Below are 230,686 nucleotides of genomic sequence, written 5' to 3'. Positions count from 1 at the left end.
ACAGCCAACAACCTTGCCAGTCTTCCACCTGAATTACTGAGGAAAGGTCGATTTGACGAAATCTTCTTCGTTGATTTCCCTTCGGCAGTGGAGAGAAGAAAGATTCTTGAGATACACCTCAGAAAACTCAAACGTGACCCCGGCAAGTTTGATCTGGATCGTCTGGTGGACTTGGGGGGAGAGGCAAATTTCGGAAAAGATATTGTGCTCTCCGGTGCCGAGTTGGAGGCCTGGGTAGGCGACGCCCTGATTGAAGCCTTCTCAAGGCGTATGAGTGGTTCTAACGACCCGGACGACCTGGCGATGAGCGATTTTGAAGCAACGATTTCACGTATGGTGCCCATGAGTAAAGTACGCAAGGATGAATTTGCAATACTGCGCGAATGGGCAAATCAGAATGCAATCAGTGCATCCGCCATGACCGTCAATGAAGATGGAGCTGAAAGACAGATGGGGGGACGCCGCATAGACTTTTGATGGTCTTTGCTTTCCCCCTCTCTGGAGGGGGAACCTCAATCCAACCGTCCGCTCTTAGGAACGCTGCATTCACTTCACCTGCCCCAGATTCGCCTCGCTCAAATCCAGGTCCGCCAACACCTCTCGCAGCACATCGTCACCGATCTGGTGATGCCGGCTCAGGCGGTACAGCTCCAGCCGTTGCGCCCGCAGGGCCTTGAGCCGCAGGCGCCGTTCCAGCAAGTCCATCTGCAATGCCAAGGCCTGGGCCTCGGCGGAATCGTTGTAGACCTCCAACTGATGCCGGTACTCAGCCATCAAACGGCCCTTGAGCTCGGTGGCCAGTGCCGCCTGGGCCGCATCGGGGGCCTCACTGGTTTCAGCCACTTCCTTGGCTTCCAACGCATGGATCGCCGCCTCGGCGGTCTTGCGCCAGGCATCGCGGACTTCTCCACGGCGTTTGTCGTCGGGGCTCTTCACAATGCCGCGCAACAGCAGCGGCAGGGCAATGCAGGCCGCCACCAGGGACAGCAGAATCACTCCGGCGGCGATAAAGATCAGCAGGTCACGCTCGGGAAATGCCTCCCCGGCGCCCAGGAACAAGGGCACCGACATCACGCCGGCCAGGGTCACCGCCCCACGCACCCCGCCCACCGTCAGCAGCCAGCAGGAGCGCGCCGTGGGCACCAGGGTCAGCTCGCCCTTGCCGCGCCAGCGCCGCAGCAGCCCGGACAGGCGCCAGATGCTCTGCACCCAGATAAAGCGCAATACCAACAGCACCAGGAAGATCGCCAGCACATCCAGGCAGCGGTAGAACAGGGTCGGCCAGAGCGAAGTTTCATGACTGACCACGGCCTTGACGATGTCCGGCAATTGCAGCCCCAACAGTAGGAAGATCAGGCCATTGAAGGCGAACTCCAGCAGCGACCAGACACTGCGATTGAGCAGTCGGGTGCTGGTCTGGCGCGGCAGCAGGTCGAGCCAGCTCTGCATCATGCCCGCCGCCACCGCCGAGAGAATGCCCGAGGCCCCCAGGCGCTCGGCCAGGACGTAAGCCGCGAAGGGCAATAGCAACATGAACACCACATGGGTCGCCGGATCGTCCCAGCCGCGGGCGATCATCCAGGCCCGCAGGCGCCCGACCAGCCAGCTCAGGGCCACACCGACCGCCAAGCCACCCACCGCCACCAGGACAAAGGTCAGGCTGGCATTGGCCAGGGAGAACACCCCGGTAACGGCGGCCACCAGGGCGAACTTGAAAGTCACCAGGCCCGAGGCATCGTTCATCAAGGCCTCGCCCTGGAGCATGTGCATCAGCGGGGTTGGCAGGCGGTTCTGGGAAATGGCCGACACCGCGACGGCGTCGGTGGGCGACAGCACCGCGGCCAGGGCGAAAGCCACCGGCAACGGGATGGTCGGCAGCAGCCAGTGAATGAAATACCCGGCCCCGACCACGGTGAACAGCACCAGGCCCACCGCCAGGGTCAGGATCGGGCCACGCAAGCGCCAGAACTCGCGCTTGGGCATGCGCCAACCGTCGGAAAACAGCAACGGCGGCAGGAACAGGAAAAGGAACAATTCCGGGTCCAGGGCCACATGCAAACCCAGGGTCGGCCAGGCCAACAGGGCTCCGGCGGCGATCTGTACCAGAGGCAAGGGCAGCGGAATCACCCGTCCGACCAGTCGCGAAAGACTCACCAGCATCAGCAGGATGAGGACGGTATAGGCGGTTTGCATAAAGCGAAAATCCAAGGCTCAACAGGAAAAATCGTACGCATCTCAGCTGAGAATCGCCGACGAAGTGCCATATTAGCCGCTTAAACTCGGTACTGACCGCTGCACAAAAGTCGCAAGCCCCATGACCTGCCATGCAACAACCTGCGACAAAGCCGATTTCAGGCCGACGCTGAAGCGCTGCGGTCGTGGCATAATCCGTGACCTTTCATCTCCAGCATCTCCAAAGGGGGCAATTCCTTGACCGCTTCAAGCAAAACGTTGCACCTTTTCGGCATCAAAGCCTGTGACACCATGAAAAAGGCGCGCACCTGGCTCGATGAACACGCTGTCAGCTATGACTTCCATGATTACAAAACCTCCGGCATTGACCGTGAGCACCTGAATCAGTGGTGCAACGAGCACGGCTGGCAGGTGGTGTTGAACCGCGCGGGCACGACCTTTCGCAAACTCGATGACGAAAGCAAAGCCGATCTCGACCAGGCGAAAGCCGTTGAACTGATGCTCGCGCAACCTTCGATGATCAAGCGCCCGGTGCTCGACCTCGGAGACAAGACCCTGATTGGCTTCAAGCCAGACCTTTACGCAGCGGCGCTCAAGTAAGCCTGCTCACTCTATTTCGCAAGAGGTAACTGCATGTCCACTACTCTGTTCAGCCTGGCATTCGGTGTCGGCACCCAAAATCGTCAAGGCGCCTGGCTGGAAGTGTTCTACGCATCGCCACTGCTCAATCCTGCCGCCGAAATCGTTGCCGCTGTCGCACCGATCCTCGGCTACAGCGAAGGCAACCAGGCCATCACCTTCACCACCGCCCAGGCCGCGCAAATGGCCGACGCGCTGAAAGGCATCGACGCCACCCAGGCTGCCCTGCTGACCCGCCTGGCCGAAAGCCACAAGCCGCTGGTAGCCACCCTGCTGGCCGAAGACGCTCAATTGACCTCCACCCCAGAGGCGTACCTGAAGCTGCACCTGCTGTCCCACCGTTTGGTCAAGCCACATGGCCTGAGCCTGGCCGGGGTGTTCCCCCTGCTGCCGAACGTAGCCTGGACCAGCCAGGGCGCCATCGATCTGGGCGAGTTGGCCGAGCGGCAACTGGAAGCCCGCCTGCGCGGCGAGCTGCTGGAAGTGTTCTCCGTGGACAAGTTCCCGAAAATGACCGACTACGTGGTGCCGAGCGGCGTGCGTATCGCTGACAGCGCGCGAATTCGCCTGGGCGCCTACATCGGCGAAGGCACCACCGTGATGCACGAAGGCTTCGTCAACTTCAACGCCGGCACCGAAGGCCCGGGCATGATCGAAGGCCGTGTGTCGGCGGGCGTGTTCGTCGGCAAAGGTTCGGACCTGGGCGGTGGCTGCTCCACCATGGGCACCCTGTCGGGTGGCGGCAACATCGTGATCAAGGTCGGCGAAGGCTGCCTGATCGGCGCCAACGCCGGTATCGGCATTCCCCTGGGCGACCGCAACACCGTGGAGTCGGGCCTGTACGTGACTGCCGGCACCAAGGTGGCGCTGCTGGACGAGAACAACCAGCTGGTCAAGGTGCTCAAGGCCCGTGAACTGGCCGGCCAGCCGGACCTGCTGTTCCGCCGCAACTCGGAAACCGGCGCCGTGGAGTGCAAGACCCACAAGTCGGCCATCGAGCTGAACGAAGCGCTGCACGCTCACAACTAGGCCTGTAGGAAAACTCGCCGAGCAACGATCAGGCAGGCAAAAGCAGGCGAGGAAGCGCAGTGTAGGGACCTACATGAGCCTTCCGAGCCTGCTTCTGCGTAATGCCGAAGGCGCCCAGCGCGCCGCATGGTCGAAGCGCAGGCAGTTTTCCTGCAGCGCCGAAGCAGAGATTCGGTTTCATCGGAACCTGCCGGGCGCTTATCATCGGCGCCCGGCCTGTTCAAACGAGTTCTGCCACCATGCTTGTAACCTCCCCCTGGCGCGCCGACTTCCCGGCCATCGCCGCCCTGCATCGCCAGGACCAGACCTACCTGGACAACGCCGCCACCACGCAAAAACCCCAAGCCCTGCTGGACGCCCTGGCCCACTACTACGCCAATGGCGCGGCCAATGTGCATCGCGCGCAGCACCTGCCCGGCGCCCATGCCACTCAGGCCTTCGAGGACAGTCGCAGCAAGGTCGGCCAATGGCTGAATGCCGGTGACAGCGGACAGATCATCTTCACCCACGGCGCCACCAGTGCGCTGAATCTCCTGGCTTATGGCCTGGAGCAGCAATTTGAAAGCGGCGATGAGATCGTCATCAGCGCCCTTGAACACCATGCCAACCTGCTGCCCTGGCAACAGTTGGCCCAACGTCGCGACCTCAAGCTGCTGATCCTGCCCCTGGATGCCGACGGACTGATCGATATTGATGCGGCAAGCCGTCTGATTGGCCCGCGCACTCGCCTGCTGGCAGTGAGCCAGTTGTCCAATGTGCTCGGCGCCTGGCAACCCTTGACGCCACTGCTGGCCATGGCCAAGGCCCAGGGCGCACTGACGGTGATCGACGGCGCCCAGGGCGTGGTCCATGGCCGTCACGATGTGCAGGCCATGGGCTGCGACTTCTATGTGTTCTCCAGCCATAAACTCTATGGTCCGGACGGCGTCGGCGTGCTGTTCGGCCGTCATGCCGCGCTCAAGCACCTGCGTCATTGGCAGTTCGGCGGAGAAATGGTCCAGGACGCCGACTACCAGCACGCCAGCTTTCGCCCGGCGCCCCTGGGATTCGAGGCCGGCACCCCGCCGATCGCCGGAGTCATTGGCCTGGGGGCGACCCTGGATTACCTCGCTGGCCTGGATCAGCAGGCAGTGGCCACGCACGAAGCCGCGCTGCATGCCTATCTGCTGCAGGGCTTGCAGGCACGCAATGGCATCCGCCTGCTGGGCACGCCGCAACTGGCCCTGGTCAGCTTCGTCGTCGATGGTGTGCACAACGCTGACCTGGCCCACCTGCTGACCGAACAGGGCATTGCCGTGCGGGCCGGTCATCATTGCGCCATGCCGCTGATGAAAAGCTTCGGCCTCGTCGGGGCGATTCGCGTATCCCTGGCGCTGTACAACGACTCCGAGGACTTGGAGCGTTTCTTCGAAGCCCTGGATCAGGCCCTGGAGTTGCTGCGATGAGCCTGCCGGCGGACGCCGTAGCCGCCCTTGAAGTTTTCCAGGGGGCTGCCGGCTGGGAACAACGGGCCCGCCTGCTGATGCAATGGGGCGAGCGCCTGCCGCCCCTGAGCGAGGACGACAAGGTAGACGCCAATCGAGTCCATGGCTGTGAAAGCCAGGTCTGGCTGGTGGCGGCCCTGGACAATGGTCATTGGCAGTTTGCCGCCGCCAGCGACGCACGGCTGATTCGCGGTTTGGTGGCCTTGCTACTGGCCCGGGTCAACGGCCTGACGGTGCAGCAATTGCAGGAAGTGGACCTGGCGGACTGGTTCAACCAACTGGGCCTGTCGCGCCAGCTCTCGCCGTCACGCAGCAATGGCCTGAACGCCGTCTTGCAACGCATGAACGAACTGGCCGCCCCCCTGTAGCCGCTGCCGAGCCTGCGAGGCTGCGAAAAGGTCCGCAGGACCTTGCCTGGCGATCTCCCGCCAGCCCCCTAGCGGCCTCAAGCCCCCACGGCCCGCCGGTCCGCTCGCAGCCTGCGGCAGCGGCTACAAGGGTTTGCTGCGTTCCGAGGGGCGGCGCACGCCGGCAACGATCTTGTCCACCGCCTTGGTCGCGGCCACCATGCCAAAGGTCGCGGTCACCATCATCACCGCGCCAAAACCGCCGGCGCAGTCGAGCTTGACCCCGTCGCCGACAAAGCTCTTCTGCAGGCAGATGCTGCCATCGGGTTTCGGATAACGCAGTTGCTCGGTGGAAAACACGCAGGGCACGCTGTAGTGCCGGGTCACGGTGCGCGAGAAACCATAGTCGCGGCGCAACGTGGAGCGCACTTTGGAGGCCAATGGATCGTTGAAGGTGCGGTTCAGGTCGCAGACCTGGATCAGCGTCGGGTCGATCTGCCCGCCGGCGCCGCCGGTGGTGATGATCTGGATCTTGCGCCGCTTGCACCAGGCGATCAGCGCCGCCTTGGCATTCACGCTATCGATGCAGTCGATCACGCAGTCGATGTTCGGGGTGATGTATTCGGCCATGGTCTCGCGGGTGACGAAATCCGCCACCGCATGCACGCGGCAGTCCGGATTGATGCCGCGCAGGCGCTCGGCCATGACCTCGACCTTGGGCTTGCCCACGGTGCTGTCCAGGGCATGCAGTTGCCGGTTGCTGTTGCTGACGCAGACATCGTCGAGGTCGAACAGCGAGATCTCGCCCACCCCGCAGCGGGCAATGGCTTCCGCCGCCCAGGAACCGACTCCGCCGACGCCAACGATCGCCACATGGGCCGCCCGCAGCCGCTCCAGGCCTTCAATGCCATACAAACGGGCGACGCCGGCAAACCGTGGATCTTCTGTACTCATGACCATCACCTAAAAAACCGGCGCGCATTATAGGGCCTCAAGGCGACAAGTTTTAACCTTGAAGCTACAAGTAAAGAACTTAAACCCGAATACAGTGCCCAAGGTCTGGCTTTCCTCTGTGCGCTGTACGCTCAGTTGAGGGCCGGTGTAGGATGCCCGCCGTTTGGCGCCTGCCAACCCTTCCCTCGTTCCACACCTTTTGGAACCCGAAATAGCTATGTCATCGCGTAAATTTGGACTCAATCTGGTGATAGTGCTGGCCATTGCCGCGCTGTTCACTGGTTTCTGGGCGCTGATCAATCGCCCGGTCTCGGCCCCCGACTGGCCGGAACAGATCTCCGGTTTTTCCTACTCGCCTTTCCAGCAGGGCCAGTTCCCGCAGAAGGAGCAGTACCCGTCCGACGATGAAATGCGTCGTGACCTGGAGATCATGAGCAAGCTGACCGACAACATCCGTACCTATTCGGTGGACGGCAGCCTGCAGGATATTCCCAAGCTGGCGGAAGAGTTCGGCCTGCGCGTGACCCTGGGGATCTGGATCAGCCCGGACCTGGAGCGCAACGAGCGGGAAATCATGCGCGCCATCGAACTGGCCAACAGCTCGCGTAGCGTGGTGCGGGTAGTGGTGGGCAACGAAGCGATCTTCCGCAAGGAAATCACCGCCGACCAGTTGTCGGTGATTCTCGACCGGGTCCGCGCTGCGGTGAAAGTCCCGGTCACCACCTCGGAACAGTGGCACGTCTGGGAGGAACACCCGGAGCTGGCCAAGCACGTCGACCTGATCGCCGCGCACATCCTGCCGTACTGGGAGTTCATCCCGGTGGACAAGGCCGAGCAGTTCGTCCTCGATCGCGCCCGCGACCTGAAGAAGATGTTCCCGAAAAAGCCGCTGCTGCTGTCCGAAGTGGGCTGGCCGAGCAACGGCCGCATGCGCGGTGGCGCCGACGCCAGTCCGGCGGACCAGGCGATCTACCTGCGCACCCTGGTCAACAAGCTCAACCGCCAGGGCTACAACTACTTCGTCATCGAAGCCTTCGACCAGCCGTGGAAGGCCAGCGACGAAGGTTCGGTGGGCGCCTACTGGGGCGTGTTTAACGCCGCGCGCCAGCAGAAATTCAACTTCGAAGGCCCGGTAGTGGCGATCCCGCAATGGCGGGTGCTGGCCATCGGCTCGGTGGTGCTGGCGCTGCTGTCGCTGACCCTGCTGATGATCGACGGCTCGGCCCTGCGCCAGCGTGGCCGCACCTTCCTGACCTTCATCGCCTTCCTCTGCGGTTCGGTGCTGGTGTGGATCGGCTACGACTACAGCCAGCAATACAGCACCTGGTTCAGCCTGACCGTGGGCTTTCTCCTCGCGCTCGGTGCGCTGGGGGTGTTCATCGTGCTGCTCACCGAGGCCCATGAGCTGGCCGAGGCGGTGTGGATCCACAAGCGGCGGCGCGAGTTCCTGCCGGTGGAAGGCGACTCCAGCTACCGGCCGAAAGTCTCGATCCACGTGCCGTGCTACAACGAGCCGCCGGAGATGGTCAAACAGACCCTCAATGCCCTGGCCAACCTCGATTACCCGGACTTCGAAGTCCTGATCATCGACAACAACACCAAGGATCCGGCGGTCTGGGAGCCGGTGCAGGCCTATTGCGAGACCCTGGGCCCGCGCTTCAAGTTCTTCCACGTCGCGCCATTGGCCGGTTTCAAGGGCGGTGCGCTGAACTACCTGCTGCCGCACACCGCCAAGGATGCCGAAGTGATTGCGGTGATTGACTCCGACTACTGCGTCGACCGCAACTGGCTCAAGCACATGGTGCCGCACTTCGCCGATCCGAAGATCGCCATCGTGCAGTCGCCCCAGGACTACCGTGACCAGAACGAAAGCACCTTCAAGAAGCTCTGCTACGCGGAGTACAAGGGCTTCTTCCATATCGGCATGGTCACCCGCAACGACCGTGACGCGATCATCCAGCACGGCACCATGACCATGACCCGGCGTTCGGTGCTGGAAGAACTCGGCTGGGCCGACTGGTGCATCTGCGAAGACGCCGAGCTGGGCCTGCGCGTGTTCGAGAAAGGCCTGTCGGCGGCCTACCATCACGAAAGCTACGGCAAGGGCCTGATGCCCGACACCTTCATCGACTTCAAGAAGCAGCGCTTCCGCTGGGCCTATGGCGCGATCCAGATCATCAAGCGCCACACCGCCAGCCTGCTGCGTGGCAAGGACACCGAGCTGACCCGTGGCCAGCGCTACCACTTCCTGGCGGGTTGGCTGCCGTGGGTGGCGGACGGCATGAACATTTTCTTCACCGTCGGCGCCCTGCTGTGGTCGGCGGCGATGATCATCGTGCCGCAACGGGTCGACCCGCCGCTGCTGATCTTCGCGATCCCGCCGCTGGCGCTGTTCGTGTTCAAGGTCGGCAAGATCATCTTCCTCTACCGCCGGGCCGTGGGGGTCAACCTCAAGGATGCGTTCTGCGCGGCCCTGGCCGGCCTGGCCTTGTCCCACACCATCGCCAAGGCGGTGCTGTACGGCTTCTTCACCAGCAGCATCCCGTTCTTCCGCACCCCGAAGAACGCCGACAACCACGGCTTCTGGGTAGCCATCTCGGAAGCCCGGGAAGAGTTGTTCATCATGCTGCTGTTGTGGGGCGCGGCGCTGGGGATCTTCCTGGTGCAGGGCCTGCCCAGCAACGACATGCGCTTCTGGGTGACCATGCTTCTGGTGCAGTCGCTGCCCTATGTGGCGGCACTGATCATGGCGCTCCTGTCGTCACTGCCAAAACCTGCGGAACACCCCGAGCCGGCTCCAGCCGCCTAAATCGATGCAAAGCACTAAACGGCGGCCTCAGGCCGCCGTTTTGCTTTAAGATATCCGCCATTTTGCGCGCCCCGCCCAACCCTGTAGGCGCTGGCTGACCAGCGAACCACGCGACGCGGTGTAACCAGTAAACCGCCATCGCCGGCCAGCCGGCTCCTACACAATGCCTTGCACCGGAGTTCCCCATGACGGCCCCTGCCGAGCTTTCGCCGACCCTGCAACTTGCCTGTGATCTGATCCGTCGCCCCTCGGTGACGCCGATCGACGCCGACTGCCAGAAGCTGATGATGCAGCGCCTGGGGGATGCCGGCTTCAAGCTGGAACCGATGCGCATCGAGGACGTGGACAACTTCTGGGCCACCCATGGCCAGCATGAAGGCCCGGTGCTGTGCTTCGCCGGCCACACTGACGTGGTGCCCACCGGCCCGGTCCAGGCCTGGCAGAACGATCCGTTCGAAGCCCTGATCGATGAACACGGCATGCTGTGCGGCCGTGGCGCGGCGGACATGAAAGGCAGCCTGGCCGCCATGCTGGTGGCCGCCGAGCGCTTTGTCGCCGACTACCCGGACCACAAGGGCTCGGTAGCCTTCCTGATCACCAGCGACGAAGAAGGCCCGGCGCACCACGGCACCAAGGCGGTGGTGGAACGCCTGGCGGCACGCAAGGAGCGCCTGGACTGGTGCATCGTCGGTGAACCTTCGAGCACCAGCCTGGTGGGCGATGTGGTCAAGAACGGCCGCCGCGGCTCCCTCGGCGCCAAGCTCACGGTGCGTGGAGTGCAAGGCCACGTGGCCTACCCGCACCTGGCCAAGAACCCGATCCACCTGGCGGCTCCGGCCTTGGCGGAACTGGCGGCCGAACACTGGGACGACGGCAATGCCTTCTTCCCGCCCACCAGCTTCCAGATTTCCAACCTCAATTCCGGGACCGGCGCCACCAATGTGATCCCGGGGGATCTGGTGGCGGTGTTCAACTTCCGCTTCTCCACCGAATCCACCGTTGAAGGCCTGCAACAACGGGTTGCAGCGATCCTCGACAAGCACGGCCTGGACTGGCACGTGGACTGGGCCCTGTCCGGCCTGCCGTTCCTCACCGAACCCGGCGCCCTGCTGGACGCGGTCTCGGCCAGCATCAAGCAAGTCACAGGTCGCGAGACCCAGGCGTCCACCAGCGGCGGCACGTCCGACGGGCGCTTCATCGCCACCCTGGGCACCCAGGTGGTGGAATTGGGCCCGGTCAACGCCACCATCCACCAGGTCAACGAGCGGATCCTGGCCAGCGACCTGGATGTGCTGACCGAGATCTACTATCAGACTCTCGTCAAGTTGCTTGCCTGATGCTTGCCTGTCCTCTTTGCAACGCACCGCTGAACGCCGTGGACAACGGCGTGGTCTGCCCGGCCGGGCATCGCTTCGACCGTGCCCGCCAGGGCTACCTGAACCTGCTGCCGGTGCAGCACAAGAACAGCCGTGACCCGGGCGACAACCAGGCCATGGTCGAGGCCCGCCGCGACTTTCTCAACGCCGGGCACTACGCCCCGGTGGCCCGGCGCCTGGCAGAGCTGGCGGCAGAACGCACGCCCCAGCGCTGGGTCGACATCGGCTGTGGCGAGGGTTACTACACCGCGCAGTTGGCCGACGCCCTGCCCGACGCCGACGGCTACGCCCTGGATATTTCCCGGGAGGCCGTGAAACGCGCCTGTCGTCGCGCGCCGCAACTGACTTGGATGGTCGCCAGCATGGCGCGCATCCCGTTGGCCGATGCCAGCTGCCAGTTTCTCGCCAGCGTCTTCAGCCCCCTCGACTGGCAAGAGGCCAAGCGCCTGTTGAGCCCGGGTGGCGGCCTGATGAAAGTCGGCCCTACCAGCGGCCACCTGATGGAGCTGCGCGAACGCCTGTACGACGAAGTGCGTGAATACACCGACGACAAGCACCTGGCCCTGGTGCCGGAGGGCATGGCCCTGGCCCACAGCGAAACCCTGGAGTTCAGGCTGCGCCTGGAACGCCCGGAAGATCGCGCCAACCTGTTGGCCATGACGCCCCACGGCTGGCGCGCCAGCGCCGAACGCCGGGCCGCAGTGATCGAGCAGGCCGAGCCTTTCGAGGTCAGCGTGTCGATGCGCTACGATTACTTCGTGCTGCAATAACCCCCTACTTAACCCAACGACCGCGGGCATGGGCCCGGGGTCGAAGAAATCCGCGAATGGATTTTTCAGACCGGCAATGAGGACATCCATGCGCCAGCCCGATATCGAGATTTACCTGAAAGACGCCGACGTCGACTACAAGGCCATCGCCACCTGGCTCGGCGCCGTGCTCGGCCCGTGCAGCGACTGGGTGCAAAAGGGCCAGACCTACAAATGCACCGCAGGCTCAGTACCCGTGACCTGGCTGCCCAAGGCCGTGGGCAAGTGGAACAGCCTGTACCTGGAAAGCGACCAGACTCCGTGGGATGACGACATTGCTTGTGCCCGCGCCGCCTTTGCCGCGCTGAATGTGGAAGTGCGCTGCGCACCGGGCAGTTGGGTCGAGGAAGAAGGTGAAGAGACCGCCGATCGCTGGATTCGCATCAGCACCGACGGCGAAGAAGAGATTACCTGGCGCACTGCCTGAACAGCGCAATCCGGTAGGAGCCGGCTTGCCGGCGAAAAGGCTCCTGAGCCTTGCATCGTCAGCGCCTCCTTCGCTGGCAAGCCAGCTCCTGCTGGGTTGGTTACAGGCCGACGACGTCTTCGGCTTGCAGACCTTTCTGGCCTTCGACCACGGCATATTCCACCTGCTGGCCTTCGGTCAGCGAACGGTGGCCTTCGCCACGGATCGCTCGGTAATGGACAAACACGTCCGCCCCACCTTCACGCTGGATAAAGCCGTAGCCCTTGGCGTCGTTGAACCACTTCACGTTGCCGGTCTCACGAGTAGTCATGAATCCACACCTCATTTTTTTATTATTGGCTGGGCGCACTGCCACCCTGCCTTGAGAACTTTCCCTCGAGCTGCCTCTCTATGACTGGAGGCAATACGACCGCGGGAGAGTCGGCCGAGTATATGACAGGCGTAAAAACTCTCAACTCAATCTTGTTTGGGTGCTTTTTTGCCGATTTTCGGCGAATCCGGCACACTACCGGCCCCGAGCAGGTGCTCGGTTTTGATTTCTTATTCACTCACGCAGAAGCCGTATGACCCGCTCCCCGATCCGTCGTCTTGTGTTTGGCACCTTGCGCCGCCTGCTGTACCTCTGGGTGCGCTCGGAAACCATCAACCAGTCGTCCTTCACCCTCGACCTCGACCGCAGCCGGCCGGTGTTCTACGTCCTGCAAAACCCATCCCTGACTGACCTCGCCGTGGTCGATACCGAATGCACCAAGGCCGGCTTGCCACGCCCGGTACTGCCGGTGTCGGTGGGCAACCTGCTGGAGCCCGCGGCCTTCTTCTACCTGACCCCGGAACCCGACTGGCTCGGTCGCCAGGACAAACGCGGCGCACCGCCAACCCTGACCCGACTGGTCAGCGCCCTGACCCAGAACGCTGCCGAAGATGCGCAGATCATTCCGGTCAGCGTGTTCTGGGGCCAGTCCCCGGACAGCGAGTCCAGCCCCTGGAAGCTGCTGTTCGCCGACAGTTGGGCGGTCACCGGACGCCTGCGCCGGCTGCTGAGCATCATGATCCTGGGGCGCAAGACCCGGGTGCAGTTCTCCGCGCCGATCAACCTGCGGGAACTGATCGAGCACAACAAGGGTCACGAGCGCACCGTGCGCATGGCCCAGCGCATCCTGCGGGTGCACTTTCGCAACCTCAAGGCCGCGGTCATCGGCCCGGACATTTCCCACCGGCGCAACCTGGTCAAGGGCCTGCTCAACCAGCCCCTGGTGAAACAGGCGATCCTCGACGAGGCCGAGCGCGAGAAGATCTCCCCGGAAAAGGCCAAGGCCCAGGCCCTGCGCTACGGCAATGAGATCGCCTCGGACTACACCTACACTGCAATTCGCTTCCTGGAAGTGGTGCTGAGCTGGTTCTGGAACAAGATCTACGACGGGATCAAGGTCAACCACCTCGAAGGCGTACAGAAAATCGCCCAGGGTCACGAAGTGATCTACGTGCCCTGCCACCGCAGCCATATCGACTACCTGCTGCTGTCCTACCTGCTGTTTCGCAACGGCCTGACGCCGCCGCACATCGCCGCCGGGATCAACCTCAACATGCCGGTGATCGGCAGCCTGCTGCGCCGCGGCGGGGCCTTCTTCATGCGCCGCACCTTCAAGGGCAACCCGCTGTATACCTCGGTGTTCAACGAGTACCTGCACACCCTGTTCACCAAGGGTTTCCCGGTGGAGTACTTCGTCGAAGGCGGGCGCTCGCGCACCGGGCGCATGCTGCAGCCCAAGACCGGGATGCTGGCCATCACCCTGCGCAGCTTCCTGCGTTCCTCACGCATGCCCATCGTCTTCGTGCCGGTGTACATCGGCTACGAGCGGGTCCTGGAAGGCCGCACCTACCTGGGCGAACTGCGCGGCGCGAGCAAGAAGAAGGAGTCGATCTTCGACATCTTCAAAGTCATCGGCGCCCTCAAACAGCGCTTTGGCCAGGTGGCGGTGAACTTCGGCGAACCGATCAAACTGGCGGAATTCCTCGACCAGGAACAACCGGACTGGCGCACCCAGGAGCTGGGCCCGCAATACCGCCCGGCCTGGCTCAACGAAACCACCAACCGCCTGGGCGAGCGAGTGGCCCAGCACCTCAATGAAGCCGCGGCGATCAACCCGGTGAACCTGGTGGCCCTGGCCCTGCTGTCCACCAGCCGCCTGGCCCTGGACGACCGAGCCATGGCCCGAGTCCTGGACCTGTACCTGGCGCTGTTGCGCCGCGTGCCCTACTCGCCCCACACCACCTTGCCGGAAGGCGACGGCCAGGCGCTGATCCAGCACGTCAAGGACATGAACCTGCTGGCCGAGCAGAACGACGCCCTGGGCAAGATCCTCTACCTGGACGAGCAGAACGCCGTCCTCATGACCTACTACCGCAACAACGTGCTGCACATCTTCGCCCTGCCGGCACTGCTGGCGAGCTTCTTCCAGAGTTCGTCGCGCATGAGCCGCGAACAGATCCTGCGCTACACCCGCGCGCTGTATCCCTACCTGCAGTCGGAGCTGTTCATTCGCTGGTCCCTGGAAGAACTGGACGGCGTGGTGGATCAATGGCTGGAGGCCTTCGTCGAACAGGGCCTGCTGCGCTTCGAGAAAGACCTGTACCTGCGCCCGGCGCCCAGCTCGCGGCATTTTGTCCTGCTGACCCTGCTGTCCAAGAGCATCGCCCAGACCCTGCAGCGCTTCTACATGGCCATTTCCCTGTTGCTCAACAGCGGCCAGAACAGTATCAGCGCCGAAGAACTGGAAGACCTGTGCACGGTCATGGCCCAGCGCCTGTCGATCCTGCATGGCCTCAATGCCCCGGAGTTCTTCGACAAGAGCCTGTTCCGCCACTTCATCCAGACCCTGCTGGATCAAGGCGTGCTGCGCCGCGACGAAGCCGGCAAGCTGAGCTACCACCCACTGCTGGGGGAACTGGCCGAGGGCGCAGCCAAACGGGTGCTGCCGGCGGAGATTCGCCTGTCGATCCGCCAGGTCGCCCTGCACCGCAGCGAAGATGCCGCCGACCAGCTCGCGGCACCGGCGCAAAGCGACTAGATTCTTATCGGCGCCGCAGAACCTGCGGCGCCCTCGATACGGAGATCCGTCATGAAAAAACTCACCCTGCTGGCAGCCACTGCGCTGCTTGGAGCCTGCCAGGCCATGCAACCCGCAGCCAAGGCCAGCCTCGACGGCGAAGTCTTCTATCTGCAACGCATCGCCCTGCCGCCTGCCGCCACCTTGAGCGTGAGCCTGCAGGACGTCTCCCTGGCGGACGCTCCGGCGGTGGTCCTGGCCGAGCAGAGTGGCCCGGTCAAAGGCCAGGTGCCGCTGCCCTTCCACCTCAGCTACGACCCGGCCCAGGTCAAGCCCGGCCACCGCTACGCGGTCAGTGCGCGGATCGAACTGGACGGCAAGCTGATGTTCATCACCACCGAACACAACGGGGTCAACCTCGACGGCAAAGATCCCCAGCCGTTGAAACTCCGTGTCGACGCTGTACGTTAATTTTCATTGCCCAAGGAAGCCGCCATGCTCCGTACCTCGCTCCGTTTCACCAGCCTGTGCGCTGGCCTGCTGATCTCCGCCAGTGCCCTGGCCCTGTCCCTGAGCGACCTGTCCCAGGGTGACGCCAGCGGTGGTCTCAAGGACGCCCTGACCCAAGGCGCACAGATCGCCGTCAAACAGCTGGGAACACCCGGCGGGTTCAGCAACAACCCTGATGTGCGTATCGAACTGCCGGGCAACCTCGGCAAAGTCGCGAAGAAAATGAAACAGTTCGGCATGGGTGATCAGGTCGATCAGCTGGAAACCAGCATGAACAAGGCCGCTGAGGCCGCCGTGCCGCAAGCGCAGGCACTGCTGGTGGACGCGGTGAAGAAGATGACCGTGGCCGACGCCAAGGGCATTCTCGCCGGTGGCAAGGACTCCGCCACCCAGTATCTGGACAAGAGCAGCCGCGAACAGATCCGCGCCAAGTTCCTGCCTATCGTCAAGCAAGCCACCGATCAGGTCGGCCTGGCCAAACAGTACAACTCCTTCGCCGGCCAGGCCGCGACCCTGGGTGTGCTGGATGCCAAGAGCGCCAACATCGAAAGCTACGTGACCGAGCAAGCCCTCAATGGCCTGTTCGAAATGATCGGCAAGCAGGAAGAAACCATTCGCCAGAACCCGGCCGCTGCGGCCACCAGCCTGGCCAAGAAGGTCTTCGGCACCCTCTGATCCGCCCTACGGCCTTGCCCACTGTTTAGCGGGCAAGGCCGCGAATGTCGGCGAAAGTACAGCAGGTTGCCCTGACGGTGCAGGTCCCATTGACTCTTGGGCAAGCCCCGCAGCTCCTACTGAAGGCAGACTCCCTGGCTAGGGGGCAGCCCCCGGATGAAATGCCAGAGCTGGCGGTCCGGCCATGGCGCCCCCTGCGGCCTGCTGTCCATTGACGACCTTGCGCTCCAGGCCTGCTCCCCCTAAGTCCCAGGCAACAGATGTTCGAAGAGCACGCTACCCAATTGCTGGAAAACCTGCACTGCGGAAAAACCAGGCCGGGTAATCTCTACCCGGCCCAGGTTGATGCCTTGCGAGTTGCCCGGATCAGTCCTTCCTGACCCGGAACCAGGCCGCATACAGCGCTGGCAGAAACAGCAGGGTCAAGACCGTGGCAATAATCAGGCCGCCCATGATGGCCACCGCCATCGGCCCGAAGAACACACTGCGCGACAGCGGAATCATCGCCAGTACCGCTGCCAGGGCAGTCAGCACGATGGGACGGAAACGCCGCACAGTGGCTTCGATGATCGCATCCCAGGGACGCAGGCCAGCCTTGATGTCCTGTTCGATCTGGTCCACCAGGATCACCGAGTTGCGCATGATCATCCCGGACAGGGCAATGGTGCCGAGCATGGCCACAAAGCCGAAGGGCTGGCGGAACACCAGTAGGAACAGGGTGACCCCGATCAGCCCCAGGGGCGCGGTGAGGAACACCATGGCGGTGCGCGAAAAACTGCGCAGCTGAATCATCAGCAAGGTCAGCACTACCACGATGAACAGCGGCACGCCGGCCTTCACCGAGTTCTGGCCACGGGCCGAATCCTCGACAGTGCCGCCCACCTCCAGCAAGAAGCCGTCCGGCAGTTCGGCACGGATCGGCTCCAGGGTCGGCAGAATCTGCTGCACCAACGTCGCCGGTTGTTCCTTGCCGTAGATATCGGCACGCACAGTGACGTTGGGCAGGCGATTGCGGTGCCAGATCACCCCTTCCTCGAAGCCGTACTCCAGGGTCGCGACCTGGGACAGCGACACGCTCTGGCCGTTGTCGGTGGGCACTGCCAGGCTTGGCAGCAAGGCCAGCTCAGTGCGCTCCTGCTGGGTTCCGCGCAGGAGAATCTCGATCAGTTCGTTGTCCTCACGGTACTGGCTGACGGTGGAACCGATCAGCGAGCTCTGCAGGAACTTCGACAGGTTGGCGGTGCTGACACCCAGCGCCCGAGCCCGGTCCTGATCGATATTCAGGTAGACCACCTTGCTCGGCTCCTCCCAGTCCAGGTGAACGTTGACCACATGGGGGTTCTCCCGCACCTTGGCCGCCACCTTGCGCGCCAGGGCGCGAACCTCCTCGATGTGCTCGCCTGTGACCCGGAACTGCACCGGGTAACCCACTGGCGGACCGTTCTCCAGGCGCGTGACCCGAGAGCGCAAGGCCGGGAACTGTTCATTGAGGGTCGCGATCAGCCAACTGCGCAGGCTCTCCCGCTCCTCGATGGTCTTGGCCAGCACCACGAACTGGGCAAAGCTGGTGGCCGGCAGTTGCTGGTCCAGCGGCAGATAGAAACGCGGCGAACCGGTCCCCACGTAAGCCACGTAGTTGTCGATGCCTGGGTGGTCCTTGAGCATCGCCTCCAGGCGCTTGACCTCATCGGCGGTGTTGCTCAGGGAAGCACCTTCGGCCAGTTTCAGGTCGACCATCAATTCCAGGCGGCCCGAGGCCGGGAAGAACTGCTGCGGGACAAAACGGAACAGCATCACCGAACCGACGAACGCCAGGATGGTCAGGACGATCACGGTCTTGCGCCGCTCCACGCACCAGCCCACCACCCGGCGCACGCGCTGGTAGAAAGGCGTGCCGTGGGGATTGGACTCGGCGCCGTGCTTGGCGGCGTGGATCTTGGCCAGGTCCGGCAGGAGCTTTTCCCCCAGGTAGGGAACGAAGACCACGGCGGCAATCCACGACGCCACCAGGGCAATGGTCACCACCTGGAAGATCGAGCGGGTGTACTCGCCGGTGCCGGACTGGGCCGTGGCAATCGGCAAAAAGCCCGCTGCGGTAATCAGGGTGCCGGTGAGCATGGGAAAGGCGGTACTGGTCCAGGCAAAGCTGGCGGCCTTGATCCGGTCGAACCCCTGCTCCATCTTGATCGCCATCATCTCCACCGCAATGATCGCGTCATCCACCAACAGCCCCAACGCCAGCACCAGCGCGCCCAGGGAAATCTTGTGCAGGCCTATCCCCAGGTAGTACATGGTGGCGAACGTGATCGCCAGCACCAAGGGAATCGCCAGGGCCACCACCATGCCGGTGCGCACACCCAGGGAGAAGAAACTCACCAGCAGGACAATGATCAGGGCCTCGGCCAGCACCCGGACAAACTCGCCGACCCCGGTTTTCACCGCCGCCGGCTGATCGGACACCTTGCGCAACTCCATCCCCGCCGGCAGGCTTTTCTGCAGGCGGGAGAACTCGCCTTCCAGGGCCTTGCCCAACACCAGGATGTCGCCGCCGTCCTTCATCGCCACGGCCAGGCCGATGGCGTCTTCCCCCATGAAACGCATGCGCGGTGCCGGTGGATCATTGAAGCCGCGACGCACATCCGCCACATCACCGATGCGGAAGGTGCGATCGGCGACCCGGATCGGGAAATTGCGGATCTGCTCCACCGTCTGGAAGTTGCCGGATACCCGCAATTGCACCCGCTCGCTGGGGGTCTCGAAGAACCCCGCAGTGGACACCGCGTTCTGCTCCTCCAGCGCCTTTTGCACCGCTGCCAGGGGCAGGCCCAGGGTTGCCAGCTTGACGTTGGATAGCTCGATCCAGATCTTTTCGTCCTGCAGGCCCAGCAGATCGACCTTGCCCACGTCCTTGACCCGCTGCAGCTGGATCTGGATACGGTCGGCATAGTCCTTGAGCACGGCGTAGTCGAAGCCCTGCCCTGTCAGCGCATAGATATTGCCGAAGGTCGTACCGAATTCATCGTTGAAGAAGGGTCCCTGGATGCCCGGCGGCAGGGACTGGCGAATGTCACTGATCTTCTTGCGAACCTGATACCAGAGTTCGGGAATCTCGTTGGAGTGCATCGAATCCCGGGCAATGAAGGTCACCTGGGATTCCCCGGGGCGGGAGAAGGAAACGATGCGATCGTACTCGCCGGTTTCCATGAGTTTCTTTTCAATGCGCTCGGTGACCTGGCGCGACACTTCCTGGGCCGTGGCCCCCGGCCAGTTGGTGCGGATCACCATGGCCTTGAAGGTGAAAGGCGGGTCTTCGCTCTGGCCCAACTTGGTGTAGGACAGCGCACCGACAATGGCCAGCAACAACATCAGGAACAGGACGATCTGGCGATTGCGCAACGCCCATGCAGAAAGGTTGAAACCCATCGGGGACTACTCCTTGACCGCCAGATTGACCACACGGTTGGAGCGATCCACCGGGCGCACCTGCAAACCCTCATGGAGCACATGCACCCCGGCTGCCACCACCCAATCGCTGGCGCTCAAACCTTCGAGCACCGGCACTGTCTTCTCACCGAAGGCACCGACCCGTACCGGCGTCTTGTGCAAGGTGTTGTTGGCATCGACTCGCCAAACGTAGGTCGCGCCCCCTTCGGCAGTCAGCGCCGACAACGGCACCGACAGCGACAGCGCATCAGCGCTCTGGATGAACACCCTGGCGCTCTGGCCCAACTCCGCCGGAACCTCGCCGGCACTGAAGGCAATGCGTGCGGCAAAGGTCCGGGACTTGGGATCAGCAGCCGGGGACAGCTCGCGGATGCGCCCGTCGAAACGTTGGCCCGGCTGGGTCCAGAGTTCCACCGAGACTGGCTGGCCGACCTTGAAGCGACCGTAGTTCTGCTCGGGGAAGCTGATCAGCACCTCACGCTCACCGTCAGTGGCCAGGGTAAAGACCGTCTGCCCGGCCGCCACCACTTGCCCCACTTCCACTGCGCGCTTGGCTACCACGCCATCCTGCGGGGCACGCAGCACGGCATAACCGGCCTGGTTGTTGGCCACGTCGAACTCGGCCTTGATCTGCTTCAGGCGTGCTTCACCAGCACGGTAGAGGTTTTCGGCGTTGTCGTATTGGGAATGGCTGACCATCTGCCGCTCCAGCAGGGTCTTGTAGCGATCACGCTCGGCGCGCACCAGATTGAGGTTGGCAGTGGCCGCCGTGACCTGGGCCCGAGTGGCCTCCAGTTGCAGGCGAACATCCTGGGGATCGAGTTCGGCCAGGGGCTGATTGGCCTTGACCCGCTCGCCCTCTTCCACCAGTCGTCGACTGACCTTGCCACCGATACGAAACGCCAGGTCGGGTTCGTAGCGGGCTCGCACCTCGCCCGGATAACTGTCCGAAACCCGCGCCGAAGGCTCTGGCTGGACCACCATGGCCGGTCGGACGCCAATTTGAACGGGCTCTTCGTGCCCACAAGCAGACAGAAAAAAAGCCAGGCTGACTGGCAAGGCATAGCGGAACATGGCGGCGACCTTTCGCTAATGGTGCTTGGAATAATTATACTGGCCGGTATGTTATTAATAGCAAACTCACCAGTCCAGTATTAACAGCGAAAAAATGTCCGACAATCACTCCGCAAACGTTGGGCCAGGCAGGCCCAAGGATCTGGCCAAGCGCCAGGCCATTCTCGAAGCAGCGAAAAACCTGTTTCTGAGCAATGGCTACGCCAGTACCAGCATGGATGCGGTCGCCGCCGAAGCCGGCGTTTCAAAACTCACGGTCTATAGCCATTTCAACGACAAAGAGACCCTGTTCACCGCCGCCGTGGTGGCCAAGTGCGAAGAGCAGCTGCCCACGCTGATCTACGAACTGACGCCCGACACACCGGTGCGAGGCGTCCTGTTGAACATCGCACGAGGCTTTCATCAGCTGATCAACAGCGACGAGTCGGTGAACCTGCATCGCTTGATCATGGCCCTGGGCAATCAGGATCCCAAGCTCTCGCAAATGTTCATTGAGGCCGGCCCCGAACGCGTACTGCAGGGTATGGAACGGCTGCTGGGGCGAATCAATCAGTTGGGCACCTTGCACATCGACAAGCCGCGCAATGCCGCCGAGCATTTCTTCTGCATGCTCAAGGGCGGGGCGAACTTCCGCCTGCTCTATGGTTGCGGCGAGCCCTTGAGAGGCCCCGCTGCGGAAGAGCACGTGCAAGAAGTGGTGGATCTGTTCATGCGCGCCTACCGGCCATAGAAACCGGCATGTGCGGGAGCAGGCTGGTGTAGGAGCTGGCTTGCCAGCGAAGAGGCTTGAGATCGCCTTCGCCGGCAAGCCGGCTCCTCCAACCAGGAGCCCGCCCCTGAAACCGCTTTTGCCAGCAAGCCGGCGCCTACATCGGGTTCAGGCCTTGAGGGCCTTCTTCGGGTAGATATCGTAGCGACTGGATTTGCCTTCCAGTCCATGGCTTGGCTTCGGCCCTTCAATGCACGGTGCCTTGCGCGGGCGCTTGACCACCACTCGATGGCTGGCCAGGGCCAGGGCTGCGGCCAGCAGTGCCGGAGCGTCATTGTCGTCCCCCACCAACGGCCGGAACAGACGCATTTCCTTTTTCACCAAGGCGCTTTTCTCCCGATGGGGAAACATCGGATCGAGGTAGATCACCTGAGGCGGCTCGCCCTCCCAGTTGCGCATCAGCTCGATAGAGTTGCCCTTGAGCAAGCGCATGCGGGCAACGATAGGCGCCACCTCGGCGTCCAGCGCCCCCCGGGCCAACCCGTCCTCCAGCAGCGCACCAATCAATGGCTGGCGCTCGATCAGACTCATCTCACAGCCGAGGGTAGCCAGGACAAACCCGTCCTTGCCCAAGCCTGCCGTGGCATCCAGCACCCGTGGCCGCACGCCCTGAGCAACGCCCACCGCCTTGGCAATCATCTGCCCGCTGCCACCACCGTACAGCCGCCGGTGGGCCGCTCCGCCTTCAACAAAGTCCACCCGCACCGGTCCTGGTGCATCGGCGCCCAGTTGCTGCAATTGCAGCCCCTGCTCACCCACCTGCAGGGCAAACTCGGCCTCGTCGATCTGCAACGGCAGTCCCAGGCGTTGTGCCCATTGCTGAGCCTGCGGCGCGAATCCAGCGTCCAGGGCCTCGACTTTGATGCGGCAGGCCGCGGGTTGCTCATTCATCTGAAAACACACTCAAAAAATTAATGATCGGCAAAAACTGCCGATAACAGAACTATCGGCCATTTTGCCAGAGCTCAGCGTCGACCGAGAGCAATGTCAGACATTCAACGCACATCGATAGGTTATATCTCTCGCCACGGCGACTATGGCCTACGCAACTCCCAGGCACTGAGCGGCGTCAGCCATCTGTGGCAGGACTTCTTTGCCCAGGCCCTGGCCGAGCAACAGGGAGAAGGCACGAGCGTTGACGGGCTGCCCGCCGTGGCCATCGATGGTCCCGTGGAACCGGTTGGCGGCACCGATGTACTGACGCAGATCGTCAACCAGCGCCATTGCGATATTCAGGACACCGAGATTCGTCCCCCTGAACCGCTGTTCCTGCCGATCGCCGAATTCGAAATGGAACTGCTGGACAAGCCGGCTCCGCCCTTCCCGCCGGAAGAAATCGTTGCCCAGCAACGTCAGCAGGACTTTGAGAGTGGCTGGGTCCGCCCGATCGTGCTCAATGCCGGTCTGCCGCTGCCGGCCCCCGGCCCGGCGCCGGAACCACGTCCGCTGCACCTGCCCATCGCCGAATTCGAACTGGACCTGCTGGATAAACCGGCCGAACCGTTCCCGCCGCAGGAGCTTATCGAGCAACAGCGGCAGATGGACTTCGACATCGGCTGGGCACGTCCACTGATTCTGCAGAACCTGCGCATCGCCGCCTGAGCCGGCTCCTCAGCGACATATCCACCAAGGCCCTACATCCAGATGAAAATGGTTGCGATGGGCGCTGTTATAATCCGGCCCCAGCACCACATTGAATGCATCGCAGGCACCGTCCCGGGCCAGCCGCAAAAAACGTCCCGCATCGCTGTCCTTCGGCCAATCCTTGAGCACACTGATGCTGCGCCCGTCCGCCAGTCGAAAACCGGCAATGTCCAGGGCGTTGGCACTGGCGTGCTGACTGCGAGCACCATTCTCACGACTGTACATGTTGCGGCAGGCAAAACTGCCCAGATGATCGACCCGCGCCACGCGCTGCCCATACACCGCCTGTGCCGCGGGCTGCAGCCCGTGGCGCTCATAAAGGGCAAAGGCCACCGCCAGTGGGCAACTGGCAAGGAAGCTGCTGCTCAAGGCGACATCACCACCTTGCACGCGCAAGGTATTGCTCAATGGGCAGGCCACATCACCACGACTGTCGGGCTGGCGACTGGTGCGCAGGCCAGAGCGGCCAAGCACCTCGTCGCACAGCTGCGGATCGTCCCGCAGCCGCGCCAGCTTGAAGCGGGTCAACAGATTCGGCTTGGCCCTTACATCCAGCGGCGCCCAAGGGTTCCAGGCATCCGCCAGCGGCACCCAGCCCAGGCGTATACCGATCAACAACAAGGCGCCCAGCAACAACAGGACGCCCAGAATTCTCACCACCCGCACAGAATGTCCCGCTTTATGGCTGTCTGAACAATTGATTGATCTGCCGAAACGGCATCGCACGATCGGCAAAATCAAAGCGACCATGCTCGCGGATATCCTCCGCAGCCCGGTAGAAAGCACCGTAGGCGGCCCGGGCCAGGGCCGAACCGACACTGATGCGCTTGACCCCCAGCTCCGCCAGTTGCGCCACGCTCAGGTTGAGGCCACCAGACATCAGCACGTTCACCGGCTTGGGCGCCACAGCCCGTACCACCTGCACAATCTCCTCGGCGCTGCGCAGGGCCGGAGCATAGAGTACATCGGCACCGGCTTCGGCAAAGGCCTGCAAGCGGCGAATGGTGTCCGGCAGATCATCACGACCGTGGAGCAGATTCTCCGCCCGGGCAGTCAGGATGAAGGGGAATGGCAAGCTGCGCACGGCGGCAGCACAAGCCTCGATACGCTCCACCGCCAGGTTGAAGTCATAGATAGGGTCGTCGGCGCGACCGCTGGCGTCCTCGATCGAGCCTCCAACCACCCCACTGGCTGCCGCCAACAACAGGGCTTGGGCGCAACCTTCAGGACTGTCGGAAAAACCGTTTTCCAAGTCCACCGCCACCGGCAGGCTGCTGGCACCGACTATGACCCGCACATTGTCCAGGGTGTCTTCCAGGCTGACGGCGCCCTCGGCATCCGGACGCCCCAGGGAGAAGGCATAACCGGCGCTGGTGGTGGCCAGGGCCTCGAACCCGAGACCGGCCAGCATCTTCGCGGAACCGGCATCCCAGGGGTTGGGTATGACAAAGGCGCCGGCACGTTCATGCAGGGCCTTGAAGGCATTGGCTCGAAGGGTTTGCGCGTCCATTTGCTCGCTCCAGAAGAAGGCAATGAAGACGCCTCAGAGCAAGCCGAGCTGCTCCGCGGCGGGCTCTCTGTATAACTCAGGCAACGCGGGCAAGCCAGGCAAACGTTGCATCAGCTGGCCATGAAAACGGCGAGCCAGTTCAGCGGCCAGTCGGTTGTCCGAGGTATGCAGGAAGACATAAGGGGTACGCCCCTCTTCGATCCAGCCGGCGACCTTGTCGATCCAGGGCACGAGAAATGGATCGTTGGCCTCAAGCTCCGGATGACCGATGAAGCGCACTTGCGGAAACTGGGTGAACGCCGCAGGTCGCGGCGGCACCTTGGGCTTTTTCGACTGGGCGTGCAGCACCGCGGGAGCAGTGGACGTGCAACTGAACAAGGCCCGTGGATCAAGGCAGATACGCTCGACGCCACGCTCACGCAACAGTCGGTTGAGCATGCGCTCCGCATCGCCTTTGGCAAAGAACTCCGGATGCCGGACCTCCACCGCCAGCGGCCGCTCCAGGCCCTCGATAAAGCCCGCCAATTCCACCAGACGCTGCGGGGCGAAGCTGGCCGGCAATTGCAGCCACAGGGGCGACACACGTTCCCCCAGGGGGCTGAGCAACTGGATAAAGGTCTGGGCAGCGCTCAGTTGTTCGCGCAGGTCACCACCGTGGCTGATGTCACCGGGAAACTTGGCGGTGAAACGAAAGTGCTCGGGCATGATCTGGGCCCAGCGCTGCACAGTGCCGGGCGCGGGCCGTGCATAGAAGGTGGTGTTGCCTTCAACGGCATTGAAGACCTGGGAGTACAGGCCAAGGAAATCAGTGGGTCGCGCATCCTCCGGGTACAGGTACTCACGCCAGGCGTTTTCGCTCCAGGAAGGACAACCCAGGAAATAAGGCAGCATCAGATGTACAGGTCGAGCCCCACCACTTCCAGATCCCAATCGACAAACCCGGCGGTGGTCAGGTAGCTGGCCAGGGCATTGGCCACGCTCTTTTTCATCGCGCGCTGAAAGATCATGTCCTGAGGACGGGCGGGGAGATTACCGGTGCGGGGGGCAGATGCCTGGGAACGGCTTTGAGTCGAAGGTTCGGACTGGACTTCAATGGCGTCGTCATCGTCCAGAGACTCGTCTACCAGCGCCAGGCCTTTACGAGGCTTGCGCTTGATGGGGTAGGACTGAGAGGAGATGCCGTCTATGCGCATACTGAAAAGCCCGGGGTCAATGATGGCAATTTAGCGGCACCGCTTCGACTTAGCAAATGCCCAAGTGATAACTAGAACACAGAAAAGCCAAAAGGTTTAAACCCGAGCAGAATCGACTCCGAAAACCAGACGATTGGCCGGTTTACACCGAAAAAATCTGAACCCCCGCAAACACTTGGACAACCCTCAACGGGCTTTGGGCGTGGCCACCTTGTCGCGCAGATAGACCGGTTGTGCGTCGTCGGCAACTATCGCTTCGCCCCGCTCCCAGGCAAATTTCGCCAGGGTCAGCAGGTCTTCGGCGTGGGGCAGCATGCCCGCGTCCTGACCACTGAGAGGGACCGCGATGCGCTCGCCATAACCCCAGCCGGTGCCCGCGCCGAACCAGTCGCCGCTGGCCCCTTCCGGCAAGGCCGCGACTTCCGGCGGCAGCACCGCTTCGGCGCCCACCAGACGCATCTCGCCAGCCGTTTCCCGGTAGCAGCCCCAATAGACTTCATCCATGCGCGCATCGATGGCCGAGGCCACCTGGGTCGCACCGTGCTCACGCAAGGCGCGCTGGGCCAGCACCGCCAGGTTGGACACCGGCAGCACCGGACGCTCCAGGGCGAAGGCCAGCCCCTGCACCACGCCAATGGCGATCCGCACGCCGGTGAAAGCGCCGGGGCCACGGCCAAAGGCAATCGCATCCACCGCCTGCAAGGTAGTGCCGGCATTGGCCAGCAGCTCCTGGATCATCGGCAACAGCTTCTGCGCATGCAGGCGGGGAATCACCTCGTAATGGCTCGTAACCTTGCCGTCATGCAGCAAAGCAACGGAGCAAGCTTCAGTCGCGGTGTCCAGGGCCAGCAAGGTGCTCATCGGGGGTTCCATTGGCATTGAAAAAAGTGACGCATTATAAACAGCAACGGCCCGCAAGCGGGCCGTTGAACGATCAAACGATCAGGCAACTCAGCTCAGGGCTTCGAGCACCTTGGCGGTGATCACTTCCACCGAACCCACGCCAGGGATATGGCTGTACTTCGGTTTGCCTTGAGCCGCGGCCAGTTGCTGGTAGAACTCCACCAGCGGCTTGGTCTGGGAGTGATAGACCGACAGGCGATGACGCACGGTTTCTTCGGTGTCGTCCTTGCGCTGCACCAGGTCTTCACCGGTGATGTCGTCCTTGCCGGCAATCTTCGGCGGGTTGTAAACGGTGTGGTAGACCCGGCCCGAAGCTTCGTGCACCCGGCGGCCGGCAATACGCTGGACGATCTCTTCGTCGTCAACAGCGATTTCTACTACGTTGTCCAGCTCAACACCGGCTTTGACCAACGCTTCGGCCTGAGGAATGGTGCGCGGGAAGCCGTCGAACAGGAAGCCATTAACGCAGTCGGCCTGGCTGATGCGTTCCTTGACCAGGTTGATGATCAGGTCATCGGACACCAGGCCACCGCTGTCCATCACGCTCTTGGCCTTCAGGCCCAGCTCAGTGCCGGCCTTGACCGCAGCACGCAGCATGTCGCCGGTGGAGATCTGTGGAATGCCGAACTTTTCGGTGATGAACTTTGCCTGAGTACCTTTACCGGCCCCGGGAGCTCCCAGCAGAATTACGCGCATCGATGTGCTCCTCAATTTTTTATTTAGAAACGCTCGGATTCGCCTCGTGGGGCCAATCTCAAAAATAGGATAGTGGCCGCCCAAACGGCCAAAGGCTGATCAAGATACACAGCCGACACAGCGCACACAAGCAGTCGAAAGTCGGAGGAACCCGGCCCTTTTGTGCCCCATCGGCACGGTAGAACAAGTCGCAACCCCATAACAAAGTGTCGCCAGATGAATCTGAGCGACACCTTGGGATTGTCCCGATCAGGGCCGTGCCAAAGCAGGCCGACAGCCCTCTGCAACCTCAGCCGGTATTGCGCAAACCGGCGGCGATACCCGCTACGGAGACCAGCAGCGCCTGTTCCAGGGGGCTTCCTTGCGGCGCCTCCTGTTTGCGCGAGCGCGCCAGCAACTCCGCCTGCAACAGATGCAGCGGGTCGAGGTAGGTATTGCGCAGGCGGATGAACTCCAGGGTGTCGGGGCTGTGGGCCAGCAGTTGCGACTGCCCGGTCAGGCCCAGGACCACCGCGCAGGCCTGCGACAATAGGTCGCGTAAATGCGCACCCAATGGCAGCAGTTCCGCTTCCACCAGGCGCTCGTCATAAGAACGGGCAATATCGGCATCGGCCTTGGCCAGGACCATCTCCAGCATGTCGATGCGAGTGCGGAAAAACGGCCATTGCTCACGCATCTGCCCCAGCAACTCACCCTCGCCTCGGGCCAGCGCCTTGCTCAAGGCCGCTTCCCAACCGAGCCACGCCGGCAGCATCAGGCGGGTCTGAGTCCAGCCGAAGATCCATGGGATAGCCCGCAGGCTTTCAATCCCACCCGCCCGGCGCTTGGCCGGCCGACTGCCCAGGGGCAGGCGTCCCAGCTCCTGCTCCGGGGTGGACTGGCGGAAGTACTCGACAAACTGCGGGTTGTCCCGCACCACCGCGCGATAGGCCTGGACCCCGTCGCTGGCCAGCTCGTCCATCAGATGACGCCAGGCTGGCTCCGGAGGCGGCGGCGGCAGCAAGGTGGCTTCCAGTACCGCAGCCAGATAGAGGTTGAGGTTCTGCTCGGCAATATCCGGCAGGCCGAATTTGAAACGGATCATTTCCCCCTGCTCGGTGGTGCGGAAGCGCCCCGCCACCGACCCCGGAGGCTGCGACAGAATCGCCGCGTGGGCCGGACCGCCGCCGCGACCCACAGTACCGCCGCGACCATGGAACAACAGCAGCTCCACCTGTTGCTCACGGCAGATATCCACCAGCCGTTCCTGCGCCCGATATTGCGCCCAGGCCGCAGCAGTGGTCCCGGCATCCTTGGCCGAGTCGGAATAACCGATCATCACTTCCTGAGGCCCTTGCAGGCGTGAGCGATAGCCCGGCATGTGCAGCAGTTTTTCCATCACCGGCCCGGCGTTGTCCAGGTCCGCCAGGGTTTCGAACAACGGCACCACACGCATCGGCCGCAGCACCCCAGACTCCTTGAGCAGCAACTGCACCGCCAGTACATCGGAGGCCGCGCCCGCCATGGAAATCACGTAGGAACCCAAGGAAGCCGCCGGGGCGACGGCGATCTCGCGACAGGTAGCAAGCACCTCCGCCGTGTCAGCCGAGGGTTTGAAATAACCCGGCAGCAAGGGACGGCGACTGCTCAGCTCGCGCATCAGGAAGCTGATGCGATCTTCCTCGCTCCAGTCCTCATAGCGGCCCAGGCCCAGATAGTCGGTGATCTCGGTCATGGCCGAGGTGTGCCGACTGGAGTCCTGACGCACATCGAGACGCACCAGGAACAGGCCGAACGTCACCGCCCGCCGCAAGCAATCGAGCAATGGGCCATCGGCGATCACCCCCATCCCGCATTCATGCAGCGACTGGTAGCACAGCTGCAGCGGCTCCAGCAGGTCGCGGTTGTTCTGCAATACCTCGGCCCCCGCCGGCACCGGAGCGCCAAGCGCCGCGTGCGCCCAGTTACGGGTGGCCCGCAGACGCTCGCGCAATTGCTTGAGCAACGCCCGATACGGCTCGGCACTGTCCCCGGCCCTGGCCAGCAAGGCCGCATTGGCCTGTTGCATGGACAGTTCGGCGGCCAGGTGATCGACGTCCCGCAAGTACAGGTCGGCAGCCATCCAGCGCGCCAGCAACAGTACCTCCCGGGTCACGCTGGCAGTGACATTGGGGTTGCCGTCCCGGTCGCCGCCCATCCACGAAGCGAAGCGGATCGGTGCCGATTCCAACGGCAGGTGCAGCCCGGTAGCCTCGAACAATGCCTTGTCGGCCTTGCGCAGGTAGTTGGGAATGGCCTGCCACAAGGAGTGCTCGATCACCGCGAAACCCCATTTGGCCTCATCCACCGGCGTCGGCCGAGTACGGCGGATTTCCTCGGTGTGCCAGGCTTCGGCAATCAAGCGCTGCAGGCGTTCCTGGATCTGCCCGCGCTCGGCGCTGGTGAAATCGCGATGGTCCTGGGCCGCCAGTTGCCCGGCGATGGCATCGTATTTCTGAATCAGGGTGCGGCGCGCCACTTCGGTGGGGTGAGCGGTGAGCACCAGCTCGATCTCCAGGCGCCCCAACTGCCGGGCCAGAGCATCGGCAGAATGCCCTGCAGCCCGCAGCCGGGCCAGCAGCTCCGGTAGTACCCGGGCCTCGAATGGCGCCGGCTGCGACTCGTCGCGGCGGTGGATCAACTGATACTGCTCGGCAATGTTCGCCAGGTTGAGGAACTGGTTGAAGGCCCTGGCCACCGGAAGCAGTTCGTCCTCGCTCAACTGGTCGAGGCTGGCACTCAATTCGACCCCGGGCGAGCCCCGTCGATCGGCCTTGGCGCCCTTGCGAATCTGCTCGATCTTGTCGAGGAAAGCCTCCCCGTACTGATCACGGATGGTATTGCCCAACAGTTCTCCCAAGAGGTGAACGTCTTCGCGCAAGCGCGCATCAATATCGGTCATCGAGGTGTTCTCCAGCAGACTCAAGGCGGCACGGAAGGCTCAAGAGTGCCGCTTGCACGCCTGCCTTAGCAAGCGTGCAACCTCACCCCGGGCCAACCCTGGCCGATGGGACTAGTCTCAAGGGTAGGCCGCACAAGGGCCACGCACCGGCTCCGGCCGGTTACTCAACCCAACCTGCCACAAGCAGGCGTTCATCGAGGTCAACATGAAAATCCGTGAACTGGCACAACATTGGGAAGAAAACGCCAAGGGGCGCCTGAGCAAAACCGCCTACAGGATTCACCTGGACGTGGAAGCCGCCGCCCGCCTGGCCGCCCTCTCCGAGATGTACCCCAAACGCCAGACCGAGGAACTGCTCGGCGAACTGATCGGCGCCGCCCTGGAAGAGCTGGAAGCCAGCTTCCCCTACATTCAGGGTCGGCAGGTGGTGGCCACCGACGAGGAAGGCGATCCGCTCTACGAGGATATCGGTCCGACCCCGCGTTTCCTGGCCCTGTCACGCCAGCATCTGCAGCTCATGGCCAGCCAGTCCGACAAGCCCAAACACTGAGTCGGCGCCCTCTCCAACTCCCGTTGAACTTCATCGTCCCCGGCCCTGAACAGGGCCGGGGATACCCCGCTGCACGGCAAAAGTTCCCGATTTAGAGCCTTGTCCGAGTCGTCAGTTTTTTTCCGGCCAATCGCCATCTTTCTCTGAACTATTCAAAAAAGCCTCGGGTCACACCCAGTAGCCATCACTGGAACGGCCGTTTCAAATTTTGCCATCAGCGCCCGTCACTCAGCGTCACGGCGCCAGGACCGGGATGGATATTGATGTTTTTCAGGAGTTACCCAATGGAGTTGAAGACCATGAAGATCAGCACTGCCAAATCCTCGTTCACCTCTCTGCGCGGGCTGAAACTGGCCGCGCTGGCCCTCGGTAGCAGCATGGTACTGGCCGGTTGTGCCGGTAACCCGCCTTCCGAGCAGTACGCGGTCACGCAATCTGCGGTCAACAGCGCAGTGAGCGCAGGCGGCACCGAATTCGCCGCCGTGGAAATGAAGTCGGCCCAGGACAAGCTCAAGCAAGCCGAGATTGCCATGCACGACAAGAAGTACGACGAAGCCCGTCGCCTGGCTGAACAAGCCGAGTGGGATGCCCGTGTCGCCGAACGCAAGGCCCAGGCCGCCAAAGCCGAACAGGCGCTGAAAGATTCGCAGAAAGGCGTTCAGGAACTGCGTCAGGAAGGTATGCGCAGCGTGCAGTAAGCCGCCGCCGATTCCCACGTACTCGTATTTGATTGAAAGGACGAACCATTATGCGCAAACAAGTGATGATCCCTGCCCTGTTGGCCATGAGCGTAGCCCTGGCGGCCTGCTCCACCCCGCCTAACGCCAACCTGGAAAACGCCCGGACCAACTTCTCCGGCCTGCAAGCCAACCCGCAGGCAAGCAAGGTCGCGGCCCTGGAAACCAAGGACGCCGCCGACTGGATGGACAAGGCCGACAAGGCCTACCTGAACAAGGAAGACGAGAAGAAGGTCGATCAACTGGCCTATCTGACCAACCAGCGGGTTGAAGTGGCCAAGGAAACCATTGCCCTGCGCACCGCCGAAGCCAAGCTCAAGGACGCCGGCGACCAGCGTGCCCGCGCCATCCTCGAAGCCCGTGACGCGCAGATCAAGCAACTGCAGGACAGCCTCAACGCCAAGCAGACCGATCGCGGCACCCTGGTGACCTTTGGTGACGTGCTGTTCGCCACCAACAAGTCCGACCTGAAGTCCAGCGGCCTGGTGAACATCAACAAGCTGGCGCAATTCCTCCAGCAGAACCCGGACCGCAAGGTGATCGTCGAAGGCTACACCGACAGCACCGGCAGCGACTCCTACAACCAGTCCCTGTCCGAGCGCCGTGCCGGCTCGGTGCAGATGGCCCTGATCCGCATGGGCGTCGATCCGGCGCGTATCGTCAGCCAGGGTTACGGCAAGGAGTATCCGGTGGCCGATAACGGCAGCGTTTCCGGTCGTGCCATGAACCGTCGTGTGGAAGTGACCATTTCCAACGACAACCAGCCGGTAGCGCCACGTTCGGCCATCAGCCGCAACTGATGGAGCGCCCTGCTTATATAGGCAGGTAAAACCAAACGCCGCCGACCTCTTCAGGTCGGCGGCGTTTTTTTATGCGGTTATCCAGATGGGAACCGGCTGGCCGGCAAACCGATCACTGCTGCAGTTGCGGCGTCTCTTGCCCCATGCAGCGCACGGCCTGCTTCTTCTTGTTCACCAGGACCCCGGTCAAGCCCTTCTGCTGAGTGTCGAACAACACCAGCACGCCATCGATGCACTGGGCCACTTCATCGGCCGGTTGCAGGGAGATCTTGTAGTCCTCGCCGGGCACGGTCTTGAGCATGGTGAAGTCGCTGAGCAGCAGCGCGTCCTCCGGTTTGGCGAAGTGCAGGTAGCCGTAGTACCACAGGCTGCCCACGGTAACGATGATGCTGCAGATACCGGTGATGATCATGGGAATGGCGTTGCGTTCTTCACTCATTGCGGACTCTCTGGAGGTTCAACTGCTGAATTCGGCGTCGCCGGGTAGTTGGGGATTTCCCCCAGGCGGCGCAACCCGTCGAAATGCTGCGGATCGTCGAGGTAGCGCAGCATCACGCGGCGCCAGGTCGGATCGGCAAAGGTTTGCACATGGCCGCCGCGGGTCAGTTGCAGGACCCGCGGCGGCGGCGCAGCTTGATACACCCGGATGCCGTTGGAAAGAGGCACGATCGGATCATCGATGCTGTGGTAGATGAGTTTCGGCACCCCGGTCAGGCGCGGCAGCAGGTGAACCGCGCTGTCGGCGTCTGGCACCAGCCACGACAAAGGCACCTGCAAGGGCCAGGTCAGCCAGGACGTGCTCAGGGCATAACGCCCGACATCGCGATAACTGGCCGGCACGCCGTCGAGGACGATGGCCTTGAGTTGGGCCTGACGCTCGGGGTGCTCCACCAGATAATGAATGGCCAGGGCACCGCCAAGGCTTTGTCCGAGGACGATCAAGGGTTTGCCTTGAACCTCCGGGGCCTGGTCCAGCCACTTGAACGCGGCATCGACGTCCTGGTAGATCGCCGGCAGGCTCGGCGCACCTTCGGACAAGCCATAGCCGCGATAGTCCACCAGCAGCACCTGATAGCCCTGCTCCGGCAACCACCAACTGCCCCCCAGGTGCCAGGCCAGGTTGCCGCCGTTGCCGTGCAGGTGCAGCACCGTGCCCTTGACGGTCACCCCCGGTTTGGCCGGCAGCCACCAGCCGTGCAGCTTGAGGCCGTCGGCGGTGGTCAGGGTAATGTCACGGTATTCGAGCTTGGCCCGTTCGGGGGTAAAGGGCAGCCCGGGCTCGGGATAGAACAGCAACGAGCTGCAGCCGGTGAGGCACAGCAGCAACGTCAGGGCGGCCAACAAACGCATCATCGGCCCATCCGTGTATCTATGAATACGTCCATGTGCGCCCCCGGAAAAATTCAAAGGATATTGGAGTAATCCGCCTCGATCCGATCCAGGCTCAGGTGGTTGAGGAAGTTGGAGAAACACATCCACGCCGACAGCGCATTCATGTCGCGGAACTGGTCGGGCAGGTACTTGGGTGGCACCACCAGGCCTTCATCCACCAGTTGGCGCAAGGTTCGCATGTCTTCCAGGGTGGTCTTGCCGCAGAACAGCAAGGGGATCTGTTCCAGCTTGCCCTTGCGCACAGCCAGCTGAATGTAGTTGTAAACCATGATGAAGCCCTTGAGATAGGACAAGTCTTTGGTAAACGGCAGCCCGTTGGGCACCGAACCGCGGAACACCCGGCTGGCGTTGCCGTAGCTCTCGGCCATCTCGAAACCCTGCTCACGGAAGAACTCGAACACCTGCAGAAAGTCCGCGCCCTCCTCCACCATGTGGATGGCTCGGGTGCGGTTGGTCAGCTTGCGCAGGCGGCTGGGGTAGGAGGCAAAAGTGATGATCTCCATCAGGATCGCCAGGCCTTCCTGGGTCACCGTGGACGACGGCGGGCCCTTGGCCAGGAAGGTGCAGATCGGCTGGTTCAACCCGTTGAGGGTGGTGCCCACATGCACCAACCCCTCATGGACTTCCAGCGCCCGCACGTCCCGGTTGTTGAACATCGCATCGCTGCGGATCTTGATGTAGTCGGCGCCCGCTGCCGCGTCGGCGACAATGCCATCGGACTCGAATACGCGGATGGTTTCCTCGGCCTCGCCGAACACTTTGTTCAACCGGCTTTGCAGCAGGCTCACCGCTTCCTTGGCACTGAGAGTCTTGGGTTCGTCCTTGAGATCGCCACGCCCGTCGATGTTGTTCAGGTAGTCGGACATCATCAGCCCGAGGTCCGCCAGAGTCGGATCACCGGCGTGGAAGGCGTCGGACGCGGCGCCGTAAAGCTCCTGGGAAATCAGCCCGAAATCAGCGGTCCCCCGGGCTTCGAGCATGCGCACCACCATGCGGTATTCCTTGCACATGCGGCGCATGATCTGCCCCACCGGGTTGAACTGGCCCAACTGGCGGGTGATGTCACGCTCAATGTTCTGGAACTCCAGTTTCACCGCGCCAGAGTCAAAGGACAGCGGTCGCCCTTCGTAATAGGTGCGGTCCACAGCCGGCATTTCCTTGCCCTTGGCCTTGAGAAAGCCCTTGCGGATGTTCTCGTCCCACTTCACCGCATCCAGCACCCGGATCGGTGTCTGGGCCAGCACTATGCGATCGGACAAAGTGCGTATCGTCTGCTGGTAATCGTCCACCCGAAACTCCTATTGAATGGGTCTGTAGCGCGGGGTCACTTGCCCAGCAATTGGGCAGGCGCCGCCTGTTCAGCCGGCAGCGGGTCCTTGAAGAGCATCTGGCAACCGCTGAGCAGCAGGAACGACGGGGCAATCAGAATGCGCCAGGCTTGCATGCAACTCTCCTTTGAACACCAGAATGACTGTAGCCCCTGGCGTGGGCCCCGGCCGACAGGCCGCAGCCAGTCAGCCGTGTGGGGCGCGTCAGACCGAAGCCAGAACCAGATGCATGTAGCGGGTGAGAATGCCGAGCATCTCTTCCTCCGCCAGCGGCTCAGCGCCGTTGAGCAGGCCCTGATACTCCATCCGGCCGATTATAGACGTCAACACCTTGGCATCCTGCTGCGGCTCCCGCGAGCCCAAGACCTCAAAGAACTGACAGGTGCCGTGGAGCAGGATCTGCTGGTGCGAACGCACCAGCTGCGCCAGGCGCGGGTTGAGCAAGGCTTCCTGGCGGAAGGCCTGCTCGGCCATCAGGTGCTCACGGCGGGTGCTCAACTGGCGCTGCACATAGTCGGCGGTCAGCCGTGCGATGTCGTCGGCCAGCTGCGAGCGAGACGCCGGACTGCCATCACCGTAGGCGACCATTTCCCGCAGCAACCCTTCGTTGTTGGCCCACAGCTTGCCCATGAACGCCGCGCTGCGTTCCACATACTGAGCGAAGGTATCGGTGAGCAGGTCATCGATATCCTTGAAGTAATAGGTGGTGGCCGACAAGGGCACACCGGCTTCGGCGGCCACCGCGCGATGGCGCACGGCCCGCACGCCGTCACGCACCACAATGCGCATGGCGGCATCAAGAATGTCCTGTCTACGCTGCTCACTGCCCTGCCGGCTGGCCTTGCGCCCCTGGTACTGAACACTTTCAGCCACCGCAGTGGCTATGCCGGCTGCACCTTCTTGAGCAATTGCGCGGTTCACGACAGATATTCCCTCTTGAAAATCACACAGAATTAGAAGCGGTACGTCAGTTCCAACCAGACAATAAAAAGCCGCCTGTTAAAGGCGGCTTCTTATTCACAACACTTAAGCTTGCGGCCGCATGTGCGGGAACAGGATCACGTCGCGAATCGACGGCGAGTTGGTCAGCAGCATCACCAGACGGTCGATACCGATGCCTTCACCGGCGGTGGGCGGCATGCCGTATTCCAGGGCACGGACGAAGTCGGCGTCGTAGTGCATGGCTTCGTCGTCACCGGCGTCCTTGTCGGCCACCTGGGCCATGAAGCGCTCGGCCTGATCTTCCGCGTCATTGAGCTCGGAGTAGGCATTGGCGATCTCGCGGCCGCCGATGAACAGCTCGAAACGGTCGGTGACGTTGGGGTTCTCGTCGTTGCGACGGGCCAGCGGCGACACCTCGAACGGGTACTGGGTGATGAAGTGCGGCTGTTCCAGCTTGTGCTCCACCAGCTCTTCGAAAATCATCACCTGCAACTTGCCCAGACCTTCGAAGCCCAACACCTTGGCGCCGGCCTTCTTGGCGATGGCGCGAGCCTTGTCGATGTCATTCAGGTCATCGGCCGTCAGCTCAGGGTTGTACTTGAGGATCGAATCGAACACCGAGAGACGGGCGAACGGCTCGCCGAAGTGGAACACCTTGTCGCCGTAAGGCACGTCGGTGCTGCCCAGCACCAGTTGCGCCAGTTCACGGAACAGCTCTTCGGTCAGGTCCATGTTGTCTTCGTAGTCGGCGTAGGCCTGGTAGAACTCCAACATGGTGAATTCAGGGTTGTGACGAGTCGAAACGCCTTCGTTACGGAAGTTGCGGTTGATCTCGAACACTTTTTCAAACCCGCCAACCACCAGCCGCTTCAGGTACAGCTCAGGCGCGATGCGCAGGAACATTTCCATGTCCAGGGCGTTGTGGTGAGTCTCGAACGGCTTGGCCGCGGCGCCGCCAGGAATGGTTTGCAGCATCGGCGTTTCGACTTCGAGGAAGTCGCGCTTCATCAGGAAGCTGCGGATGTGGGCAATGACTTGCGAACGCACGCGGAAAGTCTGGCGCACGTCTTCGTTGACGATCAGGTCAACGTAGCGCTGGCGGTAGCGCTGCTCGGTGTCGGTCAGACCGTGGTGCTTGTCCGGCAGCGGACGCAGCGATTTGGTCAGCAGGCGCACGTGGGTCATTTCAACGTACAGGTCACCCTTGCCGGAACGGGCCAGGGTGCCTTCGGCGGCAATGATGTCGCCCATGTCCCAGGTTTTCACCGCGGCCAGGGTTTCTTCGGACAGGGTCTTGCGGTTGACGTAGACCTGGATGCGACCGGTCATGTCCTGGATCACCATGAACGAGCCACGGTTGAGCATGATGCGACCAGCAACCTTGACCGGGATCGCCGCCTCTGCCAGCTCTTCCTTGGTCTTGTCGGCGTACTTTTTCTGCAGATCTTCGCAGTAGTTTTCGCGGCGGAAGTCGTTCGGGAAGGCATTGCCCTTGGCGCGCTCGGCAGCAAGCTTTTCCTTGCGCAGGGCGATCAGGGAGTTTTCTTCCTGTTGCAGGGCTTGCGGGTCGAGTTGTTGGTCGCTCATGTCTTTAAATTTTCCATCAGGTTCGTTGCCCCCGGCCTGCGGCCGGGGGGCGCCGGGCAAGGACTCTTCGTCCCCCCGGCTCCTACAGGGTTTTACAGGCCGGACTTCAGGCTGGCTTCCAGGTACTCGTCGATGTCGCCGTCGAGCACCTTGTCGCAGTCGCTGCGTTCGATGTTGGTGCGCAGGTCCTTGATCCGCGACGCGTCGAGCACGTACGAGCGAATCTGATGACCCCAGCCGATGTCCGACTTGGTGTCTTCCAGGGCCTGGGAAGCCGCGTTGCGCTTCTGCATTTCCTGCTCGTACAACTTGGCCCGCAGCATTTTCATGGCGGTGTCCTTGTTGGCGTGCTGGGAGCGTTCGTTCTGGCAGCTGACCACGGTGTTGGTCGGTACGTGGGTAATACGCACAGCCGAGTCGGTGGTGTTTACGTGCTGACCACCGGCACCGGAGGAGCGATAGGTATCGATCCGCAGGTCGGCCGGGTTGATCTCGATTTCCACCTTGTCATCGATCTCTGGCGAGACGAACACTGCCGAGAACGAGGTATGGCGACGGTTGCCGGAGTCGAACGGGCTCTTGCGCACCAGGCGGTGCACGCCGATCTCGGTGCGTAGCCAGCCGAAGGCGTATTCGCCCTTGATGTGCACGGTCGCGCCCTTGATCCCGGCGACTTCACCGGCCGACAGCTCCATGATGGTCGCTTCGAAACCGCGCTTGTCGGCCCAGCGCAAGTACATGCGCAGCAGGATGTTGGCCCAGTCCTGGGCCTCGGTACCGCCGGAACCGGCCTGGATGTCCAGGTAGGCGTTGTTCGGGTCCATTTCGTGGCTGAACATGCGGCGGAATTCTAGTTTGGCGAGGTTTTCCTCGAGACGGGCCAGTTCGGCGACCACATCGCCCACCGCACCTTCGTCGTTTTCTTCGACCGCCATATCCAGCAGGTCGCGGCAATCGGCCAGACCGCCGTTCAGCTCGTCCAGGGTCTCGACGATCTGTGCCAGCGCAGCGCGCTCGCGGCCCAGTTCCTGGGCGTATTCGGGTTTGTTCCAGACACTCGGATCTTCAAGCTCGCGATTGACCTCGGTCAGACGCTCATGCTTTTGATCGTAGTCAAAGATACCCCCGAATAGTTTCGGAGCGCTCGGACAGGTCCTTGATGGTGTTCAGGATCGGGTTGATTTCCATGGGGGGCGGCACTCGTTGGCGAACTTTTGAAAGCCGGAGATTATAACGGAATCACCGAATCACGGCAGCCCGCTTAGCGGCTTTAGAGGCCAATCGACCATCTAATTTCAGTGAGCGAACCACTGAGATTCGCGCGCAGGCGCCATTTTACCGCCCTGATCCACCTGCGCCCGGGTCCGAAACGCAGCCGGGGCCAGCCCGCTACCCGCAGGCCATGAGCCGCCCCCCAGAGCCGCTACTCGATCCCTACCTGGTTGCGACCGTTGTTCTTCGCAAGGTACAGCCCCTTGTCCGCCGCCGAAATCAACTGTCGACAATGGCTGTTGGGCTGCGGCGTTACCGTGGAAAGACCGATGCTGATGGTCAGGCTGGCGCCCTCCACCGGCACGATATGAGGGATTTTCAACGCTTCCACGGTCTGGCGCAGCTTCTCCGCCACCAGTCGCGCCCCGCCCGGCGAGGTATTGGGCAGCACCAGCACGAACTCTTCGCCGCCGTAGCGCGCCGGCAGGTCCGAGGGCCGGCTGCTGGCTTCACGAATCGCCGTGGCCACCTTGCGCAGGGCTTCATCCCCCTCCAGGTGGCCGAAGGTATCGTTGTAGGTCTTGAAGTAATCGACGTCGATCATCAACAACGACAGCTGGCTCTGCTCACGCATCGCCCGACGCCATTCCAGTTCCAGGTATTCGTCGAAGTGCCGACGGTTGGACAGCCCGGTCAGGCCGTCGGAGTTCATCAGTCGCTGCAGCACCAGGTTGGTGTCCAGCAATTGCTGCTGGCTGACCCGCAACGCACGGTAGGCCGCATCGCGCTGCAACAGGGTCATGTAGGAGCGCGAGTGATAGCGAATGCGCGCCACCAACTCGATGTTGTCCGGCAGCTTGACCAGGTAGTCGTTGGCCCCGGCGGCAAAGGCCGCACTCTTGATCAGCGGGTCTTCCTTGGTCGAGAGGACAATGATCGGGATGTTCTGGGTCGCCGGATGATTACGGTACTCGCGCACCAGGGTCAGGCCATCCAGCCCTGGCATCACCAGGTCCTGGAGGATCACCGTGGGCTTGATGCGGATGGCCTGGGCGATGGCCTGGTGAGGATCGGCGCAGAAGTGGAAGTCGATGTTTTCCTCATTCGCCAACCCACGCCGAACGGCCTCGCCGATCATGGCCTGGTCATCCACCAGCAACACCATCGCGGCGTTTTCGTCGGTCTTGAATTCGTCGAGCTGTAAATCATTCATGGGTTGTCACCTGAGTTGCTACCTGGCCAGGACAGCTGCGTTTTTCAGTCATTTGGCAAATATCTCCAGCAAACGTGGAGCAATCTTGTCCAGTGGGCGAATCTCTGCGGCGGCACCGATGGCAGCGGCCGCCTTGGGCATGCCATACACCGCGCTACTGTTCTGGTCCTGAGCGATGGTCAAATAACCCTGATCGCGCATCAACTTCAAGCCCTGGGCACCATCGCGACCCATGCCGGTCAGCAGCACCCCCACCGCATCGCCATTCCAATAGCTGGCGACACTCTCGAAAAACACGTCGATGGAGGGCCGGTAGATTTCATTCACCGGTTCGGCGGTGTAGGCCAGGGTGCCGTTCTTCAACAAGCGGATATGGTGGTTGGTGCCTGCCAGCAATACGGTGCCGCTTTGCGGCGGCTCGCCCTCCCGGGCCAGCCGTACCTGCAGGCCGGAGGCGCTGCTGAGCCACTCGGCCATGCCGGCGGCAAACACCTGATCAACGTGCTGGACCAGCACGATGGCGGCGGGAAAGTCCTTTGGCAAGCCCTTGAGCAACACTTCCAGGGCCGCCGGGCCACCAGCGGAGGAGCCAATGGCCACCAGGCTCTGGCGTGGCGCACCACTGCGCAGCGGCACCGGCGCCGAGCGCACCCGACTGCCACGCTGGCCGATCAGCCAGCCGATATTGAGGATCTTGCGCAGCAGCGGCGCCGCCGCCTCCTGGGCATTGCCCGCGCCCAGGGCCGGGGTATCCACCACGTCCAGGGCGCCATGGCCCATGGCCTCGAACACTCGGTGCACATTCTGCTGGCGGTCGACCGTGACGATCACGATGGCGCAAGGCGACTCGGCCATGATCCGCCGCGTGGCCTCGACACCATCCATGACCGGCATGATCAGGTCCATGAGAATCAGGTCCGGCGTCAGTTCGGCGCAGTATTTCACCGCCTCGGCGCCATTGGTGGCCACCCACACCACCTCGTGGCTGGGGTCGAAGGCCAGGGCCCGGCGCAACGCCTCCACGGCCATGGGCATGTCGTTGACTATCGCTATCTTCATGCCCGCGCTCCTCCAATCAGCTCAACCACTGCGTCGAGCAGGGCGTCGTCATGGAAACTGGCTTTGGCTAGATAGTAGTCGGCACCGGCATCCAGTCCACGGCGCCGGTCTTCCTCACGATCCTTGTAGGACACCACCATCACCGGCAGGGACTGCAGGCGATTGTCGCGACGCAAGAGTGTGACCAATTCAATTCCATCCATTCGCGGCATATCGATATCGGTGATCAGCAAGTCGAAGCTTTCCGAACGCAAGGCATTCCAGCCATCCATGCCGTCCACTGCAACGGCCACATCGTAGCCGCGATTGATCAATAGCTTGCGCTGCAACTCTCGCACCGTCAGTGAGTCGTCCACCACCAGAATACGCTTGCGCGCAGCCTGTGCATGCTGCTGGTGATGACGTGCGATGCGCTCCAGGCGGCCGGTATTGAGCAGTTTGTCCACCGAACGCAGCATGTCCTCGACATCCACGATCAGCGCCACCCGACCATCATCGAGCAGGGCCCCGGCGGAAATATCCTGGATCTTGCCCAGGCGGTCATCCAGCGGCAGCACCACCAGGGTGCGCTCGCCGATAAAGCGTTCCACGGCGATCCCGTACACCGCATCGCGCTCGCGAATCACCACCACCTTGAGAGTCGGCGCGTTGGTCTCGGTCGCCGGCCGCTGCAACAGTTGACTGGCGGCCACCAGCCCTACATGCCGCCCCTCGTGCCAGAAATGCTGGCGCCCTTCCACCTGGACGATGGACTCGGGCTCCAGGTCGCACATGCGTTCGATATGGGCCAGCGGAAAGGCGTAGGCCTCGTCGCCGACCTCCACCACCAGGCTGCGCACCACCGACAGGGTCAAGGGCACTTCCAGGTGGAAACGGCTGCCCTGGCCGCTGGTCTGCTCCAGTTCCACCGCGCCACGCAGCTGCCGCACCATATGCTGCACCGCATCCAGGCCGACGCCGCGTCCGGAAACCTCGGTGACCTTGTCCCGCAGGCTGAAGCCCGGCAGGAACAGGAACGTCAGCAATTCTTCCTCGCTGAGCTGGGCGGCGGTCTGGGCCGGCGACAGCTGACGCTCGACAATGCTCTGGCGCAAGCGCTCAAGATCCACGCCGTTACCGTCATCACTGAGTTCCAGCACCAGAAGACCGGCCTGGTGCGAGGCCCGCAGACGAATCACCCCTTCGGCCGGCTTGCCCGCCAACAGGCGCTGCTCAGGCAGCTCGATGCCGTGGTCGACGGCATTGCGCAGCAGGTGAGTCAGCGGTGCTTCGAGTTTCTCCAACACATCGCGGTCGACCTGGGTTTTCTCGCCTTCAACTTCCAGGCGTACCTGTTTACCCAGGCTGCGCCCCAGATCGCGGACCATGCGCACCTGACCGGTGAGGACATCGGCAAAGGGCCGCATGCGACAGGCCAGGGCCGTGTCATAAAGCACCTGGGCCCGTTGACTGGCCTGCCAGCCGAACTCATCGAGCTCGGCGGTCTGCAGCGCCAACAGTTGCTGGGACTCGGCCAGCAAGCGCCGCGCGTCGGCCAGTGCCTCCTGGGCCTCCAGGCTCAGCGCATGCTCCTTAAGGTGCAGGTTGAGATTTTCCAGGGCGGTCAGGCTGTTGCTCTGAATCCGTTTGAGGCGCTGCATCGTGACCAGGTAGGGCTTGAGCCGCTGGGTTTCCACCAGGGATTTGCTCGACAGGTCCAGCAAGCTGTTGAGGCGCTCGGCGGTCACCCGCAGCACCCGCTCGCCGCCTTCGGTCATGCGCTTGCCTGGGCGCCCGCTGCTCACTGCCGGCTCCAGGGCCGGATCGCTAGGTGGCGGCAAGGGCTCCAGTTCCCTCGGCAACTGCGCCATGGGCGCCACTGGTGCTTCCAACTGCGGCTCTGGCACGGCGCTGGCCTGGGCCGGCACGCTTGGCGCCCCCGGTCCATGAGCCAGCAACTGCTCCATCAACGCCACATAGCCCGGAACATCCGGCGCCACGGTCTCGGTGCCCCCGGGACTGGCAATCCGCATCAACAGGTCAGTGCCCTGCAACAGGGCGTCGATATGCTCGGGCTGCAGGTACAGTCGCCCTTCCTGGGCACTGACCAGGCAATCCTCCATCACATGGGCAACGCTGACCCCGGCATCGACCCCGACAATCCGCGCCGCGCCCTTGAGCGAGTGGGCGGCACGCATGCAGGCTTCCAACTGGTCAGCCTGGGTCGGATTGCGCTCCAGGGCCAGCAGCCCGGTACTGAGTACCTGGGTCTGGGCCTCGGCTTCCAGGCTGAACAGTTCCAGCAACGAGGCATCGCGCATTTGATCGGGGGTCATGTCAGGCTCCGGGTCACGGCCAAGAGCAGTTGCTCTTCATCCAGCAAGCGCAGGCTACGTCCCTGCCATTGCAGCACGCCACGGGTGTACTTGGCATTGGCCTGTTCTCCGGAGAGCGAGGCAGCGTTGAGAAGGCGTTCATCGAGGGCATGGATACCATGCACCTCATCCACCGGCACCACCACCGGGCCGCCCTCGGCCCCAATGATCAGCATCCGCGGCATGACCCGCCCGGCAGCAGCGACCACCGGTGTGCCATCCAGGCCCAGCAGTTCGGTCAATGACAGACAGGCCACCAGGGCCCCGCGCACGTTGGCCACCCCCAACAACGCCCGGGAACGCTGGTGAGGCAAGGAATGGATTTCCTGCAGCGGTGCCACCTCCAGCAGGCACCGGGTCGCCAGTCCCAGCCACTCCTCGCCGAGACGGAACATCAGCAGCGAACGGGTGACCACATCGCTGTCGGCCTCCAGGTTCAGCGCGTGTTCCCGGTCCTCCTGACGCAACGAATAGCGGTCCAGCAGGCGCGTAGCAGCGGCGGAGTAGACCGCGCAGTTACGGCAATGGATATGCTCGGCGAGCAGGGGGCAGGACTTGTCGCCGTGGATGCCGATGCGGTTCCAGCAATCGTCGATGGCCTGCGCATCTTCACGGGTCACGTCCAATGAGTAGGAATGGCTCATCGTTTCAACTCACTGTCGGCAGAGCGAGTGCTGCGGGCAGCGCGCTCCTGCAATCGTTGGGCTCCGGCGACATCGCCCTGGGATGCCAGCAGCGCCGCCAGGTGCGCCAGGGCTTCAGGGTGCTGGGGAGCCAGGTACAGGGCCTTGCGGTAGAAACCCTGGGCTTCCATGGCGTTGCCGGCCACATCGCTGAGCAGCCCCAGCCAATAGAACACCTGGGCCACAGGTTCATGCTGCTGCAGATAGCGCTCGCAGGCGGCACGGGCTTGCGCACTCTTGCCCTCATTGGCCAAGGCGGCAATGTTGGCCAGCAGGCTCGCGGCATCGCTGTCCGGCGGCGTGCTCTCGGCCACTGGGGCCGGGGCTGCACGGACGGCAAAGGGGCGCTGGCGCGGCGCCGCAGGCACCGAGCTGCGCGGCGGCAGGGGCAAGGACAAGGGCTGAGGCAAGGCCACGGGAGCCGGTGCAGGCTCGGGCTCGCTGTGCCGGCTGAAGGCAAAGGACTGGGGAATGCCAATCGAACGCATGCCCAGCCGCCCCAGCAGGCTGCCCTCTGCAGGCCCGATGAACAGCACCCCCTCTTCATGGGTCAGGCGCTTGAGCACCTCGAACACCTGACGCTGGGTCGGCTGGTCGAAATAGATCAGCAGGTTGCGACAGAAGACAAAGTCGAAAGGCGGCTCGCTGGCCAGCAAGCCCGGATCCAGGACATTGCCCACCTGCAGCCGTACTTGCTCGCGAACCCGCTCGCTCAAGCGATAACGATCACCCTCGGCACAAAAGTGCAGCTCGCGAAACTCGGTGTTCTGGCCACGAAAGGAGTTCTTGCCATAGACCGCCCCACGGGCCCGCTCCACTGACAACGGGCTGACGTCCAGGCCGTCGACCTTGAACTGATGGGGAGCCAGGCCGCCATCCAGCAGAGCCATGGCAATCGAGTAAGGCTCCTCACCGGTGGAACAGGGCAGGCTCAACAGGCGCAAGGCGCGCATGCCCTTGATCTGTGACAGACGTTCCTTGGCCAGCTTGACCAGGGTGGCGAAGGACTCCGGATAACGGAAAAACCAGGTTTCCGGAACGATCACCGCCTCGATCAGGGCTTGCTGTTCGTCCCGCGAGCCTTGCAGCTTTTGCCAGTACTCATCGCTGCTGCGGGCATACAGGGCATTGCTGCGCTGGCGCACCGCGCGTTCGATGATCGCCGGGCCCACCGAGGCGACATCCAGGCCGATTCGCTCTTTGAGAAAGTCGAAAAACCGTTGTTCGTCGCTCATCGAGGCTCCTCAAGCGACGCCGGGTCCAGAGGCTCGGCCGGAAACAGCAACTCCCGCACCTGCGCGCTCAGCAAGTCATCGACCCGCACCCATTGCAAAAGCCCCTGGGCGTCTTCACGCACCGGCCCCAGATACGGCGCCTGGCGGTTGTCCAGGCCATAGGGCTGGAATTCCTGGGGGTCGCAGCGCAACGTGTCGTTGGCCTGCTCCAGCAACAAACCCAGCACTCGGGGTGGCTGGGAGCCGTCGCCACGGTAGTGCACCAGCACCAAACGGGTACTGGTACGCAACTGCGCCGCACGCCCGAACGTCAGCTCGCACAGGTCGATGACCGGCACCACCACCCCGCGATAGGCAAAGACCCCGGCGACCCAGGACGGTGCCTGGGCAATGGGCTTGAGCTGCAGGCGCGGCAACACCTCCACCACGTCAACAGCCTGTAGTGCATAGCGCTCCTGACCGATGCGGAACACCAGGAACAGAGCACTGCGCGCCCCGGCTGCGGCGCTGCGCTTGTGCGCGAACTCATCCATCAGACTTTGAAACGCGAGACGCCGCTGCGCAGGCCCACGGCCACCTGGCTCAGCTCATCAATGGCAAAGCTGGCCTGGCGCAGGGACTCGACAGTCTGGCTGCTGGCATCACCCAGTTGCACCAGGGCATGGTTGATCTGCTCGGCGCCGGTGGCCTGGGCCTGCATCCCTTCATTGACCATCAGCACCCGAGGCGCCAGCGCCTGGACCTGATGGATGATCTGCGACAGTTGCTCACCCACCTGCTGCACCTCGGCCATGCCGCGACGCACCTCTTCGGAAAACTTGTCCATGCCCATGACCCCCGCCGACACCGCCGACTGGATCTCACGGACCATCTGTTCAATGTCGTAGGTGGCGACGGCGGTCTGATCCGCCAGACGTCGCACTTCAGTGGCCACCACGGCAAAGCCGCGACCGTACTCGCCGGCTTTCTCCGCCTCGATGGCGGCGTTCAACGACAGCAGGTTGGTCTGGTCGGCAACCTTGACGATGGTCACCACCACCTGATTGATGTTGCCGGCCTTCTCATTGAGGATCGCCAGCTTGGCGTTCACCAGGTCCGCGGCGCCCATCACCGAATGCATGGTGTCTTCCATGCGCGCCAGGCCTTGCTGGCCGGAACCGGCAAGCACCGAAGCCTGATCGGCGGCGCTGGATACTTCAGTCATGGTGCGCACCAGATCCCGGGATGTGGCGGCGATTTCCCGCGAAGTGGCACCAATTTCCGTGGTGGTGGCGGCGGTCTCGGTGGCGGTGGCCTGTTGCTGCTTGGAGGTGGCGGCAATCTCGGTCACCGACGTGGTGACCTGCACCGACGAACGCTGGGCCTGCGATACCAGGGCGGTGAGCTCGGTCATCATGTCGTTGAAGCCGGTTTCCACCGCGCCGAACTCGTCCTTGCGCTCCAGGTTCAAACGGCCGCTGAGGTCACCGGTGCGCATGATTTCAAGAATGCTCACGATGCGATTCATCGGCGCCATGATCGCCCGCATCAACAGCAGGCCACATAGACCAGCGACGAAAATCGCCACCAGCAACGACACGCCCATCCCAACCTTGGCTGCGGCCACGGCATCGTCGATGGCATGGGTGGCAGAATCGGCTATGCGCTTGTTGAAACTGATGAGCTCGTTGAGCTTGATGCGGCCCTTGATCCAGAGCGGGGTCAGTTGCTCGTTGAACAAGCGGATCGCCTCAGCACTCTGGTTCCGCAGGTGCAGGTCCAGCACCTGGGCCATGACGCGATTGAACTCTTGATGGTCTTTCTCGAAGGCCGCGAACGCAATCCGATCCTCCTCAGCGGTGATGGACTGCTGGTAACCGGCCATCTGAGTCTGCAGGATTTCTTCATATTTCCTGAAGTTCTCCTGGTCTTGGGCGCTGATGCCCTGGTCCCGCTTGAGTCCGATGATTTCCATCGTCTGTCGGTAGTTGTCGACCCAGGCTCCGCGAATCATCGAACTGAAATAGACCCCGGGCACCGCGTCATTGCGCATGCGCTCTTCACCGGCTTCGATCTTCAACAGGCGCGAGTACGAGACGACGACCATCAACAACATGATGGCAATAATCACCGCAAAGCTCGCCAAAATGCGTTGGCGCAACGTCCAGTTCTTCACAGTCAGTCCTCGAAGCCATTCAAAAATGCGAGGAGTATAGCCGAGGACGATGCAGGTTTTATGGGTGGTTTAAGAACCCGAATGGCACTTTCGGCATCTTTGTGCACCCGCTCTGGATGGTGGCTTAGCGGGCACTTTCAGGCTTGCAGAAGGTATTTCGGCAATACCTTCCGGCAGAACCGCCATCCTTGGCAAACGACAAGTCCCAGGTGCTTCAGAGAACGCTCTGGCGCACCTGGCTTTCCAGTTCGGCCTTGAGCCCCGGCGCCAGTTTCAACTGACGCGCCAGTTCGTCCAGGTAGGCCTTTTCCATGAAGTGTTCTTCATCCACCAGCATCACGCTGGCCAGGTACATCTCGGCCGCCATCTCCGGGGTGCTGGCAGCACGGGCCACGTCCGCCGGGTCCAGGGGTTTGTTCAACTCGCTGTGCAGCCAGTTCTGCAATTGCGGATCGTTGTCCAGCTTGCGGAACTCGCCTTCGATCAGTGCCCGCTCACGTTCGTCCACGTGACCATCGGCCTTGGCTGCCGCCACCAGTGCCTTGAGGATCGCCTGGCTGTGCTGCTCCACCTGCTGCGCCGGCAGCCGGTCAAGGGTCTGCGGCTCGTTGCGAGGAGCAGTGCCCTGTTGCGCTTGCCAGTTGCCGTAGGCTTTGTAGGCCAGCACTCCGAGAGCCGCCAGGCCGCCATAGGTCAGGGCCTTGCCGCCAAACTTGCGGGCCTTCTTGTTGCCCAGCAGCAAGCCCATGGCGCCAGCTGCCAGGGCCCCGCCGCCCGCTCCGGACAGCAGTCCACCCAGCCCGCCGGCCTTGCCGCCGAGCAAGCCGCCAAGGCCACTGGAATCGGGCCGGGCCTTGTCCGTTGGCGCCGCGCCTGCCTTGTTCTGCAGCAACTCCTGACCGGACCTGAGTAATTGATCGAGCAATCCACGGGTGTTCATCTGCCGCCTCCGGAAAATTGGGTGTCACATCGACACATAAGGCCGTAAGCCTAGAGAGAAGTGCCCAGGTTCAGGGGGACGATAGTGCTTCTGAATGTTGCTTTCCCAGGAACCGGACACAGGACCGGACAACAGGCCAGACACATGACCTGCACCACGACCAAGATCCCCTTGCAGGAGCCGGCTTGCCAACGAAGCCCCCCATGCGCGCGAAATGCCTGCATCAAGGGTCCTCGATCAGTACCCACCCAGGCTGCCAGACTGGATTAGCGCCCCGAGTTACGGCACTATCGCCCGCCTGAAAAAACCCGGCGCCACCGACCGGAATCGCTGAAGACCTTCCGGCAGCAAGGATGCGCCCATGCCCCGACAGAACTGCGCCACCGCCCACGAGTGCCGCCCATGAGCCTGGACGCCGTAGGCCGTTATCACCTGATACGCATCATCACCGGCCTCGTGCCCCTTTCGCTGCCGGCGCCGCTGTTCTATCTGGCACATGTCTGGGGCATATCGGTGTATCGCAGCCACTTCGGTTCCATCGCCAAGGGCTTTGGCCTGGGAATGATGGTGGAACTCCTGCTCCAATTGCTGATCCTCGTCAGCGTGCTGGTGGCCCTGGTGCCCAACCTGAAGGCCAAGCTGGGCCTGGTCGGCGCCCTGGTGCTGTTCACCGCCTGGGCGATGTTTCCCGACCATCCGATACGTGGCTACGTCTATTGCTTCCTGATGAGCGTGCCGCTGCTGCTGGCAATCTGGCTGGCGCAGTGGCTGTGCCGCTGCTGCGTACCGACACCCCCGCCGGACACGCCATGACCGACGCTTCGCCTCCAACCTTGATGAGTTCGCCGATGCCCGCCCTTCGTCATCTCTTGCGCCCGTTGCTCGCCGCCCTGTTGCTCGGCGCCGCCACCCAGGCGGCACAGGCCGCTGCGCCCGCCTGCCCGTCCAGCGACCTGCCGACCTTCCTCAAGGCCTTTGCCAGCAGCCCGCAGCTGCAGCAGGCGTTCACCGATTCGCCGCTGATTGAACAGCGCCCGACCCATGACGAGTACGGCCGCGAGATCACCACCCGGCACAAGCTGACGGGCGATACCCGTCACCTGCTGACCCTGCTTGATCCAGAGGCCCAGGCTCGGGCCGGACTGCAAGCCTTCTGGGAGAGCCAGACCCTGGTGGTGCATGATCCGCTGGGTGACGTGGTCCAGGCCTTCGTCTTTCAACAGGGCGCCTGCTGGCAACTGGTGCGGGTGGAACAGTGGTCCATGGACGGCCTGCTCAACCAGGATGCTCCGGCCAATGAAACCGCCCTGCAGCGACAGATGCGCAAGGCCGATCTGTTCCTGGGCTACGGCGGTCGCGAGCAGTACCTGTTGACCCAGTACTTCTTCGAGCTGGGCCAGCAGCTTCTGCTGGACGCCGCCCGGCATGGCTCGGCCACGGCGGCAGTGCGGGCCGTGAGTCTGGGTTACTCGGGCATGGCACCGGAGCTCAAGCCCGGGGAGCCGGAAGAACTGCTGCTGCCTTACGCCCAGACCGATGCCGAGGCGGCGTTGATGCTGTCGATGTACTACTGCGACCCCCGCGGCGATGGCTCCGTCAATGAATGCCAGCAACCGCGCAAGTCCGAAGAGCTGGTGCAGCGCACCGCCCGGGAACTGGACTCGGCCGACGCCTACTACTACCTGGGCAGCGGCTACGCCGAGGGCAAGTGGGGCACCACCGATGGCCCCCGGGCCCTGGCCTGCTACCAAGAAGCGATCAAGCGCGGCGACCTGAACAGCATCCGGCCCCTGACATGGTGGACGAAAAAAGGCCAAACACCCGCCGGTGGAGCCCAGTGCCTGCCAGCCACGGCGCCGGCGGGGAGCTGACCCCGGAGCGGCGTGCGGGCCCCGGGGCGGACACGGCGCCTCAGGTTTGTTGACTTTTTTTCACAAGAGTTTGATTGCCCGCACACCGCCTGATCGCGTTAATTGAGCCTTCACTCCGTTCACCGACAGGCCCGCCCATGCACCTCGCCGCTCTGGAACACGCCCCGCAGCCCAGGTCCCGGAAATGAACGCGCCATTACCGCGCCAGGCCGCGCGCCTGCAGCAGGTCGATGCCCTGCGCGGCTTCGCGCTGCTGGGCATCCTGGCGGTGAACATCTGGTCTTTCGCCGACCCCTACTACGCCTCGCCGGTCAGCAACCCGGCCTACGCCAGCGACCTCGACCACCTGATCCGCTGGCTGGTGTCGGTGCTGTTCGAGGCCAAGTTCTACCTGCTGTTCTCCTTCCTGTTCGGCTACAGCTTCACCCTGCAGATGGCCTCCGCCGAGCGAGCGGGCGAACGCTTCGTGCCGCGCATGCTGCGGCGGCAACTGGCCTTGCTGGCCATCGGCCTGGTGCACGGCGCGCTGCTGTTCTACGGCGAGATCCTCACCCTGTACGCGCTGCTGGGCCTGGTGCTGCTGGCCTTGCGCGGGTTGTCGGCAAGGTGGGCCGCGACCCTGGCGCTGGTGCTGATCACGGGAACCGCCGTGCTGATCCTGCTGTTGGGTGTCCAACTGCTGAGCGCCGGTCTCTACACCGGCGCCACCGACGGCGCAGCGGTGCTCAAGGACATGGCCCTGGGGGGCGATGCCCTGGATACCCTGGCCTACAACGCCTCTCACCTGCTGGAGACCGCTTCTGCCCTGTGGCTACTGCAGGGCCCCAGCACCCTGGCGATGTTCCTGCTGGGCTATGTCGCCGGGCGCAAAGGCCTGCTGGCGGCGCCTTACCGCTTTGAACGCAGGCTGCCAGGGCTGCTGGCCCTGACCCTGGGTCTGGGCGGCGCCCTGCTTTACGGATACTGGGCAGCCTACGCCCCCGGTGGTGGTCTGGAAGTCATCGGCTACAGCATCAGCCAACTGACCGCGCCGCTGCTCTCGGCCAGTTACGCCATGCTGCTGCTCAGGGCCTTTCATTCCCCTCTGGGCCAGCGTCTGTGCCAACGCCTGGCCCCTCTGGGCCGGATGTCCCTGAGCAACTACCTGCTGCAATCACTGATCCTCTGCCTGCTGTTCACCGGCTACGGACTGGGGCTGATCAACCATCTGTCGCCGCTGTGGATGCCCGTCCTGGTCATCGCCATCTACTGGCTGCAGATGCAACTCAGCGCCCTGTGGCTGCGTACTCATCAGTACGGCCCTTGCGAGTGGCTGCTGCGGGCGCTGACCATCGGTGCCTGGCCGAACTGGCGCAAGCCCCTCCAGGCTTAAACCAGACGCAGATAGAGGTGGATATCCTCGGGCTCCAGGCGCAGCAGCTCCGAGTCCGGGATGGCCAGCAGCTCACAGCCCAGGCCGGTGTAAAAATCCACGGTGTGCCGCGACGGCGTAGCCGACACATACAAGCCCTGGGCGCCCATGATCAGGGCCTGCTCCCGAGCCAGGGCGAAGAGTTGCCGGCCCAGGCCAAGGCCGCGATAAGCCCGGCTCACATGCAGGAACTTCAACTGCCGCAAATCCAGCCCGGCAGCCTCGATGGGCAGGCAATCCACCACCGCCGCGGCCACCAGAGCCGGGCCATCGAACACCCCGTACAACCAGCCGCCGCGCTGGTAACACTGCTGCAAGATCAGCGCGTCATGCTCGGCCTCGCCCTCCGGCCAGCCCTCCACCACTTCATGCTGGGCATAACGCAGCAGAACGCCCTCCTGCAGGCGGTAGAACTCATCGATGACCTCGGCGCGGTCGATCAATTTGAGCCGTTGGATATCGTCGTCGGTGAGCAGGCGCGGGTGCAGCATGGGACAGGTTCCTGGAGCTGATCAGTGGTTACCAATGGACACAAGCTAATCATTTTTCTGCCCCTGGCGAACCGTTTATTCTATCCGCCGTCTGTTTACATTCAGTTGCGTTTGGCCGATGGCATGACCGAACCTCACCTCGCGATCCCCTCATACAGCCAGGAACGGCTGGGGATCTTTCCCCGTATAAGGTTCACCTATGCACCGCAGGAATCTCCTCAAAGCCTCCATGGCCCTGGCGGCCTACACCGGCCTCTCGGCCAGCGGTCTGCTGGCAGCCAGGGCCTGGGCAGGCGCCGCTGATGGCCAAGCCCAGGCATTCGACTTCGAGCGTCTCAAGGCCCAGGCCAAGCAACTGGCCAGCCAGCAATACGTGGACACCAAGCAGGTGCTGCCACCGACCCTGGCGCAGATGACGCCGCAGAACTTCAACGCCATCCAGTACGACAGCCAGCACTCGCTGTGGAATGACCTGAACGGCCAGCTGGATGTGCAGTTCTTCCATGTGGGCATGGGCTTCAAGCAACCGGTACGCATGCACAGCGTCGACCCCAAGACCCGCCAGGCGCGGGAAGTGCACTTCCGTCCCGCGCTGTTCAACTACCAGAACACCAGCGTCGACACCGCCCAGCTCAAGGGCGACCTGGGCTTTGCCGGCTTCAAGCTGTTCAAGGCACCGGAACTGGACAGGCATGACGTGGTGTCCTTCCTCGGCGCCAGCTATTTCCGTGCGGTGGACGCCACCGGCCAGTACGGCCTGTCGGCCCGGGGCCTGGCCATCGACACCTACGCCAAACGTCGCGAGGAATTCCCCGACTTCACCCAGTTCTGGTTCGAGACCCCGGACAAGGACAGCACCCGCTTCGTGGTCTACGCCCTGCTGGACTCGCCAAGCGCCACCGGTGCCTACCGCTTCGACATCGACTGCCAGGCCGAGCGCGTGGTGATGGAAATCGACGCCCACATCAATGCCCGTACCGCCATCGAACAACTGGGCATCGCCCCCATGACCAGCATGTTCAGCTGCGGCACCCATGAACGGCGCATGTGCGACACCATCCACCCGCAGATCCACGACTCCGACCGCCTAGCCATGTGGCGCGGCAATGGCGAATGGATCTGCCGCCCGTTGAACAACCCGGCCAACCTGCAGTTCAACGCTTTCGCCGACAAGGACCCGAAGGGCTTCGGCCTGGTGCAGACCGACCACGAGTTCGCCAGCTACCAGGACACCGTGGACTGGTACAGTCGTCGTCCGAGCCTGTGGGTCGAGCCCACCACCGCCTGGGGCGAAGGCAGCATCGACCTGCTGGAAATCCCCACCACCGGCGAAACCATGGACAACATCGTGGCCTTCTGGACCCCGAAAAAACCCGTGGCCGCCGGCGACTCCCTGAACTACGGCTACAAGCTCTACTGGAGCGCCCTGCCGCCGGTCGGCACGCCACTGGCGCGGGTCCACGCCACCCGTTCCGGCATGGGCGGTTTCGTCGAAGGCTGGGCCCCGGGCGAGCACTACCCGCCAGTCTGGGCCCGACGCTTTGCCGTGGACTTCACTGGCGGCGGCCTCGATCGCCTGCCCGCCGGCACTGGCATCGAACCGGTGGTCACCGCCTCCAACGGCGAGGTCAAGGACTTCAGCATCCTGGTGCTGGACGAGATCAAGGGCTACCGCATCCTCTTCGACTGGTACCCGACCAACGACAGCGTCGATCCGGTGGAACTGCGGCTGTTCATCCGCACCCACGATCGCACCCTGAGCGAAACCTGGCTGTACCAGTACTTCCCCCCGGCGCCGGACAAGCGCAAATACCCCTGATCGGCTGACAGCCCCCGGCAAGCCGGCTCCTACAGATCCCACCGCCTCCGCAGGAGCGGGCTTGCCCGCGAAGGCGGCCAGCAGTCAGACACAAAAAAACCGGCCCACACGGGCCGGTTTTTTTTACATCGGCACAACCTTAATCGCGCAAGTCCGACTCATGAATCGGCTGGTCCCTGTGGGTCGCCCGCTGATACTGCGCCGGCCAGATTGCCTTGCGCCCGCCCAGGTCATCATCGGCATGCAGTGGCCAGTAAGGATCGCGCAGCAGCTCCCGGGCGAGGAAGATGATGTCCGCCTGACAGGTGCGCAGAATGTGCTCGGCCTGGGCCGGTTCCGTGATCAGTCCCACGGTGCCGGTGGCCATGCCCGACTCCTTGCGCACTCGCTCGGCAAAGCGCGTCTGATAACCCGGTCCGGTGGGAATCTCAGCATTGGCCGCGGTGCCGCCGGACGACACATCGATCAAATCCACCCCCAGATCCTTGAGGCGCCGCGCCAGCTCCACGGTCTCGTCCGGGTTCCAGCCGTCCTCCACCCAATCGGTAGCCGACACCCGCACAAACAGCGGTAGCTCTTCGGGCCAGACTTTTCGTACCGCCTCTGTCACTTGCAACACCAGGCGAATGCGATTTTCGAACGAACCGCCGTACAGGTCCTGACGCTGATTGCTCAAGGGCGAGAGGAACTGGTGCAGCAGGTAGCCGTGGGCGGCATGCACCTCCACCACCTTGAAACCAGCCACCAGGGCCCGCTTGGCGGCCGCGACGAAGGCCTGGATGATCTCGTCGATCTGCCCTTGGTCCAGTTGTGTGGGCGGCGTGTGCTGCGGATCGAAGGCAATCCGCGATGGCCCCACCGGCACCCAGCCGCCGTCCTCGGGCTTGACGCTGCCGGACTTGCCCAGCCAGGGCCGATGGGTACTGGCCTTGCGCCCGGCATGGGCCAACTGGATACCCGCCACCGCGCCCTGGGCGGTGATGAAACGGGTGATGCGCTGCAAGGGTTCGATCTGGGCGTCGTTCCACAGGCCCAGGTCCTGGGCGGTGATCCGGCCCTCGGCGGTGACCGCCGTGGCTTCGGTGAAGATCAAACCGGCGCCGCCGACGGCACGGCTGCCCAGGTGCACCAGATGCCAGTCATTGGCCAGCCCGTCCACCGACGAGTACTGGCACATGGGCGACACGGCGATACGGTTGAGAAGGGTCAGTTGACGCACGGTATAGGGTTCAAGCAGCAGACTCATGGGGCACCTCTCGATCAATGGTCAGGCTCCAGGGTTCTGTTTGAACGGTCGACGAGTGACTGCGAAGTGAAGCGCCCGCCCCCGCGGGTAGAAGAATGACAAAAGGTCACAAGGCCAATCAGACAGTGCTTAGAGACTAGTCGACAACACTGCCGCTGGCAGGGTTCCTGATGGGTGCCGGGCAAAAAACTGTTGCCCTGGCCGCTGCCAGCGGCAGCGGCCAGGGCACTATCAGCCAAGCGGAGCTCGGCGATTGCCATCGAGCAGGGCATCCACCACGCAGCGGGCCATTTCCACCGAATGCACCAGGGACCAGATCAGGCCGCGCTCCACGCCACTGGCCTGCTCGGTGATCTCGTCGGACACCTCCTCGGCGGCCTTGAGCAGCATGGACACATGAATCAACGCTTCTTCGGCACTGATACCGGGGCGCACAGTGAAGGGATTATCGGGGCCCGCAGAACCCGCGGCGGTGGGTTGCAGCGTCGCGATCAGCGAGCCCTCTACGCCGATATTGGCCAGGGCATGGCGAACCCTTTCATTGGCCAGATCGTGGGCAGCATTACGACGGGAAGAAGGAGGGGAAACAGGCGGATCGGGGACTATCTTTTTCATGGTGTAGCTCCTCGACGATGAAGCCTCCACACCTAACGCTGCTAGACGTTTAAACAGGGTGGCGGCTGTACGCGGGCTAGCAGACCGGGTCGAGGAACCGGTGCGCCCGAAAGCGCCCCCACGCACAGCCGCCATAACAACACACTGCAAATCTGCATGGCAGTGCTGATGGCATCGCTTGCGTTCGACCCGGGCTGCTATTCCCGATCACTGATAAGCAGTGATGAACCGAGACTAGTCAGCTGAGTAGATCGCCACAAGCGCCCGGGAGTGTCTCGGAAACCCCTTACAAAAGAAAGAGACATACCGCCATCCCGCTTTCCAAAAGTCTGGCGAAACCACCCTCGTCGCCCTTAACGCGGTTCGATATGGGCAATCATCAACTGCACGGTTTCCTGGCCCCGGAACTCGTTGAGGTCGAGCTTGTAGGCCAGTTCCACCCAGCGGATGGTCGGGTTGGGCCAGACTTCGCGGTCGATGCCGAAGGCGATGCCGTCCAGCTTCAGCGAGCCGCATTCGCTGCGCAGCACCACTTTCAGGTGACGCTCGCCAACGATGCGTTGCTCCACCAGTTCGAACACCCCGTGGAACATCGGCTCGGGGAAGTGCTGGCCCCAGGGACCGGCGTGGCGCAAGGCGCGGGCCAGTTCCAGGTGGAACTCTTCCACCGCCAGGGTGCCGTCCGACAGCAGGCGCCCGGTGAGGTCTTCTTCGCGCAGCTGGCGCCGCACTTCTGCGTCGAAGGCCTCGGCAAAGGCCGGGAAGTTCTGCTCCGGCAGGGACAGGCCGGCGGCCATGGCGTGGCCGCCGAACTTGCTGATCAGTTGCGGATGGCGCGCGGCCACGGCGTCCAGGGCGTCGCGGATATGAAAGCCCGGCACCGAACGCGCCGAGCCCTTGAGCATGCCCTCGCCGGCATCGGCAAAGGCGATGGTCGGCCGGTGATAACGCTCTTTCAGGCGCGAAGCGAGAATCCCGATCACCCCCTGGTGCCAGTCGGCATCGAACAGGCACAGGCCGAACGGCATGGACTCCACCGGCAGTTCCTTGAGCTGGGCCAGGGCCTCGCGCTGCATGCCCTGCTCGATGGATTTGCGGTCCTGGTTCAGCTCGTCGAGCTGGGCGGCCATGGCCCGGGCCGCCGAGACGTCGTCGCTGAGCAGGCACTCGATGCCCAGGCTCATGTCGTCCAAGCGCCCGGCGGCGTTGAGCCGCGGGCCGAGAATAAAGCCCAGGTCGGTGGAGGTGATGCGCGAGTGATCGCGCTTGGCCACTTCGAGAATCGCCTTGAGCCCCGGCCGCGCTCGACCGGCGCGAATCCGCTCCAGGCCCTGATGCACCAGGATGCGGTTGTTGGCGTCCAGGGGCACCACGTCCGCCACGCTGCCCAGGGCCACCAGGTCCAGCAGCTCGCCAATGTTCGGCTGCGGCCGGGTTTCATAGCGACCCAGGCTGCGCAGGCGCGCACGCAGGGCCATCAGCACATAGAAGATCACCCCGACCCCGGCCAGGGCCTTGCTCGGAAACTCGCAGCCCGGCTGGTTGGGGTTGACGATGGCGTCCGCCGCCGGCAGTTCATGGCCGGGCAAGTGGTGGTCGGTGACCAGCACTTGCAAGCCTGCGGCCTTGGCTGCGGCCACGCCTTCGACGCTGGAGATGCCGTTGTCCACGGTAATCAGCAGCTGCGGCTCACGCTGCAGGGCCACGGCGACGATTTCCGGGGTCAGGCCGTAGCCGTATTCGAAGCGGTTGGGCACCAGGTAATCGACGTGGGCCGCGCCCAGCAGGCGCAGGCCCAGCACGCCCACGGTGCTGGCGGTGGCGCCGTCGGCGTCGAAGTCGCCGACGATGAGGATGCGCTGGCGCTGGTCCAGAGCGGTCACCAGCAGGTCCACCGCGGCGTCGATACCCTTGAGCTGCTGAAACGGGATCAGCCGCGCCAGGCTCTTGTCCAACTCCTCCACCGATTGCACGCCACGGGCGGCGTAGAGGCGGGTCAGCAGTGGCGGCAGGTCGCCGAGAAAGGGCAGGACGGCGGGCAACTCACGGGGTTCGATACGCATGGGCTAACAGCAACTTCTCTTGGGAGACGGTGGGTCGTTCAGGAGCGGCGCGGGCAATCAGCCGCGCTCGCCCAGCAGCCATTCCAGCTGCACTTCATGCTGGCCGCGATCGTCGGTGACGAAGATCGTGCCTTCGCTGATCATCACGTCCCACTTGATGACCCGCGGCATGTCCTTGGCAAGGGTCTCAAGGACCTCCTGGGGCACGCCGGCGATATTGAGGTTCTTCAGGTTCTTCACCGCGTCCAGCACCCGGGTCTGCCAGACCCGCAGGCTGCCGTAGGCCAGCAGGCTGGTGCGCTCGGTGCGACGCGAGCACCAGGTCAGGCGATCGGCGTCCGGCTGGCCGACTTCGATCCAGTGCAGGACGCGGTCGTCCAGGCTCTTTTCCCACAGGGCGGGCTCGTCCACATCCGACAGACCCCGACCGAACGACAGGTGCTCGTTGTACCAGAAGGCGTAGGCCAGCAGCCGCACTGTCATGCGTTCTTCAGTTTCCGAAGGGTGACGGGCGATGGTCTGCTTGACGCTTTCATAGACCCCGCGGTCGAGGTCGGTCAGGTTCAGTTCGAATTTGTAAGTGGTGGACGGCTGGGCCATGTGCGGGCTTCTTGAGTGTGCGAAAAGGCGGCAAGTCTAACCCGAAACCTGCCGCCCTGCCCGACCACTGACCGGCCGGAGGCCCTTGCGCTGAAATCCGCAGAAATGCATTGCCTCGGTAAAGTTGGTTGCCAGCCTGCCACCAGGGTTTTATAACCCCCGCGCGAATCGGCCGGCGCGCACCGCGCCAACGCCGCAGTTCAATAGAAAAGGACGTCCATGACTCTCTTTGTCACCCTGCTTGTCATCGTGCTGCTGTTCATCGCGCTGATTTTGTATGCCCGCCAGAAAACCGCCGATCGCAACGAGAGCCTGGAGCTGACCGGCAACCTCACCGCCCAGATCAACCAGACCCTGCTGCTGAGCAAGGCCGAACCGCTGCTGGCGCTGAAACTGGCAGAGCAACTGCCCGGCGAAGCCCGGGAACTGGCCTCGCAGCTGGTGGCCAGCGAGCTCTACCTGGCGGGCCACAAGGCCCAGGCCCGGGAGCTGTACCAGCAATTGCCGCCCCACGCCCGGGACTACGTACTCAATACCCTGATCGAAACGCTGCTCGACACCGACGATAGCCAAGCCTGCCTGGAACTCCTGGAGAACTGGGGGGAATCCCTGCCCAGCTGGCCGCTGCTGCAAGTGCGTATCCTCCAGGCCCGTGGCGAACAGGAGCGGGCCCTGGCCGTGCTCGGCGAACTGAGCGACCCGCGCCAAGCGGCCGCCCATGAGCGCCAGAGCATCGGCAACCTGCTGACCCTGGCGCGCCTGCAGCATCAGGCCGGGATGCAGGACGCGGCGCAGGTCAGCGTCGAGCAGGCATGGTCGGTGTTCGAGGGGCCCGAGGAGGGCCACCGCCAGTCGATTCTGCGCCAACTGTTCGAGGCCAGCGCGACCCTGGGCCAGTTCGACTCGATCCTCACCCGCGCCGCGTCGCTGCCGGCCGAAGAGCAGGCCCAGGCGGTCGCCGCCCTGATCAAGGCCGGTCAACTGGACTCTGCCCTCAGCCTGCTGGCCCCCATCAGCGACGATCTCTACTCCACCACGCACAGCGAACTGATGGACCTGGCCCTGGCCCTGCCGCCCATCGACAACGCCCTGCGCCTGTTGGAAAAGGCCCCCGACCTGCATCGCTACAGCCTGCTGCTGAGCCTGCTGAACCACATGGCGACACAAGGCCAGACCGCAGAAGCCGAAGCATTGCTGCCGACGCTGGAAACTGAGCCGAGCCAGCATCCGGGCCTGATGCTCAGCCTCTGTGAACAGCACCACGCCACACAGCCGCAATGGGCCGAGGCACTGCTGGCCAAGGCGCTGCAACAGATCGACGGTTACAAGCATGACCATGAGTTCTGGAGCGGCATGCGCATGCAGGCCCTGCGCACCCAGCTCCAGCTGCAAAGCCATCTGCCGGCCCATCGCCGGGACAGCTGGCTGGTACGCAGCGGCCTTGAGGAGTTGCACCGCCTGCACCAGCAGCAAGACGGCGAACAGCAATTGCTGTGCATTCGCGAGCAGACCAAGCTGCTGCACGACCTGGGTCAGACCGCCCAGGCCAGGACCCTGCTGGAGCAAGCCTTGGCATTGCTGGACAGCGACAACCTGCCGGAGGTCGATGAGATGGACACAACCTTCTACCTGGAGGACATCGCCAGCGCCTACCTGAGCATCGACGAAGCAGAGCAGGCCCAGGCCCTGCAGGATCGATTGCACAGCCTGGAGGCCGGTAGTCGCGACCTGGAAGAGGACCTGCTGCTCAATCACATCGAACACCAGCGCTTCGCCCAGGCCATCGAGGCCCTGACCCTGAGCGTCTTGCTCAGCGACAAGAAGCCTCTGTCACGCCTGTATCAGGCCCTTGAGGAGCTGCAGCAACGGGCCCCCGAGCGGGCCAGCGAACTCCAGCAACAGCTGCTGGAGCGGTTCAGCAGCGGGATGGCCTGGCGCGCCTTCCAGGCGAACTGACCCAGCAGCCTTTTGCGCCCCCACCAACGGGGCGCCATTGGCATCCAAGGGCTTGACCATCGGCTCCAGCTGTTTCAATGCCGGCAGCACATTGCCGCGGTCCGCCAGGCTCAGTTCTCGCCCCCAAGGAAAACCGAATCATGGAAGTGTTTATCATCCTGCTGCTCATCACCGGCGTGATCTCGCTGCTGGTGGTCTATGCCCACAAGGGCAGCAGCAATGACCAGGGCAGCAGCCTAGGCATCAATCTGGACGAGGAGGCGCAGATCTATCGCGCGGCGTACCTGAGCGCCGTCGAACCGCAGGTGGCCCTGCAACTGGCCCAGCGCCTGACGGGCAAAGCCCGGCAACAGGGGCTGCTGCAGATACCCGCCGCACTGTACCGGCAAGGCAACCAGGCCCAGGCCCTGGAAGTCCTGGCCGAGCTCGATGAAACCTACCAGCCCATGGCGCTGTACCGACTGCTCGAAACCCTGCTCGACAAGGACGGCCCGCAGGCGGTGCTGAGCCTGTTGGAGCGCCTGCATCAGCCCCTGCCGTCAGCGCCCCTGCTGCGCATCCCGCTGTTGCTGGCCAGCGGTGAACTTGAGCAGGCCCGCGCCTTGCTGGTGACCTTCGGTGTCGAGCAGCTGAACCAGGGCTCTGCCAGTGAGCACCGAAAGTTGGCGACCCTGCAACGCAGTGTGGGCCTGCCCGAGCAAGCCGCCATCAGCCTCGGCCTGGCCTGGCAACTGCTGCTCAAACAACCGGCCGACGAACTGGACCCGTATGAAGTGGAACAGACCCTGCGCGAGTACCGTGCCCAGGGGCAGGACGCGCAGTTCCCGGCCATGGCCGCGCAATTGCCCGCGTCGGCCCAGATCATCGTCGTGGTCTTGCTGATACAAGCCGGGGAATTCGACGCCGGATTCGAACTGCTGGCGCAGAACCCCGAGCCCGAGGACTACTGCGGCTACCCACCGCTGCTCAAGCTGATCCTGGACGCCAGCCGCCCGGATCTGGCGGCACAGCTGATCGCCCAGGTGCCGGTGAGACACGCCAGCGAGATGCTGCTGAGCCTGTTGCACTGGCATGTCGCGCGCCATGAGCTGGCCGAGGCCGAGGCGGCCTTGCAGGCCTGCGCGGTCGCGCCCTCGCAGCGTCTCTGGTGCCTGCTCTCTGTGTGGCGCACCTACTTCGAGGAGCACCCGCATTGGTGCGCCCACCTGCTGGAGCAGGCCCTGCGGACACTGGAGACCTGGCGTGGTGCTGAGCAATGGCCGTGGCATCGCCTGCTGATCGTGGAAACCCAGTTGTGGGTGCAGGCTGCCCTGGCGCCCGAGCGCCGCGACAGCGAGCTGATCCGCAACGGCCTTGAGGAAGTGGCGCACCTCAACACCCAGCTCGAATACGCCGATCGCCCGGTGAAACAGGCAGCACAGGCCAAATTGCTGCACGACCTGGAACAGACCCGGCCAGCCATCGAACTGCTGGACCAGACCGTGCAAGCGCTCGACGACGAAGCTCAGAATGCGGCCCTGGACCCAGCGGAAAAAAACTACCACCTGGCACAGCTGGCACTGGTCTACCTCTACATCGACGAGCAGGCAAAGGCCGCCGAGCTCAAGAGCCGCCTGGAACAGAACCTGTCCTATGCCAACCAGTTGAGCCACGCCACGCTGCTGAACCATATCCGCCAGCAACGTTTCGAAGAAGCCATTGCCGGCCTGGAACTGGGCAGCCTGTTTAACAGCGAAAACCCGCTGCAGCAGTTGCACCTGGCCCTGGAAACCCTGAGTCAGAGCGCCCCCGAACAGGCCCATAGGTTGCGCCAGAAACTCCTCGACAGGCTGGCCGAGAACAGCCTCTGGAGTCAGCCGAACGCCGCCTGAGGCCGAGTGCTGGCCCGCCGTGGCACGCCTTAACGCGGTGCGTAGCGGGCCCAGAGTTCGTTGAACTCCTTGAGGTAACTGGCCACCAGTTGCGGATGGTCGATCACCAGGAGGTTTTCCTCGTTGCCGGTGGTGGCGCTGCGGGTCCAGTTGAAGCTGCCGTTGAGCAGGGTCCGGCCATCGAACACGGCGAACTTGTGGTGCATGTGGAACGGCGTGTCGTCGATCCGCACCGGCACCCCGGCCTCGCGTAGCCCGGCGATATCGCTGCCGACATCGAACTGCTTTTCACTGTCGCTGATCACCCGCACGGCCACGCCGCGCTGGTGGCAGGCGCGGATTTCGTCGCTCAGTTGATCGTCAGAAATGGTGAACACGCAGATATCCACCGAGATCCGGGCCTGGCGGCACAGGTCGCGGATCTTGCGCCGGCAGTCTTCACCGGGGCTGAAGTGGGCGCTGGCCATGTCGCGCACCGGGGCGCTGTTGGCGTCCAGGGTCTTGACCACCTGCTCCAGCCATTTCAACGCCGGCAGCACATTGGCGCTGTCCGCCAGGCTCAGTTCCCGTACCAGATCGAAAGCTCGATTGCGCAGGTAACGCACCTGATCGGCACTGAGTTCGCTGCCCAGTTGGCGCAGTTCGTCCCGCTCTTCGTTGCTCAGTTTCAGGTCCAGCAGGCTGTCGCGCAGCTGCTGGTCCAGGTGGGCAAAATCCATGTCGTGATCCTTGGCTGTTCGCCGGCAAGCCGGCTCCTACTATTGGGAGTCCTTGAGGGTGGGCACATCACCGTGGCTGAGCATGCGGCTCAATTCGTCCACCCGCGTGGCGATGTCGCCAATGCGCTGGTGGCTGTGCAGGTCGACGTCGATCTTCTTGTGCATGACCTTGATCAGCGGCAGGAAGCTGTTCTCCAGGTGCTCGGAGAGGTTTTCCAGCACCGCGCGCAGGTCATGCTGCTGCGCGGGCCGGGCCAGACCGCGTACGCCTTCCACCAGATCGTTGAGCTGGGCCACCATCCGGGTGCCGACATCGCTGTCGCTGCCGCCCATGGAGCGGTTGCGCACGAAGTCACGCTTGATCTGGGTCCAGCGTTCGCGCTGCTCCGGGGTCTGGTTACCGCGCAGTTCGGCGAGCTTGAGCAGGTTTTCCTCGGCGCCGGTGGTCAGCAACTGGGATTCGCCCTGGTAGTGGTCGGCCAAGAGTTGCAGCAGCTCGGCGTCGTTCATCACCGCCGAGATCTTCTCGGCCATCTTGTTCATGTTGCGGTAGCTGCCCTGCAGCTTGAACGGCGGCTCGCTGCGGTACTGGTCGGCCTGGGCGGCGCTGGCGATGTACTGCTGGTTGACCCGCAGCACCACGTCGCGCACCTGCATCAGGCGTTGCAGAGTGGTGGTGATTTCGTTGATCTCGGCGCCGCTGTAGCTATGGCTCAGTTCGTTGCTGGAGAAGGCCTTGCCTTCGGCCTTGGCGACGAAGCGGTAGACATCCGCCATATCGCGGGTGGCCAGGGGCGCCAGCACCGGGTTGGAGGTCAGGCCGTTCTCGATGTAACTCAGGGCGAAGGCTTCCTGCATGCCGCCCAGGGTGTCGCCGAGGTTATAGATGTCGGCCCGGTTGGCCAGCATGTCAGGGATCTTGAACACCTCGCCGGACTCGGTGTACGGGTTGCCCGACATCACCACACAGAACTTCTTGCCGCGCATGTCGTAGGTCTTGGTGCGACCTTTCCACACGCCTTCGATGCGCCGGGTGCCGTCGCACAGCGAGATGAATTTCTGCAGGAATTCCGGATGGGTGTGCTGGATGTCGTCGACATAGAGCATCACGTTGTTGCCCATCTCCAGGGCCAGGTTGAGTTTCTCCAGTTCCTGGCGCGAAGTAGCGTCCGGCGCCTGGGCCGGGTCCAGGGAACGCACCTGGTGACCCAGGGCCGGGCCGTTGATCTTCATGAAGATCAGGCCCAGGCGGTGCGCCACGTATTCCATCAGGGTGGTCTTGCCGTAGCCCGGTGGCGAAATCAGCATCAACAGGCCCATCAGGTCGGTGCGCTTGTTCTCGCCCACGGTGCCCATCTGCTTGGCCAGGTTGTCGCCGATAAAGCCCAGGTACACATCGTTGATCAGCTTGTTGCGCACGAACGAGCTCAGCGGCCGCGGCTTGAATTCGCTCAGGCGCAGGGCCGAGCGCTCACGACTGATGATGCCCTGGCGCAGCGCCTGGTAGCGCTGCAGGCCGGGCAGGAACTGTTCGCGGTGGGCCCGCAGGCGAGCGAAGAAACCATCCACGGTGAGAGACAGGCTGCGCTCGTGAATGCGCGGGTGTTCGCCCATCAGGTTGCCGACGCTGAACCGCAGGTCGACTTCAGTGATGCGCTTGGCAAAGTCTTCCCGCAGCAGCGACAGGGCCACCGCCTCGGGTACGTAGTCGCTCCACTCGGCGAACTCGCCCTCGGCGCACAGGGCCGAGAGCCAGTTCTCGGTCAATGCCCACTGTGCAGCAGGCCGCTCCACCAGCCGCGCCAGGGCCTGCTGGTAGTCGTCCCACATCCGCGCGCCCTGCAGACGCAAGGTCAGGGCCTCCTGCAGTTGCTTGGCGTATTTGCTGAAGGTGAATTCGATGCGTTCTGCGGCCAGTTCCTGAACCAGGTACTCGGCGGCTTCGGGCAACAGCTCGGCGGCCAGGGTGAAGGCGTGCTGCTGATGCCAGTCACTCAGTGCCGCGAGGATTTCCTCCTGCAACTGCAGCAAGCCTTCTCGACGCCCGAACAGCTGCTGAATATGCCGGCTGGTGCGGGCCCGCTCGACCCATTGCTGCGGTTGCGGCTGGTGCTGCTGGCGGCCCCAGAACAGCGTGGCAAAGGCCCGCGCCGCCGCGCCGAAGCGCAGCAGGCCGGCGCTGTCGCGCAGCGGTAGCAACTGCAACAGAATCGCCGCCGCATCGTGGTCGTGAATGCCCTTTTCGTAGCCTTCCTTGTAGCGCGGCGCGGCGAAGTCGCGGATCACCCGCGCCAATTCCTCAGGCTGCGCCAGCAAGGGTTTCAGGCTTTCCAGGCTCAGCCCTTCCACGCCCCGGTCGGCAGCGTCCAGCACTTGCCCGGCCAGGTACTCAGCGCGGTACAGCTGGGCCGATTCCGACTCCAGGGCCACCTGCCAGAAGTCGCGCAGGGCTTCCAGCTCGGGGTCGCGCAGAGGTTCGAGGAAATCCGTGCCGGTGAGGTGCAGGTGCAGTTCGTCGCCCCGGGGCATCAGGGTCAGGTCCAGCTCCTGGGTGTTGACGCTGAAGCGATGACGCGGCCCCAGCTTGATGACGTTGCCGCCCTCTTCGAACAGCTCGGTCTTGTCGCGCAGGGCCCGAACGGCCTGATCCCGGGCGCCCTTGAGGCGCGACTCGACGTCGTCAGCCTTGACGCTGTCCTTGAGCTCGCGCAAGCGCTCGGCCAACTCCCGCAGCTTGAGGATCAGCGGGTCGGCGGCGAAGAACGCATTGAGCTCCTCGGCCTGGGTGAACTTGGCGGTGCGCCGGCCGAGGCTGTCGAGAATCCGCCGCGCCGCGTCCAGCAGGCCCTGGGCCTTGCGCTGGCGCTCGTCGAGCAGCGATTGCTTGTGGGCCTCGAAGGTTTCCAGCAACTCCTCACGTTTGCCGAGGATGTCGCCGAGAAACTGTTCGTGATCGCCGAAGCGGCTCTCCAACTCCTCCAACTGCACCAACAAGCGCGACAGTTGCTCGTCGCAGCGCTCGGGGTCCTGGGCCTGGGCCAGGGCATTGGTGATGCCCTGGCTGAAGAGTTTGAACTGGGCCCCGAACTGGGCCACGGTCTCGGTCGAGCCCAGGCCCTTGCGCCGTTGCTCGGCGCGGGCCTTGGCCTGGTTCAGGCGGGCGTAGATCTGCGAGATGGATTCGATGATCCGGGTGCGCTGGGTGGCGTCTTCGATCTGCAACGAGGCCATCAGGCTCGACAGCATGTCCAGATCGCCAGCCATGGCTTGCAAGGCCCCCAAGGGCTCGCTGAGCTGAGCCACGGTCTCGGCTTTCTGCGCCTGGGCGTCGAGGGTTTCCAACTGGGTGACGAAGGGCTGCAGAGCCTGGTCGCTGGCCAGGAAGGTCGCGGTGCCGGCGGCGGTGCGCTCCTGGGCCTTGAGCAAATCGGCTTCCATGGCGTCGATGCGCGCCACGTCGATGTAGCGGTAGTCGCGAATGGTCAGCAGCAGGCCGCGCTGGGCAGTGATGCCGTTGAGCGCATCGACGAAGCTCTGCACCTGGTCCCAGCTGTCCACCAGCAGGCTGTCGAGCAGGGCTTTCTGCTTGGCCTCGGCGGCCACCATGGCCTGGTCCGACTGGCGGCGGATGCTTTCGACTTTCTCGTATTCATCCAGCACCAGCTCCGAGGTCGAGGCCACCTCGCGCAGCAATGGGGCCAGGCCTTCGAGCTCGGCGCTGCCCAGCCAGTGATACACATCGAACAGGCGCCGGGTGTTCTGGCACAGCAACGAATAGCGCTGCACCGACACCGCCGGGGTGTCGATCTCGCGGCACAGGTCGTAGAGATCGGAAACGCTGCGCACCAGTTCGGCATTGCCAATGCGCCCGAGGAAACCGCTGCGGGTCGGTTGCCGCGCGGCGTATTCCTCGGTGAAGAACGGGGTCTGCCAGACCTGCATCGGGTGGACCCGGGTCGGCTCGTCGCCTTCGGCGGCGAAGATCACCATGCGCCCGTCTTCCAGGCGCGCGTAACCGTGGCCGAACAACGGGTTCTGCAACTGGCGGTTGATCATGTTGTAGGTCAGCAGCACCGAGCGGCCCTGCTCCGGGTGGTAGAAGATGTACTGCACATCTTCACCGTTGGGCGAGCGTACCGAGCGCTTGAAGCGCATGCCGTCCATGGACTGTTCGAAGGTCTTGTACTCGCCGCTCTGCAGGTAATAGCCACCGGGGAAGATGATCCCGTGGTCTTCCGGCAACTGCACGCAGGCCAGGCCGATGGCGTCGATGCGCTCCACCTGGCGAGTCAGGCTGTTGAACACCAGGTAGCGCCACTGCTCTTCGCGGTACGGCAGGACCTTGAGCAGGATCAGGCTGCCCAGGCGGGCGAATTCGATCTGCGAATCGTCCAGGGACTGGGTCTTGTCCAGCACCTCTTCGCGGTAGATGCCCAGGCCCGACTCGGTGTTGTTCTCGACCTTGATGGTCAGGTCGCCGCCGATGGTTTCGACGAACACCGTGTCGAGGATGTTCAGGTGCGGGAAGCGGCCTTCGACCACCATCTCGCGGGTGGCCTTCTTCCATTCGAAATCGAAGGGCGCCGGCAGGGCGATATCCCGCTCGCCGCGGTTGTCGATGTACCGGACATCCCGTCCGTCCACCGAGATCGACCAGCGGAACACCCGCACATCGGTGACGCGCTCGCCAATCTGGAAACTCGCCAGCAGCTTGCCGTCACGGATCGCCAGTTGCAGCAGGCGGGTGTTCTTGTAATAGGTGTAGAGCTCGTTGAAATCGTTGAGGAAGCCCTGGGCCGCCAGGAAGCTGCCTTCCAGGGGCACGGGCTCGGCTTCGTAGCCTTCGCCCTCTTCCACCAGCCGATAGAGGGAAAACACGTCGGCGACGCTGGTTTCCTTCTTCAGGCCGATGAACACGTTGTAGCCGAACAACAGGCAGTCGCCGACCTGGACGATGTCCCGGGCGATGCAGTTGTTCTCGGTGCGGATGCGCACCCGCCCGACCACTTCCATGCGGCTGTTGCCGAACTCGTCGAGACGCCTCTGGTTGAGGTCGTCGGTGGTGGCCCGCAGGCGCTGGCCCTGGTCCAGCAGGCGCTTGTGCAGCACCTCATAGGCGCCGCCTTCGGCGACGGCCTTGTCCAATACGTCCTGCGGGGGAGTTGCGACTTGAGCGTCCGACATCGTGGCCTTCCTGGATCTACGGCGGTGTGCAAAAAAAGCGGGCTCCTCAAACCTGGAGCCCGGTACCCGACACAAGGCCGGTAGCCGCTGCCGCGGGCTGAGTGCGTGCTTGAGGGCCCGAAGGCCCTCAAGGGCTGCGCCTCCTACGGAGTCGGTCGCAGCCTTCGGCAGCGGCTACAGGTGTGTCAGGTGTGGGTCAGGCTTCGGCAGACGGCGCCTCGGCCTTGCGCGAGACGACAGCAGCGGCCAGTTCAGCGGCAACGGCCGGTGCGCCCTTGCCGTTGAGCAGGCGTGCCAGGACGTCCTGGACCACCGGGCTCTTGCCCACCACGCCCTCGATGGCCTTGCCCACCGACAGCGATTTGGCGAAGGAATTGAAGAAGTCGCCTTCGCCGCCGACGATCTCGATCTTGGCCTTGCTGAGGGCGGCGGACAGCACTTCGGCCTGGTCCTTGGCGATGTCCTTGTTGGCGGCGATGGCGGCCATCGCTTCCTCGAAGTTCTTCTCCAGTTGCATGCGGAACTCTTCGTGCTGGCGAGCGCTGTCGCTGAGGGAATCCAGGGCACCGAACTTCTTGCCCAGGCCTTCGGCTTCGGCGTTCAGACGCTGCAGCAGCACTTCGGCTTCGGCCGAACCCAGGTCCTTGGTGGCCTTGGCCTTGGCCGCGCCCAGTTGCTCTTCGCCACGGGCTTGAGCACCGAGCTTCTCTTCCATGACCTTGGCTTCCGCCAGGCCGTCCTTCTCTTTGGCAGCCGCCTGGGCTTCCATGACGCGGGCGTCGGCCAGGCCTTTTTCCTGCTCGCCGCGAGCTTCGGCAATCAGCTGCTCGGTGCGGACGCGGGCTTGCGCCAGGCCTTCTTTTTCCTGGGCCGCTGCGGTGATTTCCAGCACGCGGGCATCGGCCAGACCAGGCGCGGCGCGCTCGGCTTCCAGGCCTTCGGCCAGGCGCTTCTTGGCTTCGGCCTGTTTGGCCGCCGCTTCCAGTTCGGCCTGGGCCAGGTTGTTGATCTCCACGGCCTTGTGCTTGGAGCGAGTCTCGTCGGCTTCGGCCTGTTTGACCTGACGCACCAGATCCTGCTCGGCTTCGGCCTGGGCCTGGATCACCACCACTTGCTTGGCGCGTTCGGCTTCGGAAATTTCGCGTACTTCCTTGATCCGCTCTTCTTCCTGGGCCACGGTCTTCTCGACCGCTACCCGCTCACGGATCACGGTGGCGATGTTCTTGCGCTGCTCTTCCAGAGCCTTTTCTTTCTCGATGCGCTGCAGTTCCACTTCACGCTCGCGGGCCACTACTTCCAGGTCCTTGGCGCGGGTGACTTTCTCCACTTCGATGACCACCGCACGCTGACGGTTCTGCTGGGCCACTTCGACTTCGCGCTGATGGTTCTCGGTGCGCACGTCGATTTCCTGCTGCGACTGAATGCGTGCTTGCTCGGCCTTCAGGCGCTCTTCTTCCTTGACCTTGGCGGTCTCGGCTTCCTCGCGGGCGCGGATTGTTTCGATCTCGCGCTTCTGCCGCGCTTCGGCGTCGGCCTGCTGGCGTTCCAGAGACAGCGAGGCTTCGCGGGTCTCGACGTTTTTCTTCTGGATCGCCAGTTCCTGGTTGCGCTCCAGTTCGTTGGTGATGACGTTCTGCGCCGCGGTCAGCTCGGTGATCTTGCGGATACCTTCGGCGTCGAGGATGTTGCTCGGGTCCAGGGAGTGCTTGGCGGTCTGCTCCAGGTAGTCGATGGCCACGTCTTCCAGCACATAGCCGTTGAGGTCGTTGCCGATGATCTCGATGATGCGGTCGCGGAAGTCCTGGCGGTTTTCGAACAGCTGGACGAAGTCGAACTGCTTGCCCACGGTCTTCAGCGCTTCGGAGAACTTGGCGTTGAACAGCTCGTTGACCGCAGCGCGGTCGGAGGCACGGTCGACACCGATGGCCTTGGCCACCTTGAGCACGTCTTCCTGGGTTTCATTGACCCGCAGGTAGAAAGCCACGGTGATGTCGGCGCGCATGTTGTCGCGGCAGATCAGACCATCCTTGGCCCGACGGTCGACTTCCAGGGTGATCAGCGAGATCCGCATGAACTCCTTGAGGTGGATGACCGGGTACACCAGGGCGCCGGTGAAGTGCACCTTGGGCGTCGAGGACATGTCGTTGACGATCAGCGCCGTGCCTTGGGGGACCTTGATATAGAAGGCCTTGAACAGGGCCAGCAGGCCGAAGACCACCAGGACGACGAGGCCGATCCCGAGCAGGATGGGCAGCAGCGACGGTAAATTCATGCAATCAATCTCCTTTGATTCTGAGGAAGCCCGGGCTCAGAGGCCGCGAAACTCGTCCTCGGTAATGACCCGATAGGCGTGTTGCGCCTCCAGATACTCCAGTAACACGACGCGATCGCCGCGTTTGAAAGCTCGCGCCTCATCGGCACGCACACGCAGGATCAGGCCCGCGCCGCCGTTCTCGAGCACGGCTTCGCCGTGTTCCAGGGTGACTCTGCCGCTGCGTACCACGGCGGTCTGCCCCAGCACCGACTGGCTGCTGGTGGCTTCCATCTTGTGAAACAGCGGACGCAGCGGACGGCAGATGGCCGCGCTGAGGGGGGCCGCCAGAAACAGCGCAACCACAGCCAGCAACAGGCCCAGGGGATAACGCAGCCAACCCAGGGGCAGGTGGCTGAGGACGTAGAGTTCGGCGAAATAGGTCAAAAACCAGCTGAAGAACATCAGCAGGGTCAGCACCAGGGTGACCGGCACCCCGTTGAGCTTGAACTTGATCAGCAGCCCGGCCAGGCCTTCAGTGGCATGGGCGCCTTCGAGCAGCGAATCAGCCTCGAAGTCCAGCAGATCGACCTCGAGCATGCCCATGGCCACCACGGCCCAGTAGATTACCGCCAGGCAGAGCATGAAGCTGAACAGCACTGTGGGGAACGACAACACTGTCTGCAGGAAGATTTCCATTGCTTTCCTATCCCTGAAAAAGCCGGGCAAGGCCCATCGGCCCCGCCCCTACAACACAACGATGAATCAGGACTTGTTGCGATCCTTGAGGCGCGCCAGCACGCTGTCGGCGCTGGTGCTGCCGGCGACGATCCCGGCCTCGCGCAACTTGGCGTCCAGGGCATCGTCGGGGTTGCTGGTGCTGGCCAGCTCCGCTGCGGCTTCCATCTTCGCCGCACGCTCGGCCTGCTTCTGCTTGATCCGCTCCAGGGACTCCACCGCGGTGTGCAGCTTGCTCTGCGAGCCACCGTAGCGCTGGGCCACGGCCTGCTGAGCCTTCTGCACGCTCTCGGTGGCCTTGACGGTATCCACCTGTTGTTTCAGATGTTTGATATTGCCTTCGGCCTGGGTCACAGCCTTGCGCAATTGGGCCACGCTGGCGGCAAAGCCATCGGCCTGCTCGCGCTCGACCGCCAGGTCATTTTCCAGATTGGCGATCTTCTGCGCCACTTCCTGGGCAAGATTTTCATTACCCGCTTCCAGGGCCTTGAGGGCGTAGCTTTCATACTCGGCGATCTTCGCCGCGCTGCCATTGGCGCGCTCGGCGGCGAGTTTCTGCCGGGCCATGATTTCGGCCAGGGCTTCCTTGGACTTGCGCAGTTCCTGGTCGGCGTCGCGGATTTCCTGATCGAGAATCCTCAGGGCCTGGCTGTCCACCATGGCTTCGCCCGCCTCATTGGCGCCACCGCGCAGGGCGGTAAGCAACTTGCTCCATACGTTCATGTGCATTCCTCCAGGTCAGGCCTGAGCCTTCAGGTAGCCTTCATAGGCCTCGGTAGCCCTGATCACGTTGCTGGCCAGGGTTTCGATCTCGTAAAGCACGTTGGAGAGGATCGAGGTGGCGCTGAGCGCACCGAACATCATGTAGAAGCGCTCGCCGCCCAAGCCGGTTTCCAGGCCGATGCTCGACAGCGGGAACAACTGGCGGCTGAGCAGCACTTCTTCATTGAAGGCTTGCACATCGGTGACTTCGCTTTGCGGCCAGAGCAGGGCTTCGACCAGGATCTGCTCGCCGGACAGGGCGACAAACAGCGGCAGGTCGCCGTATTCGCGCATGGTCACGTGCAAGCTCGGTTCGGCGCCTTCAAGCAGTTCAATGCTGGCTTCGCCGCTGCTGAACAACTCGGTGGCCATCAGGGCCTGGCACAGCGATCGGGCATTCCAGATCTGCGGCATGCTCATTTCTCCATCCTTTTCCACAGGAGCCAGCCCGTCAAAGGGCTGACGCAGTTTGCGTTCAACCGCCAGCAACGCCTGGGCGTTCTCGGGCAGTATCCAGACTTCCTTTTTCACCAAGCCCTGATCACGCAGGCGCTGGCGGAATAAACGTTGGTAATGGGCTGAGGATTTGTTTTCCATGGCGCACAGACTAGAGCATCACATGTAAGACTTTCAATTCATCACATGTAATTTTTTAATGAGGTATTTGTAACAATAGTTTTCTATCGACCCACTCGGAACAAAACGTCGAACCTGTCACGGGGCATAGACCAGATCGAAGGATTTGCAACCGCCCTTCTCATGAAAGGCGCCATTAAACCCGCCACCCAAGAGAATGAGAAGCACAATTATCCCGCCATCGACCTGAAAATAATGAATGAAGGCCACCGTCCAGCGCTGCCTTAATGGCAACCAATGGTCTAGGCTAGGCGGATTTTCCTGCCCAGCGGATGCCCCATGAACAGCCTCAGCAAGCCCCTCGCCGGATTGAAAGTGATCGAACTCGGCACCTTGATCGCCGGCCCCTTCGCCTCGCGCATCTGCGCCGAGTTCGGTGCCGAGGTGATCAAGGTCGAGTCTCCGGACGGCGGCGATCCGCTGCGCAAGTGGCGCAAGCTGTATGAAGGCACTTCGCTGTGGTGGTTCGTCCAGGCCCGCAACAAGAAATCCCTGACCCTGAACCTCAAGCATCCCGAAGGCTTGGCGGTGCTCAAGCAACTGCTGGCCGAAGCCGACATCCTGATCGAAAACTTCCGCCCCGGGGTCCTGGAAAAGCTCGGCCTGGGCTGGGACGTGTTGCACGCCCTCAACCCCAAACTGGTGATGGTGCGCCTGTCGGGCTTCGGCCAGACCGGCCCGATGAAGGACCAGCCGGGCTTCGGCGCCGTGGGCGAGTCCATGGGCGGCCTGCGCTATATCACCGGCTTCGAGGATCGTCCGCCGGTACGCACCGGGATTTCCATCGGCGACTCCATCGCGGCCCTGTGGGGCGTGATCGGCGCGCTGATGGCCCTGCGTCATCGCGAGGTCAACGGCGGCCAGGGGCAAGTGGTGGACGTGGCGCTGTATGAGGCGATCTTCGCCATGATGGAAAGCATGGTTCCGGAGTTCGACGTGTTCGGTTTTATCCGCGAGCGCAGCGGCAACATCATGCCCGGCATTACCCCGTCTTCGATCCACACCAGCGCCGATGGCAAGCATGTGCAGATCGGCGCCAACGGCGATGCGATCTTCAAGCGCTTCATGCTGCTTATCGGTCGCGACGACCTGGCCAACGATCCCGCCCTGGCCAGCAACGACGGACGCGATACCCGCCGCGATGAACTCTATGGCGTGATCGACCGCTGGGTGGCCTCCCTGCCCCTGGACCAGGTACTGCAGCAGCTGAATCAGGCTGACGTCCCGGCGAGCCGGATCTTCAGCGCCGAGGACATGTTCCACGACCCGCAGTTCCTCGCTCGGGAAATGTTCCTCCAGGCCAAACTGCCCGACGGCAAGCCCTTCAAGATGCCCGGCATCGTGCCGAAACTCTCTGAGACGCCCGGCTCCGCGGACTGGGTCGGCCCCGAGCTCGGCGAGCATTCGACAGAAGTCCTGGCGAGCCTGGGCTACAGCAGCGAACAGATCCAACACTTGCGCAACTCTGGGGCGATCTAAGCTGAAAAACCGGTTTTCCATCAGCGCCCTGTCCGGCGCCCATCCACCCTTCCTACGCCGTCGCCTTAGGTGCTGCGTGACGTTTCTGCTCGCCCTGCTGTGGCTGCCGAACGCCTCCAGCGAACCCAAGGAGACGCTGTTCTGGCTGCTGCGAGACCTGCCGCCGCTGAGCATTTTCGAGGGCGAGCAGAAAGGACAAGGGGTCATCGACCTGCTGATGCCGCAACTGATCGCCAGCCTGCCGGAGTACCCACAACAGATAGTGCGGGTCAATCGCGCCCGGGGCTTGCAGATGCTGCGCGAGCCGACCTTCGTCTGCGACCCGTCGCTGATCATGAACAAGGAGCGCGAACAGTGGGTGACCTTCTCCATCACCAGCTTCCGAGTCCTGAGCAATGGCCTGGTGATCCGCCGCGCCGACCATGAACACCTGACCCCGTTCGTCCGGGAGGGCAAGGTCGATCTGCGCGCCCTGCTCGCCAGCGGCCAGGAAAAAGTCGGAGTGGTTGCCGAGCGCAGCTATGGCCAGCAAGTCGATAACCTGCTGCAAGCAGCCCCCGCGGACTCGGTCAATGCCCACCACGGCAACGACGCCCTGGGCAGCCTGTTGCAGATGCAGCGCCTGGGGCGCCTGCGTGTGTTGCTGGGCTACTGGCCGGAAATTCGCTACCAGGCAATGCAGCAAGGCATGGACCCGCAGGAGCTGGAGTTCTATCCGATCCAGGGCACCCAGCAGTATCAGGAGATCCATATCGGCTGCAGCAAGACCGCCCAAGGGCGACAAGCCATAGCCCGGATCAACCAGGCCCTGCTCAAGCTGCGTGAGGATCGCCTGGTTGAGTTGTATGCCGCCTGGCTGGAGCCGGAGATGCGCGACCCATACCGTGCCGACGCCCGGGCCTATTTCCGCGATCTGCACGACCACTGACAAATCCCGGGCAAAAAGAAACCCCGAGAAGTGGGGAGACGACTCGGGGTTAAACGCGGTCTTTGACGACCGGTATCAGCCGGCTACAAGCACCGGAGCACAATGCCTGATCCTGCTGATACTGAGTCTGACTGACCGGGTGACAGGAAGGTTCCGCAAAAATTTGCATCAGTTGCGCTGATCGAACACCTTGCCTTCAGCTGCATGGCGCAACGCGGCGATCACACAGGGTTCCAGCCGGCCTTCGGCGATCAGCACGTCACGGTGCAGACCATCGACTACGTCGGTAAGCAGGCGCTTGTCGGTGAGCTGGGCCTGATTGACCTCACGCTCCAAGACCATGGCGCCAGCCGCGTTCTTCAGGGTCACCAGGCATTCGCCATGGCCGCCGCAAGGCGTCAGTGTGACCTGGTACGGACTCAGCGACTCGCTCAACAAAAGACTGATACTTTCCATCTAGATCACCACTCAATAGCTCGAATTAGAGGTTCGAAAACAAAAATGCCGGTAGCTTTCTGACATTCAAGTGACCATCGCTCAGAGAAGAAAGTTCGCCACACCTACTGCTGCCGACCTGAGTCATTCGAGCATGCACGGGTAACATGACAGATATAAAACGGCCGACCAGGCGCAAACCACGCCGCCGTTGCATTGGAGCCCAAGCTTTGAAAGCAATGTCGAACAACAAATTGCGCATCATCCTTGCCGACGATCATCCGATCTTCCTGATTGGCTTGCGTGCCGTGCTGGAGCAGGACGACAGCCTGGCCATTGTCGGTGAAGCCCGCTCGCCTTCTGCCCTGAGCCAGCTGATGCAGGAAGTCGAGTGCGACGTGCTGGTCACGGACTTCATGATGCCCGAGGAGCAGCAGAACGACGGCCTGCGCCTGATCGAGCAATTGCGCCGGCATCATCCCGACCTGCCCATCGTGGTGGTGACCATGCTCAATCACGCCGGGCTGTTTCGCTCGATCCTCGACCTGGGGGTGATGGGGTTGCTGAGCAAGGCCAGCCTGGCCGATGAACTGCCGTCAGCCATTGCCCATGCGCGACAGCACAAACGCTATGTGGCCCAGGCCATCAAGCGAGCATTGAGCCTTGCCGGTGAAGTGGGACCGGATCGACTGGTCTCCAAGGATCAGTTGTCGCCCCGGGAACTGGAAGTGATCCGCCTGCTGGCCGCCGGCCATGCAGTGGGAACCATCGCCACTCAGCTCAACCGCAGCAAACAGACGGTCAGCGCGCAGAAAGTCAGCGCCATGCGCAAACTGGGCCTGGCCAGCGAAGCCGCGCTGTACATCTATGTCCAGGAACACGGGCTGTCCTAGGCGCTACGGGCAGCGACCTTAAGCACACAAACCGGCGGCCTGCCCATCCAGGCCATTGCTGCCCACGCCTGGGGTCTCGGCCAGCCATTGGCGCATCTGGGCGGCGCTCATCGGCGGGGCGATGAAACAACCCTGCAGATGAGCCGCCCCCACGCCCCTGGCCGCCACACAGTCGGACTCGGTCTCGATACCGGTCACCACCACCCCCAGGGACATGCGTCGCGCCATGTTCATCGCACCGCCGACCAGCGCCCGCTTGCGCTCATCCGCGGCCATGCCGGCGACAAACACCGGAGGGATCTTCAGCTCGGTGAACGGCAACTCCAGCAAGCGCTGCAGGCTGGTTCCACCGGTGCCGAAATCGCCGATGGACAACTTGCAACCAATCATCCGCAGGCGCAGCAGCGCCTCCACATGGGCGGTATCGGTCTGCAGTTGCGTGGTGTCGATGACTTCCAGGGTCAGCATCCGGGCCGGCACTTCGAAGCGCCTCAGCAACGCCTCCAACTGACGGGGGAACAGCGGCCGCTCGAGGATGCCGGTGGGAATGTTCACGGCAACCGGCAGCCAGTAGCCCAGCACCAGTTTCACCCCGGCCACCAGTTCCAGTGCCTGCTCCAGCATGTGCCAGGTGAAGACCTCTTGCAGGCCGGCGAACTCGATCAGCGGAAGAAATTCGCCAGGCATCAGCAGGCCCCGCTCAGGATGCTGCCAGCGCGCTAGCGCCTCGACACCTTGAAGCTCGCCATGCTCATAGATGACCGGCTGAAAATGCGCAACCCCACAACCCAGCACCGCCGCCAGCCCCTCATCCTGAGTCACGTCCTCGAAGACAAAGGGCTCAAGGCCCAGCAAGTCCCGGAGCAATGTCTGGTTCAGTTCGGGGCCGGCTGCCCTGGCGTGCTGTTGATAGGCACAGAGCAAGTCGCCGAGCACAGCAGCCGAAGCCGGCTTGGGCAAGCACGCGAGCACTTTCAAGCCCAACTCGCGAGCCATGCCGGCTGTACCTTCAAGGACATCCGGCTCTGCATCGCTGAGAATGATCAGGGCCTTGGCCAGTTGCTGCTGGGCCAGTTCGCGGATCAACTCCAGGCCATCGGTCTGCTCCAGGTACAGATCGCAGATGGCGATATCCACCGGCCCCTTGCTGTCCAGCGAGCGCCGCGCGGACTGCTGGTTCTCGGCGGTCAGCACGTTGAAGACACCATTGGCGTTGAGCATCTGGTGCAAGGCCATCAATTGGAACGAGTTGTCTTCGAGAATCAGCACTTTTAGCGAATGCATGGGGGCAACCTCCGATCGGCGCAGGTGGGAACAGTCCACTACGGGCCGACACGGTAATCAGACAAGTCCTAATCACACATAGGACAAGTCTTATTCGTCCAGAGCCATCTGAATATCGATGCGTAAAATCTCCATGACCTCAAGCAGCAGCGGCCATTGACGGCCCAGCGCCTGCTCCTGGCGCTCCTTGACCAGCACCTCCAGCTCGATACAGGCCTTGGCCAGGGGCAAGGCGTCGATCAGGCAGCACACACCCTTGAGCCGGTGCAAGGTGCCTCTCAGGCGCTCCCAATCCAGCACCGCCAAAGCCTCTTCCAGCGCTTGCTGCTCTTGGGCAAGGTTGCGCAACAGCTCCTGCAACATGCGCTGCAACACGTGTTCGTCGGCCTGGGTCATGCCGCGCAAGGTCTGGATGTTGAAGGATGGCGACGGCAGGAAACGGGCCAGAGACTGGGCCAACTGATCCAGGGTCACCGGCTTGACCAGCAACTGATCCATGCCGGCGCGCTCACAACGCTCGCGCTCGTCTTCGAACGCGTTGGCCGTGCAACCGATCACCGGGCAGGGCGAACGCCCTTCCTGCGCCTCGATCTGGCGGATGGCCTCGGTCAGGGCGTAGCCACTCATGCCCGGCATGTTGCAATCGGTCATCAGCACATCAAAGGTCCCGGAGCGCCAGCGCTGCAACGCCTCACGGGCGTTGTCACAGGCCACGACCCGATGCCCGAGAAACATCAGCTGCTGGCTCAGGACCATGCGGTTTGCGCTCAAGTCATCCACCACCAGCACTTCGATGCTGCGGCTCGGCGGACGCTCGGCAGGCGGCGAGACTTGCGGATCGAGATCCTCGCTGACCCGCTCCAGATACAGCTCGATGACAACAACGGTTCCGGCTCCTGGCTCACTCAGCAGGTGAATGCGCCCGCCCATCAACTCGATCAACTGCCGGCAGATGCTCAGACCCAGCCCGGTGCCGCCATAGGTTGAAGAGGTCATGGCATCGGCCTGGACAAAGGGCGTGAATATCCTCGCTTGCTGCTCGGCACTGATTCCCGGGCCGGTATCCGCGACGCTGATACGCAGACACGGGATACCGGACTCATCCGGCTGGCGCTCCACCGTCACCCGCACTTCACCTTCAGCGGTGAACTTCAAGGCGTTGCTCAACAGGTTGTGCAGCACCTGGCGCAAGCGCAACGGATCAAAGAGATAACGCCCCCGGGCTTCCTCGTGGAAGACCAGTTGCAAATGCACGCCCTGGTTGCGCGCAGTCACCTCGAAGAGCTGCCGGACGCTGTCGAAAAAGGGCTTGAGGGCGGTGACCTGCGGCACCAGCTGCATATGGCCGGCCTCGATCTTGGCCAGATCAAGGCTGTCCCCCATCAGGCTGATCAACTCCTGGGCAGACTGATAAGCCACCCGCAGAGCCTCGGAAAAAGGCGCGCCACGCACCCTGGCCTGCTCTTTCTCCAGTTCCAGCAAGCCAACGATGGCGGTCATCGGCGTGCGGATCTCATGACTCATGGTGGAGAGAAAAGCACTCTTGGCGGCATTGGCCTGGTCGGCGGACTGACGCGCTTGTACCAACTGGTTCTCCAGACGCTTGCGCTCGGTGATATCGATCCAGCCACCCAGCAAGCCCTGCAGACGGCCCTCGGCACTGTAGAACGGCACCGTCCATTGATAGGCGTGGATCGATCCGTTGCGCGTCTGCACCTGGCGGTCGGCGAATACCGACTCCTCGGACGCCAGCAACTGCATGATCTCGCCATGCAACTGGCGCGCGGTGGCTGCAGGCAGCAGATCCAGCTCTGTCAGTTGTCGCCCCCGAATCTGTTCCAGGCTCGTCCCCAACTGCTGTTCATAACTCTTGTTGCAGGTGATCAGGCGCCCTTGCAGATCACGGACAAAGATCGGGTTGGGAATGCCGTCAAGCAGGGCCCGCATGAACACCAACTGATCGTTGAGCCGTTGCTCGGCTTGCAATCGCTGCTGAATCTGCAGCTTGAGCCGACTGCTCCAGGCCAGGGAAATCAGACCGAACAGCAGCGCGGTGGAAATGGCCCAGTACACCCAGGTCGGCACCCGCTGCCAGACCGGCATCGGCACCGGCGTGGCCCCCAGCCACTTGAGACGGATGGCGCTAAGCTCCGCCACGGGCAGCGCCTCCAGCGACTTGTTGAGGATACTCAGCAGCTCGGGTTGATCCTTGCGCACGGAAAACTCGTCGGCCGACCAGGTACCTTCGACGCTGCGTCCCACCCGCAATCCATCGTCAGCGGGCCCCAACCCCAGCGCCTGGACCTGGACCTCGTTCTGAATGGTGGCCATGGCTTCACCACTGCTGACCAGGGCCCGGGCTTGCTCATAGCTGTCGACACTGCGCAGCCGAATATCGGGATAGTAGCGCCGGATGTAGCTCTCAAGGGTGTGCCGCGCCGGCAACACCAGCACCTCACCGGCCATCTGCTCCAGACTGCTCAGGCGGCGATCCTCGGGACGCACGACAAAGACCCAGGCGGCACCACCGAAGGCATGGGAGAAATTCAGGAACAACCGCCGGTCCTCACTGGCCGTGAGGGTAGAAGTCATCTGCGCCTGCCCACTCTCCAGCCACTCAAGGGTCTGTGCTGTGGAAAGGCTCTCCTTGTGCACAAAATGCAGGCCGGTCATGCGCGAGATACGGTTGAGCAGGTCGATGTTCAGACCGGCCCAGCGCCCCTCCTTGTCCTTGAACACATGAGGCGGGTACTGCTGGGACGCCACCATCACGTGGGGATGCTGAAGAATCCAGGCCTGCTCCTCGGCACTGAGCTCGATCCGCTCACCGGAGATATTCGCCCCCAGGCCGGTGGTCCAGCGCGCCTGTATTTCCCGCTGCAGGGATTCGTCAATGCTCTGCAGTGCCTGCTCCAGCAGGCCTGCCAGCAGGGCGTTGTCATCACGGGTGGCAAAAGCGAAGCCCGTCGGCGGCAAACGGCTTTCATCCTGAATCCGCACCGCCAGGTAAGGGCGCAGGGCCTTGTAGGCACGCACGATGATCTCATTGCCGATGAAGGCGTCGGCGTCGCCCTGGTTCAATGCCTCCAGGCCGCTGTAAAGATTGGGCGAGAGCATGATCTGACTGTTCGGATACGCCGCATGCACCTGTTCGGCGTTGGCATAACCGTCCAACAACACCAGTTTCTTGCCGGCCAGATCATCACTGGGGCTCGACCCGTCGCGGCGCACCACCACCACCGCCCTGTCGGGCATGTAGTCGCTGGTGAAGCGCAGCCCCGAAAGGCCGCGCTCATAGCCATTGGCGCTGGTCAGCACATCGATGGTGCCGTTACGCAGCGCTTCGACCGCCTGCTCGCGCTCGGAAAACCCCAGGACTTCCATTGTCACGTCCAATCGCTCGCCCACCAGACCGAGGTAATCGGCGCTGATGCCCTGATAGCGATTGCGGTCACGGGTGATGTCGATGGGCTGGTAGTCATCAATGGCGATCCCCACTCTCAGGCGCGGATGCCTCGCCAACCATTGCTGTTCGGCAGGCGCCAAGGCCAGAGGCTGCAGATCGGCGAACGCCGGCACCAGCTTGAAGGGCAGGTTCTTCGCCGTGCCGGCCAGCGCGACACCCCAGAGCACGGCCCAGGCCAGCAGGCCCGCCACTAGCAGGCCCAGGACGCGCCCTACCCTGTACGTTTGACGAAGCATCATCCGGGCCTCCCTGCCCCTGGCGGGCCAAGCTTGCGCATGAAAAAACAAAGCCCGTCAGGAGACGGGCTTCGTGGACGACAAGACCAAGGGATCAGAGTGGCTTGCCACGATTGCCGTGCTGGCTGACAAAAGCCTGCACCGCTTTCAGGTCATTGGCCAGGACCGTGCAGCGTTCTTCGCGCTGGAACAGGTCGGACAAGTGCGCCGGCAGTTCCAGAGCCTTGCCGACACCGGCCTTCTCCACCGCGTCGGGGAACTTGACCGGGTGCGCAGTGCCCAGGATCACCATCGGTGTATCCAGGCTGCGACGGCACTCACGGGCGGCCTTGACGCCAATCGCGGTATGCGGGTCGAGCACCTCGCCGGTCTGTTCGAAGACTTCGGCGATGGTCTCGCAGGTCTGCTCGTCGTTCACCGCCAGGGAGTCGAACAGCTTGCGCGCTTCGCTCCAGCGATCCTCTTCGACGCTGAAACCGCCGCCTTGCTTGAAGCTCTCCATCAACCCCGCCAGCGCCGCGCCATTGCGACCGTGCAGGTCGAACAGCAGGCGCTCGAAGTTCGACGAGACCATGATGTCCATGGACGGCGACAGGGTCGCGTGCAGGGTTTCCTTGACGTACTGATTGCCGCTCATGAAACGGTGCAGGATGTCGTTGCGGTTGGTGGCGACGATCAGCTGGCTGATGGGCAGGCCCATGTTGCGTGCCAGGTAGCCGGCGAAGATGTCACCGAAGTTACCGGTGGGCACCGAGAACGCGATGGAGCGCGCCGGGCCGCCCAACTGCAGGGCCGCGTGGAAGTAGTAGACGATCTGGGCCATGATCCGCGCCCAGTTGATCGAGTTCACCGCCACCAGACGGGTGCCCTTGAGGAAGCCCTGGTCGGCGAAGCTGGCCTTGACCATTTCCTGGCAGTCGTCGAAGTTGCCTTCAATGGCGATGTTGTGGATGTTCTCGCCGAGGATGGTGGTCATCTGCCGGCGCTGCACTTCCGAGACACGGTTGTGCGGATGCAGGATGAAGATGTCGACGTTGTCGCAACGCTTGCAGCCTTCAATGGCCGCCGAACCGGTGTCACCGGAGGTGGCGCCGATGATCACCACGCGCTCGCCGCGCTTCTCCAGCACGTAGTCCAGCAGGCGACCCAGCAGTTGCAGGGCGAAGTCCTTGAACGCCAGGGTCGGGCCGTGGAACAGCTCCAGCACCCACTCATTGCCGTTCAGCTGACGCAGCGGGGCAATGGCGTTGTGAGAGAAGGCCGCGTAGGTTTCTTCCAGGATCTTCTTGAAGTCGGCATCCGGAATGCTGCCGGTGACGAACGGGCGCATGACCCGGAACGCCAGCTCGTGATACGGCAGGCCGGCCCAGGAAGCGATTTCTTCCTGGGTAAAGCGCGGCAGGTTCTCCGGCACATAGAGACCGCCATCACTGGCCAGACCGGCCAGCAGCACATCTTCGAAATTCAGGGCCGGTGCCTGGCCACGAGTACTGATATAGCGCATGGGGACAAACCTTCGGTTTGAGCCTCAAGCCGCAAGCTTCAAGCCTCAAGTCAAAGCACATCAGCTTCTGACTTGGCGCTTGCCGCTCGCCACTTGCGGCTGCTTCATTAATTCAAATGTTCGACGCGGATACGGACCACCGGGCCGACGACACCCTGCAGGGCCTCCAGCGCGGTAATCGCATCGTTGATGTGCTGCTCCAGAACGCGGTGGGTCAGCAGGATCATCGGCACCAGGCCATCCTGTTCTTCCACTTCCTTCTGCATGATCGATTCGATGTTGATGCCGCGCTCGGAAAGAATGCTCGCCACCTGGGCCAGTACGCCCGGGTGATCCTTGGCCTGGATGCGCAGGTAGTAGGCGCTTTCGCAGGACTCGATCGGCAGGATCGGGTGGTCGGACAGGGAATCAGGCTGGAAGGCCAGGTGCGGCACGCGGTTTTCCGGATCGCTGGTCATGGCGCGAACCACGTCCACCAGATCGGCCACCACCGACGAAGCGGTCGGCTCCATGCCGGCGCCAGCGCCGTAGAACAGGGTCGAACCGGCAGCGTCGCCATTGACCATCACCGCGTTCATCACGCCGTTGACGTTGGCGATCAGGCGGTCGGCCGGGATCAGGGTCGGGTGCACCCGCAGCTCGATGCCGGCCTCGGTGCGGCGCGCCACACCCAGGTGCTTGATGCGGTAGCCCAGGGCTTCGGCGTAGTTCACGTCAGCCGTGGTCAGCTTGGTGATGCCTTCGGTGTAGGCCTTGTCGAACTGCAGCGGGATACCAAAGGCGATGGACGCCAGGATGGTCAGCTTGTGCGCGGCGTCGATGCCTTCAACGTCGAAGGTCGGATCGGCTTCGGCATAACCCAGGGCCTGGGCTTCAGCCAGCACGTCTTCGAAGGTACGGCCCTTCTCGCGCATTTCCGAGAGGATGAAGTTGCCGGTGCCGTTGATGATCCCCGCCAGCCAGTTGATGCGGTTGGCCGAGAGCCCTTCGCGGATCGCCTTGATCACCGGAATGCCACCGGCCACGGCGGCTTCGAAGGCCACGATCACGCCCTTCTCCTGGGCCTTGGCGAAAATCTCGTTACCGTGGACGGCAATCAGCGCCTTGTTCGCGGTAACCACATGCTTGCCATTCTCGATGGCCTTGAGCACCAACTCACGGGCCACGGTATAGCCGCCCACCAGCTCGATAACGATATCGATTTCAGGGTTGGTGGCCACGGCGAAGACATCGTTGGTAATCGCAATACCGGTCGTCTGGAACTGAGGCTTTGGCGTACGGGTAGCAATTTGCGCTACTTCGATTCCACGCCCGGCACGGCGGGCAATCTCCTCGGCGTTGCGCTGAAGTACGTTTAGGGTACCGCCACCGACAGTACCCAGCCCACAGATGCCTACTTTGACCGGATTCACTCTGAACTCCCCATAAAACGGCCGACTCAAGGCCGGCCGTGGAAAACAGCCGCAAACAGCACGGCTCTCTATTAATGCCCCTTCGGTTGCAACCGGAGGAGCATGATCGTCAAAGGCTAGCGTGACGATGCAGGATTATTTCGCACCCAGGGCCAGTTTGGCGATCTGCGGTGCCGGCTGGTAGCCGGGAATGACTTGGCCATCAGCCAGGACGATGGCCGGCGTGCCATTGACGCCGATCGACTGACCCAGGGCGAATTGCTTGGACACCGGGTTATCGCACTTGGCGGCCTTGATTTCCTTGCCGTCGACCATCTTGTCCATGGCGGCTTTCTTGTCCGCCGAACACCAGACTGCCTGCAGCTGTTCGTCACCCGGCGAACCCAGGCCCTGACGCGGGAACGCTACATAGCGCACTTCCACACCCTGCTTGTTCAGTGCCGGTATTTCCGCGTGCAGCTTGTGGCAGTACGGGCAGGTGGTGTCGGTAAATACGGTGATGTGGGTCTTGGTCTCGCCGATGGCCGGATAGACCACAGTTTCTGCGACCGGAATGCCGTTGATCAACTTGGAAATGCCCAGGCGCTCGGTTTTTTCCGTCAGGTTCACCGGTTTGCCGTCCTTGAGCTGGAACAGATAGCCCTGGACCACGAACTGGCCATCGGCGCTGGCATAAAGCACGCGACTGCCCTTGAGCTTGACCTCGTACAGCCCGGCCAGAGGACTGGCGGTGATGCTCTCCACCGGCACTTCGAGCTGCAGCGTCTCGAGGCTCTTGCGGATGGCTTTCTCGGCACTGTCATCGGCCACGGCGAAGGTGCTGAGCAACGCCAGGGAGGCGGCGGCAAAAATCTGGGTCAAACGCATGGGAACTCCTGAAGGCGGGCAAATGGGCAACTGGGAGCGGTCGCAATGGCAACGGCCCGCAAACACCCGTTTTGCAAACCGACAAAGCCTACCACATCTGTTTGCCGGCACCGACTACGGGCGACGCAAAGCGCCACCCGGGAGCCAAATCAACCCCGCGGGTGATGCTTGGCGTGCAGATCCTGGAGGCGGGCACGCGCCACATGGGTATAAATCTGGGTGGTGGACAGATCACTGTGGCCCAGCAACATCTGCACCACTCGCAGATCGGCCCCGTGATTGAGCAAGTGCGTGGCGAAGGCGTGGCGCAGGGTGTGAGGCGACAGCGCCTTGCCGATCCCGGCGACCTTGGCCTGATGCTTGATCCGGTGCCAGAAGGTCTGCCGCGTCATCTGCTCGCCACGCAAGCTGGGAAACAGTACATCGCTGGGCCGCCCGCCCAGCAGCTCGGCCCGGGCATCACGCATGTAGCGCTCGACCCAGACAATCGATTCCTCGCCCATAGGCACCAGGCGCTCCTTGCTGCCCTTGCCCATGACCCGCAACACGCCCTGGCGCAGGTTGACCTGTTCCAGGGTCAGGCTGATCAGCTCAGTCACCCGCAGGCCGCAGGCGTAGAGCACCTCCAGCATGGCGCGATCGCGCTGGCCGATGGCCTCGCTCAAGTCCGGTGCCGCCAGCAACGCCTCGACATCGGCCTCCGACAGGGACTTGGGCAGCGGGCGCCCCAGTTGCGGCATATCGATCTGCAAAGTTGGATCGATCTCGATCAGTTTTTCTCTCAGCAAATAGCGATAGAAGCCCCGCACCCCCGAGAGGAATCTGGCCGTGGAACGGGGCTTGTAGGCTTGCTCCACGCGCCAGGCCAAATGATCGAGGATCAGCTCGCGTCCGGCCTGCGGCAACTCCACCCCCTGCTCCTGCAGCCAGCCGTTGAACAGCGCCAGGTCACTGCGATAGGCATGGCGGGTGTTGTCGGACAGGCCTTTCTCCAGCCACAGGGCATCGAGAAAACGGTCGATCAGGGGGTGGTCGATGGCGGGCATAAAGACTCGAAAGGCACGGCCCAGGGGCCACGCGTAAAAAAATAGTGAACTGCGCAGAGGGTCGCTAGTCTTTCATAGCCAGCCATTTCAAGGAACAGGGTGCATTGATGAGCGAACAACAGATTCTGCTGGCCTTCGGCGGCATCGGCGCGGCAGCACTGGGCTGCCAATGGCTGGCCTGGAGGCTGAAACTGCCAGCCATTCTGTTCCTGCTGCTGAGCGGCATTCTTGCCGGTCCCGTGCTGGGCTGGCTCGATCCCCAGGAGATGTTCGGCCCGCTGCTGATGCCCCTGGTGTCCCTGGCGGTGGCGCTGATCCTGTTCGAGGGCAGCCTGACCCTGCATCTCTCGGAATGGCGTGAAATCGGCAGCGTGGTGCGCCGCATGGTGACCATCGGCGCGCTCTCCACCTGGGCGGTGATCACCCTGGCCACCCATTGGCTGCTGGGCTTCGACTGGATGCTGGCCCTGCTGTTCGGCACCTTGACGCTGGTCACTGGGCCGACGGTGATCGTGCCCATGTTGCGAGTGGTACGACCCAAGGCCTCGATCGCCAATATCCTGCGCTGGGAGGGCATCGTCATCGACCCTATCGGCGCCCTGCTGGCGGTGGTGGTCTACAGCTTCATCATTGCCAGCGCCGCCGGCGAGGGCCTGAGCCACAGCCTGCTGACCTTTGGCGGAGTGATTCTGTGCGGCAGCCTGTTCGGCATCGCCGGCGGCTGGGTCCTGGGCACCATCATGCGTCGCCAGTGGCTACCGGAGTACCTGCACAACCTGGCGACCCTGGCCGCAGTCCTGGGAATCTTCATCGCGTCCAACCAGGTGATGCACGAATCCGGGCTGCTGGCGGTGACGCTGATGGGCATGTGGATGGCCAACATGAAGGGCGTGGACGTAAGACACATCCTGCACTTCAAGGAAAACCTCAGCGTGTTGCTGATCTCCGGACTGTTCATCCTGCTGGCAGCGCGCCTGGACCTCAAGGCACTGATCGCCCTGGGGCCGCTGGTGCTGATCCTGCTGCTGGTGATCCAGTTCATCGCTCGCCCGCTGAATGTGCTGCTGTCCACTGCCGGCTCCAGCCTCAACTGGCGTGAACGCGCCTTGCTGGCCTGGATTGCGCCACGGGGGATTGTTGCGGCAGCGGTGTCGGCCATCTTCGCCATCCGCCTGGATGAAGCCGGTCACGAGGGGGCTTTGCTGCTGGTGCCACTGACCTTTGCCGTGATCATCGGCACCGTGGTCCTGCAAAGCGCTACTGCCCGGCCCTTGGCGCGCCTGCTCAAAGTCGCGGAGCCCGCTCCCAGCGGCTTCCTGATTGTCGGCGCCAATGGCCCGGCACGCACCATTGGCAAGGCCTTGCAGCAGCTGGGCAGCCGAGTGCTGCTGACCGACTCCAGTTGGGAGAATATCCGTGCAGCACGCATGGAAGGCCTGCCCACCTATTTCGGCAACCCGGCCTCGCAGCACGCCGACGCGCATCTGGATCTGGTGGGATTGGGGCATTTGCTGGCGCTCTCACCTTCAGGCGAACTCAATACCCTGGCAGCCATGCGCTTTCGACACGACTTTGGCCATCAGCGCCTTTTTGCCCTGGCCAACAGTCAGGAGAGCCGACGCACCGACAAGCACCGCGCCAGCCACGAACATCGCGGCCAGCTACTGGGCAGCGAGGCCCTGACCTACACCAAGCTGGCCAGCCTGCTGGGCCAAGGCGCAGAGCTGTACAGCACGCACCTGACCGAAGCCTTTGGCTGGAACGACTACCAGACTTTGCACGGCGAACGCGCAACCCTGCTGTTCGCCCGCGACAGCAACGGCTGGGTGCATGTAATCACCCCGGAAAGCGGCCTCAAGCCGACGGCTGGCTGGACCCTGCTGGCACTGATCCAACCCGAGTCTCTCTAGGAAGCGGGTTTGCCGGCGAAGGGGCCCGCAGGAACGCCTTCGCCGGCAAACCGGCTCCTACGCTGCGAATCCCGGAAGCACCGGCACCGGACGTTTGTCGTCATCGATGGCGACAAAACTGAACAGACCATGAATGGCCTTTTCCCGTCCGTCGCAACTCATGCTCTCGACAAACACCTCTACCTCAACCTTGAGGCTGGTGTTGCCCACCTTCACCACCCGCCCTACCAGCTCGACAATAGAACCAGCGGCAATCGGATGATTGAAGTCGATACGGTCGGTGGACACTGTCACCAGTGGCAACCGGCAAAAGCGCGTGGCGGCGATAAACGACACTTCGTCCATCCAGGCCAGGGCGGTACCGCCGAACAGGGTGTTGTGATGATTGGTGGTGGACGGGAATACCGCCTTGGTCACACGGGTCACCGAGAGTTCGGTACGACGCTGGATTTCTTGCTCACGAAGGGTCATCGGACTACTGCCTGAATGGATAGATCCGCGCAGGGGCACGCTGCGGGCATGGAACGCCGATGAGCGCTGCAAGGCAGCGACCAAAGGCTTGATGGGAATAATCGGGGGCTGCCTGCCTGTGGATAACAACAGGCCAGGAACGCCGGGAGGGTGTGACGCACCCTGGGCGTTCCGTGCAGGCTGCACGGCGCGGGCGATCACACTTTATTGGGTCGGTGAGTATATCGCCGCCCGGCAGGGGCCGAAAGAACCCGGCAGGGGTCAGAGGTCACGATCGGCGATAAAAAATGCGATCATCCGCGCCCCCAACAAGGAGAACCGCCGTCATGGATGCCCTTTCCGCGCCTTCGCTCGTCGAGCACCTGCAGCAACGCCTGAGCGCCGCGACAACGGATCATCCGAGTTTCATTGGCGCGCCCATCGATATCAGCCCACTGACACCCGCTCAATTGGGCAGCTTGTGGCCGGCTATCCGCCGAGCACTGCGCACCCCTGAAAACCCGGCTGCGCAGCAGATGGCGAACTCAATTGTGCAGCAGGCCGCACAGCTGGAACTGTGCCCACAACTCGATCAGACCACCCTGCTGGAGGTGCTGCGCACTTGCCTGAGCGGGCAGGAGGCGGTGGAGCAACTTGCCTATCACAGCGGCAAACCGAGCAGTGCAGTGAGCCGCGAGTTACATAGAATCCTCGGCGAACCCTCGATACGCTGGGCTGCGGACTACCACCAGACGTACGTATTGGCACAATGGCTGGATGCACAAGCCCAGGCAGCCCTGCACCGTTGCGTGGAACAACACTACGCCGATGCGCCCTACGTCCGGCAGGAGTTCGAACTGCTTGAACAACTGGAACCGCAATCCCGACTGGCCCTTGCCAGCAGCGAGTACTGGACCGGTCATCACTCACTGAGCAGCGACCCCGCAACGACGCTGGCCGACGATGCTGCCTACGTCGAGTTCTCCCAGCAGATCCTCAACACCGCCGCCCAGCGCCTGGAAGATATTCACAGCGGCGCCACCCCCTATGTGGCCGATGGTGCCTTCAGCACCCATGACACGCCAGTAATCGCCCGTGCCGCCCGGATCGCCCTGCGGCGCGATGCGCCCTGGCTACCGCCACTGATGGACACTTTGCTGACCAAGGCTTGCGTCGCCCCAACCCAGGCCAAAACCGCGCCGTCGCAATCCCTGGCCATTGCCCTGGGTCATTGCATCGAACAGATACCAACGCCGGAAAGCGTGCAAACGCTGCGCAGCGCCCTGAGCCTGGTGCGACATGCCGGCCTGCAGAAAAAACTCACGCGCAATCTCAAACCCGCCGAGCGCGGGCTGGCCCAACGCCCCGAGATTGCCCTGCGCCTTGCCCCAGTCAGTGCTCCCGGAAAAGCCCAGCACGCGCTTCTGGCCAGTTGCCTGGAGTCAGGACTGTGGCAACACTTCGAGCTGTCTTTGAGCGACTGGCGAAGGCAACTGGTGGATTCTGCCGTGGGCGCGCCCTTTGCCCACTCGTTGATATGGGTGGCTCACAACGACTGTGGCCAACGCTGCAGTTTCCTATTGACCCAAAACGCGCAAGCTCTTGACGTGCGGGGTCAGCCGCTGTCCCTGGACGCCGGATGCCGGATTTCGCTGTGGCACCCCCTGTCGAGCGACGAAGCAGAGCGCCAAGCCTGGCAAGCCGTGATCACCGAGCGCCAGATCAGGCAACCACTGCGCCAGGTATTTCGCGAGCACTACCAGGCGCCTGAGCATGAGCTGGAAAGCCCCTCCTACCAAGCCTTCGCCGGGTACAGCCTATCCATTCGCCCATTGATCGGCCTGGCACGCCGCGAGGGCTGGAAGATCGACAGAGACGGTAGCCTGAGCCGGAACCTGAGCGACATCCGAGTGACTCTGAATGTCGACGTGCCACTCTATCCCGGCTTACAGGGGCACTGCTTGTCCGGCGCCACGTGCTTCGCTCGTCGCACCGAGAAACACTGGCAGCCTGTGCTGCTGAAAAATGTGCCGGTGCAGGTCTTTTCAGAGGCTTGCCGAGCCATCGATCTGTTGGTCAGCATCAGCGCTTTCGCCGTTGAAGAACTGACGCAGACCGCCGCTGGCATTCCTCTTCCCCAGGCCTCGCCAGGCAAGCGCGAAGAGCGCCTGAATCGACTGGCCGGGCACAATCTCACGCAAATGACATTGATGCGCCAACAGGTGCTGAATACCGCCTTTGCGACGCACATCAAGGCAGGAAAGCTGAGTATGGATGAGCGCCATGTGCGGGTCGGTGACTACGCCGTGCACCTGGTGACCGGGCGCGTGTCACGCGATGGAGCCGCGGTGGACCTGCCACTGGCGGCACAAAGTGGCAAATTGGCCGCCCTGCCCTGGCTGCCTTATGACGAGGTACTGCTGGAACGGATCGCCAACACGGTCTGCGCCCTGCTGAACCGCTCCGGGCATTAAATGACAGGCAACAAAAAAGCAGCCCGTAGGCTGCTTTTTTCTGCATCGGAAGCTGGACTTAAACCAGTTTTTCCTTGATGCGAGCTGCTTTACCCGACAGGTCGCGCAGGTAGTACAGCTTGGCTTTACGCACATCACCGCGACGCTTGACAGCCATGCTGTCGATCTGCGGGCTGTAGGTCTGGAAAGTACGCTCTACGCCAACACCGTTGGAGATTTTACGTACGGTGAACGCGCTGTTCACACCGCGGTTGCGCTTGGCGATAACTACGCCTTCGAACGCCTGCAGACGGGAACGATCGCCTTCCTTCACTTTCACCTGAACGACAATGGTGTCGCCCGGGGCAAAGGCTGGGATCTCTTTGGTCATCTGCTCTGCTTCGAGTGCAAGGATGATTTTGTTGGTCATGCTGTGCTCCTAAGGTAAATCGTCGGATCTACCATCGATACGTTGTTAACTATCGTCCCGCTCGCGGAGATATTCCTCGAGCAGCTTCTTCTCTTCTCCAGAAAGCGAGCGGCTTTCCAGAAGATCGGCGCGTCGTTCATAGGTCCGACCAAGGGACTGCTGTAAACGCCAACGCCGGATGTGTGCGTGGTTGCCACTTAGCAACACGTCGGGAACACGCTGATCCGCATACACCTCCGGTCGGGTGTAGTGCGGGCAATCCAGCAGACCGTCCGTGAAGGAATCTTCCTCCGCGGAATCCACATGCCCTAAAGCTCCGGGCAGCAGTCGCGTAACCGCATCAATCAGGACCATCGCCGGCAGCTCGCCACCGGAGAGTACATAGTCGCCAATCGACCACTCTTCATCGACATGAGCTTCAATAAACCGCTCGTCAATGCCTTCATAACGACCAGCAATCAGGATCAATGCATCCTCATTCGCCAACTCGCGTACCGCCGACTGATTCAGTTGACGGCCTTGGGGCGACAGGTAGATCACCTTCGCACCCTCCCCGGCTGCGTTTCTGGCCTGAACCAGTGCATCCTCCAGGGGCTTGATCTTCATCACCATGCCAGGGCCACCGCCAAACGGGCGATCGTCCACAGTGTGATGTCGATCCGTGGTGTAGTCTCGCGGATTCCAACAAGTGAGCTGCAAGAGCCCCTGTTTCACCGCGCGGCTGGTTATGCCGTATTCGCTGATGGCGGAAAACATCTCGGGAAACAAACTGATCACTTCTACGCGCAAGTTAGCCACGCTTAGAAGTCCGCATCCCATTCCACCTTCATCTCGCCCGCTGCCAGATCGACGGCCAACACGCATTGCTCGGTATAGGGCAACAAGCGTTCGCGATCATCCAGGCTGCCAGCGCAAGGCTTGACCACCATTACATCGTTCGAGCCGGTCTCCAGCAGGTGATCGATCTGCCCGAGCAGTTGCCCGAGGGTGTCGATGACCTTGAGACCTTGCAGCTGGTACCAGTAGTACTCGCCGTCGGTCAGTTCAGGGAACAGGTTGCGCGGCACGCAGATCTCGTAACCGGCCAGAAGACGAGCTTCTTCGCGATCATCAAGACCCTTGAGCTTTGCGACCAGGAACTTGTCGTTCCCGCGTCCGCTGACCAGCTCAACCTGTTTCACACTACCTTCGCGCTTGAGCGTCCAGGTTTTGTAGTCCAACAGGTTTTTAATCGGATCAGTAAAGGAAAAGACCTTCACTTCGCCGCGAACGCCATGAACAGAGTAGATTTTGCCGATAACGATCAAATCATCAGCAGGAGCTGGCGTCGCGTTCATAGGGTTCAGGCTGCAGCCTTAGCCGATTCCTTCAGCAACTGAGCAACACGCTCAGAAGGCTGTGCACCAACGCTCAGCCAGTAGGCTACGCGCTCTTGGTTCACGGACAGGCGGACTTCTTGACCACGAGCGATCGGGTTGAAGAAGCCAACTTGTTCTTTGTGCGAACCGTCGCGTGGGTTACGGCTGTCGGTCACGGTCAAGTGGTAAAACGGGCGCTTTTTGGAGCCGCCAAGGGCAAGACGGATTGTTAGCATGTGAACATCGTTCCTGTAGTCGGTGCTGCAAATCTAAATGCACAGCGGGCATGGGTGCCCGAAAGGCCGCATATTCTAAGGAATATCCGGACTTTTGCAAATGACTTTTTCCGGCGCCTATCGGCTGCCACTCAGATTTGCTATGGAGCCGCCGCAAGCGGCAGCGAGTGAGCGCGCCCCAATCGAGGGTTTGCTCGAGATTCCACGTCCCCGTGGAATAGCGCCGACATGACTGCCGGCGCGGATTCTTCACATTTTCGGCATACCGCCGCCGGGCAACATGCCGCCCATGCCGCGCATCATCTTGGCCATCCCGCCCTTGGCGGAGAACTTCTTCATCATCTTCTGCATCTGCTTGTGCTGCTTGATCAAGCGGCCGATGTCCTGCACCTGGGTACCGGAACCCATGGCGATCCGACGCTTGCGCGAACCGCTGATCAGCTCAGGGTCGCGGCGCTCGGCCGGGGTCATGGAGTTGATGATGGCTTCCATCTGCTTGAACTGCTTTTCAGCGGCATTCTGTGCGTTGCCCATCTGCGCCAGATTGACGCCACCGATGTTCGGCAGCTTGTCCATCAGGCCGCCCAGACCGCCCATGTTCTTCATTTGTTGCAGCTGATCGCGGAAGTCTTCGAGGTCGAAGCCTTTGCCCTTCTTCAGCTTCTTGGCCAGTTTGTCGGCCTTTTCCTTGTCGAGGGTCTGCTCGGCCTGCTCGATCAGGCTGAGCACGTCGCCCATGCCAAGAATCCGCGAAGCGATACGTTCAGGGTGGAATGGCTCCAGCGCCTCGGTCTTCTCGCCCATACCGATGAACTTGATCGGCTTGCCAGTGATGGCCCGCACCGACAGTGCGGCACCGCCACGGGCGTCACCATCGACCTTGGTCAGGATCACCCCGGTCAGCGGCAGCGCGTCACCAAAGGCCTTGGCGGTGTTGGCGGCGTCCTGACCGGTCATGGCGTCGACCACGAACAGGGTTTCCACCGGCTTGATCGCCGCATGCAGCGCCTGGATCTCGTCCATCATCTCGCTGTCGACGTGCAGGCGACCGGCGGTGTCGACGATCACCACGTCGATGAACTTGAGCTTCGCTTCCTTTATGGCTGCTTCGGCGATGGCCACCGGCTTCTGGCTCAGGTCCGACGGGAAGAAGGTCACGCCGATGTCGTTGGCCAGGGTCTCCAGCTGCTTGATCGCCGCCGGGCGGTAGACGTCGGCGGACACCACCATCACGCTCTTTTTCTTGCGCTCTTTAAGGAAGCGCGCAAGTTTGCCGGCGGTGGTGGTCTTGCCCGCACCTTGCAGACCGGCCATCAGCACCACGGCTGGCGGCACGGCGCTGAGGTTGAGGTCTTCGTTGGCCGCGCCCATCAGGCTTTCCAGCTCGGCCTGGACGATTTTCACAAAGGCCTGGCCCGGGGTCAGGCTGCGGGACACTTCGGTGCCGACCGCACGCTCCTTCACCGAGTTGACGAAGTCCTTGACCACCGGCAACGCAACGTCGGCTTCGAGCAGCGCCATGCGCACTTCGCGCAGGGTGTCTTTGATGTTGTCCTCGGTCAGCTTGGCCTTGCCGGTGACATGGCGCAGCGTCTGCGAGAGACGGTCGGTTAGGTTTTCAAACATGCTCGATCCTTTCAGGCCCAAGGTAGACCGGGGTAATGGCGGCCCAGAGCGGAATAAACAAGTGCTCGATGAGCCTGCGGCGTGGGCAGGTCGCGGATTATAGCGAAGACTGTGCGTGGCGGACACCTCGCCGTCTGCTTGCGTGGTCTTTCAGGGCTGTGGGTTCTATGCCAAACTCAGCGACTTTCGGGCTTGCCTAACAGGATTTATGCTCCCCTTGTCACCCAGTTTGCTACCCACCCTCGCCGCCGCCGTCCTTTATGCCGCTGCGACCTTCTATCAAGGCTCTCACCTGGCCACCGGCGCCAAGGCAAACAAGCGCCTGCTGGTTATGCTGGGCATCCTGGCCCTGCTCGCCCACGGCATCAGCCTGCTGACCCATTTGCTGACCCCGACGGGCCTGGGCCTGGACTTCTTCAGCGCTGCCAGCCTGATCGCTGCCGCGGTCATCGCCCTGACCTTGCTGGCCTGCTGGCGGATTCCCGTGGAAAACCTGCTGGTGCTGCTGTTCCCCCTCGGCGCCCTGACTGCGCTCCTGGCGCAGTTCGTGCCTACCGGAACCGTGCCGGTGATCGATGAGGAACCGGGAATTCTCGCCCACATCCTGCTGTCGATCCTGGCCTACGGCATGTTCACCATTGCGGTGTTCCAGTCCCTCTTACTACTGGTGCAGGACCATCAGCTGAAGAACAAGCACCCCTCCGGGCTGATCAGGAACTTCCCGCCCCTGCAAACCATGGAAAGCCTGCTATTCGGTTTTCTCTGGGCCGGTTGGACCCTGCTGTCGCTGTCGCTGATCTCCGGCTGGCTGTTCGTCGAGAACCTGTTCGCCCAGCACCTGGTGCACAAGACTCTGCTGGCCTGCCTGGCCTGGGTGGTGTTCAGCGTGCTGCTGTGGGGCCGCAACCGCCTGGGCTGGCGCGGGCACAAGGCGATTCGCTGGACCCTCGCGGGTTTTTGCCTGCTGATGCTGGCGTACTTCGGCAGCAAGCTGGTTCGTGAATACATCCTGCACATCTGACGACCGGCCATGACCGACTCCCTGCCCTCCGGGCCCATGCTCGCGGTAATCGCCCTGCTGATCGTCTGGTCGGGGCTGTTCACTGCCATCGATGCCGCCCAGCAGCACCTGCTGACCCAACGCAACGGCTCACGCTCAGGCGACAAACCGGCGGCACAGCTGGCCTTCCCCAAGGAAAGCCTGATCCTGTGCAACACCCTGTGCCGAGTCCTGGCGGTGATCATCAGCACCTTGCTGGCGCTGTTCTACTGGGCGGAAAACGGCCCCTGGCTGGCCTGCCTGATCAGCACCAGCGGCTTGCTGGTACTGGCCGAGTACTTGCCCCGCACCCTGGCTTTGCGCTACCCGGAAAGCACTCTGAGCTTTGGCAACAGCCTGCTGGCCATCCCCATGAAGCTTGTCTATCCCCTGGCCTGGCTGCTGCAGACCATCGGCCAGTTGCTGTTGCGCCCGTTCGCCGCCAAGGCCAGCGCGGTCAAGCACAGCGACGACGATCCGACGCTGCTGGACGATGAGCCCGCGCCTCAGGAACACCACGCCCTGTCCGGCATCCACGCCCTGGACAACATCACCGTCAACGACATCCTGGTGCCCCGCAGCGAAGTGCAGGGCATCAACCTCGACGACCCGATCGAAGAGATCATTGCCCAACTGCGCCTGAACAAGCGCACCCGGTTACCGGTATTCCACAGTGATATCAACCAGGTCGAAGCGGTGCTCAACACCCGCCAGATCCGCCACCTGCTGCCGGACGCCAGCCTGACCAAGGAAACCCTGCTGGCCGCCTGCCACGAACCCTACTTCGTCCCCGAAAGCACCCCGTTGCAGTTACAACTGCTCAACTTCCACAAGCAGCAACGGCGCCTGGGCATGGTGGTGGACGAATACGGCGAAGTGCTGGGTATCGTCACTCTGGAAGACATCCTCGAAGAAATCGTCGGCGAGTTCGAAAACGAGCACAGCCTGGACAACCCTCATATCCAGCCACAGGCCGATGGCCGTTATGTGGTGGAGGGCGCGGCATCGATCCGTGAACTGAACAAGAGCCTGGGCTGGCACCTGCCCAGCGACGGCCCCAAGACCCTCAACGGCCTGGTCACCGAAGCCCTGGAAACCATTCCCGACAGCGCCGTGTGCCTGAAGATCGGCCGCTACCGCCTGGAGATCCTCGAAACCGAGGAAAACCGCGTCAGCCGCGTGCTGCTCTGGCACACCAGCAGCGTTCCCGCCCGGGCCTGACTCGATGCTGATGCCTGCGCCTTGAACCTCTGCAAAGGAGTTTCGAGGCCTGGCGCAGTCACGCAAGACCACCAACGACCACAGCCCTTGTTGGATCGTTAGCAGCCTTTCTATAATCGCGCTGCTTACCCAAGCCCCGCAGATCCGCGTGCTACCCGCACCGCAGACGATCCTGCATGCATCACCCGCCACTGTTCGACGCCACTCCCATCTCGAGTGACGAGCGCGCCAAACCCACATCCCTGGGTGCTCGACCATAATAATTCGCTCCACTGGAGCACAGACTGTCAGGGATATCCGCATGACGACCAACACCGCCTACAGCGCCTGCGCGCCCGCTCAACCGAGCAATTCCACCACCCGGGTGGCCACCGCCAGTTTTATCGGCACCGCCATCGAGTTCTATGATTTCTACGTCTATGCCACCGCCGCTGCGCTGGTGATCGGACCGGTATTCTTCCCCCAGACGTCCGGCACCGCCCAGATGCTCTCGGCCTTTCTGACCTTTGGCATTGCCTTCCTCGCCCGCCCCCTGGGCTCGGCGCTGTTCGGCCACTTTGGCGACCGTATCGGACGCAAATCGACCCTGGTCGCCTCCCTGCTGCTGATGGGGGTGTGCACCACCCTGATCGGCGTGCTGCCGGGCTACGACAGCATTGGCGCCTGGGCACCGATCCTGCTTTGCGTGCTGCGCTTCGGCCAGGGCCTCGGACTGGGCGGTGAATGGGGCGGCGCCGCTCTGCTGGCCACGGAAAACGCCCCGGCAGGCAAACGCGCCTGGTTCGGCATGTTCCCGCAACTGGGCCCCTCCATCGGCTTTCTCGCCGCCAACGGCCTGTTCCTGGCCCTGGCCATGGGCCTGGATGACGAACAGTTCCGCTCCTGGGGCTGGCGTATTCCGTTTCTGCTCAGCGCGGCGCTGGTGATGGTGGGCCTGTATGTGCGCCTGAAGCTGCACGAAACCCCAGTGTTCGCCAACGCTGTGGCACGCCAGGAACGGGTGAAAATGCCACTGGTGGAACTCTTCAGCCAGTACTGGCTGCCAGTGCTGCTGGGCGCCGCGTCGATGGTGGTGTGCTACGCGCTGTTCTACATTTCCACGGTATTTTCCCTGAGCTACGGCGTCGCGACCCTGGGCTACAGCCGGGAAACCTTCCTCGGCCTGCTGTGTTTCGCAGTGCTGTTCATGGCCGCGGCCACGCCCCTGTCGGCCTGGGCCAGCGACCGTTTCGGGCGCAAGCCCGTGCTGGTTGTCGGTGCCGTGCTGGCTATTCTCTCCGGCTTCACCATGGAACCCTTGCTGACTCAGGGCTCCACCGCCGGTGTAGCACTGTTTCTGTGCATTGAGCTGTTCCTGATGGGGGTGACCTTCGCCCCGATGGGCGCACTGCTGCCGGAACTGTTTCCGACCCACGTGCGCTATACCGGCGCTTCAGCGGCTTACAACCTGGGGGGCATTGTCGGTGCATCGGCCGCGCCCTTCTTCGCCCAGAAACTGGTGGCGATGGGCGGGTTGAGCTGGGTAGGCGGGTATGTGTCGGGGGCGGCGATCCTGAGCTTGATCGCGGTGCTGTGCTTGAAGGAAACGCGCAATAACGATCTGAATCGGGTCGTCTGAGCGACCGCTTCGCGAGCAAGCTCGCTCCTACAGGTTCAATGCAAACCTTGTGGAAGCCAGCTTGCTCGCGATGTTTCTCAGAGTTCGACCACTACCGCTTGCGCAGCGCGGGTCGCCTTGGCCCGGGCGGCCTCGATCGACTCATCACGAGCCAGAGCCACGCCCATGCGGCGCTGGCCGTTGACCTCAGGCTTGCCGAACAGGCGCAGCGCAGTGTCCGGCTCGCTCAGGGCGACGCCGAGGTTGGCGAACGCGGTCTGGGTGGATTTGCCTTCTACCAGAATCACTGCCGAAGCCGATGGACCGAACTGACGGATCAGCGGAATCGGCAAGCCGAGGATCGCCCGCGCATGCAGGGCGAACTGCGACAGATCCTGGGAAATCAGGGTCACCAGGCCGGTGTCATGGGGACGCGGCGACACTTCGCTGAACCACACCTGATCGCCCTTGATGAACAGCTCCACGCCGAACAGACCGCGGCCGCCCAGGGCTTCGGTCACCGCCTTGGCCACCCGCTCGGATTCGGCCAGGGCTTTGGGGCTCATGGCCTGAGGCTGCCAGGATTCCTGGTAGTCGCCCTTTTCCTGACGATGACCGACCGGCGCGCAGAAGGTGGTGCCGCCTACGTGGCGCACGGTCAGCAGGGTGATCTCGTAGTCAAAATCGATGAAGCCCTCGATGATCACCCGGCCCTTGCCGGCACGCCCGCCTTCCTGGGCGTAGTCCCAGGCTTTCTGTACGTCATCGACACTGCGCAGCAGGCTCTGGCCCTTGCCCGAGGAGCTCATCACCGGCTTGACCACGCAAGGGAAACCCAGGTCTTGCACCGCCTTGGAATAGTCTTCGAAGGTATCGGCGAAATGGTAAGGCGAGGTCGGCAGGTCCAGCTCCTCAGCCGCCAGACGACGAATGCCTTCACGGTTCATGGTCAGCGAAGTGGCCCGGGCGGTGGGGATTACGGTGAAGCCTTCAGCTTCCAGTTCCACCAGGGTCGCGGTAGCGATGGCTTCGATTTCCGGAACGATGAAGTGCGGCTTCTCAGCCTCGATCACCGCCCGCAGGGCCGCACCGTCGAGCATGTTGATCACGTGGCTGCGATGGGCCACCTGCATCGCCGGCGCATTGGCGTAGCGGTCCACGGCAATCACCTCGACACCCAGGCGTTGCAGCTCGATCACCACTTCCTTGCCCAACTCACCACAGCCACAAAGCAAGACGCGGGTCGCGGTTGGCGACAATGGAGTTCCGATACGAGTCATCTGAAGGTCCTCAAAGGAGCGGATCATCGAGGGCCGAGCGCCAGGCGGGCGACCCATGGGGAAAGAGCGCGGCATTTTACATGAACCGCAGCCTTTGGCTCAGCCGGCGCACGCCGCTTTGCGCAAACGCCAGGCCATCGCCAGCCAGACCACGGTGACCCCGGCGAACTTCGACCCCAGGGCGGTCAGCACGACCCCGGGGGTCAGCGCATCGATCATGCCGTAGAAGATGAAGGTATCCAGGGGAATGCTCAGGGCCGAACTGATCCACAGGCGATCATGCAGGGGCCGCTTGGTGATGCTGAACACCAGCCAGTCGATGCATTCCGAGACGGCGAATGCCGTGGCACTGGCCAGAGCAATGGTCGGGTCGGAGGTGACATAGGACAACACCAGGGCCGCCAGCATGGCGACGATGGCGCCATGGCCGAAGCGAGTCTGCACCATGTCCCGCAGGACAAACACCAGCCCGCCCCAGGCCGACCAGACGATATCCAGTTGCGGCGCGACGGAAAAGGCGTAATTGATCAGCACGACGCTGCTGATATAGGTGATCAGGAAAAGCATGGGGGCCAAGGGTACCTATCGGGAAGGAGCACAGGTTACTGCAGGCCCGGGGTTGGGCCAAGAAACCCTTGCGCCGGCAAGCGGGCTCCTACGCATCGCCTGCGGGAGCTGGCTTGCCGGCGAACGGGCGGATCAGCTTGCCGAGCTGGAGCCGATCATCCACAGCAAGCCACTGGATTTGGCTCGCTCATGGCACAGGGCCAGGACTGCGCGGCGCTCACTGTTGTCCATGCGACTCCAGCGGGTGATTTCATCCACCGTGCGCTGACAGCCGGTGCAGATGTCCTGCTCATCCAGGGCACAGATGCTCACGCAAGGCGAGGCGACGGGTCTTTCAGGGGCAGTCATTGTTCTTGCTCAACCAGGTCTCGGGCATAACGTTGAGCATTATGAACGTAGTGGGCGGCGCTGGCTTCGAGCATTTTCTTCTGAGCCTCGGTCAGTTCGCGAACCACTTTGCCCGGCGAGCCCATGACCAGCGAACCGTCAGGTATTTCCTTGCCTTCGCCGATCAGCGAATTGGCGCCGATGATGCAGTTCTTGCCGATCTTCGCGCCATTGAGAATGACCGCGTTGATACCAATCAGGCTGTAATCGCCCACGGTGCAGCCATGCAGCATGGCGTTATGGCCGATGGTCACGCCGGTGCCCAGGGTCAGCGGAAAGCCCATGTCGGTGTGCATCACGGCCCCGTCCTGGACGTTGCTGTGCTTGCCGATCAGGATCAGCTCGTTGTCGCCACGCAACACGGCGTTGAACCATACACTGGCCCCCTCTTCCAGCTTGACCTTACCCACCAAGGTGGCGTTCGGGGCCACCCAACTCTGTGGATGGGTGTCGACTCGGGCATCGCCCAGGCGGTATTTCATCTTGTTGTCCTTATGGGTCAGGCAGCCGCGGTTTATGCCATGCCAAGCCATGGCTTCAGGTGTCGATAAAGGATTTCGGCGGGTGATGCAGGCTGATATCGGCGTCGTACAGCAGGTTGACCAGTTCGACCACCATGATCGCGGTCAGACCCCAGATCTTGTACTCGCCGAAGCGGTAGCTGGGGACGTACCAACTGCGGCCCTGATAGTCGATGCGGTGGGTGTGTTCACGGGGGTCCTGGCGAAAGAACTCCAGAGGGACGCTGAAAACGGCAGCGATCTCGGCATCATTGGCCTGGTATTCGACATAGTCGGGAATCACCCCGACGTAGGGTGTGACCTTGATCCCGTGCAGGGAAATCAGTGGGCTCAAGGGGCCGATGACTTCCACCAGTCCCGGCGGCAGGCCGATTTCTTCTTCGGCCTCCCGTAGCGCGGTGAAGATCAGATCCGGGTCTTCCGGATCGCGCCGACCACCGGGGAAGGCCACTTCACCACCATGGGTCGAAAGCCCGCTGGCGCGCAGGGTCAGCACCAGCTCCGGTTCATCGCTGCGGGTGATGGGCACCAGCACCGCAGCCTCGGGAAAACGTCGGTCGGTCTCCAGCGTTCTTGGCGTGTAATGGCTTACCCGATGAAGTAGCTCGTCCAGCATGAGGCATCTCGATCTGTTGGCTACCGTGCATCATGCACCAATCCAATCGGTGGCCCAACCCCTGCTCTCGGGCATGTCGCTTAACGACAACTTGCCGACAATCGGGCGGCGCGCCAAGATAGCCCCAGCCTTTTCGGATACCCCTCATGAAATTTTGCAGCCAGTGCGGCAACCCGGTAACCCAGCGCATTCCCGAAGGCGATTCGCGCCTGCGCTTTGTCTGCGATCACTGCCAGACCATCCATTACCAGAACCCCAACATCGTTGCCGGCTGCCTGGCCACCTGGGAGGGCAAGGTATTGCTCTGCCGCCGCGCCATCGAACCGCGCCTGGGCTACTGGACCCTGCCGGCGGGTTTCATGGAAAACGGCGAAACGGTGGAACAGGCGGCCATCCGCGAAACCTTCGAGGAAGCCTGCGCCCGGGTGCGCAACCTGAATATCTACACCCTGATCGACGTGCCGCACATCAGCCAGGTGCATGTATTCTTTCGCGCCGAGCTGGCGGACCTGGACTTTGCCGCCGGTCCAGAGAGCCTGGAAGTGCAGCTGTTCGATGAAGCCGATATCCCTTGGTCCGAGCTGGCTTTCCGCACCGTCGGTCGTACCTTAGAATGCTTCTTCGCTGACCGGCGGGCACAGGCTTATGCCGTACGCTCCGAATCCATTCCGCCGCTCTCTCAGCCTGCCATCAGTTAAACAATAAAAACGTGCACGGAGTCTGTGCGCGCCTGGGGATATCGTGTCAATGCGCTGGTTGCTTGCCCTGCTGTGCTGTTCCGTCGTCACTCTGTCTCAGGCCTCCACGGTGGAAACCCTGGACGGCAAGGTCATCGAAAAGGTCCTGGTGCTCAAGTCCGCCCATCAACTGCAGTTGATCAATGGCGGCAAGCCCCTGAAAACCTATCGGATCTCCCTGGGCAAGAAGCCCAAGGGGCCCAAGCTCATGGAAGGCGATAAACGCACCCCCGAAGGCCTCTACTGGCTCGACTGGCGCAAGACCAGCGACCGCTACAACCTGGCCATGCACATCTCCTACCCGAACATCACCGATGCCGCCCGCTCGCGTCGCGAAGGGGTCAATCCCGGCGGCATGATCATGATCCATGGCACTCCAGACACCGAAGAGTTTCCCGAGCAGTACTTCCACACCCTGGACTGGACCGACGGCTGCATCGCCATGCGCAATGTCGACATGCGCGAAGTCTGGAGCCTGGTCAAAGACGGCACCCTGATCGAAATTCGCCCTTAATCCCTCCAGCACAAAAAATATTTTCCTCCCCGCCGCCCTCCCCCAGCGCGCATACCACTTGGCGACCCACCGCGGGTCGCCACCTCGAGCTATAGCCTTCGCGGCCAGACCTGCCTAATACCACTTCAATCCTTTATCCTCCTAAAAACCCCGAAAGCGCCGGATTTACTGCACCTCCACCTGATAGGTGGCGTTGACATGGTATTTAAGTGGTATTAGTTTTTCGGCATTACCGGGCGACAACAACCTCATAACCGCATCGGAAAACCTACAGATGAATCACCTCCTGACCCTGCGTCCCGACGACACTCAGCCGACCCCGCTGTACCTGCAACTGGCTCGCAACCTGGAAGCGGCGATTCACTCCGGCCAATGGAAAGCCGAGCAGGCGCTGCCTTCGGAACGCAACCTCAGCGAACTGCTGGGCATCTCCCGGGTGACTGCGCGCAAGGCCCTGGAAGTCCTCTTCGAACGGGGCCTGATCCGGCGCAGCCAGGGCTCGGGCACTTTCATTACCCCGCGCCTTGAGCAACCGCTGTCGCGCCTTTCCGGCTTCAGCGAAATGCTGCGCCTCAAAGGTTTCGTCCCCGGCTCGCAATGGCTGGAACGCACACTGACCCCGCCGACCCACGAAGAGCTGATCCGCCTCGGGCTGTCGCCCAACGACAAGGTGGCGCGCCTCAAGCGCCTGCGCAAAGCCGACGATGCGGTCATGGCGATCGAGATGAGTACCTTGCCGGCCAGCATCATTGCCCAGCCCGAGGCCGTCGGCGATTCGCTCTACGAGTACCTCGACAGCATCGGCCGTCCCGTGGTCCGGGCCCTGCAGCACATCCAGGCGATCAACGCGTCGGACGAATTCGCCGCCCTGGTGGGCATCGCCCCCGGCACCGCCATGCTGCTGATGACCCGGGTTGGCTACCTGGAAGACAACACACCGATCGAAGTCACCGACACCTATTGCCGCAACGACTACTACGACTTCGTCGCCGAACTGCGACGCTGAATCCGCCCCCTGGAGCCAGAGAAACGCCCATGTCCGAAGACAATATCCTCACGCCCCAAGGCTGGGTCCGCGGCCGCCTGATCCACCAGGACGGCAAGGTCGTCGCCATCGAAGGCAGCCCCTGCGACCCGGCGGACAACGACCTGCCCTACCTGCTGCCGGGCTTCATCGACCTGCACGTCCACGGCGGTGGCGGCAAGGACGTCATGCAAGGCCGCACAGCCTTCGAGACCATCACCCGTACCCATGTGCGTTTCGGCACCACCTCGCTGCTGGCCACCACCATGACCGCACCCAGCGCGGAAATCAGCCAGGTTCTGGCTGAGCTTGGAACCTACGCCGAACAGCGTCCCCAGGGCTGCGCCAGGGTCCTCGGCGTGCACCTGGAAGGCCCGTACATCAATCCCGGCAAGCTCGGTGCGCAACCCAACTTCGCCCACACCGCGCTCATGGCGGAAGTGGAGAAGTACCTGCAATTGGCGCCCATCCGGGTGATCACCATCGCCCCGGAAATCGCCGGCCACGACGCCCTGATCCGTGCTCTCAGTGCCCGTGGCGTGCGCATGCAGATCGGCCACACCCTGGGCAGCTACGAAGAAGGCGTGGCCGCCCTCGCCGCCGGCGCCACCAGTTTCACTCACCTGTACAACGCCATGAGCCCGCTGCATCACCGCGAGCCGGGCATCGTCGGTGCGGCCCTGGCTCATGCCCAGTACGCCGAACTGATCCCAGACCTGCTGCACGTGCACCCCGGCGCCATGCGCGTGGCCCTGCGCTCGATCCCCTGCCTGTATTGCGTCACCGACTCCACCGCGGCCGCCGGCATGCCCGACGGCGAGTACCAACTGGGCAGCCACACCGTGACCAAGTGCCTGGGCGGCGTGCGCCTGCCGGACGGCACCCTGGCCGGCAGCACCCTGACCATGGACCAGGCCCTGCGCAATCTGGTGAAGATCGGCCTGCCCCTGGCGGACGCTTCCCAACGCCTGTCGCAATTTCCCGCCGACTACCTCGGCATCCCTGAACGCGGCCGTCTGCAACCTGGCAGCTGGGCCGACAGCGTGCGCCTGGACCGCGCACTCACACTGACCGCCGTCATGGTCGAAGGAGAAGACATTGACTTCAAAAATGCTTGAAGAGGCCCTGTCCTCGCACGCTGCCGTAAGCAGTCAACTGCAGCACCTGGATGCGTCGCTGCTCGAAGTCGCCGGCCGCCTGCGTCGCCAGCCGCCACAAGTGGCCATGACTGTGGCCCGGGGCAGTTCCGACCATGCCGCCAGCTACTTCGCCTACCTGACCATGCAACAGGTGGGCATCCCGGTGGCCTCACTGCCGATGTCGGTGGTGACCATGCAACAGGCCCCCCTGCGGGTCAGCGGCCAAGCGGTGTTCGCCTTCTCGCAATCGGGCCAGAGCCCGGACCTGGTGAACAGCGTGCGCCTGCTGCGCAAGCGCGGAGCCCTGAGCGTGGCCATGGTCAACGCACAAAACAGCCCGCTGGAAGCCGCCAGCGAATTCTCCCTGCCGCTGTACGCCGGCACCGAGCAGAGCGTGGCCGCGACCAAGAGCTTTATCGCCACCCTCAGCGCCAGCGCCCGCCTGATCGGTCACTGGAACGAGGACAGCCACCTGCTGGAAGCCGGCCTGGCCCTGCCCGAAGGCCTGCAACAGGCCGCGACCCAGGACTGGAACCTGGCGGTCAACGCCCTGCGCGACTGCCAGCGGCTGATGGTCATCGGCCGTGGTGCCGGCTTCGCCATCGCCCAGGAAGCCGCGCTCAAGCTCAAGGAAACCTCGGCGATCCAGGCCGAAGCCTTCAGCAGCGCCGAAGTGCGCCACGGCCCGATGGCCCTGATCGACCACGACTACCCGTTGCTGGTGTTCGCCCCACGGGGCGCCGAACAGGGCGGCCTGTTGAGCCTGGCCGCCGACATGCGCCAGCGCGGCGCCAAGGTGCTGCTGGCGGCACCGGATGACATCGGCGAACGGGACCTGACCCTGAGCCGCGCGGAACATCCGGCGCTGGACCCGATCCTGGCGATCCAGAGTTTCTATGTGATGGCCGCCGGCCTGGCCGAAGCCCGCAGCATGGACCCCGACCAGCCGCGTCACCTGAGCAAAGTGACCCGCACGCACTAAGCCCTTTTGATCGATGAGTACTGCGCCATGCACAACAACAATAACGACCTGACGCTCAGTGCCCCCCTCAGCGGGCCTGTCCTGCCGCTACACAGCGTTCCCGACCCGGTATTCGCCAGTGGCGCCATGGGTGACGGGATTGCCATCGACCCGCTCAACGACACCCTGCACGCCCCTTGCGCCGGTGAAGTGATCCAAGTGGCTCGCACCGGGCACGCCGTGACCCTGCGGGCGGCCAACGGCGCCGAACTGCTGTTGCACCTGGGGCTGGACACCGTCGAACTGCAAGGTGAAGGGTTTGCCCTGCTGGTGGAGCAAGGCCAGCAGGTCAGCGCCGGCCAGCCCCTGCTGCGGGTTGACCTGGACCATGTGGCGCAGCATTGCCGAAGCCTGATCAGCCTGTTGATCCTGACCAACGGCGAGAGCTTCGACCTGCGCCCCCTGCCCCTGTCCGCGGTCAAGGTGGGCGAGCCGTTGCTGCACATCAGCCGCCGTGCCAACGCTGACCCGCAACCGCTGGCGCAAGAGCCATCCGAGCAGCAGGCCAGCGCCCGGACCAAGGTGGCCCATCGCGGCGGACTGCATGCCCGCCCAGCCGCCCTGGTGCGCCAGACCGCCCTGGGTTTCAACAGCCATTCGCAACTGACCTTCAAGGACAAGAGCGCCCCCTGCACCAGCCTGATCGCCCTGATGAGCCTGGGTATCGGTGAACAGGATGAAGTGCTGGTCAATTGCCAGGGCGCCGATTGCCAGGACGCCTTGCAGGCGATGCTGCTGACCCTCGGTACCGCCATGGCCGCAGATGCCCATGGCGAAACCCCGGCACCGGTAGCCCAACGCCCCGCGGAAGATGGCGTGCTGCCGGGCGTCTGCGCCGCACCGGGCCTGGTGTCCGGGCCATTGGTGCGGCTCAACGCCATGGTCCTGGCAGAGGATCATGGCCAGCATCCGCCCGAGCCCCAACGACAGGCATTGAGTGCTGCCCTGGAGCAGGTGCGCGGAGAAATCCGCCACACCCTGGAGCAGGCCCGGCAACGCCGCGACCAGCAGGAACAGGACATTTTCAGCGCCCACCTGGCCCTGCTCGAAGACCCGACCCTGCTGGACGCGGCCGACGCGGCCATCGCCCAGGGACGCGCCGCCACCCACGCCTGGAGCGCAGCGATTGCCGAGCAGTGCCAGGTCCTGCAACAACTGGACAATCCGCTGCTGGCCGAACGCGCCAACGACCTGCGAGACCTGCAGCAACGCGTTCTGCGGGCCTTGCTGGGCGAAGCCTGGCACTACGACCTGCCACCCGGAGCGATCGTCGCCGCTGAGGAGTTGACCCCTTCCGACCTGCTGCAACTCAGCGCCCAGGGCGTGGCCGGGCTGTGCATGGCCGCCGGTGGCGCCACCTCCCATGTGGCGATCCTCGCCCGCGGCAAAGGCCTGCCCTGTCTGGTGGCCATGGGTCCGGAAGTGCTGGGCCTGGACGGCGACCGCCAGGTGGTGCTGGATGCCGACGGCGGGCGCCTGGAACTGGCACCCGGCCCGCAGCGCATCGCACAGGTGCAACAGGCTGGTGAAACCCTACGCCAGCGCCGTGCGCTGCAACAGCAAAAAGCCCATGAGTCCGCCCTGACCCAGGACGGCCAGCAGATCGAGGTGGCAGCCAACGTGGCTTCCAGCAATGAAGCCCGGGACGCCCACCAGGGTGGCGCTGATGGCGTCGGCCTGCTGCGCACCGAGTTCCTGTTCGTCGATCGCCTGACCGCTCCGGATGAAGCCGAGCAGCTACAGGCCTATCAAGCGGTGCTGGATGCCATGGGCGACAAGCCGGTGATCATCCGCACCATCGATGTCGGCGGCGACAAGCAACTGGACTACCTGCCTCTGCCAGTGGAAGCCAACCCGGTGCTGGGCCTGCGGGGCATCCGCCTGGCCCAGGCCCGCCCGGAACTGCTGGACCAGCAACTGCGGGCGCTGCTCCAGGTCAGCCCGGTGCAGCGCTGCCGGATCATGCTGCCCATGGTCACCGAAGTGGCCGAACTGCTGCATATCCGTCAGCGCCTGGATCGGCTCGCGGTGGAACTGGGACTGAGCCAGCGCCCGGAGCTGGGGGTGATGATCGAAGTACCGGCTGCCGCGCTGATGGCCGAGCAACTGGCGGAACACGCCGACTTCCTGTCCATCGGCACCAACGACCTGTCCCAGTACACCCTGGCCATGGACCGCGACCACGCTGGCCTGGCAGCCCGGGTCGATGCCCTGCACCCCGCCCTGCTGCGGCTGATCGCTCAGACCTGTGCCGGCGCCGAGCGCCACGGACGCTGGGTCGGGGTTTGCGGTGCACTGGCTTCCGATCCGCTGGCCACCCCCGTCCTGATTGGCCTGGGGGTCAGCGAGCTGTCGGTCAGCCCGCCTCAGATCGGCGAGATCAAGGACCGGGTTCGCCAACTGGACGCCGGCCAATGCCGCCACCTCAGCCAACCGCTGCTCAACCTGCCCGGCGCCACCGCAGTCCGTCAGGCCTGCGAACGGCTTTGGCCTCTGCACTCATAACAAGAATTCCAGGAGAGACGCCATGTACCAGTATTTCATCGAGGGCCTGCAACGCCTCGGCCGGGCGCTGATGCTACCCATTGCCATCCTGCCGATTGCCGGCCTACTGCTGCGCCTGGGTGACACCGATCTGCTGAACATTCCCATCATCCACGATGCCGGACAGTCGATCTTCGGCAACCTGGCGCTGATCTTCGCCATCGGCATCGCCGTGGGCTTTGCCAAGGACAACAACGGCACCGCCGGACTCGCCGGGGCCATTGGCTACCTGGTGATGATCTCGACCCTCAAGGTGCTGGACGCCAGCATCAACATGGGCATGCTCGCCGGGATCATCAGCGGGCTGATGGCCGGCGCGCTGTACAACCGCTTCAAGGACATCAAACTGCCGGAGTACCTGGCGTTCTTCGGCGGTCGGCGCTTCGTGCCCATCGCCACCGGCTTTACCGCCGTGGGCCTGGGGGTGGCGTTCGGTCTGATCTGGCCGCCAATCCAGCACGGCATCAACAGCTTTGGCCAATTGCTGCTGGAAAGCGGCAGCTTCGGCGCCTTCGTCTTCGGTGTGTTCAATCGCCTGCTGATCATCACCGGCCTGCACCACATCCTCAACAACATGGCCTGGTTCATCTTTGGCAGTTTCACCGACCCGAGCACCGGCGCGGTGGTCACTGGCGACCTGACCCGCTATTTCGCCGGCGACCCCAAAGGCGGCCAGTTCATGACCGGGATGTTCCCGGTGATGCTGTTCGGCCTGCCCGCCGCCTGCCTGGCGATGTACCGCAACACCCGGCCGGAGCGGCGCAAGGTGATGGGCGGGATCTTCCTGTCCATGGCCCTGACCTCCTTTCTGACCGGGGTCACCGAGCCCATCGAATTCGCCTTCATGTTCCTCGCGCCCCTGTTGTACCTGGTGCATGCACTGCTGACGGGCCTGGCCATGGCCCTGACCAATCTGCTGAACATCCACCTGGGCTTCACCTTCTCCGGTGGCGCCATCGACATGGCCCTGGGCTGGGGCCGCTCCACCAATGGCTGGAAGGTGTTTCCGGTGGGGCTGCTGTATGCGGTGGTGTACTACCTGGTGTTCGACTTCTGCATCCGCCGCTTCAACCTGAAGACACCGGGACGCGAAGACAGCCCATCCGGCGAGAAATCCGAACTCAACGCCGATCAGCGTGCCGCGGCCTACATCAAGGCCCTGGGCGGCGCGAGCAACCTGATCACTGTCGGCGCTTGCACCACGCGCCTGCGCCTGGAACTGGCGGATCGCAGCCTGGCTGTGGACGCCGAACTGAAAACCTTGGGCGCCATGGCTGTGGTACGCCCCGGCAAGGGCGGCAGCTTGCAGGTGGTGGTGGGACCGATGGCCGACAGTATCGCCGACCAGATTCGTCTAGCGCTGCCGGTGGCAACCCCGGTCGCGGCGCCAGCGGCACCAGTCGAGGCGTCCCAATCGATCGAAGTCTCCAACCAGGAAGCCCAGCAGTGGCTCAACGCCTTGGGTGGTCGGGAAAATCTGTTGCAGATGGATTGCGTGGCCCTGACCCGTTTGCGGGTGCAACTCAGTGACAGCCGCAGTCTGTCGGAGTCGGCGCTCAATGCCCTGGGCTGCCAGGGTACGCGGCGCCTGGAGGGGGATGTCTGGCACGTGCTGATTGGCGAGAAGGCTGGGGGATTGCAGGCCGCTCTGCAAACGCTGCTGCACAAGAAGGTGGAGGCGAGCGTCTGAAGCCGCCTTCGCCGGCAAGCCGGCACCTACACCGTTCCTATAGGTGCCGGCTTGGCTGAAAAGGCCCACAAAAAAGCCCGCTGACCGTCTCCGGTGCAGCGGGCTTCTTATCGGTGGATAACCTCAGAACGCTTCCAGACGCCAGACTTCATAGGCCGGCGTCTCGTAGGGATGGCTCTGCTTGAGGGCCGCCACTGCATCAGCAATCAGTTCATCGGCCACCACCAGCTCGACTTTCCATTCCTCCACTCGCTCCACCTGACCGGTCTGCCCGAGAAACGGCTGGCTGCCGTCCAGCGGGCGAAACTGGCCCTGGCCGAGCACCTGCCAGGCGCACTGGTCATAGGCGCCGATACGTCCGCCACCGGCGGCAAAAACGGCGCTCTTGACCTGCTCCACATGGCTGGGAGGCACGAAGAAGCTGAGCTTGTACATCAGTCTCAGTTCACCCAGGCGCGAGCGTTGCGGAACATGCGCATCCACGCCGCGTCTTCGTTCCAGTCATCCGGACGCCAGGAGTTCTGCACGGCACGGAACACCCGCTCAGGGTGCGGCATCATGATGGTGACGCGACCGTCGCGGCTGGTGAGGCCGGTGATCCCGCGCGGCGAGCCGTTCGGGTTGGCCGGGTAACGCTCGGTGACCTTGCCATGGTTGTCGACGAAGCGCAGGGCCACGCAACCGGACAGATCGGCTTCCAGCAGCGCCTCTTCGCTTTCGAACTCCGCATGACCTTCACCGTGGGCGATGGCAATCGGCATCCGCGAACCGGCCATGCCCTGCAGGAAGATCGAGTTCGACTCCTGGACCTGGACCATGGCCACCCGGGCTTCGAACTGCTCGGAGCGGTTGCGCACGAAGTGCGGCCAGAACTCGCTGCCCGGGATCAGCTCGTGCAGGTTGGACATCATCTGGCAACCGTTGCACACACCCAGGGTGAAGCTGTCGGTACGTTCGAAGAAGCCCTGGAAGGCATCCCGCGCGCGGCTGTTGAACAGCGCCGACTTGGCCCAGCCTTCACCGGCACCCAGTACGTCGCCGTAGGAGAAGCCGCCGCAGGCAACCATGCCCTTGAAGTCGTTGAGGTCGACACGACCGGCGAGGATGTCGCTCATGTGCACGTCGATGGCATTGAAGCCGGCGCGGTCGAAAGCCGCAGCCATTTCCACCTGGCCGTTGACGCCCTGCTCACGCAGCACCGCCACCTGGGGACGCACGCCTTTCTTGATGTACGGCGCGGCGATGTCCTGGTTGACGTCGAAGCCCAGCTTGACGCTCAGGCCCGGGTTGTCTTCTTCCAGCAGGACATCGAATTCCTGCTCGGCGCACTCGGCATTGTCCCGCAGGCGCTGGATCTGGTAGCTGGTTTCTGCCCACTGACGCTGCAGCAGACGACGCTGGCCGGTGAATACGCTTTCGCCGTTGTAGGAGATGCTCACTTCACCGTTGTTGATCGGCTGGCCGATCACGGCCACGCAGTCGCCCAGGCCGGCGGCGCTGAACTGGGCCAGCACGTCAGGAGTGGCGTCCTGACGCACCTGGATCACCGCACCCAGCTCTTCGTTGAACAGGATGGCGGCGATTTCCGCAGCGTTTTCCGCGACAGCGTCGAGGCTCAGGTTCAGGCCGCAGTGACCGGCGAAGGCCATTTCCACGGCAGTGACCAGCAGACCGCCATCGGAACGGTCGTGGTAGGCCAGCAGGTGACCGTCGGCGTTGAGGCCCTGGATCACCGCAAAGAAGGCTTTCAGGTCTTCGGCGTCATCGACGTCCGGCGCTTGCTTGCCGAGCTTGCCGTGGGTCTGGGCCAGGATCGAGGCGCCCATGCGGTTCTGACCGCGACCGAGGTCGATCAGGATCAGGTCGGTGGTGCCCTTGTCCATGCGCAGTTGCGGGGTCAGGGTCTGACGAATGTCCGCCACAGGCGCGAAGCCGGTCACGATCAGCGACAGCGGCGAGGTGACGCTCTTGTCCACGCCTTCTTCGTTCCAGCGGGTGGCCATGGACATCGAGTCCTTGCCCACCGGGATGGTGATGCCCAGCTCTGGGCACAGCTCCATGCCCACGGCCTTGACGGTGTCGTACAGACGCGCGTCTTCGCCCGGGTGGCCGGCAGCCGACATCCAGTTGGCGGAGAGCTTGATGTCGCTGATCTTGTTGATCCGCGAGGCGGCGATGTTGGTCAGGGTTTCGCCGATCGCCATGCGGCCGGACGCCGGGGCATCCAGCAGGGCCAGCGGCGTGCGCTCGCCCATGGCCATGGCTTCACCGGTGTAGACGTCGAAACTGGTGGCGGTCACGGCCACGTCGGCCACCGGCACCTGCCATGGGCCGACCATCTGGTCACGGGCCACGAGGCCGGTGATGGTGCGGTCGCCGATGGTGATCAGGAAGCTCTTGCTGGCTACGGCCGGGTGGTGCAGGACGCGCTCGATGCTCTCGGCGATATCCAGGCTGCTTGGATCGAAATCATCACCCAACTCGGTTTCCCGAACCGCCGAACGGTGCATGCGCGGGGCCTTGCCCAGCAGCACTTCCAGCGGCATGTCCACCGGGCTGTTGCCGAAGTGGCTGTCGGTCACGGTCAGCTGTGGCTCGGCAGTGGCTTCGCCGACCACCGCGAATGGGCAACGCTCGCGCTCGCAGATGGCCTTGAAGCGCTCGAAGTCTGCTGCGCCCACCGCCAGGACATAACGCTCCTGGGATTCGTTGGACCAGATTTCGTGCGGGGCCATGCCCGGCTCGTCGTTAGGGATGTTGCGCAGTTCGAAGCGACCGCCACGGCCGCCGTCGTTGACCAGTTCCGGGAAGGCGTTGGACAGGCCACCGGCACCCACGTCGTGGATGAAGCTGATGGGGTTGTTGTCCCCCAGTTGCCAGCAACGGTCGATGACTTCCTGGCAACGGCGTTCCATTTCCGGGTTTTCACGTTGTACCGAAGCAAAATCCAGGTCCGCCGAGCTGGTGCCGGTGGCCATGGAGGATGCTGCGCCGCCGCCCAGACCGATGAGCATGGCCGGGCCGCCGAGGACGATCAGCTTGGAGCCGACGGTGATCTCGCCTTTCTGCACGTGTTCGTCACGGATATTGCCCATGCCGCCTGCCAGCATGATCGGCTTGTGGTAACCACGAACTTCATCGCCACGAGGCGTGGTAATGGATTGCTCGAAGGTACGGAAATAACCGGTCAGGGCCGGACGGCCGAATTCGTTGTTGAACGCAGCGCCGCCCAGCGGGCCTTCGATCATGATGTCGAGGGCGGTGACGATGCGCTCTGGCTTGCCATACGGCACTTCCCACGGCTGCTCGAAGCCCGGGATCTGCAGGTTGGACACGGTAAAACCGGTGAGGCCGGCTTTCGGCTTGGCGCCGCGACCGGTAGCGCCTTCGTCACGGATTTCGCCGCCGGAACCGGTGGAGGCGCCAGGGAATGGAGCAATGGCAGTCGGGTGGTTGTGGGTCTCGACCTTCATCAGGATGTGCACCGGCTCCTGCACCGCACCGTATTGGCGGGTATCAGGGTTCGGGTAGAAACGCCCGGCAACGGAACCGACGATGACCGCCGCGTTGTCCTTATAAGCAGAAAGCACACCTTCGCTGTGCATCTGGTAGGTGTTCTTGATCATGCCGAACAGGCTTTTTTCCTGGCTCTGGCCGTCGATGTCCCAACTGGCGTTGAAAATCTTGTGGCGACAGTGCTCGGAGTTGGCCTGGGCGAACATCATCAGTTCGATGTCGTGGGGATTACGCTTGAGGCCCTGGAAGGCGTTCATCAGGTAATCGATTTCGTCTTCGGCCAGGGCCAGGCCCAGTTCGCTGTTGGCTTTTTCCAACGCGGCGCGACCACCGCCGAGAATGTCGATGGCCGTCAGCGGCTTGGGTTCGGCGTGGCTGAACAAGCCGGCAGCCTGCTCCAGGTTACCCACGACGATCTGAGTCATGCGATCGTGCAGCGCTTCGGCGATCAACTGCGCGTCAGCGTCGCTGAACTCACCGGCGACGTAGAAAGCGATACCACGCTCCAGGCGCTGGATCTTCGCCAGGCCACAGTTACGGGCGATGTCGCTGGCCTTGCTCGACCAGGGCGAGATGGTGCCGAAACGCGGCAAGACCAGGAACAGACGGCCGGTCGGCTCTTGTACCGGAACACTTGGGCCGTACTTCAGAAGGCGCGCAAGCACCTGCTGTTCGTCGCCGGTCAGGACGCCGGTGACTTCGGCGAAGTGAGCGAATTCAGCATACAAGCCACTGACAGCCGGAACCTTCTGGCTCAGTTGCTCAAGGAGTTTGCTGTGGCGAAAGGCAGAAAGGGCAGGAGCGCCGCGCAGGATCAACATCTTCGGGACAGCCTCGGGAAGGGGGTGTGCTTTGAGGCCGTGCATTCTAACGTAAACCGTTGGCATCGGCACTCGAAACGCAAACCGGGGTGCCCCCGGACGTCGGCCCAGACCCGACGGCCTATAACAAAGGCTCATCAAGGTCATTGCCGTAGGTTATTTTAATCGTCACATAGACGGCCGAAGCCCCATTCTTGAGGCCTCCAGCCCAGGCCACCCGGCGCTAGCAGACAAGCCCTTCGCTGTCGAGATATGGCGGCCGTTATCCTTTGCGTATACTGCGCCAATGTTTTCCCCTATGGCTTTACGTCCGCGCTGCGCCAAGTGGCTCATCGTAACCGGACTCTTCCTGATGCTCGGCGCCTGTGTTGAGAAACCCAGCACCCTTGAGCGCGTAAAGGAGGATGGCGTGCTGCGGGTGATCACCCGTAACAGCCCCGCCACCTACTTTCAGGACCGCAACGGCGAAACCGGCTTCGAGTACGAGCTGGTGAAGCGCTTCGCCGATGATCTGGGGGTGGAGCTGAAGATCGAGACCGCCGACAACCTCGACGATCTGTTCAACCAGCTGGGTCAACCCAAGGGCCCGGTGCTGGCCGCCGCCGGCCTGGTCGGCAGCGAAAAGCGCAAGCAGCAAGTCCGGTTTTCCCATCCGTATCTGGAAGTCACCCCGCAAGTCATCTATCGCAATGGCCAGTCCCGGCCCACCAGCGCACAGAACCTGGTGGGCAAGCGCATCATGGTGCTCAAGGGCAGCAGTCACGCAGAGCAACTGGCGGAGCTCAAGCTCAAGTACCCCGGGATCGAATACGAAGAGTCCGACGCCGTGGAAGTCGTGGACCTGCTGCGCATGGTGGACGAGGGACAGATCGACCTGACCCTGGTGGACTCCAACGAACTGGCGATGAACCAGGTGTACTTCCCCAAGGTGCGGGTGGCCTTCGACCTCGGGGACGCCCGCAGCCAGAGCTGGGCCGTGGCCGCCGGTGACGACAATAGCCTGCTCAACGAAATCAACAGCTTCCTCGACAAGGTCGAGAAGAACGGCACCCTGCAACGCCTCAAGGACCGCTATTACGGTCACGTGGACGTGCTCGGTTATGTCGGCGCCTACACCTTCGCCCAGCACCTGCAGCAGCGCCTGCCCAAGTACGAGAAGCACTTCAAGGCCTCGGCCAAACAGGAAAAGGTGGACTGGCGACTCCTGGCGGCCGTGGGTTACCAGGAATCCATGTGGCAGGCCGAGGTCACCTCCAAGACTGGCGTGCGCGGACTGATGATGCTGACCCAGAACACGGCCCAGGCCATGGGCGTGTCCAACCGCCTGGACCCCAAGCAGAGCATCAGCGGCGGCGCCAAGTACCTGGCCTACATCAAGGAACAACTGGACGACAAGATCGAGGAGCCGGACCGTACCTGGTTCGCTCTCGCCGCCTACAACGTCGGCACCGGCCACCTGGACGACGCCCGCAAGCTGGCAGAACGGGAAGGCCTGAACCCGAACAAGTGGCTGGATGTGAAGAAGATGCTGCCGCGGCTGTCGCAGAAGCAGTGGTATAGCAAGACCCGCTACGGCTATGCCCGAGGCGGCGAGCCGGTGCATTTCGTGGCCAACATCCGGCGCTACTACGACATCCTGACCTGGGTGACCCAGCCGCAGTTGGAAGGCGATCAGGTCGCCGAGGGCAACCTGCACGTCCCCGGGGTCAACAAGACCAAGCCGACGGAAGACAATCCGCCGCTCTGAAAACCTTCGCTGGCAAGCCGGCTCCTACAGAGGTTGCAGGAATCAGCTTGCCGGCGAAGAGCAATCAGGCCTTGGCTGCAGCCGCCAGGATCAGCGCTTTCATCTCGGCTACCGCTCCCTTGAAACCGACGAACAGGGCATGAGCCACCAGGGCATGGCCGATGTTCAACTCATTGATGCCCTTGATCGCCGCCACCGCTTCAACGTTGTGGTAGTGCAGGCCATGGCCAGCATTGACGATCAGCCCCTGGGCCAAGCCCACGGCAACCCCGTCGACGATACGCTGCAGCTCATCGGCCACTTCACTCGGCGTCTGGGCATCGGCATAGCGACCCGTGTGCAACTCGATGGCCGGTGCGCCAACGCGCTTGGAGGCCTCGATCTGACGCTCGTCAGCGTCGATAAACAGGGACACTTCGGCACCGATTTTCGACAAGCGCTCCACCGCCGCCTTGATCCGCGCTTCCTGCCCGGCCACGTCAAGTCCTCCTTCAGTGGTCAGCTCTTGGCGGGTTTCCGGCACCAGGCAGATATGCGCCGGGCGGATGCGCTCGGCAAAAGCCATCATTTCTTCGGTGACGCCCATCTCGAAATTCATGCGGGTCTGCAGTACGTCCTTGAGTAGCAGCACATCGCGCTCCTGGATATGCCGACGGTCTTCGCGCAGGTGCACGGTGATGCCGTCGGCGCCCGCTTCTTCAGCGTCCAGCGCGGCCTTGACCGGGTCCGGGTAACGAGTGCCGCGGGCCTGACGCAGGGTGGCAACGTGATCGATGTTCACGCCGAGAAGAATGCGATTGCTGGTGGTCACGAAAGCGCTCCTGAGTAAATGAAGATTCGGCGCACAGCATACGGGGAGAACAGGGTCTGTTGCCATTTGCTCGAACGCAGAATGACGGCGCCAGCTGGGCTAGCGCGGCGAGCGGCCAAAACGGCAGCCACGCCTAGGGCTTGCGAAACAGCTCGCGACTGACCAGAGGACGCCCGCCCAGATGAACTGCCAGGGCCTGGCGCATCAGGCGCTTGGCTGCCGACAACGCGCCAGGAGCGCTCCAGTCGGCCTCGGCCATGGCCAGCAGCTCGGTGCCATTGAACAGGCCCGGTTGCAGCAGGAACACCTGCTCCAGTCCGGCATCCACCTGCAGGCGATACAGGCCATCGGCAGCGATGGGCGCGCCGTGGATGTCGCTGTCCAGGGCGAAGCCGTAGCCCAGATCGTCCAGCAGGCGCCACTCAAAGGCCCGCAGCAGGGGCTCCAGGGGCCGGCCTTCGGCCAGGGCCAGCAAGGTGGCGGCGTAGTGGTCGAATACCGCCGGATGGGGATCTTCCGCCGGTAGCAGGCGGATCAGCAGTTCATTCAGATACAGACCACTGAACAGCGCTTCGCCATTGAGCCAGGATGCGATGCCGGCACTTTCCATGCGCCCGACGTTCTTCAGCTCGCCGCGGCCGCGAAACTCGACTTCCAGAGGAACGAAGGGTCGCGCCAGGGTACCGGCCTTGCCCCGTGCGTTGCGCAGGACAGCACGCAGGCGACCTTGGGGGGTAAGGAAATCCACCAATGCACTGCTTTCGCGGTAGGCGCGGCTGTGCAGGACGTAGGCAAGTTGGCCGACTGGAGCGGTGCTGGACATGGTTGCGAGGGATCTCAGGGGCAGAGAGGGAACCGGGTCCGAAAGAAGTGTTGGAACTGTTCGCCGGCCAGCCGGCTCCTACAGGGCGCTGCAGGAGCCGGCTGGCCGGCGAAGGGCGTCAGAGGTCGCCGTAGCCCAGGGAGCGCAAGGCGCGCTCGTCGTCGGACCAGCCGCCCTTGACCTTGACCCAGAGGTTGAGCATGACCTTGGAGTCGAACAGCAGCTCCATGTCCTTGCGCGCTTCCATGCCGATGCGTTTGATCCGCTCACCCTTGTCGCCAATGATGATTTTCTTCTGTCCGTCGCGCTCGACGAGAATCAAGGCATGAATATGCAGGGTCTTGCCCTGCTGCTTGAACTCTTCGATTTCCACGGTGATCTGGTACGGCAGCTCGGCACCCAGCTGGCGCATGATCTTCTCGCGCACCAGCTCGGCCGCCAGGAAGCGGGAACTGCGGTCGGTGATCTGGTCTTCCGGGAAGAAGTGGTCGTTCTCCGGCAGGTGCTTGGCAATCAGGCCTTCCAGGGCTTCGAGGTTATGCCCCTGCTGCGCGGAAACCGGCACGATCTCGGCGTTCGGCAGTTGCTCCTGCAGCCAGGTCAGGTGCGGCATCAGCTCGGCCTTGTCCTCGATGCGGTCGGTCTTGTTGATCGCCAGGATCACCGGCCCCTGCACGTACTGCACGCGCTCAAGGACCAATTGGTCCTCGTCGGTCCACTTGGTGCGGTCCACCACGAAGATCACCACGTCCACGTCTTTCAAGGCCGCCGAAGCGGTCTTGTTCATGTAGCGGTTCAGCGCCTTCTCGTTGCTCTTGTGCATGCCGGGGGTGTCGACGTAGATCGCCTGGATGGCGCCTTCGGTCTTGATGCCGAGCATGTTGTGACGAGTGGTCTGGGGCTTGCGCGAGGTGATCGCCAGCTTCTGGCCGAGGATGTGGTTGAGCAGCGTCGACTTGCCCACATTGGGGCGGCCGACGATGGCGACATAGCCACAGCGTGTTGCGGTTGAATCAGTCATGGCCATTCTCCACGCCCAGGGCAATCAGTGCTGCGGCGGCCGCTACCTGTTCGGCAATACGACGGCTCACACCCTGACCTCGGCTTTTTTCATTCAATAAGGTGACTTCACATTCAACGAAGAATGTCCGGCAGTGCGGTTCGCCCTGGATATCCACCACTTCGTAGCGTGGCAGTTCACAGGCGCGAGACTGGAGGAACTCCTGCAGCCGGGTCTTGGGGTCCTTGTTGGTGTCCACCAGGGTCAGGCTCTCGAACTCCGAGGCCAGCCAGGACAACACGCGGTCACGGGCGGTTTCCATGCCGGCGTCCAGGTAGATCGCACCAATCAGGGCTTCCAGGGCATCGGCCAGGATCGACTCACGACGGAAACCGCCGCTCTTCAATTCGCCGGAGCCCAGGCGCAGGTATTCGCCCAGGTCGAAACCACGGGCCAGTACTGCCAGTGTTTCACCTTTCACCAAGCGTGCGCGCAAACGCGACAGCTGGCCTTCGCGGGCCTGGGGGAAGCGTTCGAACAACGCCTCGCCGGCCACGAAGTTGAGGATGGCATCACCGAGGAATTCCAGGCGTTCATTGTTGCGCCCGGCAAAGCTGCGATGGGTGAGGGCCAGAAGCATCAGTTCCTGGTCCTTGAAGGTATAACCGAGCTGACGCTCGAGACGGCTCAAAGAAACGCTCACGGTTTACCCACGCTGATTTCGTTGCCGAAACTCACCATCCTAGGGGCCGCGCACGAGGTGCGGGTGGCAATTAACGCTGTGTTCAAATCCACATCCTGAATATCGTTGACTGCATGCTTCTGGTCACAAAGCTGTTACGCGATGCCCGAGGGCAAGGGCGTTTTATACAAGAGCCAGAAAAGCATTCGGCGCTGTGTTCAACAGCGCCGTGTGTGATTACTTGATCAGGCCAACCCGCGAGAAGTTCGGCAGGTGGCTGAGTTTCGGTTCGGGCCAGCTCATCCAGACTGCGAAGGCCTTGCCGACGATATTCTTGTCGGGAACCATGCCCAGCAGATCCTTGGGAATACTTGGATCGTCCCAGTAGCGACTGTCGTTGGAGTTGTCGCGGTTGTCGCCCATCATGAAGTAGTGCCCGGCGGGAACCACCCAGCGCCCGTCCGGAGCGGGCCGATAGCGACTCATTTCCTTGCGGATCAAGTGCTCGGCGGCACCGAGTTTTTCCTTGTACAGCTCAGCGCTGCCCAGGGTGCCGGGTTCAGCCCCGACCAACTGCTCCGCCACCGGCTGACCATTGACGAACAAGCGTTTGTCGCTGGTGTAGCGCACTTCATCGCCCGGCAGGCCGACCACACGCTTGATGTAGTTGACGTTCGGGTCGCTTGGGTAGCGGAACACCATCACATCGCCGCGCTGCGGATCACCGACTTCGATGACTTTCTTGTCGATCACCGGCAAGCGAATCCCGTAAGAAAACTTGTTCACCAGGATGAAGTCGCCCACATCCAGGGTCGGCTTCATCGAGCCCGAGGGAATCTGGAACGGTTCCACCAGGAACGAACGCAGCACCAGGACGATGAACAGCACCGGAAAGAACGACTTGCCGTACTCAACCAGCAGCGGTTCCTTGCTCAGCTTTTCGACCACCAGCCCATCCGGCTGGCTGACGCTGCCCTGATAGTTGGCGATGGCCGAGCGCCGACGCGGTGCCAGAAACACCAGGTCGAGCAACGCCAAGAGACCGCAGACAAAGACAGCGATGACCAGCAACAGCGGGAAATTTAGTGACATAGGACCTAACTATCCAACCTGAGCACGGCAAGGAAGGCTTCTTGTGGAATTTCCACGTTGCCCACTTGCTTCATGCGTTTCTTACCGGCCTTCTGCTTTTCCAACAGCTTGCGCTTACGGCTGACGTCGCCACCGTAGCATTTGGCCAGTACGTTCTTTCTGAGCGCCTTGACGGTTGTCCGCGCCACAATCTGCCCGCCAATGGCGGCCTGGATTGCCACGTCAAACATCTGCCGAGGAATCAGTTCCTTCATCTTCTCGGTCAACGCACGCCCTTTGTAGTGGGCGTTGTCACGGTGGACGATCAACGCCAGGGCGTCGACTTTCTCACCGTTGATCAATACATCCAGCTTGACCAGATTAGCCGACTGGTAGCGATCGAAATGGTAATCCAGCGAAGCATAGCCGCGGCTGGTGGATTTCAGGCGGTCAAAGAAGTCCAGTACCACTTCGTTCATCGGCAGATCGTAGGTCACCTGGACCTGGCTACCAAGGAACAGCATGTCGTGCTGCACGCCACGCTTCTCGATGCACAGGGTTATGACGTTGCCCAGGTGCTCTTGCGGCACAAGAATATTGGCCCGCACGATCGGCTCGCGCATGTCTTCAATCGCCGACAGATCCGGAAGTTTGGACGGGTTGTCGACATAGATCGTTTCACCGTTCTTCAACTGCAGCTCGAAGATCACCGTCGGCGCCGTGGTGATCAGGTCCAGGTCGTATTCGCGCTCCAGGCGCTCCTGGATGATCTCCATGTGCAGCATGCCGAGGAACCCGCAACGGAAGCCGAAGCCCAGGGCGTCGGAGCTTTCCGGGGTGTACTGCAGCGACGAGTCGTTGAGGGTGAGTTTCTGCAAGGCTTCGCGGAAATCCTCGAAGTCGTCGGAGCTGACCGGGAACAGGCCGGCATAGACCTGCGGCTGAATGCGCTTGAAGCCTGGCAGTACTTCCACGTCCGGGGTCGAACTCAAGGTCAGGGTGTCACCCACCGGTGCCCCGTGAATGTCCTTGATGCCGGCGATGATGAAGCCCACTTCACCGGCCTTGAGGTCAGTGGTGGCGGTGTGTTTCGGGTTGAAGACGCCGACGCTGTCCACCAGGTGGATCTTGCCGGTGGATTTCACCAGGATCTTGTCGCCCTTCTTCACCCGGCCGTGACGCACACGCACCAGGGACACAACGCCCAGGTAGTTGTCGAACCAGGAGTCGATGATCAGTGCTTGCAGTGGGTCTTCGATATTGCCGGTAGGAGCCGGGATAGTGGCGACCAGGCGCTCAAGCACCTCGTCCACGCCCAGGCCGGTCTTGGCGCTGCAAGTCACGGCATCGGTGGCATCGATACCGATGATCTTCTCGATCTCTTCCTTGACCCGCTCCGGATCGGCCTGTGGCAGGTCGATCTTGTTCAGCACCGGCATGACTTCCAGGCCTTGCTCAATGGCGGTGTAGCAGTTGGCTACCGACTGGGCCTCAACACCCTGACCGGCGTCCACCACCAGCAGAGCACCTTCACAGGCCGCCAGGGAGCGACTGACTTCATAAGTGAAGTCCACGTGGCCCGGGGTATCGATGAAGTTCAGCTGGTAGGTGATGCCATCTTTGGCTTTGTAATAGAGGGTGACGCTGTGGGCCTTGATGGTGATCCCGCGCTCACGTTCAAGGTCCATGGAGTCCAGAACCTGGGCTTCCATTTCGCGATCGGCCAGGCCGCCGCACATCTGGATAAAACGATCGGCCAGAGTCGACTTGCCATGGTCAATGTGGGCGATGATGGAGAAATTGCGGATATGACTCAAATCACTCACGGATGAACACTCAAAAAGGCTGCAGGCAGGGCCCGCCGAAAAATAGCCGGGAATTGTACCTGATACTCGGCACGAGCGTCACGCTCGCCTATCAGCGTTTGTCAAATGCAAAAACGCCCCGATCAAGGACCGGGGCGTTGCGCTAATCGCCTGGTAGAGCCAATGAATCAGCCGGCTCGGCGCAATAGCCAGAAACCGGCAATGGCACAGATACCCGCCGGCACCAGCACCGCGAACAGCGGCGAGAAGCCGAACACCAGGCTCGAAGGGCCCAGCAGGTCCTGGGCGATACGGAAGGTGAAGCCCACCAATACGCCGGTGAATACCCGCTGCCCCAGGGTCACCGAACGCAGCGGTCCGAAAATGAAGGAAATCGCCATCAGCACCAGGGCCGCCGTCACCAACGGCTGCAGCACCTTGACCCAGAACGCCAGCCAGTAGCGGCCGTTGTTCAAACCCTGGTCGGCCAGATAGTGGATATAGCCCCACAGACCGCTGATGGACAGGGACTCCGGCGCCATGACCACGGTGCTCAGCAGTTGCGGACTCAGGGCCACATCCCAACGTTCATCAGGCACGCTGATGACCTCGGTGTGACCGTCACGGAAATAGGTGGTGGTGACATCAGTCAACTGCCAGTAGTTCTCGTGGAACCGTGCCTGACGGGCAAAACTCGACGACAACATGTGGTGACTGTCATCGAAGTGATAGCGAGTCACGCCATACAGCAGGCCATTGGGCTGCACTGCGTTGATATGGATGAACTCCTCGCCCTGGCGGTGCCACAGACCGCGCTTGGAGCTCTGGGCATCACCGGAACCCTGGGCCAGGGCGCGACTGGCCTGGGCCTGGGTCTCAGTGGCCGGCGCGACGTACTCGCCCACCAGCACGCCCACCAGCATCAGCACCAGCATCGGCTTCATCACCGCCCAGACGATACGACCGACAGAAACGCCGGCAGCACGCATGATGGTCAGCTCGCTGTTGCTGGCCAGGGAGCCAAGACCGATCAGGCAGCCGATCAGGCCGGCCATCGGCAACATTTCATAGACCCGGCGCGGAGCAGTGAGCGCCACGTAGCTCATCACATCCATCACGGTGTAGGTATCGCTGACACTGCCCATCTCATCGATGAAGGCAAACAGCGAAGCCAGCCCGAGGATGATCCCCAGGACCGCGAGAATAGCCATGAACACACTGCTACCGATGTAGCGATCGAGCTTAACCACGAGCCATCTCCTTCATGCTGCGACGACTCGCCATCTTCAAACGCAACGGTTCCCAGTACATCAAACCCAGACCAATCGCCAGGAACATCAGGTGAACCCACCACAGCCCCAGGGCTGGCGAGATCTTGCCTTTCTCCATGGCGCCACGTACCGCGATCAGGATAGTCAGGTACGCCATATACAGCAGGATGGCCGGGATCAGCTTGAGGAAGCGGCCCTGGCGCGGGTTGACCCGAGACAACGGCACCGCCATCAAGGTCACGATAAACACCAGCAATGGCAGAGACAGGCGCCATTGCAGCTCGGCACGGGCCCGCAGGTCATCCTTGCCGATCAGATCAGCAGTGGGCATGGCATCGCGATCGGTGACTTCGTCGCTGACATCAGGCCGCTCCAGCAGCACGCCGTAGGTGTCGTACTTGATCACCCGGTAGTTGGCCTCACCTGGATTGCCGTCATAGCGATAGCCGTTTTCCAGGATCAGGTAGCGATTGCCATCGGGACGAATGTCCTGGTGCCCCTTCTCGGCCACCAGCACCGAAATGCCCTGGTCCTTTTTCTCCCGGCTCAGGCGTTTTTCGGAGATGAACACTCCAGAAAGATTGGTGCGATCCTCGGATAGCTGCTCGGTATAGGTCACCCGAGTGCCATCATTGAGCGCCTGGAAGCGCCCGGCCACCAGGGTGTCGAACTCGGTCAGTGCATCCTGTTTGTTCAACAGCAACTGGAACTGATTGGCCCCCTGCGGCGCCAGACTCAGGCTCAACCAGGCCACCAGCAGGGCCACAAGGGCCGCCGGGATCATGGTCATGCCCAGCAAACGCTGCTGACTCATACCGGTAGCCGACAACACGGTCATCTCACTTTCGAGATAGAGCCGGCCGTAAGCCAGGAGAATGCCCAGGAACAGTCCCAATGGCAGGATCAGTTGCAAAAAGCCCGGCAGACGAAAGCCCATGATCAGGAACAGCGAGCCCGGGTCCAGGGCGCCCGAGGCGGCTTGTGCGAGGAACTTGACGAAGCGTCCGCTCATGATGATGACCAGCAGCACCGCACTCACGGCACTCAGGGTCAACAGGACTTCGCGGGATAGATAACGAAAGACGATCAAACCAGACACTCCAGGGTTGTCAGGCTAAGGCGGCCGAACAAGCAAACGTATCGAGCCGGCCCCAGAGACAGGGCCGCCGAAAAAAAGATGGCGCATTATCCTGTGATTGCGCGCGCCTGTCACGGAGGATGCTCACCCGACGCTCTAAAGCAGCGAACTTGGCCAAGACGAGGGTTGTCAGCCGCAACGGGCGAGGTTCAAACTGGCGGCTTTGTCGTCGGCAGCACGCGACGCCTTCTTCTATATAGACAAGCCCCGCGCCGGAGTCTTTCCTGCGCTCTTTGACCATTCATTCAGGGACCCAGACATGGAACTGGTTGTAAAAAGCGCTAGCCCGGAAACGTTGAAGACCGCCACCCTGGTGGTCGCCGTCGGCGAAGGCCGCAAACTCGGCAACGTGGCCAAGCAACTCGACGAACTCAGCGGCGGCGCCATCAGCGCCGTACTCAAGCGCGGCGATCTGGCCGGCAAGGTCGGCCAGAGCCTGCTGCTGCACGGCGTGGCCAAGCTGAAGGCGGAACGCCTGCTGCTGGTGGGCGTCGGCAAGGATGAGGAACTGGGCGACCGCCCGTTCCGCAAGATCATCAGCGGTGTACTTGCCACCCTCAAGGGCCTGGGCGGCAGCGATGCCGTGCTGGCTCTGGACGAAGTCGTGGTCAAAGGCCGCGACAGCTATGGCAAGACCCGTCTGCTGGCCGAAACCCTGGTGGACGGCGGTTACGTATTCGATCGCTACAAGAGCCAGAAAGCCGAACCCCGCGCCCTGAAGAAAATCACCCTGCTGACCATCAAGGCCGCCCAGGCTGAAGTCGAGCGCGGCGTGACCCACGCCCAAGCCATCGCCAAAGGCATGGCTTTTACCCGCGACCTGGGCAACCTGCCGCCGAACGTTTGCCACCCGACGTTTCTGGGTGAACAGGCCAAGGCCCTGGGCAAGGAGTTCAAGGGCCTGAAAGTCGAAGTCCTTGATGAGAAGAAGATCAAGGAACTGGGCATGGGCTCGTTCTATGCCGTAGGCCAGGGCAGCGACCAGCCGCCGCGCCTGATCGTCATGCAATACAACGGCGGCAAGAAATCCGAGAAGCCGTTTGCCCTGGTGGGCAAGGGCATCACCTTCGACACCGGCGGCATCAGCCTCAAGCCGGGCGCCGGCATGGACGAAATGAAATACGACATGGGCGGCGCCGCCAGCGTGTTCGGCACCCTGCGCGCCGTGCTCGAACTGCAACTGCCGATCAACCTGGTATGCATCCTGGCCTGCGCCGAGAACATGCCCAGCGGCGGCGCTGCACGGCCTGGCGATATCGTCACCACCATGAGCGGCCAGACCGTGGAAATCCTCAATACCGACGCCGAAGGCCGTCTGGTGCTGTGCGACGCCCTGACCTACGCCGAACGCTTCAAACCCCAGGCCGTGATCGACATCGCCACCCTGACCGGTGCTTGCGTGGTCGCCCTGGGCGCCCACACGTCCGGCCTGCTGGGCAACAACGACGAGTTGATCGGCCAACTGCTCAGCGCCGGCCAGCAAGCCGACGACCGCGCCTGGCAACTGCCGCTGTTCGATGAGTACCAGGAACAACTGGACAGCCCGTTCGCCGATATCGCCAACATTGGCGGGCCGAAGGCCGGGACCATCACTGCCGCGTGCTTCCTCTCGCGCTTCACCAAGAACCTGAACTGGGCGCACCTGGATATCGCCGGCACCGCCTGGACCAGCGGCGGCAAGGACAAGGGCGCCACCGGCCGCCCCGTCCCCCTGCTGACCCAATACCTGCTGGACCGCGCCAAAGCCTGAAAACCATGACCGCGGAGGGTGCCGCTTGAAGGCGGCGCCCTTTCCGGCTCAGGAATCCCAATGACCAAAGTCGACTTCTACATTCTTCCCAGCGCGGACCCTGCGGCGCGCCTGGATTTTGCCTGCAAGCTCACCGACAAGGCCTGGCGCATGGGCCATCGCATCTACCTGCATTGCAGCGACGCACAACAACGGGACGAACTCGATGCCCGCCTGTGGCGCTTCAAGGGCGAAGCCTTCGTTCCCCACGGCCCGGCAGAAAGCGAAGCCGACGGCCTGATCGTGCTGGGCTTTGGCCAGGACCCTGGCGAACACAACGACCTGCTGGTGAACCTGGACCTGAAAGTACCGGCCTTTGCACCGCGCTTTGCCCGAATTGCCGAAGTGGTGGTGGAAGACCCGACTATTCGTCAGGCGGCCCGCGAGAGTTTCCGTTTCTATCGCGAACAGGGCTATCCTCTGCAAGATCACCGTTTACAGCGACTCTGAGCACCCGATGGACACTCCCAACCCGCTGCAAAAACCCGCGCATCTACTGGACGACCTCGAGTCGATCCGTCAACTGCTCGGCGATGACAATCTGCAACCGCCACTGCTGACCGAAACCGTGAGCGGCGAAGTGCAAATCCCCCTGCTGTTCGACATGGTCGGCAGCCAGCAACCTGACGAAACCGAAGCTGCACCCGCAGCGCAAGCCAAACCGCAAGCTGCACCGGCACTGGCACCAATTCAAGTGACGGCACCAGTTCCAGCTCCAGCTCCAGCGACCGCTCCCGCAGCCAAACCTGCCCCTGCCAGCAACAGCGCCGATGCCCTGCTGCACCTGGATACCGAACTGCGTGCCGCTGCCCAGCTGATCATGCAAGACGTGATCGACGATTTCGCCCCGCACATCGAAACCGAAATCAAGCGCCGCCTCGACGCCCGCCTGGAACGCCTGCTCGCAGCAGCCACCAACGGCAAACCATAAGCCACACGCAAAAGCCGGGCATGGCCATCTTGTCGCTTGCCGCTTGTGGCTTGCTGCTGCCCCCCTCCGCTATACTTCCCGGCTTTTCCTGAATAAATGCCAATAGGGTCCCGCCGCGCATGGATAAGACCTACCAGCCGCACGCCATTGAAACTTCCTGGTACCAGACCTGGGAGTCCGAGAACTACTTCGCCCCGCAAGGCGCGGGCGACTCCTACACCATCATGATCCCGCCGCCGAACGTCACCGGCAGCCTGCACATGGGCCACGGCTTCAACAACGCGATCATGGACGCCCTGATCCGCTTCCGCCGCATGCAGGGTCGCAACACCCTGTGGCAGCCGGGCACCGACCACGCCGGTATCGCCACGCAGATGCTGGTGGAGCGTCAGATCGAAGCCCAGGGCCAGAATCGCCACGATCTGGGCCGGGAAAAATTCCTCGAAAAAGTCTGGGAGTGGAAGGATCAGTCCGGGGGCAACATCAGCCGCCAGATCCGCCGCCTGGGCTCCTCCGTGGACTGGAGCCGCGAGCGCTTCACCATGGACGACGGCCTGTCGGAAGCGGTGAAGGAAGCCTTCGTGCGCCTGCACGAAGATGGTCTGATCTACCGCGGCAAGCGCCTGGTGAACTGGGACACCAAGCTGCACACGGCGATTTCCGATCTGGAAGTGGAAAACCACGACGAGAAAGGCTTCCTGTGGAACCTGAAATACCCACTGGCCGACGGCGCCAAGACCGCTGAAGGCAACGACTACCTGATCGTCGCCACCACTCGTCCGGAAACCATGCTCGGCGACTCCGCCGTCGCGGTGAACCCTGAAGACGAGCGTTACAAGGCGCTGATCGGCAAGTTCGTCGAACTGCCCCTGGTCGGCCGGCGCATCCCGATCATTGCCGATGACTACTGCGACCCTGAATTCGGCACCGGCTGCGTGAAAATCACCCCGGCCCACGATTTCAACGACTACGAAGTCGGCAAGCGCCACAACCTGCCGCTGCTCAACATCTTCGACAAGAACGCCGCCGTGCTGCCGGCCTGCCAGGTGTTCAACCTGGACGGCAGCCTCAACGAAACCGTCGACGGCAAGATCCCGGCCGAGTACGTGGGCCTGGATCGTTTCGAAGCGCGCAAACAGATCGTGGCCGCCTTCGACGCCGCCGGCCTGCTGGTCAGCGTCGACGACCACGCCCTGAAAGTGCCGAAGGGCGACCGCTCCGGCACCGTCATCGAGCCGTGGCTCACCGACCAGTGGTATGTCTCCACCAAGCCGCTGGCGGAACCTGCCATCGCTGCTGTGGAAGACGGCCGCATCGCCTTCGTGCCCAAGCAGTACGAGAACATGTACTTCTCCTGGATGCGCGACATCCAGGACTGGTGCATCAGCCGCCAGCTGTGGTGGGGCCACCGGATTCCGGCCTGGTACGACGAATCGGGCAAGGTCTATGTCGGCCGCGATGAAGCCGAAGTGCGAGCCAAGCACAACCTCGGTCCGGACGTTGCCCTGCAGCAGGACAACGACGTGCTCGACACCTGGTTCAGCTCGGGCCTGTGGACCTTCTCCACCCTGGGCTGGCCGGAACAGACCGACTTCCTCAAGACCTTCCACCCAACCGACGTGCTGGTCACCGGCTTCGACATCATTTTCTTCTGGGTCGCCCGGATGATCATGCTCACCATGCACCTGGTGAAGAACGAAGACGGCACGCCGCAGGTTCCGTTCAAGACCGTGTACGTGCACGGCCTGGTCCGCGACGGCCAGGGCCAGAAGATGTCCAAGTCCAAGGGCAACGTCCTCGACCCGCTGGACATCATCGACGGTATCGACCTCGAAACCCTGGTGCAGAAGCGCACCACCGGCCTGATGCAGCCGAAACTGCAGAAAGCCATCGAGAAGCAGACCCGCGCCGAATTCGCCGACGGCATCGCCAGCTACGGCACCGATGCCCTGCGCTTCACCTTCTGCTCCCTGGCCACCACCGGCCGCGACATCAAGTTCGACATGGGCCGCGTCGAGGGTTACCGCAACTTCTGCAACAAGATCTGGAACGCCGCGCGCTACGTGCTGGATAAGGGCGAGGACTGCGGTCAGAACGGCGAGGCCTATGAGCTGTCCCTGGCGGACCGCTGGATCATCTCGCAACTGCAGCGCACCGAAGCCGAAGTCACCCGTCAGCTCGACCAGTTCCGTTTCGACCTGGCCGCCCAGGCCCTGTACGAGTTCATCTGGAACCAGTACTGCGACTGGTACCTGGAGCTGTCCAAGCCGGTGCTGTGGGACGAGAACGCGCCGGTTGAACGCCAGCGCGGCACCCGTCGCACCCTGGTGCGGGTACTGGAAGTGGCCCTGCGCCTGGCCCATCCGTTCATGCCGTTCATCACCGAAGAAATCTGGCAGCGCCTGGCGCCGCTGGCCGGTAGCACCGGCAAGACCATCATGCTGCAACCTTGGCCGGTGGCTAACGAAGCCCGCATCGACCAGGCCGCCGAAGACGACATCGAATGGCTCAAGGGCCTGATGCTCGGCACTCGCAACATTCGCGCGGAAATGAACATTGGTCCGGGCAAGCCCCTGGCCCTGTTCCTGAAGAACGTTAGCACCGAAGACCAGCGTCGCCTGACCGAGAACGAAGCCTTGCTGAAGAAGCTGGCCCGACTCGAATCCATCACTGTGCTGGGTGCCGGCGACGAAGCGCCGCTGTCCGCCACCGCCCTGGTGGGCGAGATGGAAGTGCTGGTGCCCATGGCCGGCCTGATCGACAAAGGTGCGGAACTGGCCCGTCTGGACAAGGAAATCCAACGCCTGCAAGGCGAAGTGCAGCGCGTGGGTGGCAAGCTGTCCAACGCCTCCTTCGTCGACAAGGCTCCGGCCGAAGTGATCGAGAAGGAACGCGCCAAACTGGCCGAAGCCGAACAGGCTCTGGGCAAGCTGGCAGAGCAGCACGCACGGATCTCCAGCCTGTAACGGCGATTCGCGCGATGTGAAAGAGGGAGGCCCATACAGGCCTCCCTTTTTTTATGCGCGCAGTCCTAGCTAGCCAGAAGGCACGCTTGCATCACTTGTCGCTCGCCGCTTGAAACTTACCGTTGCTCCTGTGTGACAATGCCCGCCACTTTGAACCAGCCCCGAATCGATCCCCCATGACCGCCCCCAACACCCCAAAGCCTGCGCGCAAGAAGCCCAAACCCGCCTCCCCGGCCAAAAACGCCGCCCCCCGGGAAAAGGCCAGCCTGCATCCGCGCAATCGTCACCAGGGGCGTTACGACTTCCCGCAACTGATCAAGAGCACCCCGGAACTGGGGCAGTTCGTGATCCTCAATCCCTACGGCAAGGAAAGTATCGACTTCGCCGACCCGGCGGCCGTGCGGGTGTTCAACCGCGCCCTGCTCAAGGCCTTCTACGGCATTGCCCACTGGGACATTCCGGCGGACTTTCTCTGCCCACCCGTGCCCGGTCGCGCCGACTACGTGCATTTCCTCGCCGACCTGCTGGCCAGCCACAACCAGGGTGAAATCCCGCGTGGCGCGGCGGTACGGGTGCTGGACGTCGGGGTCGGCGCCAACTGCATCTACCCGCTGATCGGCTACAGCGACTACCGCTGGCAATTTCTCGGTTCGGACATCGACAGCACCGCCCTGGCCGCCGCCAAGGCCATCGTCCAGGCCAACGGCTTGAACAAGGCCATCAGCCTGCGCCAGCAGGGCAATCCCAGACAGATCCTCAACGGCCTGCTGGAAAGCACCGAGCGTTTCGACCTGACCATGTGCAACCCGCCGTTCCACGCCTCCCTGGATGAAGCCACCCGCGGTAGCCAGCGCAAATGGCGAGCCCTGGGCAAGGCCGATCCCAAGCGCAAGCTGCCAGTGCTGAATTTCGGCGGCCAGGCCCGGGAGCTGTGGTGCGAAGGCGGCGAGATCCGCTTCGTCAGCCAGTTGATCAGCGAGAGCGCCGGCGTCGGCCAGCAAGTGCTGTGGTTCAGCACCCTGGTGTCAAAGGCCTCGAACCTGCCGGCGATTGAAAGCGCGTTGAAAAAGGCCGGAGTCCTGGAAAGCCAGGTGGTGGAGATGTCCCAGGGACAGAAACAGAGCCGCTTCGTCGCCTGGACCTTCAAGGACAAGGCACAGCAACAGGCCTGGAGTCAGGAACGCTGGGTTAGGAAGAGCTAGAGAGGCGGGAGATTCAAAGACGATTCACCTTGCGTGAATCGGTGTCACACAAACCGTGCCCGGAGAACTTCTGAGCACGGTTTCACTGCAAGTCTTACTTGTTAACAGCGTCGGTCAGGCCTTTAGCCACAACCAGCTTGATAACTTTCTTGGCAGCGATTTCGATGGCAGCGCCAGTCGATGGGTTACGGCCAGTACGGGCAGGACGCTCGGTCACTTTCAGCTTGCCGATACCTGGCAGAGTGATTTCGCCGCCATTTTCCAATTGATCAGCAACGATCTGGGCCAGTTGGTCCAGAGCGTTACGCGCGGTGGTTTTCGGCGCGTCGATAGCTTCAGCGATATCAGCGATCAGTTGGTCTTTAGTAATAGCCATTGTGGTGTTCCTTCCCTATCAAATTCATTTGGATTGCAGAGTGCAGTGTCAGCCATCGAGCCAGATCTTGTGAATCTGGCACCCCGGCTACAACCACGACAGATCGGGGTTATAGATACCGAAATCAGGGTTTGGTTCGACCCGACAAATGCTGAATGCACGCTTAACGCTGAGACATCGCGTAAGACGGGGCAAAACTAGCACACAGACGGGGAAATATCCGCCTCTACCTAGCCATTTGGTCAGCTTTATTGCTCTAAATCGGTAAAAAAATGCATAAGCGTTACCGACAGGCCGTTCATCGCCTGGCAAACCGCGCCAAAACCAGCGGGTGCGGTACACTGGGCACTTTTTCGGGGAGTCCGCCCTCCCCCTTCAATCAGCCGAGAAGCCCATGCCGATCCGTCATTGCATCGTCCACCTGATCGACAAAAAACCCGACGGCAGCCCCGCAGTTCTGCATGCCCGAGACTCCGAACTGGCAGAGTCCGCGGCCATCGAGAACATGCTCGCCGACCTCAACGAAAGCTATAACGCCAAACAGGGCAAAGCCTGGGGCCTGTTCCATCCCGAGTCCGGCGCTTTCCCCTTCAGCGGCTGGCTGAAGGAGTATCTGGACGGCGGCCAGGACTTCACCGCATTCAGCCGGGTGGCGGTGGAGCATCTGCAGAAGCTGATGGAAGAATCCAACCTGTCGGTGGGCGGCCACGTGTTGTTTGCTCATTACCAACAAGGCATGACCGATTACCTGGCGATCGCCCTGCTGCACCACAGCGAAGGCGTGGCGGTGACCGACCAACTGGACGTGACCCCGTCGCGCCACCTGGACCTGGGCCAGTTGCACCTCGCCGCGCGGATCAACATCTCCGAGTGGCAGAACAACAAGCAGTCCAAGCAGTACATCTCCTTTATCAAGGGCAAGAACGGCAAGAAGGTCTCGGAGTACTTCCGCGACTTCATCGGCTGCCAGGAAGGCGTCGACGGTCCGGGCGAGACCCGCACCCTGCTCAAGGCCTTCAGCGACTTCGTCGAAAGCGAAGACCTGCCGGAAGAGTCGGCCCGGGAAAAGACCAAGACCCTGGTGGACTACGCCAGCAGCCAAGCCAAGCTTGGCGAACCCATGGGCCTGGAAGAACTCTCGGAACTGATCGACGAAGACCGCCCCAAGGCGTTTTACGACCACATCCGCAACAAGGATTACGGGCTATCGCCGGAAATTCCTGCGGATAAACGCACCCTCAACCAGTTCCGCCGCTTCACCGGTCGCGCCGAGGGCCTGTCCATCAGCTTCGAAGCCCACCTGCTGGGCTCGAAGATCGAGTACGACGAAGAAGCCGGGACCCTGATCATCAAGGGCCTGCCGACCCAACTGACCGACCAGCTCAAGCGCCGCAACTGATGCTCCAGGGAGTACTGAAGAAGTTCCTGCTGATCCTGCTGCTGGTGGTGGTCTATCAGAACTGGGGCAAGATCGAGCGGCTGTTCAACCCTTCGGCGGTGGTCAGCGAAGAGATCCGTAGCCAGGCCCGGGTGGTGCTGTACGCCACCGACTGGTGCGGCTACTGCAAGGCTACCCGGCGCTTTCTCGATCAGAAGGGCATTCCCTATCGGGAGTTCGACATCGAGAAAGACGCGGAGGCGCGTAAGGCCTATACCGCTCTGGGCGGTGCCGGGATTCCGATCCTGGACGTGAATGGCAGCCTGATCCGTACCTACGACCCCGACGCGATCATGGCTGCGCTGAAACCTTAGTCGGAGCCGGCCGGGCGGCGTTCCGCTTGCCGGCGAAAGGGCCAGTAGATCGAGCATCGATCTTGAGGACGCCTTCGCTGGCAAGCCAGCTCCTACAGGTGTGGATCACTGTGCCTGGATACGGAAACCCAACCGCGGGAAGTGCACGTGGACCAAACCGGCACGTGGATCTTCACGGCGCAGGATCAACTCTTCAGTACCGGCAAACAGCAACTCGCCCGCCACCGGATCGACTCCATAGTCGGTCGCAGCAATCACCACCTGCTGCCCTGCCACAAAGCCATTGGGATCGACAAACCGCTCATCCGGCAGCGGCGCCGGGGTCGCACCGCGCGACACCTCAAGGGCCTCTTCAGCGCTCATCTCGGTGAAGGAACCGTGACCAAAGCCCAGCACTCGCGCCAACCAGGCTGATACCGCCGGATACTCGTCCACCAGCGGCGCCGTCACCGGCGTACCCTTGAGGAACCACAGCGGGTGCGCCAGGGCGATATCGGCAATCGAGGGCTCACCAAACAGGAAGTCCCCCCGCTCGCGCTGCAGTTGCTGCTCCAGACGCGCCATGATGGTCGGCCACTGATGCTTGATCACTTCCAGGGGCAGACGACTGGCGCTGCCGCCACTGAACAACCCGGCACGGTCGGCCATGAAGGCCTTGACCACCTCCGGCGGCATCTTGCCGAAACGTGCTGCGGCAGACTCGGGCTGGAACACCAGGGTCACCGCATGCTGGAACACCACCGAGTCGACCCAGGCGGCGAAGGTCGCGCTGATCATTTCCTGGCCTTCGGGAAACAGCGCCGGCGAGGCCTTTTCCCGCTCCAGACGCCGGGCGATCAAAGCCGTGTCGCAATAGATATCAGCACCGACCTGCAGTACCGGCGTCTTGCGATAGCCACCGGTCAGGGCCGTCAGATCAGGCTTGGGCATCACCGGGGAAATCTTCACGGAGCGCCAGGACAGGCCCTTGAAGCCCAGGAGCAAACGGGCTTTTTCCGCGAAGGGAGAGGTCGGGTAATGGTGCAGGATCAACTCTGACATGCTGGGGTCCGCCGGAAGAGGGAAAGCGCTGAGCTTAGCGCGCAATCCATAGACGGCCTACCGATCCGACTGATGAGCACCTATCAGTCAGATTGATGCTGCTGCCCCGGCAGACGCCACCAGACACTCCTTGGCGCTTTTCCTGAGCTTCTTGATCAACCGCTCCTGACGCAGAGCCTCGCTCTTGTCCCGACAAGCTTCGGTATAGACCAGGGCCACCGCCGGGCTGGAGAGAAAGAAACGCGCGCCCTTGCCACTCTGGTGCTTGGCGAAGCGCTTCACCGGGTCGTCGCTGATGCCGCAATAAAGGGCGCCATTGGCCGCACGCACCAGATACACAAACCAGGGTTTGCTGGCAGGCGCGGGCAGTTCGCCGGCAATCACGGGGTTTGGATCGGGGCTGCTCACAAAAACCATCGGGGCCTGTGGATAACAAGCCGCGATCTTAGCAGAGGATGGCTTTCAGCGACCGCTCTGGAAGGCCTTGAGGCCTTTACGGGCCTGGGCGCGAACGGCATTTTTCAGCAGCGGCGTCCAGCCCAGCAAAAGCCCCTTGGCCCCCAGGGCCTGGCGCGCCCAACGCCACAGGTCGAAATGGTCGTGGTGCTCACAGATCTTGCCATCGCGAAACACGAAGCGCGCCTGGATATCGTTGACCACCGTGTTGCCGGTCTGACTGAACAGGTAGGTGGCGACCCAGTGCGCGCCACCCGAACGCTCGTCGGCATGCACCTGATCGAAGGTCAGGGAAAAGTCCTTGGCCCGGGAAGTGAGCATGCGCCACATGTCGCCGGCGTCACGTCCGCGCAATTCGCCGAAGGCCGGATCACTGAATACAACGTCCTCGGTATAGCAGGCGCTCATGGCCTCGGCATCGAGCCGCTGGAAGGCCTGGTAGAACTCAGTGATCAGGACGCGGTGGGCATCACTCATGGGCGGACTCCGGAAGGACAAAGGGATGCCTGCACAATAATCCGCACGCCCAGAGAAGACTATCGGCATTTGCCGTGCAAATACCGACAGTGACGCTCCTCAGATCCTCTCGCTTTGCGCCTGCACATACAGCGAGCGGCCGGCGCCCAGCCCGGCAATGATCGCCCCGCTGCCCAACACTGCGAAGATCCAGCCCACGGCGTTCCAGCCGCCGGTCCAGTCATGCACCAGCCCCACGGCAAACGGCCCCATGGACGCCAGGGTGTAGCCAATGCCCTGGGCCATGCTCGACAGGTTGGCGGCCACATGGGTATCCCGTGAGCGCAGGACGATCAGGGTCAGGGCCAGGCTGAAAGTGCCTCCTTGCCCCAGGCCCAGCAGAATGGCCCAGCCCCACAAGCCATCAAGCGGTGCATACAGGCAGCCGAACAGACCGCCCAAGGTCATCAGCATGACGATCACGATGGCCAGACGCTGGTCCTTGCCGCGAGTCGCCAGCCAGGGCGCCGCCAGGGAGCTGGCCAGTTGCACGATGACCGAACCCGACAGCACCAGTCCGGCCTGGGTCGGAGTCAGCCCACGACCGATCAGGATCGATGGCAGCCAACCAAACACGATGTAGGCCAGGGAGGACTGCAGGCCCATGTACAAGGTCACCTGCCAGGCCAGGCGATCACGCAGCAACCCGCGCACACGGAAGGCGACATGGTGGGCGCCGTGTTTGTGCCCCACTTGCGGCAACCAGAACAGCGCCGCCGCCAGCGCCGGCACGACCCAGAACCCCAGGCCCATGGCCCAGCTGCTACCGAAGTGCTGGCTCAGGGGCACCGTCGCGCCTGCCGCCATCGCCGCCCCCAGGCACAGGGCCATGGTGTAGACCCCGGTCATGGTGCCTGCATGGCGGGCAAAATCGCGCTTGACGATGCCCGGCAGCAACACCCCGATCACACCGATGCTGGCGCCGGCCAGGATGCTCCCGGCAAAGACGCCGAACTCCCCCAGGGAACTGCGCAGGACAATGCCCAGGGCCAGGGTCAGGAGAATCCCCAGCACCACCCGTTCGGCGCCGAAACGCCGGGCCAGCAGCGGCGCCAACGGCGCGAACAGCCCCAGGCACAACACCGGCAAAGTGGTCAGCAATCCCGCCTTGGCGGCCGACAGGCCCAGGCTCTGGGATACGTCACTGAGCAACGGCGCCATGCTCGACAGCGCCGGACGCAGGTTCAACGCCACCAGAATCAGCCCCAGCAGCAACAGCCAGGGCCGGCGCAAAGGTGGCGGGGACTGCTGGACTTCTTCGTCATCGGCCTCGGCATCGATCAACAACTCGGGAGGCGACGGGGTGTTCGGAGGGGACTGCTGGTTGGACATAAAGGTCTCGGATTCAGGATTCGTTGATCAACTGGCGGGATAGGTGCTTGGCCCGCTCGGGGTCGCCCTGCTCGATGGCGTCCAGCAGATGCTGGTGGAGATCGAAGACGTCCTGGCGGCGCGGAGTAACCGTCAAGGCCTGGCGCAACTGAGCGCCCACCACACTGGAGAAATAGCGGTACAGCTGGCTCAGGGTCGGATTGTGCGCGGCATCCACCAGGCCCTGATGAAACACCAGGTCGCAGGCGATGTAGCTTTCCAGATCGCCATGAAAATGCCCGCCGCTGGCCTGCAAGGCTTCGCTCAAGGCGCGCAGGTCCTCGTCGGTGCGACGCAGGGCCGCAAGGCCAACCGCCTCCACTTCAAGGATCTGCCGTGTTTCCCGGGCCTGCTCCAGAGAGCATTGGGACAGGGCCTGGAGCATGTCCAGAGGATCAGCCACGGCTCGCAGGTAGCTGCCGTCGCCCTGGCGGATCTCGATCAGTCCGGAGAACGCCAGCACTCGCATGGCTTCGCGCACGGTATTGCGGCTGATGCCCAGTTCTTGGGCCAGTTCCGGTTCGGTGGGCAAGCGCTGGCCGACCCGCCAGACACCGCTGTTGATGCGTTTGCGCAGTTGTTCCAGGGCCTGGTCGACCAGGGATTTTTTGATCAGGGGGGATGTTTCGCTCATGGGACTCGCTCAATCATCCAATCATCGGATGAATTGTCCGACATGGTATTCAGGCTTTTCCGAGAGTTCAACGATTTAGGCTGGAGGAGGCACTTTCGCCATTGCAAACAGGTCTTGACAAAAAACCCTATAAGGGTAATTTCGATCAAGCCTCAAGGGTGTCTCATGGAAAAGAAAACACCTCATTACGACCTGTCGCTGATCAAGGCACAGGTCGTTCGGCAAGGAGCACAAGCCTTCACTCGAAGCGCATTGCGCTGCGGCAAGGAACTCGGATTGTCCCTGGCCGCCATGCAACGAGTAGTAGCCGGACTGCAGGGCAACCTGTTCTACAAATCGATGACCACCTATGGCGATCATCGGCTGTGGCAGGACGTGTATTACACCCGCATCGATAACCGGACGCTCTACATCAAGGTCACCTACCGCCCCGGTGCAGGGCCTCCGGTGATCTCCTTCAAGGAGGCAGAGACATGAAACGACAACAATGCTACAGCTGCGGCGCTCCCACCGGCATGCTGGCCTTCGAGCAGCGCAGCGAGCTCATCGACTACCGGCACCTGCAGCGTCAGCTCCATGGCCTGGCGGGCTGGGAATGCCAGGAGTGCGGTGAAATCGAATTCGATGCCCAGAGTGCAGAGCGCTATGCCGCCGCGGGCGACCACTTGCTGGAGGAGTACCGGCAGAGCGTCGCCGCCGACCTGAAGCGCATCCGCCGCAAGCTGCACCTCTCGCAGAAAGAAGCGGTCAAACTGCTGTCCGGCGGCGGGCACAACGCCTTTTCCCGTTACGAGCGCGGCGAAGTCGGCGTGCCCCAACCGCTGTACGTGCTGATGCGCCTGCTGGATCGCCACCCACGGTTGATGAAGGACGTACTGGAGCTTGGCGAACCACGGCTGGCGCCCTCAGCCTTGGGGGACCACCCCGAACCACAGCTCGGCGCTGCCGGCAGCTGAATGCCGGGCAAAAATAAACCCGGAGCCAGTCCGGGTTTATCGTCAGCGCCAGCCGTGCATCAGGATCAATGCAGGATCTGGCTCAGGAACAGCTTGGTGCGGTCGTTCTGCGGGTTGTCGAAGAAGTCGTTCGGTGCCGCCTGCTCGACGATTTCGCCCTTGTCCATGAAGATCACCCGATTGGCCACGGTGCGAGCAAAACCCATTTCATGGGTCACGCAGAGCATGGTCATGCCGTCTTCCGCCAGGCCGATCATGGTGTCCAGCACCTCCTTGACCATTTCCGGGTCCAGGGCCGAGGTGGGTTCGTCGAACAGCATGATCTTGGGCTTCATGCACAGCGCCCGGGCAATCGCCACCCGTTGCTGCTGGCCACCGGACAGCTGGCCCGGGTACTTGTTGGCCTGCTCCGGAATCCGCACCCGCTCCAAGTAATGCATGGCAATTTCCTCGGCCTTGCGCTTGGGCATCTTGCGCACCCACATCGGCGCCAGGGTGCAGTTTTGCAGGATGGTCAGGTGCGGGAACAGGTTGAAGTGCTGGAACACCATGCCCACTTCCCGGCGAATGGCCTCGATCTGCTTGAGGTCGTTGGTCAGCTCGACGCCATCCACCACGATGCGTCCCTGCTGGTGCTCTTCCAGGCGGTTGAGGCAGCGGATGGTGGTGGACTTGCCCGAGCCCGAAGGCCCGCACAGCACGATGCGCTCACCCTGCCTGACGTTGAGGTTGATGTCCTTCAACACGTGGAACTGGCCGTACCACTTGTTCACACCCTGCATCTGAATAATGCCTTCAGGGCCCACAGGCTTTTTGTTCGCTTCACTCATGGAGATACTCCTAACGCTTGTGGCCTGTGTCCAACTTACGCTCCAGATGCATGGAGTAGCGGGACATACCGAAACAGAAAATCCAGAACACCAGGGCCGCGAAGACATAGCCTTCGGTGGCCATGCCCAGCCATTTGGGATCGGCGGCGGCTTGCTTGACGCTGTTGAGCAGGTCGAACAGGCCGATGATGATCACCAGGCTGGTGTCCTTGAACAGGGCGATGAAGGTGTTGACGATCCCGGGAATCACCAGCTTCAGGGCTTGCGGCAGAATCACCAGGCCCATCGCGCGCCAGTAACCCAGGCCCATGGCGGCAGCCGCTTCGTACTGGCCCTTGGGAATGGCCTGCAAACCGCCACGCACCACCTCGGCCACATAGGCCGACTGGAACAGGATCACCCCGATCAACGCCCGCAGCAGCTTGTCGAAGTTCATGCCCTCGGGCAGGAACAGCGGCAACATCACCGACGACATGAACAGCACCGTGATCAGCGGCACGCCACGCCAGAACTCGATGAAGGTCACGCAGACCACGCGGATCGCCGGCAGGTTGGAACGTCGTCCCAATGCCAGCAGGATACCCAGGGGCAACGCCCCGGCAATGCCCACCGTGGCAATCACCAAAGTCAGCATCAGGCCGCCCCACTGGCTGGTGGCGACTGTGCTCAGGCCCAGGTAGCCGCCGTGCAGCAGGGTGTAGGCCAGCACCGGGTACCACACCAGGAAACACAGGCCGTAGATCGCTTTGCGAGCAAAGCGCGAGATGAACAAGGGAGCCACGCCGATCACCGCCAGCCATACGGTCAGGTCCACCCGCCAGCGCAGTTCCACTGGGTAGTAGCCATACATGAACTGGCCGAAACGCTGCTGGATGAACACCCAACAGGCACCGTCCTTGGTGCAGTCGGCACGGGTGGTGCCGACCCAGTTGGCGTCGAGGATCGCCCACTGCAGGATCGGCGGTACCACCAGATAGATCAGGTAGAAGGCAAACAGGGTCAACAGAGTGTTGAGCCAGTTGGAGAACATGTTGGCGCGCATCCACGCCAGCACGCCGATACTGCGGCTGGGCGGCGGCATATCGGGCTTGAAAGTATGAGTCGTCATGGGCGCTTCCTCACCGCTCGATCAGCGCAATGCGCTTGTTGTACCAGTTCATCAGCAGGGAAATGCTGATGCTGATTGCCAGGTACACGCTCATGGTGATGGCAATGACCTCAATGGCCTGGCCGGTCTGGTTGAGCACCGTGCCGGCGAATAGCGAAACCATTTCCGGGTAACCGATACCGGCGGCCAGGGACGAATTCTTCGCCAGGTTCAGATACTGGCTGGTCAGTGGCGGAATGATCACCCGCAAGGCCTGGGGAATGATCACCTTGCGCAGGGTCGGACCGTTGCGCAGGCCCAGGGAGCGGGCCGCCTCGGTCTGGCCGTGGCTCACCGACTTGATCCCGGAGCGCACGATTTCGGCGATGAACGCCGCGGTGTAGACGGTCAGGGCCAGGGTCAGGGCCAAGAGTTCGGGGATCAGCACCCAGCCGCCGACGAAGTTGAAGCCTTGCAGCTTCGGCAACTCCCAATGCACGGGCGATCCGAAGACCAGCGCGCACAGCGCCGGAATCACCAGCAGCAACGCCAGGCCAGTCCAGAACTTATGGAACGGCACCCCGGTGTCTTCAAAGCGTTTGTTGGCCCAGCGGCACATCAGCACGATGGCGACGATGGCCAGCACCACACTCGCAAAGAACGCCCAGAACCCTGGAGCCATCTGCGCCGCCGGCATGTTCAAGCCACGACTGCTGACGAAGAAGGTGTCGCCGAAGTTATGGCTGTTGCGCGGCCCCGGCATGGTCAGGAACACAGCGAAGTACCAGAACAGGATCTGCAGCAGCGGCGGAATGTTGCGGAACACTTCCACATACACCGTCGCCAGCTTGCTGATGATCCAGTTCTGCGACAGCCGCGCCACCCCGATGATGAACCCCAGCAAGGTCGCCAGGATCACCCCGATAAAGGTCACCAGCAGCGTATTGAGCAGACCGATGACGAAGACCCGGGCATAACTGTCCGCTTCGGTGTAGGCAATCAAGTGTTGAGCGATGCCGAAACCGGCGCTGCGCTCAAGAAAGTCGAAACCCGAGGTAATACCCCGGTGCTGGAGGTTGGTTTGCGTGTTGTCGAACAGAAACCAGCCCAGCGAAATCACCGCCACAAGGGTGATGATCTGGAACAGCCAGGCGCGCACACGCGGATCGCTGAGGCTAAGCCTCTGCTTGGGTGCGCCGATTGAATTTTGCATGAAGTGCCCCAGGAATAATGGAACAGAACATCACCCGGCGGTTGGCCCGCCGGGTGATAGAACCATCAGCGCACAGGTGGTGCGTATTGGATGCCGCCGTTGTTCCACAGCGCGTTCAGGCCGCGGTCGATGGCCAGTGGCGTGCTCTTGCCGAGGTTTTTCTCGAACACTTCACCGTAGTTACCTACTTGCTTGACGATCTGTACTACCCAGTCCTTCGGCAGTTTCAGGTCTTTGCCGTATTCACCGTCCGCGCCCAGCAGACGTGCTACATCAGGGTTCTTGGTGGACTTGGCTTCAGCCTCGACATTTTTCGAGGTGATGCCCGCCTCTTCGGCGTTGAGCATGGCGAACAGGGTCCACTTGACGATGCTGAACCACTCTTCGTCGCCCTTACGCACCACCGGGCCCAAAGGCTCCTTGGAGATGGTTTCCGGCAGCACGACATAATCGGTCGGGGTCGCCAGCTTGCTGCGCTGTGCGTAGAGCTGGGACTTGTCGGATGTCAGCACGTCGCAACGCCCGGATTCCAGGGACTTGGCGCTTTCATCGGAAGTATCGAAGGTGATCGGGGTGTATTTCAGACCATTGCCGCGGAAGTAGTCCGACACGTTCAGCTCGGTGGTAGTACCGGCTTGAATACAGATGGTCGCACCGTCCAACTCCTTGGCACTTTTCACACCCAGTTTGTTGTTCACCAGGAAGCCAATACCGTCGTAATAAGTGACGCCGGCGAACATCAGGCCCATACCCGCGTCACGGGAACTGGTCCAGGTGGTATTGCGCGACAGCACGTCGATCTCGCCGGATTGCAGCGCAGTGAAGCGCTCCTTGGCGTTCAACTGGCTGAACTTGACCTTGGTCGCATCGCCGAATACGGCTGCGGCCACGGCACGGCAGACATCGGCGTCAATGCCGAGAATCTTGCCGGTAGCGTCCGGTACCGAGAAGCCCGGCAGACCATCGCTGACGCCGCACTGTACGAAACCTTTCTTCTGTACTGCATCGAGGGTCGCACCCGCCTGTGCGAAACCGCTTGTAGCCAGTACCGTGGCCGCCGTAACGACGGCCAGGGTGGATTTCAACATCTTCATTCAAACCTCCAGTTTTGCTCTTGTTGTGTCGGAGCTTGAGTCCTGCCGCACCCTCATGAGGCGCTGTTGACCCGTGTCGGCTTTTTATAGGGTCAAGCGGCGTAAGACCTTCGCTATGAGTCTAGTAGGAGAAATCCACGTAATGGGGGACCTACATCTCACCAATCGGCCGAACGGGCTTTAGCCCTTTGCAGTTCACAGAGCCCGTAGCGGCCGTAGGCGAACCTGTATCAGAGGAGGTGGGTATGCCATCGCCCGCGGTAGCCTGTTAGTGTTACCGCCGGCAGAGCGTGCTATCACATCCGCTCCTCTTTCTGAGCCATAGCAAAGCCCGTACCACAGTTTCGGCTAAAGCGTTTCAGCCAGTGGTCAATAGCAAAACGTTCAACCGTGCGACATCTTCTTCACCGATCAACCGGGCGCGCCCCTTAACCTCGCACTCAATCAGCGCGCACGCACATAAATGGAGCAGCCATGACCGAGCCCTTGATTCTTCAGCCCAGCAAGCCCGCAGATGCCTGTGTGATCTGGCTTCATGGCCTGGGAGCGGACCGTTACGACTTCCTGCCGGTGGCCGAGATGCTGCAGGAAAAACTCTTGAGCACCCGCTTCGTCCTGCCCCAGGCTCCGACCCGTGCCGTGACCATCAATGGCGGATACGCCATGCCCAGCTGGTACGACATTTTGGCCATGAGCCCGGCTCGCGCGATCAGTCGCGAACAGCTCGAAGAATCATCTGACGAGGTCATCAGACTTATCGAAGAGCAACGCGCAAGCGGAATAGACGCATCGCGCATTTTCCTCGCGGGTTTCTCCCAAGGTGGCGCCGTGGTACTGCACACCGCCTTCCTCAAATGGCAGGGTCCCTTGGGTGGCGTACTTGCCCTCTCCACCTATGCCCCGACCTTCAGCGACGAACTGCAACTGTGCGCCAGCCAACAGCGGATTCCGGTGCTGTCCCTGCACGGCCAGTACGACGAAGTGGTGCAGAACGCCATGGGACGCACCGCATACGAGTACCTGAAACAGCACGGTGTCACCGTGACATGGCAGGAATACCCAATGGGACACGAGGTGTTACCGGAAGAAATCCGTGATATCGGCACCTGGCTGAGCGAGCGTTTGCGCTAGAAAAAGTGCCTCGCGCCAGGACCACAAGCAACAGACTACGCCGCGCCCGTTTCTTGCATTACACTGGCCGGCGTACATTCCTTAACCAATTGATGAGATGACCGTGCTCAAAGCACTCAAGAAAATCTTCGGTAAAAGCGAGGCTGAGCCGCTCGCGCCAAGCCCCAGCGCCCCTTCCCCCAGTTCCAGCAGCCGCAATGACGGCCGTCAGCCGGAGCGGAGCGCACCTGCTACCGCAGCTAAAAAAGAACCGGTGAACACACCGGCCGCCCCTTCCGCTCCCAAAGCACCGCGCCAAGAGAAGCCCAAGGCCGAGCAACCCAAACCTGAGCAAGCGCAGCGCCCGCGGCCGCCAAAACCAGCGGCCAGCACCTGGAAACTCGAAGACTTCGTGGTGCAACCCCAGGAAGGCAAGACCCGTTTCCACGACTTCAAGCTCGCTCCGGAACTGATGCACGCCATCCAGGACCTGGGCTTTCCCTACTGCACGCCGATCCAGGCCCAGGTACTGGGCTTCACCCTGGCGGGCAAAGACGCCATCGGCCGTGCCCAGACCGGCACCGGCAAGACCGCCGCGTTCCTGATCTCGATCATCACCCAGTTGCTGCAGACCCCGCCGCCGAAAGAGCGCTACATGGGCGAACCACGGGCACTGATCATTGCCCCGACCCGGGAACTGGTGGTGCAGATCGCCAAGGACGCCGCGGCCCTGACCAAATACACCGGCCTCAACGTCATGACCTTCGTTGGCGGCATGGATTTCGACAAGCAGCTCAAGCACCTGGAAGCTCGCCACTGCGACATCCTGGTGGCCACCCCGGGCCGCCTGCTGGACTTCAACCAGCGCGGTGACGTGCACCTGGACATGGTCGAAGTGATGGTGCTGGACGAAGCCGACCGCATGCTCGACATGGGCTTCATCCCGCAAGTGCGGCAGATCATTCGCCAGACCCCGCCCAAGAGCGAGCGCCAGACCCTGCTGTTCTCCGCCACCTTCACCGAAGACGTGATGAACCTGGCCAAGCAGTGGACCACCGACCCGGCGATCGTCGAGATCGAGGCCGAGAACGTCGCCAGCGAAAACGTCGAACAGCACATTTATGCCGTGGCCGGGGCCGACAAGTACAAGCTGCTGTACAACCTGGTCACCGACAACGGCTGGGAGCGGGTCATGGTCTTCGCCAACCGCAAGGATGAAGTGCGGCGCATCGAAGAACGCCTGGTGCGCGACGGCGTGAACGCCGCCCAACTGTCCGGCGACGTGCCCCAGCACAAGCGGATCAAGACCCTGGAAGGCTTCCGCGAAGGCAAGATCCGGGTCCTGGTGGCCACCGACGTGGCCGGCCGCGGCATCCACATCGACGGCATCAGCCACGTGATCAACTTCACCCTGCCGGAAGTGCCGGACGACTACGTGCACCGCATCGGCCGGACCGGGCGTGCCGGTGCCGACGGCGTGTCCATCAGCTTCGCCGGCGAGGACGACTCCTATCAGCTGCCATCGATCGAAGCCCTGCTGGGGCGCAAGATCAGCTGCGAGATGCCGCCGGCCGAGCTGTTGCGCCCAGTAGAGCGCAAACGCCCGCAAGCCTGATAGCAGACGCGCCGAAAAAACGCAGCCCATCACCGGCTGCGTTTTTTTTCGCCTGGATGTTGCTCAAGGAAACTAAAAGTCCATAATGGACAAATAAGTTCAACTCCTTGGGAACGCCTACATGCCCAGCACGCCCTACCTGATTGCCCAGACCGAAACCCGCCAGTTGCTCGCGCAAATCGACGTCCCGCAGATCCTGCGCAAACTGTTTCGCGACCTGGCCGCCGGACTCGCCGTGCAACCGGCGCAGCAGCTGGTGGAGTTTCCCCAGGGCGCCGGCGACTTCATCAACTACCTGGGGGTGCTGGCTGAAGATCGGGTGTATGGGGTCAAGACTTCGCCCTACATCGTCCGCGCCGAAGGCCCGCTGGTCACCGCCTGGACCCTGCTGATGTCCATGGACAGCGGCCAGCCGCTGCTGCTGTGCGACGCCGCCGAACTGACCACCGCACGCACCGCCGCCACCACGGCGGTCGCCGTCGAGGCACTGGCCAGGCCCGAGGCCCGGCACCTGACGATCATCGGCAGCGGCGCGGTGGCCCAGGCTCACCTGCACTACGTGAAAGACCTGCGCCCCTGGCAGAGCATCCGCCTCTTTTCCCCAAGCCTTGCGAGCAAATCCGCCGAGGAGCTTGCGCGTCTCAAGGCCCTCGATCCGCGCCTGCAAATCGTCCCGCAGCTTGAAGAGGCTGTCGAAGATGCCGACGTGGTCATGCTTTGCACTTCGTCCGCCGGACCGGTCATCGACCCACGCACCCTCAACAAGCCGGCGCTGATCACCTCCATCAGCACCAATGCGCCACGGGCCCACGAAGTGCCGCCCGCCGCACTGCAGCAGATGCAGGTCTATTGTGACTATCGCCGTACCACCCCGGGCTCGGCCGGCGAGATGCTGATTGCCGGTGAACAGCACGGCTGGGACAACGCGGCGATTCTCGGCGACCTGCCGGAGCTGCTGAGCAACCAGGCTCAACGCCCCAGCGCCGAGCGCCATGTGTTCTTCCGCTCCATCGGCCTGGGCCTGGAAGACATCGCCCTGGCCAATGCCCTGTACCACCTGAGGCACCCGCACTAAGGGCCTGTCACTAGCACTTTTCCAGGAGCCTTGAATGATCCAGGCAGATTTCATCATCATCGGCGGCGGTATCGCCGGAGCCTCCACCGGTTACTGGCTGTCGCGCCACGGCCGCGTCATCGTGCTGGAGCGCGAATCCCATCCGGCCTATCACTCCACCGGCCGCTCTGCCGCGCTCTACACCGCCGCCTATGGCACCGCCCAGGTGCGGGCCCTGACCCTGGCCAGCCGGGACTTTTTCGACCATCCGCCGGAGGGCTTCTGCGACCACCCGCTGCTGACGCCACGAGGGGAAATGACCGTGGACTTCACCGGCGATCCGGCCGAACTGAACAACCAGTACCTGAGCGCCAAGGCCACGGTGCCGGAGATGCAACTGCTCAGTGCCGACGAAGCCTGCGCTCGTCTGCCAATCCTGCGTCGCGAAAAGGTCCATGGCGCCCTCTACGACCCCAGTGCCAGCGACATCGACACCGACGCCCTGCATCAGGGCTACCTGCGGGGCATCCGCCGCCATCAGGGCCAGGTCTATACCGACCATGAAGTGCTGGGGCTGCACCGTGATGAACAAGGGCTGTGGCAGGTTCAAACCAGCGGCCAGGGCTTCAGTGCGCCGGTGCTGATCAACGCTGCCGGGGCCTGGGCCGACCAGATCGGCGCGATGGCCGGTGCCCGTCCCCTAGGCCTGCAACCCAAGCGCCGCGCGGCCTTTATCTTTGCCGGCCCGGAAGAGGTCGATATTCACCACTGGCCGATGTTGGTGAGCCTGGACGAGTCCTTCTACATGAAGCCCGACGCCGGCATGTTCCTCGGTTCGCCGGCCAACGCCGACCCGGTGGAGCCCCATGATGTGCAGCCTGAAGAGCTGGACATTGCCCTGGGCATCTACCAGATCGAAGAGGCCACCACCCTGAGTATTCGTCGCCCGACCCGGACCTGGGCCGGCCTGCGCAGCTTTGTCAGCGACGGCGATCTGCTGGCCGGTTTTGATCCACAGGTGCCCGGGCTGTTCTGGGTCGCCGGGCAAGGCGGCTACGGCATCCAGACATCTCCGGCCATGGGCCAGGCCAGCGCCGCCCTGGTGCGTGGCCAACCCCTGCCGGAGCAGTTGACCCGCTTCGGCCTGGAGTCCGCCATGCTCTCCCCTGCCCGCCTCGGTTGAACCCGCCTGCGGGGTGACGCGCCCGAACGATTGCGGCACACTCCCAGCGCCCGCTAACGGCGGGCGCTGAAGCCGCCTGGAGTACGACCCATGACCTCACCCGCAAAGGACCCAGCCCTGGATAATTTCCGGGCGATTGCCGATGCCATCGCCACGCTGTTTTTCCCTCACGCCGAGGTGGTGCTCCACGACCTGCGCACGCAGAAGATCGACTACATCGCCAACAACCTGTCCAAGCGCGAAGTGGGCGACGATGCCGCCCTGGAAGACTTGCTCAGTGGCGACAGCGACGAACGCAATATCGGTCCCTATGAAAAGCTCAACTGGGACGGCCAGAAGATCCGCAGCCTCAGCAGCGTGCTGCGCGACAGCCACGGTCAGCCAATGGCCGTGCTGTGCATCAACCTGAATATCTCGCTGTTCGAAAATGCCAAGGCCGCGCTGGACCTGTTTCTCTCACCGAGCAAACTGATTCCCCAGCCCGATTCACTGTTTCGCGACGACTGGCAGGAACGCATCAACACTTTCTTGCACAACTGGCTGCGCGAGCGCCAGCTGGGGCTGAACCTGCTGACCCGCGACCACAAGCGCGAACTGGTACTGGCGCTGCACGCCGAAGGTGCCTTCAAGGGCAAGAGCGCCTCCAACTACGTGGCCAACGTGCTGAACATGGGCCGGGCGACGGTGTACAAGCACTTGAAGGAATTGAAGGGACAATAAAGGTTCCCGAGCTCGCCCCTGCACATATCCCCTAGGAACGAGCTCGCGAAAGCGTCCTCAAGAACGCCGCAACGTCTCAATCCCCATAAATATCCGACTTGAAGTACTTGGCCTGGATCTTCTGATATTCGCCCTTGGCGCGAATCTCATCGATGGCCTTGTTCAACTCGCCAACCAGTTCACTGTTGCCCTTGCGCACCGCAATCCCGGCGCCTTCCCCAACGTATTTCGGATCTTTCAACTCAGGCCCGACAAAAGCGTAGTCGGCGCCCCGCGGCATCGACAGGAAATCCTCCAGGGGAATGGTGTCGGCGAAGATCGCGTCCAGGCGCCCGGCCGCCAGGTCCATGTAGATCTCTTCGTTGTTGCTGTAGCGCACCACCTTGATGCCCTTGGGCTCGAAGACCTCGGTGGCGAAACGGTCGGTGGTGGTGGAACGCTGCACGCCCACGGTCTTGCCCTTGAGGCTGGCGTACTGGTCGTCCACCACCGCGCCCTTCTTCATCACCAGGCGCGACGAAGTGAAGTAGTACTTGTGGGTGAAATCCACGGATTTACGCCGTTCCGCGGTGATGGTCATGGAGGACAGCGCGGCGTCGATCTTCTTCACTTTCAACGAGGGAATCAGGCCGTCGAACTCGCCCTCGATCCACTCGCACTTGACCTGCATCTGCGCGCACAGGGCATTGCCGATGTCGTAGTCGAATCCGCCGATCTTGCCGTCGGCGGTCTTGAAGGCGAACGGCGGATACGCCGCCTCGATGCCCAGGCGCAAGGTTTTCTCGGCAGCCATCAGGCTGCTGCACGCCAACAAGCTCAAGGCCAGGCCACTGATGAGGGGGAGTTTTTTCATGTTCGTTCTCTCGCGGGTTGTTGTTGGTTTGGCAAGACAGAAGGAAAGGATGAAACGGAGGACGCTGTATTTGTACTTGTAAATCCATACTGGACTTTTACGTACATATCGTCAACGGCGCGCACAGCGACTTATCCCCAGCGGTCGGCGGGAACAGTCGCAGTCGATTACAGGTTGAATTGGGGCGGGCTCAAGCCCCGCCGGCCAGCATCAGGGGGATCAGTCTTTCCAGCGCGCGGCCGCCGCGTGATCACTGTCGCGGCCTTCTACCCAACGGGGGCCGTCGGCGGTGTTTTCCTTTTTCCAGAACGGCGCCCGGGTCTTCAGATAATCCATGACAAAGGCGCAGGCTTCGAACGCCGCCTGACGATGGGCACTGGCTGCGCCGACGAAAACGATGGGCTCGCCCGGCTCCAGGGCGCCGATGCGGTGCAGCACCTCCAGTTGCAACAGCGGCCAGCGCTGCTCGGCTTCGGCCGCAATCTTGCCCAGGGCCTTTTCGGTCATGCCCGGGTAGTGCTCCAGGAACATGCCATGCACGTCCTGGCCGTCATTGAAGTCGCGCACGTAGCCGACAAAGCTGACCACCGCGCCAACCCCGGTATCGGCAGCGTGCATGGCGTTGACTTCGGCGCCGGGATCGAAGGCCGCGGTTTGCACACGGATTGCCATCTCAGCCTCCGGTCACAGTGGGGAAGAACGCCACTTCATCGCCGTCCGCCAGGGGCTCGTCAAGCTGGCACAGCTCTTCGTTGCGGGCGCACATCAGGTTCTGTTCGGCGAGCACGGCGGCCCCGTCACGGGACAACAGCGCCTGGCGCACATCGTCGACACAGGCAAAGTCGCCCTCGACAAGCAGGCCATCGAGCCCCAGGGCCTCACGGTAGCGGGCAAAGAACTTCACCGAGATCCTCATGCGTCAGCCACCCGGTAATCGCCGCTCTTGCCGCCGGATTTCTCCAGCACTCGCACGCCGTCGATGGTCATGCCGCGGTCCACGGCCTTGCACATGTCATAGATCGTCAGCGCGGCGACGCTGGCGGCGGTCAACGCCTCCATCTCCACCCCGGTCTGCCCCGACAGCTTGCAACGCGCCACGATGCGCACGCTGTCCTCGCCTTCGGCACTGAGCTCGACCTTGACGCTGGTGAGCATCAACGGATGGCACAGGGGAATCAGCTCACTGGTTTTCTTCGCCGCCTGGATTCCGGCGATGCGCGCCACGGCGAACACGTCACCCTTGGGGTGACCACCACTGACGATCATGTGCAGGGTTTGCGGGAGCATGCGCACCCGGGCTTCGGCCGCCGCCTCGCGGAAGGTCACGGCCTTATCGGTGACGTCGACCATATTGGCGCGACCTTGGGAATCGAGATGAGTCAGCACGGTGTTACTCCTGATCAGGTGGGCCGATTGTAAACCTGCGGGTCAGTTTTTCGCACGGGGCATCTGCCCGGCGTTTGGCCGCGCCAACCGGCAATCAGCCTGGCGAATAACCCGCATCAAAACAACGAATTGGAGCCCGACTGCGGATAAACGTACAACAGCGCAAAACCCGCAAAAGGAAGTCACTTCATGGCCTTGTTCGTTTCGATCCTGCTCAGCCTGCTCGCCGGTTTCGCCGTGCCCCTCCAGGCCGGGACCAACGCCCGCCTGGGCACCCTGCTGGGGCATCCACTGTGGGCCACCGGTGTTTCGCTGCTGGTCAGTCTGCTGGTGCTGGGGGTCCTGCTGCTGTTCATTAAAGTGCCCAAGCCCAATCTCATGGCCGCGCTGCAAGGCCCCTGGTGGATCTGGATGGGCGGCCTGGCCGGGGTGCTCTACATCACCGTCGCGCTGTTGATGGCGCCGCGCCTGGGGGCGCTGAACTTCATCATGGTGGTGATCATCGGCCAGTTGCTGATCTCGCTGATCATCGACTACTTCGGGCTGGTGGGTCTGCCACGCAAGGACATCAGCCTGCAGAAGCTGATCGGCGTGCTGGTGGTGATCGGCGGTTTCGTCATCACCACCCGCGGCTGAGGCGCCATTTCAGGCCTTGGCCACGCTGGCCAGCTTGACCTGTTCACGCAACCAGCGATGGGCCGGGTCATCGCTCAAGCGCGAGTGCCAGATCTGCACGAACTTGAAGGGCGCAATGTTCAAGGGCGGGGTCAGCCGCAGCAGCCCTTCCGGCAGCGGAATCTCGTCCAGGGTGCGGCTGGCCACGGTAAGAATCAGGTCGGTGCCGCGGATCATCCCCGGCGCGATGCCCCAGTGGGGCACGCTGACCGCGATCTGCCGTTGCAGTCCCTCCTCCCCCAGGCGGTGATCGACTTCACCATTGAAACAACCGTCCATCGACACCTGCAGATGGGGACGCTGCAGATAGGCCGTCAGGTCCAGGCCGCCGTCACCCTCAAGGGTGGCGCGGTCCACCAGACAGGAAAAAGTTTCCTCGAACAGCACTTCCTTGACGATCTCGTCCGAGGAGGTGGGAAACACCCCCAGGGCCAGGTCGATCTTGCCTTGGGTGATCTGCTCGAACATCTCGTGGCGGCTGCCCTGGGTTACCACCAGGCGCATCAAGGGCGCTTCGCCACGCAGACGCACCAGCAACCTGGGGAGCACGATCGCCGCACCGTAATCCGACATCGCCAGGTGAAAGATCCGCTGGGAGGTGGCCGGATCAAAGTCGAGGGACTTGCCGAACAGGGTTTCGATCTGACTGAGAATCTCCTTGAGGGGCGCTTGCAGGCTGCGGGCCAGGGGGCTGAGCAGCACGTCGTTGCCCTGGCGGATCAGCAACGGATCATCCAGTAGCACCCGCAGCTTGCCCAGGGAATGACTGATAGCCGGCTGGCTCAGGTGCAGGCGCTCGCCAGTGCGGGTCACGTGCTTTTCCGTCAGCAAGGCATCGAGTACCACCAACAGATTCAGATCGATATTGCGCAGGGAAACGCGGGTCATCCGGTGTTTTCCAACTGGGAAGCGCTCTACGGCAGGGAGCCGCAGAATAACCCAGTGGCGCAGGCCGAATGCAAAACGGGCGACCCGAAGGCCGCCCGTGCTGGAAGCAATTGCCGTTACAGATGGCTCTCCGCGTACTCCGCCAGGATCGAGCGCGGCACCCCTTGCAAGGTGATGTGCACGCCGTTGGGGAAGTCCTTGAAGCGTTCGGTGAGGTAGGTCAGGCCCGAGCTGGTGGCCGACAGGTAAGGGGTATCAATCTGTGCCAGGTTGCCCAGGCACACCACTTTGGAACCGGCGCCGGCACGGGTGATGATGGTTTTCATCTGGTGCGGGGTGAGGTTCTGGCATTCGTCGATCAGGATCAGGCTCTGCTGGAAGCTGCGACCGCGGATGTAGTTCAGGGATTTGAACTGCAACGGCACCTTGCTGAGGATGTAGTCGACGCTGCCGTGGGTGTTCTCGTCATCCATGTGCAGGGCTTCTAGGTTGTCGGTGATGGCGCCCAGCCAGGGTTCCATCTTCTCCGCCTCGGTGCCCGGCAGGAAGCCGATCTCCTGGTCCAGCCCCTGCACGCTGCGGGTGGCGATGATGCGCCGGTAGCGCTTGCTGACCATGGTCTGCTCGATGGCGGCAGCCAGGGCCAGGATGGTCTTGCCGGAGCCGGCGGCGCCGGACAGGTTGACCAGGTGGATGTCCGGGTCGAGCAGCGCGTACAGCGCCAGGCCCTGGTAGATGTCGCGCGGTTTCAGGCCCCAGGCTTCCTGGTGCAACAGGGGTTCCTGATGCAGGTCGAGGATCAGCAGCACATCGGCGCGGATTTCCTTGATCCAACCGACAAAGCCCTGTTCGTCGATGATGAATTCGTTGATATGCACCGCCGGCAGGTTGTCGATCAACTGCACCTGGTGCCAGGTACGGCCGTGATCCTGACGGGTTTCCACCTTGCTTACGCGGTCCCAGAACGAGCCGCTCATGTTGTGGAAACCATTGGGCAGCAGGGACACGTCGTCCACCAGCTGGTCGGTGCTGTAGTCCTCGGCGGCGATCCCGCAGGCCCGCGCCTTGAGGCGCATGTTGATGTCTTTGGTCACCAGCACCACGGGCAAGTCCTTGTTGCGCGCGTGCAGGTCGATCAACTGGTTGATGATGATGTTGTCGTTGAGATTGTCCGGCAACAGGCTGTTGGGCTCGTTGCGCTTGCTCATCAGAATCGACAGCAAGCCCTTGGGCCCGCTCTTGCCACGCTGGATCGGCACGCCCAGCTCGACATCCTCGGGCGAAGCCTCGCCCAGGGTCTTGTCGATCAGGCGGATCGCCTGACGGCATTCGGCGGCCACGCTGTGATGCCCGCTCTTGAGCTTGTCCAGCTCTTCAAGGACGGTCATGGGGATGGCGACGTGGTGTTCTTCGAAATTCAGTAAGGCGTTGGGATCGTGAATCAATACATTGGTATCGAGTACATAAAGGATTGGCTGGTTGGAGGAAGCGCTACGTCCGTGGTCATCCATACTCGGTCACCTTATGTGGGAGCCAGTCGACGCAATACCATGGGGTATCGCGCCTCGAATGACCACCGAATTCACCCGCAGGGGTTCAGGTGAGCTGCACACACAAGGAGTCTTGGGAGACGCCACCTGTGTCGCAGGTTTCGGCGGTCTGAGTTCGTAATACTCCAAAAACCGTGACAGGAAAACGCACTTTGACGCTTTTTTGATGTTTATTTTTCAGGGTGACGAAAAGCCCTTGGCGCGCTGCCCGGTCACCGTTAAAGTCGAAAGTCCGCCTGCCTCGAAATCCCGCCGAAATCCGCCCCCTTTTGCGCCCACGCCCCGTGTTTATGGGCACTTGGCCGTTTCAGCGAAACGCGTCCTGACAATCCTCCCAACCGATGCCACTTTGCGCGGTCTGCGCCAGCAGCCAGGGCAAGCTGCTCTTGACCCCGTCCTGTTTGGCATTGAAAGCGATCACCCCACGCCGCCATAGCAACATCAAGGTCAGCACCCGCTGGCCACTGTCCTCGGCCTTGAGCTTGCCGGCACCGTCCTGGGCGTCGATGTCCCACAATGCCACCTGCATGCCCTGGGCATTGAAGAAGCCCTCGGCGTCGGCACGACGCTGGCCAAAGGGCGGGCGGAACAAGGGCACATAGTTTTCCGGCAGTTTGCTCTTCACCAGATCGGCGCTGCGCTGGATCGAATACTGCCAGTCCTGCCAGTGGCTGTGGGAGCGGAACTCCCAGCCTTGCACGCCAACGCACTGCCTGGAGTACAGCGATTGCAGGCTGGCCACCGAGGCCTTGTCGAGGCGATTCTGGATGTCGTTGCCCAGGACAAAGAACGTCCCGCTGAGATTGGCCTTGCGCAGGTAGTTGGTGAGCCAGGGCGTGTTGTCCGGCGCCAGGTTGGCGGCGCTGTCGAAGGTCAGCAGAAACAGCCGGTCGTTGAGTTCGTCGCCATTGCGCTCGTAGTCGCCGTAGCGCAGCACCTCGCTGCTGGTCTGGGGAGCCAGCGCCGCCTTGCGCAGCAACTCGTCCAGGTACTGCTCATGGAAGGTCCGGCTCGGCTCGCCCCAACGGGCGTAGTAGGAATCCTCCGCCAAGTGGAACTTGCCGGCCTGCTTGCGCAGTTGCTGCATGTTTTCCACCAGGTAGCAGAACGAAGCGTCCTGGTCGCAGCTCTGCTGGGCGAAGTTGTAGTTGTCCAGCAGGCGTTTCCAGAGATGCTCGCGCAGCTCAGAGATCGCCTCCATGTTGATCATGCGCAAGCCCAGGCGCTGCTTCAGGGACGCCTCGTCCCAGGCCTCGCTGACCAGCAAGGCGCGGGCAAAGGTCAGGATCTCGGCCCGCGAGGCGACGTCGAACAGGGTCGGGTTGTCGAGCTTTTCCGGCCAGGTGCTGCGATCCAGGGTCGCCACATCATTGGGCGCCGCCAGCACACTGAGACTCAGAAGCCAGGCCGAGAAGAAAAACGCGATACGCAAAAGAGACGCCTCCAGAACAAAACCCGCGCGGCACTATAGCCGATATGCCGCGCAGCGAAGGCATTCACCCGGCATCCGCCACGCGTCAGCTATCGCCTTGATAGGTGGAGTCCGAACGCCCGAGCCAATAGAATCCCCCGACGCTAAAAGGAGACGACTCATGCTGATGGTGATTTCACCCGCCAAGACCCTCGATTACGAGACGCCGCCGGTCACCCCGCGCTTTACCCAGCCGCAATACCTCGACCATTCCCAGGAACTGATCCAGCAACTGCGGGAACTGAGCCCGGCGCAGATCAGCGAACTGATGCACGTGTCCGACAAGATCGGCGGCCTGAATGCCGCGCGCTTCGGCAGCTGGACTCCAGCCTTCACTCCCGACAACGCCAAGCAGGCGCTGCTGGCCTTCAAGGGCGACGTCTACACCGGGCTCAATGCCGAATCCTTGAGCGAAGCGGACTTCGACTACGCCCAGCAGCACCTGCGCATGCTCTCCGGCCTGTACGGCCTGCTGCGCCCCCTGGACCTGATGCAACCCTATCGCCTGGAAATGGGCACCAAGCTGGCCAACGCCCGTGGCAAGGACCTGTACGCTTTCTGGGGCACGCGCATCAGTGAATGGCTGAACGAGGCCCTGGCCGATCAGGGCGACGATCTGCTGCTGAACCTGGCCTCCAACGAGTATTTCTCGGCAGTCAAGCGCACGGCCCTGAACGCGCGGATCATCAACACCGAGTTCAAGGACCTGAAGAACGGCCAGTACAAGATCATCAGCTTCTATGCCAAGAAGGCCCGGGGCCTGATGAGCCGTTTCGTCATCCAGGAACGCATCAACGACCCCGCACAACTCAAGCAATTCGACGTCCAGGGCTATCGCTTCAGCGCGGAGCAATCCAAAGCCGACAACCTGGTGTTCCTGCGCGACCACGCACCGGAATAAAACGTTCCCCTGCCGCGCTCGTTGCCACCCGGCGAGCGCGCCAGAATGTGATCACTCGCACATTCCCCGCCTTCTTTTAGCCATTTTTTTGGCGCCATAAAATCTTCATCTATTTCTATAACTTTTCTTTCACTCGACAACAGTGATTTTTTTCAGTAGTGGCACCACTTTTTTTATTAGGTAGTGGCACAAAAGTATCCCCGCGCTTCAACTCCCCACAACTAAAGGCCCAAACCTTAAGTGCTATCAGTTTGAAAGCAGTGCCATCTTTCTCAATATTTCAAGAAATTTCGCAAAACAGGATGAGCGGACCGGAACTATGCCTGCGGACACCGCTCATACCACCGGTAACGATTCTCAACGAGCTTGTAGGAGATGACTTACACGGACTCAACTGAAACTAATCAAGTTGCGTCCACCTTTGACCAATGAGTCACAAACTTGAACTAAAGGGTAAACAACAGGAGATAAGGCAGCACAACTATCCCCTAACGAGCCAAGGAACAGCTGGCCTTCAAGGGCCGCGAGAACCAACTGAAAAGCCCGTATTACGTGGCCTTCAGCCATCCCAAGGATAGCGGATGGTTTTTCTCGCGAACCCTGCAGCAGGAGCCGCCGGCAACATTCAAGGGCAAATCAGAACAACAAGGATCGGTTGCGCACAACTTGAGTGCACTTATTTAGACACTCGGAACTTAGTCTGCCTGCACGCGGCCCTACAACGTACTTCGTTGTACTTCCGAGTGCGCAACAACAGCTGGCAAACATTAACTCCGGCCATCTAATGGCGTGAATAACACAGAGGTAAATGCGATGCGCATCAGCATATTTGGTTTGGGTTACGTCGGTGCAGTCTGTGCCGGTTGCCTGTCCGCACGGGGCCATGAAGTGGTTGGCGTAGATATCTCCAAAGACAAGATCGACCTGATCAACGCCGGTAAATCGCCGATCGTTGAACCGGGTCTGGGTGAACTTCTGGCGCAAGGTATCCAGACCGCTCGTCTGCGCGGCACCACCAACTTCGCCGAAGCCATCCGCGATACCGACCTGTCGATGATCTGCGTCGGTACCCCGAGCAAGAAGAACGGCGACCTGGAACTGGACTACATCGAATCGGTGTGCCGCGAGATCGGTTTCGTCCTGCGCGACAAGGCCACCCGCCACACCATCGTGGTGCGCAGCACGGTGCTGCCGGGCACGGTGAAGAACGTGGTGATCCCGATTCTCGAAGACTGCTCGGGCAAGAAGGCCGGGGTGGATTTCGGCGTCGCGGTGAACCCGGAGTTCCTGCGTGAAAGCACCGCGATCAAGGACTACGACTTCCCGCCCATGACCGTGATCGGCCAGTTCGACCAGGCCTCCGGTGACGTGCTGCAAGCGCTGTACGAAGAGCTCGACGCGCCGATCATCCGCAAGGACATCGAAGTCGCCGAGATGATCAAGTACACCTGCAACGTCTGGCACGCCACCAAGGTCACCTTCGCCAACGAGATCGGCAACATCGCCAAGGCGGTGGGTGTGGACGGCCGTGAAGTGATGGACGTGGTCTGCCAGGACAAGACCCTCAACCTGTCCCAGTACTACATGCGCCCCGGCTTCGCCTTCGGCGGTTCGTGCCTGCCCAAGGACGTGCGCGCCCTGACCTACCGCGCCAGCTCCCTGGACATCGAAGCGCCGCTGCTCAACTCGCTGATGCGCAGCAACGAATCCCAGGTACAGAACGCCTTCGACATCGTGTCCAGCCACGACAAGCGCAAGGTCGCCCTGCTGGGCCTGAGCTTCAAGGCCGGCACCGACGACCTGCGCGAGAGCCCGCTGGTGGAACTGGCGGAAATGCTCATCGGCAAGGGCTTCGACCTGAGCATCTACGACAGCAACGTCGAGTACGCCCGGGTCCACGGCGCCAACAAGGACTACATCGAGTCGAAGATCCCCCACGTCTCGTCCCTGCTCAACTCGGACTTCGACGCGGTGATCGGCAAGTCCGACGTGATCATCCTCGGCAACCGCGACGAGAAGTTCCGCGCCCTGGCCGAAGACGTGCCCCACGGCAAGCAGGTCATCGACCTGGTGGGCTTCATGTCCAAAGCCTCCAGCGTCCAGGGCCGAACCGAAGGGATCTGCTGGTAAAGGCATGCGCCTGTAGCCGCTGCCGCAGGCTGCGATCATCCCCGAAGGGGCGTGCTCCCGAGGGCATCTCGAGGCCCTGCGGACCTATCGCAGCCTACGGCAGCGGCTACAGGGTACCGCTTAGAATTTTAGGACGCAGATTATGCACAGGCTAAAGCACGGCCTGCTTCAGGCCGCCGGTTGGCTGTTTTACTTGAGTTTGCTGATGGGCATGGCCTTGCTGCTGCCCGCATCGACCTTCGACTCGCAGTCCAAGGACTTCATTTTCCTGATTGGCGCCGTGGGCATCTGGCGCTATTCCATGGGCGCCACGCACTTCGTGCGCGGCATGCTGTTTCTCTACGTGGTCTACCCGCACCTGCGGCGCAAGGTGCGCAAGCTCGGCAGCGCGGCCGACCCGTCCCACGTGTTCCTGATGGTCACCAGCTTTCGCATCGATGCGCTGACCACCGCCCAGGTCTACGGCTCGGTGATCCGCGAAGCCATCGACTGCGGCTTCCCCACCACCGTGGTCTGCTCGATCGTGGAAATGTCCGACGAGCTGCTGGTGAAAAGCCTGTGGACGCGGATGAATCCACCGGAGCGGGTCAAGCTGGACTTCGTGCGCATCCCCGGCACCGGCAAGCGCGACGGCCTGGCCTTCGGTTTCCGCGCCATCTCCCGCCACCTGCCGGACAACCGCGCCGTGGTGGCGGTGATCGACGGCGACACCGTGCTCGGCGAAGGCGTGGTGCGCAAGACCGTGCCCTGGTTCCAGCTGTTCGGCAACGTCGGTGGCCTGACCACCAACGAATTCTGCGAAGTGCGCGGCGGCTACGTCATGAGCCAATGGCACAAGCTGCGCTTCGCCCAGCGCCACATCAACATGTGCTCCATGGCCCTGTCCAAGCGCGTGCTGACCATGACCGGGCGCATGTCGGTGTTCCGCGCCACCGTGGTCACCGACCCGGACTTCATCGCCGACGTGGAAAGCGACTCCCTGCAGCACTGGCGCCTGGGCCGCTTCAAGTTCCTCACCGGCGACGACAAGTCCAGCTGGTACAGCCTGATGCGCCTGGGCTACGACACCTTCTACGTGCCCGACGCGGCGATCAACACCGTGGAACACCCGCCGGAGAAGAGCTTCATCAAGGCCAGCCGCAAGCTGATGTTCCGCTGGTACGGCAACAACCTGCGGCAGAACGCCCGGGCCTTGGGTCTGGGAGTCAAGCGCCTGGGACTGTTCACCAGCGTGGTGCTGTTCGACCAGCGCGTGTCGATGTGGACCTCGCTGCTGGGCCTGACCGTGGCCATCATCGCCAGCGTCAAGTACGGCACCGCCTTCATCCTCGCCTACCTGCTGTGGATCGGCATCACCCGCCTGATCCTGACCCTGCTGCTGTCCTGCTCGGGGCACCACATCGGCCCGGCCTACCCCTTGATCCTCTATTACAACCAGATCGTCGGCGCCCTGGTGAAGATCTACGTGTTCTTCCGCCTCGACCAGCAATCCTGGACCCGCCAGGACACCAAGCTGACCCGCGACCTGGCCAGTTTTCAACGTTGGTTCAACACCTGGTCGTCTCGGACCATGACCTTCTCGGCCGGCAGCGTGTTCGTCGCTGTCCTGCTGCTGATGGTCTGAACCGCCTTGCCTGAATTAACTAGGAAATCGACCCTATGAACACCGCCGTGAACGTCAATGTAGTGCATGAATCCGAAGCCCAACGCCAGCACGCCCGGGTCAAGATCCCGGCCAAGCTGCGCTTCTTCGGCAACGAGGCCAAGCCCCTGGAAGTGCGGGTCCACGACCTCTCCGCCGGCGGCCTGAGCTTCAACGCCGGGCAGCAGATGCTGACCGTGGGTGCCGTGCACAAGGGCCGCCTGCAGTTCGTCATCGACAACCTGGGCCTGGCCATGGACGTGGAGCTGCAGATCCGCTCCTTCGATCGCCAGAGCGGCCGCGTCGGCTGCCAGTTCCAGAACCTCGAACCCCAGGACATTTCCACCCTGCGCCACCTGATCACCTCGCACCTGGCCGGCGACATCGTCAGCATGGGCGACGTGCTCGCCACCCTACAGCGCGACAACTTCACCAAGGCGCGCAAGGTCAAGGACAGCGGCAGCGGCATGACCGCCATGGGCCGCCTGCGGGCCGTGACCTTCAGCGCCGGGATCTTCGTGGTGGGCCTGGCGGCGTTCGGCTTCATCCTCAAGTCGGTGTACGGCATGTACTTCGTCAGCCACGCCCAGGCCGGCCTGGTCAGCGTCCCGGGGATGAACGTCACCATGCCGCGCGACGGCACTGTGCAAAGCCTGGTGCAGAGCGACGGCATCGCCGCCAAGGGCGCGCCACTGGCCACCTTCAGCACCAGCATGCTCGACGTGCTCAAGGGCCACCTGGCTGAAGACCAACTGCAACCGGCCAAGGTCGAGGAACTGTTCGGCAAGCAAATGACCGGCACCCTGACCTCCCCTTGCGACTGCATCGTGGCCCAGCAAATGGTCGCCGACGGCCAGTACGCCAGCAAAGGCGACGTGATCTTCCAACTGGTGCCCCGCAACAGCCAGGCCAACGTCGAGGCGCGCTTCTCCTACCGCCAGTTCGGCGACGTGCGCCCGGGCACCCGGGTCAACTTCCAGATCGCCGGCGAGGATGAAGTACGCACCGGCACCATCGTCAGCAGCACCAGCCTGAACAGCAGCGACCTGTCCTCTGACATCCGCGTGCAGATCAAGCCCGACGCGCCGCTGAGCAGCACCTTCGCCGGCCGCCCGGTGGAAGTCAGCAGCGACCGCGGCCCGTCGATGAACTGGCTGATCGACAAAGCCATGGCTGCGGGTCTGTAACCATGACAGTGCCTACCCAGCTCTCTGTAGCCGCTGCCGCAGGCTGCGCCCAGCCGCGCAGTGGACGCAATCCGGTCGACTCGATGCACCCCGACAACCAGCACGAGCGCTGCGCGCTCGATCGCAGCCTGCGGCAGCGGCTACAGGGTTCGGTGTTGCCCTTGGTCGCCGCCCTGGCCCTGGCCGGTTGCGCCGGCTTGCCGGACCAGCGCCTGGCCAACGAAGCCCTGAAGCGCGGCGACACCGCGCTGGCCGAACAGAACTACCGGCAACTGGCGGACCTGGGCTACAGCGAGGCCCAGGTAGGCCTGGCCGACATCCAGGTGGACAGCCGCGACCCGGCGCAGATCAAGCAGGCCGAGGCCACCTATCGCGCCGCAGCCGATGTGTCGCCCCGGGCCCAGGCGCGCCTGGGCCGCCTGTTGGTGGCCAAGCCCGGTTCCACCGAGGCCGAGCAGCACGAAGCCGAAGGCCTGTTGAAAAAAGCCTTTGCCAACGGTGAAGGCAACACCCTGATTCCCCTGGCGATGCTGTACCTGCAATACCCCCACAGCTTCCCCAACGTCGACGCCCAGCAGCAGATCAGCCAATGGCGCAGCGCCGGTTACCCGGAAGCCGGCCTGGCCCAGGTGCTGCTGTACCGCACCCAAGGCAGCTACGACCAGCACCTGGCCGAGGTGGAAAGCATCTGCAAGGCCGCACTCAGCAGCACCGACATCTGCTACGTGGAACTGGCCACCGTTTATCAGAAACGCGGCCAGCCGGAGCAACAGGCCGAGCTGCTCAAGCAGCTGCAGGCCAGCTACAGCCGTGGCACGGTCAGCGCCCAGCGCGTCGACAGCGTGGCCCGGGTGCTGGGCGATGCCAGCCTGGGCAAACCGGATGAAAAAACCGCCCAGGCCCTGCTGGAGCAGGTCGCTCCGGGTTACCCGGCGTCCTGGGTCAGCCTGGCCCAGCTGCTCTACGACTTCCCCGAACTGGGTGACGTCGACAAGATGATGCAGTACCTGGACAACGGCCGCGCCGCCGACCAGCCCCGCGCCGAACTGCTGCTGGGCAAGCTCTACTACGAAGGCAAATGGGTGCCGGCCGACGCCAAGGTCGCCGAAGCACACTTTCAGAAAGCCGTGGGCCGCGAAGTGGCTGCCGACTACTACCTCGGCCAGATCTACCGCCGTGGCTACCTGGGCCAGGTCTACCCACAAAAGGCCCTGGACCACCTGCTGACCGCCGCGCGCAACGGCCAGAACAGCGCCGACTTCGCCATTGCCCAGTTGTTCTCCCAGGGCCGCGGCACCCAGCCCAACCCAGTCAACGCCTACGTCTTCAGCCAACTGGCGAAGGTCCAGGACACACCGCAGGCCAACGAGCTGGCGCAACAACTGGAAAGCCAATTGCCGCCTGCACAGCGCGCCGAAGCCCAACGCCTGCTGCAACAAGAGCAGGCCGTGCGTGGGGCCTTGAACCAGAACGCGCTGCAACTGCACGCCCTGCAAGAAGAAGACGGCGAGGAAACCCTATGACGCTCCCCCCACTCAATACACCTCCTGTAGCCGCTGCCGCAGGCTGCGATCGAGCGCAAAGCGCTCGCCACACCAGCCCCCGCCAATCGCGGCCGCTGCGCGACCGGGCGCAGCCTGCGGCAGCAGCTACAGGCAAGCGCTTCAGCCTGTCGAAACTGGGCATGGCCCTGGGTTTTGCCATGCTCGGGTCCAACCCGACCCTGGCGGCGATGACCGATACCCAGAACTTCGGCCTGGAAGTGAAGATCACCGGCCAATCCGAAGATGATCGCGACCTGGGCACCCTCAGCGGCGGCGACGTCAACGGCCTGGGCCTGGACCTGCGGCCGTGGGTCTACGGTGAACGCGGTGCCTGGAGCGCCTACGCCATGGGCCAGGCGGTGACCTCCACCGACATCATCGAAACCGATACCCTGCAGCAGTCGGACGCCGACGGTACCCAGCAGTCGAGCAATGACGACCGCAAGACCCAGAAAAACTACCTGGCCCTGCGCGAGTTCTGGATCGGCTACAGCGGCTTCACGCCCTACCCCGGCGAGCAGTTGAAACTGGGTCGCCAACGCCTGCGCAACGACGACGGCCAGTGGCGCGACACCAACATCGAAGCCCTGAACTGGACCTTCGACACCACCTTGCTGCGAGCCAACGTTGGCGCCGCCGAGCGCTTCAGCGAATACCGCACCGACCTCAAGGAACTGGCGCCCAAGGACAAGGACCGCCTGCACGTCTACGGCGACGCGGCCTACCAGTGGACCCCAGGCAACTGGGTGGGGATTCGCGGTCATCACACTCACGATGACGGCAAGCTCGACTATCCGGTGCCCGGCGAAGCCGCCGATTCCCTGGACAAGAAAGAGAACGGCGACCTCACCTGGCTCGGCCTCACCGCCGACAGCGACGCCTATAACTGGCGCAACACCAACACGGTCAACTACTGGGCCAGCCTGACCGGCATGCGCGGCGAGCGCGACACGGTCAACGCACTGGACGCCAATGGCAACCGCCCGGCCCAGGCCAAGCGCGGCGACAACCTCGACGGCTGGGCCACCGACCTGGGCGTACGCCTGCGCCTGGACCCCAACTGGCAAGTCGGCGCCGCCTATGCCCGCGCCAGCGGCGACTACGAGCAGAACGGCCTGGAAAGCAACCGCTCCAACTACACCGGCACCCGCTCCCGCGTGCACCGTTTCGGCGAAGCCTATCGCGGCGAAATGAACAACATGCAGACCGCCACCCTGTTCGGCTCCTGGATGCTCAACGATGAATACGACGCCAGCCTGATCTACCACAAGTTCTGGCGCGTGGACGGCAACAAGCCGGTGGGCAGCAACGGCATCAACGCCGTGGACAACGACTATGACGGCAACGGCAACCTGCTCTCCAGCACCGCGCTGCCCCTGCAGGACGGCAAGAAAGACTTGGGGCAGGAAATGGACCTGGTGGTCACCAAGTACTTCAAGCAAGGCCTGTTGCCGGCGGCCCTGAGCCAGTCCATCGATGAGCCGTCGGCCCTGGTGCGTTTTCGTGGCGGCGTGTTCAAGCCCGGCGATGCCTATGGCAAAGACGTCGACTCGTACATGCACCGCGCCTTTATCGACGTGATCTGGCGCTTCTGATGCGAACCGCGAAGGGAGTGCCCGAAATGAACTGCTACCCCATGAACAGCCCCGCTGCGAAAGGCGCCATCAGCCTGTTGGCGGGCGCTCTGTTGCTGGCCAGCAGCTCGGCGTTCGCCACTGCCGAGCCGGCCAAGGCGCCGATCGTCGCCAAGGAACTGCAACAGGCCAAGACCTATACCGTCAGCAGCGCGCCCACTGAGCCGTTGAACCTGGCCACGCCGACCCTGCCCGATCTCTCCGGCTACACCGCCGAGGCCGTTGCGGCGAAGATCGTGCGCAGCCAGCCTGGCAAGGTCAGCGTGCGCCGGATGATGCAGGAAGACGCCCTGAAAGACTTTATCGGCGGTGACAACAAGATGGCCGAATGGGTGGTGCGCCAGCACGGCATTCCCCAGGCGATCTTTATCGACGACGGTTACATCAACCTCAAGGACCTGGCCAAGAAACTGCCCAAGCAGTACATCAGCGAAACCGCGCCGGGTGTATTCCTCGCGCGCCTGCCGATCGTGGTCGGGCGCAAGGGCATCCTGGAAATCGACAAACAGACCCAGGAGCTGCGCCTGTCCCAGGAAGGCGGTTCGTTCCTGGTCAACGATGGCCAGCTGTTTGTGCGCGACACCAAGGTCACCGGCTGGCGCGAGAAAGACAACGGCCCGGCGACCTTCCGCTCGCCCAAGGAATTCCGCCCGTTCCTGTTGGCCTGGGGCGGCACCGAGACTTACATCGTCAACAGCCAGATGGCCAGCTTCGGCTACGCCAACTCCAAGTCCTACGGGGTGAGTATTTCCCAGTACACGCCGAACATGGCCAAGGTGCTCAAGCGCGATGAACCCACCGGCTGGATCATCGGCTCGGATTTCTCGGACATGTGGTACGGCTTCTACTGCTACGAAACCCGCGACTTCGTGGTCAAGGGCAACACCTACAAGGACAACATCGTCTACGGCATCGACCCCCACGACCGTTCCCACGGTCTGATCATCGCCGACAACACCGTCCACGGGACCAAGAAGAAGCACGGCATCATCATTTCCCGGGAAGTGAACGACAGCTTCATCTTCAACAACCGTAGCTACGACAACAAACTCTCGGGCCTGGTGATCGACCGTAACAGCGTCAACAACCTGATCGCCTACAACGAGATCTACCGCAACCACACCGACGGCATCACCCTCTACGAGAGCGCCGACAACCTGCTGTGGGGCAACAAGGTGATCAGCAACAAACGCCACGGCATCCGCATTCGCAACAGCGTGAACATCCGCCTGTACGAAAACATCGCCATGGCCAACGGCCTGACCGGCGTCTACGGCCACATCAAGGACCTGTCCGACACCGACCGCGACATCAAGCTCGACCCATTCGACGCTCAGGTTTCGCTGATCGTGGTCGGCGGCGAGCTGGCGGCCAATGGCAGCGGCCCGCTGTCCATCGACTCGCCGTTGAGCGTGGAGCTGTATCGCGTGTCCATGCTCGCGCCCACCAAAAGCAGCGGCATCAGCTTTTCGGGGATCCTTGGCGAACGCCAGGATGAAATCCTCGACCTGATGGTGCGCCAGCAAAAAGCCGTGCTGATCGACCCTGTCGAACGCCAGACCGAAATGCGCGATTGAGGATGACTGTCATGCCCCCACACCTGATCAAACTGTTGAGCCTGTCGGCGCTGACCGCCGGCATTCTCGCCGCCAGTGCCGGCGCCCGTGCCGATGAGCCCCAGGCGCCGAACTTCACCGCCGAGCCGTGCTGCAACCTGTGCCCGGCCGCCCATGATGCGAAGAACTACACCACCCGCTACCAGCAGAACTTCACCACCCTGGTGCAAGCCCAGGGCGACTGGCTGTTCCGCACCCAGGAAGACCTGCGCACCGAATTTGACACCACGCCGCAAGGCTATCGCCGCCTCAAGCAATTGCACCAAGCCTTCAAGAGCAAGGGCGTGGAACTGGTGCTGGTCTACCAGCCGACCCGCGGCCTGGTGAACCGCAACAAGCTCAACCCGGAACAGAAAGCCCGCTTCGACTACGACAAGGCCCTGAACAACTACCAGGCCATGCTCGGGCGCTTCGCGCAGATGGGCTACGTGGTGCCGGACCTGTCGCCGCTGACCAACGAACAACTGCCCGAGACCCTGCCGGCCCACGACTTCTACTTCCGCGGCGACCAGCACTGGACCCCTTACGGCGCCCAGCGCACCGCCAAGATCGTCGCCGACAAGGTCAAGCAACTGCCGGCCTTCGCCGACATTCCCCCGCGCGAATTCGAGACCCACAAGTCCGGGCGCATGGGCAAGACCGGCACCCTGCACAACATGGCCGGGCAGCTGTGCGGCACCAGCTACGCCATCCAGTACATGGACCAGTTCACCACCGAGCCCAAGGGCGAGGCCGGCGACGGCGACCTGTTCGGTGATTCCGGCAACCCGCAGATCACCCTGGTGGGCACCAGCCACAGTGGCAAGAACTACAACTTCGCCGGCTTCCTGGAAGAGGCCATCGGTGCCGACATTCTCAACGTCGCCTTCCCCGGCGGTGGCCTGGAAGGCTCGATGCTGCAGTACCTGGGCAGCGACGAATTCCAGAAGTCCCCACCGAAGATCCTGATCTGGGAATTCTCGCCGCTGTACCGCCTGGACCAGGAAACCATCTACCGACAGATGATGGCCCTGCTGGACAACGGCTGCGAAGGCAAGGACCCGCAGATGAGCGCCAGCACCACCCTCAAGCCGGGCAAGAACGAATTGCTGGTCAACAGCAAGAACCTGGACCTGCGCAACAGCGGCCATCAGGTCGACATCCGCTTCGCCGACCCTTCGGTGAAAACCCTGCAAGCCACCCTCTGGTACATGAACGGCCGCCACGAGGACATCAAGATCGAAAAACCGGAAACGTCCGACACCGACGGGCGCTTCGCCTTCGAACTGCGCACTGACGAAGACTGGGCCTCGCAGAACCTGCTGGCGGTGGAAATCCAGGGCCCGGAAGCGGGCACTGCCGGGCAGAAGGTCGAAGCGAAAATTTGCAAACGCAACGTATTCCCGAGCGCCGAGCAACGCACCGCGCAGATCGGGCAATGAGGTTACCTATGCAAAGCACACACCTGAAACGCCTGTTGATACCCAGCCTGCTGGGGCTGGCCATGCTCACCGGCAGCGCCCAGGCCGCCGCGCCGCTGCGTCCGCCCCAGGGCTATTACGCCCCGGTGGACAAGTTCAAGAGCGGTGACGACAGCGACGGCTGCGACGCCATGCCCGCGCCCTACACCGGCGCCCTGCAGTTTCGCAGCAAGTACGAAGGCTCGGACAAGGCCCGGGCCACCCTCAACGTGCAGTCCGAACAGGCCTTTCGCGACACCACCGCGGACATCACCAAGATCGAGCGCGGCACCAGCAAGCGGGTCATGCAGTTCATGCGCGACGGCCGCCCGGAGCAACTGGACTGCACCCTCGCCTGGCTCAGCGCCTGGGCCCAGGCCGACGCGCTGATGTCCAAGGACTTCAACCACACCGGCAAGTCCATGCGCAAATGGGCCCTGGGCAGCATGGCCTCGGCCTACCTGCGGCTGAAGTTCTCCGACTCCCACCCCCTGGCCAGCCACCAGGAACAGGCGCAGAAGATCGAGGCCTGGTTCAGCAAGATGGCCGACCAGGTAGTCAGCGACTGGGACAACCTGCCCCTGGACAAGACCAACAACCACTCCTACTGGGCCGCCTGGTCGGTGATGGCCACCGCCGTGGCCACCAACCGCCGCGACCTGTTCGACTGGGCCGTGAAGGAATACAAGGTCGGCGCCCACCAGGTCGACGCCGACGGCTTTTTGCCCAACGAACTCAAGCGCCAGCAACGGGCCCTGGCGTACCACAACTACGCCTTGCCGCCGCTGGCGATGATCGCCAGCTTCGCCCAGGTCAACGGCGTCGACCTGCGCCAGGAAAACAACGGTGCGCTCAAGCGCCTGGGCGAGCGAGTGCTGGCTGGGGTGAAAGACCCGGACACCTTCGAGCAGAAAAACGGCAAGGCCCAGGACATGACCGACCTCAAGGTCGACTCCAAATTCGCCTGGCTGGAACCCTACTGCAGCCTCTACACCTGCGCCCCGGATGTGCTGGAACGCAAGCACAAGATGCAGCCGTTCAAGACCTTCCGCCTGGGCGGCGACCTGACCAAGGTCTACGACCCGACCCACGAAAAAGGCAGCAAGGGCCCGTAACAGCAACACCTGTAGCCGCTGCCGAGGCACGAGGCTGCGACGCGGTCCAAAGGACCGCCACCAGGGGGCCGCTTCGCAGCCCATCGCAGCCTCGTACCTCGGCAGCGGCGACAGAGAGCGTCATGAATGCAATACGCCCCCGCGGTTTTTCACGGGGGGGTTTGGGGGGGCTGCGGCCTCTGACTATTGGTTAAACATGGAGAGATCGGGATGGTTTTCTCGTCCAATGTGTTCCTGTTCCTGTTCCTGCCGATCTTTCTCGGCTTGTACTACTTGAGCGGGCAACGCTATCGCAACCTGCTGCTGCTGATCGCCAGCTACGTGTTCTATGCCTGGTGGCGCGTGGACTTCCTGGCGCTGTTCGCCGGGGTCACCCTGTGGAACTACTGGATCGGCCTGAAAGTCGGCGCCGCCGGGGTCCGCACCAAGCCGGCCCAACGCTGGCTGCTGCTCGGCGTCGGCGTCGACCTGTGCATCCTCGGCTACTTCAAGTACGCCAACTTCGGCGTGGACAGCATCAACGCGATCATGACCTCCTACGGTCTGGAACCGTTCATCCTGACCCACATCCTGCTGCCGATCGGCATCTCGTTCTACATCTTCGAGTCCATCAGCTACATCATCGACGTCTACCGCGGCGACACCCCGGCCACCCGCAACCTCATCGACTTCGCGGCGTTCGTGGCGATCTTCCCGCACCTGATCGCCGGCCCCGTGCTGCGCTTTCGCGACCTGGCGGACCAGTTCAACAATCGCACCCACACCCTGGACAAGTTCTCCGAAGGCTGCACTCGCTTCATGCAGGGCTTCATCAAGAAAGTGTTCATCGCCGACACCCTGGCGGTGGTCGCCGACCACTGCTTCGCCCTGCAAAACCCCACCACGGGCGATGCCTGGCTCGGCGCCCTGGCCTACACCGCGCAGCTGTATTTCGACTTCTCCGGCTACAGCGACATGGCCATCGGCCTGGGCTTGATGATGGGTTTTCGCTTCATGGAAAACTTCAAGCAGCCCTACATCAGCCAGTCGATCACCGAGTTCTGGCGGCGCTGGCACATCAGCCTGTCCACCTGGCTGCGGGACTACCTGTACATCACCCTGGGCGGCAACCGCAAAGGCACGCTGATGACTTACCGCAACCTGTTCCTGACCATGCTCCTGGGCGGCCTGTGGCACGGTGCGAACATCACCTACATCGTCTGGGGCGCCTGGCACGGCATGTGGCTGGCCATCGAAAAGGCCCTGGGCATCAACACCACCCCACGCAGCCTGAACCCGGTGCGCTGGGCCCTGACCTTCCTGCTGGTGGTGATGGGCTGGGTGATCTTCCGTGCCGAGAACCTGCACGTGGCCGGGCGCATGTACGGCGCCATGTTCAGCTTTGGCGACTGGTCGCTGTCGGAACTCAATCGCGCCAGCCTCACCGGCCTGCAAGTGGCGACCCTGATCCTGGCCTACGCCACCCTGGCGTTCTTCGGCCTGCGTGACCTGTACCGCAACCCGGCACCGGTCAAGGCCAAGCCCGACGTCGCTAGCCCCGCCGACGGCCCGGCCAGCGCCCAGCCCGGCCTGATCAAGGCAGTCCCCGGGGACACTCCCGGCAGCATTCACCAGCCCGGCTACATCGTCGGCACCGAGGCCCAGGTGCAACCGGCCTACTGGAGCGCCGACTGGTCGCGCTACGTGATGCGCGCCCTGGTGCTGCTGCTGTTCATCGCCTCGATTCTCAAACTCTCGGCGCAAAGCTTCTCGCCGTTCCTTTACTTCCAGTTCTGAGGGATCTGCCCATGACCCGCTCATTACGTGTGTTCTACATCGCCCTGTTCCTGGTGACCCTGCTGGCGCTGGGGCTGTGGTCGGTGCGCAGCTTCTTCGGCTTTAGCACCAACAATGACGCCACCGTGCTCAACGGGCGCTGGGCCAAGGCCGTGGAAACCCACTACGACGACCAGTTCCCGATCAAGCGCCTGGGCACCAACCTGTGGGCCGCCCTGGACTTCAAGCTGTTCAACGAAGGCCGCCCCGGGGTGGTGCTGGGCCGCGACCAGTGGCTGTACAGCGATGAAGAGTTCAACCCGGTGGTCAACGAGGAGCTCAACCTGCAAGGCAACTACGCCCTGGTGGAAGGCGTGCGCCAGACCTTGAAAGAGCACGGAGTGAAACTGGTGATGGCCATCATTCCGGCCAAGGCGCGCCTGTACCCGGAGCACCTGGACGAGGTACGCCCGGCGCGGATCCACGCCAACCTCTACCAGGACTTCCATGCCCGGGTCGCCGCCGACAAGATCCTTGCCCCCGACCTGCTGGGCCCCCTGCAACAGGCCAAGCAACAGGGCCAGCAAGTGTTCCTGCGTACCGACACCCACTGGACCCCGGCCGGCGCCGAAGTCGTCGCTCGCCAGTTGGCCCAGGCCATCGCCGCCAAGACCCCGCTCAGCGGTCAGCCACAACGCTTCGTCACCCAAACCCAGGAGACCGTGAAGCACCAGGGTGACCTGCGGCGCTTCCTGCCCCTGGACCCGCTGTTCGAAAACCTGATGCCGGCCGAAGAGCCCCTGCAAAAGCGCGTGACCCGCGCCAGCGAGGAACAGCCGGCCGCCGACGACGCACTGTTCGCCGACCATGAAGTGCCGGTGACCCTGGTGGGCACCAGCTACAGCGCCAACCCCAACTGGAACTTCGTCGGCGCCCTGAAACAGGCCCTGCACAGCGACGTGCTGAGCTACGCCGAAGACGGCCACGGCCCGATCCTGCCGATGCTCAGCTACCTGAAAAGCGACGACTTCAAGAACCACCCGCCCCAGGTGCTGATCTGGGAATTCCCTGAACGCTATCTGCCTGTGAACAACGAAATCGGCGACGCCGACCCGCAGTGGGTCGCAGCGCTCAAGCAAGCCGGTGCTCGCCAGCAAAACCTGGCCAGCAACACTTCGAAATCCGAGACGCCCGACCGGGCGCAAAACTGAAAAAAGAGGTAACACTCATGACTTTCATCACTACTCCTCGCCGTCTCGCCCAAGCAATCACCCTGGCTGCCGGCATGAGCGTCCTGTCCCTGTCCGCCTTCGCCGGTGGCGACGCCGCGCTGTACGGCCCCACCGCGCCCAAGGGCTCGACCTTCGTGCGCCTGTACAACGCCAGCAACAGCGAAGTCAGCGCCACGGTGGGCAGCACCAACGTCAACGACGTCGCGCCTCTGGCCAGCAGCGACTTCAGCTTCATGCCCGGCGGCGACTACACCGCCAAGGTGGGCAGCCAGAGCGTGCCGGTGAAACTGGCCGCCGATCACTATTACACCCTGGTCAACAACGCCAGCGGCCAGCCGCAACTGATCGAAGAACCGCCATTCAAGAACAAGCAGAAATCCCTGGTGCGGGTGCAGAACCTCAGCGACCAGGCCCTGACCCTGAAGACCGCCGACGGCAAGACCGACGTGGTCAAGGCGGTGGCCGCCAAAGGTCGCGGCGAGCGCGAAATCAACCCGGTGAAGGTCAGCTTCGCCCTGTACGACGGCGATAAAAAAGTCAGCGACCTCAAGCCCGTGGCCCTGGAGCGCGGCGAAGCGGCGGTGCTCTACGTCACCGGCAACGGCAGCAACCTGTCGCCGGTGTGGGTGAAACGCCCCGTCTCCACCCGCTAAGACCTGTAGCCGCTGCCGAGGCCCGAGGCTGCGACGCGGTCCGCAGGACCGCCCTCAGGGGCCGCTTCGCAGCCCAGCGCAACCTCGTACCTCGGCAGCGGCTACACCGAGACAAAAACAAGAGTGAAACGACAGAACGCAGTAGCTCTAACCCATACGATGTTTGAAGGAGTAACAACATGATTCCGGTGATCTTGTCAGGTGGTAGCGGCTCACGTCTTTGGCCGCTTTCGCGCAAGCAATTCCCCAAGCAATTCCTCGCCCTGACCGGCGAACACACCCTGTTCCAGCAAACCCTGGAGCGCCTGGTGTTCGAAGGCATGGACACCCCGATCGTGGTCTGCAACAAGGACCACCGCTTCATCGTCAACGAGCAACTGGCAGCCCGTAAGCTCGAATCCCAGCGCATCCTCATGGAACCCTTCGGCCGCAACACCGCCCCGGCCGTGGCCCTGACCGCGATGATGCTGGTCAACGAAGGCCGTGACGAACTGATGCTGGTGCTGCCCGCCGACCACGTCCTGGACGACCAGAAAGCCCTGCAACGGGCCCTGGCCCTGGCCACCGTGGCCGCCGAGCGGGGCGAAATGGTGCTGTTCGGCGTGCCGGCGACCAAACCGGAAACCGGCTACGGCTACATCAAGTCCAGCAACGATGCGCTGCTGCCGGAGGGCATCAGCCGGGTCGCGCAGTTCGTCGAGAAGCCCGACGAAAAACGCGCCAACGAATTCGTCCAGGCCGGCGGCTACTTCTGGAACAGCGGCATGTTCCTGTTCCGCGCCAGCCGCTTCCTCGAAGAGCTGAAGAAACACGACCCGGACATCTACGACACCTGCCTCCTGACCCTGGAACGCAGCCAGCAGGACGCGGACACCGTAACCATCGACGAAGCCACCTTCGCCTGCTGCCCGGACAACTCCATCGACTACGCGGTGATGGAAAAGACCCAACGCGCCTGCGTGGTGCCCCTGAGCGCCGGCTGGAGCGATGTCGGCTGCTGGTCGTCGCTGTGGGACGTGCATGAAAAAGACGCCAACGGCAACGTCAGCAAAGGCGATGTGGTGATCCAGGACAGCCACAACTGCATGATCCACGGCAACGGCAAGCTGGTGTCGGTGATCGGCCTGGACAACATCGTGGTGGTGGAAACCAAGGACGCCATGATGATTGCCCACAAGGACAAGGTCCAAGGGGTGAAACAGATGGTCAACACCCTCAACGAACAGGGCCGCAGCGAAACCCAGAACCACTGCGAGGTCTACCGCCCGTGGGGCTCCTACGACTCGGTGGACATGGGCGGGCGCTTCCAGGTCAAGCACATCTCGGTCAAGCCGGGGGCCTGCCTGTCGCTGCAGATGCACCACCACCGCGCCGAACACTGGATCGTGGTCAGCGGCACCGCCGAAGTCACCTGTGACGAGAACGTGTTCCTGCTCACCGAGAACCAATCCACCTACATCCCGATTGCCTCGGTGCACCGCCTGCGCAACCCGGGCAAGATTCCGCTGGAGATCATCGAAGTGCAATCGGGCAGTTATTTGGGCGAGGACGATATCGAGCGGTTTGAAGATATCTACGGGCGCTCGACGCCGGTGGAGCGTGGTGTTTCGGTGAAAACTATCGCTCAGTAACAGCAGCAAGTTTCAAGCGGCAAGCTGCAAGTAAAAGCAGGGAGTCGTGCTAGCAAAACCTTTCTGCTCCCCCTTTTCAGGTGCCTGCGTCCCCTATCCGCAGGCACTTGGACAGGGGGATTTTTGTAGCCGCTGCCGCAGGCTGCGAAAAGGGCCGAAGGACCTTCAGCGATCTCAAGCCCCCTGCGCCCGCTGCGCGGTCGTTCGCAGCCTGCGGCAGTGTCTACAAAAAAAGCGCGTAACACGCGCTTTGGCTCTTGCTCTTGCTCTGCCTGCCCCTTCACGAGGCCGAATGCAGGCATTGCGTAGGGGGCAGCTCGGCATGGATGCCGAGCTAGCCGCCCCAGGCCATGGATGGCCTGTGGCGGCGTGCCCCCGGAGCAATGCCGGAGCGAGGGCACCCCGAGCCTAGGCGAGGGGCCGGATGCGGGGGCAGGAGGCCTTTGGTTACTTTGGGCCTTTTCCAAAGTGACCCGCTGTAAGAGCGGAACCCCAAGCCGCCGTAACCGCAGCAACGGATATGTCCCCCCACCAGCCAAAGACCGTCTTTGCCGACATGTCTCGCTCATAAGTGGCCAAAGAAAAAAACATAACGCAGTGTCCGGGATTAGTTGACCGCTACAGCCTGGAATGGACAGAGGGCCCCCCGGGAGCATGCCAACCACCCGCTCGGGCGGGCACCAGAGTGGACCACATGATGTCCACTATCGGCATAAATCCGCTTTAACAGACCTTCTATTGTCCCTAACACCCCCATCAAAACCAGGCCTGTGGATAACGTCACAACAGCCCTCCTCCATCGCCAACCCCACCTACGCTTAGGTAGGATGTCCCCTCCTTTTCCCCGAGGCTCACCTCATGTTCATCGGCGTTCTGCTGGTCATCACCTGGCTGATCCTGCTTCTGCGCTACCCCGCCAAAGCCCTTCCTGTGTCCCTGGCCGCTGCGTTCGGCCTGGCCCTGGTGGCCTGCTGGGTGGTCTGGCTGGACAACCGCGAAGCCCAGCAACTGGCGCGCCTGGAGCTGCGCCTGAGCTACGCGCCGGACCACTGCCCCGCCGACCGGCCGCTGCAGGTCAAGCTCAACAACGGCAACAAGGTGCCCCTGGTGGAACTGCGCTGGCGGGTCGCCGCCTATGCCCCGGGGGATACCGTCAACCTCGCCGACAACCAGTACAGCGCCCCGCGCTACCGTGGCCCCGGCGAGTTGCAGGCCGGCGCCAACTGGCAGGACTGCCTGCCGCTGCCACCGCTGCGCCCCGGCTATCGCCCGCAAACCCTGGAGTTTCGCGCCGAGCGTCTACAGGGTAGTTTCTCCGACTGATTCGCCCCTCCCCTCACCCAGCACAAGGACCGCGCCATGCCCGTAGCGTTGATCACCGGTTGTTCCAGCGGCATCGGCCGCGCCCTGGCAGATGCCTTCAAGGGCGCCGGTTTCACCGTGCTCGCCACCGCTCGCAAGGCCGAGGACGTGAACACCCTACAAGCCGCCGGTTTCAAGGCCGTGCAACTGGACGTGAATGACGCCCCGGCCCTGAGCGCCCTGGGCGAGGAGATCAACCAGCAATACGGCGGCCTGGATGTGCTGATCAACAACGCCGGCTACGGCGCCATGGGCCCGCTGCTGGATGGCGGTGTGCAAGCCATGCAGCGCCAGTTCGAAACCAATGTGTTCTCGGTGGTCGGGGTGACCCGGGCGATGTTCCCGGTGCTGCGCCGCAGCCGTGGCCTGGTGGTGAATATCGGCAGTGTATCCGGGGTGCTGGTGACGCCGTTTGCCGGCGCCTACTGCGCCTCGAAGGCCGCGGTGCATGCCTTGAGCGACGCCCTGCGCATGGAGCTGTCGCCGTTCGGCATCCGGGTCATGGAAGTGCAGCCCGGGGCCATTGCATCGAGCTTCGCCAAGAACGCCGGGCATGAAGCCGAACAGCTGCTCAACGAACAATCGCCCTGGTGGCCCCTGCGCGAGGGCATCCGCGCCCGGGCCAAGGCCTCCCAGGACAAGCCGACCCCCGCCAGCGAATTTGCCGCCGGCTTGCTCAAGGCCGTGCAGCAGGACAACCCGCCACGCCTGGTGCGCCTGGGCAATGGCAGCCGCGCCCTGCCGCTGCTGGCCAACCTGCTGCCCAAGGGTTGGCTGGAGAAGGGACTGATGAAGCGGTTTGGCTTGAACGCCAAGCTCTGAGCACCCCACGCAGGGCATCCGTTGCATGACACCGTTGTATGCCGCGCCGATGCCCATAGAATGCCCGCACTCAAATTCCAGGGAAGCGGCACCTCAGGCACGCAACGGCTGCACCCCGCCCCTGCTCATGCCCTCTTGGCGTCCTGCCTTTTACGATTGAACCTCAGGGACTCTCCATTGATATCTCGCAGCCTGCTGCCCTTGACCATCCTCACTCTGCTGCTGGGCTGCAATGCCTCGTCACCGGACGAAAAACTCAATGCCACCCTGCCGGACCTGAGCCTGGAACAGATCCTGCCCAAGGTCGAGGCCAACCCGTACTGCTCACCGGAGATGGACAGCGAACGGCTGGTCGGCCTCGGCATCCGACTGATCAATGAGGACGAGGTGCGGCATGGCGCAAGCCGTACCCTGCTGGCAAGCCAGGCCATACAGATGGCCCGCGCCTGCCTGATCATGGCCGCCCCCCGCAACACCATGAGCCTGTGCATCCTGGGCGGGATCGTCGGCTCCAGGCAGAAGGACTATGACAAAAGCGAAGCCTTCAACTACATCGCCTACGCCGCCCAGCACAATGAATCCTGTGCGGAAGCGGGCCTGTACCACATCTATAACGTCGGCAAGCTGGACCAGCCCCCGAACAAGGCATTGGCCATGGCCTGGCTGGAACGCGCCGCTCGGCACGGCGACCAGGACTCGCAACAGGAGATGGTGCGCCGCAACGAACAGGACAATTTGCCGCTGGCCTACGCCTGGGCCCGAACCCTGGATGACGCTCAAACGCTCGCAGCGCTGAAACGCAAGATGAGCCCTCAGCAGTTGGCCGAAGGCGAGCAGCATTACACCCGATTGCTCGGTCAACTCACGCCGAAACAGGAGATTGAGCAGGCGCTGCGCCAGGACCTCATCGCCCTGGGCACAGGGGATCTGTACTTCAGCTACCCGGAAGTATTCGCGGGCATGTCGCCTGAGCAACGGCATGCGTTCGTCGCCCAGTTGGTGGACATGCAGGACCGCCACCCGAAGTTCCACACCCGCGGCCAACTGGTGGCCTACGCCTTGATTTCCCGCCTGGTGCAGAGCACCGGCCCGGCCGTGGACCTGTGGCAAGACCCGGCGCTGCAGGCCGTGCTGGAGGACGATGACCTGAGCGTGGAAGACAGCGTAGCCAAGGCCAAAATCATTCTGGCCAAGCGCAAGTCATAACGGGAGCGGCGGCGCTAGCGCTGTTGAAGCCGTCGCCGAGGTGTCATCCGCTCAAGGCCTCAGGGCCCCTTGCCGCGGTCAACCAGATGCCGCGGTTTGGGTTGTACGCCCTCTCAAACCCCGTAGAATGCGCGACCTTGAGCCCTTAGGGCTCATGCAGCATGGAATCGCTGGCGTCGACCCCCAAGCACGGAATGGCTAACGCTCCTCCTTCCCCCGTCCCAGCCTGATTTCATGCGCGCCTTTTCATTCGCCGATCAGGGAATACCCATTGAAATTGTTCAACGCGCTGCCACTGGCCTTGGCTGTCTTGCTGGCGGCCTGCGCCTCCACGGCTCCGGAAAACACCGAACCGAAAGTCCCCGAACTGAATGACACCCTGCCCAAGCTGACGCTGGACAGTGTCTTGCCCAAGGTCAGCGCCAACGAGTACTGCAACCCGGCCATGGAGGCCGATCTGCTGTACGGCATCGGTTACAAGCTGAACGAGATCGAGGACTACAAGAACGCCAAGGGCTGCTTCGCCATGGCCGCGCCGCACTACACCCGGGCCTTCTGCTACCTGTCCACCACCACTGACCAGGAAACGGACAAGCCCAAGGCCGAGCGCGACCGCGAGTCCTTCAACTACATCGCCTACTCGGCGTCGCAGAACGATTGGTGCGCCGAGTACGGCATGTACGCCACCTACTGGTTCGGCGACAAGGACATTCCCAAGGACCGGGACCTGGCCCTGCGCTGGCTGGAACGCTCGGCGCTGCACGGCAACCCGGAACCGCAGCAGAGCCTGGCCGACGCCGCCGAAGAGTCCGGCGATCTGGTGAAGGCCTACGCCTGGCTGAAAGTCATCGACAACACCGAGGACACCAGCCAGCTGGATGCCCTGAAAGGCAAGATGAGCCCAGAGCAACTGGCCGAAGGCGAACAGCGCTTTGCCGACCTCAAGAAGCGCGTGACCAGCAAGCAGGTGATGTACGACGAAGCGCGGGATGAGGAGGTGGCGATTTTCTCGGCCGAGATCCATTTCGATCTCCCCGACCTGTTCCAGGGCATGACCACGGCCGAGCGCCAGGCCTTTGTCAAAGCGGCCATTGCCAAGGCCCGGGACAGCGGCAAGTTCGATCTGCATTACGCGGTGACCCAGTACATCATCGTCTCGCGGCTGGCCCAGCAGCGTTACCCCGGTGTCGACGTGCTGCAGAACCCGAAGCTGGTGGCCGCGATCAACCACGTCAACGACGGTCTGGAAGCCACGGCGAAGAAGTCCCTGGCGATCATGCAGAAAACCTACAAATAACCGTCGCCCCCACTGTCGTAGGAGCCGGCTTGCCGGCGAAAGGGCCCGCGAGCCTCGCATCACCCATGCCGACGCTTTCGCTGGCAAGCCAGCTCCTACAGCCGATGCCTCCCTCGTAGGCGCCAGCTTGCCGGCGAAGAGGCCCGCGAGCCTTGCATCGCCCCTGCCGGCGCTTTCGCTGGCAAGCCAGCTCTTACAGGGGCTCGGGGTTGACGATGACGGTGCAGGTGATGCCCGCCGCCAGCAGCACGCCTTCCGGCACTTCATCGATGTGGATGCGCACCGGCACGCGCTGGGCCAGGCGCACCCAGTTGAAGGTCGGGTTGACGTCGGCGATCAGTTCGCGGCTTTCCGGGTTGTCGCGGTCGTAGATGCCGCGGGAAATGCTTTCCACGTGGCCCTTGAGCACTTCGCCGCTCATCAGTTGCATGTCCGCTTTATCCCCCACGCGCACGTGGGGCAGCTTGGTTTCTTCGAAGAAGCCGTAGACCCAGAACGAGTTCATGTCGACCACCGCCATCTTCGGCTCGCCAATGCGCGCGTAGTCGCCGCGGTGCACGTTGAGGTTGGTGACGTAGCCGTCCACCGCCGCGCGCACCTGGGTGCGTTTGAGGTTGAGTTCCGCCGCTTCCAGCTGGGCCTGGGCGTGCTGGTAGTCGGCCAGGGCCGAGTCGGCGATGTTGCCGGCGTCGTCGCGGTTTTCCTTGGAGATCACCAGGTTGTCCAGGTCGGCGCGGCGCTTGGCGTTGACCTTGCGCATCTCCCAGGTGGCCTTTTTCGACGCCACCAGCGATTGCGCCTGCTTGACCGCGATCTGGTAGTGCTCGGGGTCGATCTGCATCAGCAGATCGCCCTTGTGCACCAGCTGGTTGTCCTTGACCGGCACGTCCACCACTTCACCGGTGACGTCGGCGGCGACGTTGATGATGTCCGCCCGCACCCGGCCGTCACGGGTCCAGGGGGTGTACATGTAGTGCTCCCACAGGGTACGGCCGATCCACAGGGCCAGGGCCAGCACGAGCAGGGTGGCGAGCAGGCTGAAAAACTTTTTCATTGGGCGAATCTCAACGGTAGACAGTGAGCGCCATGGCGCCGAACAGACAGCAGAACAGGCTCAGGCGCAGCAGCGCCGGGTGCCAGAAGAAGCGATACAGGTCATAGCCGGAAATGAACCGGTCCAGGGCCCAGGCCAGGGCCGCGGCGATGAAGAACATCAGGGTCATGGTGGGCATGTAAACGCCGTGGAAGGCGATTTCACGAGGCATGGTCAAGTCCTTGGGGTGCAGGCGCTGCCGGCTTGGCCACGGCATAGGCCGCCAGCGGCGATTGCGGGTCGAGCAGTGAAGTGCGGATGAAGTGCAGGTAGCTCTTGACCCGGCGCAGGGCCGAGGTGTCGAAGTGCGGGGCAAAGGGCTCGTCGGTGGCCTGGACCCGGCTGATGGCGTGGTCCACGGCGATCAGCCCGCGTTCCAGGTTGCTCTGGCTCGGTTGCAGGAACAGCCGCACCAATGAGCGGCCCATGACCCGGATCGCCTGGCGCCAGGGCTGGGATTCGGCATAGGCCGGGTGCACCGGGAGGATCGCCTGTTCCTTGCGCAACTCGATGATGGCGTGGCCGACTTCCAGCACCACGAACATCCAGCGCAGCAGTTCGCTCTGCACCTTGGGCTGCCCCACCGCCAGGCCATAGGCCTGGTGCAGCAGGTCGCGGGTGCGGCTCTCGAAACTGGAGGCCAGGCCCTTGAGCTTGCCGCTGATGGCGTACACCACCTGGCCGCGCAGGTCCTGCTCCAGGCGCCGCCACAGCCAGCGACTGTTGGGCGGCAGGATGATCGCCCCGGCCGCGGCGCAAACCAGCATGCCCATGACCATGGCGATGTAGTCGTTGATGAAGGTGTAGGGGTTGTAGACGGTCAGGTTGTCCGGCACCGAACCGGTGCTGAAGAAGATCAGCAGGCCCAGGCCGACCCCGGCGTACTTGGGCCGCGAGGCGAGGAATGAACCGAGCACGATCACCGGCGCCAGCATCAGGCACAGCAGCGGGAAGCCGTCGATCCAGGGGAACACGAAGAACATTTCGACGAAGCCCACCAGGGCCCCGATCAAGGTCCCGCAGGCCATCTGGAAGGCCATGCGCTTGGGGTTCGGCGTCGCGGCGGACAGGCCGATGGTGGCGGCGGCGATCAGGGTCATGGTGGCGCCGCTGGGCCAGGCGGTGGCCACCCAGTAGCTGCCCAGCACCACCAGCACAAAGGCCGCGCGGATGCCCGAAGCGGCGCAGGCCAGCCAGTTGGTCTGCGGCGTGTAGGGCTCGTCCCAGCGCTCGCGTTCGTGACTGTGGTCGGCCAGGGATGCGTGGGTCTGGGCGTAGCTGTGCATCTCGTCGACGAAGCGGTACAGCAGCTCGTAGGCGGTGTGGAAATCCAACTGCTCGGCATCGCTCGGACCGCTCTCCTGGAAGGCCGCCCGCAGGCTGCGCACCCGCGCCGGCAGCTCGCTCTTGTAGGCCGCCAGGGCCGTGGCCAGGCGCCCCGCATCGGGGCTGGTCAGGGCCCGGCCGGAGAAACCGTCCAGCAGTTCCGCCAGGTCCTGCAGGCCCGGCTTGATCGCCGCCACCACATGGTCGGCGCCACTGCTGCGCAGGCGTTCGAGCAACTGGTGCAGGGCGTTGAAACGCGTGGTGATGCCCATGAATTCGCTGTTCAAGCGGCTCAGGCGGCCATTGCGCCGGCGCATGTGCGGGTCTTCAAACACAGTGACGCTGCGCAGCCCTTCCAGGCCCACGGCCTCGGCAATGAAGCGCACGTTGCTGCTTTCAAAGCTGTCGCGCTGGCTGCGCCCGCGCAGGCCGTCGGTGACGAACAGGGCGAACACCCCAAAGCGCTGGTACAGGGCGTTGCGCATGGCGGCGCTGGCGGTCTGCGGCAGGATCGCGGCGCTGACCAGGGTCGAGCAGAGAATCCCCAGGGAAATCTCCAGCACCCGCCACACCGCCGCCATGAAGGCACCTTCCGGGTGAGCCAGGGCCGGCAGCCCGACCATGGCCGCGGTGTAGCCGGCCAGCACGAAACCGTAGGCGCGAAAGTTGCGGTAGCGCGCGGCACCGGCCGAGCAGATGCCGACCCAGATCGCCAGTGAGCCGAGGAACAGCTCGGTGTTCTGGGCGAACAGGGCGATCAGCGCCACCATCACCGCCGAGCCGGTCAGGGTGCCGAGAAAGCGGTAGAAACTCTTCGCGAACACCTGGCCGCTCTGCGGCTGCATGACGATGAACACGGTGATCATCGCCGTGCGCGGTTGCGGCAACTCCAGGCGCATGGCCAGCCACAGGGTGAGGAACGCGGCGGCCAGGACCTTGAAGATATACACCCAGGTCACGCCGTCGCTGCGCGCCCAGTCGAAGAAACCCCGGCGCCATTCCAGGGAGTACAGCCAGCGCAAAGGGGCGGGCAAGGAAGTCATGAGGGCCTGCTTCAGTGGTCGAACACGGCCAGGGCCGCGGGGGTCTTGGGTGCCTGGGTGCGATTTTCCGCAGGGACGTCACGGCCGGCTTCAAGCCCGCCGCCCAGGGCCGTGACCAGGTCCGCCTGGACGGTCAGGCGCGCGGCCTGCACCTGTTGCTGGATCTGCTGCTGGTGGAACAGCAGGCTCTGGGCGTTGAGCACATTCAGGTAGTCGGTCAGGCCGCGCTGGAAGGCCACGGTGGCGATGTCGTAGGTCTTCTGCGCCGCGGCCACCGACTCGGCGGCAAAGATTTGCTGCTTGTCCATGGACTCGCGGCGGATCAGCTGGTCAGAAATGCTTTTCAGCGCGTCCACCAGGGTCTGGTTGTACCTGGCCACGGCCAGGTCGTAGCCGGCCGCGGCTTCACCCAGTTCCGAGCGCAGCCGCCCGCCGTCGAAGATCGGCAGGCTGATGGCCGGGCCGACGTTGTAGTTGAGTTTCTTGCCGGTGAGGAACTCCAGGGCCCCGCCGCCGGTGGCCATGAAACCGATGCTGCCCACCAGGTCGACGTTGGGGTAGAAGCCGGCGTGGGCCACATCGATGCCACGGGCCTGGGCCGCCACTTGCCAGCGGCTGGCGACCACGTCCGGGCGCTGGCCCAGGAGTTCGGCGGGCAGGGCCGAGGGCAGTTTCAGCGCGGCGCCCAGGGACAGGCTCGGTCGCTGCAATTGCGCGCCCTCCCCCGGGCCCTTGCCGGCCAGGGCCGCCAGTTGATTGCGGGTCAGGGCGATTGCTTCGTCCAGGGCGTCCAGCTGGCGATGGGTTTCCGGCAGCGGCGCCTCGGCCTGGCTGACTTCGAAATGGGTGCCCAGGCCGCCGTCCAGGCGTCGTTGCGCCAGTTCGAGAATCTGGTGCTGCTGCTTCAGGGTGGCGGCGACGATATCGCGCTGGGCGAAGTGCAGGGACAGCTGGATATAGCTGCGCACCACGTTGTTCACCAGTTCCAGCTGGGCCTGGCGGGCTTCGGCCACGCTCATGTGGGCCAGGTCGACGGCGCGCTCGGTGCTGTTGCTCTCGCGGCCCCAGAGGTCCAGGGCATAACTCAAGCCCAGGGCGGCGTTGTTGTCCCAGGTGGTGCTGTTGGCCAGGGCGCCGGGGCCGTAGAACTGATCGGTGGGCCAGTTGTGGCGCTTGAGGGTGGCGTCGCCCTTGATCTGCAGCGACTCGGCGGACTCGGCAATACCGGCCAGGGCCTTGGCCTGACGCACCCGGGCAGCGGCCATGGCCAGGCTCGGACTGCCTTGCATGGCGAGGGTGATCCAGCGGTTCAGCTGCGGGTCGCCATAGGCCTGCCACCACTGGGCACTGGGCCAGTGGGCCTCTTGCGCGGCGCTCTTTATCGCCTCGTCGGTGGCCAGTGTATTAGCGGGAAGTGTCTTGCCTTGTGGGGCAATGCCTCCGGTTCCGATGCAGCCGCTGATTGCTAACGATAAAGCCCAAACACTGAGGGTCTTGAACCCTCTGCTGATGCGACGCGGCACTGCTGCGAATTCCTGAAGATCGGGGGGGAGTATTTCTCTCGTAGGCATCGGCTGGCCGGCGCAGCGATACGCCTGCTAAACCGCGTTGCGCGGATCGCCGGCAAACCGGCTCCTACGGATCGGCGCAATTCTAGGGGGCGCCCGTGGCGGCGATAAGGTGGGATTCCTGTGAATCTTTGTTACCGTAAACGCGATAATCCCTTGGTCGCCTATCCAAGCCCCCGTAACTTCGTGTCACAATTTGCCATCTCCCCAGAGAGCACCCCATGGACACTTTGCAAAACATGCGCGCCTTCAGTTGCGTCGCCGAAGCCGGTAGTTTCACCGCCGCGGCCGTGCAACTGGACACCACCACGGCCAACGTCTCGCGCGCAGTCTCCAATCTTGAGGCTCACCTGCAAACCCGCCTGCTCAACCGCACCACCCGCCGTATCGCCCTGACCGAAGCCGGCAAGCGCTACCTGCTGCGCTGCGAGCAGATCCTGGCCTACGTCGAAGAAGCCGAGGCCGAGGCCAGCGACGCTCACGCCCGCCCCGCCGGGCAATTGAAAGTGCACACCATGACCGGCATCGGCCAGCACTTCGTTATCGACGCCATCGCCCGCTACCGCAAGACCCACCCGGACGTGACCTTCGACCTGACCCTGGCCAACCGCGTGCCGGACCTTCTGGACGAGGGCTACGACGTGTCCATCGTCCTGGCCAGCGAGCTGCCGGACTCGGGGTTCGTCTCCCAGCGCCTGGGGATCACCTACAGCATCGTCTGCGCCTCCCCGGCCTACGTGAAAGCCAACGGCTGCCCGCACAAACCCAGCGACCTGCTCAACCATGCCTGCCTGCGCCTGGTGAGCCCGGTGATACCGCTTGAGAAGTGGGCTTTCGACGGCCCGGAAGGCCAGGAGATGGTGACCATCAACAGCTCGCCGTTCCTGGTGAACTCCGCCGACGCCATGAAGACCGCGATCATCAGCGGCATGGGAGTGGGTGTACTGCCGGTGTACGCCGCCATCGAGGGCCTGCGCAACGGCACCCTGGTACGGGTCATGCCCCAGTACCGCTCCCAGGAGTTGAACCTGTACGCCATCTACCCGTCGCGCCAGTACCTGGACGCCAAGATCAAGACCTGGGTCGAATACCTGCGCGGCTCCCTGCCGGAGATCCTCGCCGCGCACCAGGCCGAACTGGCGGCCTATGAACTGAGCGGCAGCCTGAGCGGCGCACGCCTGGCCACCTGAGCCCGCCCCCTTGAACCGGGGGCCTGTAGCCGCTGTCGAGCCAAGGCGAGGCTGCGCGGGCTCAGCCTGAGCAACGCTCGCCGAACCCTCCAGAGCGGCCACCAGGCCGCCCCTGTGCAAGCCATCGCAGCCTGCGGCAGCGGCTACAAAAAGCCGGTGGGGAATGTTAGCTTGCTTGGCATTCTCTCCCGCCTGATGAGTCTTCCCGCAATGAAAAAGACGGTACTTGCCTTCAGCCGCATCACCCCCGAGATGACCGAACGCCTGCAACAGGACTTCGAGGTCATCGTCCCCAACCCCAAGCTCGGGGACATCGCCGCGCAGTTCAATGAAGCCCTGCCCCAGGCCCACGGCCTGATCGGCGTCGGCCGCAAACTGGGACGCGCACAGCTGGAAAACGCCGCGCAGCTGGAAGTGGTGTCGAGCATCTCGGTGGGCTACGACAACTACGACCTGGACTACTTCAACGAACGCGGGCTGATGCTCACCAACACCCCGGACGTGCTCACCGAAAGCACCGCCGACCTGGCCTTTACCCTGCTCATGGGCAGCGCCCGCCGGGTGGCCGAGCTGGACGCCTGGACCAAGGCCGGGCAATGGCAGGCCAGCGTCGGCCCGGCACTGTTCGGTTGCGATGTGCACGGCAAGACCCTGGGGATCGTCGGCATGGGCAACATTGGCGCGGCCATCGCCCGCCGTGGGCGTTTGGGCTTCGGCATGCCGATCCTCTACAGCGGCAACAGCCGCAAGACCGCCCTGGAACAGGAACTGGGCGCACAGTTCCGCAGCCTGGAGCAACTCTTGGCCGAGGCGGATTTCGTCTGCCTGGTGGTGCCGTTGAGCGAACAGACCCGGCACCTGATCAGCCACCGCGAACTGGCCCTGATGAAACCCAGCGCGATCCTGGTGAACATTTCCCGGGGGCCGGTGGTGGATGAACCGGCGTTGATCGAAGCCTTGCAGAAGGGCCAGATCCGCGGCGCCGGCCTGGATGTGTACGAGAAAGAGCCGCTGGCAGAATCGCCGCTGTTCCAACTGAAAAATGCGCTGACCCTGCCGCACATTGGCTCGGCCACCCATGAAACCCGTGACGCCATGGCCGAACGCGCCATGCGCAACCTGCGCAGCGCCCTTTTGGGCGAACGCCCGCAGGACCTGGTCAACCCGCAAGTGTGGAAGGGCTGACCACCCACTGCCTATCACCCCCTGTAGCCGCTGCCGAGCCTGCGAGGCTGCGAAAAGGTCCGCAGGACCTTCAGCGATAGCCCGGCAGCATCAGGTCGCCTGGTTTTGCGACGGCTGCGCCGCCGTTCGCAGCCTCGCAAGCTCGGCAGCGGCTACAGAGGCTGGCGCAGCCTTGGGTTTACGGAACACCAGCACGTTGCCCAGCATCACCAGCACCAGTCCAGCCAATGCCGGGGCGGTCCATTGGTAGCCTTCGGCAAAGGCCGAGACGTTCAGCGCCACCACCGGGAACAGCACCGTGCAATAGGCTGCGCGTTCCGGGCCCATGCGCCCCACCAGGGTCAGGTAGGCGGTAAAGCCGATCACCGAACCCGGTATCACCAGGTACAGCAGCGAGCCGATGTAGCGGGTGGTCCACTCCAGGTCGAAGGCAATGCCCTGGAACAGGCAATACACCGCCAGCATTGTCGCGCCGTAGGCCATGCCCCAGGCATTGGTGGTCATGGGCTTGAGTCCGGCTTTCTGCTGCAGGCTGGAGAGCATGTTGCCCGCCGAGAAGCACAGGGTGCCCAACAGGGCCAGGCCCAGGCCCAGCAGGGTTTGCGGACTGGCGCTGTGGCCTGCCAGTTCCGGCCAGAACAGCAGCCCCAACCCCAGCAAGCCCAGGCCGCCGCCCAGCAGCACGTTGCGGGCAATCTTCTGGCCAAAGAACACCCGCGCATTCAGGGCGTTCCACAAGGTCGCGGTAGAAAACACCACCGCCACCAGGCCGCTGGGAATCCATTGGCTGGCGTGCAGAAAGCACATGAAATTGATGCAGAACAGGCATAGGCCCTGGGCCAGGCAGATCAGGTGGCCACGGCGGTTCATCGGCTGCAGCTTGCGGCTGAGCAGCAGCAAGGCGAACAGCACCAGGGCCGCCAGGGCGAAGCGATAAACGATGGACACCGGAATCGCCACCACCCCCAGTTGCAGTTTCAGGGCGATCCAGGTGGTGCCCCAGATCAGCACGGTCAACAGGTACAGCGATAGGTTCATGGCGCGACTCCTTTATAAGGCGTGCAGTGTCCCGCCCGACCGACCTTGGGCGCTTGCATAAACTTGCGCTTTTTATCGGCCCGGGGCTGGCGGCGAACCGGCGAGGGAGTAGCATGCAAACCACCGGAAACCGGACCCCTTGCCGATTCGAACAGCATGCCCGCACTGGATACCCTGCAAGTCTTCCAAGCCTTGAACCGCTCGCCCCATGCTCGCCTGGAGCACAGCGCCGAGCTCGGAGACGGCTTGTCCGCAGCCTTGTGGAGCAACCATCACGACGCCCAGGAATATGAGGCGCCCGGCCACCACACCCTGTCCTGCTACCTGGCCGGCGGCACCGGCACCTTTCGCCGCGATCAGCCGGGCAGCAAAGGCGGCCCGGGCAAGCTGTGCATCCTGCCCGCCGAGCACCAGTCGGCCTGGGTGATCAACGGCGATATCCGCCTGGCCCACGTGTATTTCAGCCCCGAGCAATTCGCCCTGGGTTGCGTCACCCTGCTGGACCGCGAGCCGCGGGCCATGCAACTGCGCGAAAGCACCTTTGTCGACGACCCCGAGCAGACCCGGCGCTTTGCGCAACTGGTCCGCCTGAACTGGGACGAGCCCGGCGAGCGCCTGCTCACCAGCAGCCTGGCCCACGAGATGCTCTGCCATGCCCTGCTCAATCAAGTGGGCCTGCGCCAGGGTGCCCGGCTCAAGGGCGGCTTGGCCGCGCACCAGCGCCGCCTGCTGGTGGACTACATCGACAGCCAGCTGGACGCGCCCCTGAGCCTGGGCCAACTGGCGGGGTTGTGTGCGCTGTCGGAGTACCACTTCGCCCGCATGTTCCGCGCAAGCTTCGGCCTGCCGCCCCATCAATATGTGCTGGCCCGGCGCCTGAGCCGGGCCCGGCACCTGCTACGCAGCACTGCCCAGCCCCTGGGGGAGATTGCCCTGGCCTGTGGTTTTGCCAGTGCCAGCCACTTCAACAATCGCTTCCGCCAGGCCCTGGGTGGAACACCGGGGGACTACCGCCTGGCATTCCTGCGCTGAGGTTCGGCTTAATCCTGACCCGCCTCTGTAGGCCCCTTCTTATGCCAAAGTCCGCATCGGCACGCCTGAATAAGTAAATTACTCAAATTCTTTACCTAAACAGGACAACTCTTACCAAACAATTAATAAACCCCTACGCCGCCCTCTATAAAAGAGCACTTCCAACAAGTACCGATATGACAAACAAAAACGCAAACAGGTAATTATTTTAAAACTTCAGTTATCACCCCATTCACAGAACTGATGATTCTTGTTTAACCCCAGACCCAACTTAGTCTTTAGGCCTTGAATCCCCGGCATTACGCAAAGATTCAACAAACAGCCACACGCCTTCACCCCCATTAACTTCAACCCCAAAAAAGCCACACCCACAACTTCACCCACCCTTCATCACATTTAAACAAAGCTGCAAAGACTCAACACATCAGCCCCCAATCGCCTTTCTCCTAAAACAACAAAAACAGAGGACGATGAAATGCCTTCAAGACACTGGCCACGACAATGGCTCAACCGCTCTACCCTACTTTGCGCCGGGCTGCTGGCCATCCCGGTAAAAGCCGAACTGCTTGAAGACAGCAGCGCGCGCCTGGAACTGCGCAACTATTACTTCAATCGGGACTATCGCGAAGGCACCGCGCCCAGCCGTGAAGAATGGGCACAAGGTTTGCTCTTGCGCCTGGACTCGGGGTTTACCGAGGGCCGCCTGGGTGTGGGTGCCGACGCCATCGGCATGCTCGGCATCAAGCTGGACTCCGCGCCTGGCCGAACCGGCACCGGGCTGCTGAAGGTGGGACGCGATGGCCGGGCAGAGGATGACTATTGGAAACTGGCCCTGGCCGGGAAGCTCAAGGCCAGCAAGACCCTGTTCAAGTTCGGCGCGCTGGTGCCACCGGTACTGCCCACCTTGAAACCCAACGACGGCCGCCTGTTTCCGCAGATTTTCGAAGGCGGGCTGCTGACCTCGAATGAAATCGATGACCTGGAGTTGACCGCCGGGCGCCTGAGCCGGGTCATGCAGCGCAACGCCACGCAGTACACGCCACTGACCTTGAGCCCCTTGAACCGGCGCTTCCAGGGTCAGGGGGCAACGGCGGATCATTTCGACATGGCGGGCGTCGACTATCGGTTCCACAAGCAATGGCTGGCGCGGGTGCATGTCGCCCAACTGGAGGACATCTACCGCCAGCAGGTCTTCACCCTGGTCAACAAGAGCCCCTGGGGCGCGGGGACGTTCAGCAGCGATCTGCGCTTGAGCCTGATGAACGACTATGGCAATGCCAAAGGCGGCAAGATCGACAACCGCGCTCTGCAGGGGCTACTCGGCTATGCCTATAAAGGCCACAGCCTTGGCCTGGCTTATCAGCGAATGTTGGGAGACACCGGTTATGCCAACATCCTGGGCGCCGATGCCAACTTGATCAACTTATCGGTACTGGGTGACTTCGCCAATGCCAAGGAACGTTCCTGGGCACTTCGTTATGGCTATGACTTCGCCAACCTGGGTTTGCCGGGACTGAGTATCAACAGCCGCTATATATCCGGCAGCCATGCCGAAATCACCGGCACCCGAACCATTGGCAAGTCATGGGAGTTGGATAACGAACTGCGTTATGTCGTGCAACAAGGCCCACTGAAAAACTTGAGTGTGCGCCTGCGCACCGCACACTATCGCTCCAACTATGCCAAGAACTTCATTCGCGACACCGATGATACACGGCTGATGTTCAATTACGCCTGGAACATCAAGTAACCCAACAAGCAGAACCCATGTAGCGAATCAAACTCCTAGAGGTGATATCCACATGCAACGCCTACTATCGAACTGTTTGGCCGGTCTATTGTTTTCAAGTCTGATCCACTCCGCCGTGGCCAAACAAACCAGCCAAACGGAAAGCGTCCCGGAGTTCCGACCGGGTTACTTGATCGGTTATCTGAAACAGCAGGATCTGCCCAATAGTCTGTCGCTGTTACCACCACCTCCTGCGGTGGGCACGCCAGCCTTCGCGCTGGACCAGAGCATGGCTGAAAAGAGCCAGGCCTTGCGTGGCAGCAAACGCTGGGCGTTGGCCATCAGCGATGCCAACCTGAAATTCCCCGCCGCCGCAGAGACGTTTTCCTGTGCGCTGGATGCGCCCATCAGCGAACAGCAAACACCTGCGCTGTACAGAGTCTTGCGCCGGACCCTGACCGATGCCGGGCTGGCCACCTATCGCGCAAAGAAGCGCTACCAGCGCCCCCGGCCCTTCGTCTACAACCAGCAGCCCAGTTGCACCCCGGAAGATGAAGCCAAGCTGGCCGCGGATGGTTCCTACCCATCGGGCCACAGCGCCATCGGCTGGGCCTGGGCGCTGCTGTTGAGCGAACTGGCCCCCGAGCACGGCAACGCGCTCTGGGCCCGTGGCCGGGCCTATTCGGAAAGCCGCATGGTGTGCAACGTGCACTGGTACAGCGACGTCCGTGAAGGCCGCGAGATTGGCGCGACCACCGTGGCACGCTTGCACACCGATCCGACCTTCCAGGCCGACTTCGCCGTCGCCCGGCAAGAGCTGCTGGCCGTTCGCGCCAAGGGCCTGACCGCCAGCGGCGACTGTGCGGCGCAAGCGCAAGCCCTGGCGCTGGGCGCCGACTAAGGCGCCACGGCCACGCCCAGGACCAGGGTGCTCATCAGAACTCCAGGGTGCTGGACAGCGACACCTGGCGGGCATCCCCCATGGACACGAAGAACTTGCTGGCCGACGAGGTGTAGTAAGTCTTGTCGAACAGGTTCTTCACGTTGAGCTGGAACTTGACCTTCTGCCCTTCGACCCGGGTGTCGTAGGTGGCAAAGGCATCGGCCACGGTGTAGCCCGGCAGGTCGAAGCTGTTGGGCGCATCCCCGGCGCGCTCGCCGACATAACGGGCCCCGGCGCCGACGCGCAGGCGGTCGCCGCCGATCAGGCTGCCGAAGTCGTAGACCGCCGACAGCGAGCCGGTGTTCTTGGCCACGTTCTGCAGTTGCTTGCCCTTGTACTGGGTGTCCTTGGTCACTTCGGTATCGGTGTAGGCGTAGCTGCCAATCAGGCTCCACTGATCGGTGAGCTGCCCGGTCAGGTCCAGTTCCAGGCCCTGGGAGTGCACCTCACCGGCGACGCTGGTGACCGTCTCGGTAGCGGTGGCGGTGGTCACCAGCACATTGCGCTTGGTGATATCGAACAGCGCCGCGCTGGCGGTGACGCGCCCGGGAATGTCGAGCTTGGCCCCCAGCTCCCAGGACTTGGCTTCTTCCGGGGCGATGGAGCCGTCGAGCACCGCGCTGCCACCGGCCAGATCGGCGATGCTGGAGTTCGGCTTGAACGACTCGGTGTAGCTGCCGTAGAGCGACAACTGGTCGGTGTAGCGATACACCAGACCGGCCCGCGGCACGAATTTCTGTCCGTTGCTGTTGGTGTTGACCCGGAACGGCCGGCCCTTGCCGGCGTACTGGTCGTATTCCTGGAAACGTCCGCCGCCCACCAGAATCCACTGGTCGGTAAGGTGGATGGCGTCCTGGAAAAACAGCGAGTCGCTGCGCAACAGGTCGGTCTGCGCACTGTCGTTGGCGCTGACCGTGGTTCCGGCCACTTCCCGGCCGTAGACCGGGTTCAGGTAGTTGAAGGTGGTCCGGCTTTTCTGCCGGATCAGGTCGGCGCGGTAGATCTTGCGGTACTCATCATCCAGGCCGAACACCAGATCGTGGCGCATGCCGCCCAGTTGCACCTGGCCTTCCAGGCTGACGGTGGCGTAGCGGTCGGTGGTCAGGGCGTCCTGGGTGCCGTCCATGGCCCGGGTCAGGGTGCCGTTGGCATTTACCGCGGTCAGGCGCACCTGGCTGGCGTCGTAGGTCTCGCGGTTCCAGCTGTAGCCGAAGTGGGCCTTCCAGTCGTCGCTGAGCTCGTGGTCGACTTCAAAGCGATACAGGTCCGAGCGCCCTTCCATGTTGTTGAACGGCTCGTCCAGGCGTCGGGTGGCCGGGATGTCCAGCGGGTGGTTGGTCTTGGGATCGATGGCGGTGCCACGGTCGAAGGGGGTCAGGAACTCGCGGTGCTCATAGGCCAGCAGTACCTTGGTGCGCTCGCCGTACCAGGCCAAAGACGGCGCCACCAGGGATTCGCGATGGGTGCCGAAGTTGCGCCAGTAGTCTTCGTCTTCATGGTCGACGATCAAGCGGTAGGCCAGCCCCGAATCACCCAGCGGGCCGGTGGTGTCGAGGCTGCCGCCGCTGCCGTTCTTGCCCGAGCCGTAGGTCGAGCCACGCACGGTCAGGGCCGTGGACTGCTGCAATTCAGGCTTCTTGCTGACAATGTTGATGACCCCGCCCGGGTCCTGGATGCCGTACAGCAGAGACGACGGGCCCTTGAGCACTTCCACCCGGTCCGCCGTGGCATTCAGCGCCCGGCCCTGCACCACTGGCATGCTGTCGCGCATGATCGAGCCGTTGCGGTTGTCACCGAAGCCGCGCAACAGCACCGCATCCTGGGTGCCGCCCAGGGTGTTGGTCTGGGTGATGCCGCTGACGTTCTTCAGGGCATCGTCCAGATTGCGCGGGGTCTGGTCCCGCAGCACCTGGGCCGGCACTACGTTGATGATCTGCGGGATTTCCTGGTTCAGCGCCTGGGAACGGGCCACCGAAGTGGTGGCCGGCGGCTGGTAGCTGGTGCTGTCGTCGAGGCCCGGGGTGGTGATGCTGGTGGCCCCCAGGTTCAGTGCGCCACTGCTGGGCAAGGGTTCCAGGACCAGGGTGTGCGCGTCGCTGCGCCGGTAGGTGAAGCCGGAACCGCCCAGCAGACGCTGCAGGGCCTGTTCGGCGCTGAACGGGCCGCTCAGAGCCGGTGCCTTGAACGCATAAGGCGCTTCGTCGGTGTAGACCACGCTGATCCCGGTGACCCGGGTGAAATCGCTCAGGGCCTGGGGCAGCGGCTTGGCCACGATGGCAAAGTTGAACAGCGCGCCGTGTTGCGCACTGCCGGCCTCGGCCGCCTGCGCCACGCTCAGGGGCAGCCACGCCAACCCCGACACCACCAGCGCCGAAGCGCCGAACCACCGTTTGACCGAAGCGTTTGCCGCCGAATGTGCCCTGGACTTCATGCTTGAGACTCGCGTGTAAAAAAGCCATGAATGCGAATTAGTCGCACTTTCAAGCACTACACGTAGCTCGAACGCAAAGACCTCACCTGTTTTTTGAAAATATTTTCACGATGGCGAAAACGCCCCCCGCCCGATGCACTCCTTGTAGCCGCTGGCGCAGGCTGCGAACGAGCTGGGCGGCACTCCGACGAAGTGGTCGCGGCGGTCTTGAGGCCGCTGCTGGCTTGGCGGGAGATCGCCAAGCAAGGTCCTGCGGACCTTTTCGCAGCCTCGCAGGCTCGGCAGCGGCTACAAGGATCGGGGCGCTTCTGGTGTCAGTTGAGGCGCTGGATGCGCCCGGCGCTGGTGCTGGAACCCACAGGCTGGCCCTGCTGGTCCATGGCCTTGAGGTACTGCAGCATCGCGTCCAGATCGCTGAGCCCGAGGTCGCTGCGGTTGCGGCCGCTCTTGAACAGGCTGAAGCGGTCGCCGCCATCGGCCAGGAAGCCATTCATCACCAGTCGGTAGTTGCCATCGGCCTGCAGCGGCTTGCCGTTGAGGCGCAGGCTGCCGGGCACTACGCGGCTGTCCAGCGGGCGCTGGGCGTCCCAGCGATAACTGAAGCCCTGGGACACTTGCAGGATGTTGGCATCGTCCGCGCCCTTCCATTGCTGGTTGAGCACCTGTTCGATCTGCCGCCCCGTGAGATCGAAGGCGATCAGGTTGTTGTTGAACGGTTGCAGGGGCGCCAGTTGCCCGTAGTTCACCTGGGTCTGCCCCGGTTCCAGGGCCAGGTCGCTGCGAATGCCGCCGGTGTTCATGAAGGCGATTTGCGCACCGTTGGCCCGGCCACCCGCCAGGTGGGCATCGGCGATCAGGTCGCCGATGGGCATTTCCCCGGCGTTATCAGCGCGCCGGGCAATCGGCGAGGCGGCAATCGCCCCTACCGGCTGGAGCAGCACCTGATTGCTGCGGGCCTCGACCTCCTGTTGCAGCTTCGCCAAGTCCTGGTCCTGTGGATAACGGGCCGGATCGGCCAGCAGGTTAAGGGCCTGGATGCTCGTCACCCGGTGCTGGCCCGGGGTCACTTGCAGGGTCAGGTGGGTCAACAGATGGCCGTAGGCATTGCCCTGGGTCACCAGCAATGGCCCGACCTTGCACAGGTAGCCCTGGTGCGAGTGAGCGCTGATCAACACGTCCACCGCCGGGTCCAGGCGCTTGGCCACGTCGACGATATCGCCACTCAACTGCGAGCAGTCCTGCTGGTCGAACGGCTCAGGGGTTGCGCCGCCCTGGTGCACCACGGCGACGATGGCGTTGACCCCCTTGGCGTTGAGTTCGGGAATCAACTGGTTAATGGACTGGGCTTCATCGGCCACCTGCAAACCGCGCATGCCCTTGGCGCTGACCACCGAAGCCACGTCCCGCAGCACTGCGCCGACGAAGGCCACCTTGACCCCGCGCACCTCTTCGATGCGGTAGGCCGGCAACAGCGGCTGGCCGGTGTCGCTGTCCAGCAGGTTGGCCGCCAGGTAGGGGAAACCGCTGCCCGGGTAGTTCGGGCGGAACTGGCAGGCCTTGTCCGGCCGCGATGACTGGCAGCCGCCATTGAGCTGGCGCAGGAACTCGGCCTTGCCGTTGTCCAGTTCGTGATTGCCGATGGCGCTGAGTTTCATGTCCATGTGACGCAGGGCTTCCAGGGTCGGCTCGTCGGCCCACATGGCCGACAGCGGCGGGCTGCCACCCACCAGGTCACCGGCGCCGATGAACAGCAGTTGCGGGTCCTGCTGGCGCAGCTGGGTGAGCATGCCGCCCAGGGTGGCGATACCGCCGGCCGCAAGCTTGCGCACCCCGCCCGGGGCCTGGGGGTCCTTGTAGCTGAAGGGGTTGGCCTGCAAATAGCCGTGCAAGTCGTTGATGGCGACGATGTTCACCGCCACCGGTTGCGGCTCGCGCGGCAGCGAGCTGCAACCGGCCAGGGTGACCAGGGCCAGGGTCAGTGCACCCAGCAGCCGGGGCATGGGACGAAGACGGGACATGAAAGAAATCCTTGGCAGATCAGCAAAAAAAAGGCCGCTGACACAGGCCTGGATCGGACAGAGACGAGCGCTGGGGAACAGCGCTCGCCGTCGATCGTCCGAACGCGGCCCGAGCCTACGGCAGCGGCTACAGGTCACGTCAGGTCATCAGGCCGGTTGCAGATTGCCCTGGACCGTGGGTACGGGGGCCTTCAGGGCGGTGCCCATGCCGGCGCGCAGCAACAGGATCTTCAGGTGGTCGGTGATGCGCTCGACCCGGTCCTGGAAGTGGTTGTGGAAAATCATGCTGCCCAGGGCGATGGCGATCCCCAGGGCCGTGGCGTAGAGCGCGGTGCCGATGCCCTTGGACACTTCGCCCGGGTCGCTGACGCCGGTCTCGGCCAGGGCCTTGAAGGTGTCGATGATCCCCAGGATGGTGCCCAGGAGGCCCAGCAGGGGCGCGGCGGTGACCACGGTTTCCAGCAGCCACAAGCCATGCATCAGCTTGCTGCGGGTGGCGATGTAGATCGACTCGCTGAGGTCTTCCAGGTCCTTGTGGCTGGCCAACCCCTGCTTGTGGGCGAACAGCTCGGCGACCATCTCCAGGGGCAGGCTGTTGCGCTGGCGCAGCTCGGCGGGCAGGTCGTCGACGCTGTGCATTTTCGGGTTGAGCACGGCCTCCAGTTTCTTCGCCTGGCGCAGGCTGAAGCTGAAGTAGATGCCGCGCTCCACGGCGATAAAGGCGGCAATCGCGGCGGCGCCGTACATGGTGTAGAAGGTGATGTCGTGCAGCAGATTCATGTCCATCGTCATTTCCTCTTGGGCCCGAAGGCCATCAGAACCCGGCTTCCAGGGAGACCATCGCGGTGCGTTCCTCACCGACGTTGTAATAGGCAGTGCTCGGTGCCAGGCCATTGGTGCGCTGGGTGTTGAACGACACGGTGCGGGTCGAGGCCAGGTATTCCTTGTCGAACACGTTGAGCATGGAGAAGCGCAGGGTCGCGGACTTCAGCACTTTCTTGTCCACCGGCAGGTGGATACCGGCGTTGAGATCCACCACGGTGCGGCCGGCGATCTTCTCGTCGTTGGTCAGGTCGCCGTAGAAGGCGCCGACGTATTTGCCGACGACGTTGCCGTAGTAGCGCGAGTCGTCGTAGCCCAGGCTCAGGTTGAACATGTTTTCCGGCACGTTGGCCAGTTGCTTGCCGGAGGTGGGCAGCAGCACGTTCTTGTTGCTCAGGTCGTCCATCTGCTCGGACTGGGTGTAGGTGTACGAGGCGTAGTAGTTGAAGTCGTGGGGCAACTTGCCGCTCCACTCCAGTTCCAGGCCGCGGTTCTTCACTTCGCCAACGTTGGCCACCACATAGTCGCCGTTGACGTCGGTGGTGGAGATCTGCCGGTCCTTGAAGCTGATGTAGAACAGGGTCGCGCTCAGGGCCATGTTGTCTTCGCTGTAGCGCCAGCCCAGTTCCTGGTTCCAGCTCAGCTCGGGTTTCAGGCTGATGGAATCGCCCTTGTTGTAGAGCACGTAGTTGGGCGGCGTGCGCATGTTGCGGGTGACGTTGTAGAAGGCCTGGTTGTTCGGGTCGATCTGGTACTTGGCGTTGAAGCTGGGCAGGAACTCGTGGTACTTGGCGTTGCGCTTTTCCGGCTTGTCGGTGAGGCTGCCGAGGTTGTTGCCGTCACGTTCCACGTACTGGTAGGCCAGGGCCCCGGTCAGGGTCAGGTCCGGGGTCGCCTGCCAGGTGTCCTGCACCCAGAGTTTCTGCGCCGGGGTCACGGTGTATTGGTGACGGCCCTGGACCGTGGCGCCGTTGCGGTCCACCAGTTGGTCGGAACCGTTGTAGTCACCCCAGACATTTTCCGGGGCGCCATTGCCCTTGATCCCGATGAAGGGCTGGGTCTGGCGCTGGCGGGCGCGCTCGTACCAGTAGCCGACGTCCAGGCTGTGCTCTTCGTTGAGGTCCCACTTGAGCTTGGTGGTCATCCCGGGGCGCCAGGTTTCGGTCCACGACGGCCGGTAGTAGGTGCCGGCAGGCAAGCCGCTCAGGTCGTAGTTGCCGGCCTTGTTCGAGCTGGCGGACAAGCTGGTGGCGGTCTGGCCGCTGAAGCTGCCGCCGTTGGACCACACGTAGTAGGGGTTCAAGGTCAGGCTCAGGTCGTCGCGCAGCTGGAAGCGCTGGGTCACCGAGGCGGTCAGGCTTTCAAAAGGGTTGCGATTGAGCTTGTAGGACTGGGACACGCTGCCGTTCTTGAACACGGTGCTTTCCGAGTAGTCCAGGCGCCGGCCCTGGTTCTGGAACTGGGCCTTGCTCAGGCTGTTGTAGTTGTAGTTTTCCTGCTGGTTGTACTTGACGATGGCGTTGGTGGAGTTGCCGTTGCCGTCTTCGAACAGGGTGTTCCACTCGACCTTGTCAGCCCGCAGGGTGCCCTTGCCGCGCCACTTGTCGCCCTCGGTGTGGGACGCCGAGACCCAAGTCTTGAAGCCGCCCAGGTCACCGGTGTTGAGACGGGCGAAGCTCTTGCGCACGTTGTTCGAGCCGATGGACTGCTTGGCGAACACGCCGAAGTCCTTGGTCGGGCGCACGGTCACCAGGCCGATGTTGCCGCCGCTGGAGCCGATGTGCGGGCCGTCGGCTTCGGACGAGCCCTGGGTGACGAAGACTTCGCTGAAGTTCTCCGGGTCGCCCATCAGGTTCGGGTAGATGCTGTAGTCCCCCGAGTCGTTGATCGGGAAACCATCGGCGGACAGACCCACCTGGTCGGAGTTCATCCCGCGCATGGTGAAGTTGGTGCCGCTCAGGCCCGTGGCGTCGGTGCTGGAAACGTTGATCCCCGGGGTGTATTTGAGCTTGTCCACGGCGTTGGCAGTGGGGGCCATCTGGTCCATGGCCTCCTTGGTCACGGTGGAACGTCCCTTGGCGCTTTCTTCCTTGATCATGTGGCCGTTGCCCAGGGTCTGTTTACCGGCAACGTTCACCGAACCGACGTCAACTGTATCTTCGGCCAAAACCAATGGCGCAAAACTGCCCAGGCCCGATGCCAGAAGCAGGGCATAAAGTTTATTGATCTTCACGGGTCAATCCCTTGCTTACAACTTTCGTTAATAGGTGATGGGTTTATTCCACGTTGTAACTAAAGGTCGCGGTAAAACGTTGCTTGTTCTTGCCGGAGAACGCGTCCGAGGGAAACGGTGAAACTTTCTCCACGCGGCGCAAACTGGTTTGCGCCGCGCGATTGAGCAACATGTTCGGCGCCTTGTTTTCGATGCCACTGTCGAGCACGTTGCCGGCCCGATCGACTTCCAGCCAGATCACCACATCGCCCTGGGGACGTTGCAGCGAGGCCTCGCGGCCGCTGGGGTACTGCTTGTGCTTTTCCAGTTCCTTGCGCAAAGCGGCGGTGTACAGGCTTTCCTTGATTGCACTGGCGGGCGCCGCAGGTGCGGGGGCCGGAGCCGGTGCAGGAGCCGCTGGCGCCACCACCGGTTGCGGCGCTGCAACCACCGCCGGCTGCGCCGCGGGGGCACTCCTGGCCACCTGAGCCGGAGCCGGCTTGGGTGGTTGCGGCTTGGCCAGCAACGGCTTGGGCGCTGGGGGCTTGGGCTTGACCACCGGCTTGGGCTTGGGCGGCTCGATCACCAGCGGCTCTTCCTCAGGCACCACCAGCGGTGGCTCGGGCTCGATCGGCAGCGGCTCGGGCTCAGGCGGTGGTGGCTCTGCCGCGGCCACCAGTTCCGCCGCATCCACCAGGGCAATTTCCACCGTGCTTTCGTCATACACCGGCTTGATCTGCAACTGTTGCAACTGACTGGCATAGATCAGCAGAAACAGCAGGCCGGCCGGCAGCAGGCACGCCAGCCACTTGCGAGTTCTATATAAACCGAACATGGCGTCAGGACTTGCGCGTAGCGATGGAGACGGAAGAGAAGCCATTGCCCTTGAGCAAGTCCATCACCGAAACCAGGCGTTTAACTTCCACGCCCTGATCGCTGTTGATAATGATCACCAACTTTTCGCTGCCGTTGTTCAGCACTTTAAGTTGTGCCAACAGCGCCCCTTCATCCAGGTCCTGGCCGTCGAGTTGCAGGCGCTCTTGCAGACCCAGGGTAATCACCGCCTTGTTTTGCGGCTTCAATTGTTGCGCGGTACTGGCCACCGGCAACTGCGTCTTGATTCCCACGGCGGGAATCACGTTGAGACTGATCAGTACGAAGAACACCAGGAGAAACATCATCACATCGATCATCGGAATGATTTCGATGTGGGCCTTCTTCTTTTTTGCGACATCCCAGCTGCGCATCGTCTTGCTCCCGCTTCAGCCTTCCCTCCCTTGTGAGAGCTGAATCACAACCCTCGCCGATCCTGACCATGTGCTCAGGAATCCGCAGATCATCCGCGCCTGATATAACGGTTTGGTGACAGAAAGGTGTGATATCGATGAATGTTCGGGAGCTCTGGGACGGGCCTTTCAGCGCAGGACTATGAACCTGCCGAGGACTTGGTGCTGTTCGAACCCTAAGGCCGCCTGCAGGGAATCGAGGACCGCCTGAGGGTCCTTGCTGGAGAAACTGCCACTGACCCGGCGCGCTGCCAGTTGGTCATTGAGCAGCAGGATGCGTCCGGGGAAATAGCGCCGCAGGTCCTGCACCACCTCGGCCAGGGGCGCGTGGTAATAGTTCAGCCAACCCTGGCGCCAGGCCAGTTGCGCTTCGCTGTCGACACCCTGCAACGGGGTCGCCTGGCCATGACCGTACGCCACCTGCTGGCCGGCACCGAGCACCTGCTGCGCCGCGCCTTTGGCGGCCGTGACCGCGACACGCCCAGACAGCACCGTGACCTGGGCACCGTCGGCTTGCAGACGCACTTCGAACTGGGTGCCCAGGACCCGCGCTTCGCCCTCCCCGGCCGCCACCACAAAGGGCGCGCCCGTGTGGCTGACGCTGAAGAAACCGGCGCCACGACGCAACTGCACATGACGTTCGCCGCGGCTGAAGTCCACGGCAATGGCGCTGTCGGCGTCCAGGGTGACCTGGCTCTGGTCGGCAAGCATCACCGTGCGTACCTGACCCGGCGCGGAAACGTAATCGGCGCCCAGGTCATCGAGCCAACGGCCCGGCTGCCAGCCGGCGCCCAGGGCGATCACCAGCAGCACGCTGGCGGCCATGGCCAACCCTGCCGACCAGCGCCGCCGGGCCCGAGCCCGGGCTCCGTCCATGGCGCGCAGCAGGCCCTGCAGGGCCAAGGCGTCTTCATCCGCCAGGGTCCGCGCCGGCTGTTCACTCAACTCCCACAGCACCTGGGCCTGGGCATAGGCTTCGACGTGGGCCGGATCGGCCTGCAGCCATTGGCTGAAGGTGGCCTGATCGCCGCTGCTGGGCTGGTCGTGGAGCAGGCTCAGCCAGGCCAGGGCGGCCTGTTCCTGGGCTGGCGTCGGGATGACTCTGGAGCGCTGATTCACGGTGCATTCCTTGGCGTGCGCGGGGGCGCAGGTTCCCGCAGGCTGGCCTTGCAGGCTTCGAGGGCGCGCATCATGTGTTTTTCCACGGCGCTTTGGGACAGCCCCATGACCTTGGCGATCTCGGCGTACTTGCGCCCGTGGATACGGTTGAGCAGGAAGATCTGCCGGGTTCGCTGCGGCAGGCTGCGCAGGGCGGCCTCCACGTGTCGCAAGTCATTGCCGGCTTCCAGGGCGGCCTGGGGCTCGCTGCCCTGGTTGTCCTGCTGTTCCGGTAACCAGCCTTCACTGACCCGCACCCGCGCGCCTTCGCTGCGCAAATGATCGATGGCAATATTGCCAGCGCAGCGCAGCAGGTAGGTGCTGAGCTCTTCGACCTGCACCAGGGGCCGGCGCCAGAAGCGCAGGAACAGGTCCTGCACCAGGTCCGCGGCGGTGGCCCGGCAGCCGACCCGGCGGCTGACCAAGGCTTCCATCTGCGAACGCTGGGACAGGAACACCTGCAGAAAATGCGCACGACTGCCCCGCAGATCGGGGTGATCCAGGTCGCCGGGGTCCGGTGGCAGGGCGCTCATCACGGTCCGCTCCCTCAGAACCGGGCCAGGGCCGCAAGGGGGCAGGCCAACAGACTGGCCCCCGCCATCGACAGCACCAGACGCGGGCGATAGGGCAGCAGCAACACCAGCAGCAAGGCACTGCACATCAGCACGGCGCACCACTGCACCAGCCCCAGGCTCCAGCCGGTGCCCTGCACTGCCGCCGCCAGCGACAGGCCCAGCAACAACCAGCCTCCCAGGCGCAGGCCCTGTTGGCGCCGAGTCGTGGGCTTGTGCCCCAGCACTTCGCCGTGATGCCGGTCCAGGGACAGGCACAGGCCGGTGAATCCGCTAAAACACAACAGCAGCGCCAGCAACATCAGTTCACCTCGGTGTCAGGGGGCAGAGGCCGCTGCCGGGCCGGTGCGTGCTGGCCGCGATGCAGCTTGCGCGCAGCCCAGGCCAGGAACAGGCCACCGCTCAGGCAGGCCAGGTCGAAGCCCGCCAGCATCCAGTCGCCACGCACCATGAAGCCGTCCATCAGGCTCGGGCTGGTCACCGCGTCCAGCAAGGGGATGCTGGAGAACAGCAAGGCGGCGAGGCTCAATTGCTCGACCCAGGCACGCCGCCCGGGCCGGACCACGGCATGCACCAGGCTCAGGCCCCACAGGATGAAGAAGCTGTTGACCTCCCACTCGGCGCGCTCGGCGAAGGCTGCCGGCAACAGCCGGTTGGCCCAGAAGAAGCCGGCCACCGCCAGCACCAGCCCGGACATGCTGGCAATGTTCAGCACTTCCACCAGGCGCAGCTCGAAGGGCATGACCCCGCGCTTGGCGTGCTTGAGCTGGCGCTTGCCCAGCCAGATCACCAGCCCGGTGCCGATCATCGCGGTGCTCGCCAGGCCGCAGATAAAGTACAGCCAGCGCAACACCGGACCGGCGAACAGGCCCATGTGCAAGCCATAGAAACTGCCGCCGATGGCCATGGGCAGGGACTGTTCGGGGCTGGCGTCCAACGGCTGGCCAGTGACCCCGTTGAACGACACGCTGCTGCCAAGATCCCGGGCCACCCGGTCGGCGCTGTGGCGCATGACGTGCACCGACGCATTCACATCCCCCGGGTGGTTGACCACCAGGCGCTGCGCATGGCCCCCCGGCCACTGCTCCAGGGCGTGCTTGAGCAGCGGGTCCAGGGGCGTCAGCGCTGCCGGCTGCCCAGCCGCCGGGATGCTGTTGCTGGCCGGCCGCAAGTCCTTGAAGAACGCATTGCTGTCGCCCTTGTAGGCCACCAGGATGCTCGCCGGCATGACCATGGACATGAAGATCACCAGGCTGCTGTAGGTGATCATCAAGTGGAATGGCAGCACCAGCACGCCCACCGCGTTGTGCCCGTCGAGCCAGGTGCGCTGGCCCTTGCGGGGCCGGAAGGTGAAGAAGTCCTTGAAGATTTTCTTGTGGATGATGATGCCGCTGATCAGGGCCACGAACATCACCATGGCGGCCAGGGTCGACAACCAGCGGCCCCAGGGATAAGGCATTTGCAACTGGAAGTGGAAGCGGTAGAAGAACTCGCCGCCACGGGTATCGCGCACCTGCAGTTCGCTGCCGGTGCTGGGGTCCAGGAGTTTTTCCGTGAACTCACCGCGCTCGCCCGGGGCGCTCGGCGCCTGCCAGGCCACCGACAGCAGCGGCTGACGCGCATCGGGCAGGGTAATGAACCAGCGCTGCGCGCCCTGGCCGTGCTGTTCCAGGTAACGCTGGGCCAGATCCAGGCTGATATCGGCATGCACGGCCCGAACCGGGGCCTCCGGCTGCATCCAGTGGGTAATTTCTTCCTTGAAGTAGGACAGGGTTCCGGTGAAGAAAATCGCGAACAGCAACCAGCCGAACACCAGCCCGGCCCAGGTGTGCAGCCAGGCCATGGACTGACGCAAACCTTCCTTCATGGCAAGGCCACCCAATAGGCGCTACCGGCGACCAGCGCCAGCACCAGGCTTGGCAGCAACAGGCCGAACCAGGCCTGCCAGGCAGTGCGACAGGCGAAGCACCAGAGCACCGCCAAGAGATAGAACACAAAGGAGGCCATCATCCCGCTGAGCACGGCGTCGGCCCGGGGAATGGGCAGCAGCAGGGTCAGGCAGACGCTGGACAGCGCCGCCAGCAGGTAACCACCCAGGACCGCGGCACAGACCCGCGAGACCACTGCCAGACGATAGGAAGCGGGAACTCCGCCGGCCTTGCTTTTCATGTTTGAACCTTGCAGCGAGGGGATGCCCGGGGCACTGCGCAGGCCGTCGGGGAGAAACAGGCGAACAATACTAATGATAAATATTCTCATGTGCAAAAAAACACCGACAACGCGGCCCATTTCTGTCGGTACGGGCTGATTGCCGAATACCCTGTCGCAACACTACAATGCGAACAATTCTTGTTCTCTTATGCGCCTTGTGGGTGCAGGAGCGTCCGACTTGTCCCATTGCGCTACCGTCGAAGGCCTCTATCAAGCCCATCACAGCTGGCTGAACACTTGGTTGCGGCGCCGGCTCGGCTGCCCGCACAGTGCCGCCGACCTGGCCCAGGACACCTTTATTCGTGTGCTCAGCGCCCGGGAAACACCAACCCTGATCGAGCCCCGGGCGTTTCTCACCACCATCGCCAAACGGGTGCTGTTCAACCACTACCGGCGCCAGGATCTGGAGCGGGCCTATCAGGAAACCCTGGCGCAGATGCCGGAACAGGTGGCCCCTTCCGAGGAGGAACGGGCCATCATCCTGCAGACCCTGATGGAGCTGGACGCCTTGCTCGACGGCCTGCCACGCCCGGTCAAGCGGGCCTTTCTGCTCTGTCAGCTCGATGGCCTGACCTACGGTCAGATTGCCGAGCAATTGAACATCTCCATCGCCACAGTCAAACGTCATCTGAACAAAGCCGCCATGCGTTGTTATTTCGCCCTGTGAGCACCTCGATGAATCCACACCTCAATGGCCAGCCCGACTTCAGCAACGCCGTGGCCGAACAGGCCGTGCACTGGCTGATCGAAATGCAAGGCGGCCCCTTGAGCCCGCGCCAGCAGGCGGCCTGGCAGCAATGGCACGACGCCCATAGCGAACACCAGCGAGCCTGGGCGCATATCCAAAGGGTCAATCAGCGCTTGCGCGGCTTGTCCTCGCCCCTGGCCCACGCGGCCTTGAATGCACCGAAATCCGCCAGCCGGCGCCAGGCCCTGAAGCTGTTGCTGATCCTCGGTGCCGGCTCGGCCGCCGCCTGGGGCCTGCGGGAACACAACCCGCTGCCGCCGCTGTTGGCGGACTACCGCAGCGCCGTGGGCCAGCGGCGCACCTTGCAACTGAGCGATGGCAGCCAGTTGCAGCTCAACACCCGCAGCGCGGTGGATGTGCGCTTCGATGGACAACAACGACTGATCCGCCTGCTGGAGGGCGAGATCATGCTCAGCGCCAGCCAGGACGCCCGGCCGCTGGTGGTACAGACCGCCCAGGGGCAGGTCCGCCCCACTACCGCACGAATCAACCTGCGCCAGTTCAAGGAGCACAGTCAGCTGGCGGTGTTTTCCGGAACGGTCAGTGTGACGCCTGCGCACTACAGCGCACTGCCGCCTCAGGTAGCGGCCGGACAACAACTGAATTTCACCCACAGCAGCTGGCAGCCGCCCCGAGCGCTGGATGCCGGCAGCGGTGCCTGGAGCGAAGGCATGCTGGTGGCGGCCCATATGCGCCTGGCGGATTTCCTCGACGAGTTGGGGCGCTACCGTCGTGGCCAGTTGAACTGCGATGCCCAGGTGGCGGACCTGCTGATCTCAGGCAGTTATCCCCTGGATGACAGCGAGCGGATTCTCGACCTACTGGCCATCAGTCTGCCGGTCAGGGTGCGGCGTTTTACCCGCTATTGGGTCACGGTTGAGGCTCGGGCGTGATTGTCGGCAACCGCCATCCGTCGCTGGTTCTTTCGCTCAGAAAGATTTTTTCATGGCCGTTGAGCCGTTTTGCCCGGCTCGGGTGACAGAGAGGGAAAGCCACCTTGATTCCCCCTTCTCAGGATCGCCGTTCATGACCGAGCACCCCATCCGCCTCACACCCCTGGCCCGTACCCTGCGTCACCTGTTGCTAGGCGCCAGCCTGAGTCTTGCCAGCCTGCCCCAGGTCCTGGCCGCCACCACCGAGACCAAGCCTTACCACATTGCCCCGACCAGCCTGGAAAGCGCGCTGAACCAGTTCGGTCGTGCAGCCGGGGTACTGATCTCCTTCGGCTCAGAGGTCACCCGTGGCGTGCAAAGTCGTGGCCTGGAAGGTAACTACAGCCCGGAACAGGGCCTCAAAGCCCTGCTGCAAGGCACCGGCCTGCAAGCCCGGGCCGAGGGCCAGAATGCCTTCAGCCTGCAACCGGCCAACCCCGAGGCAACCCCGGCGTCGGTGCAGTTGGAGACCTCCAGCGTGGTTGGTGACTGGCTCGGCGATGCCCAGCAGAGCGATGTCTTCGAGCACCCTGGCGCGCGGGACGTGATTCGGCGGGAAGAGTTCGAGCGTCAAGGCGCGACCCAGGCCCGGGACGTACTCAATCGGATTCCCGGGGTCAATGCACCGGACAATAACGGCACCGGCAGCCACGACATGGCCCTGAACTTCGGCATTCGCGGCCTCAATCCGCGTTTGGCCTCGCGTTCCACGGTGCTGATGGACGGCATCCCGGTACCGTTCGCCCCCTACGGTCAGCCGCAACTGTCATTTGCCCCCATCAGCATGGGCAACATGGATGCCGTGGACGTGGTGCGTGGCGGCGGCGCCGTGCGCTACGGCCCGCAGAACGTCGGCGGCATCGTCAACTTCGTGACCCGGGCGATTCCCGATGCGCCAACGGTCAAGGGTAGTTTTCAGACCGAGACCAGCCCCTCCTCCAGCCATGACGGTTTCAAGACCAGCGCCAACCTGCTGGCCGGCGGCACGGCCGACAACGGCCTGGGTGGCGCCCTGCTGTATTCCGGCACCCGCGGCGGCGACTGGCGCGAACACAGCGACACGCAGATCGACGACCTGATTCTCAAGGGCAAGTACCAGCTCGACGAGGCCAACAGCTTCAATGCCATGGCCCAGTACTACGAGGGTGAAGCGGACATGCCCGGCGGCCTGAACGTGGCGGACTACAAGGCCGATCCGTATCAGTCCACTCGTCCCTATGACAAATTCTGGGGCCGGCGCACGATGTTCAATGTCGGCTATCACTATCAGGAAGATCGCCGGGAGTTCAGCGTCAACAGCTTCTTCACCAAGACCCTGCGCAGCGGCTACCTGGACCAGGGCAGCTTCCTCTCCCTGTCACCCCGCGAGTACTGGGTCCGTGGCCTGGAAACCCGCTTCGCCCAGGGCTTCGACCTGGGGGACAGCAGCCATGAAGTGGGCGTCGGCTACCGCTACATCAACGAAGCCGGGCATGAACTGCGCTATCGCACACCGCTGACCGCCAATCAGCAACTGCCCACCAGCAACAGTCGCAACGACCGGGACACTCGTGGCGGCACCGAGGCCCACGCATTCTTCGTCGACGACCGGATCGATATCGGCAAGTGGACCCTGACCCCGGGCATCCGCTACGAGATGATCGAGTCCCAGCAGAGCAACAACCTCACCCACGTCAAATACCAGGGCGACTACAACACCGCGCTGCCGGCGCTGAATGTGCTGTATCACCTCAACGAGAGCTGGAACCTCTACGCCAACACCGAAGGCTCCTTCGGCAGCGTGCAATACAGCCAGATGCCCAACCGGGTGGCCAGCGGCGAGGTCAAACCGGAAAAGGCCCGCACCTGGGAACTGGGCACCCGCTATGACGATGGCAACCTGCGGGCGGAGATCGGCGCCTTCCTGATCAACTTCGACAATCAGTACGACAGCAACCAGACCAATGACACGGTGATCGCCCGGGGCGAAACCCGGCACCAGGGTATCGAGAGCAGCATCAACTATGCCCTGGACGGCCTCGATCCGGCGCTGGCCGGTTTCAATGTCTACGCCACCTATGCCTACGTCGATGCCACGATTCGTGAGGACGGTCCGAACAAGGGCAACCGCGTGCCCTTCTCCTCCAAGCACAAGGGCACCCTGGGGGTGAGCTACACCGAAGGTCCATGGAAGCTCAACCTCGACAGCAGCTACCAGAGCAGCCAGTTCGCCGACAACGCCAACACCTCGCGTGAAAGTGCCGACGGCAGCAACGGCCGCATCCCCGGCTACATGCTGTTCGGCACCCGTGCCGGCTACGACTTCGGCCCGCAATTGTCGGATCTGAATGTGGCGGTGGGCGTGAAGAACATCTTCAACCACCAGTACTTCACCCGCTCCTTCGATGACAACAACAAGGGCAAGTACGTGGGTGAGCCACGCACGCTCTATGTACAAACGTCAGTGGCGTTCTGACTTTTCTCGCCACAAAACAAAACGGGCCTGCAATGCAGGCCCGTGGGTTGGGGGAGAAACTCAGCCGTCAGCTATTGAGCGCGGCCTGTTGGTTTTCCAGGAATTCTTCTTCGAGCAGGGCATCCGCCTCGGTGCCGTCGCTGCTGGGCACGGCCGCCGCACGTTTGCCGCGCAATTTACCGAACATGTGCTCCAGGGCACTTTCCAGCTTGATGGTCGCACCATCAATGGCCTGTTCCAGGGTGTCGGCCTTGTGGGTCACGGAAATCGGCTGGTGACCTTTCGGACGGGCTTCCAGCTGGCAGCGCATATCGTCCGGACCTGACTTGCCACCGTTCTCGTCCCGCAGGTGGACCACGACCCGGGTCAGGTCTTCTTCGTAGCGTTCGAGCGTGCTTTCAACGGTGCTGCGCACCCACTCCTCCAACCGAAGGCTGCTTTGAATATGGTTATCGCTATGGACTTGGATTTGCATAGTTCTTCCCTTATTTCAGCTTGCTCGCAAGAGGGTCAAGGCAGGACGTTTGGACCTGCATTTCGTGACCTCTTGATTACACAATTAGGCACGGCGGCGAACATTTCAACCCCTTAAAAAAGATAAATATTCATACGCAAATAAAGCCGGACAAACTGCAAAGGCGCTGTTAAGGTCGGGAGTTAGCTCGATTCGGCTTCCTCGCTCAACCCCTCACAATTGCCCCTCACCCAGAGGGTGCAAGCCGCGAAAGATCTCCGCTTCTTCCACCAGCCAGTCATGCACCGCACGCCCCCCCGGATGGCTCAGGGCGCCCGGTGCATAGAGCAGTACATAACGCTTGTGATTGGGCACCGCCAGGCCGAAAGGCACGATCAGGGTGCCGCGCTCCAGTTCGTCATTGAGCAGGGTGCGCCGGGCAATCGCCACGCCCATGCCGGCGATCGCCGCCTCGATGGTCAGGTGGTTGCGGTTGAAGGTGTGGCCACGACGCACATCCGCGCCTTCGAAGCCGATGGCATTGAGGTAGAACTCCCATTCAGCGTATTCAAAGCTGCCGCGCCAGGCGGTGATGTCGTGCAGCAGGGGGAAATGCGCCAGATCTGCCGGCCCGTGCAACGGCGGACGGCCCCGCAGCAGACTCGGCGCGCAGACCGGGAAGATCTGCTCATCCAGCAACGCAGTGGACTGCAAGCCGGGGTAGCTGCCGTCGTTCAGGTCGATGGCCAGGTCGAAGTCGCCTTCGTGCAAGGCCACGCTGCTGTCTTCGGCCACCAGCCGCAGCTGGATCTCCGGATAACGCTGCTGCAGCCGCGGCAGGCGCGGGGTCAGCCACTTGCCGAGAAACGAAGGGATCGAACGCAGACGCAGGGTGCCACTGATCATTCCCGCGTCCAGGCGCCGCAGTTCCGCATCGATGCTGCCGTAGGCCTCGCTCACCGTCAGCGCCAGCCGCTGGCCTTCGGCACTCAGTTCCACTCCCCGGGGCCGACGGTGAAACAGGCGCAGACCCAGGCGCTCTTCCAACTGGCGGATCTGCTGGCTGACCGCACCGGGGGTGATGTGCAGTTCTTCGGCACAGCGGGTAAAGGACAGGTGCCGCGCGGCACAGGAAAACACATGCAGCCAGACATAGGTCTGGGCATGAAACTGACGGCTCATCGTTTAGTCCTGCTAAAGGATCTCTTAGGAAGTTTCGTTGGTCAGTTCCGACCGACCCGGGCAGTATCGCCGACATTGCGCTTGGCCTACAAAAAATGGCAGCGATCCACCTTCCATTGCTTGTAAGGCTTTAGCATGGCTATCAGTGTTTTCGATCTTTTCAAAGTCGGTATCGGTCCCTCCAGTTCCCACACCGTGGGCCCGATGCGCGCCGCCGCCACCTTTGCCCAGGCACTGTTCGACCTGGGCCTGGAGGATCAGGTACAGCGGGTGCAGATCCGCCTTTACGGCTCGCTGTCGGCCACCGGTGTCGGCCATGCCACCGACCGCGCCAGCGTCATGGGGCTGATGGGCGAATGGCCCGACAGCATCGACCCGGGCAGCATCGGCCCACGCATCCAGCAACTGCGCGACAGCGGCCAATTGCTGCTGGGGGGGCGCACGAACATCGCCTTCGACTGGCAACAGGACCTGCTCCTGCTGGACCAAAGCCTGCCCTACCACCCCAACGCCATGTCCCTGACCGCCTCAGGCGAGCAAGGCAAGCTGCTGGAACAGACCTACTACTCGGTAGGTGGTGGCTTCATCATCGAGGCCGCCCAGGTCGAGGCCGGAACTGAAGCCGGCGCCAGCGTCGAATTGCCTTACGACTTCAACAGCGCTGCTGAACTGCTGGCGCTGTGCAAGACCCACAAGCTGCGGGTCGGCGAGCTGATGCTGGCCAACGAAAGGGCTTGGCGCAGCGACGCCGAAATCCGTAGCGGCCTGCTGCATATCTGGTCGGTGATGCGCGAATGCGTCGAACAGGGCCTGCGCCACGAAGGCATCCTGCCTGGCGGCCTCGATGTCCCCCGGCGCGCCGCCAAGCTGCACCGCAGCCTGCTGGAAATCGGCAAGCCGAATGTCATCACCTCGACCCTCTCGGCCATGGAGTGGGTCAACCTCTACGCCCTGGCGGTAAACGAGGAAAACGCCGCCGGCGGGCGCATGGTCACCGCTCCTACCAACGGTGCGGCGGGGATCATCCCGGCGGTGCTGCACTACTACATGAAGTTCAATCCCCAGGCCTCTGACGACGACGTCGTGAACTTTTTCCTCGGCGCCGCGGCCGTGGGCATCCTGTGCAAGAAGAACGCCTCCATCTCCGGCGCCGAAGTCGGCTGCCAGGGCGAAGTGGGCTCGGCCTGCGCCATGGCCGCAGCGGGTTTGGCGGAAGTCCTCGGCGCCACCCCCGAGCAACTGGAGAACGCCGCCGAGATCGGCCTGGAACACAACCTCGGCCTGACCTGCGACCCGGTGGGCGGGCTGGTGCAAGTGCCGTGCATCGAGCGCAACGCGATTGCCGCGGTGAAAGCGATCAACGCCACCCAGATGGCCCTGCGCGGCGACGGCAAACACTTCATTTCCCTGGACCGGGTGATCCGCACCATGCGCGATACCGGCGCCGACATGCATGACAAATACAAAGAAACTTCACGGGGCGGCCTGGCAGTGAGCTGGGTGGAATGCTGAGGAGCCTTCCCTGACCGTCCGTAACACGTGAGCCCGAGCAAAAATAATAACGAGGCGATACCGATGACCGATGTACCCACACCTGCTGCCGAAAATCCCGCAGTAGCCACACCCCGCGACACGGCGACAGCCCGGCAAGGCTGGAGCAAGCACGACACCACCTGGATGCTCGGTCTGTATGGCACCGCCATCGGCGCCGGCACCCTGTTCCTGCCGATCAACGCCGGGGTCGGTGGCTTCTGGCCATTGATCGTGCTGTCGCTGCTGGCCTTCCCCATGACCTTCTTTGCTCACCGCGGCCTGACCCGTTTCGTCCTCTCCGGGCGCTCCGGGGACATCACCGAGGTGGTGGAAGAACACTTCGGGGTCGGTGCCGGCAAGCTGATCACCCTGCTCTACTTCTTCGCCATCTTCCCGATCCTGCTGGTATACAGCGTGGCCCTGACCAACACCCTGGGCAACTTCATGGAGCACCAGCTGCACATGACCCCACCGCCTCGGGCGCTGCTGTCGCTGCTGCTGATCCTCGGCTTGATGGCCATCGTGCGGTGTGGCCAGGACGTGATCGTGCGGGCCATGAGCCTGCTGGTCTATCCGTTCGTCGCCGCCTTGCTGCTACTGGCCCTGAGCCTGATTCCCAACTGGAACGGCGCGTTCTTCGCCTCGGCCAGCGAGGGCATGCCCCTGCCGCTGTTCTTCAAGACCCTGTGGCTGGCGATTCCGGTGATGGTGTTCTCCTTCAACCATTCGCCGATCATCTCGGCCTTCGCCCTGGATCAGAAACGCCATTACGGCGCCCAGGCCGAACGCAAGAGCAGCGGCATCCTGGCCACGGCCCACGCCATGATGGTGCTGACGGTGATGTTCTTCTGCTTCAGCTGCGTGCTGGCCCTGTCGCCGGCGGACCTGGTGGCGGCCAAGGAACAGAACATCTCGATCCTGTCGTACCTGGCCAACCACTTCCAGACCCCGGTCATCGCCTACGCCGCACCGCTGATCGCCCTGGTGGCCATTACCAAGTCGTTCCTGGGCCACTACATCGGCGCCAGCGAAGGCTTTCAGGGGCTGATCGTAAAAAACCTGCGGGGGCGCTCGCTGTCGTCCACCCGCCTGGAAAAGATCACCGCGCTGTTCATGATCCTCACTTGCTGGGCCGTGGCCACCTTCAACCCGAGCATCCTGCACATTATCGAGACCATGGGCGGACCGGTGATCGCCTGCCTGCTGTTTTTGATGCCGATGTACGCGATACAGCGGGTGCCTTCGCTGCGCCAGTATTCGGGCCAGCTGTCGAACCTGTTCGTGGTGCTGATCGGCCTGATCGCACTGTCTGCGATCATTTACTCGGTCGTGCCCTGAAACGGGCAGGAATAAAAAAAGCGGACCTTGTGGTCCGCTTTTTTGTCCCCGCAATCATTGCCCGGCGAGGTTCCCGGCATGCCCCTTGCTTTGTTCATCCTTGAGCAACACGGACGTAGGCAAACCTCGGCACACGACCGGCCAGCGGTCTGGAATCGCGAACTAATTCCGCGCCCTGCCAGTCAATGACTGCACGATCCAATCAGGCGGTGACGCATCATGGACAACCCATTTCAACTGATTACCGACACCTTCACCCCGGATTATCAGGTCAACCTGAGCATCCAGGGCCTGGACGGCAGCATCATGCTGACCTTGTCCCAGGCCGGCCGGGTGGTGGCCAAGCGCATGATCAGCGCAGCCCAGCGCAATGACCCGCAGCGCATCAAGCGCCTGGTGCAAAGCATTCAATTCGGCATCGCCATCGAGCAAGGCCACAGCGCCGTGGCCATCCTCGAAGCCATGACCAACGGCGACAGCCTCGCACTGCTGCCGTCCGCTGGCCATAGGCCCGCGCCCCAGGCCTTGCGTTTCTAGAGCTCGCCCTTCTCCACTTCCGGGTGCTCGCCGGAGCCCGCGCCGATCTTGCGTTGCGGATGCTCGATCTTCACCGAGGGAAACTGCGACGAGGCGTAGCGCACCACCAGAATGGCGAAGGCCAGCAGCAGGATGCCGCCACACAGGTAGATGATCCCCAGGTCTGGCGGGCTGTGGTGCGAGACGTTGGAAATCAGTAGCCGGGTCAGCGCGGTGATCGCCACGTAGATCAGGAAACGCACTGGCATATGGTTGGTCTTGAAGTAGATACCGACCATCGCCCCCAATTCCAGGTAGATGAACAACAGCAGGATGTCATCGATCTTGATGTGGCCTGCCTCGAGCATCTGCAGGAATTCCATCACCGCCGCCCAGGCAGTCACCGCGCCAATGGCGAACAGCGCCAGGTAATGGAACGACTCGACAAACAGGTTGCCCAGGGACTCGGCCAGTTGATGGACGTTCTGCCGCAGGTTCTCGGCCCAATTGATTTTCACGATGGTTCTTCCTTAGGTCGGTTCGACCGGATGATGCGGATTGGACGTGACGGTTGTTCTGCATGCAGAAAAAAGGCCAGGAGCCGTCAATGAGATGGTGGCCGCCCGCAACGAGGCACGGCCCCATCACAATCGACCCGGGAAAAAAATTCCGTCTACATTAAAAAGCCACTATCCAAGGGAAAAGGATTCGCCTATTCTCTCGACCTGTATATAGATACAGTATTTATACAGACCCATTATCGTGAAGGCATGTGAGGTGGTGAATGGCCGTCGAAGTGGTATACCGCAGCAGCCGAGATCTGGAGCGCTTGTTCATGGATAAAGCCGAAGCTGACCGTCATGACAAAATGCTCGAACTGGCTGAAGTGCTGGCGCAAGTGTTGCAAAAAGCCGTGCCGTCGCTGAGCGAGCAACAGGTGGAAGAAGCCGGGATCTACATGGCGAAGAACCGCGATGTATTCGCCAGGGCCTTCAAGAGCCAGCCGGATGCGTTGTCCGAATTGCTCAGCGCCCCCGCTCCCGCGCTGGAGGTGGTTGAAGCGCAGCAACCTGCTGAAGTCGAGGCGCCGACCAAACCGGCGAAAGCGGCCAAGGCAGCGAAATAGGCTTTACGCGAATTGAATAAGCTCTGTGTCCATGGCACAGGGCTTTTTTCATGCTTGCCGATCAAGGAGTGCCCTTGATGCAGCCGCCGGTCAAACGACTGCCGCGCCTTTCGGCTCGGGCAAATCGATCAGGTTGCGACGCAATATCGCAGTGATCTTGCCCATGAAAATCACGGGCAAATCGGTCGCGCCTCCATACAGGTCGACCATTCCAACTTCAACCGCGCTGTCGACGAGACTGGAGAACGCCTCGATATCTTCAGGCGCTATCAAAGCAACAAGGCTTTGTGGCAAATCATCCCCTCGACCATTCAATGCCAGTTGCGCTCCGGCCCTGTCCCAGGCCAGCAAACGATCTTTTTCCGGGTAGTCCTCAAGGTGCTTTAACAAGTCATCTACAGCAGGATGAGCAATACCTTTGCTCAGGCAGTAAGCCTCCAGGCACGCCGCAGCGTACAACTGCAGGTCCCTGACAGAACACCCGATCAATGGTTGGTCGGTATGGGCCTGGGTCATGGCGCAACCTCCCACACCCTGCAGCCTGGGGAGCAGTATCCGGACGCTATATCCATGGCTTCCAGGATTCTGTCTTCAAGTTCTGCAGATGCGTCATGCCTGAGCGACGCCAGATAGTTGTACACCGCCTGCGCGCCAACGCCCCAATCCCGGCACCGCTCAAGAAGCTGGCGTATCGATTGAATATCCGCACCTTTGCGCAACAGCGAGGACAACTGCTCATCCAGGCCACTATCCAGCACTTGAGGCATCGTCGAATTCACTCCTTGTCGTTGGCCTGCGAGGGATCAGGCTCAGCCCGGCAACCTTTCCCGGGCCCTGATACTACAGAGGGCAAGCCAAAGGGATAAGACACAGCTACCTAGCGGTACAGCACCCGCTCCGCCAGTTCGTCCGCGACCCGCGCCGGGGAGCGTTTTTCCGCCTGGGCGTGGGCGAAGATCTCCGTCAGCCGCAGGCTGATCTTCGACAGGTGCGCGGTGATCACCGGAAGCTGCTCATTGCGATGCTTGAGGGACACATAGATCAGGCCACCCGAATTGATCACGTAGTCCGGCGCATAGAGAATCCCGCGCCGCTCCAGTTGATCGGCCACTTGCAGGTTGGTCAGTTGATTGTTGGCCGAACCGGCCACCGCCGCGCAGCGCAACTGGGCCACGCTGAGGCTGTTGAGCACGGCGCCAAGGCCGCAAGGGGCGAGAATGTCGCAAGGGGTGCTGAGCAACGAATCGTTGGCGACGGGATGCGCCCCGAGTTGCTCCATGGCCAACTGCACCTTGCCGGCATCAATGTCGCTGACCAGCAGCTCGGCACCGGCGGCGTGCAGTTGCTCGGCCAGGGCAAAGCCGACGTTGCCCAGGCCCTGGATCGCCACCCGCAGGCCTTCCAGGTTGTCGCTGCCCAGGCGGGCCATGGCGGTGCTGCGAATCCCGGCGAATACGCCCATGGCGGTGTGGGGCGACGGGTCTCCGGCGGCGCTGGTGCTGGTGACGTAGCGGGTCTGCTGAGCGATGCAGTCCATGTCGGCCACCGAGGTGCCGCTGTCGATGGCGGTGATGTAGCGCCCGTCCAGTTGCTCGATGCAACGGCCAAAGGCCTCGAACAGCGCCGCGCGGTTTTCCACATGGGCCGCACGGATGATCACCGCGGTACCGCCGCCTTGAGGCAAACCGGCCAGGGCCGCCTTGTAGCTCATGCCCTGGGCCAGTCGCGCAGCGTCTTCCACGGCACTGGTGGTGTCGGGATAGGCCAGATAACGGCAACCGCCCAGGGCGGGCCCCAGGCGGTTGTTGTGGATGGCGATCACTGCCTTCAACCCGGTGCTGGGGTCGACGCTGAGGTGCAGCGATTCAAGGCGAGTGCTGTGCATGAGAGCGAACATCGACGGGCTCCCGAATCACTTCTTGTAGTCGCCAGTATAGGCTTGCGCCTGGAATTTGCTGCGCCAGGCTGGAATAAGCCGCAGGCTTTTGCAGGCATTGGGAAATAACCTGCTACCACCTGTGTCAGCACTGGACGAACTTGCGCCACGAGGCTAAAACGAGGCATCCGTCGGAGGTTGAGATGAACCCGCGCCAAGCCTTTTTCGCCTGCCTGCACCGCTCGCCACCAGCCCTGCTGGAAGCGGCCCTGTGGATTGCCGCCGAGCATGCACCAAAACTTGTGCCCGAGCGTCACTTGGAAGCCTTCAAGGAGATCCAGCTGCAGATCGGCAGCAGCCTGCCTCATCTACCGCCGAACGAACTGGGCCAGCCACTGTTGCGGCGCATGAACGACCTGGGCTTCCAGCAGGACGAGCACCTGCCTCTGCGCCCCCAGGCGGCGCTGATGGACAAGGTCCTGGAATCGCGCCGCGGGCAACCCCTGGCCCTGGCCCTGATTGCCCTGGAGCTGGCACAACGGTTGCAGATTCCCCTGGTGGGGGTGAACTTCCCCGGGCACTTTCTGCTGCGGGTGCCCGGCGCCGACCATCTGCTCGATCCCTGCGGCGGACGCCGACTGTACCCCGCCGACTGCCGGGAACTGCTGCAACGCCAGTACGGCGCCCATATCAAGCTCAGTGCCGAACACCTGGCCAATGCCGAGCCGCTGCAGATGTTCCAGCGCCTGTCGCGCAATCTGCGCCAGTTGCACCTGTCCTACGACGACAACCTGGCGGCCCTGATCAATGCCGAGCGCGTGCTGGAACTGGGCAACGGCAGCGCCGCCGACTACCTGGCCCGGGCCAGCCTCTATCAACGCCTGGAGTGCCCGAATGCCGAGCGCTTCGACCTGGAACACGCCTTGCTGCTCAGCGACGACCCGATCCAGCGCCTGCGCCTGACCGAGCGCCTGGGGCATCTGCCGCCCAACAACATCGTCCATTGAGAGCTGGGCACTGCCTGCGTGCGACAATCACCCGCGCGCCACCTCCGCTCACCGCTTGCATCAAGGATGAACAGCATGAACAGTGCCGAACGCTTTCTTCAGGACTTTCACCAGCGTCGCCCCGGCACCACGCCACCGGCCTTTTCCGGGTTGAGCCTGCCGGGACGCGGTTCCTCCTACAACATGCTGGCCGCCACACTGGCCGCCGCTCGGCCCGGCGCGCAACTACTGGACCTGGGCTGCGGCGACGGTTTCCTGCTGGATCTGCTCGCCAGGCAGTATCCCGCGGCGCGATTGGTCGGTGTGGATATGAGCACCACCGAACTGCAGGCTGCACGCGCCCGTCTCGGGGAGCGCAGTATGTTGCTCAATGAGCGTGCCCAGTCCCTGTCCCTGGCCACCGATAGCGTCGACGCTGTGGTCTCGCACCTGGCGCTGATGCTCATGAGCGATATCGAACAGGTACTGGCCGAAGTGCATCGAGTCCTGGCCCGGGGTGGACAACTGTCGGCCATCGTCGGCCGCAGCTTTCTCCTGGGCGAACCGGGCCAGCGCTACTTGCAGGCCTTTCGTGCCGCCGCCCAACGCGACCGGCTAGCGCCCCTGCCTCTGGTGGACCCACGTACCCAGTCCCCGAGTGGCTGGCAAGAACTGTTGGCGCGCCATTACCGTGACGTGCAATTCGAAGAGCTGGACCTTGAATGGACCCCCACCTTCGAGGAGTTCTGGAACTCCCTGGGGGAAACCTACGACCTTGACCGTCTGACGCCCGCCACCTGCACACTGATGAAGGACGAACTGCACGGGGCCATGCAACCCTTGCTGCGGACGGACGGCACGCTGCTGACCGGCTGGGGGCTGCTGCTGATCCAGGCCAGGGCCGCATGACAGCCCCACCCGAGCTCAGGCAGGATGCTCGGCTCACTCCACGGAACGGGCGCAGCATGCTGATCAGAAAAGCTCATGGCGGCGACGCGCAACGGGTCTTCGACATTCGTAACCAAGCCATCAACCACCAGTGCCGCGGCCACTACCCCGACGCCGACTTGCAGGTATGGACCGCCGGCAGCCTGGCGGACTACTTCATCGAAGTGGTGGAAAACACCGGCTACGTGGCCGTCATCGACGACCAGGTAACCGCCAGCGGCCTGCTCGACCTGGAGACCGGACAGGTCGACGCGGTGTTCGTCGACCCGCCCTACATGGGCCAGGGGATTGGCCGGCAGATGATGGCCTACCTTGAGGAACGGGCACTGCAAGCCGGGCTGCCGCACCTGATCCTGGACTCGACCTTGAACGCCGCCCACTTCTATCGTCAGTGCGGTTTCGTCGGCGAGCGGATCGCCCAGTACCAGTCGCCCCGGGGCCTGACTCTGGCCTGCGTGCCGATGATCAAGCACCTGGCACGCTGAACCGACAGCACATCAGGACTTGAGCGGTGCCTGCAGCTCGGGTGCCACTCCCGCCCCCCCTGCGGGAGCCTCGGACGGCGAGCGCACCTGGATGATCAGCAAGGCCGCCAGTACCGCCGGAATCGCGCAGAAGAAGAAAATCTGCTGCACCGGGATATGCATCGCCAACAGCAGGCTGCCGAACAAGGGCCCGAGGATCGAACCGAAGCGCCCCACCCCCAGCGCCCAGCCAGTGCCGGTGGCGCGCACCTGAGCCGGATAGAAATTGCTGGCGAAGGCGTTGAGGGTCAGCTGGCCGCCGATAATGCAAAAACCGGCGGCGAACACGAACACCACCAGATAACGCGGGTTGTCGTGATTCAGGCCGAGCAACACCGTGCACAGGGCCGCGGCGCCGAGCACGGCCGCCAGCAAGCGCACCTTGCGCTTGAGGCGGTCGGCGAACCAGGCCATGCAGATCGCCCCCAGGGTGCCGGCGAAGAGGAACATCGAGGTCACCAGATTGGCCTGTTTCAGGGCCAGGCCACTTTCCAGCAGCAAGGTCGGCAACCAACTGATCATGAAGTACAGGAGGATCAGGCTGACAAAAAACGTCGACCAGATCAGCAGCGTTGGCCGCGCATAGCCCTGGCGGAACAGCTCCAGCACCGTGAGCTTGCTGCCTGCCGGTGCTTCAGTGGCGTCGCTGACAACCGGCGGTGGCTGCCAGTCCGGGAGCATCTGCGCAGTGACCTTGCGCAAGCGCGCATAAGGTGGCGCATCGCGCAGCAAGCGCGGCAGGGATTCGGGCAGGCGCCAGACCAGGAACGGAAACAGCAACAACGGCGTGATCCCACCGGCCAGGAACACCGCCTCCCAACCGAAGCGGTCGATGAAACCGGCAGCGACAAAACCACCGGCAGCGCCACCGAATGAGAAACCGCAGGCGGCCAACGTCACCATCAAGGTGCGCAAGCGTGGCGGCGAATACTCGGACATCAGGGCCATGGCGCTGGGCATGGCGCCGCCCATGCCAATCCCGCAGATAAAGCGCGCGGCCATCAGGCTGTCGAGGGAATTGGCGAACACCATCAGCACCGTCAGGCTGGCGTAGATCAGCACGCAACCGAGCAGAATCCGTCGCACCCCGAACCGGTCTGCCAGAGGTGTCACTGCCAGAGAGCCGAGAGTCAAACCCAGCAGGTTGGCGCTGAACACCGGGCCGAAGGCGGACTTTTCCAGGCCCCAGTCCTGGGCCAGGGCCGGCACCACATAACCCAGGACCTGGGCATCGTAGCCGTCAGTGACCAGCAGCAAGGCGAGAAGCAACAGGAGCAACCACTGATAGCGGGACACCGGGCGGGCGTCGAGCGCAGCACGAAAGCTGGCAATCTGATTTTGCATCGCAAGGTACCTGTTCGTTTTTTATGGTTATGAGCAGCAGTGTTGCGCAGGTCACAGGCGGTGACCGCTCAAGCCCCGTTGCGGGGCCCGGTTGATACGGATGCCACGCTGCCCCGCACGCCGGGGCAGCGTGCAGGCTCAGGCCGGGGTGTCCGGCTGGTTGGCCGGGTGCGCAGCCTGGAACGCCGGGTGCGCCGCAGCCAGGGCTGCGACTCGGAGAATCCGTGGATACTCATCCAGAGACACCTTGAAGCGCTCGGCGGCATACAGCTGGGGAATCAGGAACACATCGGCCAGCCCTGGCTCATCGCCGAAACAGAAGCCGTGGTCACCGATCAGTTGTTCCAGGGCGGCCAGGCCCTGGCTGATCCAGTGGTCGATCCACACCAGCAACTGTTCTTCCTCATGCCCCCACTCGCGCAGCAGGTTGAGGGTGCTGGAGTTATGCAGCGGATGGACGTCGCAGCCGATGATCGCCGCCACCGCCCGTTCCCGGGCACGGCTGGCCAGGTCCTCGGACAGCAGCGGCACCTGTGGATAACGTTCCTCCAGGTACTCGATGATCGCCAGGGACTGGATCAGCAGGTCGCCGTCATCGGTGCGCAGGGCCGGTACCCGTCCCTGGGGGTTGATCTCCAGGTACTCCGGCTGGCGGTTGGCGCCGCCCTTGGGCACCAGCAGGTTGACCGGGATGGCCTGGAACTCCAGGCCCTTGAGAGCCAGGGCAATCCGCACCCGATAGGAGGCGGTGGAACGGTAGTAGGTATAGAGCTGCATGAGGCTCTCCCTTAACGCGCCGGTTGGACCGTGCCCCGGCATTCGCCGAAGCCGATGGAGGCGAAACCTTCGCGGCGGCAACGCCCGCGCAGGATGATTTCATCGCCGTCTTCGAGGAACTTGCGCACCTCGCCGGAAGCCAGCTCGATGGGCTTCTTGCCGCCTTCGGTGATCTCCAGCAGGCTGCCGAACTGGCCGCTCTGCGGACCGGACAAGGTGCCCGAACCAAACAGGTCACCCGCCTGCAACTGGCAACCGTTGACGCTGTGGTGCGCCACCATCTGCGCCACGGTCCAGTACATGTACTGGGTGTTGCTCAGGGTCAGGCGGTGGGCCGGCAAGCCCTGCTCGCGCATGGCCTGGGTGATCAGCAGCACTTCCAGCTCGATGTCGAAGCCGCCAGCGGCCTGATCGCGCTTGTCCAGCAGATAAGGCAAGGGTTGCGGGTCGCCTTCAGGACGCTGGGGCTGGGCCTGGCGGAACGGCTCCAGGGCTTCGGCGGTCACCACCCAGGGCGAAATGCTGGTGATGAAGCTCTTCGACAGGAACGGCCCCAGCGGCTGGTATTCCCAGGCCTGGATGTCCCGCGCCGACCAGTCGTTGAGCAGACAGAAACCGGCAATGTGCTCGGCGGCGTCGCCAATCGCGATGGGCTCGCCCATCTCGTTGCCCTGGCCAATCCAGATGCCCAGTTCCAGTTCATAGTCCAGGCGTGCGCAGGGGCCGAAGGTCGGCTCGCTCTGCCCGGCCGGCAGGGTCTGGCCCTTGGGCCGGCGCACATCGGCACCGGAGACGCGGATGGTCGAGGCGCGACCGTGGTAGCCGATGGGCACGTACTTGTAGTTGGGCAACAGGGGGTTGTCGGGACGAAACAGCTTGCCGACGTTCTGCGCGTGCTCGATGCCGACATAGAAGTCGGTGTAGTCATTGATCTTGGCCGGCAGGTGCATCTGGCAGTCCGCCGCCAGGGGCAGCAGCTTCGCGCCCAGGGCTTGGATCTTGTCGCGCAGGCTGCTGCCCTCGCCCAGCAGTTCCAGCAGGCGCTCACGCAGGGCGACGCGGGCCGGACGGCCAAGCTGGAAGAAAGCGTTCAACTGACCACCACGGGCGGCTTGCACCGCGGCCTTGGCCTGGCCTTCGAACAGGCCGGCGTCCAGCGCCGCTTCCAGGTCGAAAATCTGTTCGCCAATGGCAACGCCACTGCGGGGCGCCGAACCCTGGGTGCTGAAGACCCCCAGGGGCAGGTTCTGCAACGGGAAGTCGGGGTGACCGTTGGCGGACTCGACCCAGCTACGGGTGATGGTGGGCAAGGTCATGGGTTATCTCCGATTCGGGTTGAAGGTGACGGGCAGCGAGGCCCAGCAAGCATCGTAGTCGTTCTGCAGCTCCGGGCATTCCAGGGCGAACTGGCTCGGGCGCAGCACCTGGCTGGTTTCGAACATGAAGGCCATGGTGTTATCGATCTTGGCCGGCTGCAGCTCGACGTTGATCGCCTTGGTGCAGGTTTCGCCGTCCGGGCCGTGGGCGCTCATGCAGCTGTGCAGCGACGCCCCGCCGGGCAGGAAGCCTTCGGCCTTGGCATCGTAGGCGCCCTGGATCAGGCCCATGAACTCGTTCATCAGGTTGCGGTGGAACCACGGTGGACGGAAGGTGTTCTCGGCCACCATCCAGCGTGGCGGGAAGATCACGAAATCCAGGTTGGCCAGGCCCGGCACGCTGGTGGGCGAGGTCAAGACGGTGAAGATCGACGGGTCCGGGTGGTCGAAGCTGACCGTGCCGATGGTGTTGAAACGGCGCAGGTCGTATTTGTACGGCACGTTGTTGCCGTGCCAGGCGACGACGTTCAGCGGCGAGTGGTCGAGCTCGCAGCCCCAGAGTTCGCCGAGGTATTTCTGGATGAGCGTGGTGGGCTGGCGCAGGTCTTCGTAATGGGCCACCGGCGCCAGGAAGTCGCGAGGGTTGGCCAGGCCGTTGCTGCCAATGGGCCCGAGGTCCGGCAGGCGCAATGGCGCACCGTGGTTCTCGGCGACATAGCCACGGGCTTGCGGGTCCAGCAGCTCGACGCGGAATTTCAGGCCGCGAGGCAGCACGGCGATTTCCAGCGGCTCCAGCTGCAGCACACCCAACTCGGTGACGATGCGCAGGCGGCCCAGTTCTGGCACCAGCAGCAACTCGCCATCGGCGTTGAAGAACACCCGCTCCATCGAGCGGTTGGCGCGGTAGTGATAGACGCTGATACCGGCCGGATGCTGCGCTGCCGAGTTGGCCACCATGGCCACCAGGCCGTCGATGAAGTCGGTGGGCTCGCCTGGAATCTGCAAGGGGCTCCAGCGCAGGCGGTTGGGGGTGACTTCACCCAACGGGCCGCCTGCCAGTTGCCGCGCCAGCTTGGCAAAAGCCGGGTGCTTGGCCGAAGGCTGGATGCGGTACATCCAGGTGCGCCGGGCTTCGCTGCGGGTCATGGTGAAGGCGGTGCCGGAAAACAATTCGGCGTACAGGCCGTAAGGGGCTTTTTGCGGGGAGTTCTGGCCGACGGGCAGTGCGCCCGGCAGGGCTTCGCTGGCGAATTCATTGCCGAAGCCCGATTGGTAGCTGAGGGCCGACGCCGAAGAATCGAGGTTCATGGAGCCTCCTGGAAGTTGGAATAGGCAGGGGCCCACCACTCCTTCACAAGAGTTATCGGCACGCCTGGGTTATTTTTATCGTAATCCAATTACGCATAACGTAATTTGATTGCCTATGAGCGTCAAGCTATAAAGACCGCCACTTGTCACGGGACCCCGACACCTCCATGGAAAAGCCGCGCAGCACCAGCGACAGCACCGGTAAACAGAAAGTCCGCTCGGCCGAAGTCGGCACCGACATCCTCAAGGCCCTGGCCGAACTGTCACCGGCCACTTCTCTTTCGCGCCTGGCCGAACATGTGCAGATGCCGGCGAGCAAGGTGCACCGTTACCTGCAGGCGTTGATCGCCAGCGGTTTTGCCGAGCAGAACACCGCCACCAATCATTACGGCCTGGGCCGTGAAGCCTTGCGGGTGGGGCTGGCGGCCCTGGGCAGCATGGATGTGTTGAAAGTGGGCGCCCTGCCCCTGGCGGAACTGCGGGACGAATTGAACGAAACCTGCTTCCTTGCGGTGTGGGGCAATCAGGGCGCGACCGTGGTGCACATCGAGCCGGCGGTGCGAGCGGTGACCGTGGTCACTCAATTGGGCTCGGTGCTGCCCCTGCTCAGCTCATCCACCGGGCTGGTGTTCAACGCCTACCTGCCACAACGGGAAACCCTCGATCTGCGCCAGCAGGAACTGTCCACAGGTGCCCCCCATGCCCTGGCCGACCCGCAGGTCCACGACGCACTGGCCGAGCAGATCCGCCAGCGCGGCTTGCACCATGTCCACGGTTTACTGATGCCTGGGGTCGATGCCCTGTCGGCGCCGGTATTCGATGCCACCGGCAAGATCGCCGCGGTGCTGACCGTGGTAGGGCCGACGTCGCTGTTCCACGCCGATGAACATGGACCCGCGGCCCAACGCCTGCTGGCGGCCAGCTCTGCGGTGAGCTGGCGCATGGGTTATCAACCGCAGCCCGAGTAACCGGCGCGCCTCAACTCATCAGCCCCAGGGCCTGGGCCTTGGCCACCGCCTGGGTGCGCCGCTCGACCCCCAGCTTGCTGTGGATCCTGCGGCCGTGGGTCTTCACCGTGTGCAGGGAGATGAACAACTGCTCGGCAATCTGCTGGTTCGAGCAGCCCTGGGCAATCAATTGCAGCACCTGCAGCTCCCGCAGGCTGAGCAGGCTGTCGTGATCCTCCTGCGGCGGCGCCGCGAGCGTGGTTGGCGGGCTGTCCAGTGCTTGCAACAACGCTGGTTGTCGCAGGCGCAACTCGTGCAGGGCCTGGGGCAGATTGCAGCGCGCCACCCGCTCCTGCCCGGCCTGCAACGCCTGCGCCGCCAGGGCTTGATCGCCGAGGATGAAGGCCACCTCGGCCAGGGCCAATTGCACCTGTGCCTCCAGCCCCAGCATGCCGTGGCGCTGGGCCCGGGCCAGCAGCCCCTGCAACGTGGCCACTGGCGCCTGGGCCCGCCCCAGATGGACCTCGGCCAGCACCAGCAGGTACTCAATGCTCGGGATCAATTCCAGGGAGGCCGGCGGCGCCTGCAGGGCCTGGGGCCCGCGAAAGTGCCGGAGCACCCGGCTCAAGGCTTCGTGAGCCAGTTCCGGTCGGCCCTGCTGCAGCCAGAGCTGGCTGCTGAGCTGCAACAGCACGCCACGGTAGACCGTGTCCGGGATCTGCCGTTGCTGCATCAGCCGCTCGGCGTCCCGCAGGCGCACGAACGCCTGGGCGTAGTCGCCCTGGTTGGCCGCCAACTGGGCTTCACCGAGAAAGCCATACAAGGCGCGCTTGTCATGACTGACCAGGCAATCCTCAAGCCCTCGGCGAAAATACTCGGCTGCTTGCCCATCGTTTCCCTGGCGCAACGCCAGCCGGCCGAGGCGCAAGGCCAGGCGCCCGAGCAAGGGCGTGGCGCGCAACGCTTGCCCGGACAAACGCTCGATCACCTGTTCCAGCAAACTTTGCGCCCGATGGGGCGCGCCGCGTTGTTCCAGCAATTGGGCATGATCGAGCTCCAGCAAGCCTTCGAACAACAACGCATCCTGGGCCCGGGCCAGACACAACGCCTCACGATTGAGGGACTGGGCCGCCTCCAGCTCGCCGCACAGCAGCGCTTGCTGGGTCAGGCCGGACAGGCACAGCAAACGGGTGGTCCAGGCGCCGTCCTCCAACTCGTTCAAGGCTTCGCGAAAGTGCTGCCGCGCGTCCTCCATCCGCCCGCCCAGGTGCAACAGCCACCCTTGCTGCGCCTGCCAGCGAGCCAGCAGTTGACGTTGTTCAACCGCCGAAGGTTGCGGTGCAAACCGTGCCATCTGGGCCATGCATTGCCCGGCCTGTTCGAAGCGTCCGGCAAACAGCATGGCCGCCACCAGCAACCCCAGTAACTGCGGACTGCCCAGCAGCAACTCGGCGCCCTGGCGCTCATGCAGTTGCAACAGCAACAAGCCATTGTGCTGCTGGAACAGGAACTCAATATTGAAATGCTCCAGCAGGCTGACCGCGACTTCGTACTCCTGGGCCAATAGCGCCTGCTCAAAGGCCGACTGCCAATCCTCCTGAGCGGTAAACCACTGGCACGCCCGCCGATGCCAGGAGCGCCCGGCGGGCCAGGCCTCATCCCGCATCAGCCGGGCCAGGGGTGCAAATACCTGCAGCCAGTCGGCACCGCCTTCCCAGGGTTCGATAAAGCAGCCCAGGTCCTGCAGGGTACGCAGGTACTGGGCCCCTTCTCCGGCGCCAAACAGGTGCTCGCACAACTCGGCATTGAACCGCGGCATCTGGGCCAGCACTTGCCAGACTTCCGCCAGTTCCGCCGGTAACACGCTGAACAGCTCATGCTCCAGGTATTCGAGCAAGGTATTGGGGCGCCCTGGCTTGCAGGGTTGGGTCACCCGCTCGCTGCCATCGAGCAAGGCGATGCGCACCCCGGCACACCAGCCGCCACTGCGCTGCAGGATGCTGCTGGCGGTCTGGGCACACAAAGGTTGCGGCAAACGTTGCAGCAGTTGCTCGATATCACGCTGGCTGAAGGCCAGGGCGCTGCCGTCCAGCTCATAGAGTTGGTCGTCCAGCAACAGGCGTGGCCAGTTGCATTGGGGGCGGCGGCGACTGCCGATCCACCAGGTGAGCAAGGGGTTGTCGATGCTCAGCAAGCGGTCCAGCAGCCCGTCCAGCTCCGGAGCCGGCAAACGGCAATAGTCATCAATGCACAGCCAGGCCGGACTGGGCAGATGAGCCAGGTGTAACAGCAGCGCGGCGGGATCGGCATCGACCTGGTCCAAGGCGTCGGCCAGGACACGACACAAGTCGTCAGGACTCTGGCACACACCGCCCAGGGGCAACCAAATGACCCGGCACGAAGCGGGGGCCTGCTGCAGGCATTCGCTGAGCAGGGCGGTCTTGCCGCTGCCGGCGGGGGCACACAACAACTTGACCCGCGCACTGGAGGCCAGCAACGGCATACTCAGGTGGTCGCGTGGAGAATGATGGGAAGACAAACGGGGCATGAACCCGGGACGCTCTGGACAACGAGTCATGGCAGTCATTGCGGCGAGCCTTTTTATAGTTTTAGCCAGCGTGCCCCCACCCTAGCCTCGACCTCCCGACCTGTTGAAGAAGTATTCAGCGGGCTGATCCTCTGCCATAAAAAAGGCGACCGGGCGGTCGCCTTTGCACCTCGTGCGTCACCGGTGCCTAGCGCACCCCGCTGGCGCGCAAGGCGGCCGGGGTGTAGTCGGCCGCTTTGGCGGCAAAGCCGAATTCCAGGCTGTGCTTTTCCTCGTTCTTCATGCCCAGGGCCAGGTAGCGACCGGCGTTGAGGTCATACAGGGCTTCCAGGGTGTAGGCCGGGACCTGATGGTCGTAGTAGTACTGCGCGTGTCCCTCGGCCACTCGCCACAACTGGCCACGACCGTCGTAGTGATCCACCAGCGCCACCTGCCAGCTGTCCTCATCGATGTACATGTGGCGGGTGGCATAGATATGCCGCTGGTTGGGCTTGACCGTGCCCACCACTTCCCAGACCCGGTGCAGTTCGTAGCGGGTCAGGTCCTGGTTGATGTGCCCGGCCTTGATGATGTCGTCGTACTTGAGGCTCGGCGAGTCCAGCTTGTAGCTGTTGTAGGGGATGTACATCTCCTTCTTGCCCACCAGCTTCCAGTCGTAACGGTCGGGGGCGCCGGAAAACATGTCGAAGTTGTCCGAGGTGCGCAGGCCGTCGGCGGCGGTGCCCGGACCGTCGTAGGCCACCTGCGGGGCGCGGCGTACACGGCGCTGCCCGGCGTTGTAGATCCAGGCCGAGCGGGGCTCCTTGACCTGATCCAGGGTTTCATGGACCAGCAGCACGTTGCCCGCCAGCCGCGCCGGGGCGGTCACCGACTGCTTGAAGAAGTTCTGCACGTTGGCGCCCTTGGCCGGGTCCAGGTCGGGGATCAGTTGCGGCGCCGCCACTTCCTCTTCAAAACGGATCGAGGTGTAGCTGCCGTTGGTCTGCGGGGTGGCCTGGGTGATGATGCGTTTCTGATTGCCACCGTGATAGCGGGTCAGGTGGTTCCACAGCACCTCGATGCCGCTCTTCGGAATCGGGAAGGCGTAGTAGCGGTTGCCGGTGAAGTTGGCCAGTCCGTTGCCGTCGTTGGTGGTGGTCACGTTCAGCGCGCTGCGCTTGGCCGACTCGTAGATCTCCGGTGGCAGGCCGACGCTGCGATGGGTCGGGTAGACCGGAATCCGGTAACTGTCCGGGTAACGCTTGAACATCGCCAGCTGCCCTGCGGACAGCTTGTCCTTGTACTTGTCGGCCGTGGCCGCGGTAATGATGAACAACGGTTTCTCATTGGCGAAGGGATCGGCGAGAAAGCCCTTGCTGTCCACCGCCCCGGCGTTCTTCGGGATGCCGCCGGTCCAGGCCGGAATCGAGCCATCGGCGTTGCCGGCCTTCTGCGCCCCCACGGGAGTCAGGCTGGTGCCCAGCTTGGCGGCTTCTTCCGGACTCACTGCAGCCATCAGGTTGGCCGCCCACAGGCCCAGTGCCAGGGCGCTGCATTGCAGAATCATCTTGCGCATTCAAGTGCTCCTTCTTGTGCCGGTTCAGAAGTTCACGCCAAAGCTCAACGCGAGGAAGTCCCGGTCGGTGAGGGTGTTGTAGCGCCCGCCAAAAAAGTCGGTGTAGCTGAGGCTGGCGGTGTAGGTGTTGCGGTAGTCGGCGTCGACACCCACGCTGAGGGCCTTGGCGCCCTGGTTGAACAAGCCGTTGGGGCCGTAGCCGTTGACGTCATGGGACCAGGACAGGTTGGGCTTGAAGTTGACCCCGCCGATCACGTTGCTGTAGTCGAGGATGGCCCGGGCCCGATAACCCCAGGAAGTGGCGGTGACGAACCCATCGGTGTCGCCGCCATAGCCGTACTGGCCGTAGACCGAGTCACGGCCGTAGCGCAGCTTGCTTTTGTCCTCCAGGCCACCGACCCGGACGATCGCCGCCTCGCCCACCAGGGTCAGGCGATCAGCCCCCAGCACCTGATCGAAGAACTGGGTCATGGAGCTCTGGATCTGGGTGATTTCCTTGCGCCGGTAGCCGGTGTTGTCGGCGCCCAGGGCGGTCTTGATCGGCGACGCCGCGCCCCCGGCGATGGGGTTGAGCAGGGCCAGGGTCAGGTCGTTGGTGTTGACCTGCACCGGGGCGTTGGGGCGGTAGCTGATCTCGCCGGTCCAGGCGGTGCCGGTGGGCAGCGTAGTGGAGAAGCTGGCGCCATACAGGCGGATGTCTTCGGGGTATTCCAGGTAGTACTGGCCACGGCCGAGCATCACGCTTTGCACCAGGCTGGCTCCCGCGCCGGGAACCGTGGGCGCGGCCGCAGCTCCTGCGGCACCAATAGCCCCCAGGGTGGCCGGACTGATGTTGGCCGTGGTGGTGCTCACCACCGGGCTGCGCGCATGGTAGTTCATGAAATACAGGCCGTACTCGGTGTCATCGCCAAGCCAGCGCAGAGCGGCGCCCCACTGCCCGGAATCCCGGGCATCGCGGTCACCGCCGCGGGGCAGGATCACCCCTTCACGGGACACCTGAAAGCCCTGGCCGAACGCCGCGGCAACCGGTTGCAGGGGCGCGATCGCCGGGCTGCCGACGGTGTAGCCGGTGGTGCAGCCATCGGCCACCACATCGTTGCCGAAGAAGGTGCCGCAGTTGTCCACCACGGTCTGGTCCCACTCCAGCTGATAGAAACCTTCCACGGTCAACTGGTTGGTCAGGCCCTGGGAGGCGAACAGCATGTTCACCGGCACCAGGCCTTCCTTGATCTCGGCCCCGGGGCGGCGAAAAGCCGAGACGTCCACCGGGTTGATGCTGTTGATGGAGTTGCCGATGAAGGTGCTCTCGCCCCAACTGACCACCTGCTTGCCGGCGCGCACGGTACCCGGCAGGTTGGCAATCGAGTAGTTGTGGTAGACGAAGGCGTCGAGAATCTGTGCGCCCGAGGACTTGGCGCCTTCCTTGCGGTTGTGGTCGCTGATGGGTTTGAACTGGCGATCCTCGTCCTTGAGTTCGAAGTCGTACCAGTACTTGCCGCGCACGAAGACGCCGGTGTCGCCGTACTTGAGCTCAAGGTCGTGCAGGCCCTTGAAGATCTTCGAGAAAGTCTCGCCCTTCTTGAAGTTCAAGCGGCCATCGTCACCGGTGGAAGACTGCGCGGTGCCGCCGTTGACCGTACCGACGAACGCCCGGTCGGCATCACGCATGCCCCAACTGGCGCCGACGGACAACGATGAGTCGAACTGCCCTTCAATTTCCCCAATATTGAACGAAACCGCCTGCGCCTGAGCGCTGCAGCCCAGCGCTACCGCAACAGCCAGCGCCTGCGGTTTGAAGATGGCGCGCATTGTTGTTCTTGTCATGCGTCTTCCCCGGTGAGTGACAGGAGGCCTCACCCTACTGCCGGGGTACCGCGGCCGATAAGCGCACCAAGGAGGTATTCGAGTTGTCGCTCGAAAGGATTAGCGCCCTTGCCACAGGGGCCGTTCAGAGATGTATCCACGGGCTGGATACGCGACCATCAAGTGCATCGATACAGGTGCTGCGCACTCTGGACTGTTGCTCAAGCTGTAACAGTCCTTGTCCTGAATGGCTATTTTTCC

At 63.0% G+C, this 230,686-nt stretch carries 198 protein-coding genes and 1 pseudogene (1 of these 199 only partly in view); 87 read left to right on the top strand and 112 right to left on the bottom strand.

Annotated features, from left to right (window positions below):
* Positions 1 to 477, top strand: the final stretch of a protein-coding gene (locus DWF74_RS21815; protein WP_102861717.1) for an AAA family ATPase. It extends 1,134 nt beyond the left edge of the window; only the last 477 of its 1,611 coding nucleotides appear in the window; its start codon lies off the left edge, out of view; it ends in the stop codon at positions 475 to 477.
* Between the two features lie 69 nt (positions 478 to 546).
* Here the strand turns inward: DWF74_RS21815 and DWF74_RS21810 are convergent, their stop codons facing one another.
* Positions 547 to 2,193 (bottom strand): Na+/H+ antiporter, encoded by a 1,647-nt coding sequence (locus DWF74_RS21810; protein WP_115581696.1) that lies wholly within the window; start codon positions 2,191 to 2,193, stop codon positions 547 to 549.
* A 291-nt stretch (positions 2,194 to 2,484) separates the two neighbouring features.
* Here DWF74_RS21810 and DWF74_RS21805 point away from each other — a divergent pair, with 291 nt between their 5' ends.
* The 4 genes from DWF74_RS21805 (at position 2,485) to DWF74_RS21790 (ending at position 5,713) form a co-directional block, all read left to right on the top strand.
* Positions 2,485 to 2,793 (top strand): arsenate reductase, encoded by a 309-nt coding sequence (locus DWF74_RS21805; RefSeq protein WP_240322076.1) that lies wholly within the window; start codon positions 2,485 to 2,487, stop codon positions 2,791 to 2,793.
* Positions 2,794 to 2,826: 33 nt separating this feature from the next.
* Positions 2,827 to 3,861 carry a 2,3,4,5-tetrahydropyridine-2,6-dicarboxylate N-succinyltransferase gene (gene dapD, locus DWF74_RS21800; RefSeq protein ID WP_102861358.1) on the top strand — a complete coding sequence of 345 codons (1,035 nt, stop codon included), beginning with the start codon at positions 2,827 to 2,829 and terminating at the stop codon, positions 3,859 to 3,861.
* A 239-nt stretch (positions 3,862 to 4,100) separates the two neighbouring features.
* Positions 4,101 to 5,306, top strand: coding sequence for an aminotransferase class V-fold PLP-dependent enzyme (locus DWF74_RS21795; RefSeq protein ID WP_115581695.1), 1,206 nt, complete (start codon positions 4,101 to 4,103; stop codon positions 5,304 to 5,306).
* Positions 5,303 to 5,713, top strand: coding sequence for a SufE family protein (locus tag DWF74_RS21790; RefSeq protein ID WP_115581694.1), 411 nt, complete (start codon positions 5,303 to 5,305; stop codon positions 5,711 to 5,713). The genes DWF74_RS21795 and DWF74_RS21790 overlap by 4 nt, the downstream gene beginning before the upstream one ends.
* A gap of 123 nt (positions 5,714 to 5,836) precedes the next feature.
* On the opposite strand, the gene tcdA is transcribed toward DWF74_RS21790, so the two are convergent.
* The gene (tcdA, locus tag DWF74_RS21785; protein WP_082729180.1) at positions 5,837 to 6,652 is read right to left on the bottom strand and encodes a tRNA cyclic N6-threonylcarbamoyladenosine(37) synthase TcdA; all 816 of its coding nucleotides are present in this window, start codon (positions 6,650 to 6,652) and stop codon (positions 5,837 to 5,839) included.
* Between the two features lie 211 nt (positions 6,653 to 6,863).
* On the opposite strand from tcdA, the gene DWF74_RS21780 reads away from it, so the two are divergent.
* From DWF74_RS21780 to DWF74_RS21765, 4 genes are all read left to right on the top strand, one after another.
* The gene (locus tag DWF74_RS21780; RefSeq protein ID WP_115581693.1) at positions 6,864 to 9,455 is read left to right on the top strand and encodes a glycosyltransferase; all 2,592 of its coding nucleotides are present in this window, start codon (positions 6,864 to 6,866) and stop codon (positions 9,453 to 9,455) included.
* A gap of 185 nt (positions 9,456 to 9,640) precedes the next feature.
* A complete protein-coding gene (dapE, locus tag DWF74_RS21775) occupies positions 9,641 to 10,792 on the top strand; it encodes a succinyl-diaminopimelate desuccinylase (RefSeq protein ID WP_102861354.1) in 1,152 nt (383 codons plus the stop codon).
* Positions 10,792 to 11,601: a putative RNA methyltransferase gene (locus DWF74_RS21770; RefSeq protein WP_102861353.1), complete on the top strand. Its 810-nt coding sequence runs from the start codon at positions 10,792 to 10,794 to the stop codon at positions 11,599 to 11,601. Before dapE ends, DWF74_RS21770 begins: the two co-directional genes overlap by 1 nt.
* Positions 11,602 to 11,689: 88 nt before the next feature.
* Complete coding sequence (locus tag DWF74_RS21765; protein ID WP_102861352.1) at positions 11,690 to 12,067, top strand: hypothetical protein; 378 nt, start codon at positions 11,690 to 11,692, stop codon at positions 12,065 to 12,067.
* 100 nt (positions 12,068 to 12,167) lie between these two features.
* Here DWF74_RS21765 and DWF74_RS21760 read toward each other — a convergent pair whose 3' ends face one another.
* The gene (locus DWF74_RS21760; protein ID WP_011059510.1) at positions 12,168 to 12,377 is read right to left on the bottom strand and encodes a cold-shock protein; all 210 of its coding nucleotides are present in this window, start codon (positions 12,375 to 12,377) and stop codon (positions 12,168 to 12,170) included.
* Between the two features lie 253 nt (positions 12,378 to 12,630).
* Between DWF74_RS21760 and plsB the strand changes: the two genes are divergently transcribed.
* The 3 genes from plsB to DWF74_RS21745 are packed head-to-tail and all read left to right on the top strand — an operon-like array spanning position 12,631 to position 16,299.
* Positions 12,631 to 15,135: a glycerol-3-phosphate 1-O-acyltransferase PlsB gene (gene plsB, locus DWF74_RS21755; RefSeq protein ID WP_102878541.1), complete on the top strand. Its 2,505-nt coding sequence runs from the start codon at positions 12,631 to 12,633 to the stop codon at positions 15,133 to 15,135.
* A 51-nt stretch (positions 15,136 to 15,186) separates the two neighbouring features.
* Positions 15,187 to 15,585: a YbaY family lipoprotein gene (locus tag DWF74_RS21750; RefSeq protein ID WP_102861350.1), complete on the top strand. Its 399-nt coding sequence runs from the start codon at positions 15,187 to 15,189 to the stop codon at positions 15,583 to 15,585.
* A 24-nt stretch (positions 15,586 to 15,609) separates the two neighbouring features.
* The gene (locus DWF74_RS21745; protein WP_025127623.1) at positions 15,610 to 16,299 is read left to right on the top strand and encodes a DUF4197 domain-containing protein; all 690 of its coding nucleotides are present in this window, start codon (positions 15,610 to 15,612) and stop codon (positions 16,297 to 16,299) included.
* Positions 16,300 to 16,665: 366 nt separating this feature from the next.
* Here DWF74_RS21745 and DWF74_RS21740 read toward each other — a convergent pair whose 3' ends face one another.
* The gene (locus tag DWF74_RS21740) at positions 16,666 to 19,722 is read right to left on the bottom strand and encodes an efflux RND transporter permease subunit (protein ID WP_110596471.1); all 3,057 of its coding nucleotides are present in this window, start codon (positions 19,720 to 19,722) and stop codon (positions 16,666 to 16,668) included.
* 6 nt (positions 19,723 to 19,728) lie between these two features.
* Positions 19,729 to 20,817 (bottom strand): efflux RND transporter periplasmic adaptor subunit, encoded by a 1,089-nt coding sequence (locus tag DWF74_RS21735; RefSeq protein ID WP_102861348.1) that lies wholly within the window; start codon positions 20,815 to 20,817, stop codon positions 19,729 to 19,731.
* Between the two features lie 94 nt (positions 20,818 to 20,911).
* On the opposite strand from DWF74_RS21735, the gene DWF74_RS21730 reads away from it, so the two are divergent.
* Positions 20,912 to 21,547, top strand: a complete 636-nt coding sequence (locus DWF74_RS21730; RefSeq protein WP_102861347.1) for a TetR/AcrR family transcriptional regulator — start codon at positions 20,912 to 20,914, stop codon at positions 21,545 to 21,547.
* Positions 21,548 to 21,694: 147 nt separating this feature from the next.
* Here the strand turns inward: DWF74_RS21730 and DWF74_RS21725 are convergent, their stop codons facing one another.
* Positions 21,695 to 22,477, bottom strand: coding sequence for a class I SAM-dependent methyltransferase (locus DWF74_RS21725; protein WP_115581692.1), 783 nt, complete (start codon positions 22,475 to 22,477; stop codon positions 21,695 to 21,697).
* A 93-nt stretch (positions 22,478 to 22,570) separates the two neighbouring features.
* Here DWF74_RS21725 and DWF74_RS21720 point away from each other — a divergent pair, with 93 nt between their 5' ends.
* Positions 22,571 to 23,188 (top strand): energy transducer TonB, encoded by a 618-nt coding sequence (locus tag DWF74_RS21720; RefSeq protein WP_115581691.1) that lies wholly within the window; start codon positions 22,571 to 22,573, stop codon positions 23,186 to 23,188.
* 9 nt (positions 23,189 to 23,197) lie between these two features.
* Here DWF74_RS21720 and DWF74_RS21715 read toward each other — a convergent pair whose 3' ends face one another.
* From DWF74_RS21715 to ppc, 7 genes are all read right to left on the bottom strand, one after another.
* Entirely contained in the window at positions 23,198 to 23,896 is a 699-nt protein-coding gene (locus DWF74_RS21715) for an extensin family protein (protein WP_102878534.1), read from the bottom strand.
* A 13-nt stretch (positions 23,897 to 23,909) separates the two neighbouring features.
* A complete protein-coding gene (locus DWF74_RS21710) occupies positions 23,910 to 24,740 on the bottom strand; it encodes an isocitrate lyase/PEP mutase family protein (RefSeq protein ID WP_115581690.1) in 831 nt (276 codons plus the stop codon).
* A 33-nt stretch (positions 24,741 to 24,773) separates the two neighbouring features.
* Positions 24,774 to 25,634 (bottom strand): DUF72 domain-containing protein, encoded by an 861-nt coding sequence (locus DWF74_RS21705; RefSeq protein WP_115582472.1) that lies wholly within the window; start codon positions 25,632 to 25,634, stop codon positions 24,774 to 24,776.
* Positions 25,631 to 25,933 (bottom strand): hypothetical protein, encoded by a 303-nt coding sequence (locus DWF74_RS21700; protein WP_115581689.1) that lies wholly within the window; start codon positions 25,931 to 25,933, stop codon positions 25,631 to 25,633. Before DWF74_RS21700 ends, DWF74_RS21705 begins: the two co-directional genes overlap by 4 nt.
* A gap of 186 nt (positions 25,934 to 26,119) precedes the next feature.
* Positions 26,120 to 26,794: a tRNA (adenosine(37)-N6)-threonylcarbamoyltransferase complex dimerization subunit type 1 TsaB gene (gene tsaB / locus DWF74_RS21695; RefSeq protein WP_102878531.1), complete on the bottom strand. Its 675-nt coding sequence runs from the start codon at positions 26,792 to 26,794 to the stop codon at positions 26,120 to 26,122.
* 90 nt (positions 26,795 to 26,884) lie between these two features.
* Entirely contained in the window at positions 26,885 to 27,532 is a 648-nt protein-coding gene (adk, locus tag DWF74_RS21690) for an adenylate kinase (protein WP_102861340.1), read from the bottom strand.
* Between the two features lie 289 nt (positions 27,533 to 27,821).
* Entirely contained in the window at positions 27,822 to 30,452 is a 2,631-nt protein-coding gene (gene ppc, locus DWF74_RS21685) for a phosphoenolpyruvate carboxylase (protein WP_115581688.1), read from the bottom strand.
* A gap of 205 nt (positions 30,453 to 30,657) precedes the next feature.
* Between ppc and DWF74_RS21680 the strand changes: the two genes are divergently transcribed.
* The 3 genes from DWF74_RS21680 to DWF74_RS21670 all read left to right on the top strand — a co-directional run bounded on the left by DWF74_RS21680 (position 30,658) and on the right by DWF74_RS21670 (position 32,539).
* Complete coding sequence (locus DWF74_RS21680; protein WP_060837735.1) at positions 30,658 to 31,002, top strand: hypothetical protein; 345 nt, start codon at positions 30,658 to 30,660, stop codon at positions 31,000 to 31,002.
* Between the two features lie 284 nt (positions 31,003 to 31,286).
* Positions 31,287 to 31,700, top strand: a complete 414-nt coding sequence (locus DWF74_RS21675; protein ID WP_016967758.1) for a DUF4398 domain-containing protein — start codon at positions 31,287 to 31,289, stop codon at positions 31,698 to 31,700.
* Positions 31,701 to 31,750: 50 nt separating this feature from the next.
* On the top strand, positions 31,751 to 32,539 hold the full coding sequence (locus DWF74_RS21670) for an OmpA family protein (protein ID WP_102861338.1): 789 nt from the start codon (positions 31,751 to 31,753) through the stop codon (positions 32,537 to 32,539).
* A 112-nt stretch (positions 32,540 to 32,651) separates the two neighbouring features.
* Here the strand turns inward: DWF74_RS21670 and DWF74_RS21665 are convergent, their stop codons facing one another.
* The 14 genes from DWF74_RS21665 to DWF74_RS21600 form a co-directional block, all read right to left on the bottom strand.
* Complete coding sequence (locus tag DWF74_RS21665; protein WP_016967760.1) at positions 32,652 to 32,978, bottom strand: hypothetical protein; 327 nt, start codon at positions 32,976 to 32,978, stop codon at positions 32,652 to 32,654.
* On the bottom strand, positions 32,975 to 33,889 hold the full coding sequence (locus tag DWF74_RS21660; RefSeq protein ID WP_115582471.1) for an alpha/beta hydrolase: 915 nt from the start codon (positions 33,887 to 33,889) through the stop codon (positions 32,975 to 32,977). The genes DWF74_RS21665 and DWF74_RS21660 overlap by 4 nt, the downstream gene beginning before the upstream one ends.
* A gap of 53 nt (positions 33,890 to 33,942) precedes the next feature.
* A complete protein-coding gene (locus DWF74_RS21655) occupies positions 33,943 to 35,220 on the bottom strand; it encodes a flavohemoglobin expression-modulating QEGLA motif protein (RefSeq protein ID WP_115581687.1) in 1,278 nt (425 codons plus the stop codon).
* A gap of 243 nt (positions 35,221 to 35,463) precedes the next feature.
* Entirely contained in the window at positions 35,464 to 36,180 is a 717-nt protein-coding gene (locus tag DWF74_RS21650) for a TetR/AcrR family transcriptional regulator (RefSeq protein WP_102861336.1), read from the bottom strand.
* A gap of 105 nt (positions 36,181 to 36,285) precedes the next feature.
* Positions 36,286 to 37,788: a lysine--tRNA ligase gene (gene lysS, locus DWF74_RS21645; RefSeq protein WP_102861335.1), complete on the bottom strand. Its 1,503-nt coding sequence runs from the start codon at positions 37,786 to 37,788 to the stop codon at positions 36,286 to 36,288.
* A 92-nt stretch (positions 37,789 to 37,880) separates the two neighbouring features.
* A protein-coding gene (gene prfB, locus DWF74_RS21640; RefSeq protein ID WP_102861334.1) for a peptide chain release factor 2 occupies positions 37,881 to 38,976 on the bottom strand; the annotation gives its coding sequence in 2 pieces (ribosomal slippage) (positions 37,881 to 38,903 and positions 38,905 to 38,976; 1,095 coding nt in all).
* A gap of 235 nt (positions 38,977 to 39,211) precedes the next feature.
* Entirely contained in the window at positions 39,212 to 40,213 is a 1,002-nt protein-coding gene (locus DWF74_RS21635; protein WP_102861333.1) for a response regulator, read from the bottom strand.
* A gap of 48 nt (positions 40,214 to 40,261) precedes the next feature.
* Positions 40,262 to 41,272, bottom strand: a complete 1,011-nt coding sequence (locus tag DWF74_RS21630; RefSeq protein ID WP_110652336.1) for a chemotaxis response regulator protein-glutamate methylesterase — start codon at positions 41,270 to 41,272, stop codon at positions 40,262 to 40,264.
* Positions 41,269 to 43,587, bottom strand: a complete 2,319-nt coding sequence (locus tag DWF74_RS21625) for a hybrid sensor histidine kinase/response regulator (protein WP_115581686.1) — start codon at positions 43,585 to 43,587, stop codon at positions 41,269 to 41,271. The genes DWF74_RS21630 and DWF74_RS21625 overlap by 4 nt, the downstream gene beginning before the upstream one ends.
* Positions 43,584 to 44,270 carry a chemotaxis protein CheW gene (locus DWF74_RS21620; protein WP_102861330.1) on the bottom strand — a complete coding sequence of 229 codons (687 nt, stop codon included), beginning with the start codon at positions 44,268 to 44,270 and terminating at the stop codon, positions 43,584 to 43,586. Before DWF74_RS21620 ends, DWF74_RS21625 begins: the two co-directional genes overlap by 4 nt.
* A complete protein-coding gene (locus DWF74_RS21615; protein WP_102861329.1) occupies positions 44,267 to 45,544 on the bottom strand; it encodes a CheR family methyltransferase in 1,278 nt (425 codons plus the stop codon). Before DWF74_RS21615 ends, DWF74_RS21620 begins: the two co-directional genes overlap by 4 nt.
* Positions 45,541 to 46,077 (bottom strand): chemotaxis protein CheW, encoded by a 537-nt coding sequence (locus DWF74_RS21610; RefSeq protein ID WP_110596464.1) that lies wholly within the window; start codon positions 46,075 to 46,077, stop codon positions 45,541 to 45,543. Before DWF74_RS21610 ends, DWF74_RS21615 begins: the two co-directional genes overlap by 4 nt.
* Entirely contained in the window at positions 46,077 to 47,699 is a 1,623-nt protein-coding gene (locus DWF74_RS21605) for a methyl-accepting chemotaxis protein (RefSeq protein ID WP_115581685.1), read from the bottom strand. The genes DWF74_RS21610 and DWF74_RS21605 overlap by 1 nt, the downstream gene beginning before the upstream one ends.
* Positions 47,700 to 47,913: 214 nt before the next feature.
* Complete coding sequence (locus DWF74_RS21600; RefSeq protein WP_102861326.1) at positions 47,914 to 48,639, bottom strand: tellurite resistance TerB family protein; 726 nt, start codon at positions 48,637 to 48,639, stop codon at positions 47,914 to 47,916.
* A 402-nt stretch (positions 48,640 to 49,041) separates the two neighbouring features.
* Between DWF74_RS21600 and DWF74_RS21595 the strand changes: the two genes are divergently transcribed.
* The 3 genes from DWF74_RS21595 to DWF74_RS21585 all read left to right on the top strand — a co-directional run bounded on the left by DWF74_RS21595 (position 49,042) and on the right by DWF74_RS21585 (position 51,882).
* Entirely contained in the window at positions 49,042 to 49,452 is a 411-nt protein-coding gene (locus DWF74_RS21595; RefSeq protein ID WP_102878519.1) for a hypothetical protein, read from the top strand.
* 35 nt (positions 49,453 to 49,487) lie between these two features.
* The gene (locus DWF74_RS21590) at positions 49,488 to 50,510 is read left to right on the top strand and encodes a hypothetical protein (protein WP_240321953.1); all 1,023 of its coding nucleotides are present in this window, start codon (positions 49,488 to 49,490) and stop codon (positions 50,508 to 50,510) included.
* Between the two features lie 184 nt (positions 50,511 to 50,694).
* On the top strand, positions 50,695 to 51,882 hold the full coding sequence (locus DWF74_RS21585) for a DUF418 domain-containing protein (RefSeq protein WP_115581684.1): 1,188 nt from the start codon (positions 50,695 to 50,697) through the stop codon (positions 51,880 to 51,882).
* On the opposite strand, the gene DWF74_RS21580 is transcribed toward DWF74_RS21585, so the two are convergent.
* Complete coding sequence (locus tag DWF74_RS21580; RefSeq protein WP_115581683.1) at positions 51,879 to 52,412, bottom strand: GNAT family N-acetyltransferase; 534 nt, start codon at positions 52,410 to 52,412, stop codon at positions 51,879 to 51,881. The two genes, DWF74_RS21585 and DWF74_RS21580, sit on opposite strands and share 4 nt — an antisense overlap.
* A gap of 199 nt (positions 52,413 to 52,611) precedes the next feature.
* On the opposite strand from DWF74_RS21580, the gene DWF74_RS21575 reads away from it, so the two are divergent.
* Entirely contained in the window at positions 52,612 to 54,231 is a 1,620-nt protein-coding gene (locus DWF74_RS21575) for a glucan biosynthesis protein D (protein ID WP_115581682.1), read from the top strand.
* 139 nt (positions 54,232 to 54,370) lie between these two features.
* On the opposite strand, the gene DWF74_RS21570 is transcribed toward DWF74_RS21575, so the two are convergent.
* The 4 genes from DWF74_RS21570 to DWF74_RS21555 all read right to left on the bottom strand — a co-directional run bounded on the left by DWF74_RS21570 (position 54,371) and on the right by DWF74_RS21555 (position 58,755).
* Positions 54,371 to 55,477 (bottom strand): NADH:flavin oxidoreductase/NADH oxidase, encoded by a 1,107-nt coding sequence (locus DWF74_RS21570; RefSeq protein ID WP_102861321.1) that lies wholly within the window; start codon positions 55,475 to 55,477, stop codon positions 54,371 to 54,373.
* Positions 55,478 to 55,708: 231 nt separating this feature from the next.
* Positions 55,709 to 56,092 carry a DUF6124 family protein gene (locus DWF74_RS21565; RefSeq protein ID WP_115581681.1) on the bottom strand — a complete coding sequence of 128 codons (384 nt, stop codon included), beginning with the start codon at positions 56,090 to 56,092 and terminating at the stop codon, positions 55,709 to 55,711.
* Positions 56,093 to 56,445: 353 nt separating this feature from the next.
* Positions 56,446 to 58,155, bottom strand: coding sequence for a single-stranded-DNA-specific exonuclease RecJ (recJ, locus tag DWF74_RS21560; protein WP_115581680.1), 1,710 nt, complete (start codon positions 58,153 to 58,155; stop codon positions 56,446 to 56,448).
* 57 nt (positions 58,156 to 58,212) lie between these two features.
* Entirely contained in the window at positions 58,213 to 58,755 is a 543-nt protein-coding gene (locus tag DWF74_RS21555) for a YaeQ family protein (protein ID WP_011059467.1), read from the bottom strand.
* 219 nt (positions 58,756 to 58,974) lie between these two features.
* Here DWF74_RS21555 and DWF74_RS21550 point away from each other — a divergent pair, with 219 nt between their 5' ends.
* Positions 58,975 to 60,711, top strand: coding sequence for a hypothetical protein (locus DWF74_RS21550; protein ID WP_115581679.1), 1,737 nt, complete (start codon positions 58,975 to 58,977; stop codon positions 60,709 to 60,711).
* A 140-nt stretch (positions 60,712 to 60,851) separates the two neighbouring features.
* A complete protein-coding gene (locus DWF74_RS21545; protein ID WP_115581678.1) occupies positions 60,852 to 62,582 on the top strand; it encodes a hypothetical protein in 1,731 nt (576 codons plus the stop codon).
* A 29-nt stretch (positions 62,583 to 62,611) separates the two neighbouring features.
* Here DWF74_RS21545 and DWF74_RS21540 read toward each other — a convergent pair whose 3' ends face one another.
* The 6 genes from DWF74_RS21540 to bacA form a co-directional block, all read right to left on the bottom strand.
* Positions 62,612 to 63,301 carry a phospholipase D-like domain-containing protein gene (locus DWF74_RS21540; protein WP_115581677.1) on the bottom strand — a complete coding sequence of 230 codons (690 nt, stop codon included), beginning with the start codon at positions 63,299 to 63,301 and terminating at the stop codon, positions 62,612 to 62,614.
* 39 nt (positions 63,302 to 63,340) lie between these two features.
* Positions 63,341 to 68,485: a DNA repair ATPase gene (locus DWF74_RS21535; RefSeq protein ID WP_115581676.1), complete on the bottom strand. Its 5,145-nt coding sequence runs from the start codon at positions 68,483 to 68,485 to the stop codon at positions 63,341 to 63,343.
* Between the two features lie 196 nt (positions 68,486 to 68,681).
* Positions 68,682 to 70,757, bottom strand: coding sequence for a flotillin family protein (locus DWF74_RS21530; RefSeq protein ID WP_115581675.1), 2,076 nt, complete (start codon positions 70,755 to 70,757; stop codon positions 68,682 to 68,684).
* Positions 70,758 to 70,793: 36 nt separating this feature from the next.
* Positions 70,794 to 71,435 carry an OB-fold-containig protein gene (locus tag DWF74_RS21525; RefSeq protein WP_115581674.1) on the bottom strand — a complete coding sequence of 214 codons (642 nt, stop codon included), beginning with the start codon at positions 71,433 to 71,435 and terminating at the stop codon, positions 70,794 to 70,796.
* Positions 71,436 to 71,501: 66 nt separating this feature from the next.
* Positions 71,502 to 72,197, bottom strand: a complete 696-nt coding sequence (locus DWF74_RS21520) for a PspA/IM30 family protein (RefSeq protein ID WP_102861313.1) — start codon at positions 72,195 to 72,197, stop codon at positions 71,502 to 71,504.
* Positions 72,198 to 72,212: 15 nt separating this feature from the next.
* On the bottom strand, positions 72,213 to 72,833 hold the full coding sequence (gene bacA / locus DWF74_RS21515) for a biofilm formation regulator BacA (protein ID WP_102861312.1): 621 nt from the start codon (positions 72,831 to 72,833) through the stop codon (positions 72,213 to 72,215).
* Between the two features lie 318 nt (positions 72,834 to 73,151).
* Here bacA and DWF74_RS21510 point away from each other — a divergent pair, with 318 nt between their 5' ends.
* On the top strand, positions 73,152 to 74,351 hold the full coding sequence (locus tag DWF74_RS21510; RefSeq protein WP_102861311.1) for a CaiB/BaiF CoA transferase family protein: 1,200 nt from the start codon (positions 73,152 to 73,154) through the stop codon (positions 74,349 to 74,351).
* A 76-nt stretch (positions 74,352 to 74,427) separates the two neighbouring features.
* Positions 74,428 to 75,279 (top strand): TIGR02285 family protein, encoded by an 852-nt coding sequence (locus DWF74_RS21505; RefSeq protein ID WP_374704511.1) that lies wholly within the window; start codon positions 74,428 to 74,430, stop codon positions 75,277 to 75,279.
* Positions 75,280 to 75,447: 168 nt separating this feature from the next.
* Here DWF74_RS21505 and DWF74_RS21500 read toward each other — a convergent pair whose 3' ends face one another.
* Positions 75,448 to 75,735, bottom strand: a complete 288-nt coding sequence (locus DWF74_RS21500; protein WP_102861309.1) for a DUF3509 domain-containing protein — start codon at positions 75,733 to 75,735, stop codon at positions 75,448 to 75,450.
* A gap of 218 nt (positions 75,736 to 75,953) precedes the next feature.
* On the opposite strand from DWF74_RS21500, the gene DWF74_RS21495 reads away from it, so the two are divergent.
* On the top strand, positions 75,954 to 76,607 hold the full coding sequence (locus DWF74_RS21495) for a response regulator transcription factor (protein WP_180988524.1): 654 nt from the start codon (positions 75,954 to 75,956) through the stop codon (positions 76,605 to 76,607).
* 18 nt (positions 76,608 to 76,625) lie between these two features.
* Here DWF74_RS21495 and DWF74_RS21490 read toward each other — a convergent pair whose 3' ends face one another.
* The 6 genes from DWF74_RS21490 to xerD form a co-directional block, all read right to left on the bottom strand.
* Positions 76,626 to 77,891, bottom strand: a complete 1,266-nt coding sequence (locus DWF74_RS21490) for an EAL domain-containing response regulator (RefSeq protein ID WP_115581673.1) — start codon at positions 77,889 to 77,891, stop codon at positions 76,626 to 76,628.
* Between the two features lie 90 nt (positions 77,892 to 77,981).
* The gene (locus DWF74_RS21485) at positions 77,982 to 81,596 is read right to left on the bottom strand and encodes an ATP-binding protein (protein ID WP_115581672.1); all 3,615 of its coding nucleotides are present in this window, start codon (positions 81,594 to 81,596) and stop codon (positions 77,982 to 77,984) included.
* A 91-nt stretch (positions 81,597 to 81,687) separates the two neighbouring features.
* Positions 81,688 to 83,097 carry a threonine synthase gene (gene thrC / locus DWF74_RS21480; protein ID WP_115581671.1) on the bottom strand — a complete coding sequence of 470 codons (1,410 nt, stop codon included), beginning with the start codon at positions 83,095 to 83,097 and terminating at the stop codon, positions 81,688 to 81,690.
* A gap of 107 nt (positions 83,098 to 83,204) precedes the next feature.
* The gene (locus DWF74_RS21475; RefSeq protein ID WP_060842565.1) at positions 83,205 to 84,509 is read right to left on the bottom strand and encodes a homoserine dehydrogenase; all 1,305 of its coding nucleotides are present in this window, start codon (positions 84,507 to 84,509) and stop codon (positions 83,205 to 83,207) included.
* 135 nt (positions 84,510 to 84,644) lie between these two features.
* A complete protein-coding gene (locus tag DWF74_RS21470) occupies positions 84,645 to 85,376 on the bottom strand; it encodes a thioredoxin fold domain-containing protein (RefSeq protein ID WP_102861304.1) in 732 nt (243 codons plus the stop codon).
* A 149-nt stretch (positions 85,377 to 85,525) separates the two neighbouring features.
* Positions 85,526 to 86,422 (bottom strand): site-specific tyrosine recombinase XerD, encoded by an 897-nt coding sequence (gene xerD / locus DWF74_RS21465; protein WP_102861303.1) that lies wholly within the window; start codon positions 86,420 to 86,422, stop codon positions 85,526 to 85,528.
* Positions 86,423 to 86,529: 107 nt separating this feature from the next.
* On the opposite strand from xerD, the gene DWF74_RS21460 reads away from it, so the two are divergent.
* Entirely contained in the window at positions 86,530 to 88,332 is a 1,803-nt protein-coding gene (locus tag DWF74_RS21460) for a cation:proton antiporter (RefSeq protein ID WP_115581670.1), read from the top strand.
* 57 nt (positions 88,333 to 88,389) lie between these two features.
* On the opposite strand, the gene DWF74_RS21455 is transcribed toward DWF74_RS21460, so the two are convergent.
* Positions 88,390 to 88,803 (bottom strand): acyl-CoA thioesterase, encoded by a 414-nt coding sequence (locus DWF74_RS21455; RefSeq protein WP_102861301.1) that lies wholly within the window; start codon positions 88,801 to 88,803, stop codon positions 88,390 to 88,392.
* 326 nt (positions 88,804 to 89,129) lie between these two features.
* On the opposite strand from DWF74_RS21455, the gene DWF74_RS21450 reads away from it, so the two are divergent.
* Entirely contained in the window at positions 89,130 to 91,256 is a 2,127-nt protein-coding gene (locus DWF74_RS21450; RefSeq protein WP_115581669.1) for a DUF4132 domain-containing protein, read from the top strand.
* 58 nt (positions 91,257 to 91,314) lie between these two features.
* On the opposite strand, the gene rplS is transcribed toward DWF74_RS21450, so the two are convergent.
* The 5 genes from rplS to ffh form a co-directional block, all read right to left on the bottom strand.
* The gene (rplS, locus tag DWF74_RS21445) at positions 91,315 to 91,665 is read right to left on the bottom strand and encodes a 50S ribosomal protein L19 (RefSeq protein WP_007927677.1); all 351 of its coding nucleotides are present in this window, start codon (positions 91,663 to 91,665) and stop codon (positions 91,315 to 91,317) included.
* 45 nt (positions 91,666 to 91,710) lie between these two features.
* A complete protein-coding gene (trmD, locus tag DWF74_RS21440; RefSeq protein ID WP_170001093.1) occupies positions 91,711 to 92,484 on the bottom strand; it encodes a tRNA (guanosine(37)-N1)-methyltransferase TrmD in 774 nt (257 codons plus the stop codon).
* Positions 92,466 to 93,002, bottom strand: coding sequence for a ribosome maturation factor RimM (rimM, locus tag DWF74_RS21435; protein WP_102861299.1), 537 nt, complete (start codon positions 93,000 to 93,002; stop codon positions 92,466 to 92,468). Before rimM ends, trmD begins: the two co-directional genes overlap by 19 nt.
* Positions 93,003 to 93,007: 5 nt before the next feature.
* Entirely contained in the window at positions 93,008 to 93,259 is a 252-nt protein-coding gene (gene rpsP, locus DWF74_RS21430; protein WP_007927680.1) for a 30S ribosomal protein S16, read from the bottom strand.
* Positions 93,260 to 93,508: 249 nt separating this feature from the next.
* Positions 93,509 to 94,885 (bottom strand): signal recognition particle protein, encoded by a 1,377-nt coding sequence (gene ffh / locus DWF74_RS21425; RefSeq protein WP_102861298.1) that lies wholly within the window; start codon positions 94,883 to 94,885, stop codon positions 93,509 to 93,511.
* Between the two features lie 208 nt (positions 94,886 to 95,093).
* On the opposite strand from ffh, the gene DWF74_RS21420 reads away from it, so the two are divergent.
* The 3 genes from DWF74_RS21420 to DWF74_RS21410 all read left to right on the top strand — a co-directional run bounded on the left by DWF74_RS21420 (position 95,094) and on the right by DWF74_RS21410 (position 98,763).
* Positions 95,094 to 95,906 carry a cytochrome C assembly family protein gene (locus DWF74_RS21420; protein WP_115581668.1) on the top strand — a complete coding sequence of 271 codons (813 nt, stop codon included), beginning with the start codon at positions 95,094 to 95,096 and terminating at the stop codon, positions 95,904 to 95,906.
* 9 nt (positions 95,907 to 95,915) lie between these two features.
* Entirely contained in the window at positions 95,916 to 97,145 is a 1,230-nt protein-coding gene (locus DWF74_RS21415) for an HlyC/CorC family transporter (protein ID WP_115581667.1), read from the top strand.
* Positions 97,146 to 97,446: 301 nt separating this feature from the next.
* Entirely contained in the window at positions 97,447 to 98,763 is a 1,317-nt protein-coding gene (locus DWF74_RS21410) for an MFS transporter (protein ID WP_115581666.1), read from the top strand.
* Between the two features lie 77 nt (positions 98,764 to 98,840).
* Here DWF74_RS21410 and purT read toward each other — a convergent pair whose 3' ends face one another.
* The 5 genes from purT to DWF74_RS21385 all read right to left on the bottom strand — a co-directional run bounded on the left by purT (position 98,841) and on the right by DWF74_RS21385 (position 102,113).
* Positions 98,841 to 100,022, bottom strand: coding sequence for a formate-dependent phosphoribosylglycinamide formyltransferase (gene purT / locus DWF74_RS21405; RefSeq protein WP_102878495.1), 1,182 nt, complete (start codon positions 100,020 to 100,022; stop codon positions 98,841 to 98,843).
* Between the two features lie 99 nt (positions 100,023 to 100,121).
* Entirely contained in the window at positions 100,122 to 100,589 is a 468-nt protein-coding gene (locus tag DWF74_RS21400; RefSeq protein ID WP_047301943.1) for a VUT family protein, read from the bottom strand.
* A gap of 132 nt (positions 100,590 to 100,721) precedes the next feature.
* On the bottom strand, positions 100,722 to 100,937 hold the full coding sequence (locus DWF74_RS21395; RefSeq protein ID WP_102861292.1) for a DUF1289 domain-containing protein: 216 nt from the start codon (positions 100,935 to 100,937) through the stop codon (positions 100,722 to 100,724).
* Positions 100,934 to 101,458 (bottom strand): gamma carbonic anhydrase family protein, encoded by a 525-nt coding sequence (locus DWF74_RS21390; protein WP_102878493.1) that lies wholly within the window; start codon positions 101,456 to 101,458, stop codon positions 100,934 to 100,936. Before DWF74_RS21390 ends, DWF74_RS21395 begins: the two co-directional genes overlap by 4 nt.
* A gap of 55 nt (positions 101,459 to 101,513) precedes the next feature.
* Positions 101,514 to 102,113, bottom strand: a complete 600-nt coding sequence (locus DWF74_RS21385) for a CoA pyrophosphatase (protein WP_102861290.1) — start codon at positions 102,111 to 102,113, stop codon at positions 101,514 to 101,516.
* A 146-nt stretch (positions 102,114 to 102,259) separates the two neighbouring features.
* Here DWF74_RS21385 and DWF74_RS21380 point away from each other — a divergent pair, with 146 nt between their 5' ends.
* The 7 genes from DWF74_RS21380 (at position 102,260) to nagE (ending at position 110,782) form a co-directional block, all read left to right on the top strand.
* Positions 102,260 to 102,811, top strand: coding sequence for an NUDIX hydrolase (locus tag DWF74_RS21380; protein WP_102861289.1), 552 nt, complete (start codon positions 102,260 to 102,262; stop codon positions 102,809 to 102,811).
* A 49-nt stretch (positions 102,812 to 102,860) separates the two neighbouring features.
* A complete protein-coding gene (locus tag DWF74_RS21375) occupies positions 102,861 to 103,364 on the top strand; it encodes a L,D-transpeptidase family protein (protein WP_102861288.1) in 504 nt (167 codons plus the stop codon).
* A gap of 274 nt (positions 103,365 to 103,638) precedes the next feature.
* The gene (locus DWF74_RS21370; RefSeq protein ID WP_102861287.1) at positions 103,639 to 104,370 is read left to right on the top strand and encodes a GntR family transcriptional regulator; all 732 of its coding nucleotides are present in this window, start codon (positions 103,639 to 103,641) and stop codon (positions 104,368 to 104,370) included.
* Positions 104,371 to 104,399: 29 nt separating this feature from the next.
* A complete protein-coding gene (gene nagA, locus DWF74_RS21365; protein WP_102861286.1) occupies positions 104,400 to 105,506 on the top strand; it encodes an N-acetylglucosamine-6-phosphate deacetylase in 1,107 nt (368 codons plus the stop codon).
* On the top strand, positions 105,487 to 106,509 hold the full coding sequence (locus DWF74_RS21360; RefSeq protein ID WP_115581665.1) for an SIS domain-containing protein: 1,023 nt from the start codon (positions 105,487 to 105,489) through the stop codon (positions 106,507 to 106,509). The genes nagA and DWF74_RS21360 overlap by 20 nt, the downstream gene beginning before the upstream one ends.
* Before the next feature lie 27 nt (positions 106,510 to 106,536).
* Positions 106,537 to 109,053 carry a phosphoenolpyruvate--protein phosphotransferase gene (gene ptsP, locus DWF74_RS21355; protein ID WP_115581664.1) on the top strand — a complete coding sequence of 839 codons (2,517 nt, stop codon included), beginning with the start codon at positions 106,537 to 106,539 and terminating at the stop codon, positions 109,051 to 109,053.
* A 22-nt stretch (positions 109,054 to 109,075) separates the two neighbouring features.
* Positions 109,076 to 110,782, top strand: a complete 1,707-nt coding sequence (nagE, locus tag DWF74_RS21350) for an N-acetylglucosamine-specific PTS transporter subunit IIBC (protein WP_115581663.1) — start codon at positions 109,076 to 109,078, stop codon at positions 110,780 to 110,782.
* A 123-nt stretch (positions 110,783 to 110,905) separates the two neighbouring features.
* Here nagE and DWF74_RS21345 read toward each other — a convergent pair whose 3' ends face one another.
* Both DWF74_RS21345 and purL read right to left on the bottom strand, forming a co-directional pair.
* Positions 110,906 to 111,217 carry a YqfO family protein gene (locus DWF74_RS21345; RefSeq protein WP_102861282.1) on the bottom strand — a complete coding sequence of 104 codons (312 nt, stop codon included), beginning with the start codon at positions 111,215 to 111,217 and terminating at the stop codon, positions 110,906 to 110,908.
* 5 nt (positions 111,218 to 111,222) lie between these two features.
* Positions 111,223 to 115,119 (bottom strand): phosphoribosylformylglycinamidine synthase, encoded by a 3,897-nt coding sequence (gene purL / locus DWF74_RS21340; protein WP_102861281.1) that lies wholly within the window; start codon positions 115,117 to 115,119, stop codon positions 111,223 to 111,225.
* Between the two features lie 286 nt (positions 115,120 to 115,405).
* Here purL and mltF point away from each other — a divergent pair, with 286 nt between their 5' ends.
* Entirely contained in the window at positions 115,406 to 116,866 is a 1,461-nt protein-coding gene (gene mltF / locus DWF74_RS21335) for a membrane-bound lytic murein transglycosylase MltF (RefSeq protein WP_102861280.1), read from the top strand.
* A 64-nt stretch (positions 116,867 to 116,930) separates the two neighbouring features.
* Here mltF and pdxJ read toward each other — a convergent pair whose 3' ends face one another.
* From pdxJ to lptF, 8 genes are all read right to left on the bottom strand, one after another.
* Positions 116,931 to 117,677, bottom strand: coding sequence for a pyridoxine 5'-phosphate synthase (gene pdxJ / locus DWF74_RS21330; RefSeq protein ID WP_047301928.1), 747 nt, complete (start codon positions 117,675 to 117,677; stop codon positions 116,931 to 116,933).
* A gap of 133 nt (positions 117,678 to 117,810) precedes the next feature.
* Positions 117,811 to 118,500 (bottom strand): DNA repair protein RecO, encoded by a 690-nt coding sequence (recO, locus tag DWF74_RS21325; RefSeq protein WP_102861279.1) that lies wholly within the window; start codon positions 118,498 to 118,500, stop codon positions 117,811 to 117,813.
* A 118-nt stretch (positions 118,501 to 118,618) separates the two neighbouring features.
* Positions 118,619 to 119,521, bottom strand: a complete 903-nt coding sequence (gene era / locus DWF74_RS21320; protein WP_019094760.1) for a GTPase Era — start codon at positions 119,519 to 119,521, stop codon at positions 118,619 to 118,621.
* Positions 119,514 to 120,203, bottom strand: coding sequence for a ribonuclease III (gene rnc / locus DWF74_RS21315; protein WP_102861278.1), 690 nt, complete (start codon positions 120,201 to 120,203; stop codon positions 119,514 to 119,516). The genes era and rnc overlap by 8 nt, the downstream gene beginning before the upstream one ends.
* A 216-nt stretch (positions 120,204 to 120,419) precedes the next feature.
* Positions 120,420 to 121,274: a signal peptidase I gene (gene lepB, locus DWF74_RS21310; RefSeq protein WP_102861277.1), complete on the bottom strand. Its 855-nt coding sequence runs from the start codon at positions 121,272 to 121,274 to the stop codon at positions 120,420 to 120,422.
* A gap of 5 nt (positions 121,275 to 121,279) precedes the next feature.
* On the bottom strand, positions 121,280 to 123,079 hold the full coding sequence (gene lepA, locus DWF74_RS21305; protein ID WP_102861276.1) for a translation elongation factor 4: 1,800 nt from the start codon (positions 123,077 to 123,079) through the stop codon (positions 121,280 to 121,282).
* A 167-nt stretch (positions 123,080 to 123,246) separates the two neighbouring features.
* A complete protein-coding gene (gene lptG / locus DWF74_RS21300; protein WP_102861275.1) occupies positions 123,247 to 124,308 on the bottom strand; it encodes an LPS export ABC transporter permease LptG in 1,062 nt (353 codons plus the stop codon).
* The gene (gene lptF, locus DWF74_RS21295) at positions 124,301 to 125,419 is read right to left on the bottom strand and encodes an LPS export ABC transporter permease LptF (protein WP_102861274.1); all 1,119 of its coding nucleotides are present in this window, start codon (positions 125,417 to 125,419) and stop codon (positions 124,301 to 124,303) included. Before lptF ends, lptG begins: the two co-directional genes overlap by 8 nt.
* 307 nt (positions 125,420 to 125,726) lie before the next feature.
* Here lptF and DWF74_RS21290 point away from each other — a divergent pair, with 307 nt between their 5' ends.
* The 5 genes from DWF74_RS21290 to rlmF all read left to right on the top strand — a co-directional run bounded on the left by DWF74_RS21290 (position 125,727) and on the right by rlmF (position 132,355).
* Positions 125,727 to 127,217 carry a leucyl aminopeptidase gene (locus DWF74_RS21290; RefSeq protein ID WP_102861273.1) on the top strand — a complete coding sequence of 497 codons (1,491 nt, stop codon included), beginning with the start codon at positions 125,727 to 125,729 and terminating at the stop codon, positions 127,215 to 127,217.
* 60 nt (positions 127,218 to 127,277) lie between these two features.
* Positions 127,278 to 127,706 (top strand): DNA polymerase III subunit chi, encoded by a 429-nt coding sequence (locus tag DWF74_RS21285; RefSeq protein ID WP_115581662.1) that lies wholly within the window; start codon positions 127,278 to 127,280, stop codon positions 127,704 to 127,706.
* 7 nt (positions 127,707 to 127,713) lie between these two features.
* Positions 127,714 to 128,187, top strand: coding sequence for a DNA polymerase III subunit chi (locus DWF74_RS21280; protein ID WP_115581661.1), 474 nt, complete (start codon positions 127,714 to 127,716; stop codon positions 128,185 to 128,187).
* A 119-nt stretch (positions 128,188 to 128,306) separates the two neighbouring features.
* Positions 128,307 to 131,153 (top strand): valine--tRNA ligase, encoded by a 2,847-nt coding sequence (locus DWF74_RS21275; protein ID WP_102861270.1) that lies wholly within the window; start codon positions 128,307 to 128,309, stop codon positions 131,151 to 131,153.
* Positions 131,154 to 131,329: 176 nt separating this feature from the next.
* The gene (gene rlmF, locus DWF74_RS21270; RefSeq protein WP_102861269.1) at positions 131,330 to 132,355 is read left to right on the top strand and encodes a 23S rRNA (adenine(1618)-N(6))-methyltransferase RlmF; all 1,026 of its coding nucleotides are present in this window, start codon (positions 131,330 to 131,332) and stop codon (positions 132,353 to 132,355) included.
* A gap of 94 nt (positions 132,356 to 132,449) precedes the next feature.
* Here the strand turns inward: rlmF and DWF74_RS21265 are convergent, their stop codons facing one another.
* Positions 132,450 to 132,731, bottom strand: coding sequence for an HU family DNA-binding protein (locus tag DWF74_RS21265; RefSeq protein WP_003440137.1), 282 nt, complete (start codon positions 132,729 to 132,731; stop codon positions 132,450 to 132,452).
* Positions 132,732 to 133,125: 394 nt separating this feature from the next.
* Here DWF74_RS21265 and yejK point away from each other — a divergent pair, with 394 nt between their 5' ends.
* Both yejK and DWF74_RS21255 read left to right on the top strand, forming a co-directional pair.
* The gene (yejK, locus tag DWF74_RS21260; RefSeq protein ID WP_060837659.1) at positions 133,126 to 134,130 is read left to right on the top strand and encodes a nucleoid-associated protein YejK; all 1,005 of its coding nucleotides are present in this window, start codon (positions 133,126 to 133,128) and stop codon (positions 134,128 to 134,130) included.
* Entirely contained in the window at positions 134,130 to 134,483 is a 354-nt protein-coding gene (locus tag DWF74_RS21255) for a glutaredoxin family protein (protein WP_115581660.1), read from the top strand. Before yejK ends, DWF74_RS21255 begins: the two co-directional genes overlap by 1 nt.
* A 105-nt stretch (positions 134,484 to 134,588) precedes the next feature.
* Here the strand turns inward: DWF74_RS21255 and DWF74_RS21250 are convergent, their stop codons facing one another.
* The 5 genes from DWF74_RS21250 to DWF74_RS21230 all read right to left on the bottom strand — a co-directional run bounded on the left by DWF74_RS21250 (position 134,589) and on the right by DWF74_RS21230 (position 138,501).
* The gene (locus DWF74_RS21250) at positions 134,589 to 135,524 is read right to left on the bottom strand and encodes a glutathione S-transferase family protein (RefSeq protein ID WP_115581659.1); all 936 of its coding nucleotides are present in this window, start codon (positions 135,522 to 135,524) and stop codon (positions 134,589 to 134,591) included.
* An 87-nt stretch (positions 135,525 to 135,611) separates the two neighbouring features.
* Complete coding sequence (locus tag DWF74_RS21245) at positions 135,612 to 135,932, bottom strand: GIY-YIG nuclease family protein (RefSeq protein WP_102861714.1); 321 nt, start codon at positions 135,930 to 135,932, stop codon at positions 135,612 to 135,614.
* Positions 135,933 to 135,986: 54 nt separating this feature from the next.
* Positions 135,987 to 136,457, bottom strand: a complete 471-nt coding sequence (locus DWF74_RS21240; protein WP_102861266.1) for a nuclear transport factor 2 family protein — start codon at positions 136,455 to 136,457, stop codon at positions 135,987 to 135,989.
* Positions 136,458 to 136,556: 99 nt separating this feature from the next.
* A complete protein-coding gene (locus DWF74_RS21235; protein WP_102861265.1) occupies positions 136,557 to 137,828 on the bottom strand; it encodes a CynX/NimT family MFS transporter in 1,272 nt (423 codons plus the stop codon).
* Positions 137,829 to 137,841: 13 nt separating this feature from the next.
* Complete coding sequence (locus tag DWF74_RS21230) at positions 137,842 to 138,501, bottom strand: FadR/GntR family transcriptional regulator (RefSeq protein WP_115581658.1); 660 nt, start codon at positions 138,499 to 138,501, stop codon at positions 137,842 to 137,844.
* Between the two features lie 165 nt (positions 138,502 to 138,666).
* Here DWF74_RS21230 and DWF74_RS21225 point away from each other — a divergent pair, with 165 nt between their 5' ends.
* Together DWF74_RS21225 and DWF74_RS21220 are read left to right on the top strand one after the other, a co-directional pair.
* A complete protein-coding gene (locus DWF74_RS21225) occupies positions 138,667 to 138,978 on the top strand; it encodes a type II toxin-antitoxin system MqsR family toxin (protein ID WP_115581657.1) in 312 nt (103 codons plus the stop codon).
* Positions 138,975 to 139,457 (top strand): type II toxin-antitoxin system MqsA family antitoxin, encoded by a 483-nt coding sequence (locus tag DWF74_RS21220; RefSeq protein WP_041116095.1) that lies wholly within the window; start codon positions 138,975 to 138,977, stop codon positions 139,455 to 139,457. The genes DWF74_RS21225 and DWF74_RS21220 overlap by 4 nt, the downstream gene beginning before the upstream one ends.
* A gap of 65 nt (positions 139,458 to 139,522) precedes the next feature.
* Here DWF74_RS21220 and DWF74_RS21215 read toward each other — a convergent pair whose 3' ends face one another.
* The 4 genes from DWF74_RS21215 to DWF74_RS21200 form a co-directional block, all read right to left on the bottom strand.
* Positions 139,523 to 140,287: an amino acid ABC transporter ATP-binding protein gene (locus DWF74_RS21215; RefSeq protein ID WP_016965197.1), complete on the bottom strand. Its 765-nt coding sequence runs from the start codon at positions 140,285 to 140,287 to the stop codon at positions 139,523 to 139,525.
* A 10-nt stretch (positions 140,288 to 140,297) separates the two neighbouring features.
* Positions 140,298 to 141,395 carry an amino acid ABC transporter permease gene (locus DWF74_RS21210; RefSeq protein WP_102861261.1) on the bottom strand — a complete coding sequence of 366 codons (1,098 nt, stop codon included), beginning with the start codon at positions 141,393 to 141,395 and terminating at the stop codon, positions 140,298 to 140,300.
* A gap of 10 nt (positions 141,396 to 141,405) precedes the next feature.
* Entirely contained in the window at positions 141,406 to 142,587 is a 1,182-nt protein-coding gene (locus tag DWF74_RS21205) for an amino acid ABC transporter permease (RefSeq protein WP_115581656.1), read from the bottom strand.
* 65 nt (positions 142,588 to 142,652) lie between these two features.
* The gene (locus DWF74_RS21200) at positions 142,653 to 143,681 is read right to left on the bottom strand and encodes an amino acid ABC transporter substrate-binding protein (protein WP_102861259.1); all 1,029 of its coding nucleotides are present in this window, start codon (positions 143,679 to 143,681) and stop codon (positions 142,653 to 142,655) included.
* Positions 143,682 to 144,155: 474 nt separating this feature from the next.
* Between DWF74_RS21200 and DWF74_RS21195 the strand changes: the two genes are divergently transcribed.
* From DWF74_RS21195 to DWF74_RS21175, 5 genes are all read left to right on the top strand, one after another.
* A complete protein-coding gene (locus tag DWF74_RS21195) occupies positions 144,156 to 144,812 on the top strand; it encodes an alpha/beta hydrolase (protein ID WP_102878469.1) in 657 nt (218 codons plus the stop codon).
* Between the two features lie 97 nt (positions 144,813 to 144,909).
* The gene (gene rhlB / locus DWF74_RS21190) at positions 144,910 to 146,406 is read left to right on the top strand and encodes an ATP-dependent RNA helicase RhlB (RefSeq protein ID WP_102861257.1); all 1,497 of its coding nucleotides are present in this window, start codon (positions 144,910 to 144,912) and stop codon (positions 146,404 to 146,406) included.
* Between the two features lie 121 nt (positions 146,407 to 146,527).
* Entirely contained in the window at positions 146,528 to 147,481 is a 954-nt protein-coding gene (locus DWF74_RS21185) for an ornithine cyclodeaminase family protein (protein ID WP_115581655.1), read from the top strand.
* 34 nt (positions 147,482 to 147,515) lie between these two features.
* Positions 147,516 to 148,643: an NAD(P)/FAD-dependent oxidoreductase gene (locus DWF74_RS21180; RefSeq protein WP_115581654.1), complete on the top strand. Its 1,128-nt coding sequence runs from the start codon at positions 147,516 to 147,518 to the stop codon at positions 148,641 to 148,643.
* Positions 148,644 to 148,733: 90 nt separating this feature from the next.
* The gene (locus tag DWF74_RS21175) at positions 148,734 to 149,363 is read left to right on the top strand and encodes a helix-turn-helix transcriptional regulator (protein ID WP_102861254.1); all 630 of its coding nucleotides are present in this window, start codon (positions 148,734 to 148,736) and stop codon (positions 149,361 to 149,363) included.
* A gap of 76 nt (positions 149,364 to 149,439) precedes the next feature.
* On the opposite strand, the gene DWF74_RS21170 is transcribed toward DWF74_RS21175, so the two are convergent.
* From DWF74_RS21170 to moaC, 4 genes are all read right to left on the bottom strand, one after another.
* Positions 149,440 to 150,216, bottom strand: coding sequence for an ABC transporter substrate-binding protein (locus DWF74_RS21170; protein ID WP_102861253.1), 777 nt, complete (start codon positions 150,214 to 150,216; stop codon positions 149,440 to 149,442).
* Positions 150,217 to 150,435: 219 nt separating this feature from the next.
* Positions 150,436 to 150,888, bottom strand: coding sequence for a molybdopterin synthase catalytic subunit MoaE (gene moaE / locus DWF74_RS21165; protein ID WP_102861252.1), 453 nt, complete (start codon positions 150,886 to 150,888; stop codon positions 150,436 to 150,438).
* Position 150,889: 1 nt separating this feature from the next.
* Positions 150,890 to 151,132, bottom strand: coding sequence for a MoaD/ThiS family protein (locus tag DWF74_RS21160; RefSeq protein ID WP_102861251.1), 243 nt, complete (start codon positions 151,130 to 151,132; stop codon positions 150,890 to 150,892).
* Entirely contained in the window at positions 151,129 to 151,602 is a 474-nt protein-coding gene (gene moaC, locus DWF74_RS21155; RefSeq protein WP_102861250.1) for a cyclic pyranopterin monophosphate synthase MoaC, read from the bottom strand. Before moaC ends, DWF74_RS21160 begins: the two co-directional genes overlap by 4 nt.
* Positions 151,603 to 151,791: 189 nt before the next feature.
* Here moaC and DWF74_RS21150 point away from each other — a divergent pair, with 189 nt between their 5' ends.
* Entirely contained in the window at positions 151,792 to 152,238 is a 447-nt protein-coding gene (locus DWF74_RS21150) for a DMT family transporter (protein ID WP_047301890.1), read from the top strand.
* A 9-nt stretch (positions 152,239 to 152,247) separates the two neighbouring features.
* Here the strand turns inward: DWF74_RS21150 and DWF74_RS21145 are convergent, their stop codons facing one another.
* The 3 genes from DWF74_RS21145 to DWF74_RS21135 form a co-directional block, all read right to left on the bottom strand.
* Positions 152,248 to 153,165 (bottom strand): LysR family transcriptional regulator, encoded by a 918-nt coding sequence (locus tag DWF74_RS21145; protein WP_102861249.1) that lies wholly within the window; start codon positions 153,163 to 153,165, stop codon positions 152,248 to 152,250.
* A gap of 116 nt (positions 153,166 to 153,281) precedes the next feature.
* Positions 153,282 to 154,676, bottom strand: coding sequence for a PhoH family protein (locus DWF74_RS21140; RefSeq protein WP_102861248.1), 1,395 nt, complete (start codon positions 154,674 to 154,676; stop codon positions 153,282 to 153,284).
* Between the two features lie 346 nt (positions 154,677 to 155,022).
* Positions 155,023 to 156,147 carry a polysaccharide deacetylase family protein gene (locus DWF74_RS21135; protein ID WP_102861247.1) on the bottom strand — a complete coding sequence of 375 codons (1,125 nt, stop codon included), beginning with the start codon at positions 156,145 to 156,147 and terminating at the stop codon, positions 155,023 to 155,025.
* A 160-nt stretch (positions 156,148 to 156,307) separates the two neighbouring features.
* Here DWF74_RS21135 and yaaA point away from each other — a divergent pair, with 160 nt between their 5' ends.
* From yaaA to DWF74_RS21045, 17 genes are all read left to right on the top strand, one after another.
* Complete coding sequence (gene yaaA / locus DWF74_RS21130) at positions 156,308 to 157,087, top strand: peroxide stress protein YaaA (RefSeq protein WP_102861246.1); 780 nt, start codon at positions 156,308 to 156,310, stop codon at positions 157,085 to 157,087.
* 813 nt (positions 157,088 to 157,900) lie between these two features.
* On the top strand, positions 157,901 to 159,217 hold the full coding sequence (locus tag DWF74_RS21125; RefSeq protein ID WP_102861245.1) for a nucleotide sugar dehydrogenase: 1,317 nt from the start codon (positions 157,901 to 157,903) through the stop codon (positions 159,215 to 159,217).
* A gap of 142 nt (positions 159,218 to 159,359) precedes the next feature.
* On the top strand, positions 159,360 to 160,841 hold the full coding sequence (gene alg8 / locus DWF74_RS21120; RefSeq protein WP_115581653.1) for a mannuronan synthase: 1,482 nt from the start codon (positions 159,360 to 159,362) through the stop codon (positions 160,839 to 160,841).
* A gap of 35 nt (positions 160,842 to 160,876) precedes the next feature.
* Positions 160,877 to 162,046 carry an alginate biosynthesis protein Alg44 gene (locus DWF74_RS21115; protein ID WP_102861243.1) on the top strand — a complete coding sequence of 390 codons (1,170 nt, stop codon included), beginning with the start codon at positions 160,877 to 160,879 and terminating at the stop codon, positions 162,044 to 162,046.
* A gap of 83 nt (positions 162,047 to 162,129) precedes the next feature.
* Entirely contained in the window at positions 162,130 to 163,569 is a 1,440-nt protein-coding gene (gene algK / locus DWF74_RS21110; protein ID WP_240322074.1) for an alginate biosynthesis TPR repeat lipoprotein AlgK, read from the top strand.
* Between the two features lie 161 nt (positions 163,570 to 163,730).
* On the top strand, positions 163,731 to 165,185 hold the full coding sequence (locus DWF74_RS21105; RefSeq protein WP_115581652.1) for an alginate export family protein: 1,455 nt from the start codon (positions 163,731 to 163,733) through the stop codon (positions 165,183 to 165,185).
* Positions 165,186 to 165,226: 41 nt separating this feature from the next.
* Positions 165,227 to 166,801: a mannuronan 5-epimerase AlgG gene (gene algG, locus DWF74_RS21100; protein ID WP_430757474.1), complete on the top strand. Its 1,575-nt coding sequence runs from the start codon at positions 165,227 to 165,229 to the stop codon at positions 166,799 to 166,801.
* A gap of 11 nt (positions 166,802 to 166,812) precedes the next feature.
* On the top strand, positions 166,813 to 168,261 hold the full coding sequence (locus tag DWF74_RS21095; protein WP_115582469.1) for an alginate O-acetyltransferase: 1,449 nt from the start codon (positions 166,813 to 166,815) through the stop codon (positions 168,259 to 168,261).
* An 8-nt stretch (positions 168,262 to 168,269) separates the two neighbouring features.
* Positions 168,270 to 169,394, top strand: a complete 1,125-nt coding sequence (locus DWF74_RS21090) for a mannuronate-specific alginate lyase (protein WP_115581650.1) — start codon at positions 168,270 to 168,272, stop codon at positions 169,392 to 169,394.
* A gap of 210 nt (positions 169,395 to 169,604) precedes the next feature.
* A complete protein-coding gene (locus DWF74_RS21085; protein ID WP_115581649.1) occupies positions 169,605 to 171,170 on the top strand; it encodes an MBOAT family O-acyltransferase in 1,566 nt (521 codons plus the stop codon).
* 11 nt (positions 171,171 to 171,181) lie between these two features.
* On the top strand, positions 171,182 to 172,360 hold the full coding sequence (locus tag DWF74_RS21080) for an alginate O-acetyltransferase (protein ID WP_115581648.1): 1,179 nt from the start codon (positions 171,182 to 171,184) through the stop codon (positions 172,358 to 172,360).
* A gap of 17 nt (positions 172,361 to 172,377) precedes the next feature.
* Positions 172,378 to 173,034, top strand: a complete 657-nt coding sequence (locus DWF74_RS21075; protein WP_047301872.1) for an alginate O-acetyltransferase AlgF — start codon at positions 172,378 to 172,380, stop codon at positions 173,032 to 173,034.
* Between the two features lie 179 nt (positions 173,035 to 173,213).
* Complete coding sequence (locus tag DWF74_RS21070; protein WP_108544362.1) at positions 173,214 to 174,665, top strand: mannose-1-phosphate guanylyltransferase/mannose-6-phosphate isomerase; 1,452 nt, start codon at positions 173,214 to 173,216, stop codon at positions 174,663 to 174,665.
* A gap of 858 nt (positions 174,666 to 175,523) precedes the next feature.
* Positions 175,524 to 175,988: a multidrug transporter gene (locus DWF74_RS21060; RefSeq protein WP_102861233.1), complete on the top strand. Its 465-nt coding sequence runs from the start codon at positions 175,524 to 175,526 to the stop codon at positions 175,986 to 175,988.
* A 36-nt stretch (positions 175,989 to 176,024) separates the two neighbouring features.
* Complete coding sequence (locus DWF74_RS21055) at positions 176,025 to 176,849, top strand: SDR family oxidoreductase (RefSeq protein WP_102861232.1); 825 nt, start codon at positions 176,025 to 176,027, stop codon at positions 176,847 to 176,849.
* Between the two features lie 177 nt (positions 176,850 to 177,026).
* The gene (locus tag DWF74_RS21050; protein WP_240321952.1) at positions 177,027 to 178,055 is read left to right on the top strand and encodes a sel1 repeat family protein; all 1,029 of its coding nucleotides are present in this window, start codon (positions 177,027 to 177,029) and stop codon (positions 178,053 to 178,055) included.
* 271 nt (positions 178,056 to 178,326) lie between these two features.
* Positions 178,327 to 179,352: a sel1 repeat family protein gene (locus DWF74_RS21045; protein ID WP_240321951.1), complete on the top strand. Its 1,026-nt coding sequence runs from the start codon at positions 178,327 to 178,329 to the stop codon at positions 179,350 to 179,352.
* A 193-nt stretch (positions 179,353 to 179,545) separates the two neighbouring features.
* Here the strand turns inward: DWF74_RS21045 and DWF74_RS21040 are convergent, their stop codons facing one another.
* The 4 genes from DWF74_RS21040 to DWF74_RS21025 are packed head-to-tail and all read right to left on the bottom strand — an operon-like array spanning position 179,546 to position 184,337.
* Positions 179,546 to 180,406 (bottom strand): efflux RND transporter periplasmic adaptor subunit, encoded by an 861-nt coding sequence (locus DWF74_RS21040; protein ID WP_115581645.1) that lies wholly within the window; start codon positions 180,404 to 180,406, stop codon positions 179,546 to 179,548.
* A 10-nt stretch (positions 180,407 to 180,416) separates the two neighbouring features.
* Positions 180,417 to 180,617, bottom strand: coding sequence for a DUF1656 domain-containing protein (locus tag DWF74_RS21035; RefSeq protein WP_007930063.1), 201 nt, complete (start codon positions 180,615 to 180,617; stop codon positions 180,417 to 180,419).
* A complete protein-coding gene (locus DWF74_RS21030; RefSeq protein ID WP_115581644.1) occupies positions 180,607 to 182,814 on the bottom strand; it encodes an FUSC family protein in 2,208 nt (735 codons plus the stop codon). Before DWF74_RS21030 ends, DWF74_RS21035 begins: the two co-directional genes overlap by 11 nt.
* Positions 182,815 to 182,825: 11 nt before the next feature.
* Positions 182,826 to 184,337 carry an efflux transporter outer membrane subunit gene (locus DWF74_RS21025; RefSeq protein WP_115581643.1) on the bottom strand — a complete coding sequence of 504 codons (1,512 nt, stop codon included), beginning with the start codon at positions 184,335 to 184,337 and terminating at the stop codon, positions 182,826 to 182,828.
* Between the two features lie 266 nt (positions 184,338 to 184,603).
* Between DWF74_RS21025 and DWF74_RS21020 the strand changes: the two genes are divergently transcribed.
* Positions 184,604 to 185,572 (top strand): LysR family transcriptional regulator, encoded by a 969-nt coding sequence (locus DWF74_RS21020; RefSeq protein WP_102861226.1) that lies wholly within the window; start codon positions 184,604 to 184,606, stop codon positions 185,570 to 185,572.
* A 210-nt stretch (positions 185,573 to 185,782) separates the two neighbouring features.
* Positions 185,783 to 186,757, top strand: coding sequence for a 2-hydroxyacid dehydrogenase (locus DWF74_RS21015; RefSeq protein WP_115581642.1), 975 nt, complete (start codon positions 185,783 to 185,785; stop codon positions 186,755 to 186,757).
* Positions 186,758 to 186,847: 90 nt separating this feature from the next.
* On the opposite strand, the gene DWF74_RS21010 is transcribed toward DWF74_RS21015, so the two are convergent.
* Positions 186,848 to 187,795, bottom strand: a complete 948-nt coding sequence (locus DWF74_RS21010) for a DMT family transporter (RefSeq protein ID WP_115581641.1) — start codon at positions 187,793 to 187,795, stop codon at positions 186,848 to 186,850.
* Positions 187,796 to 187,951: 156 nt separating this feature from the next.
* Here DWF74_RS21010 and DWF74_RS21005 point away from each other — a divergent pair, with 156 nt between their 5' ends.
* The 3 genes from DWF74_RS21005 (at position 187,952) to DWF74_RS20995 (ending at position 191,457) form a co-directional block, all read left to right on the top strand.
* Positions 187,952 to 188,827: an AraC family transcriptional regulator gene (locus DWF74_RS21005; RefSeq protein ID WP_110596049.1), complete on the top strand. Its 876-nt coding sequence runs from the start codon at positions 187,952 to 187,954 to the stop codon at positions 188,825 to 188,827.
* A 475-nt stretch (positions 188,828 to 189,302) separates the two neighbouring features.
* Positions 189,303 to 190,577 carry an OprD family porin gene (locus DWF74_RS21000; RefSeq protein WP_102878429.1) on the top strand — a complete coding sequence of 425 codons (1,275 nt, stop codon included), beginning with the start codon at positions 189,303 to 189,305 and terminating at the stop codon, positions 190,575 to 190,577.
* 115 nt (positions 190,578 to 190,692) lie between these two features.
* The gene (locus DWF74_RS20995) at positions 190,693 to 191,457 is read left to right on the top strand and encodes an acid phosphatase (protein ID WP_240321950.1); all 765 of its coding nucleotides are present in this window, start codon (positions 190,693 to 190,695) and stop codon (positions 191,455 to 191,457) included.
* A gap of 34 nt (positions 191,458 to 191,491) precedes the next feature.
* Here the strand turns inward: DWF74_RS20995 and DWF74_RS20990 are convergent, their stop codons facing one another.
* The 11 genes from DWF74_RS20990 to DWF74_RS20940 all read right to left on the bottom strand — a co-directional run bounded on the left by DWF74_RS20990 (position 191,492) and on the right by DWF74_RS20940 (position 204,167).
* Entirely contained in the window at positions 191,492 to 193,930 is a 2,439-nt protein-coding gene (locus DWF74_RS20990) for a TonB-dependent siderophore receptor (protein WP_110596046.1), read from the bottom strand.
* Between the two features lie 314 nt (positions 193,931 to 194,244).
* Positions 194,245 to 195,948, bottom strand: a complete 1,704-nt coding sequence (locus tag DWF74_RS20985; RefSeq protein WP_115581639.1) for a bifunctional metallophosphatase/5'-nucleotidase — start codon at positions 195,946 to 195,948, stop codon at positions 194,245 to 194,247.
* A 147-nt stretch (positions 195,949 to 196,095) separates the two neighbouring features.
* A complete protein-coding gene (locus DWF74_RS20980; RefSeq protein ID WP_115581638.1) occupies positions 196,096 to 196,734 on the bottom strand; it encodes a MotA/TolQ/ExbB proton channel family protein in 639 nt (212 codons plus the stop codon).
* 28 nt (positions 196,735 to 196,762) lie between these two features.
* Entirely contained in the window at positions 196,763 to 199,003 is a 2,241-nt protein-coding gene (locus tag DWF74_RS20975) for a TonB-dependent receptor family protein (protein WP_115581637.1), read from the bottom strand.
* Positions 199,004 to 199,046: 43 nt separating this feature from the next.
* A complete protein-coding gene (locus DWF74_RS20970; protein ID WP_115581636.1) occupies positions 199,047 to 199,817 on the bottom strand; it encodes an energy transducer TonB family protein in 771 nt (256 codons plus the stop codon).
* Positions 199,818 to 199,821: 4 nt separating this feature from the next.
* A complete protein-coding gene (locus DWF74_RS20965; protein ID WP_060837609.1) occupies positions 199,822 to 200,229 on the bottom strand; it encodes an ExbD/TolR family protein in 408 nt (135 codons plus the stop codon).
* 168 nt (positions 200,230 to 200,397) lie between these two features.
* Positions 200,398 to 201,387 (bottom strand): FecR family protein, encoded by a 990-nt coding sequence (locus DWF74_RS20960; protein ID WP_115581635.1) that lies wholly within the window; start codon positions 201,385 to 201,387, stop codon positions 200,398 to 200,400.
* Complete coding sequence (locus DWF74_RS20955) at positions 201,384 to 201,959, bottom strand: RNA polymerase sigma factor (protein WP_115581634.1); 576 nt, start codon at positions 201,957 to 201,959, stop codon at positions 201,384 to 201,386. Before DWF74_RS20955 ends, DWF74_RS20960 begins: the two co-directional genes overlap by 4 nt.
* Before the next feature lie 14 nt (positions 201,960 to 201,973).
* Positions 201,974 to 202,300: a DUF3325 domain-containing protein gene (locus DWF74_RS20950; RefSeq protein ID WP_102861213.1), complete on the bottom strand. Its 327-nt coding sequence runs from the start codon at positions 202,298 to 202,300 to the stop codon at positions 201,974 to 201,976.
* Positions 202,300 to 203,865, bottom strand: a complete 1,566-nt coding sequence (locus DWF74_RS20945; RefSeq protein ID WP_115581633.1) for a PepSY-associated TM helix domain-containing protein — start codon at positions 203,863 to 203,865, stop codon at positions 202,300 to 202,302. Before DWF74_RS20945 ends, DWF74_RS20950 begins: the two co-directional genes overlap by 1 nt.
* Entirely contained in the window at positions 203,862 to 204,167 is a 306-nt protein-coding gene (locus DWF74_RS20940) for a DUF3649 domain-containing protein (protein ID WP_102861711.1), read from the bottom strand. The genes DWF74_RS20945 and DWF74_RS20940 overlap by 4 nt, the downstream gene beginning before the upstream one ends.
* 190 nt (positions 204,168 to 204,357) lie before the next feature.
* On the opposite strand from DWF74_RS20940, the gene DWF74_RS20935 reads away from it, so the two are divergent.
* The 3 genes from DWF74_RS20935 (at position 204,358) to fecA (ending at position 208,344) form a co-directional block, all read left to right on the top strand.
* Positions 204,358 to 204,876 (top strand): sigma-70 family RNA polymerase sigma factor, encoded by a 519-nt coding sequence (locus DWF74_RS20935; RefSeq protein ID WP_371826178.1) that lies wholly within the window; start codon positions 204,358 to 204,360, stop codon positions 204,874 to 204,876.
* Between the two features lie 8 nt (positions 204,877 to 204,884).
* Positions 204,885 to 205,850 (top strand): FecR domain-containing protein, encoded by a 966-nt coding sequence (locus tag DWF74_RS20930; RefSeq protein ID WP_115581632.1) that lies wholly within the window; start codon positions 204,885 to 204,887, stop codon positions 205,848 to 205,850.
* 133 nt (positions 205,851 to 205,983) lie between these two features.
* Positions 205,984 to 208,344 (top strand): TonB-dependent Fe(3+) dicitrate receptor FecA, encoded by a 2,361-nt coding sequence (gene fecA / locus DWF74_RS20925; RefSeq protein WP_115581631.1) that lies wholly within the window; start codon positions 205,984 to 205,986, stop codon positions 208,342 to 208,344.
* 67 nt (positions 208,345 to 208,411) lie between these two features.
* On the opposite strand, the gene DWF74_RS20920 is transcribed toward fecA, so the two are convergent.
* Together DWF74_RS20920 and DWF74_RS20915 are read right to left on the bottom strand one after the other, a co-directional pair.
* Complete coding sequence (locus DWF74_RS20920; protein ID WP_102861208.1) at positions 208,412 to 208,819, bottom strand: HPF/RaiA family ribosome-associated protein; 408 nt, start codon at positions 208,817 to 208,819, stop codon at positions 208,412 to 208,414.
* A gap of 213 nt (positions 208,820 to 209,032) precedes the next feature.
* Positions 209,033 to 209,980 (bottom strand): LysR substrate-binding domain-containing protein, encoded by a 948-nt coding sequence (locus tag DWF74_RS20915; protein WP_115581630.1) that lies wholly within the window; start codon positions 209,978 to 209,980, stop codon positions 209,033 to 209,035.
* Between the two features lie 135 nt (positions 209,981 to 210,115).
* Between DWF74_RS20915 and DWF74_RS20910 the strand changes: the two genes are divergently transcribed.
* The 3 genes from DWF74_RS20910 (at position 210,116) to DWF74_RS20900 (ending at position 213,388) form a co-directional block, all read left to right on the top strand.
* Positions 210,116 to 211,492 (top strand): L-serine ammonia-lyase, encoded by a 1,377-nt coding sequence (locus DWF74_RS20910; protein WP_115581629.1) that lies wholly within the window; start codon positions 210,116 to 210,118, stop codon positions 211,490 to 211,492.
* A gap of 63 nt (positions 211,493 to 211,555) precedes the next feature.
* Positions 211,556 to 212,851 (top strand): serine/threonine transporter, encoded by a 1,296-nt coding sequence (locus DWF74_RS20905; RefSeq protein WP_115581628.1) that lies wholly within the window; start codon positions 211,556 to 211,558, stop codon positions 212,849 to 212,851.
* Positions 212,852 to 213,070: 219 nt separating this feature from the next.
* Positions 213,071 to 213,388, top strand: a complete 318-nt coding sequence (locus DWF74_RS20900) for a DUF3509 domain-containing protein (protein ID WP_115581627.1) — start codon at positions 213,071 to 213,073, stop codon at positions 213,386 to 213,388.
* Here DWF74_RS20900 and DWF74_RS20895 read toward each other — a convergent pair.
* Positions 213,385 to 213,885 (bottom strand): phosphate-starvation-inducible protein PsiE, encoded by a 501-nt coding sequence (locus tag DWF74_RS20895; protein ID WP_102861203.1) that lies wholly within the window; start codon positions 213,883 to 213,885, stop codon positions 213,385 to 213,387. The two genes, DWF74_RS20900 and DWF74_RS20895, sit on opposite strands and share 4 nt — an antisense overlap.
* 266 nt (positions 213,886 to 214,151) lie before the next feature.
* Here DWF74_RS20895 and DWF74_RS20890 point away from each other — a divergent pair.
* A pseudogene (locus DWF74_RS20890) lies at positions 214,152 to 214,406 on the top strand (YebG family protein); the annotation flags it as partial.
* A gap of 177 nt (positions 214,407 to 214,583) precedes the next feature.
* Here DWF74_RS20890 and DWF74_RS20885 read toward each other — a convergent pair.
* From DWF74_RS20885 to DWF74_RS20875, 3 genes are all read right to left on the bottom strand, one after another.
* Positions 214,584 to 215,009, bottom strand: coding sequence for a hypothetical protein (locus DWF74_RS20885; RefSeq protein WP_102861201.1), 426 nt, complete (start codon positions 215,007 to 215,009; stop codon positions 214,584 to 214,586).
* Positions 215,006 to 215,260: a hypothetical protein gene (locus DWF74_RS20880; RefSeq protein ID WP_102861200.1), complete on the bottom strand. Its 255-nt coding sequence runs from the start codon at positions 215,258 to 215,260 to the stop codon at positions 215,006 to 215,008. Before DWF74_RS20880 ends, DWF74_RS20885 begins: the two co-directional genes overlap by 4 nt.
* A gap of 110 nt (positions 215,261 to 215,370) precedes the next feature.
* Positions 215,371 to 216,390: a Leu/Phe/Val dehydrogenase gene (locus tag DWF74_RS20875; RefSeq protein WP_115581626.1), complete on the bottom strand. Its 1,020-nt coding sequence runs from the start codon at positions 216,388 to 216,390 to the stop codon at positions 215,371 to 215,373.
* A 182-nt stretch (positions 216,391 to 216,572) separates the two neighbouring features.
* Here DWF74_RS20875 and DWF74_RS20870 point away from each other — a divergent pair, with 182 nt between their 5' ends.
* From DWF74_RS20870 to DWF74_RS20860, 3 genes are all read left to right on the top strand, one after another.
* On the top strand, positions 216,573 to 217,376 hold the full coding sequence (locus DWF74_RS20870; protein WP_102861198.1) for a SirB1 family protein: 804 nt from the start codon (positions 216,573 to 216,575) through the stop codon (positions 217,374 to 217,376).
* 75 nt (positions 217,377 to 217,451) lie between these two features.
* Positions 217,452 to 218,264 (top strand): class I SAM-dependent methyltransferase, encoded by an 813-nt coding sequence (locus DWF74_RS20865; protein WP_162884108.1) that lies wholly within the window; start codon positions 217,452 to 217,454, stop codon positions 218,262 to 218,264.
* A gap of 56 nt (positions 218,265 to 218,320) precedes the next feature.
* A complete protein-coding gene (locus DWF74_RS20860; RefSeq protein WP_102861196.1) occupies positions 218,321 to 218,788 on the top strand; it encodes a GNAT family N-acetyltransferase in 468 nt (155 codons plus the stop codon).
* A gap of 12 nt (positions 218,789 to 218,800) precedes the next feature.
* On the opposite strand, the gene DWF74_RS20855 is transcribed toward DWF74_RS20860, so the two are convergent.
* The 4 genes from DWF74_RS20855 to hmgA all read right to left on the bottom strand — a co-directional run bounded on the left by DWF74_RS20855 (position 218,801) and on the right by hmgA (position 223,572).
* Positions 218,801 to 220,171, bottom strand: a complete 1,371-nt coding sequence (locus DWF74_RS20855; protein ID WP_102861195.1) for an MFS transporter — start codon at positions 220,169 to 220,171, stop codon at positions 218,801 to 218,803.
* Positions 220,172 to 220,309: 138 nt separating this feature from the next.
* Positions 220,310 to 220,948 carry a maleylacetoacetate isomerase gene (gene maiA, locus DWF74_RS20850; protein WP_102861194.1) on the bottom strand — a complete coding sequence of 213 codons (639 nt, stop codon included), beginning with the start codon at positions 220,946 to 220,948 and terminating at the stop codon, positions 220,310 to 220,312.
* 11 nt (positions 220,949 to 220,959) lie between these two features.
* The gene (fahA, locus tag DWF74_RS20845; RefSeq protein WP_115581624.1) at positions 220,960 to 222,264 is read right to left on the bottom strand and encodes a fumarylacetoacetase; all 1,305 of its coding nucleotides are present in this window, start codon (positions 222,262 to 222,264) and stop codon (positions 220,960 to 220,962) included.
* 3 nt (positions 222,265 to 222,267) lie between these two features.
* Positions 222,268 to 223,572: a homogentisate 1,2-dioxygenase gene (gene hmgA / locus DWF74_RS20840; RefSeq protein WP_060837587.1), complete on the bottom strand. Its 1,305-nt coding sequence runs from the start codon at positions 223,570 to 223,572 to the stop codon at positions 222,268 to 222,270.
* Positions 223,573 to 223,739: 167 nt separating this feature from the next.
* Between hmgA and DWF74_RS20835 the strand changes: the two genes are divergently transcribed.
* Positions 223,740 to 224,540, top strand: coding sequence for an IclR family transcriptional regulator (locus DWF74_RS20835; protein ID WP_102861192.1), 801 nt, complete (start codon positions 223,740 to 223,742; stop codon positions 224,538 to 224,540).
* Between the two features lie 10 nt (positions 224,541 to 224,550).
* Here the strand turns inward: DWF74_RS20835 and DWF74_RS20830 are convergent, their stop codons facing one another.
* From DWF74_RS20830 to DWF74_RS20820, 3 genes are all read right to left on the bottom strand, one after another.
* The gene (locus tag DWF74_RS20830) at positions 224,551 to 227,106 is read right to left on the bottom strand and encodes a LuxR C-terminal-related transcriptional regulator (protein ID WP_115581623.1); all 2,556 of its coding nucleotides are present in this window, start codon (positions 227,104 to 227,106) and stop codon (positions 224,551 to 224,553) included.
* 148 nt (positions 227,107 to 227,254) lie between these two features.
* Complete coding sequence (locus DWF74_RS20825) at positions 227,255 to 228,622, bottom strand: DUF1329 domain-containing protein (RefSeq protein ID WP_102861190.1); 1,368 nt, start codon at positions 228,620 to 228,622, stop codon at positions 227,255 to 227,257.
* Between the two features lie 24 nt (positions 228,623 to 228,646).
* On the bottom strand, positions 228,647 to 230,446 hold the full coding sequence (locus DWF74_RS20820; protein WP_115581622.1) for a DUF1302 domain-containing protein: 1,800 nt from the start codon (positions 230,444 to 230,446) through the stop codon (positions 228,647 to 228,649).
* Positions 230,447 to 230,686 lie beyond the last annotated feature (240 nt).

Origin of the sequence: Pseudomonas protegens, from assembly GCF_003363755.1 — a bacterium.
In the GTDB taxonomy this organism is placed as follows: domain Bacteria; phylum Pseudomonadota; class Gammaproteobacteria; order Pseudomonadales; family Pseudomonadaceae; genus Aquipseudomonas; species Aquipseudomonas danubii.
This window is presented reverse-complemented; position numbering and strand designations above follow the sequence as displayed.

Coding starts and splice junctions, on each gene's coding strand:
- DWF74_RS21810 (WP_115581696.1), bottom strand. CDS start 2,193: ATGCAAACCGCCTATACCGTCCTCATCCTGCTGATGCTGGTGAGTCTT.
- DWF74_RS21805 (WP_240322076.1), top strand. CDS start 2,485: ATGAAAAAGGCGCGCACCTGGCTCGATGAACACGCTGTCAGCTATGAC.
- dapD (WP_102861358.1), top strand. CDS start 2,827: ATGTCCACTACTCTGTTCAGCCTGGCATTCGGTGTCGGCACCCAAAAT.
- DWF74_RS21795 (WP_115581695.1), top strand. CDS start 4,101: ATGCTTGTAACCTCCCCCTGGCGCGCCGACTTCCCGGCCATCGCCGCC.
- DWF74_RS21790 (WP_115581694.1), top strand. CDS start 5,303: ATGAGCCTGCCGGCGGACGCCGTAGCCGCCCTTGAAGTTTTCCAGGGG.
- tcdA (WP_082729180.1), bottom strand. CDS start 6,652: ATGGTCATGAGTACAGAAGATCCACGGTTTGCCGGCGTCGCCCGTTTG.
- DWF74_RS21780 (WP_115581693.1), top strand. CDS start 6,864: ATGTCATCGCGTAAATTTGGACTCAATCTGGTGATAGTGCTGGCCATT.
- dapE (WP_102861354.1), top strand. CDS start 9,641: ATGACGGCCCCTGCCGAGCTTTCGCCGACCCTGCAACTTGCCTGTGAT.
- DWF74_RS21770 (WP_102861353.1), top strand. CDS start 10,792: ATGCTTGCCTGTCCTCTTTGCAACGCACCGCTGAACGCCGTGGACAAC.
- DWF74_RS21765 (WP_102861352.1), top strand. CDS start 11,690: ATGCGCCAGCCCGATATCGAGATTTACCTGAAAGACGCCGACGTCGAC.
- DWF74_RS21760 (WP_011059510.1), bottom strand. CDS start 12,377: ATGACTACTCGTGAGACCGGCAACGTGAAGTGGTTCAACGACGCCAAG.
- plsB (WP_102878541.1), top strand. CDS start 12,631: ATGACCCGCTCCCCGATCCGTCGTCTTGTGTTTGGCACCTTGCGCCGC.
- DWF74_RS21750 (WP_102861350.1), top strand. CDS start 15,187: ATGAAAAAACTCACCCTGCTGGCAGCCACTGCGCTGCTTGGAGCCTGC.
- DWF74_RS21745 (WP_025127623.1), top strand. CDS start 15,610: ATGCTCCGTACCTCGCTCCGTTTCACCAGCCTGTGCGCTGGCCTGCTG.
- DWF74_RS21740 (WP_110596471.1), bottom strand. CDS start 19,722: ATGGGTTTCAACCTTTCTGCATGGGCGTTGCGCAATCGCCAGATCGTC.
- DWF74_RS21735 (WP_102861348.1), bottom strand. CDS start 20,817: ATGTTCCGCTATGCCTTGCCAGTCAGCCTGGCTTTTTTTCTGTCTGCT.
- DWF74_RS21730 (WP_102861347.1), top strand. CDS start 20,912: ATGTCCGACAATCACTCCGCAAACGTTGGGCCAGGCAGGCCCAAGGAT.
- DWF74_RS21725 (WP_115581692.1), bottom strand. CDS start 22,477: ATGAATGAGCAACCCGCGGCCTGCCGCATCAAAGTCGAGGCCCTGGAC.
- DWF74_RS21720 (WP_115581691.1), top strand. CDS start 22,571: ATGTCAGACATTCAACGCACATCGATAGGTTATATCTCTCGCCACGGC.
- DWF74_RS21710 (WP_115581690.1), bottom strand. CDS start 24,740: ATGGACGCGCAAACCCTTCGAGCCAATGCCTTCAAGGCCCTGCATGAA.
- DWF74_RS21700 (WP_115581689.1), bottom strand. CDS start 25,933: ATGCGCATAGACGGCATCTCCTCTCAGTCCTACCCCATCAAGCGCAAG.
- tsaB (WP_102878531.1), bottom strand. CDS start 26,794: ATGAGCACCTTGCTGGCCCTGGACACCGCGACTGAAGCTTGCTCCGTT.
- adk (WP_102861340.1), bottom strand. CDS start 27,532: ATGCGCGTAATTCTGCTGGGAGCTCCCGGGGCCGGTAAAGGTACTCAG.
- ppc (WP_115581688.1), bottom strand. CDS start 30,452: ATGACCGATATTGATGCGCGCTTGCGCGAAGACGTTCACCTCTTGGGA.
- DWF74_RS21680 (WP_060837735.1), top strand. CDS start 30,658: ATGAAAATCCGTGAACTGGCACAACATTGGGAAGAAAACGCCAAGGGG.
- DWF74_RS21675 (WP_016967758.1), top strand. CDS start 31,287: ATGGAGTTGAAGACCATGAAGATCAGCACTGCCAAATCCTCGTTCACC.
- DWF74_RS21670 (WP_102861338.1), top strand. CDS start 31,751: ATGCGCAAACAAGTGATGATCCCTGCCCTGTTGGCCATGAGCGTAGCC.
- DWF74_RS21665 (WP_016967760.1), bottom strand. CDS start 32,978: ATGAGTGAAGAACGCAACGCCATTCCCATGATCATCACCGGTATCTGC.
- DWF74_RS21660 (WP_115582471.1), bottom strand. CDS start 33,889: ATGCGTTTGTTGGCCGCCCTGACGTTGCTGCTGTGCCTCACCGGCTGC.
- lysS (WP_102861335.1), bottom strand. CDS start 37,788: ATGAGCGACCAACAACTCGACCCGCAAGCCCTGCAACAGGAAGAAAAC.
- DWF74_RS21635 (WP_102861333.1), bottom strand. CDS start 40,213: ATGAATGATTTACAGCTCGACGAATTCAAGACCGACGAAAACGCCGCG.
- DWF74_RS21630 (WP_110652336.1), bottom strand. CDS start 41,272: ATGAAGATAGCGATAGTCAACGACATGCCCATGGCCGTGGAGGCGTTG.
- DWF74_RS21625 (WP_115581686.1), bottom strand. CDS start 43,587: ATGACCCCCGATCAAATGCGCGATGCCTCGTTGCTGGAACTGTTCAGC.
- DWF74_RS21620 (WP_102861330.1), bottom strand. CDS start 44,270: ATGAGCCATTCCTACTCATTGGACGTGACCCGTGAAGATGCGCAGGCC.
- DWF74_RS21615 (WP_102861329.1), bottom strand. CDS start 45,544: ATGAGCGACGAACAACGGTTTTTCGACTTTCTCAAAGAGCGAATCGGC.
- DWF74_RS21610 (WP_110596464.1), bottom strand. CDS start 46,077: ATGGATGAGTTCGCGCACAAGCGCAGCGCCGCAGCCGGGGCGCGCAGT.
- DWF74_RS21600 (WP_102861326.1), bottom strand. CDS start 48,639: ATGAACACCCGTGGATTGCTCGATCAATTACTCAGGTCCGGTCAGGAG.
- DWF74_RS21595 (WP_102878519.1), top strand. CDS start 49,042: ATGAGCCTGGACGCCGTAGGCCGTTATCACCTGATACGCATCATCACC.
- DWF74_RS21590 (WP_240321953.1), top strand. CDS start 49,488: ATGCCCGCCCTTCGTCATCTCTTGCGCCCGTTGCTCGCCGCCCTGTTG.
- DWF74_RS21585 (WP_115581684.1), top strand. CDS start 50,695: ATGAACGCGCCATTACCGCGCCAGGCCGCGCGCCTGCAGCAGGTCGAT.
- DWF74_RS21580 (WP_115581683.1), bottom strand. CDS start 52,412: ATGCTGCACCCGCGCCTGCTCACCGACGACGATATCCAACGGCTCAAA.
- DWF74_RS21575 (WP_115581682.1), top strand. CDS start 52,612: ATGCACCGCAGGAATCTCCTCAAAGCCTCCATGGCCCTGGCGGCCTAC.
- DWF74_RS21570 (WP_102861321.1), bottom strand. CDS start 55,477: ATGAGTCTGCTGCTTGAACCCTATACCGTGCGTCAACTGACCCTTCTC.
- DWF74_RS21565 (WP_115581681.1), bottom strand. CDS start 56,092: ATGAAAAAGATAGTCCCCGATCCGCCTGTTTCCCCTCCTTCTTCCCGT.
- recJ (WP_115581680.1), bottom strand. CDS start 58,155: ATGCGTATCGAACCCCGTGAGTTGCCCGCCGTCCTGCCCTTTCTCGGC.
- DWF74_RS21555 (WP_011059467.1), bottom strand. CDS start 58,755: ATGGCCCAGCCGTCCACCACTTACAAATTCGAACTGAACCTGACCGAC.
- DWF74_RS21550 (WP_115581679.1), top strand. CDS start 58,975: ATGACTCTCTTTGTCACCCTGCTTGTCATCGTGCTGCTGTTCATCGCG.
- DWF74_RS21545 (WP_115581678.1), top strand. CDS start 60,852: ATGGAAGTGTTTATCATCCTGCTGCTCATCACCGGCGTGATCTCGCTG.
- DWF74_RS21540 (WP_115581677.1), bottom strand. CDS start 63,301: ATGGATTTTGCCCACCTGGACCAGCAGCTGCGCGACAGCCTGCTGGAC.
- DWF74_RS21535 (WP_115581676.1), bottom strand. CDS start 68,485: ATGTCGGACGCTCAAGTCGCAACTCCCCCGCAGGACGTATTGGACAAG.
- DWF74_RS21530 (WP_115581675.1), bottom strand. CDS start 70,757: ATGAATTTACCGTCGCTGCTGCCCATCCTGCTCGGGATCGGCCTCGTC.
- DWF74_RS21525 (WP_115581674.1), bottom strand. CDS start 71,435: ATGGAAATCTTCCTGCAGACAGTGTTGTCGTTCCCCACAGTGCTGTTC.
- DWF74_RS21520 (WP_102861313.1), bottom strand. CDS start 72,197: ATGAACGTATGGAGCAAGTTGCTTACCGCCCTGCGCGGTGGCGCCAAT.
- bacA (WP_102861312.1), bottom strand. CDS start 72,833: ATGGAAAACAAATCCTCAGCCCATTACCAACGTTTATTCCGCCAGCGC.
- DWF74_RS21510 (WP_102861311.1), top strand. CDS start 73,152: ATGAACAGCCTCAGCAAGCCCCTCGCCGGATTGAAAGTGATCGAACTC.
- DWF74_RS21500 (WP_102861309.1), bottom strand. CDS start 75,735: ATGGAAAGTATCAGTCTTTTGTTGAGCGAGTCGCTGAGTCCGTACCAG.
- DWF74_RS21495 (WP_180988524.1), top strand. CDS start 75,954: ATGTCGAACAACAAATTGCGCATCATCCTTGCCGACGATCATCCGATC.
- DWF74_RS21490 (WP_115581673.1), bottom strand. CDS start 77,891: ATGCATTCGCTAAAAGTGCTGATTCTCGAAGACAACTCGTTCCAATTG.
- DWF74_RS21485 (WP_115581672.1), bottom strand. CDS start 81,596: ATGATGCTTCGTCAAACGTACAGGGTAGGGCGCGTCCTGGGCCTGCTA.
- thrC (WP_115581671.1), bottom strand. CDS start 83,097: ATGCGCTATATCAGTACTCGTGGCCAGGCACCGGCCCTGAATTTCGAA.
- DWF74_RS21470 (WP_102861304.1), bottom strand. CDS start 85,376: ATGCGTTTGACCCAGATTTTTGCCGCCGCCTCCCTGGCGTTGCTCAGC.
- xerD (WP_102861303.1), bottom strand. CDS start 86,422: ATGCCCGCCATCGACCACCCCCTGATCGACCGTTTTCTCGATGCCCTG.
- DWF74_RS21460 (WP_115581670.1), top strand. CDS start 86,530: ATGAGCGAACAACAGATTCTGCTGGCCTTCGGCGGCATCGGCGCGGCA.
- DWF74_RS21455 (WP_102861301.1), bottom strand. CDS start 88,803: ATGACCCTTCGTGAGCAAGAAATCCAGCGTCGTACCGAACTCTCGGTG.
- DWF74_RS21450 (WP_115581669.1), top strand. CDS start 89,130: ATGGATGCCCTTTCCGCGCCTTCGCTCGTCGAGCACCTGCAGCAACGC.
- rplS (WP_007927677.1), bottom strand. CDS start 91,665: ATGACCAACAAAATCATCCTTGCACTCGAAGCAGAGCAGATGACCAAA.
- trmD (WP_170001093.1), bottom strand. CDS start 92,484: ATGGGATGCGGACTTCTAAGCGTGGCTAACTTGCGCGTAGAAGTGATC.
- rimM (WP_102861299.1), bottom strand. CDS start 93,002: ATGAACGCGACGCCAGCTCCTGCTGATGATTTGATCGTTATCGGCAAA.
- rpsP (WP_007927680.1), bottom strand. CDS start 93,259: ATGCTAACAATCCGTCTTGCCCTTGGCGGCTCCAAAAAGCGCCCGTTT.
- ffh (WP_102861298.1), bottom strand. CDS start 94,885: ATGTTTGAAAACCTAACCGACCGTCTCTCGCAGACGCTGCGCCATGTC.
- DWF74_RS21420 (WP_115581668.1), top strand. CDS start 95,094: ATGCTCCCCTTGTCACCCAGTTTGCTACCCACCCTCGCCGCCGCCGTC.
- DWF74_RS21415 (WP_115581667.1), top strand. CDS start 95,916: ATGACCGACTCCCTGCCCTCCGGGCCCATGCTCGCGGTAATCGCCCTG.
- DWF74_RS21410 (WP_115581666.1), top strand. CDS start 97,447: ATGACGACCAACACCGCCTACAGCGCCTGCGCGCCCGCTCAACCGAGC.
- purT (WP_102878495.1), bottom strand. CDS start 100,022: ATGACTCGTATCGGAACTCCATTGTCGCCAACCGCGACCCGCGTCTTG.
- DWF74_RS21400 (WP_047301943.1), bottom strand. CDS start 100,589: ATGCTTTTCCTGATCACCTATATCAGCAGCGTCGTGCTGATCAATTAC.
- DWF74_RS21395 (WP_102861292.1), bottom strand. CDS start 100,937: ATGACTGCCCCTGAAAGACCCGTCGCCTCGCCTTGCGTGAGCATCTGT.
- DWF74_RS21390 (WP_102878493.1), bottom strand. CDS start 101,458: ATGAAATACCGCCTGGGCGATGCCCGAGTCGACACCCATCCACAGAGT.
- DWF74_RS21385 (WP_102861290.1), bottom strand. CDS start 102,113: ATGCTGGACGAGCTACTTCATCGGGTAAGCCATTACACGCCAAGAACG.
- DWF74_RS21380 (WP_102861289.1), top strand. CDS start 102,260: ATGAAATTTTGCAGCCAGTGCGGCAACCCGGTAACCCAGCGCATTCCC.
- DWF74_RS21375 (WP_102861288.1), top strand. CDS start 102,861: ATGCGCTGGTTGCTTGCCCTGCTGTGCTGTTCCGTCGTCACTCTGTCT.
- DWF74_RS21370 (WP_102861287.1), top strand. CDS start 103,639: ATGAATCACCTCCTGACCCTGCGTCCCGACGACACTCAGCCGACCCCG.
- nagA (WP_102861286.1), top strand. CDS start 104,400: ATGTCCGAAGACAATATCCTCACGCCCCAAGGCTGGGTCCGCGGCCGC.
- ptsP (WP_115581664.1), top strand. CDS start 106,537: ATGCACAACAACAATAACGACCTGACGCTCAGTGCCCCCCTCAGCGGG.
- nagE (WP_115581663.1), top strand. CDS start 109,076: ATGTACCAGTATTTCATCGAGGGCCTGCAACGCCTCGGCCGGGCGCTG.
- DWF74_RS21345 (WP_102861282.1), bottom strand. CDS start 111,217: ATGTACAAGCTCAGCTTCTTCGTGCCTCCCAGCCATGTGGAGCAGGTC.
- purL (WP_102861281.1), bottom strand. CDS start 115,119: ATGTTGATCCTGCGCGGCGCTCCTGCCCTTTCTGCCTTTCGCCACAGC.
- mltF (WP_102861280.1), top strand. CDS start 115,406: ATGTTTTCCCCTATGGCTTTACGTCCGCGCTGCGCCAAGTGGCTCATC.
- recO (WP_102861279.1), bottom strand. CDS start 118,500: ATGTCCAGCACCGCTCCAGTCGGCCAACTTGCCTACGTCCTGCACAGC.
- era (WP_019094760.1), bottom strand. CDS start 119,521: ATGACTGATTCAACCGCAACACGCTGTGGCTATGTCGCCATCGTCGGC.
- lepB (WP_102861277.1), bottom strand. CDS start 121,274: ATGTCACTAAATTTCCCGCTGTTGCTGGTCATCGCTGTCTTTGTCTGC.
- DWF74_RS21290 (WP_102861273.1), top strand. CDS start 125,727: ATGGAACTGGTTGTAAAAAGCGCTAGCCCGGAAACGTTGAAGACCGCC.
- DWF74_RS21285 (WP_115581662.1), top strand. CDS start 127,278: ATGACCAAAGTCGACTTCTACATTCTTCCCAGCGCGGACCCTGCGGCG.
- DWF74_RS21280 (WP_115581661.1), top strand. CDS start 127,714: ATGGACACTCCCAACCCGCTGCAAAAACCCGCGCATCTACTGGACGAC.
- DWF74_RS21275 (WP_102861270.1), top strand. CDS start 128,307: ATGGATAAGACCTACCAGCCGCACGCCATTGAAACTTCCTGGTACCAG.
- rlmF (WP_102861269.1), top strand. CDS start 131,330: ATGACCGCCCCCAACACCCCAAAGCCTGCGCGCAAGAAGCCCAAACCC.
- DWF74_RS21265 (WP_003440137.1), bottom strand. CDS start 132,731: ATGGCTATTACTAAAGACCAACTGATCGCTGATATCGCTGAAGCTATC.
- yejK (WP_060837659.1), top strand. CDS start 133,126: ATGCCGATCCGTCATTGCATCGTCCACCTGATCGACAAAAAACCCGAC.
- DWF74_RS21255 (WP_115581660.1), top strand. CDS start 134,130: ATGCTCCAGGGAGTACTGAAGAAGTTCCTGCTGATCCTGCTGCTGGTG.
- DWF74_RS21250 (WP_115581659.1), bottom strand. CDS start 135,524: ATGTCAGAGTTGATCCTGCACCATTACCCGACCTCTCCCTTCGCGGAA.
- DWF74_RS21240 (WP_102861266.1), bottom strand. CDS start 136,457: ATGAGTGATGCCCACCGCGTCCTGATCACTGAGTTCTACCAGGCCTTC.
- DWF74_RS21235 (WP_102861265.1), bottom strand. CDS start 137,828: ATGTCCAACCAGCAGTCCCCTCCGAACACCCCGTCGCCTCCCGAGTTG.
- DWF74_RS21230 (WP_115581658.1), bottom strand. CDS start 138,501: ATGAGCGAAACATCCCCCCTGATCAAAAAATCCCTGGTCGACCAGGCC.
- DWF74_RS21225 (WP_115581657.1), top strand. CDS start 138,667: ATGGAAAAGAAAACACCTCATTACGACCTGTCGCTGATCAAGGCACAG.
- DWF74_RS21220 (WP_041116095.1), top strand. CDS start 138,975: ATGAAACGACAACAATGCTACAGCTGCGGCGCTCCCACCGGCATGCTG.
- DWF74_RS21215 (WP_016965197.1), bottom strand. CDS start 140,287: ATGAGTGAAGCGAACAAAAAGCCTGTGGGCCCTGAAGGCATTATTCAG.
- DWF74_RS21210 (WP_102861261.1), bottom strand. CDS start 141,395: ATGACGACTCATACTTTCAAGCCCGATATGCCGCCGCCCAGCCGCAGT.
- DWF74_RS21205 (WP_115581656.1), bottom strand. CDS start 142,587: ATGCAAAATTCAATCGGCGCACCCAAGCAGAGGCTTAGCCTCAGCGAT.
- DWF74_RS21200 (WP_102861259.1), bottom strand. CDS start 143,681: ATGAAGATGTTGAAATCCACCCTGGCCGTCGTTACGGCGGCCACGGTA.
- DWF74_RS21195 (WP_102878469.1), top strand. CDS start 144,156: ATGACCGAGCCCTTGATTCTTCAGCCCAGCAAGCCCGCAGATGCCTGT.
- rhlB (WP_102861257.1), top strand. CDS start 144,910: ATGACCGTGCTCAAAGCACTCAAGAAAATCTTCGGTAAAAGCGAGGCT.
- DWF74_RS21185 (WP_115581655.1), top strand. CDS start 146,528: ATGCCCAGCACGCCCTACCTGATTGCCCAGACCGAAACCCGCCAGTTG.
- DWF74_RS21180 (WP_115581654.1), top strand. CDS start 147,516: ATGATCCAGGCAGATTTCATCATCATCGGCGGCGGTATCGCCGGAGCC.
- DWF74_RS21175 (WP_102861254.1), top strand. CDS start 148,734: ATGACCTCACCCGCAAAGGACCCAGCCCTGGATAATTTCCGGGCGATT.
- DWF74_RS21170 (WP_102861253.1), bottom strand. CDS start 150,216: ATGAAAAAACTCCCCCTCATCAGTGGCCTGGCCTTGAGCTTGTTGGCG.
- moaE (WP_102861252.1), bottom strand. CDS start 150,888: ATGGCAATCCGTGTGCAAACCGCGGCCTTCGATCCCGGCGCCGAAGTC.
- DWF74_RS21160 (WP_102861251.1), bottom strand. CDS start 151,132: ATGAGGATCTCGGTGAAGTTCTTTGCCCGCTACCGTGAGGCCCTGGGG.
- DWF74_RS21150 (WP_047301890.1), top strand. CDS start 151,792: ATGGCCTTGTTCGTTTCGATCCTGCTCAGCCTGCTCGCCGGTTTCGCC.
- DWF74_RS21145 (WP_102861249.1), bottom strand. CDS start 153,165: ATGACCCGCGTTTCCCTGCGCAATATCGATCTGAATCTGTTGGTGGTA.
- DWF74_RS21140 (WP_102861248.1), bottom strand. CDS start 154,676: ATGGATGACCACGGACGTAGCGCTTCCTCCAACCAGCCAATCCTTTAT.
- yaaA (WP_102861246.1), top strand. CDS start 156,308: ATGCTGATGGTGATTTCACCCGCCAAGACCCTCGATTACGAGACGCCG.
- DWF74_RS21125 (WP_102861245.1), top strand. CDS start 157,901: ATGCGCATCAGCATATTTGGTTTGGGTTACGTCGGTGCAGTCTGTGCC.
- alg8 (WP_115581653.1), top strand. CDS start 159,360: ATGCACAGGCTAAAGCACGGCCTGCTTCAGGCCGCCGGTTGGCTGTTT.
- DWF74_RS21115 (WP_102861243.1), top strand. CDS start 160,877: ATGAACACCGCCGTGAACGTCAATGTAGTGCATGAATCCGAAGCCCAA.
- algK (WP_240322074.1), top strand. CDS start 162,130: ATGCACCCCGACAACCAGCACGAGCGCTGCGCGCTCGATCGCAGCCTG.
- DWF74_RS21105 (WP_115581652.1), top strand. CDS start 163,731: ATGGCCCTGGGTTTTGCCATGCTCGGGTCCAACCCGACCCTGGCGGCG.
- algG (WP_430757474.1), top strand. CDS start 165,227: ATGAACAGCCCCGCTGCGAAAGGCGCCATCAGCCTGTTGGCGGGCGCT.
- DWF74_RS21095 (WP_115582469.1), top strand. CDS start 166,813: ATGCCCCCACACCTGATCAAACTGTTGAGCCTGTCGGCGCTGACCGCC.
- DWF74_RS21090 (WP_115581650.1), top strand. CDS start 168,270: ATGCAAAGCACACACCTGAAACGCCTGTTGATACCCAGCCTGCTGGGG.
- DWF74_RS21085 (WP_115581649.1), top strand. CDS start 169,605: ATGGTTTTCTCGTCCAATGTGTTCCTGTTCCTGTTCCTGCCGATCTTT.
- DWF74_RS21080 (WP_115581648.1), top strand. CDS start 171,182: ATGACCCGCTCATTACGTGTGTTCTACATCGCCCTGTTCCTGGTGACC.
- DWF74_RS21075 (WP_047301872.1), top strand. CDS start 172,378: ATGACTTTCATCACTACTCCTCGCCGTCTCGCCCAAGCAATCACCCTG.
- DWF74_RS21070 (WP_108544362.1), top strand. CDS start 173,214: ATGATTCCGGTGATCTTGTCAGGTGGTAGCGGCTCACGTCTTTGGCCG.
- DWF74_RS21060 (WP_102861233.1), top strand. CDS start 175,524: ATGTTCATCGGCGTTCTGCTGGTCATCACCTGGCTGATCCTGCTTCTG.
- DWF74_RS21055 (WP_102861232.1), top strand. CDS start 176,025: ATGCCCGTAGCGTTGATCACCGGTTGTTCCAGCGGCATCGGCCGCGCC.
- DWF74_RS21040 (WP_115581645.1), bottom strand. CDS start 180,406: ATGAAAAAGTTTTTCAGCCTGCTCGCCACCCTGCTCGTGCTGGCCCTG.
- DWF74_RS21035 (WP_007930063.1), bottom strand. CDS start 180,617: ATGCCTCGTGAAATCGCCTTCCACGGCGTTTACATGCCCACCATGACC.
- DWF74_RS21030 (WP_115581644.1), bottom strand. CDS start 182,814: ATGACTTCCTTGCCCGCCCCTTTGCGCTGGCTGTACTCCCTGGAATGG.
- DWF74_RS21020 (WP_102861226.1), top strand. CDS start 184,604: ATGGACACTTTGCAAAACATGCGCGCCTTCAGTTGCGTCGCCGAAGCC.
- DWF74_RS21015 (WP_115581642.1), top strand. CDS start 185,783: ATGAAAAAGACGGTACTTGCCTTCAGCCGCATCACCCCCGAGATGACC.
- DWF74_RS21010 (WP_115581641.1), bottom strand. CDS start 187,795: ATGAACCTATCGCTGTACCTGTTGACCGTGCTGATCTGGGGCACCACC.
- DWF74_RS21005 (WP_110596049.1), top strand. CDS start 187,952: ATGCCCGCACTGGATACCCTGCAAGTCTTCCAAGCCTTGAACCGCTCG.
- DWF74_RS21000 (WP_102878429.1), top strand. CDS start 189,303: ATGCCTTCAAGACACTGGCCACGACAATGGCTCAACCGCTCTACCCTA.
- DWF74_RS20990 (WP_110596046.1), bottom strand. CDS start 193,930: ATGAAGTCCAGGGCACATTCGGCGGCAAACGCTTCGGTCAAACGGTGG.
- DWF74_RS20985 (WP_115581639.1), bottom strand. CDS start 195,948: ATGTCCCGTCTTCGTCCCATGCCCCGGCTGCTGGGTGCACTGACCCTG.
- DWF74_RS20980 (WP_115581638.1), bottom strand. CDS start 196,734: ATGGACATGAATCTGCTGCACGACATCACCTTCTACACCATGTACGGC.
- DWF74_RS20970 (WP_115581636.1), bottom strand. CDS start 199,817: ATGTTCGGTTTATATAGAACTCGCAAGTGGCTGGCGTGCCTGCTGCCG.
- DWF74_RS20965 (WP_060837609.1), bottom strand. CDS start 200,229: ATGCGCAGCTGGGATGTCGCAAAAAAGAAGAAGGCCCACATCGAAATC.
- DWF74_RS20955 (WP_115581634.1), bottom strand. CDS start 201,959: ATGAGCGCCCTGCCACCGGACCCCGGCGACCTGGATCACCCCGATCTG.
- DWF74_RS20950 (WP_102861213.1), bottom strand. CDS start 202,300: ATGTTGCTGGCGCTGCTGTTGTGTTTTAGCGGATTCACCGGCCTGTGC.
- DWF74_RS20945 (WP_115581633.1), bottom strand. CDS start 203,865: ATGAAGGAAGGTTTGCGTCAGTCCATGGCCTGGCTGCACACCTGGGCC.
- DWF74_RS20940 (WP_102861711.1), bottom strand. CDS start 204,167: ATGAAAAGCAAGGCCGGCGGAGTTCCCGCTTCCTATCGTCTGGCAGTG.
- DWF74_RS20935 (WP_371826178.1), top strand. CDS start 204,358: ATGCGCCTTGTGGGTGCAGGAGCGTCCGACTTGTCCCATTGCGCTACC.
- DWF74_RS20930 (WP_115581632.1), top strand. CDS start 204,885: ATGAATCCACACCTCAATGGCCAGCCCGACTTCAGCAACGCCGTGGCC.
- fecA (WP_115581631.1), top strand. CDS start 205,984: ATGACCGAGCACCCCATCCGCCTCACACCCCTGGCCCGTACCCTGCGT.
- DWF74_RS20920 (WP_102861208.1), bottom strand. CDS start 208,819: ATGCAAATCCAAGTCCATAGCGATAACCATATTCAAAGCAGCCTTCGG.
- DWF74_RS20915 (WP_115581630.1), bottom strand. CDS start 209,980: ATGAGCCGTCAGTTTCATGCCCAGACCTATGTCTGGCTGCATGTGTTT.
- DWF74_RS20910 (WP_115581629.1), top strand. CDS start 210,116: ATGGCTATCAGTGTTTTCGATCTTTTCAAAGTCGGTATCGGTCCCTCC.
- DWF74_RS20905 (WP_115581628.1), top strand. CDS start 211,556: ATGACCGATGTACCCACACCTGCTGCCGAAAATCCCGCAGTAGCCACA.
- DWF74_RS20900 (WP_115581627.1), top strand. CDS start 213,071: ATGGACAACCCATTTCAACTGATTACCGACACCTTCACCCCGGATTAT.
- DWF74_RS20885 (WP_102861201.1), bottom strand. CDS start 215,009: ATGACCCAGGCCCATACCGACCAACCATTGATCGGGTGTTCTGTCAGG.
- DWF74_RS20880 (WP_102861200.1), bottom strand. CDS start 215,260: ATGCCTCAAGTGCTGGATAGTGGCCTGGATGAGCAGTTGTCCTCGCTG.
- DWF74_RS20875 (WP_115581626.1), bottom strand. CDS start 216,390: ATGTTCGCTCTCATGCACAGCACTCGCCTTGAATCGCTGCACCTCAGC.
- DWF74_RS20870 (WP_102861198.1), top strand. CDS start 216,573: ATGAACCCGCGCCAAGCCTTTTTCGCCTGCCTGCACCGCTCGCCACCA.
- DWF74_RS20865 (WP_162884108.1), top strand. CDS start 217,452: ATGAACAGTGCCGAACGCTTTCTTCAGGACTTTCACCAGCGTCGCCCC.
- DWF74_RS20860 (WP_102861196.1), top strand. CDS start 218,321: ATGCTGATCAGAAAAGCTCATGGCGGCGACGCGCAACGGGTCTTCGAC.
- DWF74_RS20855 (WP_102861195.1), bottom strand. CDS start 220,171: ATGCAAAATCAGATTGCCAGCTTTCGTGCTGCGCTCGACGCCCGCCCG.
- maiA (WP_102861194.1), bottom strand. CDS start 220,948: ATGCAGCTCTATACCTACTACCGTTCCACCGCCTCCTATCGGGTGCGG.
- fahA (WP_115581624.1), bottom strand. CDS start 222,264: ATGACCTTGCCCACCATCACCCGTAGCTGGGTCGAGTCCGCCAACGGT.
- hmgA (WP_060837587.1), bottom strand. CDS start 223,572: ATGAACCTCGATTCTTCGGCGTCGGCCCTCAGCTACCAATCGGGCTTC.
- DWF74_RS20835 (WP_102861192.1), top strand. CDS start 223,740: ATGGAAAAGCCGCGCAGCACCAGCGACAGCACCGGTAAACAGAAAGTC.
- DWF74_RS20830 (WP_115581623.1), bottom strand. CDS start 227,106: ATGACTGCCATGACTCGTTGTCCAGAGCGTCCCGGGTTCATGCCCCGT.
- DWF74_RS20825 (WP_102861190.1), bottom strand. CDS start 228,622: ATGCGCAAGATGATTCTGCAATGCAGCGCCCTGGCACTGGGCCTGTGG.
- DWF74_RS20820 (WP_115581622.1), bottom strand. CDS start 230,446: ATGACAAGAACAACAATGCGCGCCATCTTCAAACCGCAGGCGCTGGCT.